Annotated in this window: 141 protein-coding genes and 5 pseudogenes (1 of these 146 cut by a window edge); 66 read left to right on the top strand and 80 right to left on the bottom strand. The window is 71.4% G+C overall.

Annotated features, from left to right (window positions below):
- Window positions 1-243 precede the first annotated feature (243 nt).
- The gene (locus tag PV796_RS09760) at window positions 244-600 is read left to right on the top strand and encodes an ASCH domain-containing protein (protein ID WP_274912552.1); all 357 of its coding nucleotides are present in this window, start codon (window positions 244-246) and stop codon (window positions 598-600) included.
- A gap of 128 nt (window positions 601-728) precedes the next feature.
- Here PV796_RS09760 and PV796_RS09755 read toward each other — a convergent pair whose 3' ends face one another.
- Window positions 729-1,655 (bottom strand): FG-GAP repeat domain-containing protein, encoded by a 927-nt coding sequence (locus tag PV796_RS09755; protein WP_274912551.1) that lies wholly within the window; start codon window positions 1,653-1,655, stop codon window positions 729-731.
- Between the two features lie 448 nt (window positions 1,656-2,103).
- Here PV796_RS09755 and PV796_RS09750 point away from each other — a divergent pair, with 448 nt between their 5' ends.
- The 5 genes from PV796_RS09750 to PV796_RS09730 all read left to right on the top strand — a co-directional run bounded on the left by PV796_RS09750 (window position 2,104) and on the right by PV796_RS09730 (window position 9,339).
- A complete protein-coding gene (locus tag PV796_RS09750) occupies window positions 2,104-6,096 on the top strand; it encodes a virulence factor (RefSeq protein WP_446750582.1) in 3,993 nt (1,330 codons plus the stop codon).
- Window positions 6,093-6,836 carry a hypothetical protein gene (locus PV796_RS09745; protein WP_274912550.1) on the top strand — a complete coding sequence of 248 codons (744 nt, stop codon included), beginning with the start codon at window positions 6,093-6,095 and terminating at the stop codon, window positions 6,834-6,836. The genes PV796_RS09750 and PV796_RS09745 overlap by 4 nt, the downstream gene beginning before the upstream one ends.
- Window positions 6,837-7,064: 228 nt before the next feature.
- The gene (locus PV796_RS09740; RefSeq protein ID WP_274912549.1) at window positions 7,065-7,301 is read left to right on the top strand and encodes a hypothetical protein; all 237 of its coding nucleotides are present in this window, start codon (window positions 7,065-7,067) and stop codon (window positions 7,299-7,301) included.
- A gap of 491 nt (window positions 7,302-7,792) precedes the next feature.
- On the top strand, window positions 7,793-8,554 hold the full coding sequence (locus PV796_RS09735) for a DUF6193 family natural product biosynthesis protein (protein WP_274912548.1): 762 nt from the start codon (window positions 7,793-7,795) through the stop codon (window positions 8,552-8,554).
- A 233-nt stretch (window positions 8,555-8,787) separates the two neighbouring features.
- On the top strand, window positions 8,788-9,339 hold the full coding sequence (locus PV796_RS09730; RefSeq protein ID WP_274912547.1) for a Uma2 family endonuclease: 552 nt from the start codon (window positions 8,788-8,790) through the stop codon (window positions 9,337-9,339).
- Between the two features lie 302 nt (window positions 9,340-9,641).
- Here the strand turns inward: PV796_RS09730 and PV796_RS09725 are convergent, their stop codons facing one another.
- From PV796_RS09725 to PV796_RS09715, 3 genes are all read right to left on the bottom strand, one after another.
- Window positions 9,642-11,204: an FAD-dependent oxidoreductase gene (locus PV796_RS09725; protein WP_274912546.1), complete on the bottom strand. Its 1,563-nt coding sequence runs from the start codon at window positions 11,202-11,204 to the stop codon at window positions 9,642-9,644.
- A 582-nt stretch (window positions 11,205-11,786) separates the two neighbouring features.
- Entirely contained in the window at window positions 11,787-12,062 is a 276-nt protein-coding gene (locus PV796_RS09720) for a helix-turn-helix transcriptional regulator (RefSeq protein WP_274912545.1), read from the bottom strand.
- 681 nt (window positions 12,063-12,743) lie between these two features.
- Window positions 12,744-12,977, bottom strand: a complete 234-nt coding sequence (locus tag PV796_RS09715) for a transposase (protein WP_274912544.1) — start codon at window positions 12,975-12,977, stop codon at window positions 12,744-12,746.
- A 163-nt stretch (window positions 12,978-13,140) separates the two neighbouring features.
- On the opposite strand from PV796_RS09715, the gene PV796_RS09710 reads away from it, so the two are divergent.
- The 9 genes and pseudogenes from PV796_RS09710 (at window position 13,141) to PV796_RS42340 (ending at window position 32,091) form a co-directional block, all read left to right on the top strand.
- Window positions 13,141-15,252: an AIPR family protein gene (locus tag PV796_RS09710; protein WP_274912543.1), complete on the top strand. Its 2,112-nt coding sequence runs from the start codon at window positions 13,141-13,143 to the stop codon at window positions 15,250-15,252.
- A 256-nt stretch (window positions 15,253-15,508) separates the two neighbouring features.
- Window positions 15,509-17,665 (top strand): methylation-associated defense system DNA methyltransferase MAD2, encoded by a 2,157-nt coding sequence (gene mads2, locus PV796_RS09705; protein ID WP_274912542.1) that lies wholly within the window; start codon window positions 15,509-15,511, stop codon window positions 17,663-17,665.
- Entirely contained in the window at window positions 17,662-19,092 is a 1,431-nt protein-coding gene (gene mads5 / locus PV796_RS09700) for a methylation-associated defense system restriction endonuclease subunit S MAD5 (protein WP_274912541.1), read from the top strand. Before mads2 ends, mads5 begins: the two co-directional genes overlap by 4 nt.
- The gene (mads6, locus tag PV796_RS09695) at window positions 19,092-23,486 is read left to right on the top strand and encodes a methylation-associated defense system protein kinase MAD6 (RefSeq protein ID WP_274912540.1); all 4,395 of its coding nucleotides are present in this window, start codon (window positions 19,092-19,094) and stop codon (window positions 23,484-23,486) included. Before mads5 ends, mads6 begins: the two co-directional genes overlap by 1 nt.
- Complete coding sequence (mads7, locus tag PV796_RS09690; RefSeq protein ID WP_274912539.1) at window positions 23,477-25,123, top strand: methylation-associated defense system protein MAD7; 1,647 nt, start codon at window positions 23,477-23,479, stop codon at window positions 25,121-25,123. Before mads6 ends, mads7 begins: the two co-directional genes overlap by 10 nt.
- Entirely contained in the window at window positions 25,123-30,816 is a 5,694-nt protein-coding gene (gene mads8 / locus PV796_RS09685) for a methylation-associated defense system ATP-binding protein MAD8 (RefSeq protein WP_274912538.1), read from the top strand. The genes mads7 and mads8 overlap by 1 nt, the downstream gene beginning before the upstream one ends.
- A 456-nt stretch (window positions 30,817-31,272) precedes the next feature.
- Window positions 31,273-31,632, top strand: a complete 360-nt coding sequence (locus PV796_RS42350; protein WP_446750581.1) for a transposase — start codon at window positions 31,273-31,275, stop codon at window positions 31,630-31,632.
- Window positions 31,518-31,913 (top strand): annotated as a pseudogene (locus PV796_RS42345) (transposase); the annotation flags it as partial. The gene PV796_RS42350 and the pseudogene PV796_RS42345, both read left to right, overlap by 115 nt.
- 34 nt (window positions 31,914-31,947) lie before the next feature.
- Complete coding sequence (locus tag PV796_RS42340; protein WP_446750716.1) at window positions 31,948-32,091, top strand: hypothetical protein; 144 nt, start codon at window positions 31,948-31,950, stop codon at window positions 32,089-32,091.
- On the opposite strand, the gene PV796_RS09670 is transcribed toward PV796_RS42340, so the two are convergent.
- Entirely contained in the window at window positions 32,081-32,437 is a 357-nt protein-coding gene (locus PV796_RS09670) for a hypothetical protein (protein WP_274912518.1), read from the bottom strand. The genes PV796_RS42340 and PV796_RS09670 overlap by 11 nt on opposite strands.
- Before the next feature lie 243 nt (window positions 32,438-32,680).
- Here PV796_RS09670 and PV796_RS09665 point away from each other — a divergent pair, with 243 nt between their 5' ends.
- Together PV796_RS09665 and PV796_RS09660 are read left to right on the top strand one after the other, a co-directional pair.
- A complete protein-coding gene (locus PV796_RS09665) occupies window positions 32,681-33,121 on the top strand; it encodes a hypothetical protein (protein ID WP_274912537.1) in 441 nt (146 codons plus the stop codon).
- 19 nt (window positions 33,122-33,140) lie between these two features.
- On the top strand, window positions 33,141-33,455 hold the full coding sequence (locus PV796_RS09660; protein WP_274912536.1) for a helix-turn-helix domain-containing protein: 315 nt from the start codon (window positions 33,141-33,143) through the stop codon (window positions 33,453-33,455).
- A 638-nt stretch (window positions 33,456-34,093) separates the two neighbouring features.
- Here the strand turns inward: PV796_RS09660 and PV796_RS09655 are convergent.
- The 7 genes from PV796_RS09655 to PV796_RS09625 form a co-directional block, all read right to left on the bottom strand.
- Window positions 34,094-34,705, bottom strand: coding sequence for a hypothetical protein (locus tag PV796_RS09655; RefSeq protein ID WP_274912535.1), 612 nt, complete (start codon window positions 34,703-34,705; stop codon window positions 34,094-34,096).
- A 20-nt stretch (window positions 34,706-34,725) separates the two neighbouring features.
- Window positions 34,726-38,946, bottom strand: a complete 4,221-nt coding sequence (locus PV796_RS09650) for a polymorphic toxin-type HINT domain-containing protein (protein WP_274912534.1) — start codon at window positions 38,944-38,946, stop codon at window positions 34,726-34,728.
- A 200-nt stretch (window positions 38,947-39,146) separates the two neighbouring features.
- Window positions 39,147-40,160, bottom strand: coding sequence for a hypothetical protein (locus tag PV796_RS09645; RefSeq protein ID WP_274912533.1), 1,014 nt, complete (start codon window positions 40,158-40,160; stop codon window positions 39,147-39,149).
- Window positions 40,161-40,463: 303 nt separating this feature from the next.
- Window positions 40,464-40,994 (bottom strand): RICIN domain-containing protein, encoded by a 531-nt coding sequence (locus PV796_RS09640; RefSeq protein WP_274912532.1) that lies wholly within the window; start codon window positions 40,992-40,994, stop codon window positions 40,464-40,466.
- Window positions 40,995-41,220: 226 nt separating this feature from the next.
- Window positions 41,221-41,775: an RICIN domain-containing protein gene (locus PV796_RS09635; RefSeq protein WP_274912531.1), complete on the bottom strand. Its 555-nt coding sequence runs from the start codon at window positions 41,773-41,775 to the stop codon at window positions 41,221-41,223.
- A 45-nt stretch (window positions 41,776-41,820) separates the two neighbouring features.
- On the bottom strand, window positions 41,821-43,410 hold the full coding sequence (locus PV796_RS09630) for an AbfB domain-containing protein (protein ID WP_274912530.1): 1,590 nt from the start codon (window positions 43,408-43,410) through the stop codon (window positions 41,821-41,823).
- Between the two features lie 203 nt (window positions 43,411-43,613).
- Window positions 43,614-44,888 carry a hypothetical protein gene (locus PV796_RS09625; protein WP_274912529.1) on the bottom strand — a complete coding sequence of 425 codons (1,275 nt, stop codon included), beginning with the start codon at window positions 44,886-44,888 and terminating at the stop codon, window positions 43,614-43,616.
- An 892-nt stretch (window positions 44,889-45,780) separates the two neighbouring features.
- Between PV796_RS09625 and PV796_RS09620 the strand changes: the two genes are divergently transcribed.
- Both PV796_RS09620 and PV796_RS09615 read left to right on the top strand, forming a co-directional pair.
- Window positions 45,781-46,146, top strand: coding sequence for a hypothetical protein (locus PV796_RS09620; protein WP_274912528.1), 366 nt, complete (start codon window positions 45,781-45,783; stop codon window positions 46,144-46,146).
- A gap of 176 nt (window positions 46,147-46,322) precedes the next feature.
- Window positions 46,323-46,526 (top strand): helix-turn-helix domain-containing protein, encoded by a 204-nt coding sequence (locus tag PV796_RS09615; RefSeq protein WP_274912527.1) that lies wholly within the window; start codon window positions 46,323-46,325, stop codon window positions 46,524-46,526.
- An 82-nt stretch (window positions 46,527-46,608) separates the two neighbouring features.
- Here PV796_RS09615 and PV796_RS09610 read toward each other — a convergent pair whose 3' ends face one another.
- The gene (locus tag PV796_RS09610) at window positions 46,609-46,836 is read right to left on the bottom strand and encodes a hypothetical protein (RefSeq protein ID WP_274912526.1); all 228 of its coding nucleotides are present in this window, start codon (window positions 46,834-46,836) and stop codon (window positions 46,609-46,611) included.
- A gap of 38 nt (window positions 46,837-46,874) precedes the next feature.
- Between PV796_RS09610 and PV796_RS09605 the strand changes: the two genes are divergently transcribed.
- Complete coding sequence (locus PV796_RS09605) at window positions 46,875-48,236, top strand: FAD-dependent monooxygenase (RefSeq protein WP_274912525.1); 1,362 nt, start codon at window positions 46,875-46,877, stop codon at window positions 48,234-48,236.
- Window positions 48,237-48,319: 83 nt separating this feature from the next.
- On the opposite strand, the pseudogene PV796_RS42335 reads toward PV796_RS09605, so the two are convergent.
- Window positions 48,320-48,520 (bottom strand): annotated as a pseudogene (locus PV796_RS42335) (transposase); the annotation flags it as partial.
- Window positions 48,521-48,634: 114 nt separating this feature from the next.
- Here PV796_RS42335 and PV796_RS09600 point away from each other — a divergent pair.
- Window positions 48,635-49,507 (top strand): SGNH/GDSL hydrolase family protein, encoded by an 873-nt coding sequence (locus PV796_RS09600; protein WP_274912524.1) that lies wholly within the window; start codon window positions 48,635-48,637, stop codon window positions 49,505-49,507.
- A 548-nt stretch (window positions 49,508-50,055) separates the two neighbouring features.
- Here the strand turns inward: PV796_RS09600 and PV796_RS09595 are convergent.
- Complete coding sequence (locus PV796_RS09595) at window positions 50,056-50,595, bottom strand: ATP-binding protein (protein ID WP_274912523.1); 540 nt, start codon at window positions 50,593-50,595, stop codon at window positions 50,056-50,058.
- Between the two features lie 159 nt (window positions 50,596-50,754).
- Between PV796_RS09595 and PV796_RS09590 the strand changes: the two genes are divergently transcribed.
- On the top strand, window positions 50,755-52,194 hold the full coding sequence (locus tag PV796_RS09590; protein WP_274912522.1) for an XRE family transcriptional regulator: 1,440 nt from the start codon (window positions 50,755-50,757) through the stop codon (window positions 52,192-52,194).
- Window positions 52,191-52,811 carry a 2'-5' RNA ligase family protein gene (locus PV796_RS09585; RefSeq protein WP_274912521.1) on the top strand — a complete coding sequence of 207 codons (621 nt, stop codon included), beginning with the start codon at window positions 52,191-52,193 and terminating at the stop codon, window positions 52,809-52,811. The genes PV796_RS09590 and PV796_RS09585 overlap by 4 nt, the downstream gene beginning before the upstream one ends.
- A gap of 73 nt (window positions 52,812-52,884) precedes the next feature.
- Here PV796_RS09585 and PV796_RS09580 read toward each other — a convergent pair whose 3' ends face one another.
- Complete coding sequence (locus PV796_RS09580; RefSeq protein ID WP_274912520.1) at window positions 52,885-53,568, bottom strand: DciA family protein; 684 nt, start codon at window positions 53,566-53,568, stop codon at window positions 52,885-52,887.
- Window positions 53,565-54,032, bottom strand: coding sequence for a hypothetical protein (locus tag PV796_RS09575; RefSeq protein ID WP_274912519.1), 468 nt, complete (start codon window positions 54,030-54,032; stop codon window positions 53,565-53,567). The genes PV796_RS09580 and PV796_RS09575 overlap by 4 nt, the downstream gene beginning before the upstream one ends.
- Window positions 54,033-54,385: 353 nt before the next feature.
- On the opposite strand from PV796_RS09575, the gene PV796_RS09570 reads away from it, so the two are divergent.
- Window positions 54,386-54,742, top strand: a complete 357-nt coding sequence (locus PV796_RS09570; protein ID WP_274912518.1) for a hypothetical protein — start codon at window positions 54,386-54,388, stop codon at window positions 54,740-54,742.
- Here the strand turns inward: PV796_RS09570 and PV796_RS42330 are convergent.
- From PV796_RS42330 to PV796_RS42320, 3 genes and pseudogenes are all read right to left on the bottom strand, one after another.
- The gene (locus PV796_RS42330; RefSeq protein ID WP_446750716.1) at window positions 54,732-54,875 is read right to left on the bottom strand and encodes a hypothetical protein; all 144 of its coding nucleotides are present in this window, start codon (window positions 54,873-54,875) and stop codon (window positions 54,732-54,734) included. The two genes, PV796_RS09570 and PV796_RS42330, sit on opposite strands and share 11 nt — an antisense overlap.
- Before the next feature lie 34 nt (window positions 54,876-54,909).
- Window positions 54,910-55,122: pseudogene (locus PV796_RS42325) on the bottom strand (transposase); the annotation flags it as partial.
- Window positions 55,123-55,190: 68 nt separating this feature from the next.
- Entirely contained in the window at window positions 55,191-55,550 is a 360-nt protein-coding gene (locus tag PV796_RS42320) for a transposase (protein ID WP_446750581.1), read from the bottom strand.
- Between the two features lie 287 nt (window positions 55,551-55,837).
- Between PV796_RS42320 and PV796_RS09560 the strand changes: the two genes are divergently transcribed.
- Window positions 55,838-56,731 carry a DUF5655 domain-containing protein gene (locus PV796_RS09560; RefSeq protein WP_274912517.1) on the top strand — a complete coding sequence of 298 codons (894 nt, stop codon included), beginning with the start codon at window positions 55,838-55,840 and terminating at the stop codon, window positions 56,729-56,731.
- A gap of 222 nt (window positions 56,732-56,953) precedes the next feature.
- Here PV796_RS09560 and PV796_RS09555 read toward each other — a convergent pair whose 3' ends face one another.
- The 5 genes and pseudogenes from PV796_RS09555 to PV796_RS09535 all read right to left on the bottom strand — a co-directional run bounded on the left by PV796_RS09555 (window position 56,954) and on the right by PV796_RS09535 (window position 62,242).
- Window positions 56,954-58,318, bottom strand: a complete 1,365-nt coding sequence (locus tag PV796_RS09555; RefSeq protein WP_274912516.1) for a DUF317 domain-containing protein — start codon at window positions 58,316-58,318, stop codon at window positions 56,954-56,956.
- A gap of 64 nt (window positions 58,319-58,382) precedes the next feature.
- A pseudogene (locus tag PV796_RS09550) lies at window positions 58,383-58,880 on the bottom strand (DnaB-like helicase N-terminal domain-containing protein); the annotation flags it as partial.
- A 103-nt stretch (window positions 58,881-58,983) separates the two neighbouring features.
- Window positions 58,984-60,105, bottom strand: coding sequence for a DnaB-like helicase N-terminal domain-containing protein (locus PV796_RS09545; protein ID WP_274912515.1), 1,122 nt, complete (start codon window positions 60,103-60,105; stop codon window positions 58,984-58,986).
- Complete coding sequence (locus PV796_RS09540) at window positions 60,105-61,376, bottom strand: DNA cytosine methyltransferase (protein WP_274912514.1); 1,272 nt, start codon at window positions 61,374-61,376, stop codon at window positions 60,105-60,107. The genes PV796_RS09545 and PV796_RS09540 overlap by 1 nt, the downstream gene beginning before the upstream one ends.
- On the bottom strand, window positions 61,373-62,242 hold the full coding sequence (locus PV796_RS09535) for a hypothetical protein (RefSeq protein ID WP_274912513.1): 870 nt from the start codon (window positions 62,240-62,242) through the stop codon (window positions 61,373-61,375). The genes PV796_RS09540 and PV796_RS09535 overlap by 4 nt, the downstream gene beginning before the upstream one ends.
- A gap of 142 nt (window positions 62,243-62,384) precedes the next feature.
- Between PV796_RS09535 and PV796_RS09530 the strand changes: the two genes are divergently transcribed.
- The gene (locus PV796_RS09530) at window positions 62,385-62,750 is read left to right on the top strand and encodes a nuclear transport factor 2 family protein (RefSeq protein ID WP_274912512.1); all 366 of its coding nucleotides are present in this window, start codon (window positions 62,385-62,387) and stop codon (window positions 62,748-62,750) included.
- A 75-nt stretch (window positions 62,751-62,825) separates the two neighbouring features.
- On the opposite strand, the gene PV796_RS09525 is transcribed toward PV796_RS09530, so the two are convergent.
- From PV796_RS09525 to PV796_RS09460, 14 genes and pseudogenes are all read right to left on the bottom strand, one after another.
- The gene (locus PV796_RS09525) at window positions 62,826-63,248 is read right to left on the bottom strand and encodes a hypothetical protein (protein ID WP_274912511.1); all 423 of its coding nucleotides are present in this window, start codon (window positions 63,246-63,248) and stop codon (window positions 62,826-62,828) included.
- A complete protein-coding gene (locus PV796_RS09520; protein WP_274912510.1) occupies window positions 63,245-65,392 on the bottom strand; it encodes a hypothetical protein in 2,148 nt (715 codons plus the stop codon). Before PV796_RS09520 ends, PV796_RS09525 begins: the two co-directional genes overlap by 4 nt.
- Window positions 65,389-67,224, bottom strand: coding sequence for a hypothetical protein (locus PV796_RS09515; protein WP_274912509.1), 1,836 nt, complete (start codon window positions 67,222-67,224; stop codon window positions 65,389-65,391). The genes PV796_RS09520 and PV796_RS09515 overlap by 4 nt, the downstream gene beginning before the upstream one ends.
- A gap of 4 nt (window positions 67,225-67,228) precedes the next feature.
- Window positions 67,229-68,284: a hypothetical protein gene (locus tag PV796_RS09510; RefSeq protein ID WP_274912508.1), complete on the bottom strand. Its 1,056-nt coding sequence runs from the start codon at window positions 68,282-68,284 to the stop codon at window positions 67,229-67,231.
- Between the two features lie 456 nt (window positions 68,285-68,740).
- On the bottom strand, window positions 68,741-69,382 hold the full coding sequence (locus PV796_RS09505) for a hypothetical protein (RefSeq protein WP_274912507.1): 642 nt from the start codon (window positions 69,380-69,382) through the stop codon (window positions 68,741-68,743).
- Between the two features lie 202 nt (window positions 69,383-69,584).
- Window positions 69,585-70,298, bottom strand: coding sequence for a DUF317 domain-containing protein (locus PV796_RS09500; protein ID WP_274912506.1), 714 nt, complete (start codon window positions 70,296-70,298; stop codon window positions 69,585-69,587).
- Complete coding sequence (locus tag PV796_RS09495) at window positions 70,295-70,561, bottom strand: hypothetical protein (RefSeq protein WP_274912505.1); 267 nt, start codon at window positions 70,559-70,561, stop codon at window positions 70,295-70,297. The genes PV796_RS09500 and PV796_RS09495 overlap by 4 nt, the downstream gene beginning before the upstream one ends.
- Window positions 70,558-71,049, bottom strand: a complete 492-nt coding sequence (locus PV796_RS09490) for a hypothetical protein (protein ID WP_274912504.1) — start codon at window positions 71,047-71,049, stop codon at window positions 70,558-70,560. Before PV796_RS09490 ends, PV796_RS09495 begins: the two co-directional genes overlap by 4 nt.
- Window positions 71,042-71,803, bottom strand: a complete 762-nt coding sequence (gene trpA, locus PV796_RS09485; RefSeq protein ID WP_274912503.1) for a tryptophan synthase subunit alpha — start codon at window positions 71,801-71,803, stop codon at window positions 71,042-71,044. Before trpA ends, PV796_RS09490 begins: the two co-directional genes overlap by 8 nt.
- A 54-nt stretch (window positions 71,804-71,857) precedes the next feature.
- A complete protein-coding gene (locus PV796_RS09480; protein WP_274912502.1) occupies window positions 71,858-72,586 on the bottom strand; it encodes a hypothetical protein in 729 nt (242 codons plus the stop codon).
- An 87-nt stretch (window positions 72,587-72,673) separates the two neighbouring features.
- Window positions 72,674-73,411, bottom strand: coding sequence for a DUF317 domain-containing protein (locus PV796_RS09475; RefSeq protein ID WP_274912501.1), 738 nt, complete (start codon window positions 73,409-73,411; stop codon window positions 72,674-72,676).
- Window positions 73,412-73,434: 23 nt separating this feature from the next.
- On the bottom strand, window positions 73,435-74,499 hold the full coding sequence (locus PV796_RS09470) for a hypothetical protein (RefSeq protein WP_274912500.1): 1,065 nt from the start codon (window positions 74,497-74,499) through the stop codon (window positions 73,435-73,437).
- Window positions 74,500-74,517: 18 nt separating this feature from the next.
- Complete coding sequence (locus PV796_RS09465) at window positions 74,518-75,003, bottom strand: hypothetical protein (RefSeq protein WP_274912499.1); 486 nt, start codon at window positions 75,001-75,003, stop codon at window positions 74,518-74,520.
- 69 nt (window positions 75,004-75,072) lie between these two features.
- Window positions 75,073-75,504 (bottom strand): annotated as a pseudogene (locus PV796_RS09460) (TraM recognition domain-containing protein); the annotation flags it as partial.
- A 39-nt stretch (window positions 75,505-75,543) separates the two neighbouring features.
- Here PV796_RS09460 and pcaDC point away from each other — a divergent pair.
- The 4 genes from pcaDC to PV796_RS09440 all read left to right on the top strand — a co-directional run bounded on the left by pcaDC (window position 75,544) and on the right by PV796_RS09440 (window position 78,891).
- The gene (gene pcaDC / locus PV796_RS09455; RefSeq protein ID WP_274912498.1) at window positions 75,544-76,815 is read left to right on the top strand and encodes a bifunctional 3-oxoadipate enol-lactonase/4-carboxymuconolactone decarboxylase PcaDC; all 1,272 of its coding nucleotides are present in this window, start codon (window positions 75,544-75,546) and stop codon (window positions 76,813-76,815) included.
- 61 nt (window positions 76,816-76,876) lie between these two features.
- Window positions 76,877-77,518 (top strand): MBL fold metallo-hydrolase, encoded by a 642-nt coding sequence (locus PV796_RS09450; protein ID WP_274912497.1) that lies wholly within the window; start codon window positions 76,877-76,879, stop codon window positions 77,516-77,518.
- Between the two features lie 30 nt (window positions 77,519-77,548).
- Window positions 77,549-78,328, top strand: coding sequence for an exodeoxyribonuclease III (locus PV796_RS09445; RefSeq protein WP_274912496.1), 780 nt, complete (start codon window positions 77,549-77,551; stop codon window positions 78,326-78,328).
- Window positions 78,329-78,450: 122 nt separating this feature from the next.
- A complete protein-coding gene (locus PV796_RS09440; protein WP_274912495.1) occupies window positions 78,451-78,891 on the top strand; it encodes a DUF6278 family protein in 441 nt (146 codons plus the stop codon).
- Between the two features lie 91 nt (window positions 78,892-78,982).
- Here PV796_RS09440 and PV796_RS09435 read toward each other — a convergent pair whose 3' ends face one another.
- The 3 genes from PV796_RS09435 to PV796_RS09425 all read right to left on the bottom strand — a co-directional run bounded on the left by PV796_RS09435 (window position 78,983) and on the right by PV796_RS09425 (window position 81,688).
- On the bottom strand, window positions 78,983-79,465 hold the full coding sequence (locus PV796_RS09435) for a hypothetical protein (RefSeq protein WP_274912494.1): 483 nt from the start codon (window positions 79,463-79,465) through the stop codon (window positions 78,983-78,985).
- 56 nt (window positions 79,466-79,521) lie between these two features.
- Complete coding sequence (locus tag PV796_RS09430) at window positions 79,522-79,980, bottom strand: pyridoxamine 5'-phosphate oxidase family protein (RefSeq protein ID WP_274912493.1); 459 nt, start codon at window positions 79,978-79,980, stop codon at window positions 79,522-79,524.
- A gap of 94 nt (window positions 79,981-80,074) precedes the next feature.
- Window positions 80,075-81,688: an alpha/beta fold hydrolase gene (locus PV796_RS09425; protein WP_274912492.1), complete on the bottom strand. Its 1,614-nt coding sequence runs from the start codon at window positions 81,686-81,688 to the stop codon at window positions 80,075-80,077.
- 226 nt (window positions 81,689-81,914) lie between these two features.
- Here PV796_RS09425 and PV796_RS09420 point away from each other — a divergent pair, with 226 nt between their 5' ends.
- Complete coding sequence (locus PV796_RS09420; protein WP_274912491.1) at window positions 81,915-82,784, top strand: class I SAM-dependent methyltransferase; 870 nt, start codon at window positions 81,915-81,917, stop codon at window positions 82,782-82,784.
- On the opposite strand, the gene PV796_RS09415 is transcribed toward PV796_RS09420, so the two are convergent.
- Complete coding sequence (locus PV796_RS09415) at window positions 82,781-83,614, bottom strand: alpha/beta fold hydrolase (RefSeq protein WP_274912490.1); 834 nt, start codon at window positions 83,612-83,614, stop codon at window positions 82,781-82,783. The genes PV796_RS09420 and PV796_RS09415 overlap by 4 nt on opposite strands.
- 154 nt (window positions 83,615-83,768) lie before the next feature.
- On the opposite strand from PV796_RS09415, the gene PV796_RS09410 reads away from it, so the two are divergent.
- A complete protein-coding gene (locus PV796_RS09410; RefSeq protein ID WP_274912489.1) occupies window positions 83,769-85,109 on the top strand; it encodes an aminotransferase-like domain-containing protein in 1,341 nt (446 codons plus the stop codon).
- A gap of 91 nt (window positions 85,110-85,200) precedes the next feature.
- Here PV796_RS09410 and PV796_RS09405 read toward each other — a convergent pair whose 3' ends face one another.
- Window positions 85,201-86,244, bottom strand: a complete 1,044-nt coding sequence (locus tag PV796_RS09405; protein WP_274912488.1) for a glutathione S-transferase family protein — start codon at window positions 86,242-86,244, stop codon at window positions 85,201-85,203.
- 176 nt (window positions 86,245-86,420) lie between these two features.
- Between PV796_RS09405 and PV796_RS09400 the strand changes: the two genes are divergently transcribed.
- Window positions 86,421-87,350 (top strand): hypothetical protein, encoded by a 930-nt coding sequence (locus tag PV796_RS09400; RefSeq protein ID WP_274912487.1) that lies wholly within the window; start codon window positions 86,421-86,423, stop codon window positions 87,348-87,350.
- 78 nt (window positions 87,351-87,428) lie between these two features.
- Here the strand turns inward: PV796_RS09400 and ligD are convergent, their stop codons facing one another.
- From ligD to PV796_RS09380, 4 genes are all read right to left on the bottom strand, one after another.
- The gene (gene ligD / locus PV796_RS09395; protein ID WP_274912486.1) at window positions 87,429-88,409 is read right to left on the bottom strand and encodes a non-homologous end-joining DNA ligase; all 981 of its coding nucleotides are present in this window, start codon (window positions 88,407-88,409) and stop codon (window positions 87,429-87,431) included.
- A 58-nt stretch (window positions 88,410-88,467) separates the two neighbouring features.
- Window positions 88,468-90,762: an MMPL family transporter gene (locus PV796_RS09390; protein WP_446750580.1), complete on the bottom strand. Its 2,295-nt coding sequence runs from the start codon at window positions 90,760-90,762 to the stop codon at window positions 88,468-88,470.
- 333 nt (window positions 90,763-91,095) lie between these two features.
- Entirely contained in the window at window positions 91,096-92,202 is a 1,107-nt protein-coding gene (locus PV796_RS09385) for a calcium:proton antiporter (RefSeq protein ID WP_274912484.1), read from the bottom strand.
- A gap of 51 nt (window positions 92,203-92,253) precedes the next feature.
- Window positions 92,254-93,000 (bottom strand): hypothetical protein, encoded by a 747-nt coding sequence (locus tag PV796_RS09380; protein WP_274912483.1) that lies wholly within the window; start codon window positions 92,998-93,000, stop codon window positions 92,254-92,256.
- Between the two features lie 228 nt (window positions 93,001-93,228).
- On the opposite strand from PV796_RS09380, the gene ggt reads away from it, so the two are divergent.
- Window positions 93,229-95,040 (top strand): gamma-glutamyltransferase, encoded by a 1,812-nt coding sequence (ggt, locus tag PV796_RS09375; protein ID WP_274912482.1) that lies wholly within the window; start codon window positions 93,229-93,231, stop codon window positions 95,038-95,040.
- 148 nt (window positions 95,041-95,188) lie between these two features.
- Complete coding sequence (locus PV796_RS09370; protein ID WP_274912481.1) at window positions 95,189-96,700, top strand: amidase; 1,512 nt, start codon at window positions 95,189-95,191, stop codon at window positions 96,698-96,700.
- Here the strand turns inward: PV796_RS09370 and PV796_RS09365 are convergent.
- Genes PV796_RS09365 through PV796_RS09355 form a run of 3 tightly spaced genes read right to left on the bottom strand, consistent with a single transcriptional unit; the run spans window position 96,681 to window position 99,163 of the window.
- Entirely contained in the window at window positions 96,681-97,232 is a 552-nt protein-coding gene (locus PV796_RS09365; protein WP_274912480.1) for an isochorismatase family protein, read from the bottom strand. The genes PV796_RS09370 and PV796_RS09365 overlap by 20 nt on opposite strands.
- Window positions 97,233-97,271: 39 nt before the next feature.
- On the bottom strand, window positions 97,272-98,735 hold the full coding sequence (locus PV796_RS09360; protein ID WP_274912479.1) for an MFS transporter: 1,464 nt from the start codon (window positions 98,733-98,735) through the stop codon (window positions 97,272-97,274).
- On the bottom strand, window positions 98,732-99,163 hold the full coding sequence (locus tag PV796_RS09355) for a MarR family winged helix-turn-helix transcriptional regulator (RefSeq protein WP_274912478.1): 432 nt from the start codon (window positions 99,161-99,163) through the stop codon (window positions 98,732-98,734). Before PV796_RS09355 ends, PV796_RS09360 begins: the two co-directional genes overlap by 4 nt.
- Before the next feature lie 214 nt (window positions 99,164-99,377).
- Between PV796_RS09355 and PV796_RS09350 the strand changes: the two genes are divergently transcribed.
- Both PV796_RS09350 and PV796_RS09345 read left to right on the top strand, forming a co-directional pair.
- Window positions 99,378-100,220 (top strand): nitrilase-related carbon-nitrogen hydrolase, encoded by an 843-nt coding sequence (locus PV796_RS09350; RefSeq protein WP_274912477.1) that lies wholly within the window; start codon window positions 99,378-99,380, stop codon window positions 100,218-100,220.
- The gene (locus PV796_RS09345) at window positions 100,217-101,530 is read left to right on the top strand and encodes an aspartate aminotransferase family protein (protein WP_274912476.1); all 1,314 of its coding nucleotides are present in this window, start codon (window positions 100,217-100,219) and stop codon (window positions 101,528-101,530) included. Before PV796_RS09350 ends, PV796_RS09345 begins: the two co-directional genes overlap by 4 nt.
- Before the next feature lie 84 nt (window positions 101,531-101,614).
- Here the strand turns inward: PV796_RS09345 and PV796_RS09340 are convergent, their stop codons facing one another.
- Window positions 101,615-102,451 (bottom strand): heparin lyase I family protein, encoded by an 837-nt coding sequence (locus PV796_RS09340; protein ID WP_274912475.1) that lies wholly within the window; start codon window positions 102,449-102,451, stop codon window positions 101,615-101,617.
- Window positions 102,452-102,566: 115 nt separating this feature from the next.
- Complete coding sequence (locus tag PV796_RS09335; protein ID WP_274912474.1) at window positions 102,567-103,451, bottom strand: ABC transporter substrate-binding protein; 885 nt, start codon at window positions 103,449-103,451, stop codon at window positions 102,567-102,569.
- Between the two features lie 348 nt (window positions 103,452-103,799).
- On the opposite strand from PV796_RS09335, the gene hydA reads away from it, so the two are divergent.
- Window positions 103,800-105,191, top strand: a complete 1,392-nt coding sequence (hydA, locus tag PV796_RS09330; protein WP_274912473.1) for a dihydropyrimidinase — start codon at window positions 103,800-103,802, stop codon at window positions 105,189-105,191.
- A gap of 19 nt (window positions 105,192-105,210) precedes the next feature.
- Window positions 105,211-106,233 (top strand): TIGR03842 family LLM class F420-dependent oxidoreductase, encoded by a 1,023-nt coding sequence (locus tag PV796_RS09325; RefSeq protein ID WP_274912472.1) that lies wholly within the window; start codon window positions 105,211-105,213, stop codon window positions 106,231-106,233.
- Here the strand turns inward: PV796_RS09325 and PV796_RS09320 are convergent.
- Complete coding sequence (locus PV796_RS09320) at window positions 106,197-106,907, bottom strand: 4'-phosphopantetheinyl transferase family protein (protein WP_274912471.1); 711 nt, start codon at window positions 106,905-106,907, stop codon at window positions 106,197-106,199. The genes PV796_RS09325 and PV796_RS09320 overlap by 37 nt on opposite strands.
- 273 nt (window positions 106,908-107,180) lie before the next feature.
- Between PV796_RS09320 and PV796_RS09315 the strand changes: the two genes are divergently transcribed.
- From PV796_RS09315 to PV796_RS09295, 5 genes are all read left to right on the top strand, one after another.
- On the top strand, window positions 107,181-107,945 hold the full coding sequence (locus PV796_RS09315) for a thioesterase II family protein (protein ID WP_274912470.1): 765 nt from the start codon (window positions 107,181-107,183) through the stop codon (window positions 107,943-107,945).
- A 196-nt stretch (window positions 107,946-108,141) separates the two neighbouring features.
- Window positions 108,142-108,513 carry a cold-shock protein gene (locus PV796_RS09310; RefSeq protein WP_376567058.1) on the top strand — a complete coding sequence of 124 codons (372 nt, stop codon included), beginning with the start codon at window positions 108,142-108,144 and terminating at the stop codon, window positions 108,511-108,513.
- Between the two features lie 204 nt (window positions 108,514-108,717).
- A complete protein-coding gene (locus tag PV796_RS09305) occupies window positions 108,718-110,805 on the top strand; it encodes a sensor histidine kinase (RefSeq protein WP_274912468.1) in 2,088 nt (695 codons plus the stop codon).
- Between the two features lie 156 nt (window positions 110,806-110,961).
- Window positions 110,962-111,708: a VC0807 family protein gene (locus PV796_RS09300; RefSeq protein WP_274912467.1), complete on the top strand. Its 747-nt coding sequence runs from the start codon at window positions 110,962-110,964 to the stop codon at window positions 111,706-111,708.
- Between the two features lie 92 nt (window positions 111,709-111,800).
- A complete protein-coding gene (locus PV796_RS09295; protein WP_274912466.1) occupies window positions 111,801-113,051 on the top strand; it encodes a macrolide family glycosyltransferase in 1,251 nt (416 codons plus the stop codon).
- Between the two features lie 181 nt (window positions 113,052-113,232).
- Here PV796_RS09295 and PV796_RS09290 read toward each other — a convergent pair whose 3' ends face one another.
- From PV796_RS09290 to PV796_RS09270, 5 genes are all read right to left on the bottom strand, one after another.
- Window positions 113,233-114,291 (bottom strand): DegT/DnrJ/EryC1/StrS family aminotransferase, encoded by a 1,059-nt coding sequence (locus tag PV796_RS09290; protein WP_274912465.1) that lies wholly within the window; start codon window positions 114,289-114,291, stop codon window positions 113,233-113,235.
- Window positions 114,292-114,337: 46 nt separating this feature from the next.
- Window positions 114,338-115,546, bottom strand: a complete 1,209-nt coding sequence (locus PV796_RS09285; RefSeq protein WP_274912464.1) for a glycosyltransferase — start codon at window positions 115,544-115,546, stop codon at window positions 114,338-114,340.
- A 30-nt stretch (window positions 115,547-115,576) separates the two neighbouring features.
- On the bottom strand, window positions 115,577-116,950 hold the full coding sequence (locus PV796_RS09280; RefSeq protein ID WP_274912463.1) for a glycosyltransferase: 1,374 nt from the start codon (window positions 116,948-116,950) through the stop codon (window positions 115,577-115,579).
- A 254-nt stretch (window positions 116,951-117,204) separates the two neighbouring features.
- Entirely contained in the window at window positions 117,205-120,045 is a 2,841-nt protein-coding gene (locus PV796_RS09275; protein WP_274912462.1) for a LuxR family transcriptional regulator, read from the bottom strand.
- Window positions 120,046-120,383: 338 nt separating this feature from the next.
- Window positions 120,384-121,040 carry a LuxR C-terminal-related transcriptional regulator gene (locus tag PV796_RS09270; protein WP_274912461.1) on the bottom strand — a complete coding sequence of 219 codons (657 nt, stop codon included), beginning with the start codon at window positions 121,038-121,040 and terminating at the stop codon, window positions 120,384-120,386.
- A 466-nt stretch (window positions 121,041-121,506) separates the two neighbouring features.
- Between PV796_RS09270 and PV796_RS09265 the strand changes: the two genes are divergently transcribed.
- The 7 genes from PV796_RS09265 (at window position 121,507) to PV796_RS09235 (ending at window position 185,440) form a co-directional block, all read left to right on the top strand.
- Window positions 121,507-133,863 (top strand): type I polyketide synthase, encoded by a 12,357-nt coding sequence (locus tag PV796_RS09265; RefSeq protein WP_274912460.1) that lies wholly within the window; start codon window positions 121,507-121,509, stop codon window positions 133,861-133,863.
- Window positions 133,864-133,912: 49 nt separating this feature from the next.
- The gene (locus tag PV796_RS09260; RefSeq protein WP_446750680.1) at window positions 133,913-148,708 is read left to right on the top strand and encodes a type I polyketide synthase; all 14,796 of its coding nucleotides are present in this window, start codon (window positions 133,913-133,915) and stop codon (window positions 148,706-148,708) included.
- The gene (locus PV796_RS09255; protein WP_446750579.1) at window positions 148,705-164,391 is read left to right on the top strand and encodes a type I polyketide synthase; all 15,687 of its coding nucleotides are present in this window, start codon (window positions 148,705-148,707) and stop codon (window positions 164,389-164,391) included. The genes PV796_RS09260 and PV796_RS09255 overlap by 4 nt, the downstream gene beginning before the upstream one ends.
- A 46-nt stretch (window positions 164,392-164,437) precedes the next feature.
- The gene (locus PV796_RS09250; RefSeq protein ID WP_274912457.1) at window positions 164,438-178,720 is read left to right on the top strand and encodes a type I polyketide synthase; all 14,283 of its coding nucleotides are present in this window, start codon (window positions 164,438-164,440) and stop codon (window positions 178,718-178,720) included.
- Entirely contained in the window at window positions 178,717-182,700 is a 3,984-nt protein-coding gene (locus PV796_RS09245; protein WP_446750679.1) for a type I polyketide synthase, read from the top strand. The genes PV796_RS09250 and PV796_RS09245 overlap by 4 nt, the downstream gene beginning before the upstream one ends.
- A gap of 40 nt (window positions 182,701-182,740) precedes the next feature.
- On the top strand, window positions 182,741-183,769 hold the full coding sequence (locus PV796_RS09240; RefSeq protein WP_274912455.1) for a GDP-mannose 4,6-dehydratase: 1,029 nt from the start codon (window positions 182,741-182,743) through the stop codon (window positions 183,767-183,769).
- A gap of 162 nt (window positions 183,770-183,931) precedes the next feature.
- Window positions 183,932-185,440, top strand: a complete 1,509-nt coding sequence (locus PV796_RS09235) for a CoA transferase (RefSeq protein WP_274912454.1) — start codon at window positions 183,932-183,934, stop codon at window positions 185,438-185,440.
- Between the two features lie 42 nt (window positions 185,441-185,482).
- On the opposite strand, the gene PV796_RS09230 is transcribed toward PV796_RS09235, so the two are convergent.
- Both PV796_RS09230 and PV796_RS09225 read right to left on the bottom strand, forming a co-directional pair.
- Window positions 185,483-186,601, bottom strand: coding sequence for a lipoate--protein ligase family protein (locus tag PV796_RS09230; RefSeq protein WP_274912453.1), 1,119 nt, complete (start codon window positions 186,599-186,601; stop codon window positions 185,483-185,485).
- A gap of 120 nt (window positions 186,602-186,721) precedes the next feature.
- The gene (locus PV796_RS09225; protein ID WP_274912452.1) at window positions 186,722-187,486 is read right to left on the bottom strand and encodes an SIR2 family NAD-dependent protein deacylase; all 765 of its coding nucleotides are present in this window, start codon (window positions 187,484-187,486) and stop codon (window positions 186,722-186,724) included.
- Between the two features lie 145 nt (window positions 187,487-187,631).
- Between PV796_RS09225 and PV796_RS09220 the strand changes: the two genes are divergently transcribed.
- From PV796_RS09220 to PV796_RS09195, 6 genes are all read left to right on the top strand, one after another.
- Window positions 187,632-189,437, top strand: coding sequence for a gamma-glutamyltransferase family protein (locus PV796_RS09220; RefSeq protein ID WP_274912451.1), 1,806 nt, complete (start codon window positions 187,632-187,634; stop codon window positions 189,435-189,437).
- Window positions 189,438-189,648: 211 nt separating this feature from the next.
- On the top strand, window positions 189,649-190,545 hold the full coding sequence (locus tag PV796_RS09215; RefSeq protein WP_274912450.1) for an inositol monophosphatase family protein: 897 nt from the start codon (window positions 189,649-189,651) through the stop codon (window positions 190,543-190,545).
- Between the two features lie 40 nt (window positions 190,546-190,585).
- A complete protein-coding gene (locus PV796_RS09210) occupies window positions 190,586-192,007 on the top strand; it encodes a phytoene desaturase family protein (protein WP_274912449.1) in 1,422 nt (473 codons plus the stop codon).
- 32 nt (window positions 192,008-192,039) lie between these two features.
- Window positions 192,040-192,570: an O-acetyl-ADP-ribose deacetylase gene (locus PV796_RS09205; protein ID WP_274912448.1), complete on the top strand. Its 531-nt coding sequence runs from the start codon at window positions 192,040-192,042 to the stop codon at window positions 192,568-192,570.
- A gap of 317 nt (window positions 192,571-192,887) precedes the next feature.
- Window positions 192,888-194,360 carry an AlkA N-terminal domain-containing protein gene (locus tag PV796_RS09200; protein WP_274912447.1) on the top strand — a complete coding sequence of 491 codons (1,473 nt, stop codon included), beginning with the start codon at window positions 192,888-192,890 and terminating at the stop codon, window positions 194,358-194,360.
- Window positions 194,361-194,368: 8 nt separating this feature from the next.
- Window positions 194,369-194,959, top strand: coding sequence for a methylated-DNA--[protein]-cysteine S-methyltransferase (locus PV796_RS09195; protein ID WP_274912446.1), 591 nt, complete (start codon window positions 194,369-194,371; stop codon window positions 194,957-194,959).
- Between the two features lie 635 nt (window positions 194,960-195,594).
- Here PV796_RS09195 and PV796_RS09190 read toward each other — a convergent pair.
- Window positions 195,595-196,410 (bottom strand): nucleotidyltransferase domain-containing protein, encoded by an 816-nt coding sequence (locus tag PV796_RS09190; protein ID WP_274912445.1) that lies wholly within the window; start codon window positions 196,408-196,410, stop codon window positions 195,595-195,597.
- A 306-nt stretch (window positions 196,411-196,716) separates the two neighbouring features.
- The gene (locus PV796_RS09185) at window positions 196,717-197,223 is read right to left on the bottom strand and encodes an NUDIX domain-containing protein (RefSeq protein WP_274918950.1); all 507 of its coding nucleotides are present in this window, start codon (window positions 197,221-197,223) and stop codon (window positions 196,717-196,719) included.
- Window positions 197,224-197,478: 255 nt separating this feature from the next.
- Between PV796_RS09185 and PV796_RS09180 the strand changes: the two genes are divergently transcribed.
- A complete protein-coding gene (locus PV796_RS09180; RefSeq protein WP_274918948.1) occupies window positions 197,479-198,603 on the top strand; it encodes a glycerate kinase in 1,125 nt (374 codons plus the stop codon).
- A 104-nt stretch (window positions 198,604-198,707) separates the two neighbouring features.
- Here the strand turns inward: PV796_RS09180 and pssA are convergent, their stop codons facing one another.
- From pssA to PV796_RS09135, 9 genes are all read right to left on the bottom strand, one after another.
- Window positions 198,708-199,568: a CDP-diacylglycerol--serine O-phosphatidyltransferase gene (gene pssA, locus PV796_RS09175; protein ID WP_274912444.1), complete on the bottom strand. Its 861-nt coding sequence runs from the start codon at window positions 199,566-199,568 to the stop codon at window positions 198,708-198,710.
- On the bottom strand, window positions 199,555-200,202 hold the full coding sequence (locus PV796_RS09170) for a phosphatidylserine decarboxylase (RefSeq protein WP_274912443.1): 648 nt from the start codon (window positions 200,200-200,202) through the stop codon (window positions 199,555-199,557). The genes pssA and PV796_RS09170 overlap by 14 nt, the downstream gene beginning before the upstream one ends.
- 170 nt (window positions 200,203-200,372) lie before the next feature.
- Window positions 200,373-201,578: an acyl-CoA dehydrogenase family protein gene (locus tag PV796_RS09165; RefSeq protein WP_274912442.1), complete on the bottom strand. Its 1,206-nt coding sequence runs from the start codon at window positions 201,576-201,578 to the stop codon at window positions 200,373-200,375.
- 3 nt (window positions 201,579-201,581) lie between these two features.
- Window positions 201,582-202,106, bottom strand: a complete 525-nt coding sequence (locus PV796_RS09160; RefSeq protein WP_274918946.1) for a MaoC family dehydratase — start codon at window positions 202,104-202,106, stop codon at window positions 201,582-201,584.
- 5 nt (window positions 202,107-202,111) lie between these two features.
- Window positions 202,112-203,158 (bottom strand): HpcH/HpaI aldolase/citrate lyase family protein, encoded by a 1,047-nt coding sequence (locus PV796_RS09155; RefSeq protein WP_274912441.1) that lies wholly within the window; start codon window positions 203,156-203,158, stop codon window positions 202,112-202,114.
- Window positions 203,155-205,176 (bottom strand): protein meaA, encoded by a 2,022-nt coding sequence (locus PV796_RS09150; protein WP_274912440.1) that lies wholly within the window; start codon window positions 205,174-205,176, stop codon window positions 203,155-203,157. The genes PV796_RS09155 and PV796_RS09150 overlap by 4 nt, the downstream gene beginning before the upstream one ends.
- Before the next feature lie 13 nt (window positions 205,177-205,189).
- Window positions 205,190-206,566, bottom strand: a complete 1,377-nt coding sequence (gene ccrA, locus PV796_RS09145) for a crotonyl-CoA carboxylase/reductase (RefSeq protein ID WP_274912439.1) — start codon at window positions 206,564-206,566, stop codon at window positions 205,190-205,192.
- 480 nt (window positions 206,567-207,046) lie between these two features.
- The gene (locus PV796_RS09140; protein ID WP_274912438.1) at window positions 207,047-207,850 is read right to left on the bottom strand and encodes a TetR family transcriptional regulator; all 804 of its coding nucleotides are present in this window, start codon (window positions 207,848-207,850) and stop codon (window positions 207,047-207,049) included.
- A 136-nt stretch (window positions 207,851-207,986) separates the two neighbouring features.
- A complete protein-coding gene (locus PV796_RS09135) occupies window positions 207,987-209,813 on the bottom strand; it encodes a 3-hydroxyacyl-CoA dehydrogenase family protein (RefSeq protein WP_274912437.1) in 1,827 nt (608 codons plus the stop codon).
- Window positions 209,814-210,260: 447 nt separating this feature from the next.
- On the opposite strand from PV796_RS09135, the gene PV796_RS09130 reads away from it, so the two are divergent.
- Complete coding sequence (locus PV796_RS09130) at window positions 210,261-210,938, top strand: HEAT repeat domain-containing protein (protein WP_274912436.1); 678 nt, start codon at window positions 210,261-210,263, stop codon at window positions 210,936-210,938.
- An 18-nt stretch (window positions 210,939-210,956) separates the two neighbouring features.
- Here the strand turns inward: PV796_RS09130 and PV796_RS09125 are convergent, their stop codons facing one another.
- Together PV796_RS09125 and PV796_RS09120 are read right to left on the bottom strand one after the other, a co-directional pair.
- On the bottom strand, window positions 210,957-211,481 hold the full coding sequence (locus tag PV796_RS09125) for a GNAT family N-acetyltransferase (RefSeq protein ID WP_274918939.1): 525 nt from the start codon (window positions 211,479-211,481) through the stop codon (window positions 210,957-210,959).
- A gap of 379 nt (window positions 211,482-211,860) precedes the next feature.
- A complete protein-coding gene (locus PV796_RS09120) occupies window positions 211,861-212,889 on the bottom strand; it encodes an Rv2578c family radical SAM protein (RefSeq protein WP_274912435.1) in 1,029 nt (342 codons plus the stop codon).
- Between the two features lie 173 nt (window positions 212,890-213,062).
- On the opposite strand from PV796_RS09120, the gene PV796_RS09115 reads away from it, so the two are divergent.
- The 3 genes from PV796_RS09115 (at window position 213,063) to PV796_RS09105 (ending at window position 218,865) form a co-directional block, all read left to right on the top strand.
- Window positions 213,063-213,506, top strand: a complete 444-nt coding sequence (locus tag PV796_RS09115) for an SRPBCC family protein (RefSeq protein ID WP_274912434.1) — start codon at window positions 213,063-213,065, stop codon at window positions 213,504-213,506.
- A 251-nt stretch (window positions 213,507-213,757) separates the two neighbouring features.
- Complete coding sequence (locus tag PV796_RS09110; protein ID WP_274912433.1) at window positions 213,758-216,247, top strand: MFS transporter; 2,490 nt, start codon at window positions 213,758-213,760, stop codon at window positions 216,245-216,247.
- A gap of 128 nt (window positions 216,248-216,375) precedes the next feature.
- On the top strand, window positions 216,376-218,865 hold the full coding sequence (locus tag PV796_RS09105) for a SpoIIE family protein phosphatase (protein WP_274912432.1): 2,490 nt from the start codon (window positions 216,376-216,378) through the stop codon (window positions 218,863-218,865).
- 189 nt (window positions 218,866-219,054) lie between these two features.
- Here the strand turns inward: PV796_RS09105 and PV796_RS09100 are convergent, their stop codons facing one another.
- The 3 genes from PV796_RS09100 to PV796_RS09090 form a co-directional block, all read right to left on the bottom strand.
- The gene (locus PV796_RS09100; RefSeq protein WP_274912431.1) at window positions 219,055-219,789 is read right to left on the bottom strand and encodes a Clp protease N-terminal domain-containing protein; all 735 of its coding nucleotides are present in this window, start codon (window positions 219,787-219,789) and stop codon (window positions 219,055-219,057) included.
- A gap of 21 nt (window positions 219,790-219,810) precedes the next feature.
- Window positions 219,811-220,704, bottom strand: coding sequence for a serine hydrolase (locus PV796_RS09095; RefSeq protein ID WP_274912430.1), 894 nt, complete (start codon window positions 220,702-220,704; stop codon window positions 219,811-219,813).
- Window positions 220,705-221,069: 365 nt separating this feature from the next.
- Window positions 221,070-222,752, bottom strand: coding sequence for a glycoside hydrolase family 13 protein (locus PV796_RS09090; protein ID WP_274912429.1), 1,683 nt, complete (start codon window positions 222,750-222,752; stop codon window positions 221,070-221,072).
- Window positions 222,753-223,511: 759 nt separating this feature from the next.
- On the opposite strand from PV796_RS09090, the gene PV796_RS09085 reads away from it, so the two are divergent.
- The 4 genes from PV796_RS09085 (at window position 223,512) to PV796_RS09070 (ending at window position 228,871) form a co-directional block, all read left to right on the top strand.
- Window positions 223,512-224,018 carry a PadR family transcriptional regulator gene (locus PV796_RS09085; protein WP_274912428.1) on the top strand — a complete coding sequence of 169 codons (507 nt, stop codon included), beginning with the start codon at window positions 223,512-223,514 and terminating at the stop codon, window positions 224,016-224,018.
- A gap of 569 nt (window positions 224,019-224,587) precedes the next feature.
- Window positions 224,588-225,421, top strand: a complete 834-nt coding sequence (locus tag PV796_RS09080) for a M55 family metallopeptidase (RefSeq protein ID WP_274918937.1) — start codon at window positions 224,588-224,590, stop codon at window positions 225,419-225,421.
- Window positions 225,414-226,802 carry a M20/M25/M40 family metallo-hydrolase gene (locus PV796_RS09075; RefSeq protein ID WP_274912427.1) on the top strand — a complete coding sequence of 463 codons (1,389 nt, stop codon included), beginning with the start codon at window positions 225,414-225,416 and terminating at the stop codon, window positions 226,800-226,802. Before PV796_RS09080 ends, PV796_RS09075 begins: the two co-directional genes overlap by 8 nt.
- A gap of 245 nt (window positions 226,803-227,047) precedes the next feature.
- Window positions 227,048-228,871, top strand: coding sequence for an alpha/beta fold hydrolase (locus tag PV796_RS09070; protein WP_274918936.1), 1,824 nt, complete (start codon window positions 227,048-227,050; stop codon window positions 228,869-228,871).
- 131 nt (window positions 228,872-229,002) lie between these two features.
- On the opposite strand, the gene PV796_RS09065 is transcribed toward PV796_RS09070, so the two are convergent.
- The 3 genes from PV796_RS09065 to PV796_RS09055 form a co-directional block, all read right to left on the bottom strand.
- The gene (locus PV796_RS09065; protein ID WP_274912426.1) at window positions 229,003-229,197 is read right to left on the bottom strand and encodes a ferredoxin; all 195 of its coding nucleotides are present in this window, start codon (window positions 229,195-229,197) and stop codon (window positions 229,003-229,005) included.
- A gap of 49 nt (window positions 229,198-229,246) precedes the next feature.
- The gene (locus PV796_RS09060) at window positions 229,247-230,434 is read right to left on the bottom strand and encodes a cytochrome P450 (RefSeq protein WP_274912425.1); all 1,188 of its coding nucleotides are present in this window, start codon (window positions 230,432-230,434) and stop codon (window positions 229,247-229,249) included.
- 193 nt (window positions 230,435-230,627) lie between these two features.
- On the bottom strand, window positions 230,628-230,686 hold the end of the coding sequence (locus PV796_RS09055; RefSeq protein WP_274912424.1) for a TetR/AcrR family transcriptional regulator. The gene runs 625 nt beyond the window's last position; 59 of the gene's 684 nt are visible here — the last part of the coding sequence; its start codon lies off the right edge, out of view; its stop codon occupies window positions 230,628-230,630.

Raw genomic sequence — 230,686 nt, 5'->3', positions numbered from 1 at the left:
CCGACACCGGCGCCAAGCTCAGCAAGTCCCTGATCCGCGACGGCCGCGCCCCCTTGCCGGATGGCGCCGCCCCCCCTGGACGCTCGACACCCGCATGTGGGCAGGCTCATTGCCCGAGTACGCCGGGGCCTGCTGCGCATGGCCGATGTGCTGCTGAGCGACCCGGGGCACTTCTTCCGCTCGTACTCGGCCGGCGGACTCGGCCGCCTCATGACCGCCTGCGACAAGGAGCATCTCCGCACCATGACCGACACCACGACCCGCGTCCACGAGCTGAACCTGTTCCGGCGCTACTTCGATCTCGTCGCAGCTGGCCGGAAGAGCATCGAGGTGCGCGTCCGGTACCCGCACCTCCAAGACCTCGCGGCTGGCCACCTGATCCGCTTCCGAATCAAGGACACCGAGGAGACATGCGAAGTGCGCGTGACGCGAGTCGCCGAGTACCCCGACTTCAAGGCACTGCTCGACGGCGAGGGGCCAGCCAACATCAACCCCACATCCAGCCGTGAACAGCAGCTCACCAACATCCGGAGCATCTACCCCCCGGAGAAGGAAGCGCTCGGCGCGCTCGCCATCGAAATCGAACTCGTCGAGTCGTGAGGCGCCGGCCCCGCCCCGCCCGCCTCACCGAGACCCTCGGCGACGAGCAGGACTGATACCTCTCCGAGCGCCACCCGCTCGAGGCCGTCGTCGGCCGGGTGCAGGTCGAGGGCGGAAGGTTTGGCTGGTCAGGAGAACATCACGCGGTAGGTCTGGTAGCCATAGCCGATGTTGCGCTTCGGCTCGTAGGGGGCTGCCGCGTTTCCGGTGCCCTTGTAGAAGTAGAGGTCGCCGTTGGGTTGGCGGGCGATGAGGTCGGCTTTGCCGTCGAGGTCCATGTCGCCTGTGGCGACCAGAGCGTCGTAGGCGTTCCAGCCGCTCCCGATCTTCGTGCGTGCCGCGAAGGGGGCATCGGGGTTTCCGGTGCCCTGGTAGAGCCATAGGGCTCCGGTGGTGTCGCGGGCGACGATGTCGGGCCAGTTGTCTCCGTTGAGATCGCCTTTGCCGGCGATTTGTGTGTAGGCGTCCCAGCCGGCGCCGATCTTGCGGCGGGCGGTGACGGTGCCGTCGCCGTAGCCCAAGTACAGCCACAGGACGCCGGTTGAGTCCCGGCCGAGCACGTCGTAGCCGGGGGCGCCGCCGAGGTTGCCTGGGGAGAGGATGGTGTCGTAGATGTTCCAGCCGCTTCCAACGTACCCGTAGCTACTGGACATTCCGCCGTCAGTCGTCCAGATCCAGGTGTCGTCGGCGACGCCGTCGCCGTCGTCGTCGGCACTGCTGGCTGTGCGTACGTCCTTGTAGTCGGTGGCGAGGAGTTCGCGGGGGGCGAGGACCTGGGAGTTGTCGGGCGCGTAGGAGTAGAGGTTGCCCTGGGTGTCGATGGCAAACATGCCGAAGACCGCGGCCTGTGAGGTGGATGTCAGGGACGAGTGGGGGCGCACCGGGGCTGCGTCGCGGGCCGCCTTCGTGACCAGGGCGGGGTCGGGTGCCTTGGATGAGGGGGCGGTGTCCGCTGACGCGGAGCTGCCTGTGGTGGCGATCAGGGCTGCGGTTATGAAGGTGACGGCAAGTTGTGAAAGCAGTCTGCTGGGTTGGTAATTGGCGAGGATAGGCATGGGCTCTCCCGTGAACTGGGGATACTCGCAGGTGATGGTCGGCCCTGATGAGCTGCCGAAGATTGCGTGGGGACTGCCCGGATACGCCAGTTCATAGCGAGCGAGCCGCGCAACCAGCTCATGTGACTGGCAGTCACTTGTGGAGCGTCGCGGTGATCACTGTGCGGGTTGGCCGCCTCACAGATCTTGTCATATGTGCATGCTGTGTGCCTAGTGTGTGCATCCTGTGGTGCGCCTGTGAGGTTCAAGTCTGTTGATGTGGCCGGATGCCCGCCTCCCGCCGGCCTCCCTCACCGTCAATTCGCCCTTAACGCACCGAAATGAGGCAATTCATGTCAGGTCCATGCCCACTCGCGTCGCCGCACGGCGGCACACAGAAGGAGTCGATTTGCCTCCCGATGCTTCGTCAAGTAGACGCAGAAAACGAAGACTTAACCGCCTCGCCCCGGTGCTGACCCCCGTCACCGCGCTGGCTCTGATGTCAGGGCTGGCAGTCCAGCCGGGAGCCGTGACGCCGAAGCGGGGCGACCGCATCGGCAACGTCAGTAACTCCTACGACTGGTACGAGGACACTGCGGCCGAGAAGCTGCGGCAAGACCAGTGCCTGATGAACGACGTGCTGCGGCTGGGCGGAACGTCCATGGCCGCGACGGCCCAGGACGGCCTCAACCAGCCGCCGGACAAGCTGCACGTCCTGGCCAACCGCGCGTACTGGCAAGACACCCCACTCAGCCAAGCCTTTAGCAGTGACCGGGACGCCGCCTACACGGCCATACAGGCCCTCACTGCCTTGGCCAAGGGGTGGCAGACGCCCCTGGAGGGTCTGGACACGCCAGGCGGTTTCACGGACTCCGACTTCCACTGGCCACCTGGCTCCCCGGGCGATGGGAAGAAGGATTTCTACGGTCAGACCGGCCTCGGGCAGTGGTACAGCGGGCTCTTCTGGCAGGAAGAGGACCAGTTCTACGAGGACCCCACCCCCTCCGCCGACAAGGAGACGAAGAACGCGGTGGCCGCCCAGGGCGGCCCGCTGTACGGCGAATCACCGAACCCGAACCTGCCGACCGACGAGTGGAACCGTGCCCTCGCCGAGCACGACGCGTACCAACACCTGGTGCACGAGCCGTTGGAGCCGACGGGCACCGACGACGCCCGTATCTTCCTGGAGTCGGGAGGCTTCCCCAAGTCGGCGCCCCAGCCGGACAGTGCCGAGTTCCGCATCGCGGTCGAGAGCCTCAAGAACCGCTTCGCCGCCTGCACGTGGCGCGACCCGATCGATCCCAACAAGGTCCTCGGCAATGAACTGGGCACCGCCGCTGAGGAGTGGCAGCAGGAGATCTCCTCACAGGCCACGCAGCGCAACCAGATCCTGGACGCCAACACCAACGCGACCAAGGAGCTGGCTTCCGGGGCGAAGATCCTCGGCAACATGCTGGGCAACTCCTGGGTGGCCGACCACGTCGCCCGGTGGCAGTCCTACTGGTCCCCTGGCGGGGCCGGCAGCAGTCAGCCCACCAAGCCCGATGCGGCGCAGTTCGACAAGGCCAAGAAGAGCCTGGCGAATGCCCAGTCGGTGACGAAGTCTCAGCTGATCCTGCTCAAGCAGCAGGCAGCCGCGGCCAAGAGGGCCGTCACCACCAGCGACACCGCTGAGCAGGCTGCCTACACCATCGCCGATACCAACGGAGCCCCACGTGGGCGCGGGTTGTTGGTCGCCCAGCAAAAGGCTCAGGTCACCCATGGCACCGCGGCCGCGCTGGACGCGATGGTGATTGCCGCGCAGACGGCTGAAGCGGCCACGCACGCTTCGGCCTCCGACAGCGCGACGATCGCGCAGCGCGCGCTGGCGCAGGCTGCGCAGTCGAAGGCGGAGTTCCGTAAAGAGGCGGCACGGTTCGCCGAGCAGCAGGCCAAAGCCTCCGCCGCTTCCGCGAAGCAGCATCGCGACAACGCGAAGAAGGACAAGGAGACTGCCGAAAGCAAGCTGCAAGTCGCCCTCAAGGCCGAGGCCGATGCGAAGGCCGCGGCGGCCGATGCGCGCGCCAAGCGGCTGACAGCAGAGGCTGAGGAGAAGACGGCCAAGGCGCAGAAGGCAACAGCTGACGCCAAGAAGGCGGAGGCCGCCGAGCACAAGCGCAACGCTCAGAGCTACCAGTCCACGGCGGAAGAAGCCAAGAAGAAGGCCGAGACCGCGGCCACCACGGCCTCCCAAAAGCGTCAAGGTGCGGAGGCGGCCCGCGATAACGCCAAGGCCAAGCGGGACGACGCCTGGGACGCCGAACAGAAGGCAGACACGGCACGCGCAAAGGCAGACGCCAAGGACGCGTACGCCGCTGCGCACGAGGCCGACGACGATGCCACCGACGCCCGCGCGGCAGCCGACGCTGCGGATCACGCGGCCGATACCGCCGAGTCAGCGGCGAAGTCGGCACGCAGTGAAGCCAACGCGGCTACCCAGGCCGCAGCGGACGCGGATGCGGCGGCCACTCGCGCCGAAGCCGCCGCAACCCGGGCCCGAGCCGCGTCCGACGCAGCCCAGGCCGACAAGCTCAAGGCCGACGCCGCGGTAAGGACCGCCACCAGCGCCGCAGCGGAGGCCATCGCCGCATCCCAGCATGCCGCGGCGGAGGCCAACGCTGCCGTCAAGGACGCCGACGAGGCCGAGCAGCACGCCAAGGAAGCTAAGTCCCATGCTGACGAGGCGCAGAAGGAGACCATCAAAGCCCGGGCAGCGGCGGCAAAGGCTGCTGGCTTCGCTTACGCCACCGCCCAGGCTGCCGCCGACGCCCGTCAAGCGGCAGCGCAGGTCGCCAAGCCGGCCAATGACGCCATCCAACTGGGCTCGCCCTACATCACTACCGACTCCGCGGCCCCCCTGGTAGTGCTCTCCGGCCAGGGCTCGAAGACCATCGCCGAGCAACAGGCCGCTGTGGCCCAGGCACACGCCAACAACGCCAAGAAGGAAGCAGCACTCGCCCAGAGCCTCGCCGACAAGGCCGCCGCGGACACGAAGGCCGCCTACCAAAGCGCCGCCAACGCCGCCAACTACGCATCAGAAGCGCGTGGTTACGCCAACGAAGCACTCGGCTACTCTGCCGACGCCGCGGAAGCCGCGTCCAAAGCCGCGCAGTCGCTGACCCGTACGATCGAATACAGCCGGCAGGCCACCGAGGACGCCGCAGCGGCCGACGCGGCGGCCGGCAGAGCCGAAGGCTACGCCCAGGACGCCCGCGACTCCGCCGACGCAGCAGCCCTCGACGCCGAGGCAGCCCGTCAGGCCGCTGACGCAGCGGAGCAGGCCGCCAATGAAGCCCGTGAAGCGGCCAATCGTGCGGACGCGGACGCCACCGCAGCTGAAGAAGTGGCCAAGGAGGCCCAGACGTACGCGGAATCCGCGCAGCAAGCAGCCGATCAGGCCGAGCGCGAGGATGCGAACAAGCAGGTCTCGACGGGCGCCGGAACCGGCGTCGGCCGTGTCTTCTACGTCGTCGACAAGGTCACAGAGGCCGGACCGGCCAAGCAGCTCAACCAGTGCGACTACGTGCCTCAGGGCTGCACAGTGACCTACGAGCTACACCTCGATGTCACGGTCAGCTACTACTACTGCCTCAATCCCGACGTCCCCGCCACTGAGGCAGGCTGCCCGCAACCGGACACGTTGTTCCTCGGCACAGAGACGCTCAAGAACCAGACGAACAACTGGACCCACCACTTCAGCTTCGGTGACATCACCCGGCTCGGCTGGCAAAACCTCTTCGGCGACAAGGTCGGCGCCGTCCTGTACGAGATCGTGCTGGGTGACGCCATCCGGTGCTACCACGGTGACAAGTCCAGCTGCGCCTGGGCCGCCGTGGTGCTCGTACCACCCTCGATGGCCGTGAAACTCGCCGAAGCGGCCAAGCTCGCCGTACGGGCCGAACAGGCCATCAAGACCGGTGAGGATGCCGCACAGGTTCTCGCGGATCTGAAGAAGATCTACGGAGAGAAGGGCGCCGCCCAGATCGGCGACCCCACGAGTGCGGCGGGAATGGGGTTCCGTATCGCGGCCGGTGTGGCGGAGCGAGCAAAGATCGCCCGGGGTCCCCTCGACCCCAAGTTGCTAGAAAGGCTCCAGGCCGCCGGAGTGGGCTTCAGCAGGGCGGACACGCTCTGGATAATCGAGTACGCCAAACCCGGCGTTCCCCTTGCCTGGCTGGAGAAAGGCAACGTCAATTCGGGCCTGATACATACTCTGTTCCGGCACGCAGGGGAGTTCGCACAGGCGGGAGTTCGGGTGGAGGACATCCCTGCCCTCCTGAAGAAGGCCCTGACCGAGGGCACGCGGGTCGGCACCCAAGGACGCACCAGAATAGTCTACGAGGTCGTCTTCAACGGCAAGAGCCAGCGAGTGGCCATTGACGTGAGCAGCAACGGATTCGTGATCGGAGCAAACCCCGCATGACCTTCGAAGAACTGCGCTACGTGCTCGTTCAGGCCCGCGGTGAGCAGTCCGCGCTGTACGAGACGCCGGAGCCCGGACCCCGCGAGGACTTCGGCGTCATCATCCGCAACATTCCGCTGAACGATGACCGGCTGCTCCTTCCCGCGGATCTCGCCGACGCGCTGCGCTCCTGGTCGCTGTCCCGCCCGCCGGAGGGCCGTGCCTCCCGCCCGGACCTGTGCAAGCATGCCGGCCAGGGCCTGGCGCTCACCCAGCGGCTGGCAAAACACCTCGGGCCGTCGTGGGCGGTGCGCTACTGGGACGAGCACCACAGAACGACGAAGTGGACATGCTGGGAATGTGACCGCTTGCACTGGGCTCGCGACAGCCACGACACACCGCCGCCTCCGGTCCACCTCACGGTGGAGGGCGAGTACGGCTACGGTCCGCTGCGCTCGGAGGGATTCGGGGACTTCCTTCCCGACGATCCCTCCGCCGGGCTGACCCTGTCCGACGATCTCGTCGCCGCTCTGTACACGTGGGCGAAGACCATCGACACCACACTGAACCTGGACTTGCGGGACCGGGAGGACGGCAAGTACGACGCCGAGTGGGAGCGGCTGTTCCACGAAGGCGCGGAGCTGGCACGACGCGTCGCCCACGAGGTCGGCCCTGCCCGGACGGTGACCTACAGAGGTCTGGCCAACGGTGGTCTGGCAGCGATCACGCGCATCACCTGGCGAGGGGACCAGCAGTTGTAACACTCGCACCCCATGCACCACTGGGCCCGCACTCACCCGAGTGCGGGCCCAGTGAGCTTGATGGGCGGCCCGAGACGGCGCCGACAAGGATAGGCACGGCCAAGACGCCTGCGGGCTCCGGGCCGCCGTGGCTGGCCGGCGGCCCTGACGGTGCCGACAAGGCATCCGCGACGTGTCCCACTGCGCGGTCCCGAGGACTACCCCCGCACGCGCAGGGACGACTTGCCGGTGCTCTCTACCGTCATGGACCGCAAGCTCAAGCCCCTGCTCTACGCAGAAGCCGCGACCCCGCACTACTGGCGCCTGGAGTTCGACCCGGCCCCGCGTCTGATCACCTGCGAGCTGGACGCCGGCCGGTACGTCGAAACGGCGACCGCTCTGCCGGGCACCGTGACCCGCATCGAGAAGCCGTTGCCCTTCGACATCGCCCCGGCCGGACTGGCCCAGCCGCAGCATAGAAGGTGAGTTCGCACCCTCGGGCACCAGCACCGCGCCGACCGCCAGGAACTGCAGCCGGCACCGTTTCCAGTGGAAACGGTGCCAGACCGACGGCACGGCAGCGATGGACCACCATGGCCGCCGTCGCGGCCGCGCGGGCCGAGGCCCACGTCGACGCCACGGTTGCTGCGTCAGCACCGGTCGTGTTGCCGGGCCGCCATCGCTCCCGAGCCAGAGGCGAAGCTCGAGGACACCGACGAGGACCAGGAGCTGGTCCTTGAGGAGCTGCCCCGCGCGCAGAACCGCCGGCGGTGCGACGCCCCTGCCCTGTACGGATACCTGCCCGCACCGGCCAGCTCGGGACACAGGCCGCGACGACGGACCCGAGAGCGACATCGCACGACGTCGTGGGTCGACCCGACAGCTGCCCTGGCAAGACCATCGACGGCCCGAAGGCACTGGCCCGCCGGACCAGAGGGGCAGGCCTTCGCAGTCCCGACCTCCCGCATAATGCCGCCATGGATGCGCCACGGGGCCAAGACATTGTTGAAGCACGCTGGCATGCCGTTCGTGAAGACGGACGAGTCCACGACGAACTGTTCCACGCTGCCTACCAGGAGCCCCGCTTGCGGCAGTTGTTCCCCTGGACCGGCACGGGCGAACTTCACTTCAGCCGTTGTACCGAGCCCCGCTGGACCTGGGACATCCCCTATGTTCAGCCGGCCAGCGGCGGTGGCTACTGGGTCTCTGGGCCTCTCCGCAACGAGTCGGTCGGTCCAGCAGCGACCGCGAAGGAGGCAGTTGCCATGATCGTCGAACGGCTCCCCCTCAGCTGCGGCCCGGCCTTCATCGGGACACCCGAAGAACTCGAGATCAACCCTCGGAGGGGACCTTCGTCGTTGGCAGTCGCGCCCGGGGCCCTCCAGCTCCACCAGTTCGTGACGGAGGATGAGGGTATGAGCGACGACAGTGACTTCGAGGTCATATCCCGCCTGTGGCAGGAATTCTGGGTGGCGCCTTTCCCTGCCCGGCTTCGTGGTGTGGAACTTGCTGGTCAGGACATGGTCCTGCTGGACGCGGACCTCGCGGGGTGCGTGTCCACCTGGGTGAACAACGGCGGAGAGCTCGACGCCTGGAGGCTCGGGATTCTGGGTGAGTGCCTGACCGCCTTGGAAGAGGCCCTGCCGCAGATCACCGACGCAGAGGGTCTCGACTACTACCGGCGCCTGCACCACATGTCCAGGCTCACCTTGATGGCCACACCCCAGGCCACTGGGTAAGGCTGGCCGTGGGCGACGACTGCGGAATCATGCGTCGGCTCCCCACGGCCCGCAGACGCACTTCGGGCCCAGAGACAGCACTCTCGGGGCCCGACGGGATGGATACCGACCTGCTCAACGACCCGGCCCCGGCCCTGTCACGCACCAACACCAGCAACAGCAGCACGTCGCCCCCGCGGCCAGCCGGGGCGCTACGTTGAGAGCACGCGCCGCCGCAGCTGAAGGACGGCCCAGTGAGTGAAGTCCCCGCCGACTACGCCCAGGGCATCGACCCCGAACGGGCCCTGAAGTACGCCATCCAGCACCTCAAGGACGACCGCGCCGAAATCATCGAAGGGGTCATAGAGACCGTGCCGCCCAGCTGGGATCACGAAGCCGTCGCCGACGCCCTCCGAGAGCAGATCCGCGGCCGCGCCCGCGAACTCGGCTGCGTCATCGGCTCCGGCGACCTCGACCTGCCGGGTTCGGCGAACTGGTATATCCCCGACCTCGCCGTCGTCCCCGCGGCCGCGGCCAAGGGTGCCGGCGCCCTGCTGCCCGCCGACACCCTCCTCGTCGTCGAGGTCACCTCCGAGTCCAACGGCGACACCGACCGCGTCGTCAAACGCAAGCGCTACGCCGAGTACGGGGCTCCGCTGTACCTGCTGGTGGACCGTCAGGAGCGATCGGTCACGCTGTTCGTCGAGCCCGGCCGCCTGGACTACACCCGCGTCGACGGGCCCCACCCCTACGGCACCACGATCCGGCTTCCGGAGCCGTTCGGCCTCGACACTAGCGCCTTCTGACCCGCTGGCGTCAGCCTGGCCCCACCGCGAAGCCGCCGGCGGCCTGCGGACCGACACGCGCCCACCGTTACGCCTCCACGTGAGGGATCTCCGGCGCCGAGCCGGCCCGTGCCCGGGCGTGCCGCAGTGGGCGTTGTCCCGTCGGTCAGAAGGCGAGGCCGTGCGGCTGGTGGGCCCTGACCGGGTGCGTGCGAACCGTCGGTCAACTCGTCGGACTGGGGTGCGGGCGGCCGCCACACCGCCCGGGTGCGGCGGGCCGTGGGTGGAATCAGATCGTTCGAGTCAGTCAGCAGAGCGGCGGATCAGCCCGGCGCCACTGCACCTTCTGGCACTCCGAACCACTCCTCCAGCGCCTCCGCCAGCCCGGCCGCCGGCGTCAGCGCCTGCGGCCCGGCGTCGGCTGCCCAGGCCGTGAAGCCGTCCGGACGGACGAGGACCGCCGCCAGTTCCGGGCGGGACGAGCAGCCGGCCGTCAGGATGTCGACGCGGCCGGCATACCCCGCAGCGAGGGCCCGAAGTTCCGGGTTGTCGGTGAGGTCGAGCAGGAGCGCCCGGCCGCCGTGCAGGTAGTCCGCGAGGCGGCCGCCGTCGGTGAGTTCGAGGTCCGGGGTGCTGCGGCCGGTCAGCGGGTGCTCGCCCGGCAGCTCGTACCGCACCCCGCCACCGTTGCCCCGCGCGGTGAGGTACGTGGTGCCCGCGACCGTCTCCGCCAGGTCGCTGACGATCTCGCGCAGGGCCCGGGACTGGGGGTCCGGGCGCATGGCCGCGACCTGGGACCGAGTCCAGTTTAGGACCCACGCGCCGACCGGGTGCCGCTCGGAGGTGTACGTGTCCAGCAGCCCTTCCGGCGCCCGGCCAGCGACCACCGCGGCGAGCTTCCAGCCGAGGTTCATCGCGTCCCCGATACCCAGGCTCAGCCCCTGGCCGCCGAACGCGGAGTGCACGTGCGCCGCGTCGCCCGCCAGCAGCACCCGGCCCTTGCGGTACTCGGTGACCTGGCGGGCGTGGTCGGTGAAGCGGGTCGCGGTCCGCACCCCGGTGATCGTGACGTCCACGCCGGATACGTGACGCAGCCGCGCCTGGAGGTCCTCGGGGGTGACCGGCGAGTCCCGGTCGGCCGGCGGGCCGTCGAACTCCACGGTGACGATGCGGCCCGGCATCGGCCCGTGGGCGTATACCCCGCTGTCCGTGGCGGTCCAGCCGACCTTCAGGTCCTCGGCGCCGGTCATCTCCACGACCGCCTGGTGACAGGTGATCTCCGGGTCCGTACCGGGAAAATCGAACCCCGCGAGCTTGCGGACCGCGCTGCGGCCGCCGTCACAGCCCACAAGCCAACCGGCGCGTATCGCCCCGTGGCTGGTCCGCACGGTGACGGCACCGTCGTCCACGTCGAAGCCCGTCAGCTCCACTCCCCGACGCACGTCGACGCCGATCTCGTCCGCCCGCCCGCCGAGCAGCCGCTCAATGTCCTGCTGCGCCACGAAAGTGATCTCGCCGGCGGGTCCGGCGTCACCGAGCCCCGGCTCCGTACGGTCGACCAAGTCGGCGCGCAGCATGATGCCGGCGAAGTGCCCGACAACCCCCAACCCTTGGCCCGCGGCCCCGCCTGCGCCCCCGCCGTTCCGTTCGCGTATGAATGCCTGGAAGCGGTCTATTGCCTGCTGGTGCACCTTGGCCAGCGCGGGCAGCATGCCTCGGCGGTAGAGCGCTTCGGCGCTGGGCGTGGTGATCGCCCCGCCCTTGATCGTCGAGTTCACTTCGGTGAGGCGCTCCAGAACGGCCACCCGTGCGCCTCCGAGGCGGAGCTCGCAGGCCAGCATCAGTCCGACCGGGCCACCTCCGGCCACCACTACGTCATAGTCCATGGCGCCGACTATGACCGAGGGCCGAAAAGGCCAAAAAGGCGCCGCGGTGTCAAGGGACCGGCCCTGCGAGGAGAATGGGCCGGCGCCGTTAGCGCTGAGAACCGTCAGACAGCGCTAGCCGGGACCGCTGCCCTGTGCCGAGCCCGCACTGAACGAGCCGGCGAGGTGGCTGCGAAGTCCAAGAGGAGCTCACACCGGTGGTGCGGGCGCGTATCGACTGTGGTCGCCGAACCGGGGGAGAGAAGCCCAAGGTGACGGCACGCCGGCACCGTTTCCAGTGGAAACGGCCCAGATCAACGGCGCGGCAGCGATGGGCCATCGCGGCCGAAGGTTGTAACGGCCGTCTCTGGGCGTCCAGTCATTCCATCGAGGGCATGAAACAGCAGGTCAGAGCCTTCTGCGGTGCGAGGGTCCGCCCAGTTGGTGATAGGCGTGTGATAGCCGGTGACATGACGAAGCCCCGTCGGGGACGATCCCGACGGGGCTTCTGCCCGGAGCGGCCTACGACGGAGCACGGCGTCCCATGGGCGCCGATGAGACGGCGAGGCGCCGGGAGCCTGGCGGGCCTCGCCCGTATCTGGCCTAGGACGTCGGGGCGCGTCTGTCTCCGGCGTCGTTGTACTCCGGGTCTCCGCTTTCGAGCACACGGAGCAGGGAGGCAGTGACGACGCGCGTTTTGCGGCCGATGCGCAGCACCCGGCACGGAAACTGCCCGTTGCGGATCAGGTCATATCCCATTGCTCGTGAGAATCCAAGCGCCTTTGAGGCATCTTCCACGCTCCCTGTTCCGTCCCAGGTCGCGCGGATGTGAGCAGGGCTATACCGAGGACCCAGAGTCTCGTCGATCTCTGTGTGCATACCGGGTTCTTTCGTCTTGGCGGCGGGTATCTTGTGCCGGTCCTACGGGCGCCGTAGGTGGTAGGTGACCGGGGCGATCAATACTCCGCGCTATTGCCGGTTTGGCTAACCGGCGGTGCGGAGCTATGTTGCCCTGCTTTTCGTTGATGGCGCCCTCTCTGACGGTGAGAGGCACGAGGGTGGGTCAGAGGGAAGGCCGCGTCCAGGTCGTGACGCCATTGCCCAGCACACTGCAATGGCAGTTGTCACTCTGGGTGAATTGCGTGCTGCACTTGTTCCCGATGACGCACCATGTGGAGTGCGTGGTGATCCTTAAGCCTGCCGGAAAGGGCCGCTGACCTGCGATTTTGTCGATGCGTATTATGTGCGTTGTGGGCGTTACGGGCGATATCTTGACGCTGAAATGACGCTCGTGACGCTCATTTGACGCCCGTTCTGATGGGGTGTCAGGAGATCTGTCGAGCAGGTCAGGGCTGTCAGGGGTGGCGTATATCGATGAGGCTTGGAGAGAGCGCGACGCTGAGCGTCGACCTGCTGAGTCCTGCTGGTCAGATGTCTCGCGCCACTTGCAGAACCACGACTCGCTCACGCCCAGAGCGCGGCACGAGACGGTGTGCGGGATGCCGTGCTCGGTCCTGTTGTCGCTGAACGCCCCAACCACCGCGGCCGGGCCCGCCGCAGCTACTTCACCCAAGGGACCATGCAGCGTTTGAGGAAATGGCGCTCCATCACCAGTTCCTTGTTCTCCTTCTCCAACGCCGCGTTCTCTGCCGTCAGCCGGGCGATCAGCTCGTCCCTGTCCTCGGACGTGTGCTTCTCGGCCCGCTTCGCCCGCGAGACCCAGCTCGCCAGGGTCGTCTCGTTGATCCCCAGGTCCTTCGCGACCTCGGGGACCGGCTTCCCGGACTCCGTCACGAGCCGTTCCGTCCCTCACGAAACTCCGTCGTGAACTTGCGACGCTTCTCCGCCATGACAACCAACATCCCCTGCTGTCACGGACTCCACGCTACGAGGGAACCTCACAAGGACTGTCTCTCGATAGGGTGTTGACGATCTGAGGCATTGACAGGGGTGGATCGTGAGCAAACTGCACGTAGGGTACGTCCGCAAGGCGATCGAGGACCGTTTCACCGGCCTCATCGACATGTCGGACCAGGCGCGCCTGTCGGAGGCCAATCGCCATCAGGCGTTTCTGAGCCGTGGTCTGGCCGCGCTCGCCGCGCAGATCGAGCACCCGTGCAGTGACCGGGTCGCCGCCACACGAGTCTTCGACGGGCAGGACGACCAGGGCCTCGACTCGATCGCTGTGGACTTCGGAACCACGCGCTCCCGGATCTGTCTGGTGCAGGCGAAGTGGAGCGACCAGAACAAAGGAGGCTTCGGCGAGGCCGAGGTGCATAAGATGTTCCACGGTCTGGAGTTAATGCTCGACCGGAACTTCGGCCGGTTTAACCGCCGCTTCCAGCCGTTCGTCCCCGACATTGAGCGGGCCTACGACTCCGGCACTCCGAAAATCACCCTGGTGCTCGCCCTGATGCGCGAGGCGCCGCTCAGCGACGGCGTGCGCGAGCTGATCAAGATGAAGCAGGATGAGCAGAACCAGGTCGTCCGCGACATGGTTGAAGTCAAGGTCCTCGACCTGCGCGACTTCCACCGCGCGATTCTCGGCGACTCCGCCGCACCGAAGATCGACACCAAGGTGCAGTTGGAGTGCTTCGGCCAGGAGTCGACGCCGTACAAGGCGATGTACGGCACCATGACCGTCCCCGCCCTCGCCGACCTCTACGAGGAGCACCGGCGCGGCCTCTTCGCCCGGAACATCCGCGACTCCCTCGACGAGAGCGACGTCAACTCCAAGATCAGGGAGACCCTGCGGGAGGAGCCTGAGCACTTCTGGTACTTTAGCAACGGCATCACCATGCTGTGCGAGTCGATCCAGCCGATCGGCCGGGCGCTGCCCGGCAAGGTGGGCAACTTCCAGCTGTCCGGCGTCAGCGTGGTCAACGGCGCGCAGACGGTGAGTGCCATCTACCGGGCCTTCACCGAGGACACGGGCGCGGCGCAGGACGGCCGAGTCCTTGTACGCCTGATCTCCCTGGAGGACTGCCCGCCCGGCTTTGGCGACCAGGTGACCACCACCACGAACACGCAGAACCCGATCGAGGAGCGCGACTTCAAGTCCCTGGACCCTGGCCAAGTCAGGCTCCGCGACGACTTCGCCATGCTCCTCAAGCGCAGTTACGTCATCAAGCGCGGTGAGACGCTGCCCGACCCGGCGCACGGCTGCTCCATCACCGAGGCCGCCGAGGCACTCGCGGCCGTCAGCCCGAACGCCCGGCTCGCAGCCGTGGCCAAGCGTGACGAAAACCTCGCCGGGCTGTGGGAGGACCGCAACTACCAGGAGACCTTCGGTCCCGAACCGAACGTCTTCAAGGTTTGGCGCAGTGTCGAGCTTCTCCGTGAGGTCCGGGCGCAGCTGCAGCTCCTGCGCGAGGGGCTGGTCTGGCGCGCCGACGCGGCAGCCTTCTACGGCGACCTCTTGGTCACCCACATCGTTTACCGCCGCCTGGACACCAGGGCCATCGAGGACCCGGAGTGTGACTGGGCGACGGAGCTCGCCAAGGTGCCCGACCTGGTCCGTGACTCCCTGTCCTGGGTGCTCGACGCGATCGACAACGAGTACGGCACGTCCAGCCACATCATCGCCGCCGTCCGGAACACGGAACGGATCGAGCGAGTGGTACGTGCGGCCCTGCGCAAGCTCGACTCCGAGGACAAGGCGCCGGCGCTCAATGAGGACTATCAGGTAGCTACGGCCGAGGCTCGGGGGCGAAAGGTGAACGCAGTGACGACCCTTGTTGCCGCCGGCGAGATCGAGGAGGGCACGGTTCTGGAGTTCCGCCCGTACAGCAAGCCGGAGCGCCGCGAGATGACTGAGTGGCTGGCGGCGGATCCGCGGCGGGCCCAGGCGACGTGGAGCAACGAGGCGGGGCGTAACCCTTTGCAGTGGCACGCCGACGACGAGTGGTACTCGCCTAGTGGCCTCGCGCGGAAGATGCGCTTCGAGGCGTCCGGGGTGGACAGCTCGACGCAGGGCACGATCCGGTGGTTCGTGCCGGGGCAGGGGTCGCTGGACGAGCTGGCGCTGGCGGTACGGCTGCGGGAGGGCAACGAGCCGACAGAGAAGTGAGCGCGGCCAGGGGGATCGAGCTGGGGGCGCCGCTGGCCCAGCCCCGTCGTCCGCTTCCGCCCAGGCGTTGTCAGTGCTCCCGTGTAGGGTCCGGCACCACTGAAGTGCGCACCCTCCGGCCTGGCGGAACGCGCCTTCGGAGGCGCCCCTGTGGCCGTAGGATCACAGGTGGCGGCTGTGACGGCGCACGCACGGACCGCCCCAGGGCGCAGGCCCTTAGCCGCACCACCGAGCACAGGAAAGTAGCAGCACGCCGATGGAGGAACTGACCTTGGACCTGGACATCCCGCAGCGGCCCGAGGAGGACGGGGAGCCTGTCGCGGAGGGCTCCGAGCCCAAGGTCACGGCCCTCAAAGAGGGCCAGGTCGTCGACTACATCTCCGGCGATGCGATTCCGGAGACGGCGAAGGAGAAGGTCCGGCAGCGGATCGCCCGAGCCCTGGTGCACGAGCACGGCATCGACCCCGGCGACATGCAGCGCGACTTCTCCGTCACGGTCAGCGAGGAGGGCGCCAAGCGAAAGCGGAGCAAGAAGGCCGACATCGCGATCTTCGAGTCCGGCGCCCCGCACACCACGGCGAACCTGCGGCGGGTCGTGATCTGCAAGCAGGAGCCCAAGCGCGGGAAGAACGTCGTTAAGCTCCGCGAGCCCGACCAGGCCCGGAAGGACCTGGAGGAGCTCCAGGAGCTGATGGGCAACGAGGACCGCCCGCAGTGCGCGGACGGCATGTGGACCGACGGTGTCGACTTCTTCTTTCTCAAGAAGGTGGTCGGTGACTTCGGCGCCGACTTCGAGGACCGCAGCGACTGGGAGGTCACCGACGGCACCCTCGGTAGCCGCACCGTCGCCTCGCACCAGCGGCTGCGCCAGGCCGACCCTGAGATGCTCAAGATTGCTTTCCGGCGCTGCCACAACTACATCCACGGCAACGAGGGCATGCCGAAGGACGCCGCTTTCTGGCAGTTCCTCTACCTGCTCTTCGCCAAGATGTACGACGAGCGGGTCAGCCACGGCTCCGTGCACGGCCGGTTCCGCACCGGTCTGAAGGAGATGTTCGACGCGAACGGCCGGGCGGCCATCAGCCAGCGCGTCAAGCTACTCTTCGAAGACGTCAAGACCGAGTACAAGGACGTATTCAAACCCACGGACGAGATCACTCTCTCCGACCGGGCGCTCGCCTTCATCGTCAGCGAGCTCGCCCCGTACGACCTGATCGGCACGGACGTCGACGCCAAAGGGCTCGCCTATCAGGAGCTCGTCGGCACCAACCTGCGCGGTGACCGCGGCCAGTACTTCACCCCGCGCGGCGCGGTCAACCTGATGGTCGAGATGCTCGACCCGAAGGAGGACGAGACCGTCCTTGACCCGACCTGTGGCACCGGTGGCTTCCTCCAGGCCACGCTCAAGCACCTGCACCACACCTGGAAGAAGGAGGCCGGCACGCTCGGCTTCCCGGACACGGAGGAGGAGCGGGAGCGGTACGGCGACAAGCTTAAGGAGTTCGCGGACGAGCACCTGTTCGGCTCCGACTTCGACCCGTTCCTGGTGCGTGCGACGACCATGGCGATCATGACGCTCGCGCAGACCACGGGGAACGTCTTCCACATGGACTCGCTCGCCTTCCCGCGGGGACACCTCTCGGGTGTGGAGGCGGCGAAGAAGAAGATCCCGCTCGACAAGCCCACCGTGGACGTACTCTTGACCAACCCGCCCTTCGGCGCGGACATCCCGGTCAGCGATGAGTCGGTGCTCGGCTCGTTCCGTAACGGGATCGCTCGGTCGTGGGGCCGCAACAAGGAGACCGGCGCGGTCGAGGCGAGCACGACCAGCGTGCCGTCGAGCATGGCGCCGGAGCAGCTGTTCATCCAGCGCGCCATCGAGTGGGTCAAGCCGGGCGGGCGGATCGGCATCGTCCTGCCGAACGGCATCCTGTCGAACCCGGGGCCGACGGACGAGGCGATCCGCCGGTACATCCTGCGGAACTGCTGGGTACTCGCGAGCGTCGAGCTGCCGGTGGAGACGTTCGTCGTCGACGCCAACGTCAACATCCTCACCACGCTCCTCTTCCTGAAGCGGAAGACCCGGCAGGAGATTCAGAACCACGACCTCGGGACGGAGAGGGCGTACCCCGTCTTCATGGCCGTCGCGGAGAAGGTCGGCTTCGACCGACGCGGCAACGACCTATACAAGCGTGAGCCCGACGGGGAGATCGTAGTGGAGACGGAGGTCGTCATGGAGCGGCTCCGTATCCGGGGCAAGGAGGTGACCCGGCCGCTGACCCGCAGCAAGAAGGTCATCGACAACGACCTGCCAGTGATCGCGGAGAAGTACCGGGAGTTCCGGGCGAAGTACCCGGTGCCGGGCGTGGATCCGCGTACGGCTGGGTCGGCGGGGACGGGGGCCGGGGCGTGAAGGTCGCTCAGCTGTCCAATCCGGTGAAGTCCGACTGGTTCACGGACCAGGGACTTCGGCTCGATGCCTCGCCGTATGTGGCGGGGTCCATGAAGACGAAGAAGATGCTGGAGCAGTTGCCGAGGACGGAGCCGCTGGCGAGTCTGACGGTGGGGCATAACGGGGGCATCTTCAACGGGCCCATGTTCCGGCGGGTCTATCTCACCGACCCTGAGCACAGCGTGCCGTTTCTCGGGACGAAGGACATGATGGCGGCTGACTTGACCGGGCTGCCCCGGTTGCGTAAGTCGGACGCGGAGTCGTCGGCTTTGTCCTACCTCCAACTCAAGCCCGGGATGACGCTGATTTCGTGCTCGGGATTCAATGCCGGTCGGCGGGCCTACGTCCGGCCCGATATGGGTGACTGCTGGTCATCGCAGGACACCCTCAAGGTCGAACCCAACCCGGAGAAGATCAAGTCCGGGTATCTGTACGCCTTCCTGCTCAGCAAGTTCGGCGAGTCGCTTGTACGGGGATCAGTGTACGGCTCGGCCGTGAAGCACATCGAGCCGCATCACATCGCGGGGCTGCGGGTGCCGCGGTTGGGGGCGGAGACCGAGGGTCAGATCCATGACTTGGTGGAGGAGTGTGCGCGCCTGAGATCCGAATTTCAATCGGGCCTGGTGCGATCGACTCAGGAATTCTTCACAGCCGTCGAACTGCCCGACCTGAATCAATTCCGCTGGCATCAGCAGGTTCGCGACCTCGGCTTCGAAGTGAAAAATCTCGGACCAGATTCACTGAGGGCAATCAATCATGGGCAGCGCGTTCAGCGGATCAGGGAGTCGTTGAAATCTCGGCCTCACATGACGCTTGGTGAAATCTGCAACAACGGTCTGTTGTCAACTGGCCCGATGTTTAAGAGAATCGATGGCAATCTCGATCACAATGGAGTACTCCTGGTCGGACAACGTGAAGGCTGGTGGGGGCGTCCCGATGATGGACGCGTTCTGAGCCGTACATACACCCCACGTCAGTGCTTCGTTCCCGATGAAACGATCATGGTGGGCGCCCAAGGACTCCCCAGTGAAACTGGGCTCTTGGGGCGAGCGATGATGGTTACCGGTCGCTGGCTTCAGCACGCGTACAGTCAGCATTTCCTGCGCATTTCATCGAGTGAAGAAGAGGTACCTGGGGCTTACCTGCTTAGCTTCCTTCGATCCGAAGTTGCGATGCGCATCTTCCGTAGCATGATGGCTGGGTCAGGCCCCCAGAGCTTGAACTCGCGAATGCTGAAAGATTTCCCTATTCCTATGGCATCGCTCTCCGACCGCAAGCGCATCGCCGACACCGTCCGCCACGCCTACAAATGCCGCGACCAAGCCGACGTCCTAGAAGATCGGGCCCTCGCGCTGCTCACCACCGCCATCGAGGAGGCCGCCGGCTGATGAGTGCCAGGATCGTTGCTGTTGGGGAGGCCGTCAACGATGCCGAGCGGAGGGTGATCGCGCACCTGCGTGATCACGCCCCCGACGACTGGACGGTCCTGCACTCCGTCGAGATTCCGTACAACCGGAACGAGCTGTTCGAGGTCGACCTCGTCGTGGTCACCGGGCACGCCGTGTACGTCATCGACGTCAAGGGCACCCGGGGCCGCATCGAGGTCGACGGCGGCCGTTGGCAGCCCTCTCACCGGGCGCCGTTCCGCTCCCCGCTGCCGAAGCTGCGCGGGCACGCCAAGCAGCTGAAGACGCTCCTGGAGACGGCCCACCGTCCGCTGTCCCGGCTCTACACAGACGCCCTCGTCGTCCTGCCCGCACCCGACGCCCTGCTCGTCGACCGGACGCCCCGCCAGCACGACGCCCGTGACACCGTCGCCCTCCCGGATCTGATCGGCCGACTTGCGGACGTGAGCCGCGTACCCACCTCGACCAACCGCTTCGACACGGACGTCTCCGCACACCACGAGCTGATTGTGCGTGCGGTGCAGGGTTCGTCCCGGCCGCCGTCGGGCCCCCTGCGGTTCGGCAGCTGGGAAGCGATCGAGCGACTGAGCGAGACGGGCCCGGAGGAGGGCGACGACGTCCACCGCGAGTACCGGGCGAAGAACGCCCTCGCGGTGCAGGGGTCGGGCACGGTCCGGCTCTCCGTCCGCAGGGCCGATCCGTACGCGCCGGAGGCCGAGCGGCTCCAGCAGCAGAAGCGGATCGGCATCGCGTACGAGGCACTCGGCAAGCTGCCCTCGCACCCGAACATCGTCGGAGTGCGGGACTTCTTCGCCGACGAGGACAAGGACTCCTTCGTCACCGTCTACGACGACGTCCCCGGGCACGCCCTCGCCCTGCACCTGAACGGAGCTGCAGACCCGCTGACCGCCGACGCGAAGCTGCGGACGATCCGTCACATGCTGATGGGCCTGGCCCACGCGCACAGCCGCCTGATCGCGCACCGCGAGCTGAACCCGTCCACCGTGCTGATCGCGCAGGACGGTCGGGCGATGCTGACCGGTTTCGAGTACGCGAAGACCGCGCAGCGCCGCGCGCACACGGTCATGCGGGAGGCGTACCAGATTGCCGATCGCGCGTATTTGGCGCCCGAGTGCCATGCCGACCCGGCGGCGATGGGAATGAAGGCGGACATCTACGCGGTCGGTGTCCTCGGGTTCCATCTCCTCACCGGCGAGCTGCCGTTCACCTCTGCCACCGAGCAAGCCGACGCGGCAGGGCGGCTCCCTGCGCAGGTCCTCGAAGCCGCCGAGGTCCGCGTCGAACTGGTCCACTGGCTGCAGAAGTTGTGCGCGACGGCTCCGGACGACCGGCCGACCGCCGTGGAGGCGCTGCGCCGCCTGGATCTGGTGATGGGAGCGCGGAGGGTTCCGGCCCGGCGTATCGGCTCCTCGGCCGCAGTTCCCCCGGCTCCTCCTGCGCCCTCCGCCGGGCAGCCCGTGCAGGACGGTCCGCGGGGCCCGGAGTTCTACCGTGACCTGCCGACCGACCACCAGCTCGGTACGAAGTACCTGGTACGCCACCGTCTTGGACGTCCCGGCTCGTTCGGTGTGGCCTACCGGGTGTACGACACGATACGGAGTGTCGACCGGGCGGTGAAGCTGGTCCTGCGGGACCGGGACTCCGTCCTGGAGCGGCTGCGCCGCGAGGCGGGCGTCCTGGACCGGCTGCAGAACGCCCCGCACCCCAATGTGGTGTCGATGGTGGACGCGGACCGGCTGATGCCGCCGGACGAGTACCCGTACCTGGTCTTCGAGTTCGTCGAAGGCAAGGACGTCGCCGAGGTGATCCGTGGCGGCCGGATGGGCGCGGCGGACGTGCTGCGGCTCGCGATCGACACCGCGCGCGGGTTGCGCCACATCCACGAGCGCGGGGTGTGGCACTGCGACATCAAGCCGAGCAATCTGCTGTGGACCGACGACGGCGTCAAGCTGATCGACTTCGGGATCTCCAAGACCTCCGACTCCTCCGAGGGACACAGCTACACAAGCCCTCGCTACTCCCCGCCGGACCTGGACCAGGTGCCCGCCGATGCCTCCGGCTACACCGACCGCGACCTGTTCGGCCTCGGGGTCACCCTGTATGAGGCGCTGACCGGCGGACAGTACCCGTGGGAGGGCGTTGGGCGGCCCTCGCCCGGTGTGCTGCCTGTGGACCCGCGCACCGCGTACAGCGGGTTCGGTGACCTGGCGCCCGGCTTCGCCGAGATCATGCTGCGCACGATCTCCCCGTACCGGGCGGAGCGCTTCTCCACGGCTGAGGAACTGCTGCGCGCGCTGGAGGCGCTGGAATCCGCGCGCGTCGCCCCCGCACCGCCACCACCGGCTGTGGCCTCGTCGTCCTCGTCCGAGCGGGCCGAGCAGCCCCCGGCGCCTTCGTCGGAACCCGGCACCGGTCAGGAGCCGCAGGAGCCCGAGCCGAATACCAACCCGTTCGTGGCCTACCTGCAGACGCTGTACAGCCAGAGCCGCCGCAGCAACCGCGGCACCCGCGGCCTCGACCCGCACACGATGTCCGTGTACGTCGAGACGGCCCTGGACCGGGAGCTCGTGCCCGCACTGCGGGAAGGCCGGCATGCGCTGGTCGTGGTGACCGGTAACGCGGGCGACGGCAAGACGGCCTTCCTAGAGCGATTCGAACGCCAGGCGCGCGAGCTCGGCGCCCAGTTCGGGCCGCGCCGGGCCAACGGCAGCGACTTCACCCTAGACGGGCAGCGGTTCCGTACCAACCACGACGGCAGCCAGGACGAGGGTGAGGTGAGCGGCGACGACGTACTGGGGGAGTTCTTCGCACCGTTCGCCGGAGCCGACGCATCGGCGTGGCAGGTCGCGGGGGAGACCCGGTTGATCGCCATCAATGAGGGGCGTCTGGTCGACTTCCTCAGCCATCACCACGACCGCTTCCCGCATCTCGCCAAGGTGGCCAACCTCGGACTGGCGGGCCGGGACACCGGGCAGGCCGTCGCCGTCGTCAACCTCAACGCTCGTGATGTCGCGGCCCGGCCCCTCGGTGCCGACGGCGAACCGCAGGACGGCGAATCGCTCCTGGAGCGCATGCTCGACCGGATGACGCACGATCGGTTTTGGGAGGACTGCGAACGCTGCGATCTTGCCGCCACCTGCTACGCCCGGCACAATTCCCAGACCTTTCAGCACCCCGCCGCGGGCCCCCAGGCCGCGCGGCGGCTGCGCCGCCTCTACGAGATGACCCAGCTGCGCGGCAGGCTCCACATCACCCTGCGCGACCTGCGCTCCGCGCTCGCCTACACTCTTACCTCGGGCCGCGACTGCGCCGAGATCCACCAGTTGTACGCGGCTGGTTCCGGTCAGGAGATCCTGGACAGCTTCTACTTCTCCGCCCACCTCGGCGCCCCGGCCGCCGCCGACGGCAGTTCGCGCGAGCGGGACCGACTGCTGACCCTGCTGCGCGAGGCCGATGTGGCGGCGGTCCCGCAACCGCAGCTCGACCGTCGTCTGGACTACGCCGGGCTCCTGGAGGACCGGGCGCTGGTCGCGGTCGACGGGCGCGGCGACCGCGATCGCGTACTGCTGCGCGGCGCGTTCGAGCAGCTCGGCCGGTCGGTCACCGAACGCGTCTCCCAGGCCGCTGCCCACCGCCACTATGTGGACGCGGCCCGCCGCTTGCTCTACTTCGAACTCCACGACGAGGACCGTGCGGAGCGAATGCTGCCGTACCCATCGGTGCTGCACTTCATGGCGCTGTTGTCCCGCCCAACGCAGACGGGCACCAAGGAGCGGGACCGGATCCTGCGGGCGCTCAACCGTGGTGAGGGACTCGTGGCCCCGGAGCGGATCGGCGACGCTCTCGCGCTGAAGGTGCGCGACGTACCCGGCGGCACCATCCGTACCTTCCGCCGCTTCCCCGCAGAAGGGTTCCGGCTCGAATCAGGTAACGCGGCGGCCTCGCCGTACATCGAGTCGGGGCGCACCTCGCTGCGGCTGAGCTACCGGGATCCGGCTGGCAGCCAGGGCGGCACGGCCGAACTCGACATCCGGCTCGACCTGTTCGAGCTTCTCCAGCGGTTCGAGCGCGGCTACCGGCCGTCCGTGACCGACCTGCAAGGGCAGCAGCTCGCCCTCGCCGTGTTCAAGAACCGGCTGGCGGCCGTGCCGTACCAGGAGATCCTGCTCACCACACACGGGCACGACCTGCGACGGATCCACCGCACCGAGGACTCCGTCCTGCACATGGAAGAACTGACAGCACGGTCCGGCAACGACCACAGCGGTGCGGACGGCGACGGTCCGGCTGTCGCGGGCACCGCGGCCGGCATCGCAGGGGACATCGCGAGGGCGGAGGAGACGACATGGCGCTGAGCGGTTCCCTGGGGACGTTCCACCACCCCGGCATCAGCCGGCTCGACTACAAGACACTGGACATGGACCGTGTCCTGACCGGGCTGCTCGCGCGCCTGTGGCACCAGGGCATGCCCAGCAAGATCAACCGCTCCAACGAGCTCAAGGTCGACGTCTTCGTCAAGCTGTTCCTGGACCATCCGGAGGTCTTCGACGGCTTCCACCGGGAGACCACCACCCGGTGGGCCTCCACCCATCTCCTCGACATGGTCAACCGGGGCAAGGCCACCGAGGCGGTGGCCGGCCCCAGGCCGCTGCACGGTCTCACCCACCGGTTCCGCAACAAGCGCAAGTCCCGCCCGTACGGGGCCGACGAGCAGCTGTACGAGATGCTCGCCACCGACGAGGGGGCCCTGGACCAGCTCCGCGAGTTCTTCTTCTCCGACGTCGACCGCGCCACCGCGGAGATCACCCCGGGGACGGACACCGACGTGGAGACCCAGGCGCTGCTCCACCTGGTGGAACAGGCGGGCGGACAGATGCGGGACCGGCCCGACACTACCCGCCCCCGCACCCCCTACCCCGCCCTGTGCGCCGAACCGGCCCGCCAACTGTGCCGGGACGTCCTGCGGCTGCTTTACCACCAGGACCACATGCCCCGGACCGTCCTCGTGGACTACCTGAAGATCCTCTTCGCCTTTCACCTGGCCCTCTACCACCTGCGGATGATGAAGCTGCTGCCCGCCGTGATCGAGGCCGGATCGGCGCCCGCCACCTGCCGGACCGGGCATCAGGACACGCCGACGGCGGACCGCTGCCCGCACCGCGTTCGGCTCTTCGTCGACGTCGAGGGTGTGCCCGGCACCCCGGCGGCTGCGCTCGCCGAGCGCAGCGCCGGCATTTGGTACGGGCGGATCACGCGGTTCATCCAGGCGACCTATCAGATCAAGAAGCTCGACGAGTTCTCCGAGGACCTCGTCAAGAGCCAGAAGCTGGCCCCGCCCGTCGGCCGGAGCTACTTCACCCCGGTCGAGGTCCTGCGGCGGCTCTCCACCCATCCCAAGGAACGCGAGGCGTTCTTCCTTCAGCGCGCCACCCGCGTACGGGACGAGGAGAAGGATCTTCCCCCGGAGCTGAAGCAGATCACCCAGCTCGGGCTCAACGCCTTCGACGAGTACATCGAGATGCTGATGCACTACAAGGGCAGCTACTACCGCAGCTACTTCATCGACTGCCTCGACTCGATGCTGCTCAAGCACCGGCCCGGTGCCCTGCTCGCCCAGCCGCGCGGCAGACGCGACAGCGCCGTCCGGCGATTCGTCCTGGACGCGCGCCTGCTCGAAGTGCTCCTCCAGGTGTCGCTCCTGAGGGAGGACGACGACGACAGCGGCAATCTGCGGACCGCACCCATGCGCGTGGACGAGTTCCTCACTCTGCTGCGCGAACGGTACGGACTCCACATCGACCAGCTGCCGGACGGCGACGGCTTCTCCGGCGCCCACCTTGACGACCAGGCAGCCCTGCGGGCCAACGCGGCGGCTTTCCTCAATCGGCTGCGCGAGATCGGCTACTACCAGGACATGTCGGATGCCTATCTGACGCAGACCATCACTCCCCGGTACACCATCGGGGCCGCGACGACGGGGGCGACGGCCTGATGAGCAGCGCCAGCACCAGCACCGGCCTTGCGGAGCCCACCGCGAAGGACCTCCGCGAAGCCCTCGAAGGCGTCCTTGTACCGCGCCTCGCCAAGCTGGTCGGCGAGCGGGGCGCCGGACACTGCATGCGGGTTACCGAGGTGGAGTCCGAACTCGCGGCCGCGCTGGTCCGTCGGCTCCGAGGGGCGCTCGGGCCTGCCGCCACCGTCTGCGTCCTGGGCACCGCCGACGACCTCGCTCCCGAACAGCCGCACCATGACACCGTCGTCACCAGCACCAAACTGGTCGAGCTCCGCAACCGCACCGAAGGCGACGACGGGAACGGGAACGGCCTGCCCGGACCACTCCTCGTCTTCGTCCCCCCGGGCACCCGGGTCAGCGCCGAGGACTCCTTCGGTATCGCGACCTTCGAGGAAGTACCCCTCAGCGACGCCTACGCGCAGCTGGCCGACCACCTTCTCGACCAAGTACCGGACCGGCTGCGGCCAGGCGTCGACGAGCTGCTCGCCGTACTTCGTGACCGGCCCGGACACCAGACGGGCGACCGTGCCGTCGCACTGTACCTGCTGACGCTCCGGACCAACGACTACCGCGACCAGGTCGCGGGGGCTGCTGTCTACCACTTCGGCCTGGTACCCGACTTCGAGCTATACGCCGACCCGTCGCTCGTCAGGGATCGGGCCGAGCGGAACCGCAAGCTGGTCGGCAAACTCACCACCTCCAGCCGCTCGGAGCGCCAGCGCGTCCTCGATCTGGGGCTGACCGACGCGGACTTCGCCGGCAGGCTTGCGGGATTCGCCACCCGCTGCGGCCTGGAGGACCCGGTGATATGGACTCGGCGTATCGTCGTCGACCGGGAGAACTGGACGCTCTCCTTCGGGAACTGGCGCGTCGATGAACGGCGCCGCGCCATCGTCTCCATCGAGGTACGCGAACTCGGTCTGCCCGCCGCCGGCGACAACACCGAGGAGCTACAGGCCCACCCGGCCCTCGAAGCCATCGTGGGGCAGCCCTACCTGCTTGCTGGGGACAAGGGCGTCCGCGAACTGACGCCCCGGTTCACCATCGAACCGTCCCCGCTCAAGGTGGAGGGTCTTGACCGCTTCCGTGTGGAGATTGTCTCGGAGGGCGGCGGGCCGATCGGCCGGATCGCCCACGTCGCCAAGGGGACCCGGGCCAAGCCCGATTACAAGGCACCGCTGGGCCGCCTGAACAAGATCGACTGGGAGGAAGGGTGGCACTACCTCAAGATCACCCCGCTCGATGCCTCCGGTGACGCTCTCGACATCGCTCCTGGTGTACATGGCCTGCCCGGCGGCGAGAGTGAACGCTTCTACGTCGTGCCCGAGGGAGAGGCCGAGGAGCCGCCGGAGCGCAGCGCCGGACGCTACGACGGTATTTCTCAAGCGCTGCGCTCGCTTCAGTTCGAGGCGCTGGCCGCCGGGGACGATTCGACCCGTGTCACGCTGACGGACGTCCGTTGGAAGTCCACGTCGGCGCGCAGCCCCTTGCGCGTCCTTAACGCCCGCATCCACACGGCGGGAAGCGCGGAGATCCGGCTCTCCCCGCTGCTCGTGCAACTCCAGCAGGACCTACTCGCCCGTCCCCAGGACACTTCCCTGCGCCGACTCGTACTGCGCCCCGACGGCACCAGCGAGACCCCGGAGGGGAGCGAGGAGGACCTGTCCCTGGCCCTGACCGGGCGGGCCGCCGAGGCGTACGACCGCTATCTCGCGACGCGCCGCGCCTATTTCGTCGCCCTGTGCGGCCAGGCGGGAGACCTGGCCGATACCGATCAGCTCCTGGTCAGCGAGGCTGTCGACTTCGAGGTGGTCCGGGACGAACTGGTCGCCTACACCGAGGCGTACGCGGAACTGGTGGAAGCTCAGTCGCTTCAGGCGGAGCGGGCCGGTGACGGTGCCCGGGGTGCCGCGCTGGTCGGGCTGGCCCGCATCCAGCAGACCGACTGTGCGGCCATCACCCTCACCGACGGTCTCGGCGGGCGTGACACCGTCCTGCTCGTCTCCCCGACGCACCCCCTCCGCGCACTCTGGCTGGCGACCTGGTCGGCCCTGGGCCGGGACTGGGCCGTGCGCCTCGCCGGTGAGGACAAGCGACGGGTCGTCGCCGCGCGAGACTCCTTCCTTCAGGCACTCTCACCCTTGGGTTTCCCGTTCGCCGTCCCGCGCCAGGACGGCCGACTCATGACAGCTGCGGACAACCTCACCCCGTACTGGGCCGCCTACCTGCCCAGCGAGACCGCCGACCCCCGTGGCCTGCTCGGCCGGCTCACCACAGCGCTGCGCCTCCCGGCCGCCGGCCCCCGCGCTGCAGGCGGAGCCGGTGCGTTGTCCGGTACGGCGCTCGCCGACCGGATCGAGCGGTACGTACGCCTCCATCCATACGTCCGCACGCTGGTCGTGAACGTCGTCAATGCAGGCCGCGCGGAGATCGTCGCCGACGCCCTCCTCGAACTGCAGCGCCGCACCCCCACCCGGGACCTCACCTACGACATTCGGCTGTGCGTGTCCGACCCGGAAGCCCCCGAGTCCGGTGCGGCGCTGGGTGAACTCATCAGCGCGCACAGTCAGTTCACCTCCACCGAGGCGGAGGCGTTCCTGCACGCCGCGGAAGGCACCCGGAGCGCGAAACTCGTCTACTCCGTCCGCTCAGTGGAGGAGTTCAGCGAACCCGGAGCCGAGTTCGACGCCCATCTGACCGTACTCATCGACGCCTTCGGCGGGGAACAGCACGGTTCCGTCACACGCCACGACATCGCGCACGCCCCGGTCCACGGCCTGGTACAGCCGACGTCCTCCACGTACGAGGACAACGAGCAGCAGATCGTGTGGCGGACCATGCCACGCCACGGCATCGCCCTGCCCGCCGAGGACGCGGAGGACCTTGCCACTCTCCTGAGCCGGTTGCCCGGACTCCTTGCCGGCGCCGCGGCTAACGTCGCCACCGCGGGACAGGCGCCGCGCCATGTGCCGTGCACCGTCCTTTCCCTCGACAACACCGACCGGGCCCTGCTCTACCAGGCCCACCAGGTCGGCGACTGGGTCGTCACCATCGACAGGACCCTCGGCCTGGAGTACTTCGACCACGCCGGACAACGCGACCGACCCGAATACGTCATCGACTACGCGCCCTCGCTGGACAGCGGTCTCGGCCACCAGATCATGGTCAGCTCGAACTCGGTCGACGAATTGCGCACCCTGCTCGGACCGACCGCCCAGCAGCACGGGCTCGACGTCGAACAGCGCCACCTCAACACCTTCTTCGAGCAACTGCGCCTGCTCTCCGGCAACCTCGCCTTCAAGCTGGCCTCCACCGCTCCCACCCAGCGCACCGAAGTACTCGGTCTCGCCCTGGCCCGCCTCTACCTGGACTATCAGGACGCCCTGCACAACCAGATCGTGGTCCCCCTGGACGCCCACCCTGAGCTGTACGCCGAAGTCCGCCGTCAGGCCCGGGAACTCGGCGACGCCCACTCCTTCCAGCGCAGCGACCTCGCCCTGTTCCACCTCGACGCGCGGACCCGGACCATCACCTGCCGCCTCGTCGAGGTCAAGTGTTACACCGCGCTCGACGACATCGGCGCCTACCAGCGCCTCAAGGCCAAGGTCACCCAGCAGCTCGGACGGAGCCAGACCGTCCTCACCGAGTCCTTCGATCCGGCCCACATCAACCCGGACCGGGTGGACCGGCCGGTCAAGAACCTGGCCCTCGGCTCCCTGCTCCGCTTCTACCTGGAGCGGGCGGCACGCCACAGGACCATGGGGCACGCCCCCAGGACGGCGGCCCACGCGCTGCTCGACAGCCTCGACGACGGCTACGCCCTCCACTTCACTCGCAGCGGCCTGATCTTCGACCTCGCCCGCGAGGGAACTGACCGCGAACTCGACGACGAGGTGGAGTTTCACCGCATCGGCAGCGATCTGATCACCGAGCTGATCAATGCGATTCCCACTGTTCGGCCGGGCGTACCCGCGCCCACGGCCCCAGCCGTTGAGGAGCAGGAGGAGAACGGAGCGGCCACCGCTCCCACCCTGGCACTGTCGCAGTTGGCTGTGCCACGGCTCTCCGACGCCGAGTTCCGGGCACCTGACGTACAGGACGAGCGGGATGCCAAAGATGCCCAGGAGGAAGACCGCGGGCAGGCCGGTGGGGGCAAGGCAGTGACCATCCTCGACACGGACGAGGTCCCGAACGGCAACGAGACCACGCCACTCACCGCATCTGAGCGTGCGGGCCGTGAGACAGGTCCGGCCCAGTCCGTGGCAGCTATGACCGTGCCTGGTGCCGACGCGGCGGGGGCGGTCCCGTTGTCTCTTTCTTCGGAAGGAACCTCATCGGCTGCTCCTCCTCCGGGCGGTACCGGAAATCCGCTGCGGACGGGCACCGTCCCTGAAAGTCAGGGCTTCCACGAGTCGCCGACCAACGATGCCCAGCCCACCTCTGTCACACCGGGACCGGCTTCACCAGGGGGCCTCCCCGAGATCTTCCTCGGCGTCACCCGCCCCTCCCCGCAACACGGTGTACTCGGCGAAGTAGCCGGCCGGAAAGTCGCGGTCGATCTCGACGAAACCCACACCATCAGCCTCTTCGGCGTACAAGGAGGCGGCAAGAGCTACACCTTGGGCAGCATCATCGAGATGGCCTCGCTGCCCGCCCCGCCGGTGAACGAACTTCCCCGCCCTCTCGCGACCGTGGTGTTCCACTACAGCCGCACCATGGACTACGCACCGGAGTTCACTTCCATGGCGCGCCCAAATGATGACCAGGCGCAGCTCCAGGTCCTGAAGGAGCGCTACGGAGCCGAACCCCAAGCGTTGTTGGACGTGCTGCTACTCGCCCCCGCCGACCAGGTCGCCGACCGCCGACGGGAATTCCCCGGTATCGACGTCCAGCCGCTTGCCTTCTCCTCCGCCGAACTCCAGGCATCCCACTGGCGCTTCCTCATGGGAGCGGTCGGCAACCAGTCGACGTACATTCGGCAGCTGACCCGCATCATGAAGTCGAACCGCAACAACCTGAACCTCGGCGTCATCCGGCAGGGCGTGGCCGATTCCGGTATGCCCGACCACGTCAAGCAACTGGCCCAGGAGCGGCTCAACCTCGCCGAGGACTACATCGACGACAATGCCCGGCTCACCAGCCTCATCCGACCCGGCCGACTGATCATCGTTGACCTCCGCGACGAGTACATCGAGAAGGACGAAGCACTCGGTCTCTTCGTCGTCCTGATGCAGCTCTTCGCCGAGGCGCGCAGCGGGGACGCACACTTCAACAAGCTGGTTGTCTTCGACGAAGCGCACAAGTACATCGACAGCCCGGACCTGGTCGCCGGCCTAGTTGAGACCGTCCGCGAGATGCGCCACAAGGGAATGAGCATCCTGGTCGCCAGCCAGGACCCGCCCTCCGTACCGATCTCCCTGATCGAGCTCAGCGACCACGTCATCCTGCACAAGTTCACCTCGCCGGCCTGGTTGAAGCACCTCCAGAAGGCGAACACCGCCTTCGCCAGTCTGCGCTCTGAGCAGATGGCGCAGCTTCAGCCCGGCGAAGCATACGTGTGGGCGAGTAAGGCCACTGACCCGGCGTTCACTCACGGAGCCGTCCGTATGCGATGCCGTCCTCGGGTGACCCGGCATGGCGGAGAGACGAAGACGGCAACAGGCGGACAGTAAGCTGACAACACGTCGCCCAGAGTCGGACTCCGAACGATGCGGTACCGAAGCGCGCCAGGGCCGCCCCGAGCACATGGCAAGTTGTCACACGACTGACGGCGATCATGGAAGCCGGAATTCGCCCCGTACGACCGGCATGTGCGTACGGAGTGTGTCGGACCACCGACATCGATGAGAAGCCGTATCTCAACCGAACGTTATCTTTTGATTCTCCCTGGTCAGGCATGGTTTCGGGCGGCGATACCCCTCAGGCGGCCGCCGAGACGGGAGCTTCCGCCGACCTGGCGAACCGTCAACTGAGCGCTGGCCACAGCACGGCGCCGGTCGAACGTGGCGTCGCACGCCTGAAGGCGTGTCGGATCTTACGCAAGTCCCGGTCCAGCCCGAATTCAAGGTAAGAATCGAGCAGGTGCTTAGACGTCGTTTCTTTTGGGCTTATTGGTCGTTGGTCAGGCCATGACGGATCTGGTTGAGCGGTTGGTGCCGGAGGAGTTATGGGTGCTGTTCCGGCGCGTGGTGCCGCCGACGGAAGTGAAGCGTCCGCAGGGCGGGGGCCGGCGCCGGGCGGGTGACCGCGAGACTCTGGCCGCGATCGTCTTCGTGGCGACCTCGGGCTGCACGTGGCGGCAGTTGCCGCCGGTGTTCGGGCCGTGCTGGCAGACCGTCTATCGGCGCTTCGCCCGGTGGAGCAGGGACCGGGTCTGGGCCCGGCTCCACCGGGTCATCCTCGACGAGCTCGGAGCCCGCGGCGAGGTGGACTGGTCGCGCTGTGCGATCGACTCGGTCAGTGTCCGGGCGGCAAAAGGGGGCCACTGACAGGACCGAATCCGACCGATCGCGGCAAGAGCGGATCGAAAATCCACCTCATCACCGATCGCAACGGGCTGCCACTGTCGCTGGGTATCTCCGGGGCCAACATGCACGACAGCCAAGGGCTGGAGCCACTGGTCCGCGGCATCCCGCCAATCCGTTCCCGCCGCGGACCGCGCAGGCGCCGGCCGGCGAAGCTGCATGCCGACAAGGGCTACGACTACGACCACCTGCGCAGATGGCTCCGCAAGCGTGGCATCCGCCATCGCATCGCCCCGCAGGGGCATAGAGTCCTCCACGCGACTGGGCCTGCATCGCTGGGTGGTCGAGAGGACCGTTTCCTGGCTGGCCGGCTGCCGTCGACTCCACCGCCGATACGAACGCAAGGCCGAACACTTCCTCGCCTTCGTCGGCATAGCCGCAGCCCTCATCGGCTACCGCAGACTGGGGCGGCTCATGACCTGAGCTGCTGCACCTGAGGGTCGTAGCAGACAAGCCCCATCGAGGAGGCGACTTCTGCCGCATAGGCCGATGCCTCGTCGGCCATGCTGTAGCGCATCGGGAAGTAGATCAGCGGCCCCTTGGCCTCCCCGATCAGCGGCCCGGTGGACCAGGGAGAGACGTCGTCCTCGTCCTCTGCGAGGTCAGGCCACCGCTCCAGAAGTGTGGCGACGTACTCGGCTATGCGATCGGTCGGTGGATGCTTCACATCGGTGTGCGTGTAGCGGTTGAACAGGTCATGGAAGATCTTCCCGGCAGTGGCGTCATCCGCGGGGCGGTGCCCCTCCCAGACAGCAAGGTCGTAGCTCATGCACGCGAGGCTGCCACACGTCACTGACACTCATAGATCAGCACTCAACGGAATGCGACCAGAGGGACCCACCACCAAAAGAAACGACGTCTTAGCCGTTGTTCCAGCGCAGCGGCACGCGATCAGGACAGCTGGGGCATTCAGACAGTTTCAATACCCGACGTCACCATTACACCTCACCGCCGAGGACGTCCGCCGGGCCCTGGAGGACGCGGGCTGGTTCGCCGGTCGGGAGGTGAGGCTGTGACACAGCAGATCTCGGAGACCGCCCCGTCCCACAAGACACCGCCGGCTGACTACCCGGCCGGTCTGCGCGAGAAGTTGATGGCTGCCGTCCGCCCTGAATTCCGGTCCGCGGTATTGGTCTTCGAGCCCGACGACCCCGTCTTCGGCAGCGGCTCCTGCCTGGTCGGCTCCTGCCTGCGGGCTGCTCGTCTGCACGGAATGTGCAGCGCACACCATCAGCGGTGGAATGCCGAAGGGCGGCCGGACAAGGAGGAGTTCACCGCGAGGACGGCAACCGAGATCCGCGGAGACGGGACCCTGCCGTCCTGTTCGGTGGCCGGATGCGGCTACGGCAGGAACAGCACCGGGTTGTGCCAAGCGATCGTCGAATCCGGCCCTCCTCGACGTTCATCGAGGACGCCTATCAACGGGCTGTGGCCGGCGCTCTGGCGGAGCTGACCGGGAAGAACACCACGGCATGAAGATCCGATGGCGGCTGCGGATGGCGGCTGCCCAGCGCGAGGTGTGGACCAGGACTGAGCTGCGGCGGCTGCTGGCCGAGAAGGCCGGGTTGGAGTTGTCCTCGGCGTCCGTGTCCGCGCTGTTCACCAAGGAGCCCTCGCAGGTGAAGATGACCACGCTGGCCGCGTTGTGCACCGCGTTGGACTGCACCCCCAACGACCTGATCGAGGTCGATACCACCCCCGACGAGCGGCCGGTCGCACCGCCCCGGCCGGTGCCCGACCTGCCCAAGGACGCCTCGGCCCGGGGCCGGTCGATGCCGCCCCTGTGACGCCCGGCGGCCGCGGTGGGTAAGAAGCAACGCGACTGCGCCACCTGCAGAGCCTCAGTCGGATATCGCGACCGGCAGTACTGCTGCCGGTGTTGGCGCCGGATGAAGGAGGCGGAGGCCAGGGCGACGTGCTCGTCCTGCGGTCGCGACCGGGTGCTGCAGCCGGACATCGGCCGGTGCATCCTGTGCTCACGTGTCTGCGAGCACAGGCTCAGCTTCCTCAGCCCTATCGAATGCGAGGAGAAGCACTACGCCGAGCAGGCGACGGCCGAACCGACGAACCTGAAACCCCGTCAATCCTGACCAGCTGATCGGCGCCTCTCGCGCAACGAGGGAACCTCACAGCAGCACCGGCCGCAATCCCGGATCCAGATTGGCCAGCCATCGATCACCGAGGCGGCCGAATGTGATGACGAACCGCCACCCTGCACCGCCCCGTCCACCGACGTTGCCATCATCTACTACCGTCACCCCACGCTGAAGCCCCGCCAGGGACTACCTGACGGGGCTTCAAACTCGCGCAAGGACACTACTACCCGTTGCCTAGCGCCTGGGCCGGATCGTGGAACTCGACGAGGAGCCTTGGCCCCCACGAGTCGGCGAAGCATTCCGCCGAAACGCCGGGGCTCGCCGTGTCATTACGGCCGTCTACCGCTCGGAGGTCCGTAGTTGGCGGCCAGGGCTGTGGCGTACGCGTCCGGAACGGGCCGCCCGCCGAAAGCCATCGGAAGATACGACTCCAGCGCGCCTGACACGTTCAGGAAGGGCCCAAAGCGAGCGCACCATTCACTGCGCGCGGCCGCGTCGGGGAACCCCTGGAATACCGCCACCTCGGGATCCCTTTCACCCCAGCATCCCCACTTTCCGGATGCTCCGGTCAGCGCGACGACATTCGCCGAGATCGTGATCGATCCCAGAGCGTCGCCGTCCGGCGTGAAGCCGATCGCAGCCCAGTAGTCGTCCTCACCGGCCTCGACGGACAGAGACACCGCCGGGTATCCCAGCCCCTCGGGGACATAGAAATCGTCACAGTCCGGCTCGAGAACTAGCAGCTCGATATGGTCGTCTCCGTGCCACTGGGCCATCATGCAGAGCGCTGGCCAGATTTCTGGAGAGAGAACCACGTCGAACTCACAAAACAACGAGTCTCCCGCGCGCTTCCTGAAAACCTGGCCAGGGAACCTGGAATCAAGGTCAAAGGTCACCTCGCTACGCGAGCGGATGGCAAGGTACCCGTCATTATCCGGCATGAGCGAACCCTCGCTTAGCATTACTGATCCCCCAGCCTGATCTTGATGTCGGCATTCTTCGATCCTGGCCTGTAGTAGTCCGCTGTCCATCCTTCGACAGTCTTGGCTTTGGCTCGCAGGAAGTATCGCGCCCCATCCTTCTGATATTCAACGTTCGGCCCCCTTTCGATGCGGGTCCACCCGTTAGCCTCAAGATTTTCTCCAAATTCCTTGGGGCCGACGTTCGTCCGCACATTCTTCACGCGAGCCTTGGGGTCTGTGATGTCCTCGTATTTCGACCAGCAGTTGCTGTTGTGGACGAGGATCGGCGTGGCCCCCGCCAGCACATAGTACGTGTGGATACCCTCGACGGAGAGGTTGTAGACCGTGCGGCTCTCAGTCGAGGTGCGCGTGCCGATGACCTCTCGCGGCTCTCCGTTGGGGGTGCGGAGGCGGTCTCCTGCCTTGAGGTCCTTGGCGTCCAGCCAGCTGGCCTTGTTGATCTCCCAGAACGGATGATTATCAGTGGCGTTCACCGTGCCGGTGGTATCGCCGTCTTCGCCGTCGGTGTCGATGGCAATCTGGACCAGGTGCTTCTGGCCCTCGCCAACGATCACGTTGGTGATTTCTTTCGCTTCGGTCTTTCCTGTAGCGGGGTCGGTGGCCAAAACCTGCTGGCCGACGCGAGTATCCTTTATTGGTTTGTGCGTACCGTCGGCCATCAGCACCGGCGTCTCCGGCGTGAAGCTGTTCCCCACCGGGCAATCCTTACGGTACTTTTCCAGGACTCCCTCTGCATTGCTGATCTGCTTCTTTGCCGCAGAGGACTCGCGCATGAACTTACCGAAGCCGGTGACGGTGCGGTAGATGGCCTTGGAGACTGCCGGGAATTCCTTGATGGCCTGGAACGCCTTGCCCCACGGGAGGATGCCGACGAGCGTCCAGATGCAGCTTTCGACGTTGCCTTCGGTGAAGCACTTCTCGATGTCGTCGAGCCCGAGGAGACCCTTGAGGATCTCGCCACCGCTTTCCTCCAGAAAGTCACCAATCGACTTTCCGTTGATCTTGTTGGCATTCTCCAACTGCTCAGGCAATATGCCGGAAATCTCAAGTGTGAGCTTTTGCTCTTCCGTCAGCTCTTGACTGCCGCCCTTACCTATTTCCTTAACGGCTTCTGCGCGGCGTTTGCGTTCCTGTTCGCGTTCGTATTCCTCGGCCTTCTCGGCGGTCTCCTTGGCTTCCTGGGCGTACTTGTTGGCGTTCTTGGCGGCTTCTTCCGCGGACTTGGCGTGGTTTTCCGCGGAGCTGGCGAGTTTGTCGGCGGCGGCGGCGTCCTTTTCCGCCTGGGCTGCCGCGCCTTGGGCGACGCTGGCTTCGTGTTCGGCCTGGTTGGCGGCACTGTTGGCCGCGGCGGCGTGTTGGTCTGCCTCGGCGGCTGCCTTGCGGGCCCGTGCGGCTTCGGCTTCGGCCTCGTTGGCTGCTTTGCGTGCGGCTGCCGCGTCCTTGGCGGCCTGGTTGGCGGCTTGGCGAGCGAGGTCGGCGTCGCCCTTGGCCTGGGTGTCGGCCTTGTTGGCGGATGCTGCGGCGGCCCTGGCCTTGGCGCCGTCGGCGGCTGCTTCGGCTGCGGACTTCATGGCCGCGGCCGCGGACCGTGCGGCGTTGGCCGAGGAACGGGCGGCGTCGGCGGCGGCCTTGAAGGCAGGGGCGACCTGGGCGCCTGCCCGCTTGGCGGCAGCCTCGGCGTCCTCGGCGGCCTTGACCGCTTCGGCGGCCTTGGCCTCTGCCGAGGCAACCTGCTCCTCACCCGTCTCGAGGGCGGCCTTGGCGACCTCGGCAGTGAAGTCGGCGTCGAGGTCCTTGCCGGTGAAGGGGGCTGTCAGCTCGATGGCAGTGTTGGCGGGGTCAGCGATGCCGGCGGCGGTGGTGCGTGCGGCGCCAGAGGCCTGGACGGCGACGGTGGCCTGGAGGCGGGCCATAGCGGCTTCGCGGACGGCGCCGTCGGCTTCGTCTCTGGTGCGGTTGGCTGCCTGCAGGGCGTTGTTGGCGTGCTGGGCTGCTAGTCCGGCCAGGCGGGATGCCTCGTGTGCGGCGATGCCGGCGCGGGCTTCCTGGGCGGTGGCTTCGGCTGCCTTGGTGTTGGCTCGTTGGGCTGCGGCGTTGGTGGCCTGGTACTCGGCCTCAGCCTTGTTGGCGGCTTGGTTGGCGCGTGCGGCGGCGGCTTCGGCGTTGTTGGCGGCCGCGTTGGCCTTGGCGGCGTGTGCGGTGGCTTCTGCGGCGGCTGCCCGCGCTCGGGCGGCGTGGCCTGCGGCTTCAGTGGCCGCGGCGCGGGACCTCATGGCCGCACTGCTGGCTCCGTCGGCCGCGCTGCGGGCCGAACTGGCAGCCGCCCCGGCGGTGTTGGCGTCCGCCCGTGCTGCTTGTGCTGCGGTATTGGCCTCACCGGCAGCCGCGGTGCCACGGCCTGAGGCGGCCATCGCCTCGGTCGCCCGCGCGCGTGCTTCCTTGGCCTGGTGGTTCTGCTCGGCTTGGAACGCCTTGTTTCTTGCCTCGCGGGCGTTGTTCTCCTCGCCGCGGGCCTTTTCGTCGGCCTGGGCGGCGATACCTTCCTTCTCTGCTGCGCTGGCCCGGGCGGAAGCCGCCTGTGCTGCGGCGGCCTGGGCCTGCGCCCGGAGCGCCGAGGCGGTACGTGCCTCGGCTTCCGCACGGGCCCGTGCCGCCGCGGCGGCGTTCCGCTCGCGTTCGGCGCGGGCGCGGGCCTGGGCGGCCAGGTTGCGTTCACGTTCGGCGATCTGGCGCTGCTCGGCAGCGATCCGTGCCTGCCGCTCGGCCTCGATGCGTGCCTGTCGGGTCTTCTTGGCGTGCTCCCATGCCTCTTGCTCGGCCGTCTCGGCGTCGATGCGGGCCTGCTTGCTCCGGGCGGCCGCATCGGCGGCGATTTTGGCCTGCTTTTCGGCGGCTGCGGCCATCTGGGCTGCGGCCTTGGCCTGCTCTTCGGCGTTGGCCCGCCACTTCTTGGCTTGTTGCTCGTGTGCCTGGGCTGCGTTCTTGCTGTTCAGCGCGGCTGCGTCGGCTGCGGTGGCGTCCACGGCATGCTGGGCACTCTGGGCGGCCTTGGCCGCCGCATCGGCCGCGGCTTCGATGCCGTAGGCGACTTCGGCCCACTGGGTGCCGTGCGTCAGCCCGGTCTCCACCAGGATGTCGGCCTGCACCTTGGCCTGGGCCGCTGCGACCTTGGCCGCCTGGGCCGCATCGCCCGCGTACTCGACCTGGCGGGCGACCTCGGCTTTGACGCCTGCGTAGTCCGACAGACGCTTGCCGGCCCGGTCCGCCGACAGCATCCGATCGGCCTCACGGGCGGCCGCGGCCGCCTGCGTCATCGCGTTGGAAGCTGTTTTGAGCTCCCTGACGGCATCCCCGTGGACGGCGATCAGCTTGGTACGCGCCTCGGCCGCGCGGGCGGTCCGCTGCGCCAGATCCCGCAGCTTCTCCGCGGCCTCCTGGGCCTCCTTCAGCGCCTTCTCGTGCGCGGCGCGGTCGTCGGCGTCCTTCTGCGCGGCGATCTGGTAGCCCTTTTCCAGGAACTCCTCAATCGCCTTGTCAGTACCGGCGGCCAGTGCGGCCTGGGCGGCTTTCTGCACCTCCGGCCCGCCGACGCCGGCCAGCATCTGAACGCGCTTGCGGAGTTCGGCGGCGCGTTCCTTGGCGGTCTGCTCATCCTTCGCATCCCGCTGCCGGGCGATCTCTGCGCCGAAGGCAAGGAAGTCGGCACGGTCCGTGGCCGTGGCCTTGGGGCCCAGCACGCGTTCGACCTCAGCGTTGAAGTGCGGCCCGCCACTGCCGCGCATCGCCTCGATCTTCTTGCGGTTGCTGGCGTCGACGCCGTCCTTCTTGTCCTTGGCTCGCTGACGGGCCTCGGCCTCACCGTGCTCCAGGAACTCCCGGATCGCGTTCGGATCGCTGCTTTCCAGGGCCTTCTTGGCGGCCTCGCGGACTTCCTCCTCCTCGGCGAACTCCGCGTAGGTCTCCACCAGTTGCCGGTCTCCCTCCGCGCTCATCCGCGCCAGCTTCGACGGCGCAGTGGGAGCCTGCGTGGAGCCTGTCTTGGGCAGCGAAGCGGCCAGACGGTCCAGTGCGGACAGAGCCTGGGTGACCGAGCCCTGCCGATCAGACGGCGAAGGAGCAGGGGTGGCCGACGCGACCTGGGCGGACGCACCGCCCAGCAGGGCCGCTACCACCGCCGCGGACACGGCCTTTCGGGCCACCGGACCCACACGACTGTGTGGCCGACTGGCTCCAGGTCGGAATCTACCTATCAAGGGAAATAACCACCTTTGGTAAGCGAAAATGGTCAGAAAAGTCCCTGCCCGGTATGTGCAACCAGGGCAGGGACGAGGAAAAATGAGCGATCAGCGCAAGGAGGGAAGGGCCAACAACGGGCGGGAGAGCAGCCCTTGAGGCGCGATCAGCTCTTGACGCGGTCTTCGCCGTCCCGGGCCCGGTCGAAGGCACCCTTCCAAAGACCGGCGGCGTCGGCCGCCTCCTGCTGCTCTCTGGCCCAGGCATCCTGGTTCGCCTGGGCCGGTGCGGCGATGTCCTTCCAGATCCCGTCCACCGCGTCCCGGGCGGCCTGGGCGATGTTCTTCCAGTTCTCCGCCTGCGCCTTCGCGGCGGCTTGCTCGGCCAGCCACGCCTGCCACCCGGCGCTGGAGTGCTCGGCCACCGCCTTCCAGGCCCGTTCGGCCTCGGCCCGTGCCTTCGCGGCATCGGCCGAACCCTGCGCCGCCTCCTCCGCCGCCACGGCCTGCTCGATCAGACGGGACAGGAGACGATGGCGAACCACCTCGGCGTCCGCGACCCGCATCCGGTAACTCTCCAGATCCAACGCCGCGCCGCTCACCCAGCCGTAGCCGAAGAACTCCGCGATGTCCTCATCACCGGCGCCGTCCCGCAGCGCCCACTGCGCCGCGGCCCGCACCTGCTCACCCGGGTCGTGCTCCGCGAGGGCACGTACGAAGTCCCGGTCCCGGCCGGCGACTTCCTGCCGACGGGCGGCATCCGCCTCCCGCACCGCGCGGTCACGCCGTTGGGCCTGGGCGTATCCGGACTTCACAAACGCCGCCTGATCGGCGGCCGAGCCCTTGAGCGCACGCTCGGCCGCATCCCGCACCGCGGGGGAGAACTCCCTGGTATGGGTGCGCACCACCCGTTCGCAAAAGGCTTTGTTCCGCGCCCGGGTACTCTGTGCCCGCTGCTTGGCCAGGTCAAAGCCGCCGCCAGGGGCCAGCCACTGTGCGATCGCTTCATCCCCCCGCACATTGCGCAGCGCGTTCCACGCCGATACCCGTATCTCGGCCGGCAGGTACGACTTGGCTATCGCCAGAACACGCTGACGGGCCTCTTCAGTCGCCGCAGCCGTGATGCCCGACAGCGGCTCGGAGGACTGGGAAGAGTGCTGGTCGGACGGCTGGTCGGCCAAGACGGCAGCCTGCGGGGCCTTGGCCCACGCCGGGGCGACTGCCGAGGCAACGCTCCCGCCGGCCAGCACGCCAACCAGCACCCCCTGCGCAACCCGCCACGTGCGACTCACTGAAACCCCCTATAGGAAAAAGGAACTTCCGCTCGGGCCGTGCACGACAAGAAGGCAGACAGGAATGCGCCAGGCACGGCTCGCCGGGAAACGACGGTCACTACTCATGTGAAGGACGGCACCGTTTGCACGGCAGGTCCTTCACAGAATTTGGAAACTCACCGCCGCGCTGTCGCGGCGCGGATCGACAGGTCACTTGACCAGGTGGATCCCCCACAACTCGGGCGTAGTCTGGTTGCAGGACCACTGCAAGGCGTTCGCACCGTCCTCAACGCTGGACTTGGCGATGCCCAGGCAGCGATCCGGGGTGTGCATGGGCTGCAGCTGGTAGAGCTCGCTGACCGCGTCGACAAGAACCATCCGCCAGCGCAACTGGGGGCCTCCGCCACTGCAGTCCCACTGTTGGACACGTGCACCGGCCTGCTTGCCGCTGTTCTCCACCTCAAGGCACTTGCCACTGTTCTCGTTACGCAGCACGTAAGAGGAGTCGACGGTGGGTATGGCGCGCCACTGCTGCGCCTTGCCCTCGTTGCAGGTCCACTGCAGTGCACCCGCGCCATTGGCCATACTGGCGGAGTCGATGCTCAGGCACTTGCCGCTGCGAGCGACCTGAAGCCGGACGATGTCGCCCTTTGTCGAAGCGGCGTCCTTGGCGGTCTGGGTCTTCTTGGCGGCCTCGCGGGCGGCTTCGGCGGCCTTATCCGCGGCCTTGGCCGCGTTCATGGCGGCTTCCCTTGTGGCGTCGTCCCCGCTCGCGTAGGCGGTGGTTGTGCCGGCGGTCAGTGCGGCAACGCTGCAGGCAATGACCAGGGCCGCTCGGATGGACCGAGACATCTTCAAGTCCGTTTCTTCTCGATGGGTTGGGAGCCGGACGGGGTTGGGCGCGGGACATTGCCCGGCAGGGCCGAGCCGGTCACCAGGGGCGACCAGCTCGGCGGGCGCGAGCGAGTCAGGCCTTAGCCGGCTTGAGTCGCCAGCGCTGGTTGGCGTCGCCGTTGCAGTACCACTGCCCGGCGTTCGCACCGTCGTTGAGACTGGAACCTGCGATGTCCAGGCAGCGGTTGTCGGTGTGCGTGGGGCGCAGTTCGTAGAGCTTCTTGGGGGCATCGACCATGACCAGGCGCCAACGTTGCTGAGGGCCGTCGACGCACCACCACTGCTGGACGTTCGCGCCGGCCCCTGTGCCGCTGTTCTCCACTTCGAGGCACTTGCCGCTGTGCATGGCCCGCACCATGAACGTCGCGTTGCCGGCTGGGATCAACTGGAATGACTGGTTGTCTGCCCCGTCGGTGCACGTTGTCTGGACTGCGTTGGCGCCATTGGCGAGGCTGCCGCCCGCAACGGTGAGGCATTTGCCACTGTGCTCCACCTGCAACTTCACAACCGACGGCGTGGGAACGGCGGCGCGGGGCGCGGTGGGGGCGGCGTGGGCAGCACTCACGTTGCCTGCCAGCACGGCGAGGCCAGCGCCGAAGGCCAGCGCGGCCCGGAGGGTCCGAGACATCGAAAATTTCCGTTCTTGTCGAAAGGGAAAGCGGCAGGAGGCGGGTCAGTACGCGAGCGGGGGGTCGATCAGCCAGGTCGCCTCGTTCTTGAAATCGTTGGTCGTGCCGCGTGCCGCCGCGTACAAGTCACCCGACTTCGCCCGCAGCCAGTACCCCGGCTTGCTGGCCCACTCAAACGACGTCCCAATGCCGGCCAAGCCTTCACGGGCACACCAGGTGGCGTTCTTGCGGAACGTTGCACTGCCATCGCCCGGGGTGACCCGCACTCGGAGGTCGTCCTGGGCCGCCAGATAGTGGTGGCGCTTGCGCACCGACTCAAAGGAGTAGCAGCCGCGTTGGCCGTTGAGCGCGGCCACGATGACCCAGGTGGCGTCCTCACGGTCGGACTGCTTGCTTGCGTACCTGTCGATGGGGGCGACAAAGACAGCTCCCCCGTCCGCATTCGACTGGCGGATGTACCAGGTGTACCGGCCCCCGGGGTCGTTGATCAGCTTGGAGTCGAACGACCAGAGGGACTGCCGCGCCGCCTGGAGCAGGTTGTCCGGCTTGAGGAACTCGGCGACGTCCTCGTCGCTGCCGGCCAGTGCCTCCTTCGCCTTCGTGACCAGATTGGGGTACACCCCGGCCTTCTCGGCCGCCGCCTGGATCTGCAGGACCATTTTGCGGTTGGCGTCGGCGGTCTTCTTGCGGCGGTCCTCGGCGTCGCGCTTGTAGGCCTGTTCGGCTCCGGTGTGGAGGAACCGCTTCCAGTCCTCCGGGTCGGAACTGAGCACCGCCCGCTGGGCCGCGGCCAGGAGCTCGGAGCCCTTCAGGCCGGCCGGTGCACTGCGGATCAGTTCGCGGATGAAGTTGTCATCGCCCAGGGCGAGCATGGCCTGGGACGGGGTGATGCCGAACAGTGCCGCCGTGTTCGTGCGGGCGGCCCGCTCCTTGCGGCGCTGGGCCTCCTCGCGGTCCTTCTCCTCCAACTCCTTGAGCTCATTGGCGACATCGCGGTCATGTGCCTCGCGGGCCCCGTTGGTGATGAACTCCCGCCACTGGGCCGGCCCGCCAGCCAGAGCGCTCGCGGCCGCGGCCTTGACCTGCGCACCAGCGTCCGGATGCTTCATGACCTTGCGGATGAAATTGTCGTCGCTGAGCCCCAACAGGTCCGAACTGACCGGGATGCCCACCACGATCAGCACCCGAGCCTTGGCCTCCCGGCCCGCGCGCTCGGCATCGGCCCGGTCCTGTTCCCGCTGCTGGTCGGCTTCATGCGCCGTGTGGATGCCGGTGATGATGAACCGGGCGTAGTCCTGAGCCACAGTGCTGTGCATGGCCTCCTCGGCGGCCAGACGCACCGCCGTCTTGCTCTCTCCAGCGTCCTTGGCCTTCTCCCACAGCGCGAAGATGAAGTCCCGGTCGCTGAGCAGCATCACGTCCGGGGTCGGGTCAAGGCCAACCACGGCCGCTGCCTTGACCCGCTCTATCTCACCGGTCCCGATATCAGCACCCTGGCTCGCCGCCGACGACGGTGCAGCGGCAGCAGTGGCCGGCGCGAGCACACCGGTGACGGCGGCCAGCGCACTCGCGGCAACGACCCCATGCGTGAAGGCTCTCCGCACACGGGCGGACGTGGTGTGTGTCTTGTGCATACTGATGTCAATTACCTCTCTGGGGCCGCACATGGACGACCCAACCTGTGTGCAACGACGGAACCGGCACAAACCGTGGAGAGTCCAGCGGAGCAGCGCCCCGGCGCTGAACCCTTCGAGCGCATCTGGCGGTCACGACGCGTGATGTGGTGCACGAGCCCGCACACGGGGCCTGGATACGGGCCCTTGTCGGTGCGTCGGTTCTAGCGGGTGCCCTTGGTCCCACGGTGGCGGCGTGCGACAAAGACCGCCCCGGCGCCGAGCAGCACTGCACCACCACCCGCGAGAGCGAGCTGCGGCACGGCGGACGACGAACCGGTCCTAGCAAGGCTCCCGGCGCCGTTGGCCGACGCCGGCCTGACGGAGACTTCCCCTTGCGCCGACGGGCGTGCAAAGCGCTCGCCTTGAGCCTCCGGACGCGGTTTCAGCACCGGACGGTCCTTGTCCTCGACCGTGCCGGGCTTGGCCTCCTTGACCGTGCCGGGCTTGCCGCCGGCCGGCAGCACACGGAAGTCGTAGCGCTTCATCGGGCCGTCGACGCACGGGTTGTACTGGTCGGAAGCATCGCCCGCGAAGAGGGCGAAGGCATCGGTGGCCGGGGCTCCCGCTTCGATCGCCATGCGCATCTTCACATCCGCACGGGCGCCGGGCTTCATGGCCTTGACGGGCTCAATGTGGATGTGCCTTTGATCCAGCTCCTGCCAGCCAGAGCCGCCCGACCACTGCACCTTCATGAAGTGCTGATCCTCGTTCTTGGCCTGCAGACGGAAGAAGACCAGCGGGTCCACGTCCAGTGTGCGGTCAGTTGCGTTGGCCACCGTGAACGAGAATTCGACCGTGGTCCCGGCGACGACCTTCGAGGGCAGGCCATTGGCCAGGACGGTCAGGCCCGACACACGCACGCACTTCGTGGCATCGCCGAGCGCCCTGTCGGCCGCCTCTTTGGCCTGAAGAGCCTCGGCCGCAGCACGCTCGTCCTTGCTGTACTCCTCATCCGCCGCGTTGCGGGCCTGGCCCCATGCCTTCCGGGCCGCCTTACTCTTGGCTTCTGCATCCGCCTTGACCTCGGCGGCCTTCCCGGCTTCGGTTTCGGCCAGACTGAGCGCCTCCCGCGCCTTGGCCTTCCCGGCCTCGTCCTGAGCCGCATCCAGCTTGGCCTTGGCGTCCGTGACCGCCTTGTCAGCAACAGCCTTGGCGGCGACGGCGCCCTTGACTGCCTCGTCTGCTTCGAGAACGGCTGCCTTGAGCGGGCTGGAGTCCAAGTCCAGGGCAGCCCAAGCCGCGTCCCGCTTCTCACGCCCAGCCTTCTCGGCGGCGCCCGCGTCCTTGTACGCCTTCTCCGCGTCGTCGACAGCCTTCTGCAACTGCGCGTACGTCGGCTTCTGCCGCACCTGCGCAGAGGGTTCGGCATCAACGAAGGCAGAGGCAGAGCCCGCGGAAAGCAGGACGACCGGCGCGGTCACGGCGGTGGCGACCACGGTCGCGAGGGTACGGCGAAGGTTCACTAGTCCTTTTCCTGATCATTGGTCAGACATTGCGGGCATGGGGTGCGGAACGCCCATGATCGTATGACCGACATAAGGAGCAAGGGCAACGAAAAATCCCCTCGCTGAAGCCGATGCCGCCATCCATCGCGACGGGCAAAGCGGGGCAATAGTGCACAGTTGCCCGCGCTCCCTCAGATTCTTTGTGATCTAACCAACCGAAACTCTGGCCGAATACATGCCAGTCGGGCCGATCCTGACACTGCGTCGCATTGACCTTCATGGAATCCGTTTCGTCCACCCCGCCCCGCATGAAGAGTTGTGTCGGATCTTGGGGCCGAACCGGCAGATGCCAGACCTCGGACCGCGACGCGATGAGGCACGCACAGGAGACGGAAGCTCAAGGGTGTTGTGCACATCTTGGGCGGCTCCGCCATGTCCACTCCATCCACTCGGACGGGCAACTCACCTTCAACGCGATGACGGAGCACAACTCAGCCGCCGGCTCCCGGCGCATGGGAGTACCTAACCGCCGATGACTTCTCGGTCACCCTCGGCGAGGAAGGGACCGCAAAGACCGGGTACTGGCTCGCGCTCGGCATTCCCAGCGAGGTCGTCGACTGGAACCACCAGGTCGGGGACGGATCGGTTGATATCTGCCTGGACCAGGTCCATCGAGTAGGAGGTCTGTGCGTGGCCACACACCCTCATGCGCCCTACCCATCGGGCGACTTCGTGTTCCCCTACCAGGGATTCGACATGGTGCAGGTGTGGAACGGGCTGTGGACCTCGGACCGGCCCCGGAACGCTGACAACGAGGCGGCCCTGGCGGAGTGGGGGGCGAAGCCCTGCGGCGGACATCCGCACGGGCCCGTGGCGGCCGGCGATGGGCAACAGCGACACCCACTTGGAAGGGCAGATCGGCATCCCTCACACCGTGGTCTTCACCGAGGAGCTGAGCACCGAGGCAGTCCTGGCCAGAATCCGTGCCGGCCGCAGTTGGATCGCCGAGTCGGCTGACGTGGAAGCGTCGTTCACCGCCAATGCCGACGATCGCATTGTCGGAGTGGGACAACGGCTCCCAACTCATGGGGAGCAGGTGAAAGTGCGGGCAGCACTACGAGGTGTGCCGGAGGGGACCGTCAGCTTCCACACCGATCGAAGGAACGCTCACCACCTGTCTCTCTGCTCGCGGAGCAGACGTGGCGCCGAGGGACACGACGGCGGAGCACACGGCGTTCGTTCGCATTGAGGTCCGCCATTCCAACGGGCACGTCGCCGCACTCACCAATCCGATCATGTTCACCTGACCGCTCGCTTCACTCCGAGTTCTCTGAGCTCGTTGCCGCGCACCCCAAAACTCAACGGCATGCACCAATCCCCTGCAATGATCACCTTCTGCATATCGAAACTGAAGGGGACGAACTCATGGATAAGGGAAAGCGGATCACCGGCACAGCGCGCGACAGGCTTGCCGCCGACGTTGAGAAGGCATACGAGGGCGGCGCCTCCATCCGGGCCATCGCCGCATCCCTGGGGCGTTCCTACGGCTTCGTCCACCGCATACTCGCCGAAGGCGGTGTCACCCTGCGCGGCCGAGGAGGCAACTCCCGCCGCCAAGCCGGAGTATGAAGCCGCGCGAGGTACCCGGACCCGAGCCTCCTGAGCAGACCGCCCCCTTCAGTTGTCCTGCACGTGTGGAGGCGGCGGTGCGTCACAGCAGCGCGCTCAGCGGCAAGACCCGCTCGGCGAGCCGTCCGCGCAACTGTCCGTCAGCGGTGTCGGCTTCGGCGAGCCATTCCGCGTGGAGCAACAGCTCAGCGTGCTCAGCGACTTCCTCGCCGGGCAGGGCGCAGAACGTGGCGACCTGACCCAGGTCGACTCCGCCATCCTCGGGATGCCCGAGGCGGCCGTCAGGCCGGGCGTGGGCGGCGGTGTACAAGGCCAGAAGTCGGCTTGCGGCGCCTTGAGGTGCTCACCATGCTGGACCTGGGAGACGGGCGGCGGGTCAGCGACGTCCTCGTGGACCAGGGCACGAAGGTCCAACACGCGCACTTCGCGGCGCTGCCGAGCAAGCTGGACTACAGCGGCCTGGACACACCGTTCCCGTTCGTCCTGATGATCCCCCAGTGGCAGACCGAGCAAGCGCTCGCCGACTACCTGCGGGCCCGCGCGGTGCCCGTGCACTACGGCGCCGAGGTGACCTCCATCGTCCAGTCCTTGGACGCGGTACGGATCACGGTCGGCGGCAGGACGAGGCAGGCGGCATACGTCGTCGGGGCCGACGGCGCGCACAGCACGGTCCGGCACGCCGCGGGTATCGACTTTCCCGGCAGCCTGCCCACGATCGTCAACTTCGTCGCCGACGTGATGGTGACCGAACCAGCGGCGCAGGCCCGGTACTTCTGGCACCGGGAGGCCGGTCTGGCTGCCGTCGTGCCGCTGCCCGGCGGCGTGTACCGCGTCTTCGGCGCCGAGGCGGGCGACACCGGGCTGACCAGCGACCAGGTGCGGCGCCAGCAGGCCGAACCGCTCACACTCAAGGAACTCCGGGCCGCGCTGGACCGCATCTGCGGCACGGACTTCGGCGTCCACGACCCCGTGTGGCTCTCCAGGGCGAGCAACAGCAGCAGGTACGCGCAGCGCTACCGCGACGGCCGGATACTGCTGGTGGGCGACGCCGCCCACGTCCACCTGCCCGCTGGCGGACAGGGCCTGAACGTCGGCCTGCAGGACGCCGGAAACCTGGCTTGGAAACTCGCCGCCGAGACACACCGCTGGGCCCCGGACCGGCTGATCAACGGGCCGGAGGCTTACGAAACCGAACGACGTGGCGTCGCTCAGCGCCTGGTGGCCGACACCCTGGCCCAGGACGCGCTGATGCACACCTTCAGCCCCTCGGGACAGGCACTGCGCGAGATGTTCAGCGGATTCATCGAGCAGGGCGGCGAGGTCGCCGAGGAACTGTCCGGCTGGCTCTCCGGCCTCGGAGTCAACTACCCGCAGCCCGACGGGACCCACGCCCTGGCCGGCGTGAAGGCGCCGGACGCCGTCCTCGCCGGAGACGGACTGCTGCGCTCCCTGCGCCCCGACCGGTTCCTGCTGCTGGACTTCAGCCCGGAGGGCGCACACGCGGATCTGGGCTCCGCGCGGGTCGAGGTGCGCACGGCACAGCGGCACACCGGCCCGTGGGCAACGGTCCGCGCGGCGCTGATCCGCCCGGACGGGCACGTCGCACACGCCGTCGACTCGGCCGACCCCGCCGCCACCGCCGAACTCACCGACGCGATCACCGCATGGACGCTGCCGACGGTCAACTCCCCCGAACCCGACAGGACATGATGCCGCGCCATCTGCCCACACTGGCGGTCGGCGCATTCGGGATCGAGGCGACCGAGTTGTCCGTCATGGGCGTGCTGCCGAAGTGGTCTCGTGGATTCCTTGAGGCGGAGGGTGAGCATGCGGGAGCCACGGGCCGCCCTGGTGCACCGTTTCCGTGAGGGGCAGGCCCGGCAGTCCCGTCGGTCGAACTCGACGACGAGGGCGTGCCATCCAGCCGACTGGCGGCCATGAGCGTGAACACCCTGGAATCGCCTCAGGTCTCCAATACAACTTCCGTTAAACAACGGCGCCTTGCTCCTCCTGCCATCATCCTTGGGCAGGTCGTATCTCAGAAGACTGTCCAATTCCGGTGACGGGCAAGTCTGTTCCCGTCACCAGCACAGCACAAGGAGCCTCGTGTGACAGTACAGGCAGCACAGGGACGCTGGCGGGAAAATGCCCTGCGGGCGGTGGCCCTGATCGGTGTCGCCTCGGCCCTGACCACAGGTACCGCCGCCATCCCGGCGCAGGCGGCCACCGCGGGAGTGCCACGGGGTGTCAAGTACGTGGCCATGGGCAGCTCGTTCGCCGCGGGCCCCGGCATCACTCCCACCAAGCCCGGTAGCCCGGCAGGGTGCGAGCGCTCCGCGGACAACTACGCCAGCAAGGTCGCGGCCCGCCTCGGCCTCGCGTTGACCGACGTCACCTGTAGCGGCGCCACCACCGCGGACATCCTCACCACCGGCCAGGACGGCCAGCCGCCGCAGATCTCGGCGGTCGCCGCCGACACCCGGCTGGTCACCGTCACCATCGGCGGCAACGACGTGGACTACTTGGGCAGTTTGATCGACTACTCCTGCCAGGACACCCAGCGCTCTCCCTGCGGTGCCGTCGATCAGGACGCCATCGGCACGGCACTCAAGACCGTGCACACCAAGATCGGTGACGTGGTCGCCGCCGTACACCGACGCGCGCCGAAAGCACAGGTGCTCCTGGTCAACTACCTCACGGTCCTGCCGACCAGTGGTGTCTGCTCCGGGGTGCCGCTGACCGCGGCGCAGGCCGGATTCGAGCGGAACGTGGCAGCCCGTCTGCGGTCAGCCACTCAGCAGGCGGCCGCCGCTCAGCGGGCCACCGTGATCGACGCGGCCAGTGCCAGCATCGGCCACGACGCCTGCTCGGCCACCCCGTGGGTGGAGAAGTACGACGTCCCATCCGGCCACACGCCATACCACCCCAAGCCGAATGGCATGGCAGCCGTGGCTGACATGATCACGGCCAGCCTGGGCTGAGCCGCCCCGCACCGAACCAGGCAAGCCCGTGCCGCGGTGGAGACCACGCTACCCAGGGACAGGCGGCCTCGGCCCTGCGGGCGGCCTCGGCGGTCGTTCCTTCTAGCAGAGCTCGGGGGACGCCCGTGTCCCGCGGATTTCGCGGGGAGGTCGTTGTCGGAAGGGGCGGGCATGACCGGACACTCCTGGATCAGGTCGTAGCTGGTCGGACACTGAATGCGGCGCTTGTAACTGATGAACTGCCGCATACGCTGCGGGAATGCGTATTTCGCAGCAGTCAGGATCTGGTGGTGCACTACCGGGCCCCGGCCGAGGTGAGATGCGACGAAGCGTCCGGCCGAGGTTTGTGGGCCGCCCGCCCCGGGTGGAGAGAGCGGGCGGCCATGGTCGGGCGGCACCTCTCGGGGGTAAGGCGCCGCCCAGCCCGTGCGACCGGCGTTGGCCGCACGCGATTCGGTTGTCCCGGCCAGGCGATGAGGCGGCCACGGTCGGGACGAGTGGTGACCGGCGGGGCACCGGGGCCCGTGCCACCCGAGCCCCGCCGGGATCTACACCGGCGACCGGGCATTGTCCGGCCCGCCGGCTATGCGGAGTTCGGCCCAGGATCGCTTGCCCCAGGGACGCACCGCCGAGCCGAGGACATCGCACCCCCAGCGCTCCGAGAGACGGTCGACCAGCAACAGGCCACGCCCCCGTTCGTCCTCGTCCCCCGGGAACCGCAGCACTGGCAGCGCGTACGGGTCCTTGTCGACGACGGCCAGGCGTAGTTGGGTTGCTGCGGGGCGGTCCACGATCACGCGGATGCTGTGACTGGTGGTGTGACGCACGGCGTTGGCGACGAGTTCGGAGATGATCAACGCGCCGATCTCGGCATGCCCTTCCAGCCCCCAGGTCGCACACGCGGTGCGCACCAGGCGCCGCGCGGCCGCGGCAGCTTCCCCCACGCAGGGGTGCGTGGTGTTGTAGCCGGGGTACCCGGTGGCTCGGGGCCTTGCCGCGGTCATGGTGATCGTCATCGGTTCCCGCCGCCGGTCGTAGTCGAAGTCGCACCTGCGGCAGCCGCGGGGGAGGGTACCCCGCTCTCCCACTGTGCCGTCCCCGTCCTGGTGCTGGTGTTGCGGCCAGCGTTCCGCGCCGGCAGGCCGCGGTCACGAGCTCGCGTGCCCTACTTTTTGGGGCACGACCGCCCATGCCGCCAGCTTCCTGAGTGCCTACTGTGAGGTGGAGGACCAGAACGGGAGGCACGAGTGGCCCCATATCCGTCGAAGAACCGCCGCGACGCACTGCGACGCGAGCTCTGCGCGCTGGGCGCCGCTCCGCGGGACATCGCCGGGGAGATGCGCAGCCAGTTCGGCTTCCGGCCCCGGGAGGCATGGCGCCACGCGCTCGGGTTGACGCTTCAACAGGCCGCGGACGCCGTCAACGCCTTGGGAGCACAGCGTCCGGGCGAGGCGGTGGCCGCGGACGCGTCACTGATGGGCAAGTGGGAACGCTGGCCGGCCAGTTCCTCACGCCGACCGACGCCGCCGACGCTGCTGCTCATCTCGGCCGTGTACTGCTGCGAGGTCGACGAGCTCCTCGACCTGCAAGACCGCACCGCGATGCCCCCGCACGAACTGCGTCTGCTTCAACGCCCGCCCAGTAGCGCGCCGCCGGTCGCAGCCCCGGTCGAAGACCTGGTGCACCAGGTCGCCGAGGAGTCCGCCGACTGGGCCCTGCAGCTGGAGGCATCCAACGTCGGCGACCTCACCGTGGAACAGCTCCAGGCCAGCACCCGCGCTCTGGCCAGGGACTACCTCAGCCCCTCCGCGCCCGTGGCAACGCTCAACCGGGCCCGCCGACTTCGCGACCGCGCCTTCCATCTGCTGGAAGGACACCAGCCGCCACGCCAGGCCATCCAGCTGTACGCCGTCGCCGGATACGTGTGCACCCTGCTCGCGTGGATAAGCTCCGACCTCGGTCAACTCCAGGGTGCTGACACCCACGCCCGGACCGCCTGGATGTGCGCGACGATGGCCGGCGACGACGAACTTCGTGCCTGGGTCCTGTCCACCCGCTCGAAAATCGCCTACTGGAGCGGTCACCCCCACACCGCCATCCAGCACGCACAACACGGGCTGTCCTACGCACCACACGGCACCGCGGCCACCCTCCTGTCGTGCCAGGAAGCTGACGCGTGGGCCGAACTGGGCGCCGCCAGCGAGGCCCAGGCCGCCATGGCACGCGCCACCGCCGCCCGCGATCGCCCTACGCCCGGCCACGACGAGGTCGGCGGGCTGCTGTCCTGCCCAGACGTCCGCCGCGCCAACTACGCCGCCGGCGTCCACCTCCGCACCGGGCACGCCCGCACCGCATTGCACGAGGCGCAGGCCGCACTCGCACAACCACCCCACGCCTACGGCACCACCGCGCAGCTACACGTCAGCACCGCCTCCGCCCGACTGGCCCTGGGCGAGCCCGACGCCGCCCTCGAAGCCCTGCACCCCGTACTGGACCTGTCACCGGAACACCGGATGGCCCCCGTCACCAACCGCCTCCGCGAACTCGCCGAGACGACCTCCCGAACCCCCTGGCGGACAGCCAACCCGGCCGTGAACTGCTTGGCCAGATCCGTACCTTCTGCACCTCCACGCCCCGGCACGCCCTCTCGCCAGCCGAGCCCCGCCGCTGATTGGGTACCCCCATGACGACGACAGACTTCCGCATGGCCAATCACTGGTGGTGGCGCCCCGGTTGGAACGTCGGCCGCCGCTTCTACACCTGGCACCTCACCTTCGCCGACCAACCGGACGTCCACCGCTACGTCGGCGCCCACCGCGACGCCCTGGCGCACCTGCCCGGCCTGGACCCGATCCCCAACCGGTGGCTCCACCTGACCATGCAAGGACTCGGCTTCACCGACGACGTCGACGAACGCGACGTCCAGGCCGTCGTCGACGCCGCCCGCCCCCGGCTCGCCGCCCTTCCCCCGCTGCACCTCACCCTCTCCCAGGTCCTCGTCTCCCCCGAGGCGGTGGTGATCCCCGCCCACCCCGCACACGACGTGGCCGCGGTCCGCCGCGCCCTGCGCGCGGCCATCGCCGAGGTATGGCCTACCGTCCCGGAAGCCGAAGACGACTTCCGCCCGCACGTCTCCGTCGCCTACAGCAACACCGACGCCCCAGCCCAACCGGTCAGCCAGGCCATGAGCTCGGTCACCGCACCACCGGCCACGGCCCCGATCGCCACCGCCGACCTGATCGTCCTTCACCGTGACCGGCAGATGTACGAATGGGAGACCTACGCACAGGTCCCCGTCGGATGACCACGTCTCCACCAATTCCGCGCCTAGCTGTGCTGTCGCATGAGGTTGGTGCCGCCTCAGAGGCGGGTGACAGTCAGCCGCTGATGTCGAAGACGATGCCCTTCTCGTCGATGGTCAGCACGCCGCCGCAGGTAGTGCAGCGGTAGTCAGTGAAGCCTTCATCGAGCGGTTCGACGGTCATCTCGTCGTGGCAGCAGTCTGGAACCTGGTCATGTCCCAGAGCGTCTCCTTCGCTCAGTTCGTGCCCGTTGATCGTCGGGGCAGTCATGTCCACTCCTTTGGGTGCGGCGGCGGGCACCGCGATGGTGGTCGGCTCGGGGGCGGGCACGGAGCCGGGTGTGAGGATCCGTAAGGCGCGGATGACCGTGCGGCCGGCCGAGGCGTTGGCGGCCGCGATGACGCGGGCCTGCTCCAGGCGCGTCTTCGTGGCCCAGGCCGGTGATTCCGGGCACACGGTGAGCCGGCCCGCTTCAGCGTCGTAGCTCACGACTGCGACGTGCCCGGCCAACTCGGGGGCGATGGCCGCCCACCGCTCCCGCAGGGAGGCGCCGGCGGCCGGGAGTTCCCAGGCCCGCTCGGCAACCAGCGCACTCAGCACGTCGCTCAGCCCCATCGGATCGCGCCCATCACGCCGCACCGGTGCACCAGCGCGGGGCTTTGGCTTCGCCGCGCGGCCGCCACTCTTACGCGCCGCCTCCATCGCGGCTCGCAGTGCGACCCGGGCCAGATCGACGCCGGAGATCTCGTCACCGCTCATGCCTGCCCCCACGGGGTGTAGCCGAGGTGCAGGTGCCCGAGGCCGGACAGGCGCTGCACGGTCGCGACGAACGACCGGGTGAACAGGTGCTGCGCTGAGTGCTCGCCGTACCGGGCGATGTGGTCGTGGACGATCTGGTGGTCGGCGGCGGCGCGGTTGCGCCAGTCCAGCACCTGTTCGCGGGTCAGGTCTTCAAGGACCAACTCCTCATCGAGGCCAGGGGACTTCGGGCCCGGCACCGAGGCCACGGCCGCGGGGCGGGGCGCGGGCAGCACGACCGGAACCACCGGCTCGGCCGAGACGGCGTCCTCACACCGCGCGGCCGCCGCCGGGCCCATGGCGGCGGCCTGCCGGGCGCGGATCTGCTCCCATTCCCGCTCCCGGGCCCACGCCTTGGCCGTGACGTCCTGGTGCAGCTGCCGCTCGAACGCCGCTCGCCGCTCCACCTCGGAAGCCGCCGGCATCGCGGCCTCGACGGCCGCCGCGACTGCGCGGCGCTGCGCACGGCGGTCGAGTTGCCGGTCCTCGCACCGCGGGCAGTCCCGGCCCGAGTCCAGCAGCGCGCCGCGGCGACGGGACGACGTGACGCCTTGCCCGGCCCGCCGGCGGTTGGCAGGCTGGGGCGTTGTTCAGTTGGAGGAGCGGTTGAGCCAGGCCATGAGCTCGCGGTGGTAGCCCGAGCGGCCCGGAGGACTGGACGTCACCGCCCGGCGAGCAGGCCCATAAGACGTCGTTTCTTTTGGTGGTGGGTCCCTCTGGTCGCATTCCGTTGAGTGCTGATCTATGAGTGTCAGTGACGTGTGGCAGCCTCGCGTGCATGAGCTACGACCTTGCTGTCTGGGAGGGGCACCGCCCCGCGGATGACGCCACTGCCGGGAAGATCTTCCATGACCTGTTCAACCGCTACACGCACACCGATGTGAAGCATCCACCGACCGATCGCATAGCCGAGTACGTCGCCACACTTCTGGAGCGGTGGCCTGACCTCGCAGAGGACGAGGACGACGTCTCTCCCTGGTCCACCGGGCCGCTGATCGGGGAGGCCAAGGGGCCGCTGATCTACTTCCCGATGCGCTACAGCATGGCCGACGAGGCATCGGCCTATGCGGCAGAAGTCGCCTCCTCGATGGGGCTTGTCTGCTACGACCCTCAGGTGCAGCAGCTCAGGTCATGAGCCGCCCCAGTCTGCGGTAGCCGATGAGGGCTGCGGCTATGCCGACGAAGGCGAGGAAGTGTTCGGCCTTGCGTTCGTATCGGCGGTGGAGTCGACGGCAGCCGGCCAGCCAGGAAACGGTCCTCTCGACCACCCAGCGATGCAGGCCCAGTCGCGTGGAGGACTCTATGCCCCTGCGGGGCGATGCGATGGCGGATGCCACGCTTGCGGAGCCATCTGCGCAGGTGGTCGTAGTCGTAGCCCTTGTCGGCATGCAGCTTCGCCGGCCGGCGCCTGCGCGGTCCGCGGCGGGAACGGATTGGCGGGATGCCGCGGACCAGTGGCTCCAGCCCTTGGCTGTCGTGCATGTTGGCCCCGGAGATACCCAGCGACAGTGGCAGCCCGTTGCGATCGGTGATGAGGTGGATTTTCGATCCGCTCTTGCCGCGATCGGTCGGATTCGGTCCTGTCAGTGGCCCCCTTTTGCCGCCCGGACACTGACCGAGTCGATCGCACAGCGCGACCAGTCCACCTCGCCGCGGGCTCCGAGCTCGTCGAGGATGACCCGGTGGAGCCGGGCCCAGACCCGGTCCCTGCTCCACCGGGCGAAGCGCCGATAGACGGTCTGCCAGCACGGCCCGAACACCGGCGGCAACTGCCGCCACGTGCAGCCCGAGGTCGCCACGAAGACGATCGCGGCCAGAGTCTCGCGGTCACCCGCCCGGCGCCGGCCCCCGCCCTGCGGACGCTTCACTTCCGTCGGCGGCACCACGCGCCGGAACAGCACCCATAACTCCTCCGGCACCAACCGCTCAACCAGATCCGTCATGGCCTGACCAACGACCAATAAGCCCAAAAGAAACGACGTCTTAGAAGGCACTGGATCCATTGACGTCGAATACCCCTTGACCTGCGCACCTTTGAGAATATGACGGCACGTCAAGCGATTCGTGGGACGTATGTGGGACGGGCCGTCTTCTCGAACTCGTGGGATGCAGGAGACTCTTGTGGTTCGTGCCAGCAGCGCCTCACGAGATTTTCGCGGTCAGGAAGCCCGTGAGGAAATAGATGTGGCCCCCCTCGGTGTTGTCGCCGGTCCGAGTCGAGGAAGGGGAGGTGTCGAGCCTGAAGTTGTTCCACGCAACGGAGGTCGGTGTGAACGAGGTTACGCCGCGACTGGCTGAGGCCGAGGTGGTTGTGCAGGGCCTCATCGAGGCGCACATGGACACGATGCTGGGCGTGATGTTCCTGTCGAGTGAGTACGTCATCGACTGTGATGGCGACGGTGGGCGGATCGATTCGCTGGGCATCGACGAGAACGGATCGCCGGTCGTCGTCGAGTACAAGCGTGGCACCGACGCCGGCGTGATCAACCAGGGTCTGTACTACCTGTCCTGGCTCGTGGCGCACAAGGACGCCTTCCGCGCCTTGGTCCGCGACCGACTCGGGGCGACGGCCGCGTCCCAGATCCTGTGGAGCGCGCCGCGGTTGATCTGCGTGGCCGGCGACTTCACCCGCTACGACGCCCACGCGGTGCGCGAGCACCGGCGCAGCATCGACCTGGTCCGCTACCGGTACTTCGGCAAGGACCACATCGGCCTGGAGACCGTCGCCTCCGTCACGGGGCACTCCGCCCCGAGCAAGCGGACTCGTCGTTGCACGGGCGGACAGCCGCCTACCCGCCGGCAGGATGGAGCGCTGGCGGACTTGGCGGGGGCGGTCGACGAGGCGCTGCTCGGTGTCGGGGACGGTGTCACGCGGGTCCAGCGCAAGCAGTACGCCGCCTACCAGCGGCTGCGGAACTTCGCCTGCCTCATCCCGCCGCAGCAGACCAAACTCCTCATCTACCTCAAGGCCGACCCCAAGACGGTCGACCTCATCCCCGGCTTCACCCGGGACGTGACGGGACTGGGCCACCACGGCACTGGCGACTTGGAGGTCCAACTGCGCACCGAGCGGGACCTGGAGCGCGCCCAGGATCTGCTCCGCCTCAGCTACGCCGCGGCTTGAGGGCAGCGGTAGCACCGGTCGGGAGCGTTCTTCGGACGAGTGATGTTGCGTTGCCGGGGGCCTTTCGATGCTGGGGCAGTTGGTGGCGGTGGACTACCAATGATGCGTGGGTTCGCCGGTTTGGCTAACCGGCGAACCCACGCTATGTTGCGCCCTCGTACGTCGGCCGTGGGTGCCGGGCTGCCGGCGAACTCTTGGCTTCCCACGTTCCCTTGCTGGAGGTCACAGGGGCCGGCCACTGGCGCGTCTGGCTGCGGGGGTGGGGAGCGCGGGTGGAGGCGACGCGTGTCGGCGGGCGGTGTGTTGGCTGAGGGAAGTCGTCTGTCGGGTGCCGGTTCCGCGGGTGAGGGTTTCGGCGAGGTTGGCCAGCAGGGTGGTCGGGGTGTGTGTCGAGGCTGCGATCTCCCAGGTGGGGTGGTCGATGGCGGGGCCTGCCCACAGGAGCCAGGTGGGCAGGATGCCACCAGGGCGTTGGGCGGCGAAGGTGTCGAATTGGACGCCGGCCTCGCCGTTGGGGGCGGTCCAGTGCATCCAACGCCCTTCGACGGTGTGCTTCCAACCGGCGTCGGTGGCGGGCTGGGTGGCCGCGACGACGGATGCCTCGTCGAGGGACTGGCCGACCGCGGTGTCCCACCCGTGGCCGTCGGCGAGGTCGTGCAGCAGGTCCTGCAGCATGAGGGTGGGCGTGGCGGCGGTCGCGGTCAGGTGCCACATCCGGTCGGAAACGGGCGTCTCGTATGCGGCGATGGTCCAGGCGGTCTCGGTGGCGGGGGCCGAGTCGTCGTGCTCGATGCGCAGGGTCTGGGATTCGTGGGTGGCGTAGGTGAGTTCGCCGGACCAGGTGCGCCACCGGTCCCAGTCCTCGTGCGTGTCGAGGAAGTGGTCGAGGAGGGCGTCGTGGTCGCCGGAATCGGCCAGGTAGACGGGGATGGTCTCCGGCTCCGGGCGAGGTTCGGGCTTCGCTGTGGTGAGGTCCAAGGTGGTGCGGGCTTCGGCGGCTGCGCGTTCGGTGGCGGTCAGGGGGGCCGGACCGCGGCGCATGTCGGCTCCGTGGGCCTTCTCGAAGGCGCGCAGAGCCTGGCCGGGGGAGTCGAAGGTGTCGGCGACCTGGCGCAGGTGGTCCTCACCACGGAGGTAGACGCTCTTGCCGGTGTGGAGGTAGGTGCCGACCGCGAAAGTGGTCTCGCCGTCGTCGGCGTGGGCGTGGATGAGGAGCTGGCCGCGTCGGATGTCGTCGTGGATCTTCTGCGCCTGATTGGAGATCTCACGGATTTCGCTACGGGTGCACCACGGCATCGGATATTCCACCCAGGTCCAGTCCTCGTCCATGGCCTGCTGGAGTCGCGGGGTGATCTCGACGGTGATGCCGTCGGCGGACAGATGTGTGGCTGCGTCCTTGGCCCAGTAGGGCTCCTCGTGGTCGATGCGGACCAGGACCAGGGTGTTGTCGGCGACGACGGTCCAGCCGGCGGCCTCCAGAGCCAGATGGGCAATGTGGGCCTGGGAGCCGGTCAGGGCGGCGGTCACGGCGCTGAAATGCGTGGGGTGGGTGTCGAGGCGGACGTGGGCGTCAATGCGGGACGTCATGTTGGGGGTTGTCTCTTCTGTCGGTGGCCGGACCTTCGGGCCTGGCCGCCGGTGTTTGCAGGGGCTATCGGGTTGCTCTCGCAACACGAACGGTGGGTGCGCTAGTCGTGGTGGGCGGGCCGGCACGGGTGGTGGGGGCCGGTCGCGGTCGTGGCGTCGGGTTCGTTTTGGTGGCGTGCTGCCAGCGGGTGCGTATGCCGCTGATGTCGGCGAGGGAGCGGCGGGCGCCGACGACGAGTTGGAAGGGGGTGTTCGCCGGGTCGCCGGCGTACGCCGTAATGCGCCGGCCGGTGTGGTCGGCGGTGGCGAGGAGGGAGCGCTGCAGGGTCCTCTCGCCGCAGTGCTCCACGGAGCCAGCCGGTTCGGCCAGCACGCGGAGCACGTAGCCGGGTTCAGTTCCGTCGTCGAGCAGGGCGCGCTGTTGGGCTTCCCACAGGATGGTGACGGGGTCGACGGGCTCGCTGCGGTGGACGAGGGTGGTCAGGCGCTGCCACAGGCCGGCGTGCAGAGCGAGGGTGAGGTCCTCGGGGAGCAGCCACCGGGCGGAGCCGATGTCGGCGGGTTGGCGGTGGTGGTGGAGGTCTGGTGAGGGCGACGACACGACGGCGTATTTGCCTTTGCTGGCAACTTGGTCTTCGGGCCCTGGGGGGCGTGCGAGTTGGCGGTCAGCGTGAGACGCGAAAGGAGCCAGGGGCGGTGGTCCGAGGCGGGCCGGCTCGGGGGCGGGCCGGGGCCTTGGGGGCGCGGGGAGTGGGTGTTGGTGTGGGGGAGGTGGCCTGGTGCCAGCGGGCGCGCACAGCGTTGAGGCCGGCCAGGGCGCGGCGGCTGCCGAGGAGGAGTTGGTGCGGGGTGGTGGCCGGGTCATCGGTGAGGGTTTCGATGTGGCGGGCGACGTGGTGTGCCGTGGTCAGCAGGGAGCGGTGGAGGATCCGTTCGCCCCAGTAGTGCGGGTCGCCGGCGGCAGGTGCGGCAAGCGCCTGAAGGAGTTCCGCGGGTTCGGCACCGGGCGCGAGGAGACCGCGGTGTTGGGCTTCCCACAGGATGGTGACCGGGTCGACCGCAGCGCGACGTCGGGCCAGAGCGGTGGCGGCCTGCCACAACCCGGCGTTGAGCGGGTGGACGAAGTCGTCAGCGGTCAGCCACCGCATCTGGTCGATGACGGCAGGGTGGGCGGTTGCGGTGGCGAGCAACGCCCGCTCCTCCTCGGCTGCAGCCTCCTCGTCGTGAGCCGAAGCGGGGGCCGGGGCCGGTGTGGGGGTGCGGGGCAGGGAGGCCGGGCCTGACGGGAACGTCGCGGCGAGGTGGTCGACGACTTCGGTGAGGGCGTCGGCGGCGGCGAGGGTTGTGGGGACCGGTTGGGGGTGGGTGCGGTCGCCGGCGGCCTGGGCGAGGCGTTGGGCGCCTGTGCGCAGGGTGCGTCGGGCGTGTTCGGCTTCGATCATCAGGGCGTAGGCGGGCGCGTGCCGGGGCCGCGGGCAGACCTGGACCAGCGTGTGAAGGTAGGAGGCACTCAGCCCGCGGGCCTGCCTGCGGGCTGAGGCGAGCACCTTGTCGAGCCAGGCGGTGCTCTGCGCGTGCTGGGCCGGATCGGGGGCCGGGAGGGAGCGGATCGCGGCGAACACGGCGCTGTGCGCGGCGCTGGAGAACGCCTCGGGTCCGATCCCGGGGACCTCGTCCAGGCGATGGGGTTCCAGGAGGAGGGCACCGAGGAGGGCCTGCTCGGCGAAGAACACCGGCGGGGCGGGGGTGTCGAGGTCGTCCTCGTCGGAGGTTGGGGTGCGGGGCATCAGGCGGCCAGGGTGAAGTCGTCGGGGTCGAGGGGCACGCGAAGGTGTGGTGCCAGCAGGTGGGCGGCGAGCCGAGGCGGCACGGCATTGCCGATCTGGCAGAACCTCTGCCCCTTGTTCCCAGCCCACGGGTAGTCGGCAGGAAACGTCTGCAGCAGGCCGGCCTCCTGGGCGGTGATCCGGACGGCCTGTGGCGCCGCTGGCGTCTCGATGGGGCCGCCTGGAGCGGGTTCAGCAACCCAGACGCATTCGTTGGCACGGTGGCCGAAGAACAACGTGCCGGCCGGCTCGTCCGCCCGGCGGACAGTGGCGTTCGCCTGGTTGTTGCTGCGCAGCGCCCACTTCCACTGACCGGCTTTGCCTGTGAGGGTGGGAGCTGGGGTGAGCGCCGGGGTGGCGGCGCGGGGGCCGTGGCGAGCGGTCCACCCGGCACCACGCTGATGCGGCTCCAACACCCGGCTAGTGACTTCGGGTTGGGGATGCCAGCGTCCGCTGTTGCGGGCATCGACGAGTGCCTTGCGTGAGCCGGAGGGGAAGGGCTCGGGGCCACCGCCCGGCCCGCCGCCGGCACACACGGTGGGTACCGGTCGGTCGGTGGCACCCCAGCCGAGCGCCTGGGCCATGGACACCCACGGTGCCCGACCCGGCCCGAACAGATTCTCCGGCTCGCCATGCTGGGCATGCGTGGGCGGCGGGGGCTCAGCGGTGCGGGTACGCGAGGCGAGCAAAATGGCGCGCCTGCGGGTCTGGGGCACGCCGTAGTCAGCGGCGTTCAGGATCCCGGCCCAGGAGCTGTAGCCCCAGGCGCGCAGAATCGCCGCGTACTGGCGCCACAGCGGAAGTACGTCGGGGACTTCTTCCATGACCACCCATTCCGGCTCGCCGTGCTGGTGGAGAGCATGGAGGTAACGCATGGGCTCGGCGGCCAGGAGCGACCGGGTGTCCCGGCAGGCGGCGAGCAGCTCGGCGCGAGTGTCGCGGCCGGCGGCGAGGTCGGCGACCGACTGGTGGACCAGAGGCTGGTCCACCAGGCCGAGCCGTCGGCCGGCTGCGGACCACGCCTGGCACGGCGGGCTCGCGATCAGACCGGTGACCTTCCCTAGGAAGGGCCAGACCGGGTACCTCGCCACGTCGGTCCGGATCGTCAACTGCCCTGCTGCCGCCCGGGTCTTGCAAGCCCCTTCGTCCCACTCCAACCCGACGTCACGGGCGCCGAGCACGGCCAGTGCGTGGCTCCATCCGCCGGGGCCGGCGAACAGATCAAGGATCAACTGGCCAGCCCGAAGTCGTCCTGATGGGGCCGAACCTCACCGCGGCAGGTCCAGGGCGAGCATCCGTCAGGGACGCCCTCTTCCCATTGCTCTGCGTCTTCTTCGGCGCCGAGTTCCTGGTGTAGCGCGGCCCATTCGGCGGCGGTGACGTGATCGATCGGTGCCTGATCCAGAGGCACGCGAGAACGGTGCAGATATGCCTCGCCCAGGAGCCTGTTGCCGTCGGCGTTCGCGCGGGCGTTGCCCTTGCGGATGGCGGCGTCGAATTCGACGACGTCGCGCCATTCTTCGGGGCTGGTGTCGCGAATGTGGCGCCATTGCGCATTGCCATGGAAAGGGCAGCCAAGGCATGAGGACTTCGGTGTATCGGCGAGCCCGAGCGATGTCAGGTAGCGGATACAGTCGGCGCGTGACCAGCCCAGATCGATCAAGGGGTGGCGGTTATGCATGTACTTGACGTCGGCGTCCTTCGCTCGGTGGAATTCGTCCGTGGAGATGCCCACCCACTGTTCGACGAAGACGTCCTTGGGTATGCGCTGCGGATACGGGTAGCCGAGAAGCTCTCGCACCTTCTTCTTTATTGGCTTGATTTTGTATTCGCCTGTGCATTGCCGTCGAGTCATCCCCTCCTTTCCGTCTGGATTGCGAATGTAGAGGGGCATGGAGGCGAATCTTCGGGTAGGGTCGAGCGCGTCGCTGCGAATGTTTCCGGAGGCGACGCGCAGGATAGGGATGCCTGCCGGCTTCGCTATCTCTCGCTCCAGGCGGTCGAGATGCGAATAAACGGCCTTCGGCTCCCACCCTGTGTCGGCAAAAATGGCGTAGTCGACCTTGGGGAGAATGCCTTCGGCTGACAGGGCGAGCATGGTGCTGGATTGAATTCCGGCGCCTCTGTCACCTATTCGGGGCTGTTGCATCCTCGCTCTGGCGCGGAGCATCTCCGTGCCGTGGCCGCGTCGCGTGAAGAATTCGCTGTGCCCTGGGCAGGCATGTCCGTAGGGTTCCTGCATGGCGGATGAGAGTGAGCAGGCCGTGCAAGCAGCCATTGATGGGGAGTTGCGGCTTCTCGACCCTGAGGTGCGTGCTTCTCCGGACCGTGTCCTGGAGCTTCTGGATCCGGAGTTCACCGAGATCGGCGCTTCTGGACGCCGGTGGGATGTGGAGTCGATCCTCACCGTGACGAGTGGCGGCTCGGTGTCCCCGGAGTCTCCGGTCAAGGTCAGCGAAATGTCCGGTGCCGTCCTTGCTCCGGGCATCGTCCATCTGACGTACTTCGCCGACAACCAGGGCCGCCGAGCATGGCGGAGTTCGTTGTGGCGCCTGACGGAGACGGGCTGGCGGGTGTACTTCCACCAGGGAACTTTGACCAGCTGAGCGTGTGTAACCGCTGCCCGTGAGTGCGGAGGTCGCCGAGCCGGCTGTGATGCCAGCCGGGCGGCGGCACAAAGTTCAGGCCCGCGGTGGTGTTGTGGCTTCGCCCGGGAGGCGGCGGACGTTCGCTGGGAGGGGCCTGTCTCGTCGGAGCTCGGCGAGTTCGGTGGTGAGAGCGTGGATGACTTGGGCATAGATCTCGTTTCGTTCGGTCAGTTCGCTGTTGTGCTGGCGTAGCCGTTTGTTGGCGGCTTCGAGGTCGTCGACTTTGGCCTGGAGGGTTTGGAACGCGGCGGGAATTCCGTTCACGGATTCCCGGGCATCTTCAAATTCCTTGCGAAGGTCGGGGTGTTTGTGGGTGAGGACCCATCGCTTTACTCCGGCCTCGGCGGCGAGCTGGATGACGGTGAGGGCTCCGGTGGAGCGGGTCGGTGCGCCGGCCAGGAGGCGTTGCATTGCCGCTTGGATGGCGTCGCGTTCGGCTGCGCGGTTGGTGCTCATGGCCGGGGCTCCTGGTGGTTGGCGATGACCTGCTGGAGTCGGGCGAGTTCGTGTTGTTCGCGTGCGTGGCGGATGGGTGGGGCGAGCGGGTCGTCGACGACGGCCTGGAGGGTGTCGACGCGTGTGCGCAGGAAGTCGATGTCGCGGTCGGTGCGGGCGATGTTCACGCACGAGGGTCTGCAGTCGTCGATGTCGGGGGTGCGGCGACTGCTGCGTTCGTCAGTACTCAGCCGGCAGGCGGCGCGGGCGGGGTCGAGGACGCAGGTCATGCCCTGGCCGGGGAAGATCTGCAGGTCGGGGTTGGTGAGCAGGGTGTGGGCTTCGCGGGTGGTGCGCAGGACGCGGCCGGTGAACTTGGCGGAGGCGGCGACGCGGTGGCGGTAGGTGTCGGCGGCGGGGCCGCTGACGTGCTCGCCGGCCTGGAGCTGGTCGTGGGCTTCAGCGAGGGCCCCGAGGCAGGCGAGCCATTCCTCGAAGGCCAGGTCGTCGGGGAAGCCGGAGGCGTAGTTGCCGGAGTAGCCGAGGGTCATGTTGACGCGGACGTGGCCGTACTGGATCGCGGCGGCTACCAGGCCGCGGGGGCGACGGGCGATGAACCAGGCGAGCGTGCGGCGCAGGCGGCTGAGGGCGATCTTCGGATTGGTGGGGTCGGCGGGAATCGCGTCGTCGCGGTGCCGGGCTGTGCAGTAGTCGTTGATCCAGTCGATCAGTTCGGTGATGTCCTTGTTGCAGCTGGAGTCGTTGCGGGCTCGGCCGACGCGCTCGCGCAGGGGTCCCGCCTCGGATTTCCCATTGACGAGGAGGGTGTTGGGGAACAGCAGCCGCGCGTCGTGGAGACGTTGGAGCACGGTGACGGCGGTGGCGACTGGGGCGGTGACCACCCAGGGGTCGGTTCGCTGTTCCCCTTCGGCGCGAGGGGTGCCGTCGGGGTGGCGGACGCCTTTCCAGTGTTTGCCGCGCAGCAGGATCAGGCCGGTGACCGGGTCGTGTTCGATGCAACCGCGTTCGAGGTTGAGCGTCTCACCGGGCCGCTGACCGGAGAGGTATCCGACGATGACCAGGCAGGCGGTGCTCAGGCGGCGGGCCAGGACGGGGGCCTGGTCGTAGGTGATGCGGGTGGTGAGCCAGGGCTGGTTGTCGAGGAGGCCGTGGACGGGCGTGGTGAGGTAGGTGTCGTCGGCGACGGGCAGTCCCGAGTGCGCGAGAGTCCTGGAGGCTGCGCGGGTGATCTGGACGCCTAGTTGGAGGCTGAGGAAGTGGGTGTTGATGGTGGTGTGTCCGTCGGCGGTCCGGCGTCCGGGCAGGGGTAGGCCGCGGGTCCGGTAGTCGTCAGCGAGCTCGGCCACCAGCCGGGGAACCGTGCCCGGCGGGCGGCGCTGCTTGCCGCGCGGAGCGGGGCTCCGGGTGGATGCGGCCCTGGCACGGCGGGAGAGTGTCTTGTACTCGTCGAAGGCGGCGATGATGTCGTCCGCGAAGTCCTCGGCGAATCGCAGAGCCCACTTCAGCAGCGGCGTCATGGTTGCGGGGTGGATGCGCGGGGTGCGGTTCTCCTCGCTGGTGCGGCGCTGTCCCAGGATGTCCTGGATGCGCTCGCCGTTCCAGGGCGGTGCCTGGGGCAGGCGGTCGTCCTCGTCGGGCAGTAGATCGCGCAATGTCCAGGTGCGTACGACTACGGAGAGGAAGTCCTCGCGTAGTTCGTGGGAGACGGCCGCGTCCTTGACGTCGGCCGCGTAGGCGTCCAGGTCCGCGTCGGTGACCTGGCCGAAACGGGTGATGCCCCGGTTCTCCAGCCAGTGGGCGAAGCTCTTGAGGTATCGGCAGTAGGGAACGACGGTGCGGACTGAGGGCCGTGGGATGCCCGGGAGGAAGCCGCCGTGGTCGGCGTTTTGGTGGTTGAGCATCAGCCAGGCCAGGAGCTTGATCGGGAGCCGGAAGGCGGCCGGGGCATCGTGGAAGTCCACGCAGGTGCGAGAGGTGTGCTCCTGGAAGAAGCCCGGCGTCAGATTCCAGCGGTCCTCACCGAACAGTGAGAGGTCATCGGCCCTCGTGCCGGGACGCAGCGGGCGGGTGGCCAGGACCGCGGTGTCGGGTCCGGGCAGCAGACGCCCGACAGGCGGTGCGGCGACGGGCAGGGCGGGTGTCATGTCAGATCCAGTCCTCGGCTCAGGAAGCGGTCGACAAGCGCCTGGTCGGCGGGGGTGGCAGCGGTGCGGGCGTCCGCGATGGCGGCAGGCGAGTAATGGCTGAGCAGGTCGGTCAGCCGGGCGGTGGGTTCGGCCAGGCGTTCGGCCCAGCGCAGCGGCGTCATCTCCTGCTGACGGGCCTTCAGCGCATCCAGGGTGAGAACCTGAACGGGCAGATGGGCCGGTGTCGCTCTGGCGCAAGGGCAGGAGAGGCAGAGCAGGAAGGAAGCGCCGCAGGGCTTGCCGGCCGGGGTGTAGGGGCTGGCCAGCGGGTTGGTGCAGCCGGCGAGGACCGTGTCCAGACGGCCTGTGATCAGTTGTTGGAGGGTGGCTGTGTCCAGGCCGAGCCGGGCGGCCACCGCCTCCGGATCGGTGCGGGCCTGTTCGATGTCCTGGGCGGACAGCACCGGGATCGGGGGAGCGGTGCGGGCGCGGGCGACCTGCTGGTCCAGGACGTCAGCGACGATCTTCTGGTACTCGGCCAGGTTCCCGCGGTTGCGGGCCAGGTATTCGTTGGCCAGCGTCGTCTCCGTGTGGGCGACCGGCCGCTGGTTGATCTCTAGCCATGTCAGCCGCAGCCGTCGGCTGTCGATGTGCAGGGGCACCGCCCGGCCTTCGCCATCGAGTGCGTCGCAGACCAGGTCGGTGGCCTTGCCCCACAGCTGCAGGATCTGCTTGGGCAGGCCATGGCCGAAGCCACTGGCGTTGCGGGCGTTGTAGAACGCGAACAGCGCGTCGGACTTCAGCCGGTTGCGGGCGGGCGCGGCCAGGTCCAGCAGCAGGGCATGGACCCCGAACGGCGTGTTCAGGTCCTCACGCGCCTCCGCCGGCTCCGCCGGGACATCGCGCAAGGCCACGGTCATCGCGGCCCGGCGGCCCCCGCGACGGGGCTTGACCAGGTCGAGCTGAGCGGTCGGAGTGCCCCCGGCATGCGCGTCGGGCCGGTGGTGAGCGGTGGTTGCCGCAGCCAGGGTCGAGTAGTTCTGTCCGGTCAGGCAGAGCAGCAAGACCGCGGCGGCGCCGATCTCGTGGTGGGTCAGGTGCAGGTGTGCGAACACCGCGCCGATGCCGCCGGCCCGGCGCACGACCTCCAGTGCGCGTGGTGTTCCGCACTCGTAGCGGGGAATGTCGCCGTGCCGTTGGAGATGGTCCAGCAGATCACCGATCTCCCATCGGAGCCGGTCGCTCTCCCGGTCGATGGAGCCCGCCCGCCAGTCGGCCAGGAGCCGGCGGCCGGCGCGGATGCGTGCGGCGGCGGCCCGCAGTTCGGATCGCGCCGTCGTGGTGATGCGCCGGAACTCGGCTGCGGTGTAACTGCAGGTAGGCGTATCGGACTTGGCGACCCGTGCCTGGGCTAGGCGGGCGGCGAACTCCGACGGCGGATCGGGGGCGAACCGCAAGATGGTCCGCAGCGCAGAGATGTCCCGGTGCAGGGTGGTCGCCCCGGTCAGCATGTATCCGTCCAGGTGGACGGCCCGAAGCTGGGCCGGAGCGGTCGGAGGGTTGGAGAGCGCGGTCAGATAACGGGCGAACCGCTTCAGGATGTTCACCGTGTCCAGGGCCGAGGTGGTGGTGCGGCGAGTCCCGGCAGGACCCGTCACCCCCAGCACCCCCAGGGCCATCCAGTCGCGCAGTTCGCGTGCGACCGGCAGGACCGACAGGTCGATGTCCACCGGCTCGCCGCCGCGTTCCGGGAAGAACCTCACACGGCACTGGCGCTCGTCGACGAACAACCGCTGCGGCAGCCGGTAACCGGCCCCGGGCAGCACCGCCCGGCGTCCCGCCCTGCTCATCCCGTCACCGCCGGGGCGGTGATGACCTGCCGGTGGGCGGCGACACCCGCATCAGCGTTCCCGTGCCGTCGACCAGCTGCAGCCGCCGCTGGCCCAGCACCCGGTGCAGGACCAGGACTTCGGCCGGCCGCTCGTAACGCCCGGCCCGCTGGGCGCGGCGTACCGCTGCGGCTCGCTCGCCTTCGCAGTAGCCGAGCGCGTCGGCCAGTACCGTGCGCGGCATCCAATAACGCCGCCCCCGGCCGCCCTTCGCGCAGGCCGACGCCAGCCGGCACGTGGAGTAGTTCCTGCTGACGCTCTCGCCGGGCAGTTCCAGCATCAAGGTGCTGGCCCACTCCGTCAGCCGCAACCCGGTGCCGTAGAGGCCGTCCGTGAACGTGCAGTCCCGCTGGCTGTTACGGCCCCGCCACCCCGACACCTCCCGTCCCTCACGGTCCAGGCCCCGCAGCCCCACATCCCGCCACAAGGCGTAGCCGCCCGGATCGAGCCACTTCACATCCCGGTCGCGCACCACATGCGGTGCGGCCTCGAAACCGGCAGTACCCGTATAGGACGAACTCCGCTGGTGCACCAGCCGGATCACCGGATTGCGTACCCCGAAGCGAGGAGCCGCCCAGTCGTAGAAGGCGTTGACCGCGTCCAGGTTGTCCGACACCGTCCCACCGGCCACTCGCTCCGGGTTCGACTCGTCCGTCATCCGCCAGAACTTGAAGCCCTCGACGTTCTCCGCGCCGGCTGTGTCCCAGCGGCCCCCCACCGCGTCGAGGAAGCCCAGCCACATGCACAGCGCGTACCCGTACTTCTCTCGCGTCCCCGCCGACCGGTTCCGCATCCGCAACGACCCGAAGAACGAATTGACCTCGGAAATGACGCGCCCGTCGGAATTGATCAGGAATTCCTGGCCTGGCCGAGTTCCGTGACTGTCCGCGAATTCCCGCAAGCTCGGCAGACCGGCCAGCACCGGGTCGGAGGCGGACCACGGCACCGCCCGGTCGGGCTCGCAGCGGCGCAGATACCAGACCCCGAAGCGGGACCTGAAGCCCCGCAGTTGATCGCTCATGGCCCGGAACAGAAGCATGCCGTACCGTCGCAGACCACATGCAACACGCGGAACTCGGCACAGACCGGCGCCGAGCGAGATGGATCGGAATACAGGGTTGGCGGAAATGGGGCGTCCTTGCGGTGAGCGGGGTGCTGTCCGTGGGCGGGTCGGCCAGCGGCGGGGAGGGGGCGCGGGGTGATGCGAAGGCGGGCTACCTCGTCGAGGCCGTCGGCGAGTTCGCGGGCGGCGTCCGTGGCCGTTCGCAGCGATTCCCCGGTGGGGCGAGCAGTTGAGGCCGAAGGCGTTGTCGCGCGCCCATTCGAGGATCTCGGTGGCGTCGTGCGACTGCTCGGCGAGCTGGGCGAGCACGGCGTGTTGCTGGTCTCCGTCGCGCTGGGGCGTCGGGGTGGACCTGGGGGCCAGGGCGGGCGCGATGTCGGGGGCGTGAGGTCTGCGGGGAAGTGGGGTGCGGATTCAGCGGGAACGGCTGGCAGCGGCCGTCGGCACTGGTGGTGCTGGGCGTGTGGTCACACCGGTGGGGCGTGGCCGTGCGAACGAGGCGGCGAGGTCGCGGCGCCCCCCTGCGGTGAGATGGAGGCGCTCGTCGCGGAACCAGTCCGGGCAGTCCTCGCGCATCACTAGGCCGCGGCTTTCCAGGGCACGGATGGTGGTGATGCTGACGCGGATGTCCTCGCGGCTCGGGTAGGGCTTGTTGTTGGTGATTGCGACGTCGCCGCGGGCGACCGCGCGCAGCGTGGCGCTCTGAGTGGGGGAGAGGGCGGGTGGCTGGTGCTCGGGTACGAAGCCGCGGTGTCGGCGTTCGGCAACGAAGAGTTCGGCGGTGGCCAGGGCGTCCGAGGAGCCCAGGGCGGTGAGGTTGGCGACGAGGGTGAAGCGTCGGCCGGCTTCTTCTCGGGCCTGCTGCTCGGTCAGGACTGCCAGGAGGTCGTTGCCGAGTTCAACGGGCAGGCCCGCGCGGGTGTGGTCGAGGATGTCGACGGCGTCGATGAGGTGGTCGGCTGCGTCGGTCGCGAGATGGGCGAGTTGGCGTACGCGTGCGTACACCGCGCGGATGTCGGGGCTGTGGTACATCGGCTGGGCATTGAGCGTGTCCACGATGGTCAGCGCGGAACGGGCCAGACCCTGAGCCGAATCGGTCTGGGCGTTCAGCAGAGTGGTGGGCGTTGTGCCGTTGAGCGCGTGCCGAAGGTGGGCGTCGTTGAAGCGGGTGAAGTCGGCTGCCAGCGCGAGGAGTTGTTCGGCGGGTTCAAGGGTGAGGGTCTTCTCGGGCAGGGATGGCTCCGGGGCAGGGGATGCCTCAGCGGCTTCGGCCGGGGCGGTCGAGCTGAGCGAGGGCGTGATCGAAGGGGGGACTGATGACGGCTCCGCGGACCGGGGTGATCAGGTGGCCGTGCTCGTACCGCGTGCTGAAGGGGACGTCGGCGAAGGTCCGTTGCACCGCCGTGGGCGTGGCCAGGTGGGCGAAGAAGTTGCGGACGAGGGCCTCGGGGACGTCGCGGGTGAAGGTGGCCAGCGGCTGCTTCTCGTAGAAGACGTGCTCGGCCCGCCAGGCGACTTCCTCATCGGGCGTGTGGAGTAGTTGGCAGTACCAGTCGGGCGAGGTCAGGGCGCCGTCCTCGACGGTCCAGTTGTTGAGCGCCGCGATCTGGTCCAGGGGCATGTCCGTGATCGGGATGCGCTCGGCGTGTCGGTGGTCGCCGAGCAGTTGCGGCAGAGCCTGGGTGACGGCGGCGACGGCCTCCATGGGCGTCTGCCGGCTGAACTGCACTTCCCAGTACGGTTCGTGGTGAGCGATCGTCCACCATGTGCCGCGAGGGTGGAGGGGGTCGAAGTCGCAGAACACACTGCCGTTGGGGCTGTCGATCTTGACGTGTCCGGTGGCGGCGTCGTGCTGCGTGGTCCAGCTGAAGAGGTGGATCAGTGGGCCGATCGCGTCGGCGAGCCGGTCGCCGGCGCCTGCCATGTACCGCGGGGAGACCATGACCCGGTCGTCGGGCGCGTACGCGGTCACCGGTGGCCTCCCCGTACGGCCGCTGCGTTGGACGGAGCAGCCACGACGGTGGTCTGCTGGGCGGATACCGCCCGGTGGCCGTGCAGGGGTGCCAGGTCGTTGGTGATGCCGGTGGCGGTGTAGTGGCAGATGGTCGAGGCGAGTTCGAGCTGCTCGACGGCATCGGTCAGCGGCTCCGCGATGGTGAGACGGGCCTGTGCGCGCTGATGCTCGGGGAGAGGGAGTTGTTCGGGGATGGGAGCCCTCCTGGGGCGTGAGGTCACCGGCGACGGGCGGTAGAGCTCGTGGTGGTTGCCGGGGCGGCCGTCCGCGCGATCTGCTGTGGTTTCGCGCGCGTTGCCTGTAGCGCGCCCGCTTGGGCGTACTGCTGGGCGACGCGATCGAGCAGGGTGGCGGCTGCTTGCCGGAGCTGGTGCGGGGGCGGACCGACGGTGACGACCGGAGCGCCGCCGGCGTCCTTGCTGCGGCGCAGGTCGTCGAAGGACTGGGTCATGGAGGTGCCCAGGGCGGCAGCGGCTTCCTGGGCGTACTGGGACGCCCGCGCCAGGCACCCGAGAGCTGTGAGCCCGGCTTCGGTCCGGGATGCGCTGGAACGCGCTAGGGAGAGGACATCTGCCAGAGCGGTGTGGGAGAGGTCCTGCGCCCTGGTGATCCGCTGGGCGAGGACGACCATCGGGACTGGTCCGGAGGTGCGCAGTTGGGTGCTGAGCGCGGTGGCGTGGGCCGCGCGCTGACCGTAGTCCTCAGCCATGGTGCACCTGGCGGGCGGCGACGGCAGCGGCGAACTGCGCAACCATTGATGGGGTGTTGTGTGGTGTGGTGGTCAGGGCGCGGACGATGGGGGTGCCGATGATCACGGCGTCCACCAGCGGAGCGACGGCGGCGGCTTTGGCGGGGGTGGACACGCCGATGCCGGAGACGATCGGGAGCGTGCTGGTCGCGCGGAGCCGTTCGACTTCCTGGGCCAGGGCGGGGGTGTCGAGCGGCCCGCGGTAGCCGGTGGGGCCGGTGCTGGCCGGGGCGTAGAGCCAGCCGGACGCCGCGGCGGCCACCGCACCCAGCTTCTCCTTGGGCATCTGGCGGGGGATGAGGGCGGGTGCGAGCAGGCCGACCGAGCCGGTGGCCTGTCGCCATGCGACGGCCTGGTCGGCGGGTAGGTCGGGAACCATTACTGCGCACGCCCCGGCCGCAGCGAGTCGTGCCGCGAACCGGCTGGGGCCGTGCTGCTGGAGCGATGCCCAGTAGGCCACGACCACCGTGGGCGCCAGCGCGGCGGCGCGCTCGATCGTTTGTTGGAGACGGGCCAGGTCGGTGCCGCGGCGCAGGGCCTGGCGGTAGGCGGAGGCGATGACCGGCCCGTCGAGTACCGGATCGGCGGCCGGCGCCCCGATTTCGAACAGGGCAGCACCGCTGCGGGACAGGTCGCCGAGCATGCGGGCTTCGTCGGCGACGTCGGACAGACCGGCGGGGACGAACACCCCCAGAGCGGTACGAGGACGGGACATCAGGTGCGAGAGGGAGGGCGCGGAGGGGAGAGGTAGAGGCATATCTGCGCGAGGTCAACGAGTGTGAGGGGTGGAGGACTTGGGGGGAGCTGGTGCGCGGGAGAGAGCGGGGCGCGGTGTGGAGGGCGGTGGTTGAGCGGAGGTGGCGGCCAGTACCGCGGCGCCCTCCCGCGTCAGCACGACGTCCTCCTCGTCCACCACGGGGTCGCGATGGACCAACTGCCGGCGCTCCAGCGCCCGCAGCGTGGGGTAGCTCACCCGACCTCCGCGGCAACGCACGTGGACGGGCCCGTCGACACGGGTGATGTCCACCCGGCCTTGGGCGACGGCGCGCAGGGCGCTGATCTGCGTCGAGGACAAGGTGACCGGTGGCGTGGGGTTGACGGGAGGGCGACCTTGCCGGTGGTGTTCCCGGGCTAGGCGCTCGGCCGCTTCGACGACCATGTCGGCCAACGGTGCACACTCTTCCCGGGCTGCTCGGATGTGCGCCGCGCCGCCCTGGATCAGTTGCGCTTTGCGGTCTGCGGTCGGGATGTCGAACGGGTGGTGGGCGGCCATCAGCAGTTGCTTGGCCTTGTGCAGGTGGTTGGCGGCAGTGGCGAGGCGGGCCTGGAGCTGATGCAGGCGGGAGGCGACTTCCTTAGCCCCGGGGCTGGGCTGGAGGCCCTGTGCGTTGAGGCGGTCGATCAGGAGAGCGGCGAGGTCCCCGAGGTTCAGGGTTTCGCCCCATGCTGATTTCACCTGCGGGAAGACATCGTTCTCGGTGGGGTCCAGCGTGTTCATGAACCGTTCGTTCCGCGCGAAATGGGCTGCCGCCATCAACAACTGCTCGGCCAGTGTGGCGCGTTGGGGGATGGGGACCTTCTTCGGCTATCGGCTGCGGCCTGGCGGGGGCGTTGGGGCATGCGGAGGAGGTGGCGGCCCGGACAGGTCGGCGATGGGGGCGATGTCGGCGTAGCGGTGCAGGCGGTGGGGGATCTCGCGCGGGTGCCGTATGACGGGCTCGTCTCGCAGGAGTTGATGGATGACGCTGCGAGCGAGTTGCGGCGGAGCGTTGCGGCTCAGGGACAGGTGCCAGCGTTCGGAGTCGTCGCTGTGCGGTGCCTGGGTCTCGATCCGCCAGGCGGTTTCCTCGTGCGGGGTGTGGGACAGGGTGCACAGGCGGTCGGGGGAGAGGAACACGGTCCGTGTGCCGTACGCGGTGCGCCTCCAACGTGCTGCATGGAAATCCTCGCCCATCTCGTCCAACGGTCGTATGCCGTGGTCGAGTTCGCAGGGAAGGCGCGTCAGGGGGTCCAACAGGGCGTGGGCCAACTCGCGCGGCGTGTGGCACGAGAGGGTCGCGGTCCAGGGGCGGGGGCCGGTGTGGGCGGCAGTCCAGCGGGGCTCGGGGGCGGTGGCCAGCGCGTGGTATCTGAACGTGATGGCGCCGTCCGGAGAGGTCAGGCAGATCTCCCCGGTATCGGTGTGTGACTGGAGGCTCCAGCCGGGGGCCCGGTCCTTGAGTGCTTTGAGGGTGGTGAGGCTGTTGCCTTCGCCGGCCACATGCTGCGGGGAAACGAGGATGCGGGAGGGGGAGAGGTAGTGGTCCAAGGGGGGCTGGTCCAAGGGCGGGGTTTGGGGAGTAGGGGTCAGCGGGTCCGGCGGTGGGTTGGGCCGTCGGGCTTCCTCGGCGGGGGCGCAGTCGTCTGGGCCGACGTCGGTGGGGTGAGGGCGTGCAGCGCGCCTTCGAGGTGCCTGTGCGCCTGGCGGAGAGTCCGGTCAAGGTCCTTGTGCAGAGCCGCTGTTGCCGCAGTGGGCTGAGGTTGTGCGGACAGCGCTGCGAGCGCGGGAAGGGCCGAGGCGTAGTCGGACAGGGCGGTGGCGAGGGACCCCGCGGCGATGCTGAGGTCCGTGACGGACTTCTCGGAGGTGAGCGGACTTTGCCCGCTGCCTGGCTGCGCCTGGTGCACGGCGCGGCTGGCGAACCGGTAGACGAGTTGGCTGAGCAGGTCGATGCGTTCTTCTAGACGGCAGAGCCCTTCGGCTCCGGGCTCGATCGCGTGGGTGGTGACGTGGTCGAGGACAGCCCGGAGCGCTTCGGCGGGGCGATCGCCCTCGATATGCGCGGCAGTCCAGGGGTGCGTTCGGGAGACGCCGGAGTAGGGGAGTTGCGGCAGTGAGGCGGGACTGGGAACGCCCAGGCGGGTTTCGGAAGGCAGATCCAGCCCCCACAGGTCCCCGTGAAGTTGCTGGCACGCCTGCGCCTGGTCCTCCTCGTCCATGTCTGCGGGCAGGACGTATCCCCACGGGGTGGGTTGGAACTCCGCGTCGGCCAGGGCGCGGCGGATCGCGGGGGCGCGGTCGTGGACGGTGACGGTGACCGGGAGGTGCTCGGCATACAGGCGCACGGCGGGTTCCAGCACGGAGCCTGGCGCTACGGCGTATGTGGTCCAGCGCAGGTCCGCGATGCTGCTCAGCGGAGTCGACCCGACCAGGCACACCTCCTCGGCGGCTTGTTCGGTGAGGCGGTGGGCTTCGGCGAACGGGACATCGAGGCGGGGGAAGTACAGCGTGCGTCCGCGGTGCGCGTAGGGGGCGAAGCCGCGGTCGATCAGGAGGCGGTGCGCGTGGGGAGTGGCGGTGTTGACGGTGAGGAAGGGGTGTCCGTCGTCGGAGGTGCCAAGGACGATGTCGTGGTGGTCGAAGAGGGCCATGTCGTGGAATTGCGCGGGCTACCGGCCGCGCCCGTGAGGCTTGTTGGGCGGGGTGGGAGGTTGCGCGAGGGGTGACTCCGCGGTGTTCGTGGGGAGTGGCGTGACGCCCGTCTGTATGGCCCGCGCCTCGTCGAGCGTTCGTTGTGCGGCGTCGAGATGGCGCCGCAGAGCGGAGTGGTGGGTGAGCCCCTCCAACTGGCGTTTGAGGCTGGTGTGGTTGGTGCGGTCGCTGGCCTTGGTCAGGGCGGGCAGGGCCTGGGTGTAATGGGCCAGCGAGCGGCCGACCGCGGCCGCCACCTGGCTGGAGACCAGGGCTTCCTCGGTGGGATTGGTGGCCTCGATGTCGCCGGTGAAGATGTGATAGGCGTCGGCGGTGAGCCGCACCGCGAGATGCCCCAGGAGGTCGACTTGGCGCATGGCGGTGAAGTGGCCGGCGGCGCCGGGGTCGACCCGGTAGGTGCGCAGGTCGTCGAGGACGGCGTCGAGGGCTTCGGCGCTGGTCATGTCGTCAAGGTCGTGAGGTTCGTATGCGGGAATAGCTGTCTCCGAGAAAGGGAGCGAGAGGGGGCGGGGTTATGCGGCGGTGCCGTAGTCACCCTGCTGGGGCTCGTGTTTGGCCAGGGCGCGGTCGGTGATTGCCTTCGAGGCGCGGGCGGAGGCGGCGGAGAGTTCGTCGGCGCCCGGGTCGAGGTACCAGGGGCGTAGGTCGAGCATGGCCGCGCGCATGCCGGTGGCGAGGCACAGGGCGGTTCCCTTGGGCAGGGCGCGGATGGCGTCGGCGGGCAGGATCCGCTCCTGCCGCATGCTGATCGAGGTCGACTTGCCCGACTCGGAGTGCGAGGTGGAGGTGGTCTCCACGTCGTGGTCGCCGATCAACCGGGACAGCTTGTCGGCGAAGTCGGGGTCGTCGATGCCGGAGCCGATGACCTTGATGGTGGAGGCGGACCACATCGCGTCCATGCCCGCATCCCCCCAGACTTTCTGGCCCTGGCGGTAGGACTGCAGGTGAGATGTGAGACCGTGCGGGGCGTGAGTGAGATAGCGATGCGCACCCTCCAGTACCGCTCTGACGGGCCAGAAGACGCCCCAGTCCTGGTTCTGGGTGCCGCCCTGGGTACCACATGGCACATGTGGGACCGTCAGATCCCCGAGCTGACCCGCCAATGGCGCGTCATCCGCTTCGACCTGCCCGGCCACGGCGGATCGCCCGCCCACGCGGCCAACTCCGTCGCCGAACTCGCCGACCGGCTGGTCGCGACCCTCGACGGCCTGGGCGTGGAGCGGTTCGGCTACGCCGGCTGCGACCTCGGCGGCGCCATCGGCACGCAACTGGCCCTCACCCGCCCCTACCGCGTCACCTCCCTCGCGCTGGTGTCCACCTCCCCGCGCTACGGCACCGCCGACGCGTGGCGGCAGCGTGGGGTGGTGATCCGCACCAACGGGCTCGACCCGATCGCCCGCACCGCGCCCGAGCACTGGTTCACCGCGGGCTTCGCCGGCGCCCAGGGCGCCATCGTCGAGTGGGCCGTCCAGATGGTGCGGACCACCGACCCCGGTTGCTACATCGCGGCCTGCGAGGCACTGGCCGCTTACGACGTGCGGTCCTCCCTGGGCCGGGTGGGTGTGCCCACCCTTGTCGTCGCCGGTTCCGAGGACACGGTCACGCCCACCACCGACGCCCGCACCCTGGTCGCCGGGATACCGGACGCCAGCCTGGCGATGGTCCCGGGCACCTCGCACCTGGCCCCCGTCGAGCAGCCCGCGGCCGTCAGCGAACTGCTCATCCGGCACTTCAGCACCGCCTGGCACGACAAGCCCGGCCCCGGGACGCCCGCCATCGGCGCGGCCGCCCCCAAGCCGCAGATAGCGCCGCCGATGCCGACCCACGCCCCGGCCGCCATCGAGTCCGGACTGACGCAGCCCGCCCAGGTCCGCGGCGGCACGTACGAGCAGGGCATCAAGGTCCGCCGCGAGGTGCTCGGCGACGCCCACGTGGACCGGGTGGAGGCCGGCACCGACGACTTCAACGCCGACTTCCAGGACTTCATCACCCGCTACGCCTGGGGCGAGATCTGGACCCGGCCCGGCCTGGACCGTCGCACCCGCAGCATCATCACGCTCACCGCGCTGGTCGCCCGCGGCCACAGCGAGGAGCTCGCCCTGCACACCCGCGCCGCGCTGCGCAACGGCCTCACCCCCATGGAGATCAAGGAGATCCTGCTGCAGACCGCGGTCTACTGCGGTGTCCCGGCCGCCAACTCCGCCTTCGCGGTGGCCAAGAAGGTCATCGAGGAGGAGACGACCCCCGAGGGCTGAGCGGACGCGGCCGTTGTCCACAGCCCGCCCGCGCCGCCGCCGCGCGCGGCAAAATGGCCCCATGGAACTCACCAAGAAGACCCACGCCTGCGTTCGGATCGTGAAGGACGGGCAAACGCTGGTCATCGACCCGGGGGTGTTCAGCGAGGAGGACGCGGCCGTCGGCGCGGACGCGATCCTGGTGACGCACGAGCACATGGACCACTTCAACGAGGAGCGGCTGCGCCGGGCCATGGAGGCCAATCCGGCGGCCGAGATCTGGACCCTGGCGAGCGCCGCGGGGCAGATCTCCGCGGCCTTCCCCGGCCGGGTGCACACCGTCGGCGAGGGCGACGCCTTCACCGCCGCCGGCTTCGAGGTCGAGGTGCACGGGCAGATGCACGCGGTGATCCACCCGGACATCCCGCGGATCACCAACGTCGGCTTCCTCCTGGACGGCGGCGCCGTCTTCCACCCCGGCGACGCGCTCACCGTCCCCGAGGGCCGCAGCGTCGACACCCTGCTGCTCCCGGTCCACGCCCCCTGGAACAAGATCGCCGAGGTCATCGACTACGTCCGCGCGGTCGCCCCGCGCCGGTCCGTCGACATCCACGACAGCCTGCTCCAGGACCACGCCCGCCCGGTCTACGACGGCATGATCGAAAAGCTCGGCGGGGCCGGCCACGACCGCCTCGCGCCGGGCGCCCACACCGAGGTGGGCTGACTGTCGGTGCCGGGCGGTAGGTTTACCGATATGCGCATCGCGACCTGGAACGTCAACTCGATCACCGCCCGCCTCCCGAGGCTGCTGGCCTGGCTGGAGCAGTCCGGCACGGACGTGCTGTGCGTCCAGGAGACCAAGTGCTCCGACGCCCAGTTCCCCTACGAACCGCTGCGCGAGCTGGGCTACGAGGCCGCGGTCAACGCCGACGGCCGGTGGAACGGCGTCGCCCTGCTCTCCCGGGTCGGCCTGGCGGACGTGGTCAAGGGACTGCCCGGCGGCCCGGACTACGACGGTGCCCAGGAGCCCCGCGCCGTGTCGGCCACCTGCGGCCCGGCCCGCGTCTGGTCGGTCTACGTCCCCAACGGCCGTGAGGTCGACCACGCGCACTACGCCTACAAGCTGGGCTGGTTCGAGGCCCTGAAGACGGCCGTCGCCGAGGACGCGGCCGGCGGCCGCCCGTTCGCCGTCCTCGGTGACTTCAACGTCGCGCCGACCGACGAGGACGTCTACGACCCCGCGGTCTTCGAGGGCCTGACCCACGTCACGCCGGCCGAGCGCGCCGCCCTGGCCGCCCTGCGCGAGACCGGCCTGTCGGACGTGGTGCCCCGCCCGCTGAAGTACGACCGGCCCTACACCTTCTGGGACTACCGCGCGCTCGCCTTCCCCAAGAACCGCGGTATGCGCATCGACCTCGTCTACGCCAACGCGCCGTTCGCCAAGGCCGTCTCGGACGCCTACGTCGACCGCGAGGAGCGCAAGGGCAAGGGCGCCTCGGACCACGCGCCCGTGGTGGTCGACCTGGACGTGTGAGCCGATCACGCGCCGGCGCGCTCTCCGGCGCGCGGGGGAGGCGCACGGGGGCGCGGGGTGGGCCCCGGCGCCGTGCCGCGCGCCTGTGGCCCTGGCGCGGGGGCGGGTGGGACCCTCGCACCATGAACCTGTCTTTCCTGGACATGTGGCGTAGGCGCACCGCCCCGGGCGGCTCGGTGCCGCTCGCCGAGTCGGTGCGCGCGGATCCCGAGAGCGTCGTCGAGCTGCTCTCCGAGTGCGAGCTGCTGCGCGACCAGGCGGCCACCGCAGGCGTCGAACTCGACGACTCCGTACGGTCGTTGGAGGAGCTCGACCAGCTCCAGCCGGTGTGGCGGGACGATCCCGAGGTGCTGCCCTGGCTCGGCAACGACGCCGGGCTCTACCTCGGCACGGTCCTGGTGCGCACGGTCCCGGGCACGGTCTGGCACGTCCGACCGGACGGGCAGCCGGTGGTGCGGCTGGCGTCCGGGCGGGAGATCGACGTGGTGACAACCGGCCATGAGTGGGCCGACGACGGTGCCCCCGAGCTCTCCCAGGTCTACGCCGAGGTCGCGGAGGGCTGACGCCCCCGGACGCCCTGAACGCCGTGGTCGCTCCGGGCGCCGCGCACCTCCCGGGCGTCCCGGCCCGAACGGGCCCCGCCCGTCCGCCGGTTCAGCGCACCCGGCGCGCCAGCCACGGGGTGAGCGTCATCCGCCCGACCAGCTCCTTGTAGGTCTCGTCGCCGGGCAGCGGCACCACCAGCCATTGCCCCGGCGGGAAGAACCGGCTCTTGACGTAGGCCAGATCGCCGTGCACGGCGCGCAGGAACGCCGGCACGGCGTCGCGCGGGACATCGGCGAACTCCACCGCCTCCACGGTGATCCTGGCGTCGTCCTCGGGGTAGAGCTGGACCGTGACGGCCGGGGTGCCGCCGAGTTCGACGAACGCCTCGTGCGGCAGCGACCCGTCGGGGTCGAGCACGGTGAACGCCCCGGCGGAGGTCCGGCGGGTGGTCTGGTCCGCGCCGATGTCGTCGGTGACCGTCACCTCCAGCCCGTGCTCCTCGGCGATCTCCCGGATCGCGGTGACCGCGGACTCGGTCGTCGGCAGGTGGGGGTGCCGGGGGCCGGGCGGGGGTGCATCGCGGTGTCGCATGACAACGATCATGCCGCAAAGGGGCGTTCCGGGCGTCGACCGGGGTGCGGGCGGCGTCAGACCCGCCAGCCGCCGTCCCGCATCAGCTCCCGCTCCGGCAGCTCGTTCTCCTCCCGCCACACCAGCATCCGTTGCGGGGTGAACCGGAGGAAGACCCACGGAGCGCGACCGTGCGGATTCCAGCCCAGCTTGGTGGCGAGGGCGTCCGCGGCGTCCTGCGGCAGCGCGTCGTTGGCCAGCACCTCGACGGTGCAGTGCAGCAACACCACGTCCCGGGTGTGGCCGATCGCCACCCAACTCTCCCCGCGCGCGGTCAGGTTGCGGGCGGTGGGGTTGCTGCCCTTGGTGGACATCACCAGGCGCTCGCGGTGCCAGACGAACGACAGCGGCACCAGGGTCGGCGCGCCGTCTGCTGCGGTGACGGTCGAGACCCAGGCGTCCTCGTCCGCCTCCAGGCGGTGCAGGGCGTCGCGTTTGCGCTGTGCGGCGTCGCGGGGCGGGGGGAGTGGTCGCATGATCGGGAGCCTAACGACCGTGCCCCGCCGGCCGCTTCGGGCGTTGGCCGTACGGCCACGGACGTAGGACCGGGCCGTGCGGCCGCGGTACCGGTCAGTCGCGCACCGGTACCGACACATACGACGGATCGCCGGCCGGGGAGGAGAAGGTCAGCCGGGCGCCGTCGGGGTTCTGGGCGATGTAGAGCGGGTCGACGGTGTCCACGACCACCGCGAGCCGGTGTCCGGCGGGGACGTCGTAGGCGGTGGCGAAGAGGTCCAGGTCGATGCCGAACGGGCGGCCCGGGGTCCGGTCGTGGAAGGTGACCGGTGCGTGGGTGACCAGTTTGCCCAGGCCCAGCGGGCCGACGTCGTAGAGGTAGGCGATGGCGGTGCCGCTCGGGGCGGTGCTGGTGACCGTGGTGTGCAACCGGGTGGTCCCGCGCACCCGTTGGCCGCTCGGGTACGGCGCGGACTGCCAGACGGCGGCCGCCGAACGGGGCAGCAGCGGGATCGAGGCCATCGGCGGCAGCCGGAGGAACTGGTCCAGCATGCTGGAGAGGAAGATCAGTCCGCCGTCGGCGCCGGAGTCGAGGCCGGTGCGGATGCGGTGGCTGCCGTCGAGGGCGATCCGGCGGTGCGCGGAGGGCACGTCCCGCCAGCTCCTGTAGCCCTCGTAGGCGCCGGTGGAACGGGACTTGAGGAGGACCGGCGGCTCCCGGTCGATGCCGTTGTCGACGCCCTTGAGGTAGTGGTCGAACCACCGCTCGGTGTCGTTCCAGGTGTCGTTGGGCAGGCCGAGCAGTCCCAGCCCCTCGGCGGTGGCGTGGTCGCCGGGGCGGAACTCCAGCCGCTTGGGGCCCTTGAGCTTCTCGAAGAACGCGGCGTACTGATTGGGCGGGAAGAGCGAGTCGCCCCAGGCGTTGCCGAGCAGGATGGCCGCCCCGTTGGCGTTGATCCGGTCCAGGTAGGTGGCGGGGGAGCGCTTGCGGGCCCAGGCGATCAGCTCTTTCTCCTTGGCCATGTTGGCGCTGAGGAAGTCCTTGAGGATCTGCCGGAGTTCGGGGCTGGGGCGTCCGGTCAGCTCGCCCGCGCCGCCGAGCACCGCGGCGGCCTGGAGGTGCGGGGTGTGCCCGCTGTAGATCGAGTCGATCAGGTCGGCCCAGCCGCTGAGCGCCGCGACCGCCTTGATCCGCTTGTCGGACGCGGCGGCCAGCAGGCTGATGCCGGCGCCGTAGGAGACCCCGGCCATGCCCACCTCGTGCGGGTCGGCGGGGGTGTGCGCCAGCGCCCAGTCGATGACCTTGGAGGCGTCGGCGATGTCCTTCGGCCCGGCGGTCTCGATCTGCCCGCCCGACTGCCAGAAGCCGCGCGAGTTGTAGCCGAGCACGACGTAGCCGGTGGCGGCCAACTTCCGGGCCTGCACCAGGTATTCGACCTGCGGCATCGCCCAACTGGTGGGGAGCACGATCAGTGGGTAGCGCCGGGTGGCGTCGGCGCCGGCCGGGGTGAAGACGTTCGCCTTGAGGGGGGTCCCGCCCGCGCCCGCGATGTCGACGAACCGCAGGGTGGGGGAGCCGGTGGCCGTCGGGCGGGCGGCGGTGGCGGCGGTGGTGCGGTCGGGTGCCGGCGCGGCGTGCGCCGGGGCGACGGTCAGGGTGGTGGTGGCGAGCACCGCCGCGGAGAGGGTGCCGATCGCGGCGCGCAGAGTGGTGCGGGAGGGCGTCATCTTCTGCTCCAGGTCTCGACGCGAGCCGCCCGGGCGCTGTCCGGAGACAGGAGGGGGCCCGGCGGCTCGATGTGACTGGAGAGTAAGGTCCGTTGCTTACCCGTGGTAACCCATCGGTAGGTTACGGGTGGGTAACGCCCTTGGTGTGGGGGAGAGTCCGAGGGTGCCGTGGGCGTTGGCGTAACGGAGGCGGTGGAACGGGGCGCGCGGGAGAGGCGGGACGGGCATGACGCACATCGAGGGGGCGCAGGTGGGACCCGCGACACAGACACCCTTCGATGCCAGTGAACGGCGGGCCTGGGCGGGCCGCGCCGCGGCGTACGCGGCGGGGTTCGGCCGGCTCTGCGCGTATACGGTGCCGCGACTGTTGGACGCCGCGGGCGTCACCGCGGGCATCCGGCTGTTGGACGCCGGCACCGGAACGGGCGCCGCCGCGGTGGCCGCCCTCGACCGCGGCGCCGAGGTGGTCGCCGTGGACGCCGAACCGGACATGGTGCGCGCTGCCGCGGCCGCCGCGCCCGAGGCCGCCGTCCGGCTCGCCGCCCTGCCGCAACTCCCCTTCCCCGACGGCGCCTTCGACGCGACCGTCGGCAACTTCGTGCTCAATCACGTCGGGCGCCCCCGCGCCGCGCTGGCCGAACTCCGCCGGGTGACCCGCCCGGGCGGCCGGATCGCGCTGACCATCTGGGCCGCGCCGCCCGCGCCGGGCCAGGCGCTTCTCGGCCGCGCGGTGCGGGCCGCCGGCGTGCCCCGACCGCCGGACGTCCCCGCGCTCGCGCCCGAGGACGACTTCCCGCGCACGGCCGAGGGTTTCGCGGAACTGCTGCGCGCCGCCGGCGGGTTGGGCGGGGTGCGCTGCTCCGCGCTCTCCTGGGGGCACCGCACCACGGTGGAGGAGTGGTGGCGCGGCCCGGCGGCCGGCGTCGCCACCATCGGGCGGGTGGTGACCTCACAGGGGCCGGTCGTTACCGAGCGGATCAGGCGCCATGTCGTCGCGCTCGCCGAGGAGTTCGCCGAGCCGGGCGGTCGGCGGCCCGGTCAACTGGTGCTGCCGCACACGGCGCTGCTGGCGGTGGGGAGGGTGGCGGAGCGCTAGCGGGACGGGCGCCCGTCCCCGTCCCCGGCCTCGGACGGAAGCGTGTCCAGGAACGCCGCCAGCGCCGCGTTGAACTCCTCCGGGCGCTCCAAGTTCGGCATGTGGCCGGCGCCTTGGACGAGCGTCAGGCGCGACCCGGGCACCGCCTCGTGGATCAGCCGGGCGTCGGCCACCGGGGTGAACTCGTCCTCGGTGCCCACGACCACGAGGGTGGGCACGGTGATCCGCGGGAGCAGCCCGGTGTAGTCCGGGCGCTCGGCCCGGCCGCGCAGGGCGGCCGCGGCTCCCTCGGGCGAGGCGTTCTTCATCATCCCCAGGACGTGCGCGGCGACTTCGGGCAGCGCCGTCACATGGGCCGGCGCGATCATCTTGGGCAGCGCCTCGTGCGCGTACCCGGCCATCCCCTCGGTGAGCAGCCGCTCGGCGGTCCGCAGCCGCAGCGCGCGGCCCTCGTCGCTGTCGGTCGCCGCGAAGGTGTCGGCGAGCAGCAACGCCCGGATCCGCTCCGGGAATTGCCGGTAGCACTCCATGACGATCTGCCCGCCCATGGACAGCCCGCCGAGGACGAACCGTTCGATGCCGAGCCGGTCGAGCAGGGCGGCGAGGTCGCGGGCGAAGGTCGCGAGCGGGGTCTTGCCGGGGACGGCCGAACTCCCGCCGTAGCCGCGGAGGTCCGGGGCGATCACCCGCATCCCGGCGGCGCTGAAGTGGGTGGTCTGCGGGCGCCACATCGAGCGGTCGAAGGGGTGGCCGTGGAGGAGGACCAGCGGTGCACCGCTGCCCTCGTCGTCGTACGCGATCGTGATCCCGTTGGATTGCACCGAGGGCATGGCACACCCCTTCTTGCCGCATGACGTGCGGCGTTGCCGTGATGGTGAGTTGGTCGAGTTCGCCCGGGAGCCGATTGCATCGATGCTATGAGGGGCAATTGCTCGGCACAATAGGGATAATGTGCTCGGTGCAATGTTGTGGGAGGGGAGTGCAATGACGGGGGACGACTACCGCGCCATCGCCGACGAACTGGCCGCCGCCATCGCGGCCGGCCGGCTCCGCCCGGGAGACCGGCTGCCGCCGCTGCGCCGGTTCGCCAGGCGCCGGCGGATCGCCGACTCGACCGCGGCCCGGGTCTACCGCGAACTGGGCCGGCGCGGGCTGACGGTGGGCGAGGTCGGCCGCGGCACCTTCGTCCGCACCGCGCCACCGGCGGCCGGGCCCGCGCTCGCCGAGCCCGGCGGCCACCCCATCGATCTGGAGCTCAACTTCCCCGTCCTGCCGGGGCAGTCCGCGCTCCTCGCGCAGAGCCTCGGGCCGCTGCTGCAACAGGACGCGGCGATGTCCGCGGCGCTGCGCCCGGGCACCGCCGCCGGCACCCCCGTCGCCCGGCACACCGCCGCCGCCCACCTCACCCGGGCCGGCTGGACCCCCGACGCCCGGCGGCTGCTCTTCGCCGGCAGCGGCCGCGAGGCCCTCGCCGCCGCCTTCGCCGCCCTCGTCCCGCCCGGCGAACGCCTCGGCGTCGAGGCGTTGACCTTCCCCGTCATCAAGGGCATCGCGGCCCGCCTCGGCATCACCCTCGTGCCGCTGGCGATGGACGAGCACGGCGTCACCCCCGACGCGCTGCGCACCGCCGCCCCACTGCGCGCGGTCTACCTCCAGCCCGCGCTGCACAACCCGCTCGGCACCACCATGCCCGCGGCCCGCCGCGCCGAAGTCGCCGCAACATTGGGGGAGTTGGACCTCTACGCCGTCGAGGACGCCGTCTACGGCTTCCTCCGCCCCGACCTGCCGCCGCTCGCCGCGCTCGCCCCGGAGCGCACGGTGCTCGTCGACAGCCTCTCCAAGCGGCTCGCCCCGGGCCTGACGCTCGGGTTCCTGGTGCCGCCCGACCGCCCCGCCGCCCCCGACTTCGCCGCGGCGCTCCGCTCCGGCGCCTGGACGGCGGCCGGCTTCGCCCTGGAGGCGGCGGTCCGTTGGCTGGGCGACGGCACCGCCACCGCCGTCGAGGCGGACAAGCGGGCCGACGCCGCGGCCCGCCAGCGGATCGCCGCGGACCGCCTCGCCGGTCAACGGCTGCGCACCGACCCGCATTCGTACCACTGCTGGTGGGAACTGCCCGAGCCCTGGCGGGCGGACACCTTCGTGGCCGCCGCGGCCCGCCGCGGCATCGCGGTCACCCCGTCCGGCGCCTTCGCGGTGGGCGCCGGGCACGCCCCCAACGCGGTACGGCTGGCCCTGTCCGCCCCGCCCGTCGACGTCCTGGCGGACGCCCTGGACGTGCTGGTCGGACTGGCCCGCCGGGCCCCGGAGGACGCCGGCGCGGAGTAGGGACCCGTAGGCGTCCGCCCACGGGACTAGGGACCCGTAGGCGTCCGCCCGCAGGGCCTGGAGACCATCGGTGCCCGTCGCGGTCGGGCGGTCAGGGGCGTCCCGAAGCGGGGACCCGCTCGCCCGCCGGGACCGGGCCCGGCGGGGTGCCGTCGCCGAACGGCCGACCGCCCAACTCCTCGCGGTGGTGCGGCGTCAGCCAGCCGGAGAGGTCCGGGCCGAGCGGGACGATGCCGGTGGGATTGATGCCGCTGTGGACCCGGTAGTAGTGCTGCTTGATGTGGTGGAAGTCCACCGTGTCCCCGAACCCGGGCGTCTGGAACAGGTCCTTGGCGTACGCCCACAGCACCGGGTCCTCGGCCAGCTTGAAGCGGTTGCACTTGAAGTGGCCGTGGTAGACGGGGTCGAAGCGGACGAGCGTGGTGAACAGCCGGACATCGGCCTCGGTGAGGGTGTCGCCGACCAGGTACCGCCGGTGCACAAGCCGCTCGGAGAGCTGGTCGAGCCGGCGGAACAGCGCCTCGAAGGCCGCGTCGTAGTCGTCCTGCCCGGTGGCGAAACCGGCCCGGTACACCCCGTTGTTGACGTCCTGGTAGACGCCCGCCATCACCTCGTCGATCTCGTCCCGGTGCGCCCCGGGGTAGAGGTCGGGCGCGCCGGGCCGGTGCAGCGCCGTCCACTCGGTCGCGAAGTCCAGGGTGATCTGCTGGAAGTCGTTGGTGACCAACTGCCCGCTCGGGACGTCCACGATCGCGGGGACGCTGACGCCGCCGGGGTAGCCGCTCTCGCGGGCGTCGTACGCCTCGCTGAGGAAGCGGATGCCCAACACCGGGTCCCGGCCTTCCGGGTCGAGGGTGAAGCGCCAACTGCGGTCGTCCTGAATGGGGTCGGCGATACCCATCGACAGGGCGTCCTCCAGGCCGAGCAGCCGCCTGGAGATCACCGCGCGGCTGGCCCAGGGGCAGGCGCGGCTGACCACCAGCCGGTAGCGGCCGGCCGCCACCGGCCAGCCGTCGCGGCCGTCGGCGGTGATCCGGTCGGCGAAGTGGCTCCGGGAGCGCTTGAAGGGCTTGTGCCCGTAGGCGCGGTTGCCGTCGCTGGCTCCGGTGGTGCCGTCGTTCTCGGGGGCGGGCATCGTCGGTTCCTTTCCGTGGGGGCCGGGCGGATGCCGGGATGGTTTCCCGCGCCGCGGGGGCGCGTCCCGGGGCGTCAGCCACCCGGCGCACGGCGCGTCCCGGGGGACGGCGCGCGGCCACGGGGCGGCGCGCGCCAACTGGCCGGTAGGGAAAGGGAGTCACCTATCATCGCCCGATGATCACGAGAGCGATAGGTGTGGCCGTGCTCGGCGTCGCCCTGCTGGCGCCGACGACGGCCACCGCACAGGAGCACGCCCCGACCGCCGCGTCCCGCCCCGGTACGGGTGGCTGGCAGCGGGTCGGGGACGGGATGACCGCCGGGATCAGCGGCCTCGCCGTCGAGGACCGGCACGGTGCCGCGGTCGACCTCGTCGGCGTCCGCGACAACAAGGAGCCCGGCCAGAACCGGCTGGTGGCGATCGGCCTCCGCCCGGGCGCGGCGCCCCGGGTGCGGCCGCTGGACTGGGTCGGCCCGCTGCCGGTGGACCTGGAGGCGATCGACGCGGTACCCGGCCGGCCGCACGAGTTCCTGGCGTTGGCCAGCGGCGGCACCGCCTACCGCGTCGTCCGGGACGGCGACACCGCCCGAGTGCTCGGCACCTTCCGCCTGCCCGACGTCTCCCCGGACGCCAACTACGAGGGCTTCGCCCTCTCCGTCCTCCGCGGCCGGACCGTCGCCGTCTGGGCCGACCGCGGCCAGGACGACCGCCCGGCCACCCTCTTCGCGGCCGCGTGGAACCCCGCAGACAACTCCCTCGGCGCACCGGTCTCCGCCCGCTTCCGGGTGCCGTACCCGGCGGCGCACGTCCGGCACGCCTCGGACGTGAAGGCGGCTGCCGACGGCCGGTTGACCGTGTCGTCGGCCGCCGACCCGGGCAACGACGGCCCGTTCGCCTCCGCGCTCTACGACGCGGGGCGGGTCACCGTCTCCCGCACCGGCCGCATCGGGCTGACGGTGTCCGACGCGCCGCACCGCCTCGCGACCGTCTCCGGGCACAAGGTCGAGGGACTGGCCTGCCTGCCCGGCTCCCGCGCGGGGATCCTCGGCTCGGACGACGAGAACGACGGTGGATCGGTCGCCGTCGCCCGGTTCTGCCGCCCGTGACCGAACCGGCCCGCGGCGCGCGTTGACCGGCGCCCGGTGGCCACGGCCGTGCCGTCCCACGGCCGTCCCCGCCGCGGCTCAGTCCAGCCGCGTCAGATCGGGGCGCAGCCGGTGCCAGACCGGATGCCGGATCCGCCCCGTCGCCGTCCAGCCGCTGACGGTGATCTCGGCGACCAGCCGGGGCTCGGCCCAGTGCACGCCCGCCAGGTCCACGGGGTTGACGAACGGCGAACGGTCCAGCGGGATCACGCCCAAGTACTGCGCCAGGTCCCGCCGTTCGTGGTCGGAGAGGCCCGAGCCCACCGCGCCCACGAACCGCAGCCCGCTAGGCTCCGCCACGCCCGCCAGCACCGACCCGGGCAGCCCGCCGAGCGCCCCGCGCCCCTCCGTCCAGCCGCCGATGACCACGTCCAGCGTCTCCTGGTACTTGGTCTTCACCCAGTCCGTGGAGCGCACCCCGGGAAGGTACGGGGACGACAGCCGCTTGGCCATCACGCCCTCCAGGCCGCCGTGCAGCGCCGCCTCCCACGCCCGTTGGCCGTGGCCCGCGACATACCCCGGCACCGACCAGTTGGGGCCGGCCAGCGCCAACCCGGCCAGCACCGCCCGCCGCTCCTCGTAGGGCGCGGCCATCAGCGGCCCGTCCAGGTACATCACGTCGAAGAGCACGAGCTGAACGGGGAGCTCCATCGCCAACCGGGCGGTGCGGCGCGGGTTGAGCACCCCCATACGGCGTTGCAGCAGCCCGAAGTCGGGTCGGCCGGTGGGGCCCAGCACCACCACCTCGCCGTCCAGCACCGCCGCCCGGCCGCGCAGTTGCTCGCCGAGCGGGCCGAGCTCGGGGTAGCTGGCGGTGGCGTCGTTGCCGGCCCGGGTGACCAGTTGGAGGGTGCCGTCGCCCGGGGCGTTCACGACGCACCGGGCCCCGTCCCACTTGCCCTCGAACGCCCAGCCGGCCTGCTCGGGCCCGGGCGGCAGCGGCCCGAGCACGGCCAGCATCGGTCGGATCACGGGATACGGGGGCGGGCCCGCGGCGCCGGGCCCGGGGGTCGGAGCCATACTCCGATGATCGGCGGAGCCGCTGGTCCCCGCAGGACGGGCCGGGCCGGCGGGGCGGTCAGCCGGCCGGTGGGCCGCCGTGGCCCAGCGGGTCCACCGGGCGCGGCGGCGCGGGCCGGGGCCGGTGCGCCCCCTCCGGGTCCACCTCCGGCAGCACCTGGTCCAGCCACCACGGCGTCCACCAGGCCCGCGCGCCCAGCAGCGTCAGCGCCGCGGGCACCAGCAGCAGCCGGACCACGGTCGCGTCGATCAGCACGCTCACGGCCAGACCCACCCCGAGCATCTTGACCGCCACGGCCTCGCTGGACAGGAACGCGGCGAAGACGCCCACCATGATCAGCGCGGCGCAGCCGATCACCCGGCCGGTGACCGCCAGGGCGTGCAGCACGCCCGTGGCCGGCTCGGCGTGCCGCGAGCGGCCCTCGTGGACCCGGGAGAGCAGGAAGATCTCGTAGTCCGTGCCCAGCCCGAAGACGATGGCGAACATCATCATCGGCACGTAGCTCTCGATCGGCACGGTGCCGTTGACCCCGAGCGCCGGCCCGCCCCACCCCCACTGGAAGACCGCCACCACCACCCCGTACGACGCCGCGATCGACAGCACGTTGAGCACCGCGGCCTTCGCCGCGACCAGCACGCCCCGGAAGACGATCAGCAGGATCAGGAAGGCCAGGCCCACCACCACGGCGATGATCAGCGGAAGCCGGGCGGCGAGCAGGTCCAGGAAGTCCACCTCGGCAGCGGTGGTGCCGGTGACGTAGCCGTGGGCTTCGTAGCCGCGGACGGCGCGGGGGAGCACGGAGTCGACGAGGCGGTGGGTGAGCGCGGTGGTGCTCGCGTCCTGCGGGGCTCCCGTGGGGTAGGCGGTGGCGGACAGCACCGCGCCGTCCGGGGAGGGCCGCAGCGGGGTGACCGCCGCGGTGCCGGGGAGGTGGCCGAGGGCGTGCCGGGCCTGGGCCGCCAGCGCCGGGCGGTCCGCCGCCGGCACCGCCCGCTGGTCGACGACGAGCGTCAGCGGCCCCGTCGAACCGGGGCCGAACGCCGCCGACATCAGGTCGTAGGCCCGGCGGGAGGTGAACGACGGTGGGTCCGCGCCGTCGCCGATGTGCCCCAGCCGCATCGAGAACGCCGGGACCGTGAGCACCGCCAGGACGAGCACCCCGCACACCAGGTGCGGCCAGGGATGGCGGGTCACTCGCCGGGCATAGCGCAGCCCGCGGCGGCCGGTGTCCGCGTCCGGGGCCGGCTCGGCGACCGGCCGGCGCACCCGCAGCCGGTCGATGTCGCGGCCCAGCAGCCCGAGCAGCGCGGGGACGAGGGTGAGCGCGCCGAGCACCGCGGTGATCACGGTGAGCGCGGCCGCGGTGCCCAGCTTGGCGATGAAGCCGATGCCCGCGACGGAGAGCCCGGTCAGCGCGATGAGCACGGTGACGCCGGAGATCAGGACGGCTCGGCCGCTGGTGGCCACCGCCCGCCCCGCGGCGACGGCCGGCTCCGCGCCGTCCGCCAGGAGTTGCCGATGGCGGGTGATCAGGAACAGCGCGTAGTCGATGCCCACCCCGAGGCCGATCATGGTGGCCAGGGCGGGGGAAACGGTGGCGAAGGTGAACGCGGCGGCCAGCAGCCCCAGGCAGCCCAGCCCGCAGACCACCCCGATCAGCGCGGTCAGCAGCGGCACCGCGGCCGCCAGCACGCTGCCGAACCCGACGAGCAGCACCAGCACCGCCACCGCGAACCCGATCGCCTCGCTGGGCCGGTCGTCGGTGGCCGGCTGCGCCAGCTCGCCCAGCGCGCCGCCGTACTCGACCTGGACGCCGGCCGCGCGCAGCGGCGCCACCGCCCGGTCCACGCCCGGCAGCGCGTCCGGGCCCAGGTGCGCCGGCGGGTCCCGGAAGCGCACCGTGAGGTACCCGGTCCGGCCGTCGGCGGAGAGCGGTCCGGTGTGCGCGGCACCGGGCGACGGTGGTGGAGTCCGGGGCCCGGGCGGGGTCAACGGGCTCTCCGCGGCCCGCACATCGGGGAGCCTCTCCAGGGCGACGGTGGCGTCCGCGAGCTGCCCGGCGAAGGCGGTCAGCGGCCGGTCGGCGTGCAGTACCACCGGGGCGGCGTAGCCGACCGCGGGCTGGTGCGCGGCGAGGATCTCCTGGCCCTGCCGGGACTGCACGTCCGGCAGCGAGAAGTCGTCGGAGTAGGTCCCGCCGAGGGGCCGTTGGAGCACCTGGACCGCGGTCAGTCCGACCAGCCACAGCACCACGACGACCACGGCGTGCCGGGCGCACCATTCGCCGAGGCGTTCCAGCGCGCCGTCCGGCCGCCGGCGGCCCGGCGCATTCGGCAAGGACATGCCTCGCATTCAAGGCGCGTTCCGGGGCGGCGGCATGCGGAGGAAGGAAGACGGGTGGTCCGGCCGCCGGGGGCGCGGGTGCGGCGCGGACGGGCCGGAGAGGGGGAAGCCCCGGCCGGACGGGGGAATCCGGCCGGGGCGGTCCGAGGGGGCGCGGCCCGTTGGGGCCCGCCGTCAATTGAACGATAAACCATCTCGTCGGGTTCCGGTGCACAGGGTGACCGCTCTCACGCTCCGTGGTCGTCGCGATCGGCTCGGCGCGGCACGGGTACCGGCACCCTCCCCTCCCGTCGCCCAACGGGACCGTCGCGCGTCAACACCGCGCCGGGGAGCGGCCGTTCGTCAGGGGCTGACCGCGAGCACGAGGTACGCCGCCAGCAGCGTCAGATGGACACCGCCCTGGAGCAGGGTGGCCCGGCCGGGCACCACCGTCAGCGTGCCGACGACGACGGTGAGCACCAGCAGCACCATGTGGGTGGCGCCCAGGCCCAGGATGAGCGGGCCCTTGAGCCACACCGTGGCCAGCGCGACCGCCGGGATCGTCAGGCCGATGCTGGCCATCGCCGAGCCCAGGCCGAGGTTGAGGCTGGTCTGCACCCGGTCCCGGCGGGCCGCGCGGACCGCCGCGATGGTCTCCGGGAGCAGCACCAGCAGCGCGATCACCACGCCGACCACGGACGACGGCAGGCCGGCGCTGGCCACCCCGGACTCGATGGTGGGGGAGACCGCCTTGGCCAGCCCCACCACCGAGATCAGCGCCAGCGCCAGCAACGCCAGGCTGGCCAGCGCCTCCCTGGCGGACGGCGGATGGGCGTGGTCCTCGGTGTCGATCACCTCGCCGGTGGCGGTGACCGGCAGGAAGTAGTCCCGGTGCCGGAAGGTCTGGGTGGCGACGAACAGGCCGTACAGCGTCAGCGCGGCGATCGCCGCGAAGAGCAACTGCGGACCGGAGAACTGGGGTCCGGACGTGGAGGTGGTGAAGGTCGGCAGCGCCAGGCTGAGGCCGGCCACCGTGGCGACCGAGGCCAGCGCGGCGCCGGTGCCCTCGGCGTTGAAGACCGCCACCTTCCGCTTGAGCGCGGCGACCAGGAGGCTGAGCCCGACGATGCCGTTGCAGGTGATCATCACCGCCGCGAAGACGGTGTCCCGGGCCAGCGGTGCGCTCTTCTCCCCGCCGTCGACCATCAACGTGACGATCAGCGCCACCTCGATGATGGTCACCGCGACCGCCAGCACCAGCGACCCGAACGGCTCGCCCACCCGGTGCGCGATCACCTCCGCGTGGTGCACCGCCGCCAGCACCGCCCCGGCCAGGAACAGCGACACCACCCCCACCAGCGGCGCGGGCAACGACCGGCCCCAGACCAGGATCAGCAGCACCATCGCCACGACCGGCAGCGCACCGGTCCAGCGCAGGAAGGGAGTACGCCTACGAGTACGGGGACTCATGCCCCTGAGCTTGGCAGAGAAGGCGGGCCCCCGCCCGTTGGTGAGGCCGCCTCAGGTCGTCGCCCGATGCTGCCCCTTGGCCTCCGCCGGATCCAACGCCGCCTTGCTGACGTCGGCCACCAACTCCACCACATCGGGGCCGTACGCCTGCGAGTTGACCACCTTCAGCAGTAGCGCGAACTGCCCGTCCGGGCCGTAGCGGCGGGCCAGTTTGGCCCGGTTGCGGACCAGGTGGCGGACCGCCGCCCGGTGGGTGACCGGCCGTTGACCGGCCGCCAGGAACACTGGCCGGCCGATCTCCCCGGCCGTCAGCCGGGCCAGCAGCACGTACTCCACCGCCCCCGGCTCCATGCGGTACGTGGTCCCACCCACGGTGAGGGTGCCCCGGCCGGCGCCGGTCGCGTCACCCGGGTGCACCGCGACGCCCGGCAGCAGGTTCGCCAGGTGGGCGGCGAGCCGGCGGTGCGCGGTGGGGTCGCCCACGCAGAACTCGGTGCGCGCGCCGAATCCCTGGAGCCCGGTGTCGTGCGGGGCGACTTCGGGGTGCGCACCGCAGTTCTCGATCACCGCGGCCAGCCCGAGCAGGGCGAGCGCGTCGTGTCGGGGGATGCTCCATTGGGCCGCGGCGCTGTCCCGGTGGGTGACCACGACGCATTCGGAACCGGCGGGCAGTCCGAAGAAGCGCTGTTCCCGGGTCAGCTTGCGGCGGGCCGCCGCCGATTGCCCGGCCCAGCCGGCGGCCAGCCCCACGACGAGGGCGGCCACCGCGATCAGAAGGAGCAGCAGGGTGTCGTCCATGGCGGGGGAGCGTAGCGAACCGTCGGGCGGGTGTTCGAGGGCGGGCCGCCGACCCGTACTGCTTGCCCGGATCCGTGCGGATACGGCGGGACCGTACGCCCGGGTCCGAAACCGCCCGGCCCGCGAACCGCCCGCAATAACCCAATCATCCCCTGTCGGTGGGCAGTTGGCCCCGGTAGGCTCCGGCCCCTGCCGCCCCCTCGCACCGCACTTGGAGGAAGTCCAGGTATGTCGAACGCCCGACGTCTCACCGTTCTGGGAGTCACGGCCGCGCTGGCCGGCTCCCTGATGGCGGTCCCCGCCGCGGCCCGGACCGCGGCACCCCGCTCCGGTCCCGCCACCCCCGCCAAGACCCCGGTCGCCGTCGGCTACGGCGGCGTGGTCTCCAGCGTCGACGCGGACGCCTCGGCCGCCGGCATCGAGGTGCTCCGCAAGGGCGGCAACGCGGTCGACGCGGCAGTCGCCACCGCCGCCGCCCTCGGCGTCACCGAGCCGTACTCGGCCGGCGTCGGAGGCGGCGGCTACTTCGTCTACTACGACGCCAAGACCAAGACCGTGCGCACCCTCGACGGCCGGGAGACCGCGCCCCGCACCGCCACCAAGAACCTCTTCGTGGAGAACGGCAAGCCGATACCGTTCGCCGACGCGGTCACCAGCGGGCTCAGCATCGGCACCCCCGGCACCCCCGCCACCTGGGACAGCGCCCTGAAGAAGTGGGGCAGCCGTTCCCTGGGGCAGGTCCTCAGGCCCGCCGAGCGGATCGCCAAGAACGGCTTCACCGTCGATGCGACCTTCCGTCAGCAGACCGCGGACAACGAGGCGCGGTTCCGCGACTTCCCGGCCACCGCCGCCCTGTTCCTGCCCGGCGGCAAGCTGCCGGTGGTCGGCTCCACCCTGAAGAACCCCGATCTGGCCCGCACCTACCGGGAGTTGGGGAGCAAGGGCATCGGCGCCCTCTACCACGGGTCCATCGGGCGGGACATCGTCCGCACCGTGCAGCGGCCGCCGGTCCGCGCCGGCGCCGACCGCAAGGTCCGCCCCGGCCACCTGACCACCGCCGACCTCCGCGCCTACCACACGCTGCTCCACCCGCCGACCCACACCACCTACCGCGGCCTGGACGTCTACGGCATGGCGCCGTCCTCCTCCGGCGGCACCAGCATGGCCGAGGCGCTCAACATCCTGGGGAAGAGCGACCTCTCGCACCTGTCCGAGACGCAGTTCCTGCACCGCTACATCGAGGCCAGCCGGATCGCCTTCGCCGACCGCGGCCGCTGGGTCGGCGACCCCGCCTTCGAGGACGTCCCCGTCAAGGGCCTGACCTCCAAGCGCTTCGCCGACTCCCGCGCGTGCCTGATCAACGACCACAAGGCGCTCACCAGCCCGCTCGCGCCCGGCGACCCGCGCCACCCGAAGCCCTGCGGCAGCACCGGCAAGGCCGTCCCGACGACGTACGAGGGGGAGAACACCACCCACCTCACCGTCGCCGACAAGTGGGGCAACATCGTCGCCTACACCCTCACCATCGAGCAGACCGGCGGCAGCGGCATCGCCGTCCCCGGCCGCGGCTTCCTGCTCAACAACGAGCTGACCGACTTCTCCTTCACGCCCATCGACCCGGCCGTGCACGACCCCAACCTGCCGGGCCCCGGCAAGCGGCCGCGCTCGTCCATCTCCCCGACCATCGTGCTGCGCCACGGCGCGCCCGTGCTGGCCGTGGGCTCGCCCGGCGGCGCCACCATCATCACCACCGTCCTGCAGACCCTGATCAACCACCTCGACCGCGGGATGTCGTTGGTGGACGCGATCGCCGCACCGCGCGCCAGCCAGCGCAACGCCGCCGCCACCGAGCTCGAACCGGCCCTCTACAACAGCCCGCTGCGCAAGCAACTGGAGGCGCTCGGCCACTCCTTCAAGCTGAACCCGGAGATCGGCGCGGCCACCGGCGTGCAGCGGCTGCCGGACGGCCGCTGGCTCGCCGCGGCCGAGAAGGTCCGCCGCGGCGGCGGCTCCGCACAGGTCGTTCACCCGGCGCCGTAGGCCGGAACCAGCCCCCGCGGGGCCGGTGTGTGCCGTCCGTGTGTCGTCGATGTGTCGCGCCGCGCGGCGTCGTTGCCGGCCCCTGCGGGGCCGATTAGCCTCCTGGGACCGTTCGTTCGAGTGAGCGGTCCCAGGGAGGGCACGCAGCGTGAGCGTCGACGAGAGCCAGGAACGCCGGACCGGAGGGTCCCCGGACCACCCCCGCCGCCCCGCCCCCGCCGGGCAACTCGACGGTCAGTGGGAGGGGCTCGCCGAACAGGCCCGGGCCCTGGCCGACGGCGCGGTCACCGCCACCGCCCTGGTCCGCCGCTCCCTGGAGCGGATCGCGGCCACCCAGGACACCGTCAACGCCTTCCGCCGGGTCCGCGCCGAGGCGGCGCTGGCCGAGGCAGCGGAGGCGGACCGCCGGCTCGCGGCCGGGGAGCGGACGCCGCTGCTCGGCGTGCCGGTCGCGGTCAAGGACGACACCGATGTGGCCGGCGAGCCCACCGCGTTCGGCTGCGCCGGGGAGTTCCCGGTCAAGCAGCACGACGCCGAGGTGGTGCGGCGGCTGCGCGCCGCCGGCGCGGTCATCGTCGGCAAGACCAACGCCTGCGAGCTGGGCCAGTGGCCGTTCACCGAGGGCCCGGCCTTCGGCGACACCCGCAACCCCTGGAACCTCGCGCACACCCCCGGCGGTTCGTCCGGCGGTTCGGCCGCCGCGGTCGCCGCCGGGCTGGTGCCGGCCGCGCTGGGCACCGACGGCGCCGGCTCGGTCCGGATCCCCGCCGCCTGGTCCCACCTCGTCGGCATCAAACCGCAGCGCGGCCGGATCTCGACCTGGCCGGACGCCGAGGCGTTCCAGGGCATCACCGGCATCGGCCCGTTGGCCCGCACCGTCGAGGACGCCGCGCTGCTGCTCGACGTCGCCAGCGGCAACCACGCCGGGGACCTGCACCGGCCACCGGTCATCGCGGCCCGCGAGGCCGCCCGCCGGGACCCAGGCCGGCTGCGGATCGCGCTGTCCTGGAAGGCCGCCACCACCTTCACCCGCAAGCCGCTCCACCCCGATGTGCGGGCCGCGGTGATCGCCCTCGCCCGCACCCTGGCCGGCCTCGGCCACCTCGTCGAGGAGGCCGAACCGGACTACGGGCTGGTGGGGTTGGCCTTCGTCCCGCGCGCCACCGCCGGGGTCGGCGAGTGGGCCGCCCGGGTCCCCGACCCCCGGCTGCTGGACCGCCGCACCCAGGGGGCGGCGCGCATGGGCCGGCTGCTCGGCGGGCCGCCGCTGCGCCGCGCCCGGGCCGCCGAGCAGCGCCAACGCCGCCGGATCGGGGCGCTGTTCGGCCGCTACGACGTGCTGCTGACGCCGACCACCGCGACCCCGCCGCCGCGCATCGGCGCCCTCGCCGGGCTCAGCGGCTGGGGGACCGACAGGGCCATGATCGCGGCCTGCCCGTACGCCTGGCCGTGGAACGTGCTCGGCTGGCCCGGCATCAGCGTCCCGGCCGGCTTCAGCGCGGACGGGCTGCCGCTGGGCGCCCAACTCCTGGGCCCGGCCCACGGCGAGCCGCGGCTGATCTCGTTGGCCGCCCAACTCCAGGACGCGTTGCAGTGGCACCGGCGGCGCCCCGACGGGCACCCCGCCCCGGTCGAGGGCGTCAGCCCAGAAGGCCGATGATCGCCTCCGTGGTGTCGGTCTCGCCGAGCCGCGGGAAGATCCGCCGCACGCTGTGGTGGTGCGCGTCCGCGTCCAGGTCGGTCACCGCGTCCACGGCGACGGTGACGTGGTAGCCGTGCTCGTGCGCGGCGCGGGCGCTGGACTCCACGCCGATGCTGGTGGCGATCCCGGCGAAGACGACCTGAGTGACCCCGCGGCGCCGCAACTCGGCGTCCAGGTCGGTGTCGTGGAAGGCCCCCCACCGCTGCTTGGTGACGCGGAGGTCGCCAGGTTGCGCGTCCAGTTCGGGCACCAGCTCGGCCCAGTCGGCGGGCGGGGTGCCGCCGTGGCCGCCGGCCTCGGTGCGGCCCGGGGCGCCGCCGGTGACGTTCACCAGGACGACCGGTAGCCCGTGGGCCCGGAACGCTGTGGCGAGTTGGGCGCCGCGGGCCACGACCTCGGCGGCCGGGTGGACGGTGGGCAGCGCGGTGATGCCCTTCTGGAGGTCGATCAGGACCAGTGCGGTGGTGGCGTCCAAGGTGGTCGCGGGCACGGTAACTCCTGGGTGGGGTAGGGAGGTTGGGGGAACGGGTCAGTCGAGGGTGCGGGCGCCCGTGGTGCGGAGCGTCCGGTCGGCGAGGGTGAGGACCAGGAGCAGCACGCCGAGCACCGCGCCGGTCAGCGCGATGGCGTGCAGGCCCGGGTCCGTGGCGCGCTGGCCGTAGAGCAGCCCGATGAGGCTGGAGGCGGTGATCGCGCCGAGGTACTGGGCGGTGCGCTGGAGGCCGGCGGCCGCGCCCACGCCGTCGGCCGGCGCCTGGGCGTAGACCGCGGCCTGGTTGCCGGTGGCGGCCAGGCCCTGCGGGATGCCGAAGAGCGCGCCGGCGACCAGCAGCAGCGGCAGTGGGCTGGTGTCGCGCAGCAGCAGGAAGACCGCGCTGCCGGCCGTCAGGCAGACCGCCGCGACGGTCAGCGGGGCCCGGATGCCCCGGGTCCGGGCGCCGGCGAGCGAACAGAGCGCGGCCGCACCGGACATCGGCAGCATCACCAGCCCGGCGTGGAAGGACGAGTAGCCGTGCGCCTGCTCCAGCCACTGGCTGAAGCCGTACAGCACGCAGTAGATCACCAGGTAGGCCAGCCCGTGCCGGAGGTAGGTCAGTACCAGTGCGCGGTTGCGGGCCAACATCCGTAGGTCGATGAAGGGTTGGGGGTGGCGCAGTTGCCACCACACCAGGACGGCGGTGAGCGCGGCGGCCGGCGCGAGCAGCGGCCACTGCGGGGCGTCGAGCCGGAGCAGGAAGAACATCGCGCAGGTCAGTGCGGAGGCGAAGAGCGCGATGCCGAACGGGTCGAGGGAGCCGCGGGCCGCGGCGTCGGGGCCGTCGGCCGCGGTCGCCGCCCGGGTGTCCCGGTCGGCCGGGAGCCAGACCAGCGCGCCGGCCAGGGCCAGCAGCGCCAGTGGGATGTTGACCGCGAAGACCGCCCGCCAGCCGGCGGTCGCGGCGAGCAGCCCGCCGAGGGTGGGGCCGACCGCCGCACTGGCCAGCGCGGCCAGCGAGATCCGCCCGAGCACGGCGCGCGGCGTGGGTCGCCCCACCCGGCGCGACTCGGCGCGCAGCATCGCCATCGCCGCCGGGTACGCGGCCGCGGCGCCGACGCCGAGGACGATCCGGGAGACGATCAGCAGCGCGAACGTCGGGGCCAGCGCCCCGAGAAGGCCCGCCGCGCAGACCGCCACGGTGCCGGCGACGAAGACCCGGCGCGGTCCGAACCGGTCCGCGACCCGGCCCAGCGAGGGCTGCCCCACGGCGCTGGCGAGGTACATCGCCGAGATCAGCCAGGCGGTGTCGGCGGGGCCGACGCGGAAGTCCCGGCCGATGGCCACCAGGGCGGTGGCGATCATCGTGGAGTTGATGGGGTTGAGGAGCGACCCCAGCAGCAGCGGGGTCATCAGACGGGCGCCGAAACCGGCCTCGCCGGCGGGGAGTCGGGCCGGACCGGCGGTCGGGGTGGCGGAGCGGCCCGCGGACCGGTCCGGGGCGTCGGGGGCGCTCATTCCCCGATCAGCCGCCGTATCAGCGCGGTCGCCTCGGCCAGCGTCCGCTGTTCGTCGGCGGTCAGTTGCTCGGCGATGGCCACCGCGAGCCAGTCGTTCTTGGCGGCCCGGACGTCCGCGAGGACCCGGTGGCCCCCCTCGGTGAGCGAGAAGACCACCTGGCGGCCGTCGGTCGGGTGCGGGCTGCGGGCGAGGATGCCGTGCTCCTCCAGCGCGCCGACGGTCACCCGCATCGACTGCGGACGCACCAGTTCGGCGCGGGCCAGCGCCGCGATGGTGGAGGGTCCGTCGGCGTCGATCCGGGCGAGCACCGCGCGCTGGGTCGGGGTCAACTCGCCCTGCGGCGAGGCCGCGCGCAGCCGGCGCATCAGCAGGGACACGGTCGCGCCGAGGTCGGTGGCGATCCGTTTCTGGTCCTTGTCTGGCATGTCGCCAGGCTAGGAGAACGACAGGGAAACTTGCAAGTGAGGCTTGCAAGTTTTTCTGTCGAGGTGGGGGAGGGGAGCGCGGGCCGGGGGGCGGCGCGGTCGCCGCGCCGGGCCGGGAGATGGTCTTGCCAGGGTCACATACGGGGCTTACGGTCGCCTCCACACGCGTAGACCCGCGTGTTCGCAGGTCGACGCACCGACAAAGGAGCAGCCGATGTCCGATGTTGTGCGTGCCGCACTGGTCCAGGCGACCTGGACCGGCGACACCGAATCCATGATCGCGAAACACGAGGAGCACGCCAGGGCGGCGGCCGCGCAGGGTGCGAAGGTGATCGGGTTCCAAGAGGTCTTCAACGCCCCGTACTTCTGCCAGGTCCAGGAGCCCGAGCACTACCGCTGGGCCGAACCGGTGCCGGACGGGCCGACCGTGCGGCGGATGCAGGCGCTCGCCCGGGAGACCGGGATGGTGATCGTGGTCCCCGTCTTCGAGGTCGAGCAGTCCGGCTTCTACTACAACACCGCCGCCGTCATCGACGCCGACGGCACCGTCCTCGGCAAGTACCGCAAGCACCACATCCCGCAGGTCAAGGGCTTCTGGGAGAAGTTCTACTTCCGCCCGGGCAACGTCGGCTGGCCGGTCTTCGACACCGCCGTCGGCCGGGTCGGCGTCTACATCTGCTACGACCGCCACTTCCCGGAGGGCTGGCGGCAGTTGGGCCTCAACGGCGCCCAGCTCGTCTACAACCCGTCGGCCACCTCGCGCGGCCTGTCCGGGTACCTGTGGAAGCTGGAGCAGCCCGCGGCGGCGGTCGCCAACGAGTACTTCGTCGCCGCGATCAACCGCGTCGGCGTGGAGGAGTACGGCGACAACGAGTTCTACGGCTCCAGCTACTTCGTCGACCCGCGCGGCCAGTTCGTCGGCGAGCCGGCGAGCGACAGCAAGGAGGAACTGGTCGTCCGCGACCTGGACTTCGGGCTGATCGACGAGGTCCGCCAGCAGTGGGCGTTCTACCGCGACCGCCGGCCGGACGCCTACGAGGGGCTGATGCGCCCGTGACACAGGACGCCGACGAGCTGCACGCGCGCCACCAGGCGGTGCTGCCGTCCTGGCTGAGCCTCTCCTACGAACACCCGCTGGAGCTCACGCGCGGCGAGGGCCGGTACGTCTGGGACGGCGAGGGCAACCGCTACCTCGACTTCTTCGGCGGCATCCTCACCACCATGACGGCGCACGCGCTGCCCGAGGTGACCTGGGCCGTCGCCGAGCAGGCCGCCCGGATCGTGCACTCCTCCACGCTCTATCTCTCCCGCCCGATGGTCGAGTTGGCGGAGCGGATCGCCGCGCTCTCCGGCATCCCCGACGCCCGGGTCTTCTTCACCACCTCCGGCACCGAGGCCAACGACGCCGCGCTGCTGCTGGCCACCACGTACCGCCGGTCCAACCAGGTCCTGGCGATGCGCAACAGCTACCACGGCCGGTCGTTCTCCACCGTCGGCGTCACCGGCAACCAGAGCTGGTCGCCCACCAGCCTCTCGCCGTTGCAGACCCTCTACGTCCACGGCGGGGTGCGCTCCCGCGGCCCCTACGCCGACCTCGGCGACGCGGAGTACATCGCGGCCTGCGTCGCGGACCTGGAGGACATGCTCCAGCAGACCGCCGGCGGCGTCGCCGCGCTGATCGCCGAACCGGTGCAGGGCGTCGGCGGGTTCACCGCCCCGCCCGACGGGCTGTACGCGGCGTTCCGGGAGGTGCTGGCCCGGGAGGGCATCCTGTGGATCAGCGACGAGGTGCAGACCGGTTGGGGCCGCACCGGTGACCACTTCTGGGGCTGGCAGGCGCACGCCGGCAACGGCCCGCCGGACCTGCTCACCTTCGCCAAGGGCATCGGCAACGGCATGGCCATCGGCGGGGTGGTGGCCCGCGCCGAGGTCATGAACTGCCTGCCGGCCAACTCCATTTCGACCTTCGGCGGCAGCCCGATCACCATGGCCGCGGGCCTGGCCAACCTCAACCACGTCCTGGAGCACGACCTCCAGGGCAACGCCCGACGGGTCGGCGGGCTGCTGATCGAGCGGCTGCGGGCGGTGGCGGCCGGCCTGGACGTGGTGCGGGAGGTGCGGGGGCGGGGCCTGATGATCGGGGTCGAGCTGGTCCGGCCGGGCACCGACGAGCGCTCGCCCGAGGCCGCCTCGCTGGCCCTGGAGGCGGCCCGGGAGCGCGGGTTGCTGGTCGGCAAGGGCGGCCAGGGCGGCAACGCGCTCCGCATCGGCCCGCCGCTCACCCTCACCGTGGCCGAGGCCGAGGAGGGCGCGGAACTCCTCGCGGACGCCCTGCGGTGGGTGCGGGGGCGGCTCGTGGGGCGCTAGGGCGCTTCGCCCGAGCGCGCCACACCCCACGGGGCCGCAGCGGACCGTCGTCCGGTGCGGCCTCCGTCGTGAGCGGCGCGTCCGTCAGCCGGTCGGCGCGACGTCCCCGTAACTGCGGCCCACCGCAGGGCCGTTGAGGTAGGCGGTGGCCTGGCCCTTGACGGTGTCGGAACGGTAGACGCCCCACTTGTCGGTGACCCAGTCGGCGCGCAGCGTCGCCGCGGGGTACTGCTCCACGCCGCCGGGCAGCTTCTGGGCGGCGCCGTCGTGCCACAGCCGCACCCAGCCCTTGGCGGGGTCCTTGGAGACCTTGATGCCGATGACGAAGTCGTGCCAGGTGTTGAGGGCGAGCGGGGTGTGCCAGAGCCGGGTGGTCTTCAACTTCGGGTCGGCGTACTCCAGGTCGACGGAGCCGTCCCCGCGGGCGCGCAGCGACAGCGGCGGGGTGGCGGCACCCGAGCCGTAGTCCTTGAGCTGCCACAGGACCACCCAGCCGCCCTTCCGGGTCGGCAGCGGGCCCCACATCGAGCGCCAGCCGATGTAGTAGACGTCGCCCTCCTTGGAGAAGCGCAGTGGCCCGTTGGCGGTGCGGTGGCCGCGGGTCTCCACCCGTACCCGGGTGGGGCCGTCGATCTTGTCGCCGGAGGTGTGGAGTTCGTAGGACTTCCCGTGCTTCCCGGTCGGGTCGTCGACGACCTTGACCGAGCCCGGCTTGGTCTCCACGCCCTCGAAGGCGGCGGTGCCCTTGGCCGGGTCGGCGCGCCACAGGGGGGCCGCGTGGTGGTCGGCGGCCGGGTGCGCGCCGCCGGGCCGGGCCGCGGACGGGGCCTGTTGGGCGGCCGCGGAACAGGCGCCGGTCAGCGCGATACCGGCGACGAGGGCAACTCCCCACCGGATGCGGTGGGTTAGGGGGCGCTCCATGGACGTACTCCCGACGTGGGGGGATGGGACGGGAGTTGAAAGTTAGGTTTGTTGCCAGTCGGCGTCAAGGGGGGTGAGCGGGCGGCCGGCGCGCGGCGCATCGGGGGTCCCGGCGCTACTTCCGGGCGGCGGCCGCGCGCACCGCGCCGGCGACCTCGGTGAAGAACCGGGTGTGCGCGCGCCGGCTCACCGGGGCCTCCGGGTTCCACGGCAGCAGCCGGGCGCGCGCCTCGATCGCCCGCCAGTTCTCGTCCGTCCGCAGCGCCCCGATGCGGGCGGCGTTGATCCGCGCGTCGATCAGGACGACGTCCGGTGCGAGCGCGGCGGCCTCCGCCCAGCCGACCGTCGACCAGTTCGTCCCCGCGCCGGCCGCCGGCTCCGTCAGCGTCACGCCGTGCTCGGCCAGTGCCCGCAGATCGGGCCAGGTGCCCGGGCAGGCCAGGTGGACCTTGTCCGGCCCCGCCGGGGACAGCGCCACCACCCGGGGTTGCGCCGGGCCGGTGGTGGCCCGCCGCAGCTCGTCCTCCGCGGCGTCCAACTCCCGGGCCAGGGCGAGCGGTTCGCCGTGGCCGAGGGATCCGGCCAGCGCGGCGAAGCGCTCGCGGACCTCGGGCAGGCTGCGCCCCGGACCCACCGCGACGGTGGCCACCGGGACCTGTTCCTCCAGCTCCTGCGCGGTCTTCGCGGCCAGTCCGTACACGCTCTCGCCGTCGTAGGTGACCGCGACCACGAGGTCCGGGCGGTCCTCCAGCAGGGTGTCCGGGTGCAGCGCGGCGCCCGAGCCGAGGTAGCGGACCTCGGCCAGCGGCAGCTCACCGGCCTTGGCCGGGTCGGCCGACGCCCCGTCGTGCATCGACCCGAACAGGCCGATCGGCCGGATGCCGTGATCCCACAGCGTCGCCCCCGCCTGTATGTAGGCCACGATCCGTTCCGGCCGTTCTCCGGCCACCACCAGGCGCCCGCGGTCGTCGGAGAACTCCCACGGTGTGCTCTGCTCCATGACGCATCGCCTTTCTGGCGCCATCCGCGCTCCCTGACGCCCTGGGTGTCAAATGTGAAGGTGCGGTCCTGTGTTGACTTTCGATGTGGTGGGTACCGGGGACTGTTACCTGCCCATCCGGCAGCCCCGGAACCCCTCCCCAGCCTCCACCCGGACCGGCCCCCGGCGCAGCCCGTTCGGCCACCCGGCCGACCGCCGCCGCGACACCGACCCGGAGGCTGATCTTCCATCAAACCCTTGCCGTGACGGGTGACATGCTTCTACGGTGTCTGCTTCCCGTCCGGAATCTACGGGTGTAGACCAGCTTGTGACATGGCGTCAGTCAAGATGGGAAGGGACTGCTCGGGAATGACTCGAACCCTCATCACCGGCGGCCTGGTGATCACCGCAGCCGAGGAACTGCACGCGGACGTGCTGATCGAGGACGGACGGATCGAGGCGGTGGCGACGCCGGGCAGTCAGCGGTGGACCGCCGACCGCGTCCTGGACGCCTCGCGCAAGTACGTCATCCCGGGCGGGATCGACGCCCACACCCATATGGAGCTGCCGTTCGGCGGCACCTTCGCGTCCGACACCTTCGAGTCCGGCACCCGCGCGGCGGCCTGGGGCGGGACGACCACCATCATCGACTTCGCGGTGCAGTCCAAGGGCGCGGCGCTGCGGGCCGGCCTGGACACCTGGCACGCCAAGGCCGACGGCCAGTGCGCCATCGACTACGGCTTCCACATGATCGTCTCCGACGTCAACGCCTCGACGCTGGCGGAGATGGACGGGCTGGTCGGCGAGGGGGTGACCTCGTTCAAGCTGTTCATGGCGTACCCGGGGGTCTTCTACTCCGACGACGGGCAGATCCTGCGGGCCATGCAACGGGCCGCCGGCAACGGCGGGTTGATCATGATGCACGCCGAGAACGGCATCGCCATCGACGTCCTGGTGGAGCAGGCGCTCCAGCGCGGCGAGACCGACCCGCGGTACCACGGCGAGGTCCGCAAGGCGCTGTTGGAGTCCGAGGCCACCCACCGGGCGATCCGGCTGGCCCAGGTGGCCGGCGCGCCGCTGTACGTCGTGCACGTGTCGGCGCAGGAGGCCGTCGCCGAACTGGCCCGGGCCCGCGCCGAGGAACTGCCGGTCTTCGGCGAGACCTGCCCGCAGTACCTCTTCCTGTCGACGGACAACCTCGCGGAGCCCGACTTCGAGGGCGCCAAGTACGTGTGCAGCACGCCGTTGCGCCCCAAGGAGCACCAGGCGGCGCTCTGGCGCGGCCTGCGCACCGACGACCTCCAGGTGGTCTCCACCGACCACTGCCCGTTCTGCTTCGCGGGCCAGAAGGAGCTCGGCCGGGGCGACTTCTCCAAGATCCCCAACGGGATGCCGGGCGTCGAGCACCGGATGGACCTGCTCCACCAGGCCGTCGTCGAGGGGCGCCTCTCGCGCCGCCGCTGGATCGAGATCGCCTGCGCGGCGCCGGCCCGGATGTTCGGCCTCTATCCGCGCAAGGGCACCCTCGCGCCGGGCGCCGACGCCGACGTCGTCATCTACGACCCGCACGCCGAGCACACCCTCTCGGCCGCCACCCACCACATGAACGTCGACTACTCGGCCTACGAGGGCAAGCGCCTGACCGGCGGAGTGGAGACGGTTCTCTCGCGCGGTGAACTAGTCATCGACCGGAGGGAGTTCACGGGCCGTGCCGGGCACGGCGCGTACATCCCGCGCGGCACCTGTCAATACCTGAACTGAGGAACCAAGGGGCATCACCATGGATTTCGGACTCGTCCTCCAGACCGACCCGCCCGCTTCCGAGGTCGTCCGCCTCATGCAGCGCGCGGAGGCGGGGGGCTTCACCTACGGCTGGACGTTCGACTCGTGCGTCCTGTGGCAGGAGCCGTTCGTCATCTACAGCCGCATCCTCGCCGAGACCAGCCACCTCACCGTCGGTCCGATGGTGACGAACCCCAGCACCCGTGCCTGGGAGGTGACCGCCTCCACCTTCGCCACCCTCAACGACATGTACGGCAACCGCACCGTGTGCGGCATCGGCCGGGGCGACTCCGCGATGCGGGTCGCGGGCCGCAAGCCCAACACCCTTGCCCGGATCAGCGCGGCCATGAAGATCATCCGGGCGCTGGGGCGCGGCGACGAGGCGGACATCGGCGGCGACACCGTCGTCCGCTTCCCCTGGGTGCGCGAGGGCGCCCAACTGCCCGTCTGGATGGCCGCGTACGGCCCCAAGGCCCTGAGGATGACCGGTGAGGAGGCCGACGGCTTCATCCTCCAGCTCGCCGACCCGTTCCTCACCGAGTGGATGATCAAGGCGGTCCGGGACGCCGCCGCGGCGGCCGGCCGCGATCCGTCCGACGTCAAGATCTGCGTCTCCGCCCCCGCCTACGTCACCGCCGACGACTCGCCCGAGGCGCTCGACCACGCCCGCCAGCAGTGCCGCTGGTTCGGCGGCATGGTCGGCAACCACGTCGCCGACCTGGTCTCCACCTACGGCGCCGACTCGGGCCTGGTCCCGCACGAGCTGACGGACTACATCAAGGCCCGCGACGGCTACGACTACGCGCACCACGGCCGCACCGACAACCCCGACACCGCCTTCGTCCCCGACGGGATCGTCGACCGTTTCTGCCTCATCGGCCCGCCCGCCGCGCAGGTCGAAAAGCTGAACCGGCTGCGGGAGTTGGGCGTCGACCAGTTCGCGCTCTACGCGATGCACGACGCGAAGGAGGCGGTGATCGACGCCTATGCGCGGGAGGTCATCCCGGCCGTGAACGGCTGAGCTCCGGACCGCGGCGCCGGGACGGCGATGGCCGTCACCAGGAGCCCGGCCCGCGCCAGCCACCGCCCGTCGAACCCCGGCAGCCGGGCGCCGGCCACCTCGGGCCCGGGCACCAGCAGCCGGGCCCGGAAGGTGCCGGCCGCCGGATCGACGGTGACCTCGGCCTCCTCGAAGTCCAACCACCGGCGGGTCAGCGGGAACCACGCCTTGTAGACGCTCTCCTTGGCGCTGAAGACCAGCCGGTCCCAGTGGATCTCCGGGCGGTCCGCGGCGAGTTGGGCGACATGGGTCCGCTCGGCGGGGCGGAGCACGGTCTCCGCGACGCCGTTGCCGGGCAGCGGGCCGTTCGGCTCCGCGTCCAGGCCGACGGTGGCCAGCTCGGTGGCGCGGGCCAGCGCGGCCGCCCGGTAGCCCCGGCAGTGCGTCATGCTGCCGACCAACCCGTCCGGCCAGCGCGGGGCGCCGCGCTCCCCGGGCAGGATCGGCACCGGGTCGTGGCCGAGCCGGGCCAACGCCTCGCGGGCGCAGGCCCGCACGGTGGCGAACTCCCCGCGGCGCCCGGCGACCGCCCGCTCCACCAGGGCGGCCTCCTGCGGGAACAGTCGGGGCAACGGATCGGCGTCGCCGAACGCCTCGGCGGTCTCGATCGGCTGGGGCAGCAACTCGGATATCACGGCGTCCTCTCGGGGCGTCCGGGCGTCGACTTTCGGGAGCGGGCCGGTCAGCACGCGGTGCGGGCGACCGGGCGACCGGCCGCGGTCAGCCTAGCGCCGCACCCGGCAACCCCGCCCGGATCCACGGGCGTTGACCGGCCCCTGACTCCGGCCCCCCGATGCCCGGAAAAGTTAGGGGTTGTGCGCGCCCGCCCGGTACCGGCAGGCTCCTGGGGGACCGCTCGCTCCCAGGGGGAGCCGCCCCACGCGAGCAGCACGAAAGGACGACGCCAGGTGAGCGCGAACCCCACCGACACCAGCCCGTGGATCCGCCGGTTCCACCCTGCTGACGGCGCGCGGGCCAGGCTGTTGTGCCTGCCGCACGCCGGCGGCTCCGCGCCGTTCTACTTCCCCGTCTCCAGGACGCTTTCGCCCGACGTCGAGGTGCTCGCCGTGCAGTACCCGGGACGGCAGGACCGTCGCCACGAGCCGTGCATCGACTCGCTGCCCGCGCTCGCCGATGCGCTGGTGGAGGAGGTGTTGCCGTGGACCGACCGGCCGTTGGCGCTGTTCGGGCACAGCATGGGCGCCACCCTCGGCTTCGAGCTGGCGCGCCGCCTGGAGAGCCGGGGCACGGTGCCGCTGGTGCTGTTCGCCTCCGGCCGGCGCGCGCCGTCCCGGATCCGTGACGAGAGCGTCCACCTGCGGGACGACGACGGCGTCATCGCCGAACTGCGGGCGCTGAACGGCACGGACGCGGAGGTGTTCGGCGACGAGGAGCTGCTGCGCCTCGTCCTGCCCGCCATCCGCGGCGACTACCGGGCCGCCGAGACCTACCGCTACACCCCCGGCCCGAAGCTCGCCGCCCCCATCCAGGCGCACACCGGCGTCGACGACCCCAAGGCGACCCTGGACGAGGTGCGGGACTGGGCGCAGCACACCGAGGGCTCCTTCGACCTGCACACCTACCCGGGCGGCCATTTCTACCTCAACGCGCAGGCGCCGACGGTCATTTCGACGGTGGCCAAGACGATTTCCGGGTTGCTCGACGCCCGGTAGCCCGGCGCGGGCGCCGCGTTCGGCGCGGTTGATGCCCGTGTTATTCGCCCGGACTGGAAATTCGTGCGGTGTACCGAATACCATCCAGGCTGGCGTGAGTGTTTTCCGCGCCCTGGGTATTTTCGTGTGAGCGGTGGGGTTTATTGTGGCTACTGGACAAGTAATTCGTTTCGACGCAGTTCGCGGCTATGGGTTCGTGTCTCCCGAAAATGGTGGGGGAGACGTCTTTCTGCACGTCAACGACCTCCTGGTGGACAAGTCCCTGATCGCCCCCGGCGTCACGGTCGAGTTCGACATCGAGGAGGGCGACCGGGGCCTCAAGGCGGCCGACGTGCGGGTCATTTCGGGCGCCCCGGCCGTGCCCGCCGCCTCGTTCTCGGTGGGCCACCCGGTGTCGCGGGACGGCATCGAGGACGGCCTGTGCGACGTGCTGACCGTTAAGGAATTCACTCGGGAAATCACCGAGACGCTGCTGCTCGCGGCGCCCGGCGCGACCGGGGAGCAGATCCTCCAGATCCGCCGCCGGCTGACCGAGGTCGCCACCCGGCACGGCTGGGTCGAGGCGTAACCGCCGGCACACCACACCCGGGGCGGGCCGGCGGCGGAGAGCGCTGCCGGTCCGCCCCGCGGTCGTCCCGGGCACTCCGGACCGGGCAACGGACGGCGGCGGACGGCTCTGCGAGACTGTTCGCCCTGGAGCCGGTCCGACCCTGATCCACCGGACGGGCGCCAGCCCTCAACACGTCGTTGCGGAAGGCGGGGTGGAGCCAGCGTGCGGACGGAAGGCAGCCGGGCGGCCGCGGGGCGGCACGCCTCCGGACGGCCCCCGGGCACCCGACCGCGGATGGTGGCGCTGGCGCCGGTACGTGGGTTGGCGCTCTGGGCGCTCGACGCCGCCGGCTTGGTGCTGCTGGCCGCGACCCTGATCACCGCGCAGGCCACCTACCTCCTCGGCATCCCCTACGTACACGTCACCGTGGTGGAACGCGGCCGCGCGCTCACCGACCTGACCCGGCGGCTGGCCGGCATCTGGTCGGCGGTGCCCGTCCCGATCCCGTACCACCCGCGCCCCGCCCCGCCACGGGCGGACGCCGACGGGCTGCACCGATATCAGAACAAGCTCTACCGCTCGGCCTGGATGCCCCACCACAAGCTGCTGGTGCGCTGGATCGTCAACGACGACGCGTCCTGGCGGGACCTGGCGTGGCTGCTGCTGGCGCCGTTGAGCTGCGGGCCGTTGGCGGCGCTGCCGGCCGCGCTGATCGGGGCGGGCGCGGTGGTCGCCGCGGCGGGCGCGGGCGCGCTGCACCTCGGTGACCTCGTCGCGCCGCTGCGGGCCGTCGACGCGGCCGGGGCGTGGCTGGTGCCGGCCGGGGTGCTGCTGGCCGTGGTCGGGTGCGCCGCCGGCCCGGCGCTGTTGCGCTGCCACGCCGCGGCCGCGCGGCTGTTGCTCGCCCCGTGCCGGCGCTCCCGCTACGGGGCGGCGGTGCGCGCGGTGATGCGCTCCGGGGTGGCGCTGCACCGACTGACGGTGCTGATCGGCGTCGCGGTCGCGGAGTGGGCGATGTTCGCGTTCCTGACCGTGGCGTTCGTCGTGCTGCACGTGCTGGGCCTGGCCGTGCTCTGGTGGGAGTTGGTCGCCGCACCGGCCCGCCGGCTGGTCGAGTTCGGCCGCCGACTGGTCCGCGACCGCACCGGCCTCACCCTTCCCGCGCCGTACCTCCCCGAGCCGCCGCCCCCGCGCCAGCGTGCCGACGGCCTCTACCGCTCCGGCAAGCGCCTCTACACCAGCCAGCGGCAGTCCGCCCAGCGCGAGCGCGTGCGGTGGATCAGGAGCGACGTGGCGACCTGGCGCGACCTGGTGTGGCTGGCCACCGACCCGCTGCTGGTGGCCCTGGTGGTGCTGCCGCTGACGCTGCCCGCGCTGATCGGCGTCTTCGCCCTGCTGTGGCCCTGGCTGTGGTGGCCGTTGGCGGGGCCGTTCCTCCCCTACGACCCCGCGGCGCCCTGGCACGCGCTGCTCGGGCTGCTGCCCGGCGACTGGTCGGCGCTGTCCCACCCGGTCTTCGGCGTGCTGCTCGCGCTGCCGCTGATCGCCCTCAGCGGCGTCCTCGCCGAACCGCTGCTGCGGCTGCACACCCGCTGGGCGCACCTGCTGCTCGCCCCGACCGGCGGTCGGCTGCTGGCCCAACGGGTCGAGGAGCTCACCGAGACCCGGACCATCGCCACCCACGCCCAGGCGGCCGAACTCCGCCGCATCGAACGGGACCTGCACGACGGGTCGCAGGCCCGGCTGTTGGCCATCGGCCTGAAGCTGAACACCGTCAAGAACCTCGTCGACTCCGACCCCGCCGCGGCCAAGCAGGTCGTCGGGGAGATCCAGGAGGCGGCCGCCCAGGCCCTGGCGGAGCTGCGCGACCTGGTGCGCGGCATCCACCCGCCGGTGCTGGCCGAGCGGGGACTCGGCGACGCGGTCCGCGCCCTGGCCATGGACAGCCCGCTGGACGTCGCCGTGCACCTGGAGCTGACCGAGTCGATCCAGCAGCCGTTGGAGACCGCCGTCTACCTGGCGGTGTCGGAGCTGCTCAGCAACGTCACCAAGCACGCCAGCGCCACCCGGGTGGCGATCGACCTGGTCACCAAGGACGGGGCGCTGGCCGTGACGGTCACCGACGACGGGCGGGGCGGCGCGGCCCCCGGCCCGGGCAGTGGGCTCAGCGGCATCGCCCGCCGCCTCACCCCGTTCGACGGGACGCTCTCCATCGTCAGCCCGCTCGGCGGGCCGACCACCATCACCCTCAACCTCCCGCTGGTAGGGGCCCGTTCGGACGCCTATAGGGGTGCCGTCCACTCCTCATAGGGGTAGAGCTGAGTCCGGGCAAGGGGTGGGTCTATCTAGACCCCACTTCGGGGCCTATACGGATTCCTCGCGTCCGGCCCCGGCCCTATCGTCGAAACGACCGTCAGGACCCGCGTCCGGGCGCCGTTCGGGAAGCGAACACGGGAGAGCATTGAGATGAGCCAGGGCCAGCAGCCGCACTACGGTGCCGCGCCGTATCAGGAGCCGTACGGTTCCGCGCCCCAGGGGAACGCGCGGTTCACCGAGGAGGAGAAGAAGCAGATCGCCGCCGCCCGCCGCGGCCTGCTCAAGTCCCTGTTCATCAGCCTGATCCTGCCGCTCGGGCTGTACTACGGGCTGCGCGAGTACGGCGTCTCCCCGCTGAACGCCCTGCTCATCGGCTGTGTCCCGCCCTTCCTGAAGGCGCTCTACACGATCATCAAGGAACGCAAGGCGGACCCGGTCTCCCTGTTCACCCTGAGCCTGCTGATCATCGGCGGCCTCACCTCCCTGATCACCGGCAGCCCCCGCTGGATCCTCGCCAAGAGCGGTGTGCTCACCGTCGTGCTCGGCATCGCGCTGCTGCTCACCACCCACAAGCGCCCGGCGATCTTCCAGGGCCTGATCAGCCTCCAGACGTCGGCCGAGTCGACCGCGAAGTGGGAGGCGCTCTGGCAGGACTACGCGGAGATCCGCCACATCATGCGGGTCACCAACGTCATCTGGGGCGTCGGCTTCTTCCTCGACGGCGTCATCCGGATGTTCCTCGCCTACCGGCTCGACATCGACGCGGTGCCCACCGTCACCACCGTCATGTTCGTGGTGAGCATCGTGCTGTTCCAACTCGTCAGCAAGCGCTACGGCCGGCTCTACATGCGCCGCCGCGGGCTGCGGCTCAACGGCACCACGGTGGAACGCCTCTAGGGCCTTGCCCCTGGGGCGACCCCGCCCGTTCCCCGCACACCGACGCGCGCCCGGCCGACACCCCGGGCGCGCCCCGCCCCACAGGAGCCCCCATGCCGCGCGCCCACATCGCCGTCTTCAGCTACGCCGCAGGCGGCCACGTCACCCCGCTCCTCGGGATCGTCGAGGAACTGGTGGGCCGGGGGCACCGGGTGACCTGGCCGACGACCGAGGAATTCGCCGAGCGGGTCGAGGCCACCGGCGCCACCGCGCTGATCCACCCCGCGTCGGAGCCGGTCTTCGCCGGCAGGGCCGCCACCGTCACCGCCGAGAACGCGGCGGAGCTCTCGGCGGCACAGTTCCGGCAGACCGTCGACGCCGCCGACGTCGCGGTGGCCCGCTTCGCCGCGGACGCCCCCGACCTGGTGCTCTACGACACCACCGTGCTCGCCGTCGGCCGGCTGATCGCCCTCAAGGCGGGCTGCCCCGCGGTCCAGGTGTTCCCCACCTTCGCGGCCAACGCCAAGTTCAACCTCTACGAGCGGCTCCCCGAGACCAGCACGATGCTGGCCGAGACGGGCGTCTCCCAGATGATCGTCGACATGCTGGCCGAGTTCCTCGCCGTCCACGGGCTCGACATGACGGTGGACCGCTTCCACGCGAAGTCCCAGGCGCTCTCCCTGGCCGTGCTCCCCAAGCCCTTCCAGTACGCCGCCGAGCGGTTCGAGGACGGTGACCCGGTGTTCGTGGGTCCCTGCCTCGGCTCCCGCGCCGACGACCGGAGTTGGACCCCGCCCACCACCGACCGCCCGGTCGTCGTGCTCTCCCTGGGGTCCCACCGCTACGACGCCGGTGAGCAGTTCCTGCGGGACTGCGTCACCGCGTTCGCCGACGCGCCTTGGCACGTCGTGCTCTCCACCGGCCGCCACCTGCCGCCCGAGGACCTCGGCCCGCTGCCGCCGCACATCGAGGCGCACGCCTGGCTGCCGCAGACCGCCGTGCTGCGGCACGCCGCCGCCTTCGTCAGCCACGGCGGCATGGGCGGCACCACGGAGGCCATGTACTTCGGCGCGGCGCAGGTCGCGGTGCCGATGCTGCCCGAACAGACCGCGGTCGCCGACCGGTTGGTCGAGACCGGCCTCGGCGTGAAGGTGCCGCACGAGGAGCTGTCGGGGGAGCGGATCCGGGACGCGGTGGCGCAGGTCCTCGGCGACCCCGACATCGCCCGGCGGGTGCGGGAGTTCGCCGGCCACGCGCGGGACGCCGGCGGTGCCCCGCGGGCCGCCGACGCGATCGAGGGCGTCCTCGGCGGGGCCGCCGACCCCCAACAGACCACCACCCCGAGGGCCGACGCCGCCGGCTGACCCCCGCGGCCCGGCGTTGCCCACCGGCGTGCGTGCGGAGACAAGTTCTCCGCACGCACGCCGGATCCTTGCGTTGCCGGTGGTGTGGTGCGTCGGATCGCGCGTCGTGGGCGTCAAAAAGCGGACGGGCCACGGGAGTTGTCCCCCGCGGCCCGCCCGCCGCATCGGCGTCCGTCCGCGCTCAGCCGGCGCCGTAGAACTCGCGGATCGCGCCCACGATGCGCTCCTGGTCGGCCGCCGTGAGCTGGGTGTAGGTCGGCAGGTACAGCCCGTCCTCCGCGAAGCGGTGGGCGTTGAGGGTCGGCCAGATCGGGTCGAGGTAGCCGGGCTGCCGGCTCATCGGCTTGAAGAACAGCCGGGTCTCGATGCCCGCCTCGGCGAGGAAGCGGCGCAGCTCCTCCCGGCGTTCGGCGCGCAGGTCGTACATCCACAGCACCTCGCGCGGCGGCATCAGCGTGACCCCCGGGATGTCCCGCAGGCCCTCGTCGTACCGCTTCTCGATGTCGCGGCGCCGGGCGAGGATCTCGTCGAGCCGCTCCACCTGCGCCAGTGCGACCGCGGCCTGCATGTTGGTCATGCGGAAGTTGTAGGCCAGCTTCTTGTGCAGGAAGTTGTGCTCCGAGGAGAAGGCCATCCCGCGCAGATGGGCCATCTGGCCCGCCAGCCAAGGGTCGTTGGTGAGGCAGATGCCGCCCTCACCGGACGTGATGATCTTGTTGGCGAAGAGCGAGAAGCACGCGATGTCGGCGACCGGCCGCACCCCGTGCGCCTCGGCGGAGTCCTCCACCACCCGCAGGCCGTACTGGAACGCGATGTCCATGATCGCGTCCATGTCGCAGCGGCGCCCGTAGACGTGCACCGGCATGATGACCTTGGTGCGCGGCGTGATCTTCTCCTCGATGCGCGCGGCATCGATGGTGAGGTCGTCGCCGCAGTCGACGAACACCGGCGTGCCGCCGACGTATTCGACCGCCCAGGCCGAAGCGATCATCGTGAACTCCGGCACGATGACCTCGTCGCCGGGGCCCACGCCCAGCGCCCGCAGCGCCAGCGTCAGCGCCGTCGTCCCCGAGGAACACGCGACGCCGTGCGCCACGTCGTTGTAGCCCGCGAACGCCTCCTCGAACCGCTTGACCGCCGGCCCCTGGGAGGAGATCCAGCCGCTGCCGACCGCCTCCGTCACATACTCCAGCTCACGCCCTTCGAGCCATGGCTGGGACACCGGGTACTCGTAACCCATGAACTCCTCGCTCCTCCACGTCGACCTTGCCTGATTCGGTTGCCGGTCACGCGTGGTCGGACGCGATCCGCTCCAGCAGCGCGGGGGCGGTCTCCACGCCCGGCATGGCCAGCACCTTCCGCTTCGCCTCCGCGGCCCGGTGGTGGAACGCACCGTCGCCGAGGACCGTCCCGCACGCCCGGGCCACCGCCTCCGCCGTCGCGTCGGCCGCCTGCAGTCCCAGTCCCAGTGCGGTGATCCGCCGCGCGTTGTGCGGCTGGTCCGCGCCCTGTGGGCACACCACCATCGGTACCCCGGACCGCAGCGCCTCCCGGATGCCGTTGTAGCCGCCGTGGTTGAGGAACAGGTCGGCGACCTCCAGCACCAGCGGCTGCGGCACCGAGTCCACGAGGTGCACATGCGGGGCCCGCGGCAGGTCCGCGCCGATCCCCCCGCTGGCCACCAGCGCCACGCAGTCCACCTCGGACAGCGCCTCCACGATGAGCCGCGCCTCGTGCTCCGGGCGGATCGACGACGGCAGGGTCACCCCTTGCTGCTGGAGCTCGGCCTGCATCGGCAGGGAGGTGCCCAGCGCGGCGTACACCAGCGGCTTGTCCGCGGGCAGTTCGGTGATCCAGGGCGGCAGCGACTCGCCGTGCCGGGCCAACACCGGCTGCCGGAAGCGCAGTTCGACCGGCCACGGGTGGGCGGTGAAGGACAGCTCGGCCGGGACGTAGTCCACCCGCCCGAAGCCGTACAGGCCCCGGCCGGAGCCGGTCACGCCCAGCGCGGCGCCGTGCGCGTCCAGCGGGTCGGCCAGCCGCGCCGGGTCCAGCAGGATCGTGGAGCCGCCCGACATCGTGACGTGCGGGACGCCCAACTGCTCGGCCGCCAGGTACCCCAGCAGGTCGAAGTCGTCGCGCAGCAGCAGGTCCGGCTTGAACTCCCGGGCCGCCTCGGTCACCGGCGGCAGCAGCTCCCGCCAGAAGTCGAAGGCGAACAGCGCGTTGAAGCCCTCGGTGTGGTCGGTGGCGTCGGTACGGGTCTCCACCCCGGCGGCCTCCGCCGCGGCCATGCCCTGGAGCATCGCCTTCAGCCCGTCGTAGGCGTTGGGCATCAGGGTGGAGATCCCGACCTTCTCCCGGGCCAGCTCCTTCACGACGGGCGCGGAGGTGATGAAGTGCACCTCGTGCCCGGCGTCGGTCAGGGCCCGGACCAACGGGACGAACTTGCGGGCGTGCGAGGGCGAGGCGTTGACGGTGGCGAGGACGCGCAACTGATCAGGCTCCTGTTCCAGCGGTACGGGTCAGGCCCGGGGCGACGGCCCGGCGGCGGCGTGCGCGAGGACGAGGTCCGCGGCCCGGGCGAGGCCACCCGCCTCCCGCTGGCGCGCGCTCCAGAACCGCGCGCGCTCGGTGAAGCCCTCCTGGTCCAGCAGCGCGGTCAACTGCCGGGCGATCCACGCCGCGTCGGGCTCGGCCGCGTAGCTGACGGTCAGGCCGAAGCCGGCGTCCACGACGCGCGCCGCCCAGTCGTAGCAGTCCATCCAGAACGGCATCACCAGCAGCGGCTTGCCGAAGTAGCAGCCCTCGCTGACCGCGTTGCCGCCGCCGTGGTTGAAGAACACCCGCACGTGCGGGTGGGCCAGCACCTCGGTCTGGGACGGCAGCCACGACTCGATGCGGAGGTTGGCCGGCAGCTCCGCGCGCGGCGGCAGCAGGTGCTGCTGGGACTCCGGCAGTCGCCACAACACGTGGTGCTGTGAGGGGAGTTGCCGGACCGCCTCGACCAGCGCGCCGATCTGTCCGGCGGAGGGGCGCATGATGGTGCCGAAGCCGATGTAGACGATCGACTCGTGCGCGTCGAGCCAGTCGCTCAGCGCGGTCCGCTCGGCCCCGGCCGGCTCCGGCGGGACCAGCGCGCCGACCATGGTGAGGTTCTCCGGCAGGTCGGGGAACTCGTAGTCGACGCCGAAGACCGTGAGCCCCAGCACCGCCCGGGCGCCGTCCGCGTACTGGGACGAGACGCAGGCCGGGTTGGCGAAGCCGGCGGCCACCCGCTGCTCCACGAACTTCCTGATGCCGGCCGAGTTCGCGGCCCACTCGCCGACCTCCCGGGTGAACTCCTCGTTGGCCGCGCGCTGTTCGGGCGTCATGTCCAGGGGCAGGCCGGTGAAGGTCTTCGGGTACTCCTCGGGCACCCGGTGGCCGTAGACCGCGCCCATCGGGATCGGCACGGTCATCACGTACGGGATGTCCCGGGCCAGCGCCGCGTCGAAGGCGTAGGGCACGTCCTGGTCGGCGATGATCAGCGCGGGCTTCACCTCGTCCACGACCGTCAGCAGCCGGTCGTAGACGGTCTGCAGGAAGTCGGCGTCGGTGACCCGCTCCAGATACGCGGAGACCGCCTGGGCGCGGGAGGCGACGGTGAACGCCGCGAACGTCTCGTTGTCCCAAGTCTTCGGCAGGTGCGCCGGGTTGGGCTCGCCCAGGGACGCGAACCGCACGGGGGGCGTGCCGGGCAGCGCCTCGATGTCGCCGCGGCAGTCCTCGGTCGTGGCGAAGACCGACTCGACGCCGCCGCGCCGGCCGAGCTCGGCGGCGATGGCCAGCAGCGGGTTGATCCGGCCGGACTCCGAGCTGCTGACGAACAGCAGCGGCCCACCGTGCAGATCTGACATCGAGGGTTCCCCCAGTCGTTCCTCTTGAGTACCGGTACCGGCCGGTGGAGCTTCGCCCCTGTCGCCCGCCGCCGGTGCCTTGCGGCGGCGGAGTGCGGCGGCCGCACGAGAGAACGGGGGAGCGGGCCGAGCCGGCCCCATACAAGACGTGCCGGACCACCGGGAGCAACCCCTATCGCACCCCAGTCATCGCCGGAAACGGGCGGGAGCCGCCACCTCCCGCGGCAGCGGCTCCCCCTCGCGCAACGCCCCCCTTACGAGGCGACCGACTCGGGCGGCAGCGCGCCCTTGCTGCGCCCGACAGCGTTGTCGGCCACTAACGGTTCACGGTCCCTGAGGCGCAGCGGGAGGTCCGACCGGCGCTTCACGTTGAGCTTGCGGTACACCCGCGTCAGATGCTGCTCGACGGTGCTCGTCGTGATGTAGAGCTTGCGCGCGATCTCCCGGTTGGTGTGCTCGGTCGCGGCGAGCGCGGCGACCCGCCGCTCCGCGTCGCTGAGGGTGTCCACGGCGTCGGTGGGCGCCCCGTCCGGGCGAGGGGCACCGTCGGACGGGTAGAGCACCTGCCGGCACAGCGTCTCCATGCCGCAGTCCTCGGCGACCTGCATCGCCAACTGCCCCATCATCCGGGCCCGGTTGAACTCCCCGAGCTCGTGGTGGGCGCGGCTGAGCTGCGCCCGGGTCAGCGCCAGCTCGCAGCGGTCGCCGGACTCCTGGAGCAGCCCGATGGCCTCGCGCAGCAGCCCCGGGCGCTGCTTGAGGCACTCCGTCGCCGCCAGCACGCGCAGCGAAATGCCGCGTGTGCGGGGCGAGTCGGCGCCCGGCAGCGACAGTTGCTCGACGACCATCCCGTGGGCGGCCTCGGGCCGGTCCATGCCGAGCTGCACCTGCGCCAGATCGCTGCGCCACGGTACGAGCGCGGGCAGGTCCAGCGTCCAGTCCCGGGCCAGGTCGCCGCACCGCCGGAAGTCGGACAGGGCGGCCTGGAGCCGGTTGGTGGCCAGATAGTGATGACCCCGGGCGTGCAGGTACTTCAGCCCGTACAGCCCCTGGAACATGGCCTTCGGCACGGCCCGGCGGACCACCCGGGAGGCGTCCTCGTGCTTGCTCATGGCGGTCTGCGCCAGCAACTGCACCGCCAGCGGATAGCCGATGGCCACCCCCCAGCCGTGCGCGGAGATCAGCCCGAGCGCCTGGACCGCCCGCTCCTCCGCGGCGGGCAGATCCCCTTGGCGCAGGGCGATTTCGGCGTGGATGGCGGTGAGCAGCGCCTGCCAGGTGTTGGCTCCGCTCGCCCGGGCCTCCGCCAGGAAGCCCAGGCAGGCCGCGGTGGCCCGGTCCAGCCGGCCGGCGTGGAGCAGCAGCGACAGCCCGAACTGCACCGTGCCGATGGTGGTGTCGCCCAGCGAGATGCTGCTCAGCACGGACTCGGCCCAGTGCACCGCCGCGCCGTCCGGGCCGTCGCGGAGCGCGGACGCCAGCACCGACGACGTCGTCAACTCCGCCGGCTGCGCGACGAAGAGGCTGATGGCGGCCGGCGTCCCGGCCCCGTCCCGGCCGGCCGGGACGGGGTCCAGGCGGAGCCAGTGCTGGAGGTCCTCCAGGCTGCCCAGGTCCGCCGCGGTCGAGGGGTCGGAGGTGTCGACCACCGACTCCAGCCGCGCCAACAGCTCTTGGGCGTTCTCCACCCGGCTGTGCCAGAGCAGGTACCGGGCCACGGTGATCGCGTCCCGGTCCTGGAGGAGCCCCGCCACCAGGGCCTCCTTGAGCGGGGTGAGGTGGCAGGCGGCGGCGGACGGATCGCGGCGCCACTTCAGCCGGGCCAGCGACAGGGTGACCAGCGCCGCCCGTTGCGGATCGTCGTCGCAACTGCACCGGGCCAACTCCAGGCATTCCACGGCGAGGTCCACCCGCTCCTCGGAGAGGGCCTGCGCACAGGCGTCCTGGAGGACCGGAACGGCCCAGGTGTCCGGGGCGTTGCCCGCGGCGATCAGGTGTTCGGCGACGCTGAGCGGATCGGCGCCGCAGTCGTGCAGCAGCCGCGCGGCGTGCAGATGCATCCGGCCGCTGTCGTCGAGCGGGAGGGTGTTGAGCACGGCGGCGTTGACGGCGGGGTGGCGCAGTCGACCGCCCCGTTGGAAGCGGGAGTGGGTCAGCACGCCCATGATCTGTTCGACCTGCGCGCTCTTCATGCCGGTCACCTGCCCGATGAGGGACGGGCTGGCGTGGCCGCCGAGCAGGGCCAGGCCGCGGGCGACCTCGATGGTGCTCTCGTCCCAGCGGTACAGGCAGGCGAACACGGCCTGTTGGAAGGACTCCTTGGCGACCGGCCGGGCCGCCAACGTCCGGCCGCCGCCCGGCTGTTGGACCATCGCGTCCTCGATCAGTCCGCTCAGCAGCAGCGGGTTCCCGCCGCTCACCTCGCTGTAGGCGGGGGCCAGGCGGGCCGCGGTGAGCTCGTCGACGTACTCGGCGAGCACCTCGGTGATCCCCGCGACGGTGAGCGGAAGCAGTTGGATGCGGTGGGAGTTGGGCTGGCGGAGCAGCTCGGCACGGAAGGTGGGGTGGGCCGGGGGCGAGACCTGGCACTCGCTGAGGAGCACCAGCAGCCGTTCGCTCCGCAGGCGGCGCAGCAGGAACAGCAGGATCTGTAACGTCGACTCGTCGGCATGCTGGATGTCATCGATGGAGAGCACCACGTGCCGCTGGGCGGTGAGCTCCAACAGGGCGCCGCACAGGGCCCGGGCGAGCTGCGCGGTGGTCTGCTGCATGGTGACCGGATCCGGCCCCTCGGCGGGGGCCGGTGCCTGGGCGAGCAGCGCGTAGGCGTCCCCGCCGAGCGCTGGCTGGAGTTCCTGGTGGTGGAGCACTTGGCTGATGAGGCCGAACGGATGGGTCTGTTCGGCGCGGGAACCGGTCGCGGTGAGAACGACGGCGCCGGTTTCCTCGGCCTGCTCTGCGAACCTGTGGAGCAATGCGGTCTTGCCGCAGGCGACGGGCGCTTCGACCAGGACCGTCTGAGCTTTGCCCTGTTCCGACTTGGAGTACAGGTTTCTCAGTAGAGCCATCTCGAAGTCGCGTTCGGCGAATAGCATGCACTGTCCCCCTTCCAAACTCCCATCCGTCGCCGCAAAGCTTCAGTCAATACTTGTTAACGAGGGGTTTTCTGAGGCGACGTCAAGGAGCTGGCCAATTCCGTGAGTGGTAAATCTATCGCATATGGCCGGCGGTTGGGTTCGGCAATTAGGCGACCGATCTGGTATCGGGGCGCCGGCATCCGTTCCCGGGTCCGCCGCGCTGCGCTGCGCGCGATTCCCGTCGAAATCTTGCCACCGGAGCTCGGGGTTCGCGACCGGGTCTTGGTCAAGAGTCGGTGCATCGCGGGCAATTGAGACACGCGTCACACGTGGCGGATGCGCAGGGGATCGCGCGGTCACGTCCCGGGGGTGCGATTGAGGTACGCCAGCACCGCCAGCACCCGGCGGTTGTCGTCGTCGGAGGCGGCCAGGCCCAGCTTGTTGAAGACCCTCGTGGTGTGCTTGCTGACCGCGCCCTCGCTGACGTGAAGCCGGGCCGCGATGGCCGTGTTGGAGCGCCCCTCGGCCATGAGCTGGAGGACCTCGATCTCCCGGGCGGTCAGCGTCGCGAGCGACGTGGTGCCGGCGTTGCTGGTCAGCAACTTGCCGATGACTTCCGGGTCCAGGGCGGTGCCGCCCGCGGCGACCCGGTGCACCGCCTCGATGAACTGGGACTCGTTCAGCACCCGGTCCTTGAGCAGGTAGCCGACCCCGCCGGCCGAGTCCGACAGCAACTCCCGGGCGTACAACTGCTCCACGTGCTGGGAGAGCACCAGTACCGGCAGGCCGCGGTTCTCGCGCCGGGCGGACAGCGCGATGCGCAACCCCTCGTCGGTGTGGGACGGCGGCAGCCGCACATCGACCACGACGATGTCGGGGACGTGCCGCCGCAGTGCCTCCTCCAACTCCGGGCCGCTGCCGACCGAGGCGATGATCTCGAACCCGTGGGAACTGAGGAGGTTGCTGATCCCGTCTCTCAGTAGGAAGAGGTCCTCCGCGAGGACGACTCGCATTGCGGCTCCAAGGGCAGAACTCACTAGACGGGCGCGTCGGCGACTCGCAGTCTACCCACTGGCCCGCGGCCGTCCGGGCATGTGAAGGGCTGTTCACAACCGGGAGCGGCGCGCGCCTTTCCGCGCGCGCCGTTCGGAGGTGGGAGGTCTGAACCTACTTCCCCGTGGACCCGGTAGCGGCCCTTAGGGGGCGCCTCGAAGACGCCTGTTAGGGGTTGCTAGGGGTGGTAGCCCGACGCGGCCGCAGCGTAGCCTCCGAACGAAGATATGAATCGGCCGGATTCCGTTCGTCGCCGATTCAAGATGTCGGAATTTCCGCGTCACATTGCGAGGAAAAGGCGCGGTGTAGGCGTCCGGTCGCCCGGCGAGCAAGTCGCCGGAGCCGGCCACGGGCGATTCGTGCGCACGCCGGCATTCGTTGCCGTTCGGTGAGTGCGTGAACACACGGGGGTAACGGGGGCTTTGGATGTCTGACAGGCATGACGTGCCGGGCAACGGTGTGGCCGTCGTCGGGTTGGCGCATCGACTCCCACCGGGAGAAGGACCGGACGCCCTCCCCGGCGAGGAGGCCGGCGAACCGTGCGAACCCGCCCTGGTCGCGCTGACCAGAGAGGAGCTCGCCCCCCTCGCGCACCAGGTCACCGACGACACCGCGGTGTTCCTCTGCGGTGACGCCCGCGCTCAGGCCCACCTCCTGCCGTCGCTCCTCGGGGACCTCGCGCACCACCCGGCCGAACAGGACGAGGCTCCCTCCCTCGACCGCGCCGTACGCCACGCCTGCACCACGCTCCTCACCGGTACCGCAACGCGCGCCGTCATCGTCGGAATCTGGCCACCCCAACACCCGCAAGAATCGGGCGAATTCGGCACCCGCAACCACCCCGAGGCGGACACCGGCGCCGTCCTCGTCCTCAAGACCGAGGCCCGCGCTCGCGCCGACGGTGACCCCGTCCTGTGCCTCCTCCACGACGGCGCGCTCCCCGAGCCCACGGACCCCCACCACACCGAGGCGCCCCCGACGGACGGCACGCCGCCGCCCGAGGCCCGGGCGGCGGCGCTCGCCGAGACCGTCCGACGGCTGGACCGCGGCGCGCACGACAGGCCCCGCGCGGCCCGAGACGGCGGCCGCGGCACCCAGGACGGCGAGAACGGCGAGAGCGAGGTCACGGTCGCAGTGCAGCCCCACCGGTCCCACCAACCCGACGCCCCCCGCCCGCGCCCCGGCGCGGCCCGGCCCGCCGCCCCCCACGGCACCGCGTTCCTCTTCTCCGGCCAGGGCAGCCAACGCCACGCCATGGGACGCCAACTCCACCGCACCCAGCCGGCGTTCCGGCAGGCGTTCGACGAGGCGTGCAGCCACCTCGACCCCGGCCTCGAAACCCCGCTCGCCACCCTGCTCTTCGCCGACGCCGGTCACCCGCTCCTGCACCGCACCGACCACACCCAGGCCGCCCTCTTCGCCCTCGAAGTCGCCCTCTACCGGCTCGTCGAGGGCCGCGGACTGCGCCCCGACCACCTGATCGGCCACTCCATCGGCGAGTTGGCCGCCGCGCACGTGGCCGGCGTGCTCTCGCTCCAGGACGCCTGCGCCCTGGTGTCGGCCCGCGGCAGGCTCATGCAGGCCCTGCCCGAGGGCGGCGCGATGGTCGCCGTCCAGGCCACCGAGGACGAGGTCCGCGCCCAACTCGCCGACGCCGACGGCGCGCACCGCACCGTCGGCATCGCCGCCGTCAACGGCCCCTCCTCCGTGGTCCTCTCCGGCGCTGCGCAACCCGTCCGGGACCTCGCCGCACACTGGTCCCGGGCCGGCCGCAAGACCAGCCGACTGCGGGTCAGCCACGCCTTCCACTCACCGCACATGGACCCGATGCTGGCGGACTTCCGCCGCGTCGCCGAGGCCCTCACCTTCCACCCGCCGGGCATTCCCGTCGTCTCCAACGTCACCGGCGACCTCGCCCGCCCCGAGGACCTCATCACCCCCGACTACTGGGTCCAACACGTCCGCCGCCCCGTCCGCTTCCTCGACGGCATCCGCACCCTGCACGCCGCCGGCGTGCGCACCTTCCTCGAACTCGGCCCGGACGCCACCCTCACCCCCCTCGTCCGCGACTGCCTCCCCGACGACGCCCAGGCCACCGTCGTCCCCGCCCTGCGCCGCGACCGCGACGAACCGACCACCTTCGACGCCGCCCTGGCCCGCTGCCGCCGGCCGCACGACGACGCCGCGCCCCCCACGGACCCGCCGCGCACCGACGCCCGGCACCTGGCCGCCCTCACCACGCCCGAACAACACCGGACGCTCCTCGACCTCGTCCGCACCGAAGTGGCCCGCGCCCTCCAAACCGTGCCGGCCCAACAGATCGCCGACGACGGCCCGTTCACCGACCTCGGCGTCGGCTCGCTGACCGCCGTGGAGATCCGCGACGCGCTCACCGCCGCCACCGGCACCCGCCTGCCCAGCACCCTGCTCTTCGACCACCCCACCCCGCGCGCCCTCGCCCACCACCTCCACCGCGAACTCCTCGGCGCCACCGACCCGCACGCCGACCACGACCCGACCGGCGACCCCGCCGGCGACCCCGACGAACCCCTCGCCATCGTCGCGATGAGCTGCCGGCTGCCCGGCGGCGTCCACACCCCCGAAGACCTCTGGGAACTGGTCCGCACCGGCGGCGACGCCATCACCGGCTTCCCCGAGGACCGCGGCTGGGACACCACCCGGCTGTTCCACCCCGACCCCGAGCGCCCCGGCACCTCCCACACCCGGCACGGCGGATTCCTGCACGACGCCGCCGAGTTCGACCCCGGCCTCTTCGGCATCTCCCCCCGCGAGGCCCTCGCCATGGACCCCCAGCAGCGCCTGCTGCTGGAACTGAGCTGGGAGGCCCTGGAGCGCGCCGGCATCGACCCGACCTCCCTGCGCGGCAGCCGCACCGGCGTCTTCGCCGGCACCAACGGCCAGGACTACGGCACCCTGCTGCTCGGCGCCCCCGACGACCTGGAGGGCTACCGCGGCACCGGCAGCGCCGCGAGCGTGGTCTCCGGCCGCATCGCCTACACCTTCGGCCTCGAAGGCCCCGCGGTGACCGTGGACACCGCGTGCTCCTCCTCCCTGGTCGCGCTCCACCTGGCCGCCCAGTCGCTGCGCGCCGGCGACTGCGCGCTGGCACTGGTCGGCGGCGTCACGGTGATGGCCACCCCCGCGAAGTTCGTCGTCTTCTCCCGCCAGCGCGGGCTGGCCGCCGACGGCCGCTGCAAGTCGTTCGCCGAGGCCGCCGACGGCACCGGCTGGAGCGAGGGCGCCGGCGTCCTGCTGGTGGAGCGACTGGCCGACGCGCGCCGCCGCGGACACCCGGTCCTGGCCGTCGTCCGCGGCTCGGCGGTCAACCAGGACGGCGCCTCCAACGGCCTCACCGCCCCCAACGGGCCCGCCCAACAGCGCGTTATCCGGGCCGCGTTGGCCAATGCCCGGCTGACCGCCGCCGACGTCGACACCGTCGAGGCGCACGGCACCGGCACCCGCCTCGGCGACCCGATCGAGGCCCAGGCGCTGCTGGCCACCTACGGCCGGGACCGGCCGGCAGAACGGCCGCTCTGGCTGGGCTCGTTGAAGTCCAACCTCGGCCACACCCAGGCCGCCGCCGGCGTCGCCGGCGTGATCAAAATGGTGCTGGCCATGCACCACGGCCTGCTGCCGGGGACCCTGCACCTGGACCGGCCGACCCCGCACGTCGACTGGGAGACCGGCGCCGTCGAGCTGCTGACCGAGGCCCGGCCCTGGCCCGAGACCGGACGCAGCCGGCGCGCCGCGATCTCCTCGTTCGGGGTGAGCGGCACCAATGCGCACGTCGTGGTGGAACAGGCACCGCAGGAGGGCCGGTCTGCCGCGGACGGCGCCACGTCTCCCGCAGAACCCGTGACCGCTCCCGCCGCCCTGCCCTGGCTGGTGTCCGCCGCCACCCCGGCGGGGCTGCGGGACCAGGCCCGACGGCTACACGAACACCTCACCGCACACCCCCAACTCACCCCCGCCGACGTCGGGTTGTCGCTGGCCACCACCCGCGCCCAACTCGACCAGCGGGCGGCCGTCGTCGGCGCCGACCGGGACGCCCTCCTGGCCGGCCTGGCCGCGCTCGCCCGGGACGAACCCGCGGCGGGCGTGGTGCGCGCACCCTCGGCCCCCGCCGGCCGCGGCCGACTCGGCGTGCTCTTCACCGGCCAGGGCGCCCAACGCCTGGACATGGGGCGCGCCCTGCACGCCCGCTTCCCGGCCTTCGCCGACGCCTTCGACCGGGCCTGCGACCTCCTCGAACGGGCCCTGGGCGCACCGTTGCGCCCCGTGTTGTGGGGCACCGACCAGGACCTGCTGAACCAGACCGTGCACGCCCAGGCCGGCCTCTTCGCGGTCGAGGTCGCCCTGTTCCGCCTGCTGGAGTCGTTCAAGATCGCCCCGGACGCACTGATCGGCCATTCGATCGGCGAGTTGGCGGCGGCGCACGCGGCCGGGGTGCTGTCACTGGAGGACGCCTGCACGTTGGTCGCCGCCCGCGGCCGGCTGATGCAGGCCCTGCCCCAGGGCGGCGCGATGCTCGCCGTCCAGGCACGCGAGGAGGAGATCGCCGAACTGCTGGGCGGACCGGTGTCGTTGGCCGCGGTCAACGGCCCGGAGTCGGTGGTGGTCTCCGGCGACGCCGACGCCGTCGAGGTGGTACGGGAGTGGGCCCGGGCGCACGGCCGCAAGTCCAACCGGCTGCGCGTCTCGCACGCCTTCCACTCCCGCCACATGGACGGCATGCTCGACCAATTCGCCGCCGTGGCCGCACAGTTGACGTACCACGCCCCGCGGATTCCGGTGATCTCGACGCTGACCGGCGAGCTGGCCGGTGAGCGGGAGCTGTGCTCGCCCGCGTACTGGGTGCGCCAGGTCCGCGAGGCCGTACGGTTCGCCGACGCGGTCCGCACCGCCGCCGCACAGGGCGTCACCCGCTTCGTCGAGGTCGGCCCGGACAGCGTGCTCGCCGCCCTGGCCGACACCACCCTCGCCGGCAGCGAGCCGGCCGCCCTGTGTGCCGCCGCCCAACGCGCCGACCGCGACCCCGAACTCGCCCTGATCACCGCCCTGGCCCGGCTCCACACCCACGGCGCGGACGTGACCTGGGCCCCGCTGTTCCCCGGCGCCCGCCCGGTGGCACTGCCCACCTACGCCTTCCAACGCCAGCGCTACTGGCTCGACGCCCCGCCACCATCGCCCACGACGGCCCCCGCCGACACCGCCGACCACCACTTCTGGGACGCAGTGACCGGCGAGGACTGGGACACCCTCCGCACCGCCCTCGGCCTGGACGACGCCGCCTCGCTGTCGGCCGCCCACACCGCGCTCACCACCTGGCGCCGGGCCCAGGACACCCGGGCCACCCTCGACCGGTGGCGCTACCGCATCCGTTGGACACCCATCGCCGGACCCAACGACACCCAACTGAACGGGACTTGGCTGCTGGTCCAGCCGTCCACCGACGCGGTCGCCGACGCCGTCGCCGCCGCCCTCACCACCGCCGGCGCCCACGTCGTCCGAGTGCCCGTCGACGGCGTCCACGACCGCGCCGAACTCGGCTGCCTGCTCACCGCCGCCCTCGCCGCCGCCCACGAGCCGACCGCGGTGGTGACCACCCTCGCCACCGACCCCCGGCCGCACCCCCACCACCCGTCCCTGCCCCTGGGCACCGCCGGCCTCACCGCACTGCTCCAGGCCCTCACCGACCTGGACATCGACGCGCCCCTGTGGTCCCTCACCCAAGGCGCCGTGCACGCCACCTCCACCGACCGTCTCGACGCCCCCGTCCAGGCACTGGCCTGGGGACTGGGCACCGTGGCGGCGCTGGAACACCCACGGCAATGGGGCGGCACCATCGACCTCCCACCCGTACTGGACGAGCGCGCGGCGGAGCGACTGTGCGCCGTCCTCTCCGGACACACCGGCGAAGACCAAGTAGCCATCCGGGACATGGGCCTGCTCGCCCGCCGCCTGGTACGCACCCCCCGGGACGCCGCAACCCAGCCGCACCCCACCCGCCGAGACCTGTCCGGCACCACCCTCATCACCGGCGGCACCGGAGCACTGGGCGCCGACGTCGCCCGCCGACTGGCCCACGAGGGCGCCGCCCACCTCCTGCTCACCAGCCGGCGCGGCCCGGACGCCCCCGGCGCCCGCGAACTCCGGGCCGAACTGACCGCGCTCGGCGCGGACGTCACCCTCGTCGCCTGCGACGCCGCGGACCGCGCCGCCCTGGCCGCCCTGCTCGACACCGTGCCCGCGGACCGCCCGCTGCGCACCGTCGTCCACGCCGCCGGCACGCTCGCCGACGGCACCCTCCAGACCCTGACCCCCGAGCGGTTCGCGACGGTCCTCGACGCGAAGACCGCCGCCGCCCACCACCTCCACGAGCTCACCCGCCACCTCGACCTGGACGCCTTCGTCCTCTTCTCCTCCGACACCGGCACCCTCGGCAGCGCCGGCCAGGCCAACTACGCCGCCGCCAACGCCGGCCTCGACGCACTCGCCCAACACCGCCGCGCCCACGGACTCCCGGCCACCTCCCTCGCCTGGGGCCCCTGGGGCGCCCACGGCATGGCCGCCCGCGGCGCCGCCCACGACCGGCTGCGGCTGCGCGGACTGGGCGCCATGCCGCCCCCACTCGCCCTCGACGCCCTGTTCCAGGCACTGGACGACGACGAGACCCTGCTGACCATCGCCGACATCCAATGGGAGCGCTTCGCCGCCGCGTTCACCGCCGCCCGCCCCAGCCCCCTGCTGAGCGCCCTGCCCGAGGCGGCCCGGAACACCGCGGACACCACCCGGACCACCCCGGACGCCGACTCCCCGGCCAGCCGCCTCGCCGGCCTGCCCGCCGCGGAACGCCGACACGCCCTCACCGAGACGGTCCGCACCCACGCCGCCTCGGTCCTCGGCCACGCCGACCGCGACGCGGTATCGGCCAACCGCCCCTTCAAGGAGCTCGGTTGTGACTCCCTGACCGCCGTCGAGTTGGCCAACGCCCTCGGCGCGGCCACCGGCGTCCGCCTACCGGCCACCGCGGTCTTCGACTACCCCACCCCGCGCGCCCTCGCCGAACACCTCGCCACCACACTCTTCCCGGACACCCAGGCACCGGACGCCACCGCCCCCGCCACCGATGGCAGCCCCGCCGCCGACGAACCCGTGGCCATCATCGGCATGGCCTGCCGATTCCCCGGCGGCATCCGGACCACCGAAGAGTTCTGGACGTTCCTCACCGAGGGCCGGGACGCCATCGACGACTTCCCCGCCGACCGCGGCTGGGACGTCGACGCCCTCTACGACCCAGATCCCCACGCCCCCGGCAAGTCCTCCGTCCGCACCGGCGGATTCCTGCACGACGCCGCCGAGTTCGACCCCGCGTTCTTCGGCATCTCCCCCCGCGAGGCCACCGCGATGGACCCCCAACAGCGCCTCCTGCTGGAGACCTCCTGGGAGGCCATCGAACGCGCCGGCATCGACCCCACGTCCCTGCGCGGCAGCCGCACCGGCGTGTACGTGGGCATCAACACCCACGACTACGCCGAACTGCTCCTCGACGCCGGGGACGACCTGGAGAGCTTCCGCGGCACCGGCACCGCCTTCAGCGTGATGTCCGGCCGCGTCGCCTACACCCTCGGGCTGGAGGGCGCCGCGGTCTCGGTCGACACGGCCTGCTCGGCGTCGCTGGTCGCCCTGCATTCGGCGGCCCAGGCACTCCGCGCCGGCGAGTGCACGCTGGCCCTCACCGGTGGCGCGACCATCATGGCGACCCCGCGCCGCTTCGTGGAACTGTCCCGCCAGGGCGCCCTCTCCGGCGACGGCCGCTGCCGCGCCTTCGCCGACGGCGCCGACGGCACCGGCTTCGCCGAGGGCATCGGCATGCTCCTGGTGGAACGACTGTCGGACGCGCGCCGCAACGGTCACCGGGTGCTGGCGGTCATGCGTGGTTCGGCCGTCAACCAGGACGGCGCGTCGAACGGGCTGACCGCGCCGAACGGTCCGTCCCAACAGCGGGTGATCCGGCAGGCGTTGGCGAACGCCCGGCTGTCGCCGGGTGACGTGGATGTGGTCGAGGCGCATGGCACGGGTACCAAGTTGGGTGACCCCATCGAGGCGCAGGCGCTGCTGGCGACCTATGGTCAGGACCGGGACGCGGACCGTCCGTTGCTGCTGGGTTCGGTGAAGTCCAACATCGGTCACACGCAGGCGGCCGCGGGCGTGGCCGGCGTGATCAAGATGGTCGAGGCCATGCGCCACGGCGTCCTGCCGAAGACCCTGCACGTCGGCGCGCCCTCACCGCACGTGGACTGGTCAACGGGCGCGGTCGAGTTGGCCACGGAGAACCAGCCCTGGCCGGAGTCCGGCCGGGTGCGCCGCGCGGGCGTGTCGTCGTTCGGCATCAGCGGGACCAACGCCCATGTGATTCTGGAGCAGGCGCCGGCGCCGGTGGTGGAGTCTGTGGAGGTCGAGCCCGGTCGGTCGGGTGTGGGTGTGGGTCCGGTGGCGTGGGTGGTGTCGGGGAAGTCCGAGGCGGGGTTGCGGGCGCAGGCGTTGCGGTTGCGTGACTTCGTTGCGGAGCGCCCGGAGTTGGAGCCCGTGGATGTTGCCTTCTCGTTGGCGTCGTCGCGTGCGGTGTTGGAGCACCGGGCGGTGGTGGTGGGCGCGGATCGGGAGGCGTTGCTGGCGGGTGTGGGGTCGGTGGCGACTGGTGATCCTGCTGGGGGTGTGGTGACGGGGTCGGGCTTGGATGCTGGTTCGGGTGCGGTGTTGGTGTTCCCGGGTCAGGGTTCGCAGTGGGTGGGTATGGCGGCGGAGTTGTTGGATTCGTCGGAGGCGTTTGCGTCTCGTTGGGCGGAGTGTGAGCGGGCGTTGGCGTCGTTTGTGGAGTGGTCGTTGACGGAGGTGGCGCGGTCTGCCGATCCGGCGGTGTTGGAACGGGTCGATGTCGTCCAGCCGTTGTTGTGGGCGGTGATGGTGTGTCTGGCCGAGGTGTGGCGGGCCGCTGGTGTCGAACCCGCTGCGGTGATCGGTCACAGTCAGGGTGAGATCGCGGCCGCGGTTGTTGCCGGTGCGTTGTCGGTGGAAGACGGCGCCCGCGTCGTTGCCCTCCGTTCGCAGGCGATCACCGCTCTGTCGGGTGCTGGTGGCATGTTGTCCGTCCCTCTCCCCGCTGCCGAGGTGGAAGCGGTCCTGACCGGCTATGAGGGGTTGGGTGTTGCGGCGGTCAACGGGCCGTCGGTGACGGTGGTTTCGGGTGATGCGGCTGCCTTGGATGCGGTGCAGGCTGCCTGGGAGGCGGAGGGCGTCCGCGTGCGTCGCGTCCCGGTGGATTACGCCTCGCACTCACCGCACGTCGAGGCGCTCCGGGACCGCATCCTGGCGGACCTCACGCCCCTCACCCCTGCGGCATCGACGATCGGCTTCTTCTCGACACTGACCGGTGAACTGACCGACACTGCCGGCCTTGACGCCGGTTACTGGTACCGCAACCTCCGTCAGACCGTTCGTTTCGAGGACGCGGTCCGGGCCGCGGTCGCTGCCGGTCACACGGTGTTCATCGAGGCGTCTGCTCATCCCGTGCTGACTGTTGGTGTGGAGCAGACCCTCGATGCGGTCGATGCCACTGGAGCCGCCTTCGGTACGCTGCGCCGTGACCACGGTGACATGGCCCAACTCCTCACCGCCCTGGGCCAGGCACACCTCCATGGCTTGTCCGTTGCCTGGGATGAGGTCCTTGCTTCGTATCGCCCTCGGCGGGTTGAGCTTCCCACTTACGCCTTTCAGCGTCAGCGCTACTGGCCGAAGGCCGTGGTTCGGGTGTCTGGTGATGTGCAGGGGTTGGGTTTGGGTTCGGCCGGGCATCCGTTGTTGGGTGCGGCGGTGACGTTGGCGGATTCCGAACAGGTGGTGTTGACAGGCCGGTTGGCGCTCTCGACGCACCCGTGGCTCGCCGACCACGCCGTCATGGGGACCGTCGTACTGCCTGGGGCGGCCTTCTTGGAGTTGGCGGTCAGCGCCGGTGAGCAGGTCGGCCGTGGTGCGGTGGAGGAGCTGATCCTGGAGAAGCCGCTGCGGCTCGCCGCGTCCGGTGGGGTGCAGGTGCAGGTCAGCGTGCAGGCGCCGGATGAGGGCGGTAGGCGGTCGTTGGCGATCCATTCGCGGCGCGAGGCGGAGGCCGACGGTGTCTGGACCCGGCATGCGACGGGTGTCCTCGCGGAGGCGTCCGTCGCTCCGTCGCCGACCGGCCTGGACATCTGGCCGCCGTCGGGCGCGCGGCCCGTCGAGACCGACGGGTTCTACGAGCGTCTGCTCGGTATGGGGTACGAGTACGGGCCGGCCTTCCGCGGGGTCCGGGCCGCCTGGGAGCGCGACGAGGAGTTGTTCGTCGAGGTCCAACTGCCGGAGGAAATGCGTCCGTTGGCCGGGGAGTTCGGACTGCATCCGGCGCTGCTCGACTCGGCGTTGCAGAGCCTGCGCCTGGCGTCCTTCGCGGAGCAGCCCGCTCCCGGACACGTGCGGATGCCGTTCTCGTGGAGCGGCGTCAGTCTCCATGCCGCGGGTGCCGCGACGATGCGGGTGCGCATCGCGCCCGCCGAGTCCCCCGAGGCCGTGACGCTCACGCTGGCCGATGCCACGGGCGCGCCGCTGGCCACCGTCGATGCGCTGGTGTCCAAGTCGGTGTCCGCCGGCCAGATAGGGGAGGCGGGCGCGGGGGACGACCTGCTGTCGGTCGAGTGGGTGCCCGTGGCGGCGCAGCGCGGGTCCGGCGCCTTCGGCGGAGTCGGCGCGCCCGACGGGCCCGGGGCACCCGACTGGGCAGGACTGGGCAAGCTCCAGGGCCCCGGTGGTTGCCACGCGGGCCTGGCGGCGCTCGGTGCCGCCCTGGATGCGGAGGCCCCGGTCCCGGACGCCGTGGTCGTCGAACTGGCGGATGTCTGTGCCGCCGACGCGACCCCGCGAGCCCATGTGCGCGCGGTGTGGGAACTGGTCCGGGCCTGGCTCGCCGACGAACGGTTCGCCGCGTCCCGGCTGGTCGTGGTGACGCGGGGCGCCGTGGGCGCCACCGCGGCGGACCGGGTCGACGGACTGGCCCAGGCCGGTGCCTGGGGCCTGTTGCGGTCCGCCCGTTCGGAACACCCCGGGCGATTCGCGCTCGTGGACCTGGACGAGCCTGACGAGTTGGACGTCCCGGCGGCCTTCAGCGAGTCGCTGCCCGCGGCCCTGGCGGTCGTGGCGTCGGGCGAGCCGCAGGTCGCGGTGCGCGACGGGGTACCGCTCGTACCGCGGTTGGCGCGGGACGCGACACCGGCGCAGGCCAAGGCCGTACCGGCGCAGGCCAAGGCCGTCGCCGCCGGCGAGGGGCTCCTCAGCCCGTTCCCCTCGGGCGGCACGGTCCTCATCACCGGCGGCACGGGCACCCTCGGTCGGCTGGTCGCCAGGCATCTGGTGCTGCAGTACGGCGTGCGGGAGCTGCTGCTGACCAGCCGTCGTGGCCCGGAGGCCCCGGACGCCCAGGAACTGGCCGCGGAACTGGGTGAGTTGGGTGCACGCGCCGAGATACGCGCCTGCGATGCCGCGGACCGGGACGCCCTGGCGGAGGTGTTGGCCGGGATTCCCGAGGGCCGGCCGCTGCGGGCCGTCCTGCACGCCGCGGGCGTACTGGACGACGGCGTCATCGAGGCGCTCACCCCTGAGCGACTGGAGACGGTCCTCAGCCCCAAGGCCGATGCGGCGCTCAACCTGCACGAGCTGACCCAACACCACGACCTGACGGCGTTCGTGCTGTTCTCGTCCGCGGCCGGGGTGTTCGGCAATGCGGGGCAGGCAAGTTACGCGGCCGGCAACGCCTTCCTGGACGCGCTGGCCCAACACCGCCGGTCCCGGGGCCTGCCCGGCACCTCGCTCGCCTGGGGACTGTGGGCCGAGGCCAGCGGGATGACCGGCCACCTCGCCGCCGCCGACGACCAGCGGATGGCGCGCCGCGGTGCCCTGCCGATCAGCACCGAAGGCGCCCTCGCCTTCCTCGACGCCGCCCTGACCCGGACCACCACCGGAGCGCTCGCCCTACCGGTCCGCCTGGACCTCAACGCGCTGCGCGCCCACGCCACCGACGGCTCCGTGCCGGAGGTGCTCGGCGCCCTCGCCCGCGGCCTGGTCCGCCCCGCGGTCTCACGCGGCCGCGGCGCCCCAGGCACCGGCGACCCGGCCGGCACCCCGGGCGCCGCCGGCACCTCGTTGGCCGAGCGCCTGGCCGGACTGCCGGCCGAGGAAATCGACCGGCTGCTGCTGGACGTGGTCTGCGGACACGTCGCCACCGTCGTCGGCTACGCCACGCCGGACGCCGTGCAGCCCAACCGCCCCCTGAAGGACCTGGGCTTCGACTCCCTGATGGCCGTGGAACTGCGGAACCGGCTCAACGCCGCGACCGCCCTGCGCCTCCCCTCCACCCTGGTCTTCGACTACCCGACCCCCACCGCGATCGCCAAGCTGCTCCAATGCGAGCTGGTCACCGATCCGGCCGCCGCACCGGGCGCCGCCGCGACCCCGCTCGACGGTGAACTCGACCGCCTGGAAGCCGTGTTGGCCGCCAAGGGCGACGCCGACGACGGACGCCAGCGGATCGTCGCCAGGCTGGAAGCGATGCTGGCCAAGTGGCAGGACGTCGCCGACGCGGGCCTGGACGAGGACCCGGACGACGTCACCGACCGGCTCGACGCCGCCACCGACGAAGAGATCTTTGCGTTCATTGACACCGAGCTCGGGTCCTGACCCCGATCCAGACCCGGCGCGCGCCTGCGCGAGAAAGTGGCACTAGATGGTGAACCAGGACAAGCTGCGGGACTACCTCAAGCGCGTCACGGCGGACCTGCACCAGGCCCGCCAACGCATCCGCAGCCTGGAAGCATCCGAACGCGAGCCGATCGCCATCATCGGCATGGCCTGCCGCTACCCCGGCGGCGTGACCTCGCCCGACGGCCTGTGGCAACTGGTCAGCAACGGCGAGGACGCCATCGGTGACTTCCCCGCCGACCGCGGCTGGGACCTCGACCGGCTGTACTCCCCGGACCCCGACCAGCCAGGCACCACCTACACCCGGCAGGGCGGATTCCTCTACCAGGCAGCCGACTTCGACCCCGAGTTCTTCGACATCTCACCGCGCGAGGCACTCGCCGTCGACCCACAGCAACGCCTGCTGCTGGAGACCGCCTGGGAAGCCATCGAACGCGCCGGCATCGACCCCACCACACTGCACGGCAGCCGCACCGGCGTCTTCGCCGGCACCATGTACCAGGACTACGCGTCCCGCCTGAGCGCAGTGCCCGAGGGTCTGGAGGGCTACGTCGGCAACGGCAGCGCCGCGAGCGTCGCCTCCGGCCGGGTCGCCTACACCCTCGGCTTCGAGGGCCCGGCGGTGACCGTCGACACGGCGTGCTCCGCTTCCCTGGTGGGCCTGCACCTGGCCGCCCAGGCACTGCGGAACGAGGAGTGCTCGCTCGCCCTCGCCGGCGGCGTCACCCTCATGGCCAGCCCCCGCGCCCTGCTCAGCTTCAGCCGGCAGCGCGGCCTCGCGCCCGACGGCCGGGCCAAGTCCTTCGCGGCCGACGCCGACGGCACCGCCTTCGCCGAAGGCGTCGGCATGCTCCTCCTGGAACGCCTCTCGGACGCCCGACGCAACGGCCACCGTGTCCTGGCGGTGATCCGTGGCTCCGCGGTGAACCAGGACGGCGCCTCCAACGGCCTGACCGCCCCCAACGGCCCCTCCCAACAACGCGTCATCGAGCAGGCCCTCCGCAGCGCGGGCCTGACCACCGCCGACGTGGACGCCGTCGAGGCCCACGGCACCGGCACCCCGCTCGGCGATCTCATCGAGGCCCAGGCCCTGTTGGCCACCTACGGCCAGGACCGCCCGGACGGCCGCCCGCTGCTGCTCGGCGCGCTCAAGTCCAACATCGGCCACACCCAGGCGGCCGCGGGCGTGGCCGGCGTGATCAAGATGGTCGAGGCCATCCGGCACGGCGTACTGCCGCCCACCCTGCACGCCGCCCACCCGACCCCGGAAATCGACTGGAACGCCGGCCAACTGCGCCTCCTCACTGAGGCGACCCCCTGGCCCGAAACGGACCGGGCCCGCCGCGCGGCCGTCTCCTCCTTCGGCATCAGCGGTACCAACGCCCACGTCATCCTGGAACAGGCCCCGAACGACGAGGAGTTGGCCGCCGGGCCGTCGGAGTACGGCGCCCCGGCGGGCGCGGTGGTCCCGTGGACGCTGTCCGCCAGGTCCGAGCCCGCCCTGCGCGCCCAGGCCCGCCGACTGGGCGCCCACCTGCTGGACCGTCCCGAACTGTCCCCGCTCGACGTGGGCTTCTCCCTGGCGGTGACCCGCTCCGCGTTCACCCACCGCGCGGCGGTCGTGGCCGCCGACCGCGACGCACTGCTGACCGGCCTGGCGGCACTGGCCGAGGACCAGCCGGACCCCGGCATCCTCCGCGGCCAGCCCCGCCCCGCCGCCGGCCGAGTGGCCTTCCTCTTCTCGGGTCAGGGCGCACAACGACTCGGTATGGGCCGGGAGTTGTATGCCCGTTTCCCGGTGTTTGCTGAGGCTTTTGATGCGGTGGTGGGTGAGCTTGAGCGTGCGTTGGGTTCGTCGGTGCGTGGGGTGGTGTGGGGTGAGGACGAGGCTGAGCTGAACCGGACTGTTCACGCCCAGGCGGGGTTGTTTGCGGTTGAGGTGGCGCTGTTCCGTTTGCTGGGGTCGTTCGGTGTCGTCCCGGATGTGTTGATCGGCCATTCGATTGGTGAGTTGGCGGCGGCGCATGTGGCGGGGGTGCTGTCGCTGGCGGATGCGTGTGTGTTGGTGGCGGCGCGGGGCCGGTTGATGCAGGCGTTGCCGGAGGGTGGCGCCATGCTCGCCGTCCAGGCCCGCGAGGACGAGATCGCTGACCTGCTGAGCGAGTCGGTGTCGTTGGCCGCGGTCAATGGGCCGGATTCCGTGGTGGTCTCTGGTGATGAGGATGCCGTCGAGGCCGTGCGGGGATGGGCGGAGGCGAACGGTCGGAAGTCGAGTCGGCTGCGGGTGTCGCATGCGTTCCACTCCCACCGCATGGACGGCATGCTGGCTGAATTCGCGGCAGTGGCAGAACAGTTGACGTACGCGGCGCCGCAGATCCCGGTGATTTCGACGCTCACTGGGGAGGTCGCTTCCGCCGCCGACCCGTGTTCGGCGGCGTACTGGGTGCGGCAGGTGCGGGAAGCGGTGCGGTTCGCCGACGCGGTGCGCAGCGCGGTCGGTGCCGGCGTGACCCGGTTCGTTGAGGTCGGCCCGGACGGCGTCCTCACCGCCCTGGCGGGAGCCGTCCTCGCCGAGCGCGCGGCCGACGCCCTCTGCGTGCCGACGCAGCGCGCGGACCGCTCCGCCGAACACGCACTGGTCTCCGCGCTGACCCAACTCCACATGCACGGCAAGCAGTTCGAGGTGACGCGCCTGCTCGCCGGCGGTCGGACGGTGGAGCTGCCGACGTATGCCTTCCAGCGGCAGCGGTACTGGATGGAGGCCGGTCCGGCCGATGTGCTCGGCCTGTCCGCCGCGGCCGTGGGGATGCCGGAAGGTGGCGGGCGGTCGGTGGTGGATGACTGGCACTACCGGATCTCGTGGGCGGCCCTGAGCGAGTCGGAGGAGAGCCGGCCCTCGGGCCGGTGGCTGCTGCTGACCGGTCAGGGTGAGGACGAATGTGCCGATGTCGTCCGGCAGTTGGAGGCGCGCGGGGCGGAGGTCAGCCGTCTGAGTGTGCCGTCCGCGGTGGATCGTGCCGGACTCGCTGAGCTCGTCCGTTCCAGCGCGGGAGCGGCTGCGGTGTCTGGTGTGCTGGTGGCGCTGGATGCGGTGCGGATGGCGACCGCGGTGCAGGCGCTGTCCGACGTCGAGGTCTCCGCGACTGTCTGGGGACTGACGCGGGGCGCGGTTTCCGCCGGCCCTTCCGACGAGGTCATCGATCCGGATGCCGCGATGGTGTGGGGCCTGGGCCGGTCCGTGGCGTTGGAGTTGCCGGATCGGTGGGGTGGGTTGGTTGATGTGCCGGCTGTGGTGGATGAGCGGGCGGGGCGTCGGCTGGCTGCGGTTTTGTCGCAGGGTGTTGAGGATCAGGTGGCGGTGCGGTCCTCGGGCGTTTTTGGTCGGCGGTTGGTGCGTTCGGGGCGGGTTGCGGATGTGGGGGAGTGGTCGGTTGCTGGTGGCACGGTGTTGGTCACGGGGGGTACGGGCGCGTTGGGCGCGCAGGTGGCTCGTTGGGTCGTCGAGCGGGGCGCGCGCCGCGTCGTTCTGCTGAGTAGGCGGGGCGAGGAAGCGCCTGGCGCGCCTGAGTTGCGGGAGGAGCTGACGGCATCCGGTGCGGAGGTTCGTATCGTTGCCTGTGACGTGGCTGACCGTGTGGCGTTGGCTGGGGTGTTGGCCGATGAGGAGGTCGCCGCGGTCTTCCACACCGCTGGTGTGTTGGACGACGGTGTGGTGGACGGGCTGACGCCCGACCGCTTCGCGAAGGTGTTGGCGCCCAAGGCGGATGCGGCTCGCCATCTGGACGAGCTCACCCGGGATCACCCCGTCACCGCCTTCGTCCTCTTCTCCTCCATGGCTGGGGCCATCGGCGGTGCGGGACAAGGGAATTACGCGGCGGCGAATGCGTCTCTCGATGCGTTGGCGCAGTTGCGTGTGAGTGAGGGGCTGCCGGGCACGTCCGTGGCGTGGGGTGCCTGGGACCAGGCGGGCATGGCCACCGGCGATGTCGTGGCCGACCGGCTGGCGCGCGGCGGTGTCGGCACGATGGCGCCGGAGCTGGCGTTGCGCGCGTTGGAACGGGTGTTGGGGGCCGAGGTCTGCCCGCTGATCGCCGACATCGACTGGGAGCGCTACGCCCCCGCGTTCACCGCGGCCCGGCCCAGTCCGCTGCTCGGCGGAGTGCCCGAGGCCCGGCACGCGCTGGAGGGCGCGGACCCGGCCGGTGCGGCGGTCGAGGAGGGCGCGCTGGCGGCCCGACTGACGGGGCTGCCGCCCGCGGAGCGCGAACGGACCGTGCTGGACCTGGTACGTGCTCAGGCGGCCGCCGTACTCGGCCACCGGACGCGGGACGCCGTCGCCCCGGACCGAGCCTTCCGGGAGCTCGGCTTCGACTCCCTCACTGCCGTCGAGTTCCGCAACCGCCTCACGGCGGCGACTGAACTCCCGCTCCCCGCCACCCTGATCTTCGACTACCCCACCCCGGACGCGCTCGCCCGCCACATCACGGCCCGGGCGCTCGGCGACGAGGCCCGCGCCGACGACGAGACGCGGACGACCGCCGCGGCACTGCCAGGCACCGACGACCCGATCACCATCGTGGGCATGGCCTGCCGCTTCCCGGGCGGGGCCAGCACCCCCGAGGACCTGTGGCGGCTGCTGGTCACGGGCGTCGACACCATGGGGCCGTTCCCCGAGGACCGCGGCTGGCAGCTCGACTCGCTGATCGATCCGGACCGCAGCCGGCCGGGCACCAGCTACGTCGGCGAAGGCGGATTCGTGCGCGACGCGGCCGACTTCGACGCCGAGTTGTTCGGAATCTCGCCGCGCGAGGCGCTGGCCATGGACCCCCAACAGCGACTGCTCCTGGAAGCCTCCTGGGAGGCGATCGAGCGGGCCGGCATCGACCCGGTCTCGCTCCGGGGCGACCGGGTCGGCGTCTTCGCCGGTACCAACGGCCAGGACTACAGCACGCTGCTGCTGCACGCGACCGAGGACGTCGAGAGCCAGCGCGGCACCGGCGGGGCGGCCAGCGTGCTGTCGGGCCGGGTGTCCTACGCCCTCGGTCTGGAGGGCCCGGCCGTCTCCGTCGATACGGCGTGTTCGTCGTCGTTGGTGGCGTTGCATTGGGCTGCGCAGGCGTTGCGTGGTGGTGAGTGTTCGTTGGTGTTGGCCGGTGGTGTGACGGTGATGTCGACGCCGGGTGCGTTTGTGGGGTTCTCGCGGCAGAGTGGGTTGGCTGCTGATGGTCGGGTGAAGGCGTTTGCGGATGCGGCGGATGGTACGGGTTGGGGTGAGGGGGTCGGCGTTCTCGTTCTGGAGCGGTTGTCGGATGCTCGTCGTCATGGGCATCAGGTGTTGGCTGTGCTGTGTGGTTCGGCGGTGAATCAGGATGGTGCGTCGAACGGTCTGACGGCGCCGAATGGGCCGTCTCAACAGCGGGTGATTCGGCAGGCGTTGGCCAGTGCGGGGTTGTCGGCCGCTGAGGTGGACGCGGTGGAGGCGCACGGTACGGGTACGCGGTTGGGTGACCCGATCGAGGCCCAGGCACTGTTGGCAACGTACGGGCAGGGTCGGCCGGCGGAGCGTCCGTTGTTCCTTGGCTCGATCAAGTCGAACATTGGTCACACGCAGGCGGCGGCGGGTGTGGCCGGTGTGATCAAGATGGTGTTGGCGATGCGGCACGGGGTGCTGCCGAGGACGTTGCATGTGGATGCGCCGTCGTCGCAGGTGGATTGGTCGGCGGGGGCGGTGGAGCTGCTCACCGAGAACCGGGCCTGGGAGGGTGAGGCTGGCCGGGTGCGGCGTGCGGCCGTCTCGTCGTTCGGTATCAGTGGTACCAACGCGCACGTCATCGTGGAACAGGCGCCGGACGAGCCCACCGACACCGCGGGGGCGGACCCTGTGGTCGGCGGGGTGGTGCCGTGGACGGTGTCGGCGACCTCGGAGGCCGGCATCCGTGCCCAAGCCGCGCGATTGCATGCCTTCCTGGCCGAGTGGCCGGAGCCGTCGCCGGCCGACATCGGGCACTCCCTGGCCACCACCCGGGCTGACTTGGAACACCGCGCGGCCGTCGTGGCCGCCGACCGCGAACAGCTCCTGCACGGCCTCGAAGCGCTGGCGGAGGGAGCCCCCTCGGCCGATGTGGTGCGGGGCACCGCCGCGTCCGTCGCCGGACGGATCGGCTTCCTCTTCTCCGGCCAGGGCGCTCAACGGCTGGGCATGGGCCGCGAGTTGCATGCCCGCTTCCCGGTGTTCGCCGAGGCTTTCGACGCCTGTGTCGAGGGGCTGGAGCGGGCGTTGGGTGGGTCCCTGCGTGAGGTGGTGTGGGGCGCTGACGAGGCCGAGCTGAATCAGACCGTGCATGCCCAGACCGGGCTGTTCGCGTTCGAGGTGGCGTTGTTCCGGCTGCTGGAGTCCTTCGGGGTCGTTCCGGACGTGTTGATCGGGCATTCGGTTGGTGAGGTGGCGGCGGCGCAGGTGGCTGGGGTGCTGTCGCTGGAGGATGCCTGTGCTCTGGTTGCCGCCCGTGGTCGGTTGATGCAGGCGTTGCCGGAGGGTGGGGCGATGCTCGCCGTCCAGGCCCGCGAGGACGAAATCGCCGCGCATTTGGGTGAGTTGGTGTCGCTTGCGGCGGTCAACGGCCCGGGTGCGGTGGTGGTGTCCGGTGATGCTGAGGCCGTCGAGGCCGTGCGTGAGTGGGCTCGGGCGAACGGTCGGAAGGTCAACCGTCTGCGGGTGTCGCATGCCTTCCACTCCCACCGCATGGACGGCATGCTGGACGAGTTCGCTGCCGTCGCGGGCGAGTTGACGTACCGGGCGCCGCGCATTCCGGTGGTTTCGACGCTCACCGGACAGGCAGCCTCCGCCGACGACCTCTGCTCGTCCGCGTACTGGGTGCGGCAGGTGCGCGAGGCGGTGCGGTTCGCCGATGCGGTGCGGAGCGCGTCCGGCGCCGGTGTGACCCGGTTCGTGGAGGTCGGCCCGGACAGCGTGCTCACCGCCCTGGCCGCCGGCACGCTCGCCGATGCGGAGGCGGAGGCCGGGAGCGCCACCTGCGTGGCGACGCAGCGCGCCGACCGCGACCCCGAGCACACTCTCGTCACCGCCCTCGCCCAACTCCACACCGTCGGCGTGGCCGTCGACTTCGGCCCCGCGTGGGTGGGCGGACGCACGGTGGAGCTGCCGACGTACGCGTTCCAGCGGCGGCGGTACTGGGTGCAGACATCGCCGCTGCGCGCCGGGGACCTGCCGTCGGTGGGGCTCGGCGCGGTCGGGCACCCGCTCCTGGGGGCGGCCGTGACGCTGGCGGACTCCGGGCAGGTCGTGCTCACCGGCCGGCTGTCGCTGTCGTCGCATCCCTGGTTGGCGGATCACGCGGTGCTCGGGTCCGTGGTGCTGCCGGGCACGGCGTTTGTTGAGTTGGCGGTGCGCGCGGGGGACCAGGTCGGTTGCGATCTGGTGGAGGAACTGGCCCTGGAGGCGCCGCTGGTGCTCCCGGAGTCGGGCGGCGTGGCGTTGCAGGTCGTGATGGAGGCCGAGGACGCGGCCGGCCGCCGGTCGGTGAGCGTGTACTCGCGGCCGGACGAGGACCCCGAGGCGCCGTGGACCCGGCACGCCACGGGCGTGCTGTCCAGCGCGTCCCGGAAGGGCGCCGCCGCGGAGGTCGAACCGTCCGTGAGCTTCGAGGTCTGGCCGCCGGCGGCCGGGGAGGCCGTGGAGACGTCGGATGCGTATGAGGCGCTGGCGAGCGCGGGATACGGGTACGGGCCGGTGTTCCGCGGGCTGCGTGCGGTGTGGCGGGACGGCGGCGCGCTGTGGGCGGAGGTGGCGCTGCCGGAGGGTGTTGACGGGGTGACCGGCTTCGGCGTGCATCCCGCGCTGCTCGATGCCGCCCTGCACGCGGCGCGCGTGGGCGGGTTGTTGGAGCCCGGGCCGGCCGAGGGGCCGCGACTGCCGTTCGCCTGGTCGGGCGTGCGGGTGCATGCGGTGGGTGTGACCCGGGTGCGGGTGCGACTGGCCGCGTTGGGGCGCGACACCATGTCCGTGGAGATCGCCGACGAGACCGGCGCGCTGGTGGCCACCGTCGAGAGCCTCGCGGTGCGCGCGGTCGCCCCGGAGCAGCTCCGCGCGGCCCGGGAGTCCGGTGCGCTGTTCGAAGTGCACTGGGAGACCGTGGAGTTGGCGCGGGCGGCGACTGCCGGGCATTGGGCCGGGGTGGGTGCCGATCGGAGCCGGGACGCGTTGGGGATTGGTGACTGGTACGCGGACGTGACCGCGCTCGGTGCCGCCCTCGCCGCGGGTGCTCCGGCGCCCGAGGCGGTCCTCGTCGACGTGGCGGGCGACGAGACCGAGGAGGTCTTGGTCTCGACGCTCGACACGGTCCAGGCATGGTTGGCCGATGAGCGCCTCGCCGGGTCGCGGCTGGTCCTGCTCACCAGCGGTGCCGTGGCCGTCAAGGCGCCGCGCGACGCGTTGGACGTGCCGGCGCAGGCCGGCGTGTGGGGGCTGCTGCGGTCCGCGCAGGCCGAGCACCCGGGCCGGTTCGTGCTGGTGGACCGGGAACCGGGCGGTACGGCGCCAACTCCCGTGCTTCTAGCGGGCGTTCTTGCCGGTGACGAATCCCAGGCCGCGTTGCGCGGCGACGCCGTCTATGTGCCGCGGCTACGCCGTACCATCACCGCCGGAGCGGACCCCACCACGTCCGTGGCCACCAGCACCACCCCCACCTCCTGGAACCCCGACGGCACCGTGCTGATCACCGGCGGCACCGGATCCCTCGGCGGGCTGCTCGCCAGGCACCTGGCCACCCGGCACGGGATTCGGCACCTGCTGCTGCTCAGCCGCAGCGGGACGCGCGCCCCCGGAACGCACGAACTGGTCGCGGAGTTGGCCGGGCACGGCGCCGAGGCGCGGATCGTCGAGTGCGATGTCGCGGACCGCGCGGCGCTGGGCGAGGTGCTGGCGACGGTACCGGCCGAGCACCCGCTCACCGCCGTGATCCACGCGGCCGGCGTGCTGGACGACGGCATCGTCGAGTCGCTGACCCCGGAACGGATCCGCACCGTGCTGCGCCCGAAGGTCGACGCCGCCTGGCACCTGCACGAGCTGACCCGCGAACTCGGCCTGGAAATCGACGCGTTCGTCCTGTTCTCGTCGGCCGCCGGCGTGCTCGGCGCCTCCGGGCAGGGCAACTACGCGGCGGCCAACGCCAGCCTGGACGCGCTCGCCGCGCACCGGCACGCCCAGGGACTGCCCGCGACCTCCCTCGCCTGGGGACTGTGGGAACAGTCCGACGGCATGACCGCACAACTCGCCCAGGCGGCAACGGCCCGCAAGTCCCGGGCCGCCATCCGCGCCCTGTCCGCACAGGACGGGCTCGACCTGTTCGACGCCGCCCTCACCCGGCCCGCACCGCTCCAGGTGCCCGTCCGGTTCGACTTCGCGGGCCTGCGGCAGCGGGCCGCGGCGCCCGCCGGACTGCCGCCGATGCTGCGCGGGCTGGTCAGCACACCGGTCCGACGCACCGCACGGACCGGCGGGGACCGCACACCGGAGCTGCGGCGCCGCCTGGCCGGCCGCAGCAAGGCCGAGCAGCAGCGCATCGTCCTGGACCTGGTCCGCTCCCATGTGGCCACCCTGCTCGGACACGGCTCGGCGGACGCGGTCAGCTCCGGCCGGCTCTTCAGCGAGCTCGGCTTCGACTCGCTGACCGCCATCGAGCTGCGCAACCAACTCGGCGCGGCCACCGGCGGGTTGCGGCTGCCCGCCACGTTGATCTTCGACTATCCGACGCCGGCCGCGCTCGCCGCGTACCTGCGCGGCGAGATCCTCGGCGACACCGCGGACGACGTCGCCGAGCCGGTGGCGGCGACCGCGAACCGCACGGCGGGCGACGCGCCCGAACCGATCGCGATCGTGGCCATGGCCTGCCGCTACCCCGGCGGTGTCACCAGCCCCGAACAGCTCTGGGACCTGGTCGCCAGCGACGGCGACGCCATCTCCACCTTCCCCACCGACCGTGACTGGGACCTGGCCAGGCTCTTCGGCACCGGCCCCGACGACCCCGGCCGCAGCAACACCCGTGAGGGCGGGTTCGTCTACGACGCCGCCGAGTTCGACGCCGCGTTCTTCGGTGTCTCGCCGCGCGAGGCCACCGCGATGGACCCGCAGCAGCGCCTGCTGCTCCAGACCTCCTGGGAGGCCCTGGAACGCGCCGGGATCGACCCGGCGTCCCTGCGCGGCAGCCGCACCGGCGTGTTCGCCGGCCTGATGTACCACGACTACGCGTCCCGGCTGAAGGCCGTCCCCGACGACGTCGGCGGCTACGTCGGCACCGGCAACTCCGGCAGCATCGTCTCCGGCCGCATCGCCTACACCTTCGGCTTCGAGGGCCCGGCGGTCACGGTGGACACCGCCTGCTCGTCGTCGCTGGTCGCGCTGCACCTGGCGGCCCAGGCACTGCGCGGCGGCGAGTGCTCGCTGGCCCTGGCCGGCGGCGTCACCGTGCTGGCCAGCCCGGAGGTGTTCGTCGAGTTCTCGCGGCAGAACGGGCTGGCGCCCGACGGCCGGTGCAAGGCGTTCGCCGACACCGCGGACGGCACGGGGTGGGGCGAGGGCGTCGGCGTCCTGCTGCTGGAGCGGCTCTCCGACGCACAGCGCAACGGACACCAGGTGCTCGCCGTGCTACGGGGCTCGGCGGTCAACCAGGACGGTGCCTCGAACGGCCTGACCGCTCCGAACGGCCCGTCCCAACAGCGCGTGATCCGCCAGGCGTTGGCGAACGCCCACCTGTCGACCACCGACGTGGACGCGGTGGAGGCGCACGGCACCGGAACCCGACTGGGCGACCCGATCGAGGCCCAGGCACTGCTCGCAACCTACGGGCAGGAGCGGGACGCCGAACGTCCCCTGCTGCTGGGCTCCATCAAGTCCAACATCGGCCACACCCAGGCCGCCGCCGGCGTCGCCGGAGTGATCAAGATGGTGCAGGCCATGCGGCACGCCACACTGCCGAAGACCCTGCACGTCAACGAGGCGTCCTCGCACGTGGATTGGACGGCCGGAGCGGTCGAACTCCTCACCGAGGCCCGCCCGTGGCCCACGACCGGCCGGCCCCGCCGCGCCGGCGTCTCCTCCTTCGGCATCAGCGGCACCAACGCCCACGTCGTCCTGGAGGAACCGCCGACGGGCGACCGTACCGCCCCGGACGCACCGCCCGCCGACCAACCAGGCGCGAACGCGGCGGACGCCCCCACCCCCCGAACCACTCTGCCCTGGCTGCTGTCCGCCGCCTCCGAGACCGCACTCCGGTCCCAGGCACAACGCCTCCACGACCACCTCACCCACCACCCCGAGTCGTCGCCCGCGGACATCGGCCACTCCCTGGCCACCACCCGCGCCGCACTCGACCACCGGGCCGCGGCGATCGGCGCCGACCGGGACGAGCTCCTGCGCGCCGTCGAGGCGCTCGCCGCCGGTCGGCCCTCGCCCGCTCTCGTGCACGGCACGGCGGTCGGTGATAGGGGCAGGCTAGGGGTGTTGTTCTCCGGCCAGGGCTCGCAGTATTCAGACATGGGCCGCGAACTGTGGGAACACTTCCCGGCGTTCGCGGAGGCGTTCGACGCGGTCTGCGACCGCCTGGACCAGAGCCTGCCGGGCTCGCTGCGCCAGGTGGTGTGGGGCCAGGACGAGGACGAGCTGAACCAGACCGTCCACGCCCAGGCCGGGCTGTTCGCGGTCGAGGTGGCACTGTTCCGCCTGCTGGAGTCGTTCGGGATCGCCCCGGACGTGCTCATCGGCCACTCCGTGGGCGAGCTGGCGGCAGCCCACGTGGCCGGAGTGCTCTCGCTGACGGACGCCTGCGCACTGGTCGCCGCCCGCGGCCGGCTGATGCAGGCCCTGCCCCAGGGCGGCGCGATGCTCGCCGTCCAGGCACGCGAAGAAGAGATCACACCACTGCTGGGAGAGTCGGTGACACTGGCGGCCGTCAACGGACCCGAAGCGGTCGTGGTCTCCGGCGACACCGACGCCGTCGAGACCGTACGGGACTGGGCCCGGGCACACGGCCGGAAGACCAACCGACTGCGCGTCTCGCACGCCTTCCACTCCCCGCACATGGACGGCATGCTGGACGAATTCGCCGCCGTGGCAACGGCGTTGACGTACCGGGAGCCGAGCATCCCGGTCATCTCCACCCGCACCGGCCGGGCCGCCGCCCCCGAGGAACTGTGCTCGCCCACGTACTGGGTGCGCCAGGTCCGCGAGACCGTTCGGTTCGCCGACGCGGTCCGCACCGCCGCCGCACACGGCGTCACCCAGTTCGTCGAGGCCGGCCCCGACGCGGTCCTCGCGGCTCAGGCCGGCACCGCACTGGCCGACCACGCCGCACCGACCACCGTCGTGGCCGCCCAACGCGCCGGACGCCCCGGCGACCGGACCCTCGTCACCGCCCTGGCGTCCCTGCACACCGCCGGCACCCCCATCAACTGGGGCCCCCTGTACGCCCCCTACCGACCCCGCCGGGCGGAACTGCCCACCTACGCCTTCCAACGCCGCCGCTACTGGCTGGAGGCCGCCATCGCACCCCGGCCGGAGAGCACGGCCCTGGCGCCCGACGCGGTCGAGTCCCGCTTCTGGGAAGCCGTCGAGAACGAGAACCTGGAGGACCTCGCCCGCACCCTGCGGGTCGACGACGACCAGGCACTCCGCCCCCTCCTCGACACCCTCGCCCCCTGGCGCCGCACCCAACGCACCCGATCGACCGTCGACCGCTGGCGCTACCGCACCCGCTGGGCACCACTCACCGACACCCCGCAGGACGCCCCCGCACCCGCCCTGGACGGCGGCTGGCTCCTGGTGACCTCGGAGGGTGCCCAACAACGCGCACTGGCCGCGGAGTTGACCGCCGCCCTGACCCGCAACGGCGCCACCGTCACGACCCTCAACCTGGACCGTGCCCTCGACCCGGCAGGCACCGACGTCGCGCTCCTCGCCGACCGACTGCGGGCCGCCACAGTCACCGACGGACCGGCCGGGCGCACAGCGGCACCCCTGCGCGGCGTGCTGTCCCTGCTCGCCCTGGACGACGCACCCCACCCCGCCCACCCCCACCTGCCCAACGGCACCGCACTGACCGCCGCCCTCGTCCGCGCCCTCGACCGGGCCGACAGCACCACACCCCTGTGGTGCCTGACCCGCGGCGCGGTGGCGGTCACCGACGACGGCCAGGCACCCGAGGCGGTCACCCACCCCGAACAGGCCATGATCTGGGGCCTGGGCCGCGTCGTCGCCCTCGAACACCCCGGACTCTGGGGCGGCCTCATCGACCTCCCGCACACCCTCGACGCGCACACCGAAGCGGGCCTGACCCGGCTCCTCACCGGCGACACCGGCGAGGACCAACTCGCCCTGCGCCCACACGGCACCTACGCCCGCCGACTCCACCGCGCGCCCCAGGCACCCGATCCGTCCGTCGAGCCCTGGCGGCCCCACGGCACCGTGCTGATCACCGGCGGGCTCGGCGCACTGGGCGCACACGTCGCCCGCTGGGCAGCCGCCAACGGCGCCGAACACCTGGTGCTCACCAGCCGCCGCGGCGAGGCCAGCCCCGGCGCCGCCGAACTCCGCGCCGAACTGGCCGACTTGGGCGCCAAGGTCACCCTCGCCGCCTGCGACACCGCCGACCGGGAGGCCGTCCGCACCCTGCTCGACGCCCTCCCGACCGAGCACCCGCTCACCGCGGTGGTGCACGCGGCCGGCATCAGCCAGACCACCGCCCTGGCCGCCACCGACCCGGCCGCATTCGCCGACGTCGTCGCGGGCAAGGCGGCCGGCGCCCGCCATCTGCACGAACTGCTCGGTGACCAGCGCTTGGACGCCTTCGTGCTCTTCTCCTCCGTCGCCGGCACCTGGGGCAGCGGCGGCCAGAGCGCCTACGCCGCCGCCAACGCCTACCTCGACGCCCTGGCCGAACAGCGCCGGGCCCGGGGACTGGCCGCCACCGCCGTGGCCTGGGGCCCCTGGGCAGACGGCGGCATGGTCGCCGACCCCGCCGCCGAGGCGTCACTGCGCAAGCGCGGACTGGTCACCCTCGCCTCCGAGCCGGCCGTGCAGGCCCTCGCCCAGGCAGTCGCCGAGGGCGCGGCCGTGACCACCGTCGCCGATGTCGACTGGCAGGTGTTCGCCCCGCTGTTCACCCTGGCCCGCCCCGCTCCGCTCCTCGCCGAGCTGCTCGCCCAGGAAACCAACCCGGACACCACCACGACGTCCACCGGCACACCCGCCACCGGACACCCGGACGGCGCCGACGCCGAACCGTCCCCCGCCGCCGCACTCCGCCAACGCCTCACCGGCGCCCCGGACGGCGAACGGGAACACCTCGTCCTGGACCTCGTCCGCACCGAGACCGCCGCCGTCCTGGGCCACTCCGCCGCCGACGAGATCGACGTCCGACGCGGCTTCCTGGACATGGGCATGGACTCCCTCGGCTCACTCCAACTCCGCAACCGGCTGGGCGAACTCACCGACGTCGCACTGACCGCGACGGTCACCTTCGACCACCCCACGCCGACCAGCCTGGCCCACCACCTGTGCGCCGAACTCACCGACGGCACCGCCGCGGTGGACCAACTCCTCGCCGACCTGGACCGACTGGAGTCCGGCCTGGCCGATCTACCCGACGACGAACTGGCACGGACCCGCATCAACCTGCGGCTCCAGGGCCTGATGGCGAAGTGGAAGCAACCTGAAGCACCCGCGGACGGCGCGGACGCGCACCGCGACTTGGCATCGGCCACCGCCGATGAGCTGTTCGACCTCATCCACGAGGAATTCGGAAAGTCTTGACCAGGCCGGACCCGGGTGGTCGGCAGCTTGAACATGGGGGTATCGCTGTGGCGCGTGAGCAGAAGCTTCTGGACCACCTCAAGTGGGTGACGGCCGAGCTCCGACAGGCAAAGAACCGCCTGGCGGAACTGGAGACCACCGAGGGGGAGACCCGGGAGGACATCGCCATCGTCGCGATGAGCTGCCGGTACCCCGGCGGCGTCAACAACCCCGACGACCTGTGGCGACTGGTACGGGACGGCCGGGACGCGATGTCGGCGTTCCCGGTCGACCGAGGCTGGCAAACCCCGGACGGCGCGGCCGAGGACGGCCCCGCATCCGCCACCGGTTTCGCCACCGACCAGGGCGGATTCCTGCACGACGCCGGCGACTTCGACCCCGCGTTCTTCGGGATCTCCCCCCGCGAGGCGCTGGCCATGGACCCCCAGCAGCGCCTCCTCCTGGAGACCTCCTGGGAGGTCCTGGAGGCCGCCGGCATCGACCCAGGCACCCTCCACGGCAGCCGCACCGGCGTGTTCGTCGGCTCCAACACCCGCGACTACGTCGGCACCCTCAACCGCTCCGACCACGACCTCGGCGGCCTGGTCGCCACCGGCATCTCGGCCAGCGTCTTCTCCGGCCGCATCGCCTACACCCTCGGCTTCGAAGGCCCCGCCCTGACCGTCGACACCGCCTGCTCGTCGTCGCTGGTCTCCCTCCATCTGGCCGCCCAGTCACTCCAGAAGCGCGAGTGCGCCCTTGCCCTCGCCGGCGGTGTGACCGTGATGTCCACCCCCATCGGCTTCGCCGAGTTCACCCGCCAGAACGGCCTGGCCGCGGACGGCCGCGTCAAGGCGTTCGCCGAGGCCGCCGACGGCACCGCCTGGGGCGAGGGCGTCGGCATGCTCCTCCTGGAACGCCTCTCCGACGCCCGCCGCAACGGCCACCAGATCCTGGCCGTCCTCCGCGGCTCCGCCGTCAACCAGGACGGCGCCAGCACCGGCCTCACGGCCCCCAACGGCCTCGCCCAGCAACGCGTCATCCTCCAGGCACTCTCCGACGCCCGCCTGACCGCGGCGGACGTGGACGTGGTGGAGGCCCACGGCACGGGCACGAAACTGGGCGACCCCATCGAGGCCCAGGCGCTGCTTGCGACCTATGGCCAGGACCGGGACGCGGACCGACCGCTGCTGCTCGGCTCCATCAAGTCCAACGTGGGCCACACGCAGGCGGCCGCGGGTGTGGCCGGCGTGATCAAGATGGTGCAGGCGATGCGCCATGGAGTGTTGCCGAAGACCCTGCATGTGGACTCCCCGTCCTCGCACGTGAATTGGTCGGCCGGCGCGGTGGAACTGCTGACGGAGAACCGCCCGTGGCCGGATGCGACAACGGAGTCCGAAGCGGGACGGGTGCGCCGGGCTGGCATCTCCTCCTTCGGCATGAGCGGCACCAACGCCCATGTGATCTTGGAGCAGGCGCCGGCGGTGCCGGTGGAGTCTGTGGAGGTCGATCCTGGCCGGTCGGGTGTGGGTGTGGGTCCGGTGGCGTGGGTGGTGTCGGGGAAGTCCGAGGCGGGGCTTCGGGCGCAGGCGTCGCGGTTGCGCGACTTCGTCGCGGAGCGCCCGGAGTTGGCCCCTGCTGACGTGGCCTTCTCGTTGGCGTCGTCCCGGGCGTTGTTCGACCACCGGGCAGTGGTGGTCGGCGCCGATCGGGATGAGCTGCTGGCGGGTGTGGGGTCGGTGGCGGCCGGCGAGCCCGCCGCGGGCGTGGTGGCGGGGGCCGGTTTGGTTGCTGGTTCGGGTGCGGTGTTGGTGTTCCCGGGTCAGGGTTCGCAGTGGGTTGGTATGGCGGCTGGTCTGTTGGATTCGTCGGAGGTGTTTGCGTCTCGTTGGGCTGAGTGTGAGCGGGCGTTGGTGCCGTTCGTTGACTGGTCGTTGACGGAGGTGGCGCGGTCTGCCGATCCGGCGGTGTTGGAGCGGGTTGATGTGGTTCAGCCGTTGTTGTGGGCGGTGATGGTGTGTTTGGCGGAGGTGTGGCGGGCTGCTGGTGTGGAGCCGGCTGCGGTGGTGGGTCACAGTCAGGGTGAGATTGCGGCTGCAGTCGTTGCCGGTGCGCTCACCGTGGAAGACGGCGCCCGCGTCGTTGCCCTCCGTTCGCAGGCGATCACCGCTCTGTCGGGTGCTGGTGGCATGTTGTCCGTGCCCCTCCCCGCTGCCGAGGTGGAAACGGTCCTGGCTGGCTATGAGGGGTTGGGTGTTGCGGCGGTCAACGGGCCGTCGGTGACGGTGGTTTCGGGTGATGCGGCTGCTTTGGATGCGGTGCAGGTGGCCTGGGAGGCGGAGGGTGTCCGCGTGCGTCGCGTCCCGGTGGATTACGCCTCGCACTCTCCGCATGTGGAGGCGCTCCGGGAGCGCATCCTGGCGGACCTTGCGCCGATCGTTCCGGCTTCGTCGTCCGTCGGCTTCTTTTCGACGTTGACCGGTGAGCTGTTGGATACTGCCGGCCTTGACGCCGGTTACTGGTACCGCAACCTCCGTCAGACCGTTCGTTTCGAGGATGCGGTCCGGGCTGCGGTCGGTGCTGGTCACACGGTTTTCATTGAAGCCTCCGCCCATCCTGTTCTGACCGTTGGTGTTGAGCAGACCCTCGACGCGGTGAACGTGGCTGGTGCGTCGTTTGGCACCCTGCGTCGCGATCACGGTGACGTTGCGCAGCTCCTGTCGGCGTTCGGGCAGGCCCATGTGCACGGGCTGCCCGTTGCTTGGGAGAAGGGTCTTGCCTCGTACAACCCCAGGCGTGTGGATCTGCCGACGTATGCCTTCCAGCGGGAGCGGTATTGGCCGAAGTCGTCGGTGCGGGTGTCTGGTGACGCGCGGGGGTTGGGGTTGGGTGTTGCTGGTCATCCGTTGTTGGGTGCGGCGGTGGCGTTGGCGGATTCGGATCGGGTGGTGTTGACGGGTCGGTTGTCGTTGTCGTCGCATCCGTGGTTGGCGGATCACGTGGTGTTGGGTTCGGTGGTGTTGCCGGGGACGGCGTTTGTTGAGTTGGCGGTGCGTGCTGGTGATCAGGTGGGTTGCGATGTGGTCGAAGAACTCACGCTTGAGGCGCCGTTGGTGCTTCCGGAGACCGGTGGCGTTGCGGTCCAGGTCAGTGTTGAGGGTGAGGATGAGTCCGGTCGTCGTGTGGTGAGTGTGTTTTCGCGGCTGGATGAGGATGTTGAGGGTGTGTGGGTGCGGCATGCGTCGGGTGTGCTGTCGCGGGCTGGTGTTGAGTCGGTGGATGTTGGTGGGTTTGGGGTGTGGCCGCCGGTGGGTGGGGTGTCGGTGGATGTGGTGGGTGCGTATGAGGGTCTTGCGGGTGCGGGGTATGGGTATGGGCCGGTGTTTCGGGGGTTGGGTGGGGTGTGGCGTGAGGGTGATGTGGTGTGGGCTGAGGTGGGGTTGCCTGAGCGTGTAGAGGGTGTTGAGGGGTTTGGGGTGCATCCGGCGTTGTTGGATGCGGCGTTGCATGCGGTGGGTGTGGGTGGGTTGTTGGGGGTTGGGTCTGGTTCTGTTCCGCGGTTGCCGTTTGTGTGGTCGGGTGTGCGGGTGCATGCGGTGGGTGCGGTGCGGGTGCGGGTGCGGTTGGAGCGGTTGAGTGGTGATGCGGTGTCGGTGTGTGTGGTGGATGAGTCGGGTGCGTTGGTGGTGACGGCGGAGTCGTTGGCGTTTCGTGAGGTGGCCGCGGATCGGTTGGCGGTTGGTGGCTCCGGGGCGTTGTTTGAGGTGGAGTGGCAGTCGCAGTCGCGTTCCGGTGCCACTTGTGGGGATTGGGTTGGCCTGGGTGGGCTGGCTGGTCCTGGTGGTGCCTTTGCCGATCTGCCGTCCCTGCTGGGTGGGTTGGATGATGGCGTGGCCGTTCCGCAGGTTGTTGCCGTTGAAAGCCCTGATGTTGTTGGGGTGTTGGGGTTGGTGCAGGGGTGGCTTGCGGAGGAGCGGTTGGCGCAGTCGCGGTTGGTGCTGGTCACGCGCGGTGCTGTTGGGGTTCGTTCGGAGGACACGGTTGAGGGGTTGGCGCAGGCTGGTGTGTGGGGGTTGGTGCGTTCTGCGCAGTCGGAGCACCCGGGCCGGTTCGCGCTCCTGGACGTCGAAGGTGACGAGGAAATCGGCTCTGCTGTCGCGGAGTTGAGCGGCGATGAACCTCAGGTGGCGGTGCGTGGCGGTGAGGTGTTCGTGCCGCGTCTGCGGCGTGTGGCCGGGGCTGAGGGGGAGAGCCAGGCTTGGGGTCCTGAGGGCACGGTGTTGATCACTGGTGGTACGGGGACGTTGGGTGGTTTGGTGGCTCGGCATTTGGTCTCTCGTCGTGGGGTGCGTCATCTGCTGTTGCTCAGCCGGAGCGGTATGGATGCCCCGGGTGCTGGGGAGTTGGTGGCGGAGTTGGAGGGGTTGGGGGCCCGGGTGCGGGTGGTTGCTTGCGATGCTGCCGATCGTGAGGCGTTGGCGGGGGTGTTGGCCGAGGTGCCGGAGGGGCAGCCGCTTCGGGGGGTTGTGCACGCTGCGGGTGTTTTGGATGACGGTGTGGTGGAGTCGTTGACGGCCGAGCGGTTGGAGGCGGTGTGGCGGCCGAAGGTGGTTGCGGCGTGGAATGTGCATGAGTTGACGCGTGGTGCTGGTCTTTCGGCGTTTGTGTTGTTCTCTTCTGCTGCTGGGGTGTTGGGGGCCTCGGGGCAGGGGAATTACGCGGCGGCGAATGCGTTTGTGGATGCGTTGGCGCAGTATCGGCGGGTGCGGGGTCTGCCGGCGGTGTCGATGGCGTGGGGGTTGTGGGAGCAGGCCAGTGGCATGACCGGCCACCTGGATGAGGGAGATCGTTCGCGGGCGGCTCGGTCGGGCATGGAGGTGTTGTCCACCGAGGACGGCTTGGCGTTGTTCGATGCGGCGATGGCGGCCGATTCCGCTGTTGCGGTGCCAATTGCCTTGGATCTGGGGAGGGTTCGGGCTCGTGCGGCGCGCGATGGGGTTCCGGCTCTGTTGCGCGGGCTGGTGCGGGTCACCACTCGGCGTACCGTCCAGTTGGCCCGTGCGCAGGCCGGCGAGCTCGCCGGGCGGCTGGCCGGCCTTGGTGAGCAGGAGCAGCTCCGGCTGGTGATCGGGCTCGTATCCGGACACGTCGCCGACGTGCTGGGGCACGCCTCCGCGGAGGCCATCGATCCCGGACGGGCCTTCACCGATATGGGCTTCGACTCGTTGACGGCCGTGGAACTGCGCAACCGGCTCGGTGCGTCGACCGGGCTACGGCTGCCGGCGACCCTGGTCTTCGACTACCCGAACGCCACCGCGCTGGCGAAGTACGTGGTGAGCGAGGCCACCGGCCGTGATCAGGCGCAGGTCCCAACGGCCGTGCGGGCGGCGACTGTTGATGAGCCGATTGCGATTGTTGGTATGGCGTGTCGGTATCCGGGTGGTGTGGTGGATGTTGAGGGTTTGTGGGGGTTGGTGGTTTCGGGTGGTGATGCGGTGTCGGGGTTGCCGGGGGATCGTGGGTGGGATGTTGAGGGGCTTGCTGCGTTGGCGTCGGTTGCGGGTGGGGGTTTGTGGGAGGGGGGTTTTCTTTATGGTGCGGGTGAGTTTGATGCGGGGTTCTTTGGTATTTCGCCGCGTGAGGCGGTGGCGATGGATCCTCAGCAGCGGTTGTTGTTGGAGGCGTCGTGGGAGGCGATTGAGCATGCGGGTATTGATGTGTCGGTGTTGCGGGGGAGTCGGACGGGTGTTTTTAGTGGGTTGATGTATCACGATTATGCGTCGGGGTTGCGGGTGGTTCCGGAGGGTGCTGAGGGGTATATCGGGACGGGGAATTCGGGGAGTGTGGTGTCGGGGCGGGTGGCGTATGCGTTGGGGTTTGAGGGTCCTGCGGTGACGGTGGATACGGCGTGTTCGTCGTCGTTGGTGGCGATGCATTTGGCTGGGCAGTCGTTGCGTGGTGGTGAGTGTTCGTTGGCGTTGGCTGGTGGGGTGACGGTGATGGCGCGGCCGTCGTTGTTGGTGGAGATGTCGCGGCAGGGTGGTTTGGCGTCGGATGGTCGGTGTAAGGCGTTTGCGGATGCGGCGGATGGTGCGGGGTTTTCTGAGGGTGTGGGTGTGGTGGTGTTGGAGCGGTTGTCGGATGCGCGTCGGAATGGGCATCGGGTGTTGGCGGTGGTGCGTGGTTCGGCGGTGAATCAGGATGGTGCGTCGAATGGTTTGACGGCGCCGAATGGTCCGTCGCAGCAGCGGGTGATTCGGCAGGCGTTGGCGAATGCGCGGTTGTCGTCGGGTGATGTGGATGTGGTGGAGGCGCATGGTACGGGTACGAGGTTGGGTGATCCGATTGAGGCGCAGGCGTTGCTTGCGACGTATGGTCAGGGGCGGGATGTGGGGCGTCCGTTGTTGTTGGGTTCGGTGAAGTCGAATATTGGTCATACGCAGGCGGCTGCGGGTGTGGCTGGTGTGATCAAGATGGTTGAGGCGATGCGGCGTGGGGTGTTGCCGGGGACGTTGCATGTGGATGCTCCGTCTTCGCATGTGGATTGGTCGGTTGGTGCGGTGGAGTTGGTGACGGAGACTCGTGCGTGGCCGGAGTCTGGGCGGGTGCGTCGTGCGGGTGTGTCGTCGTTTGGGATTAGTGGCACGAATGCGCATGTGATTTTGGAGCAGGTGCCGGAGGTTGAGGAGGAGCTGTCTGGGCGGTCGGATGTGGGTCCGGTGGCGTGGGTGTTGTCGGGCAAGTCCGAGGCGGGGTTGCGGGCGCAGGCTGAGCGGTTGGCTGTGTTTCTCCGTGACCGTCCTGAACTGTCGCCGGTGGATGTGGCGTTCTCGTTGGTGTCGTCGCGGATGGTGTTGGAGCACCGGGCGGTGGTGGTCGGCGCCGGCCGGGACGAGCTGCTTGCCGGTGTGGACTCGGTCGCTGCCGGCGTACCAACTGCTCGTGCCGTCACCGGTACCGCGACCACTGCTGGTTCGGGTGCGGTGTTGGTGTTCCCGGGTCAGGGTTCGCAGTGGGTGGGTATGGCTGCTGGACTCCTGGACTCGTCGGAGGCGTTCGCGTCTCGTTGGGCTGAGTGTGAGCGGGCGTTGGCGCCGTTCGTGGACTGGTCGTTGACGGAGGTGGCGCGTTCGACCGATCCGGCTGTGTTGGAGCGGGTCGATGTGGTTCAGCCGTTGTTGTGGGCCGTAATGGTGTGTCTGGCGGCGACGTGGAAGGCGGCTGGTGTCGAACCCGCTGCGGTGATCGGTCACAGTCAGGGTGAGATCGCGGCCGCGGTTGTTGCCGGTGCGTTGTCGGTGGAAGACGGCGCCCGGGTCGTCGCCCTGCGCTCGCAGGCCATCACCACCCTGTCCGTTGCCGGCGGCATGTTGTCCGTCCCCCTTTCCGCCGCCGAGGTGGAAGCGGTCCTGACCGGCTACGAAGGTCTGGGTATCGCGGCGGTCAACGGGCCGTCGGTGACGGTCGTTTCGGGCGACGCCGCTGCCCTGGACGCTATCCAGGCGGCCTGGGAGGCGGAGGGCGTCCGCGTCCGTCGCGTCCCGGTGGACTACGCCTCGCACTCCCCACACGTGGAGGCGCTCCGGGACCGCATCCTGGCCGACCTCGCCCCGATCAGGCCGGAGACGACCTCTGTCGGCTTCTTCTCCACGCTGACCGGCGAGGCGACCGATACCGCACACCTCGATGCCGACTACTGGTACCGCAACCTCCGTCAGACCGTCCGCTTCGAGGACGCCGTCCGGGCCGCGGTCGCCGCCGGTCACACCGTGTTCGTTGAAGCGTCCGCTCATCCCGTGCTGACCGTTGGTGTGGAGCAGACCCTCGATGCGGCCGATGCCACCGGAGCCGCCTTCGGTACGCTCCGCCGTGACCACGGTGACCAGGCCCAACTCCTCACCGCGCTCGGCCAGGCACACCTTCACGGCCTGCCCGTCGCCTGGGAGAAGATCCTCGCCCCGTATCGCCCCCGGCGCGTCGATCTGCCCACCTACGCCTTCCAACGCCAGCGCTACTGGTTGACGGAGCCGGCCGCCGACGCGAGTCGGGTCGTTGATCCCGCGGAAGTTGACTTCTGGCGTGCGGTCGAGAAGGAGGACGTGGGCGCGCTGGCCGACACGCTCATGGTCGAGGGCGATGAGCATGCGGCGCAGTTGTCGGCCGTCGTGCCGGTGTTGTCTTCCTGGTGGCGCGGGCGGCGGGAGCGTTCCGCCGTGGACGGCTGGCGCTACCGGGCGACGTGGCAGCCGGCGTCCACGGCCAACGGTGCGCGGCTCGGCGGCCGTTGGCTCGTGGTGACCGCCGAGGGCGAGGAGGAGGGCGGGCTCGCGGCCGCGTGCCGCCGGGAACTGGCCGAACACGGCGCCGATGTGATCATGATCGACATCGCACCGGACGTCAGCACCCCCGAGCGCGCCAGCCTGGCCGCACGACTGGCGGAGCTCGCCGCGGAGGACGGGTTCAACGGCATCCTCTCGACCCTGGCGTTGGACGAGCCAACCACCCACTCCCACACCGACACTGACCCCTACACCCCCACCACCCCTCACTCCCTCCTCCGCACCACTCTCCTCCTCCAGGCGTTGGGCGATGCGGGCATTGAGGCGCCGTTGTGGGGCGTGACGAGCGGAGCGGTTTCCGTGGGGCGGGCCGATCGGTTGCGGGCGCCGGAGCAGGCCATGGTGTGGGGGCTCGGGCGGGTGGCCGCCCTGGAGCACCCCGACCGTTGGGGCGGACTGATCGATCTGCCTGAGGCGTTGGACGAGCGGGTGGGCGCCCGACTGGTCGCCGTGCTCGCCGGAGCGGACGGGCTGCGCGGTGAGGACCAGGTGGCCGTGCGGTCCTCCGGGGTGTTCCTCCGCCGACTGGTCCGGGCCCCGCGGAACCGGCAGCCCCTTCGGCAGCAGCCGGGCCGGGAGCAGCAGCAACGAGAGCAGGGCGATGGGCTGCAGCCGACGCAGGCCGCGCAGCGCCCATGGCAGCCCTCCGGCACCGTGTTGATCACCGGCGGCACCGGCGCGCTCGGAGCGCACCTGGCGCGTTGGGTGGTGCGGGCCGGTGCCGAGCGGGCGTTGTTGCTCAGCCGGCGGGGCGAGGCCGCACCCGGGGCGGCGGCGCTACGTGAAGAGCTGGGCGAGCGGGTGGAGTTCGCGGCGTGCGACGTGGCGGACCGCGAGGCGTTGGCGGCCGTGTTGGCCGCGGTGCCGGGGAGCCGGCCGCTCAGCGGGGTGCTGCATGCGGCCGCGGTGCTCGACGACCGCGTGGTCGACGGGCTGACCCCGGAGCTGTTCGACGGCGTGTTGGGGCCCAAGGCGACCGCGGCCAGGCATCTGCACGAGCTCACCCGGGACCTCGACCTCTCCGCCTTCGTGCTGTTCTCGTCGCTGAGCGGCACGCTCGGCAACGCGGGCCAGGCCAACTACGCGGCCGGCAACGCCTACTTGGACGCGTTGGCCGAGCAGCGCCGCGCCGACGGGCTGCCGGCCCTGTCGGTGGGCTGGGGTGCCTGGGCCGGGTCGCTGGCCACCGACACCGCCGTGCGCGAAGACCGGATGCGCCGGGCCGGGATGGGTTTCCTCACCCCGGAGGCGGGCATCGCCGCCCTTCAGGACGCGCTCGGGCAGCCGGAGGGCACGGTGGCCGTCGCCGATGTGGCGTGGGAGAAGTTCGCCCCGTCGTTCGCGGCCATGCGGCGCAGTCCGTTGTTGGAGGGGATCGAGGAGGCCCAGCGGGCGATGGCGGCCGCCGCGGCGGAGGCCGGCGGGCCCGAACTGGCGCGCCGGCTGGCCGAGGTGCCGGCCGACGAGCGGCCGCGGGTGGTGCTCGACCTGGTGCGGGCGCACGCCGCCGCCGTGCTCGGGCACGGTTCGGTCGGTGACGTCGAGCCGAACCGGGCCTTTCGCGAGCTCGGTTTCGATTCGCTCACCGCCGTCGAACTGCGCAACCGACTCTCGGCCGCCACCGGGATCGCGCTGCCGGCCACGGTGGTCTTCGACTACCCCAACGCCACCGGCATCGCCGAGCACTTGCTGGCCAGTGTGGCGGGACCGCGGCCAGGCACCGACGGCAGCCCCGTCGACGGCGGCCTCACTCGCGGCAACCTCACTCACGGAAACCCCATCGGCGACGACCCCATCGTGGTGGTCTCGATGGGGTGCCGGTTCCCCGACGGGGTGCGTACGCCGGAGGAGTTGTGGCGGATGCTGGCCGAGGGGCGGGACGGCGTCGGCACGTTCCCCGAGGACCGGGGGTGGCAGCTCGACGCGCTGTTCGACGCCGATCCGGACAGTCACGGGAAGAGCTATGCGCGGCACGGCGCGTTCCTCGACGACCCCGGGGCGTTCGACGCCGCGTTCTTCGGGATCTCGCCGCGGGAGGCGCTGGCGATGGACCCGCAGCAGCGCATCCTGCTGGAGATCTGCTGGGAGGCGATCGAACGCGCGGGCATCGACCCGGGTTCGCTGCGCGGCACCCAGACCGGAGTGTTCGCCGGCACCAACGGACAGGACTACACCGCCCTGTTGGCCCATGCGCCCGCCGAGTTGGAGGGCTACACCCTCACCGGCAACGCGGCCAGCGTCGTCTCCGGGCGGATCGCCTACACCCTGGGGCTGGAGGGCCCCGCGGTCAGCGTCGACACCGCCTGTTCGGCGTCGCTGGCGGCGGTGCACCTCGCCGCCCAGTCGCTGCGCTCCGGTGAGTGCTCGTTGGCCCTGGCCGGAGGGGTGACGGTGATGTCCACCCCGAGCGTCTTCGTGCAGTTCTCCCGGCAGCGGGGGCTGGCCGTCGACGGGCGCTGCAAGTCGTTCGCGGGCGCCGCGGACGGCACCGGTTGGGGCGAGGGCGCCGGCGTGGTGGTGCTGGAACGGCTCTCCGACGCCCGGCGGAACGGGCACCCGGTGCTGGCCGTGCTGCGCGGCTCGGCGATCAACCAGGACGGTGCGTCGAACGGCCTGACCGCGCCGAACGGCCCGGCGCAACAACGGGTGATCCGCCAGGCGTTGGCCAACGCGCACCTGTCCGGCGAGCAGGTCGACGCGGTGGAGGCGCACGGCACCGGCACCAAGTTGGGCGACCCCATCGAGGCCCAGGGCATCATCGCCACGTACGGCCAGGGACGGCCGGCGGACCGGCCGTTGTGGCTGGGGTCGATCAAGTCCAACATCGGGCACACCCAGGCGGCGGCGGGCATCGCCGGGCTGATGAAGATGGTGCTGGCGATGTCCAGCGGGACCCTGCCGGCCACCCTGCACGTCGACCGGCCCACCCCGCACGTGGACTGGGAGGCCGGCGCGGTCCGGCTCCTCACCCAGGCCCGTGCCTGGCCGGAGGTCGACCGGCCGCGCCGCGCCGCGGTGTCCTCCTTCGGGGTCAGCGGCACCAATGTGCACGTCATCCTGGAACAGGCACCGGAGGAGACGTCGCATCAGGCAGCGGCGCCGAAGCGGCCTGTCACAGCCACGGAGGCGACCCCAGGCAGCACCCTCACCCCCACCCTCTTCCCCTGGCCCCTCTCCGCCCGCACCGAGGCGGCGTTGCGCAGCCAGGCCGAACGGCTGCGCGCGCACCTGTTGGAGCGCCCCGAGGTGTCGCCGGCGGCCGTTGGGCATGCGCTGGCCACCACCCGGGGGGTGTTCGAGCACCGCGCCGTCGTCCTCGGCGGGGACCGCGACGAACTGCTCGCGGCGGTGGCTGCGCTGGCCGACGGCCGATCCGACCCCGCAGCCGTGCAAGGGGTCGCCGGTGCCGATAGGGGACGGCTAGGGGTGTTGTTCTCCGGTCAGGGCTCGCAGTATTCAGGCATGGGCCGTGCGCTGTGGGAGCGGTTCCCGGTGTACGCCGAGGCGTTCGACGCGGTGTGTGCCCGGATGGACCGGTTGCTTGACCGGCCTGTGCAGGATGTCCTCTGGGGCGCCGACGACGGTGACCTCAACCAGACGGTCTACGCGCAGGCCGGACTGTTCGCCGTCGAGGTGGCGCTGTACCGACTGATCGAGTCGTTCGGGATCCGTCCCGACGTGCTGATCGGCCACTCGATCGGCGAGATCGCGGCCGCCCACGTCTCCGGAGTGCTGTCCCTCGACGACGCGTGCGTGCTGGTCGCGGCGCGCGGCCGACTGATGCAGGCTTTGCCGGAGGGGGGTGCGATGCTCGCGGTGCAGGTCACCGAGGACGAGATCGCCCCGTTGCTGGACGAGCACGACGGCCGGGTCGCGCTGGCCGCCGTCAACGGCCCCCACGCGGTGGTGGTTTCCGGCGACACCGACGCCGTCGAGGCGGTGCGGGAGTGGGCTCAGGAACAGGGGCACAAGACCAACCGGCTACGGGTGTCGCACGCCTTCCACTCGCACCGGATGGAGCCGATGCTCGACGAGTTCGCGGAGCTCATCGCCGGCCTGGACTACCGGCCGCCGCGCATCCCCGTCGTCTCCACCCTCACCGGCCGGGCCGCCACCGCCGACGAGTTGTGCAGCCCGCGGTACTGGGCGGACCAGGTCCGCGGCACCGTGCGGTTCGCCGACGCGGTGCGGACCGCCGCCACCGACGGCGCCACCACCTTCCTGGAGGTCGGCCCGGACTCCGTGCTGGCGGCGCTCGCCGGCACCGCGTTCCTCGACGACGAGCGCGAGCCGGTCGCCGTGGCCGCCCAGCGCGCCGACCGCGAGCCCGAGCGCACCCTGCTCGGCGCCGTCGGCCGGCTGCACACCATGGGCGTCGCCGTCGACTGGTCACCTGTCTTCGACCACCAACGCCCGGCCGGGACGCTGGAGTTGCCCACCTACGCGTTCCAGCGCGAGCGGTTCTGGGTGAAGCCCGGGCCGTCCCGCACCGGGGACCTCACGGCCGCCGGGCTCGGCGCGGCCGGGCATCCGCTCCTGGGCGCCGCGGTCACCCTCGCCGACTCCGAACAGACCGTGCTGAATGGCCGGCTGTCCGTGCGGACCCACCCCTGGCTCGCCGACCACGCGGTCCAGGACGCGGTGCTGCTGCCGGCGACCGCCTTCCTCGAACTGGCCCTGTACGCGGCCGAACAGGCCGATTGCCGGACCGTCGAGGAACTCAGCCTGGAAGCACCCCTGGTGCTGCCCGCGGACGAGGCGGTGCAGATCCAGGTGACCGTGGGCGCGCCGGACGCGTCCGGGCGCCGCGCGCTGAGCGTGCACTCCCGGCTCGCCGACGACCCGTGGACCCGGCACGCCAGCGGTTCGGTGCTCCCGGAGATCCCGTCGGAGGCAGCCGCCGTGGACGCCGACGCCCTGGCCCAGTGGCCGCCGGCCGGCGCCACCGCGCTCTCCGTCGCCGACTTCCGCGCCGAACTCGCCGGACTGGGCTTCGACTTCGGGCCCGCGTTCCAAGGGCTCCAGGCGGTCTGGCGGCGCGACGGCGAGGTGTTCGCCGAGGTGCGCCTGCCGGACGAGGTGATGGCGGACGCCGGCGCGTACGGACTGCACCCGGCGCTGCTCGACGCCGGACTCCAGACCGCCGGCATGAGCGGCCTGTTCGCCGACGAGGCGGGCGCGCGACTGCCGTTCTCCTGGGCGGGCGTCACCCTGCACGCGGTCGGCGCCGACAGCCTGCGGGTGCGGCTGTCGCCGGTGGGCAACGACACCCTGTCGGTGCTGGCGACGGACGCCACCGGTGCCCCGGTCCTCGCGGCCGGTTCGGTGACCCTGCGGGCGCTCGCCGCGCCGGGGTCCCGGGCCGCCAAGGGCGGTGAGCCGCTCGCCGTCGACTGGATCCGCATCGACGCGGACGCGACCCCGGACGCGGCGCGCTGGGTCACCCTCGGCACGGTCGCCGGGCTGAGCAGCGGCCGGACCGGACACCGTCCGCTCCCGTCGTACCCGGACGCCGCCGCGCTGGCCGAGGCGATCGGCGCCGGCACCCAGGCACCCCGCCTCGCCGTCGCCGAACTCACCGACGACACCGGCCCGGACGCCGACCTGGCCGCCGCCGCACACCGCACCGCGGCCCGGGCGCTCGCCCTGGTCCGGTCCTGGTTGGCCGACGAGCGGCTCGCCGACACCACGCTGGCGCTCGTCACCAGGGGAGCGGTCGGCGTGCTGGCCGATGACGCGGTGCCGGGCATCGCGGCCGCGCCGGTATGGGGCCTGGTGCGCTCGGCCCAGTCCGAGCACCCCGGCCGGTTCCTGCTGATCGACGCCGACGGCACCGAGATCGGCAACGGTGCCCTGCCGCGGGCCCTCGCGGCCGGCGAACCCCAGTCCGCGGTGCGCGGCGGCGACGTCCATGTGCCCCGGCTCGTCCGCGTCCCGGCCGGCCCCGCCGACACCACCCTTCCCGCCGACGACACCGGAGCGGCCGGGCAGGCCGGCACCGACCCGGAACACGGGCCGTGGGACACCGCCGGCACCACCCTGATCACCGGCGCCACCGGCATGCTGGGCGGGCTCCTCGCCCGCCACCTCGTCGCCCAACACGGCGTCCGCCAGTTGCTGTTGCTCAGCCGCGGCGGCCCGGACGCGGAGGGCGCCGACGCCCTCCTCGCCGACCTCCGCGCCCTCGGTGCGCAGCCCACGCTGCTGGCCTGCGACGTGGCCGACCGCGCCGCCCTGGCCCGAGCCCTGGACACCCTCCCGGCCGAGGCGCCGCTCACCGCCGTCGTGCACACCGCCGGCGTGGTCGACGACGGCGTCCTCGACGCGCTGACCGACGAGCAACTGACCGCCGTCCTCCGCCCCAAGGTCGACGCCGTGGTCCACCTGCACGAGCTCACCCAGCACCTGAAGCTGTCGGTGTTCGCCGTCTGCTCCGCGGCCGCCGGTCTGTTCGGCGGGCCGGGGCAGGCCAACTACGCGGCCGCCAACACCTTCCTGGACGCCTTCGCACAGGCCCGCCGGGCCCAGGGCCTCGCCGGCACCTCGCTGGCCTGGGGCATGTGGGCCGCCACCGGCGGCATGACCGGCCGGCTCGGCGAACGCGACCTGTCGCGGGCCGCCCGCTCCGGATTCACCCCGATCACCGCCGAGCACGGCATGGCCCTCTTCGACGCCGCGCTGGGGCAGGACCGCGCGGTCACCGCCCCGCTGCGGCTCGACCTCCCGGCCCTGCGCGCCCGCGCCACCACCGGCGGCGTGCACCCGCTGCTGCGCGGACTCGTCCGCCCGGCGGCCCGGCGGGCGACCCCGTCCACCGCAGCCGCCACCGACCCCGCGGCGCAGCGCGCCGAACTGGCCGCGCTGCCCGACGCCGAACGCGCCCGGACGCTCCGGGAGTTGGTCCGGGCCCGGGTCGCCGAGGTCCTCGGCCACGCGTCCCCGCTCGCGGTGGACCCGGACCGGGGCTTCCTCGACCTCGGATTCGACTCCCTCGCCGCCGTCGAACTACGCAACCGGCTCAACGCGGCGACCGGCGTCCGACTCTCGACCACCGCGGTCTTCGACTACCCGTCGGTCACCGTGCTCTCCCAGCACCTGGGCGAGCTGATCGCACCTGCCGACGGCGGCACCCGCACACCGGTCGGCGAGGAGATCGCCAAGCTGGAAGCGGCCCTGGCCGCAACCGACTTGGCGCGGGTGGAGGCGGCCGACATCACCGGCCGACTGCGCCGACTCCTGACCACATGGCAGGAGCGGGAACGGAGCGCCGCCGGCGACTCCGCGGACCGCGCCGCCACCGATCTCGACGACGCCAGCGCGGAGGAGATCTTCAGCCTTCTCGACGACGAGCTCGGCGCGCCCTGAACCGTCGGTGCCAGCAGTCCACAGCTTCTAGGGGGAGTGAACGTCCGTGACGACTGACGCGAGGTACCTGGACTACCTCAAGCGGGCCACCGCCGATCTGCGCGAGACGCGGCGCCTGTTGCAGGAGGCCGAGTCGAGGAACACCGAACCGGTCGCCATCGTGTCGATGAGCTGCCGCTACCCCGGCGGGGTCGCCTCGCCGGAGGAGCTGTGGACGCTGGTCGCCTCGGAGACGGACGCCATCTCGGCGTTCCCGACCGACCGCGGCTGGAACCTGGAGGCACTGTTCGGTCCCGACGCCGCCGCCTCCTTCGTCAGCGAGGGCGGATTCCTCTACGACGCCGCCGACTTCGACTCGGCCCTCTTCGGCATCTCACCCCGTGAGGCGCTGGCGATGGACCCGCAGCAGCGGTTGATGCTGGAGACCTCCTGGGAGGCCCTGGAACGCGCCGGCCTGGACCCGACCTCGCTGCGCGGCAGCCGCACCGGCGTCTTCACCGGCGTCATGTACCACGACTACACGGCCGGCGTGCGCGCCGTGCCGGAGCAGTCGGCCGGCTTCATGAGCACCGGCAACGCCGGCAGCGTGGTCTCCGGCCGGGTCGCCTACACCTTCGGCCTCGAAGGCCCCGCGGTGACCGTCGACACCGCCTGCTCCTCCTCCCTGGTCGCCCTGCACCTCGCGGTCCAGGCCCTCCGCCAGCGGGAATGCGGACTGGCGCTGGCCGGCGGCGTGGCCGTGATGTCCACCCCCGGCACCTTCGTCGACTTCAGCCGGCAGGGCGGCCTGGCCCCCAGCGGCCGCTCCAAGTCGTTCGCCGCCGCGGCCGATGGCACCGGCTGGAGCGAGGGCGTGGGCGTGCTGCTGCTGGAGCGGCTGTCCGACGCGCAGCGCAACGGGCACCCCGTCCTCGCCGTCATCCGCGGCACCGCAGTCAACCAGGACGGCGCCAGCAGCGGCCTGACCGCCCCCAACGGCCCGTCCCAACAACGCGTGATCCGCCAGGCGTTGGCCAACGCGCACCTGTCCGGCGAGCAGATCGACGCGGTGGAGGCGCACGGCACCGGCACCAAGCTGGGCGACCCGATCGAGGCGCAGGCACTGCTCGCGACCTACGGCCAGGACCGGGACACCGGTCACCCGCTGTGGCTGGGCTCGATCAAGTCCAACCTCGGCCACACCCAGGCCGCCGCCGGTGCCGCGGGCATCATCAAGATGGTCCAGGCCATGCAACACGGCGTGCTGCCGAAGACGTTGCACGTCGACGAGCCCACCCCGCACGTCGACTGGTCCGCGGGCGCCGTGGAACTGCTCACCGAGGCGCGCCCCTGGCCGGAGACCGGCCAGGCACGCCGCGTCGGCATCTCCTCCTTCGGCATCAGCGGCACCAACGCCCATGTGATCCTGGAGCAGGCACCCGAGCCGGAGGCCGCGGGGGACGCGCCCGGACGCGCGGACGCGGGCCCGGTGGCGTGGGTGCTGTCCGGCAAGTCCGAGGCGGGACTGCGGGCCCAGGCCGGGAGACTGGGCGCGTTCCTGGCGGACCGCCCCGAGTTGGCCCCCGCGGACGTCGCGCTCTCGTTGGCGTCGTCGCGGGCGGCGTTGGACTACCGCGCGGTGGTGGTCGGCGCCGACCGGGACGCGCTGCTGGCGGGCGTGGCCGCGGTGGCGTCCGACGAACCTACTCCCTCTGCAATCAAGGGTGTTGGGGTCGGCGCGGGCTCCGGTGCGGTGTTGGTGTTCCCGGGTCAGGGTTCGCAGTGGGTTGGCATGGCGGCTGGTCTGTTGGATTCGGCGGAGGCGTTTGCGTCTCGATGGGCTGAGTGTGAGCGCGCGTTGGCGCCGTTCGTTGACTGGTCGTTGACGGAGGTGGCGCGCTCGACCGATCCGGCTGTGTTGGAGCGGGTCGATGTTGTCCAGCCGTTGTTGTGGGCGGTGATGGTGTGTCTGGCGGCAACGTGGCGGGCGGCTGGTGTCGAACCCGCTGCGGTGATCGGTCACAGTCAGGGTGAGATCGCGGCCGCGGTTGTTGCCGGTGCGTTGTCGGTGGAAGACGGCGCCCGGGTCGTCGCCCTGCGCTCGCAGGCCATCACCACCCTGTCCGTTGCCGGCGGCATGTTGTCCGTCCCCCTTTCCGCCGCCGAGGTGGAAGCGGTCCTGGCTGGCTATGAGGGGTTGGGTGTTGCGGCGGTCAACGGGCCGGCGGTGACGGTCGTTTCGGGTGACGCCGCTGCCCTGGATGCTCTCCAGGCGGCCTGGGAGGCGGAGGGCGTTCGCGTGCGTCGCGTCCCGGTGGACTACGCCTCGCACTCCCCACACGTGGAGGCGCTCCGGGACCGCATCCTGGCCGACCTCGCCCCGATCGCGCCGGAGACGACCTCTGTCGGCTTCTTCTCGACGCTGACCGGCGAGGCGTCCGACACTGCACACCTCGATGCCGACTACTGGTACCGCAACCTCCGTCAGACCGTCCGCTTCGAGGACGCCGTCCGGGCCGCGGTCGCCGCCGGTCACACCGTCTTCATCGAAGCGTCCGCCCACCCCGTGCTGACCGTCGGTGTGGAGCAGACCCTCGATGCCGCCGATGCCACCGGAGCCACCCTCGGTACGCTCCGCCGCGACCACGGTGACCAGGCCCAACTCCTCACCGCGCTCGGCCAGGCACACCTTCACGGTCTGCCCGTCGCCTGGGGGAAGATCCTCGCCCCGTATCGCCCCCGGCGCGTCGATCTGCCCACCTACGCCTTCCAACGGGAGCGCTACTGGCTGCCGACCGCCGTCGAGGCGCCGGCGCCCGGCGGTGACGGTGCGGGGGCGGACCGGGCGGCGGACCCGGTCGAGGGCCGGTTCTGGGAGGCGGTTGAGCAGGAGGACCTGGAGGGGCTGGCGGAGACGCTGGCGCTGGACGGTGGGCGGGAGTTGGGGGCCGTGGTGCCGGCGCTCTCCGCCTGGTACCGGCGGCACCGCGAGGCGTCGTTGGTGGACCGGTGGCGCTATCGGGTCGACTGGAAGCGCGGCCGCACCGGCTCCGGGCGGCTGACCGGCACCTGGCTGCTGATCGACTCCGACGGTATACCGGACGCCGCCGCGGTGGACCAACTGGTCGCGGGCTGGCAGCGGGACGGCGCCGCCGTGGTACGGGTCACTTTGCGGGACGGCGACGGGCGCGGCGAGATCGCGACCGCGGTCACCGGGGCGCTGACGGGCGAGGCGGGGGGCGTCGTCGCGCCCGTGGGCGTGGTGTCGTTGGTGGCGTTCGGCGCGGGTCGCGGGGCGGACTGCACGGTGGCGCCGCGGGCGCTCACCGACACCCTCGCGGTGGTGCAGGGCCTGGGCGACGCGGGGATCGGCGCACCGCTGTGGTGCCTGACGCGGGGTGCGGTGTCCACCGGCCCCGGGGACCGGGTGCGCAGCCCCGAGCAGGCGGCCGTGTGGGGCCTGGGCCGCGTGGCGGGCCTGGAACACCCGGACCGTTGGGGCGGGTTGGTGGACCTCCCGGAGGGCCTGGGGGAGCGGGCGTTCCGGGCGCTGGCCGCCGTGTTGACCGACCCGGACGGGGAGTCGCAGGTCGCGGTGCGGCCGGGCGGAGTGCAGGTGCGCAGGCTGGTGCGGGCCGCCCGCGACCGGCGGCCGGACGCCGCGACCTGGGTCCCGTCGGGGTGCGTGCTGATCAGCGGCGGCACGGGGCCGCTGGGCGCCCATGTCGCGCGCTGGGTTGCCGCCCGCGGCGCCGAGCACGTGGTGCTGCTCAGCCGGCGGGGTGAGGAAGCTCCCGGGGCCGGTGAACTGCGAGCGGAATTGGAGGAGTTGGGCGCGCGGGTGTCGGTGCGGGGCTGTGACGTCGCCGACCGCGAGGCGCTGCGCGCCGTCGTCGATGAGGTCGGCCCGGTCTCGGCGGTCTTCCACACCGCCGCCGCCCTGGAGGACGCCGTCCTGGACCGGCTCACCGCCGGCCAGGTGGACCGGGTGCTGCGGCCGAAGGTCCAGGGCGCGGTCAACCTGTACGAACTGACCGCCGGCGAGCGGCTGTCGGCGTTCGTGTTGTTCTCCTCGATGGCCGGCACCTTCGGCGCGTCCGGGCAGGGCAACTACGCGCCGGGCAACGCCGCGCTGGACGCCTACGCGCAGCAGCTACGGGACGCGGGCGTGCCCGCCACGTCGGTGGCGTGGGGGCCCTGGGCCGGCGACGGCATGGCCGCGTCCGGCATCGGGGAGATCGCCCGCCGGCACGGCATCCCGGAGATGGCGCCGGAGCGCGCGCTGACCGCGCTCCAACAGGCCGTCGACGACGGCGAGTCGGTCCTCGGCGTGCTGGACATCGACTGGGACCGCTACTACGTCGCCTACACCGCCACGTCCCCCACCCGGTTCTTCGACGAGCTGCCGGAGGTGCGACGGGTCGCCGCCGCGCAGGCCGGCAGCCGGCGGGCGGAGCCGGCGGCCCCGGCACTGGCCGGCCGGCTGGCGGGGCAGGACGCCGCGGGCCAGCTCCGGGTGCTGCTGGAGGTGGTGCGCGGGCAGGTCGCGACGGTGTTGGGCTACGCCACGCCGGAGGCGGTGCGGGAGAACCAGGCGTTCACCGACGTGGGCTTCGACTCGGTGACCGCGGTGGAACTGCGCAACCGCATCAAGGAGGCGGTCGGGCTGCCGCTGCCCGCCACCCTCGTCTTCGACTACCCGACCCCCGGCGCGCTCGCCCGCCACCTGCGCGACGAACTCGCCGGCACCGAGGGGGTGTCCGACGCCCGGGCGCTGCCGGCGGCCGCGCTGGCCGCGGCGCCGGGCGCGGGCGCCGACGACCCGATCGCGGTGGTCTCGATGTCCTGCCGCTTCCCGGGCGGGGTCACCTCACCGGAGGACCTCTGGCGGATGCTGGAGTCCGGCGGCGAGGGCATCGGCGCGTTCCCGACCGACCGCGGCTGGGACGTGGCGCGGCTGGAGAGCCTGTCGCCCACCGGCGTCCTGGGCGGATTCCTCTACGACGCGGCCGACTTCGACGCCGGCTTCTTCGGGATCTCGCCGCGCGAGGCGCTGGCGATGGACCCGCAGCAGCGGCTGCTGCTGGAGACCTCCTGGGAGGTCCTGGAGCGGGCCGGCCTCGACCCGGAGACGCTGCGGGGCAGCGCCACCGGCGTGTTCGCGGGCACCAACGGACTGGACTACGGGTCGCTGCTGTCCGCCGCCCCGCCCGAGGTGGCCGGCTACATCGGCACCGGCAACACCGGCAGCGTGGTCTCCGGCCGGATCTCCTACGCCCTCGGGCTGGAGGGCCCGGCGGTGACCATCGACACGGCCTGCTCCTCGTCGCTGGTCGCCGTGCACCTGGCCGCCCAGGCGCTGCGCAACGGCGAGTGCGCGCTGGCGCTGGCCGGCGGCGTCACGGTGATGGCGGCGCCCACCCTCTTCGGCGAGTTCGCCGCGCAGGGCGGCATCGCCTCCGACGGCCGCTGCAAGGCGTTCGGCGACGGCGCGGACGGCGCGGGCTTCTCCGAGGGCGTCGGGATGGTGCTGCTGGAGCGGCTGTCGGACGCGCGGCGCAACGGGCACCAGGTGCTGGCCGTGCTGCGGGGCTCGGCGGTCAACCAGGACGGCGCCTCCAACGGCCTCACCGCGCCGAACGGCCCGTCCCAACAACGGGTGATCCGGCAGGCGTTGGCGAACGCGGGCCTGTCGGCGGCCGAGGTGGACGTGGTCGAGGGGCACGGCACGGGCACGTCGTTGGGCGACCCGATCGAGGCCCAGGCGCTGCTGGCGACGTACGGGAAGGAACGGGACGCGGAGCGGCCGTTGTGGCTGGGGTCGGTGAAGTCCAACCTCGGGCACACCCAGGCCGCCGCCGGCGCCGCCGGCATCATCAAGATGGTGCTGGCCCTGCGGCACGGCGTGCTGCCGAGGACCCTGCACGCCGACCGGCCCTCCGGCCACGTCGACTGGTCGGCGGGCGCCATCCGGCTGTTGACCGAGGCCCGCCCCTGGCCCGAGGACGCCGAGCGGCCCCGCCGCGCCGGGGTGTCGTCCTTCGGCATCAGCGGCACCAACGTCCACCTGATCCTGGAGGCCGCGCCCGCGCCCGACGCGGCCGAACGGCCCGCCGTCGAACCGCCGTTGACCGCCGAGCCCGGCTCCCCGGAGGCCGGCCCCGTGCCCTGGGTGCTCTCCGGCCGGACACCGGCCGCGCTGCGCGCCCAGGCCGACCGGCTCCGCGCCCACCTCGACGCCGACGGCTCGGACGCTGACCCGCACCGCCTCGGCTGGTCGCTGGCCGGCACCCGCACCGCCTTCGAGCACCGGGCCGCCGTGGTGGACCACGACCCCGCGGCGCTGCGGGCCGGACTCGCCGCGCTGGCCGCCGGAACCCCGGCCGCCCATGTGGTGACCGGCACCGCGGCCCCCGGGCTCGCCGGCGGCAAGGTCGTGTTCGTGCTGCCCGGCCAGGGCTCCCAGTGGCCCGGTATGGCCGCCGAACTCCTCGCCGCCTCCGAGCCGTTCCGCACCGCGCTGACCGACTGCGACCGGGAACTGCGCCGCTTCACCGACTGGTCGGTCCTCGACGTGCTGACCGGCGAACCGGACGCGCCAGGGCTCGAACGGGTCGACGTGGTGCAGCCGGTGCTGTTCAGCGTGATGGTGTCGCTGGCGCGGCTGTGGCAGTCCTACGGCGTCGAACCCGACGCCGTCGTCGGCCACAGCCAGGGCGAGGTCGCCGCCGCCCACCTCAGCGGGCACCTGACCCTCGCCGACGCGGCCCGCGTCATCGCGCTCCGCAGCCGCGCCATGACCTCCGTCAACGGGCAGGGCGAGATGGTCTCCCTGGCCCTGCCGCACGACGAGGTCCGCGCGCGGCTGGCGCACTGGGGCGACGCCCTGTCCGTCGCCGTCGTCAACGGCCCGTCCTCCGTGGTGGTCTGCGGCGCGTCCGAGCCCCTGGACGAGCTGATCGCCGCCTGCGAGGCCGACGGCGTCCGCGCCCGCAAGGTCCGCGGGGTCAACCTCGCCGCCCACTCGCCCGCCGTCGAGGGCCTGCGCGACCAACTCCTGCGCGAGCTCGCCCCCCTCACCCCGGGCCCCGGCACGCTGCCGCTCTACTCCACGGTCACCGGCGCCCTCCTCGACGCGCCCGCCGACGCCGCCTACTGGTACCGCAATGTGCGCGAGCCGGTCCTCTTCGAGCCGGCCACCCGCGCGCTGATCGCCGACGGCCACACCACCTTCGTCGAGCTGAGCCCGCACCCGCTGCTGGTCTCCGCCGTCCAGGAAACCGCCCAGACCGCCGGCGCGTCCGTGGTCACCGTCGGCTCGCTGCGCCGCAACGACGGCGGGCCGCGCCGGTTCCTCACCTCGCTCGCCGAGGGCCACACCCAGGGCCTGCCCGTCGACTGGGCCCGCTGGTTCGGGCCCGACACCGGCACCGTGCCGCTGCCGACCTACGCCTTCCAACGGGAGCGCTACTGGCCCGGCGCCCAGGACCGCGGCGCCACCGCCGACGGCCAACGGGACGCCGCCGAGGCCCGGTTCTGGGCGGCCGTCGACGACGCGGACCTGGACGCCCTCACCGGCACCCTCGCCCTCGACGACGCCGAGGCGCTGCGCACCATCGTCCCCGCACTCTCCGCATGGCGGGCCCGGCACCGCGCCGAGTCCACCGTCGACGGCTGGCGCTACCGCACCCGCTGGCAGCCGCTGCGCACCGACGCCCGCCCCGCGCTGCACGGCACCTGGCTGCTGCTCACCCAGGCCGGAGCCGACGGCGACCTCGTCGACGCCTGCGCCCGGGCCCTGGACCGACACGGCGCGCATGCCGTACCGCTGGAGATCGCCGACGACGAGCACGGGCGCGCACCACTGGCCGCCCGGCTCGCCGAGGCCGCCGACGGCCGGGAGTTCGCCGGCGTGCTCTCCCTCCTCGGGCTGGACGAACGCCCGGCGGCCGACGCCCCGTCGGCGACCGCCGGACTGACCACCACCGCCGCCCTCATCCAGGCACTCGCCGACGCCGCCCTCGACGCACCCCTGTGGGTCGCCACCCGGGGCGCCGTCACCACCGGCCGCGCCGACCGCCTCACCCACCCCGACCAGGCACCCCTGTGGGGACTGGGCCGGGTCGCCGCCCGCGAACTCGCCCAGTCCTGGGGCGGGTTGATCGACCTGCCCGAGACGCTGGACGAGCGCGCCGGCGACCGACTGGCGGCCGCGCTCGCCGGCGACGACGACCAGGTGGCGGTGCGCGCCACCGGACTCTTCGGCCACCGGCTGCGCCGCGACCCGCTCGGCGACCGCGCCCCCGCCCGGCAGTGGACCCCCGACGGCACGGTGCTGCTCACCGGTGCCACCGGCGCGGTCGGCGCCCATGTCGCCCGACGGCTGGCCCGGGACGGCGCCGCCCACCTGCTGCTGCTCAGCCGCCGCGGCCCGGACGCCCCCGGCGCCACCGAGCTGGCGGCCGAACTCACCGCGCTCGGCGCCCGCGTCACCCTCGCCGCCTGCGACGCCGCCGACCACGACGCGCTCGCCGCCGTCCTCGCCCAACTGCCCGAGGACCAGCCGCTGACCGCCGTCTTCCACGCCGCCGCCGTACTCGACGACGGCATCATCGACGGCCTGACCCCCGAACGGTTCGAGACCGTGCTCCGCCCCAAGGTCCGGGCCGCCCGCAACCTGCACGAGCTCACCAAGGACCGCGACCTGTCGGCGTTCGTGCTGTTCTCCTCGCTCGCCGACCCGCTCGGCAACGCCGGCCAGGCCAACTACGCCGCCGCCAACGCCTACTTGGACGCGCTGGCCGAGCAGCGCCGCGCCGACGGCCTGACCGCCACCTCCATCGCCTGGGGCGCCTGGGCCGGCAGCCGGGCCACCGAGGGCACCGCCGACCACCACCGGACCCGCCGCGGCATGGCCCGGGCGATGTCCCCCGAACTCGCCGTCACCGCACTGCGGCACGCCCTCGACCACGACGACACCCGCATCGCCCTCGCCGACCTCGACTGGTCCGGCCCGGCCGCCGGAGCGCCTGCGGCGGGCCGCGGGGCGTTCCTCGCCGACCTGCCGGAGAGCCGCCAGGGCCGGCCGACGACCGCCCCCGACCACACGACCGGGCCCGACCTGGCCCGCCGGCTGGCCCAACTGCCCGCCTCCGAACGCGCCCAGACGGTCCTCGACCTGGTCCGGGCGCAGGCCGCCGCCGTCCTCGGGCACGCCTCCGCGGACGCGGTCCCCGCCGACCGCCCGTTCCGCGAGCTCGGCTTCGACTCGCTGACCTCCGTGGAGTTCCGCGGCCTGCTCGGCACCGCCACCGGCCTGCGGCTGCCCGTCACCCTGGTCTTCGACCACCCGACGCCGCAGGCGCTCGCCGCCCACCTGGTGCGCCACGTCGGCGGCGAGGAACCGACACCGGCCGGCCGGGCTCCCGCCGCCACCGGCACCGCGGGCACCGACGAGCCGATCGCCGTCGTCGCCATGGGCTGCCGCTTCCCCGGTGGCGTCCGCACCCCCGAGGACCTGTGGGAGCTGCTGGCCGGCGGCACCGACGCCATCGGCCCGTTCCCCGCCGACCGCGGCTGGGACCTGGAGCGGCTCTACTCCCCGGACGGCAGCCGGCCCGGCACCAGCTACGTCCGCGAGGGCGGATTCCTCGACGACCCCGGCGAGTTCGACCCCGCGCTGTTCCGGATCTCGCCCCGCGAAGCCCTGTCGATGGACCCCCAGCAGCGGCTGCTGCTGGAGACCGCCTGGGAGACCTTCGAACGCGCCGGCATCGACCCGCAGTCCCTGCGCGGAGCCGCCACCGGTGTCTACGTCGGCACCAACTACCAGGACTACCCGGGCCTGTTGCACCGCGCCGGCGGCGCCGACGAGGGCTTCATGGTCACCAGCAGCGCGGCCAGCGTCATCTCGGGCCGGCTGTCCTACACCTTCGGCCTCGAAGGCCCGGCCGTCACCGTCGACACCGCCTGCTCCGCCTCCCTGGTGGCACTGCACCTGGCCTGCCAGGCACTCCGACAGGGCGACTGCACCCTCGCGCTGGCCGGCGGCGCCACCGTGATGTCCACCCCGACGATCTTCGTCGGCTTCAGCCGCCAGGGCGGCCTGGCCCCCAACGGCCGCTGCAAGACCTTCGCCGCGGCCGCCGACGGCACCGGCTGGGGCGAGGGCGCCGGCGTGGTCCTGCTGGAACGCCTCTCCGACGCACAGCGCAACGGCCACCCGATCCTCGCCGTCGTCCGCGGAACCGCCGTCAACCAGGACGGCGCCTCCAACGGCATCAGCGCCCCCAACGGCCCCGCCCAACAGCGCGTCATCCGCCAGGCGTTGGACAACGCCGGACTGTCGGCCGCCGACATCGACGCGGTCGAGGCCCACGGCACCGCCACCACCCTCGGCGACCCCATCGAGGCCCAGGCACTCCTGGCCACCTACGGGCAGGACCGCGCCGACGACCGGCCGCTGTGGCTCGGCTCGATCAAGTCCAACATCGGCCACACCCAGGCCGCCGCCGGCATCGCCGGCGTCCTCAAGATGGTCCTCGCGCTGCGCCATGAGGCCCTGCCCAAGACCCTGCACATCGACGAGCCGACCCCGCACGTCGACTGGACCGACGGCAACGTCCGCCTGCTGACCGAGACCCTCGCCTGGCCCGCGGCCGACCGCCCGCGCCGCGCCGGGGTGTCCGCCTTCGGCATCGGCGGCACCAACGCCCACGCCGTCCTCGAAGAGGCACCCGCTCAACAGTCCGTCACAGAACCGGAGTTGACGGCACCGACGCCCGAACCGGCCCGGAACGTGGACCCGCCGGTGACGCCCTGGGTGCTCTCCGGCGACTCCGCCGCCGCCCTGCGCGACCAGGCCGCCCGACTCCACACCCACCTCACCGACCACGCCGACACCACCCCGTCCGACATCGGCTTCTCCCTGGCCACCACCCGCGCCGCGCTCACCCACCGCGCCGTCGTCACCGGCCCGGACCGCGCCCGACTGCTCGACGGCGTCGCCGCGCTCGCCGCCGGCCGACCCGCCGCCGACGTCGTCACCGGCACCGCCGCCGACCGCGGCCGGCTCGCGGTGCTGTTCTCCGGCCAGGGCGCCCAACGCCCCGGCATGGGCCGCGAACTCGCCGCCGCCCACCCGCTGTTCGCCGACGAGCTCGACGCGGTGTGCGCCCGGCTCGACCAACACCTCGACCGGCCGCTCCGCGACGTGATGTGGACCGGCACCGCCGACGCACTCCACCAGACCGGCTACGCCCAGGCCGCCCTGTTCGCCGTCGAGGTCGCCCAGTACCGGCTGCTGGAGTCCTGGGGCATCACCGCCGACCTGCTGCTCGGCCACTCCATCGGCGAACTCACCGCCGCCCACCTCGCCGACGTGCTGACGCTCGACGACGCCGCCGCCCTCGTCGCCGCCCGCGGCCGACTGATGCAGGCCCTGCCGACCGGCGGCGCCATGCTCGCGGTGCAGGCCACCGCCGACGAGGTGAGCGGCGCGCTCGGACCGGAGTTGGAGATCGCCGCGGTGAACGGCCCCACCTCCGTCGTCGTCTCCGGCGCCGCCCCCGCCGTCGACGCCTGCGAGCGGCTATGGCGCGACCGCGGCCGCAAGACCCGCCGGCTGCGGGTCTCGCACGCCTTCCACTCCGCCCATATGGACGGCATGCTCAGCGAGTTCGCCGCGGCCGCCGCCTCAGTCACCTACCACCCGCCGCGCATCCCGGTCATCTCCAACGTCACCGGCGAACTCGCCGGCCCGGACGAACTGCGCACCCCCGACTACTGGGTGCGGCAGGTCCGCGGCGCCGTACGGTTCGCCGACGGCGTCCGAGCCGCCGCCCGGGCCGGCGCCGCCGCCTTCCTCGAACTCGGCCCCGACGCCGTGCTCACCGTGCCCGCCCGGGAAACCCTCGCGGACACCGCGGACACCGCGAACGGTGCCGAGCGCGACGAGCCGGTCCGCGCCCCGCTGATCGTCGCCGCCCAGCGCGCCGACCGACCGGAGCCCGCCACCCTCCTCCAGGCCGTCGGCCAACTCCACGCCCACGGCCACCCCGTGGACTGGGCCGCCCACTTCGCCCCCACCCACCCGCGCCGCGTCCCGCTGCCCACCTACGCCTTCCAACACCGCACCTTCTGGCCCGAACCCGCCACCACCCCCGCCGTCACACCGGCCCAGGACGCCACGGACGCCGGCTTCTGGACCGCCGTGGAGCAGCAGGACCCGGCCGCCGTCGCCGACCTCCTCGGCCTGGACAGCCCCGAGGCGCTCGAAACGGTCCTCCCCGCGATGGCCGCCCACCACCGCCGGCAACAGCAACACACCACCCTCAACCGGCTGCGCTACCGCATCGTCTGGCACCGCACCACCACACCCGACACCACCGGCCCACTGCCGGTGCCGGGCCGCTGGCTGCTGGTCCTGCCCGCCGACGACCACGGCGCCGCGCTCCGGCACGAGGCGGTGGACGCCGCCCGCCGCACCCTGGGCCCCGACACCACCGAACTCACCGTCACCGCCGCCCCGGACCGCGAGCAGCTCGCCAAGCGCCTCACCGAGGAGACCGCCACCGACCCCGTCCACGGCGTCCTCTCCCTCCTCGCCCTCGACGAACGGCCCGACCCGGTCGTCCCCGCCGGCGTCACCGCCACCCAGACCCTCATCCAGGCCCTCGGCGACGCCGGCGCCCACGCGCCGCTGTGGCTGGCCACCCAGGGCGCGGTGACCACCGGCCCGGACGACCCGGTCACCCACCCCGCCCAGGCCATGGTCTGGGGCCTGGGCCGCGCCCTCGGCCTGGAACACCCGGCCCGCTGGGGCGGATTGGTCGACCTCCCCACGACCGGCACCGACGGCGTCACCGAACGCCTCGCCGCGGCCCTGACCGGCGCCGACGACGAGGACCAACTCGCCGTACGCCCCGGTGGCACCTACGTGCGCCGCCTGCGCCGCGCGCCCCTCGACGCCCAACCGCCCACCGGCGACCAGCCCGACACCGCGCGCACCCGCGGCACCGCCCTGATCACCGGCGGCACCGGCGGCCTGGGCGCCGAGGTCGCCCGCTGGCTCGCCCGCACCGGCACCGCACACCTGGTGCTGACCAGCCGCAGCGGCCCCCAGGCACCCGGCGCCCCCGAACTCGCCGACGAACTCAGGACACTTGGCGCCGCGGTCACCCTCGCCGCCTGCGACGTCGCCGACCGCGACGCCCTCGCCGCGCTGCTCGCCGACCTGGAAACCGACCCCCACCCGCCGCTGCGCACCGTCGTGCACACCGCCGGCATCAGCCTCAACAACACCCTCGCCGCCACCGACCCGGCCGAACTCGCCGCCGTCGCCACCGCGAAGGTCGCCGGCGCCCGCCACCTCGACGCCCTGCTCCGCGACCACGAACTCGACGCCTTCGTCCTGTTCTCCTCCGTCTCCAGCACCTGGGGCAGCGGAGCCCAGGCCGGCTACGGCGCCGCCAACGCCTTCCTCGACGCCTTCGCCGCCTGGCGCCGCGCCCAGGGCCGCACCGCCACCTCGGTGGCCTGGGGTGCCTGGAGCGACATCGGCATGATCAACCTCGCCGGCAACGCGGAGGCGGCCCGCCGCGCCGGACTGCCGCTGATGCCCCCGCCCGTCGCGATCGCCGGACTGGCCCAGGCCCTACGGCACGACGAGACCACCCTCACCCTCGCCGACGTCGACTGGCCGACCTTCGCCCCCAGCTTCACCCTGGCCCGACGCCGCCCCCTGCTCGACGACGTCCCCGAGGTCCGCACCGCCCTGGCGACCACCGACACCCCCGAGGAAGCCGCCGACACCACCGCCCAACTCCGCGCCACACTGGCCGACTTGCCCGCACCGGAACGGCGCCGCACCCTCACCGAACTCACCAACGGCCACCTCGCCGCCGTCCTCGGCTACCCCTCCACCGACGCCCTCGACCCCGACCGCCCCTTCCGCGAACTGGGCATCGACTCCCTCACCGCCGTCGAACTCCACCACCAGATCAGCACCGCCACCGGACTGCGCCTGCCCACCACCCTGGTCTTCGACCACCCCACCCCCGCCGAACTGGCCGACTTCGTCCTCGACGAACTCACCCGCACCACCGACGGCACCACCACCGTGCTCGGCGACCTCGACCGCCTGGAAGCCGCCCTCGCCACCGAGCTCGAAGAGGACACCCGCGACGAACTCGCCCGGCGCCTGACGACGTTGCTGGCCAAACTCACCACCGGCGGCGACGCCGCAGCGACCGGAACCGACAGCCTGGCCGCGGCGACCGACGACGAACTGTTCGCGCTCGTCGACAACGACCTCGGGCTGGCCGACCGGCCCCACGACACCCGGGACTGAGCGGACCGGCGAGGGGACGGAAACCGATGAACAACGAAGACAAGCTGCGCGACTACCTCAAGCGCGTCATCGGGGAGTTGCAACAGGCACGCCAGGAGAACGCCGAACTGCGCGCCCGCCACCAGGAACCGGTGGCCATCGTCGGGATGAGCTGCCGCTACCCCGGCGAGGTCACCGACCCCGACGGCCTGTGGCAACTGGTCGCCTCCGGCCGGGACGGCATCGCCGGCCTCCCCACCGACCGCGGCTGGGACCTGGACGCCCTCTACCACCCGGACCCGGAGAACCCCGGCACCAGCTACGCCCGCGAGGCCGGATTCCTCTACGACGCCGCCGACTTCGACGCCGGCTTCTTCCGGATATCCCCGCGCGAGGCGATGTCCATGGACCCCCAACAACGCCTGCTCCTCGAAGGCGCCTGGACCGCACTGGAACACGCCCGCCTCGACCCCGCCGCCCTCCGCAAGAAGCCGGTCGGCGTCTACATGGGATGCAGCGGCGGCGACTACACCACCATCCTGCTGGGCTCCGACGAACCGACCGCCGGCCACCTCAACACCGGCAACGCCACCAGCCTGGTCTCCGGCCGGATCGCCTACGCCCTCGGCTTCGAGGGCCCCGCGGTCACCGTGGACGCCGCCTGCGCCTCCTCCCTCGTCAGCCTGCACCTCGCCGCCCAGGCACTGCGCGCGGGGGAGTGCGCACTGGCCCTCGCCGGCGGTGTGACGCTGATGTGCACGCCGATGGCGCTGCTGGAGTTCTCCCGCCAACGCGGACTGTCCGCCGGCGGCCGCTGCCGTTCCTTCGCCACCGCCGCCGACGGCACCGCCTTCGCCGAGGGCATGGGCATGCTCGTCCTCGAACGGCTCTCCGACGCCCGCCGCAACGGCCACCGCATCCTGGCCGTGGTCCGCGGCTCGGCCGTCAACCAGGACGGCGCCTCCAACGGACTGACCGCCCCCAACGGTCCGTCCCAACGCCGCGTGATCCGCCAGGCACTGGCCAACGCCGGCCTGTCCGCCGCCGACATCGACGCGGTGGAGGCCCACGGCACCGGCACCACCCTCGGCGACCCGATCGAGGCCCAGGCACTGCTCGCCACCTACGGCCAGGGCCGCCCCGAGGGCCGCCCGCTCTGGCTGGGCTCCATCAAGTCCAACATCGGCCACACCCAGGCCGCCGCCGGCGCCGCCGGCATCATCAAGATGGTCGCCGCCATGCAGCACGGACTGCTGCCGCAGACCCTGCACGTGGACGAACCGACCGTCCACGTCGACTGGTCCGCCGGCGCCGTGGAACTGCTCACCGAGTCCCGCCCCTGGCCGGAGACCGGCCACCCGCGCCGCGCGGCGGTCTCCTCCTTCGGCATCAGCGGCACCAACGCCCACGTCATCCTGGAACAGGCGCCGACCCCGGAACAGGTACCCCCCGAAGAGGCCCCGCCCGCAGGCGAGTTGCCGGCCTCCCGGCCCACCCTGCTGCCCTGGACGCTCGGCGCCCGCTCCGAGGAGGCCCTGCGCGCCCAGGCCGGCCGACTGGCCGCATCGATCCGCCAACGACCGGAACTCACCCCCCTGGACGTGGCCCACTCCCTCGCGACGACCCGCACCGCGTTCCCCCACCGCGCGACCGTCGTGGGCGCCGACCGCGCCCAACTCCTGGCCGCCCTGGCGGCGCTGGCCGACGCCACACCCTCCCCCGACGTGGTGCGGAGCCAGGCAACCGCGACCGGCGGTGGCCGAGTCGGCTTCCTCTTCTCCGGCCAGGGCGCTCAACGGCTGGGCATGGGACGCGAGTTGCATGCCCGCTTCCCGGTGTTCGCCGAGGCTTTCGACGCCTGTGTCGAGGGGCTGGAGCGGGCGTTGGGTGGGTCCCTGCGTGAGGTGGTGTGGGGCGCTGACGAGGCCGAGCTGAATCAGACCGTGCATGCCCAGACCGGGCTGTTCGCGTTCGAGGTGGCGTTGTTCCGGCTGCTGGAGTCCTTCGGGGTCGTTCCGGACGTGTTGATCGGGCATTCGGTTGGTGAGGTGGCGGCGGCGCAGGTGGCTGGGGTGCTGTCGCTGGAGGATGCCTGTGCTCTGGTTGCCGCCCGTGGTCGGTTGATGCAGGCGTTGCCGGAGGGTGGGGCGATGCTCGCCGTCCAGGCCCGCGAGGACGAAATCGCCGCGCATTTGGGTGAGTTGGTGTCGCTTGCGGCGGTCAACGGCCCGGGTGCGGTGGTGGTGTCCGGTGATGCTGAGGCCGTCGAGGCCGTGCGTGAGTGGGCTCGGGCGAACGGTCGGAAGGTCAACCGTCTGCGGGTGTCGCATGCCTTCCACTCCCACCGCATGGACGGCATGCTGGACGAGTTCGCTGCCGTCGCGGGCGAGTTGACGTACCGGGCGCCGAGCATTCCGGTGGTTTCGACGCTCACCGGCCAGGCAGCCTCCGCCGACGACCTCTGCTCGTCCGCGTACTGGGTGCGGCAGGTGCGCGAGGCGGTGCGGTTCGCCGACGCGGTGCGGAGCGCGTCCGACGCCGGTGTGACCCGGTTCGTGGAGGTCGGCCCGGACAGCGTGCTCACCGCCCTGGCCGCCGCCACCCTCGACGGCTCCGACGCCGTCTGCGTCGCCACCCAACGCGCCGACCGCGATCCGCTGCATGCACTGCTCACCGCCGTCGCCCGGCTCAACACCCACGGCATGGAGACCACTTGGGGCCCGCTGCTCGCCGGAGCCCGGACGATCGACCTCCCCACCTACGCCTTCCAGCGCCGGCGCTACTGGCCGCGACCCCGCACCCGAGGCGCGCCGGAGCCCACCGCGGTCGCCCCGGACCCCACCGCACCCGAGCGGCGCCCCGAGCCCGCCCCGCCGCACACCGCCCCGCTGGACAGCGAGGACGCCGTGCTGGACCTGGTGCGCGCGCTCACCGCCGAGGTCCTCGGCTACGACGGTCCCGAACTCATCGACACCGGCGCGCTGTTCACCGAATGCGGCATCGACTCACTCACCGCCACCGAGCTGCGCAACCGCCTCGGTGCCGCCACCGGCCTCCCGCTCCCCGTCGGTGTCGTCTTCGACCACCAGACACCCCGCGAGCTCGCCGCGCACCTCCACGGCGAACTGGGCGGGGCCACCGCGCCCGGTTCCGGCCGGGCCAGCGGCCCCGGAGCGCTGGGGGAGATGTACCGCGAGGCGGTGCACACCGACCGGGTACGGGAGTTCATGCTGGCCATGGCCGGCCTGTCCGCGTACCGCCCGGCCTACCACGGGCCGGACGGGGCAGGCGAGTTGCCGCCCCCCGTCCGCCTGGCCCGGGGCGGGGCGGGGCCGCTGCTGATCGGCTGTTGCGGATTCGTCGCCACGTCCGGCCCGCACGAGTTCGTGCGGTTCGCCGCGCCGCTGCGCGGCCGCCGGGACCTCTGGGCGCTCCCGGTGCCCGGCTACCGTGCCGGCGAACCGGTGGCCGCCGACCTCGACGCACTGCTGGAGGTCCAGGCGGACGCCGTCCAACGACTGGCCGACGGCCGGCCGTTCGTCCTCATGGGCCACTCCGGAGGCGCACTGATCGCCCAGGCGCTGGCCGGCCGCCTGGAGGAGCAGGGGAGCGGCCCGGGCGCCGTCGTGCTCAGCGACATGTACGAGCCACGGATCATGGACCGGCTCCTGACCTGGGAGAAGGAGCTCACCGAGGGGGTGCTCGACCGCGACGGCGCGTTCGTCGCCCTCGACGACACCCGGATCACCGCATCGGCCGCCCACTCGAAACTGTTCGCCGACTGGCGGCCGCAACCGACCGCCGCGCCCACCCTGTTGCTGCGGGCCACCGAACCCTTGGGTGCCTGGTCCGGCGCAGACGACTGGCAGGCCACCCTGGAGTTCCCGCACACCGCGATCGACGTACCGGGCAACCACTTCACGATGATGCGCGACCACGCGGAGGAAGCGGCGCGGGCAGTCGACGACTGGATCGCCTCAGGGCGCATGGCGAGCGCATAACCGTCCACAACACAGTCACCAGGCATCTGGGGGAAAGCACATGGCCAAACACGCACTCATCACCGGAATCACCGGGCAGGACGGCTCCTACCTCTCCGAGCACCTGCTCAACGAGGGCTACCAGGTCTGGGGCCTGATACGCGGTCAGGCGAACCCGCACCGGCCCCGCATCAACCGGCTACTGCCCGACGTGAAGCTCGTCGACGGCGACCTGCTCGACCAGAGCAGCCTGGTCAAGGCCCTCGACTTCGCCCAGCCCGACGAGGTCTACAACCTCGGCGCCATCTCCTACGTCCCGCTGTCCTGGCAGCAGACCGAACTCACCGGCGGCGTCACCGGACTGGGCGTGCTGCGCATGCTGGAGGCGATCCGCATGTTCAGCGGCTTCAACGGCTCCACCTCGGCACCCCGCGGTCAACAGATCCGCTTCTACCAGGCGTCGTCCTCCGAGATGTTCGGCAAGGTCACCGAGACCCCGCAGCACGAGACGACCCACTTCCACCCCCGCAGCCCCTACGGCGTCGCCAAGACCTACGGCCACTTCATCACCAAGAACTACCGCGAGTCGTTCGGCATGTTCGGCGTCTCCGGCATCCTGTTCAACCACGAATCGCCGCGCCGCGGCACCGAGTTCGTCACCCGCAAGATCACCCTCGCGGCGGCCAGGATCAAGCTGGGCCTGCAGTCCAAGCTGCCGCTGGGCAACCTCGACGCCCGACGCGACTGGGGCTATGCCGCGGACTACGTCCAGGCCATGCACCTGATGCTGCAACGCGACGAGCCCCAGGACTACGTCATCGGCACCGGCGTGATGCACTCGGTCCGCGACGTGCTCCAAATCGCCTTCGACGCCGTCGGGTTGGACTGGAACGAGTACGTCTACCTCGACCCGGCGCTGGTCCGCCCGGCCGAGGTCGACACCCTCTGCGCCAACCCCGCCAAGGCCGAGGCGGAGCTCGGCTGGCAGCCCAAGGTCAACTTCCGGGAACTGATCGAGCTGATGGTGGAGGCGGACCTGCGCCGCCAGGCCCAACCCAACCGCGAGGAGTACCTGTTCAGCGAATGGTGAGCCACCACCCCCCGTTACCCGACGGCCCCCGGCACCAGCGGGCGCCCCGCCCGGGACCCGCCCCGGCCCCGCGCCCGGCGACCCCGACCCCGGGCGCGGCCCCGCGCCGCTCCCGCCCACCACCCTGACCGTCACCCCCCTGACGACACCGAGGAGCACTCCGTGCCCGAGCCGTCCGCGCCGCGCCTGACCGAACGCCTCACCGCCGCGCTGGCGGCCCCGGCCACCGACGACGCCTTCGACCCGCACCGCGAACTCGCCGACATCCTCGCCGGAATCGACATGACGCCCGACGAGACCGGCGGCACCCTCACCTTCCGCGGCGCCGACCCGATCGTCCCCAGCCCGCTGCGGCTGGGCGCCGCCTCGGCGCTCGCCCTCGTCACCAAGTCCGCGGTGGCGGCCGCGATCTGGCGCGACCGCGGCGGCGCCGGCCAGGACATCACCATGGACCTGCGCCGCGGCCCCCGCCGCCTCGCCCCCATCTCCGAGCCCGGCCGCTGGGAACGCCTCAACGGCTACCCGCCCGCCACCCCCGCGATCGTCGGCGACGGCGTCACCATCGGCTTCTACCGCACCGCCGACGACCGCTGGATCATGCCGGCCAACTTCTACCCCAAGCTCAGTCTGGCCGCCACGAAACTCCTCGGCATCCCCGACGACGCCTCCGCCGCCGCGGCGGCCATCGCCACCTGGCGCGCCACCGACCTCGAAGCGGCCGCCGAGGAGGCCGGCACCGTCCTGCCCATGGTCCGCACCACCGCGGAACTGATGGCCGAAGCCCAATACCAGGACGTGCTCGCCGAGTTGCCGCTCATCGAGATCGAGAAGATCGGCGACAGCGAGCCCGAACCCTTCCCCGCGGGCGCCGCCCAACCCCTCGACGGCATCCGCGCCCTCGGCATGGCCCACGTCATCGCCGGCGCCGGCGCCGGCCGCGCCCTCGCCCTGCACGGCGCCGACGTCCTCAACCTCTGGCGCCCCTTCGAGCTGGAGCACGACACCCTCTACTGCACCGCCAACGTCGGCATGCGCCAGGCCACCCTCGACCCCTACGGGACCGAAGGCGCCGCCGCCGTCCGGGAGTTGCTGCGCGGCGCCGACGTGTTCTTCGCCAACCGCCGCCCCGGCTACCTGGCCAAGATCGGCCTGACCGCCGAAGAGGCGGCCGCCCTGCGCCCCGGCATCGTCCACGCCACGGTCTCCCTGCACGGCCGCACCGGACCGTGGGCCGGCCGGATCGGCTTCGACCAAGTGGCCGGCGCCGTCTCCGGGATGCTGATGTTGGAGGGCGACGAGGGCCGGCCCGCGCTGCCGCCGATCGGCGTCATCAACGACAACATCTGCGGCTGGCTGCTGGCCGCCGGCATCGGCCGCGCCCTCAGGCGCCGCGCCGTCGAGGGCGGCAGCTACCGCGTCCACATCTCCCTGACCCGCGTCGCCCTCTGGGCGGTGAGCATGGGCGTCTTCGACAAGAACTACGCCCGCGAAAGGGCCGGCACGCCCGGCCCGCACGAGAACCACCCGCTGGAGACCTTCACCGCCGACACCCCCATGGGCCACTACCAGGGCGTCACGGACCAGGTCGTCATGTCCGCCACCCCCGGCCGCTACCGCACCGTCCTCAGCCACCGCGGCGCCGACCGCCCCGCCTGGCTGCCCCGCCCCTGACCGCCCGGCCCGCGGCCGGCCCCCACCGGCCGCGGTGCGCCCCTACGGCACCCGCGTCAGCCACTCCCGAGAACTGAACTTCCCCGCCGCCAACTCCTCGGCCCGCGCCAGCTCCTGCGCCGACACCGACCCCATCGCCCCGCCGTACCGGGCCCGGAACGACGCGATCATCCGCGCGATGACCTCGTCCCGCGGCAGCCCCGTCTGCCGACGCAGCGGATCCACCCGCTTCTTCGCGCTGGTGGTGCCCTTGTCCGACAGCTTCTCCCTGCCGATCCGCAGCACCTGCACCATCTTCTCCGCATCGATGTCGTAGGACATCGTCACGTGGTGCAGCACCGCACCGCCCGCCCGTCGCCCGTCACCGCCCCGAGCCGAAGCGCTGCGCTCTGCCCCTACTGGACTGACCATCCGCTTCTGCGCCGCCCCCGCGATCTTCCCGGCCTCCGTCGCGATGTCGTTCAGCGGCTTGTACCACGCCTTGATGCCCATGTCGCCGAGCGCCCCCAGCACCCAGTCGTCCAGATAGGCATAGCTCTCCGCGAACGTCAGGCCCTGCACCAGGGAGTTGGGCACGCACAGCGAGTAGGTGATGGTGTTGCCCGGCTCCACGAACATCGCCCCGCCGCCGGAGATCCGCCGGACCACCGTGACGCCGTGCCGCTCCGCGCCCTGCGCATCGACCTCGTTGCGCAACGACTGGAAGCTGCCGATGATCACCGCCGGGCGGTCCCACTCCCACACCCGCAGCGTCGGCGGCCGCCGCCCCGCCGCGACCTCGGCCGTCAGCACCTCGTCCAGCGCCATGTGCAACGCCGGCGGCTGCGGCCCCTCGTGGATGATCTGCCAGTCGAAGTCCGTCCACTCCTGGGCGCCCGCGACCGCCCGCCGCACCGTGACGCCCACCGCCTCGCTGCTGAACCCGAACAACACCGCACCCGCCGGCAACGCCGCGTCGATCCGGGCCGCCAACCCCCGCGCATCGGTCTCCGCCGGCGCGCCCTCCAACGCACCGTTGATGGCGTCCAGCGCCTCGTCCGGCTCCAGGAAGAAATCCCCGGCCACCCGCACGTCGCGCAGCGCCCCGTCCACCACATCGAGGTCGACGACCACCAGCTTGCCGCCCGGCACCTTGTACTCACCGTGGTGCTTGCCCTGCACGGCCCTACCGCCCTTCCACAACCGGCTGCCCGTTCCCCCGCACGGCGCGCGGCCGGCAGCGGCGTCAACCGTAACGCGACCACCAGCATTCCCGGCAAAAGGGACCGGACTGCCCCGGCGTCAGCCCAGCGCCCCCAACAGCCGCGGCAGCGCCGTCCCGATCGGCTCCCGCACCACCTCCGCGGCCACGCCGTCGTACGGCGTCGGCTCGGCATTGACGATCACCAGCCGCGCACCGTGCTCCGCCGCCACCCCCACCAGCGACGCCGCCGGCTGCACCTGGAGCGTGGTCCCCACCGCGAAGAACACCTCCGCCGCCTTCGCCACCCCCACCGCCTCGCCCAACACCCGCGGATCCAACCGCTCCCCGAACATCACCGTCGCCGACTTCAAGATCCCCCCGCACACCAGGCACGCCGGATCCACCTCGCCCGCCGCCACCCGCTCCAGCGCCTCCGCCATCGACGACCGGACATGACACCGCGTGCACGCCACCTCCCGCGCCGTGCCGTGCAGTTCCAACACCTTGCGGGCCGGCATCCCGGCGAGCTGATGCAGACCGTCCACGTTCTGCGTGATCACCCGCACCGGCACCCCCGACCGCTCCAAACGGGCCACCGCCTCGTGCGCCGCATTCGGCCGCGCCCGCAACGCCGGACTCTCCCGCCGCATCCGCCACGCCCGCCGCCGGATCTCCGGATCCGCCATGTACGTCTCGTAGGTGACCACCTTCTCGGCCTCCGGATCGCGCCGCCACAACCCCTGCGGACCGCGGTAGTCGGGAATCCCGGAATCGGTGGAGATCCCGGCACCGCTCAGGATCGCCACCAAAGGACGGCGCACGGACCCGCCGTCCACACTGCTCGGGGCGTCGGCACTGGTCATGGAACGAGCCTACGGAACGCGGAAGAACCGGGCGAGCGCGCATCCCGGGTGAGAATCCGGGCCACACGGGGAGGCTACGACTGATCGGAACGCCACCACCGCCCACGCACCCGGTGGAACACCCCACGACCCCGAGGAGCCGCCCGTGTTCACCACCCGCCCCACCCTCCAAGGCACCTTCGGCATGGCCGCCACCACCCACTGGCTGGCCTCCCAATCCGCGATGGCCGTCCTGGAGGACGGCGGCAACGCCTTCGACGCCGCCGTCGCCGCCGGATTCGCCCTGCACGTCGTCGAACCGCACCTCAACGGACCGGCCGGCGAGGTCCCCCTCATCCTGGCCCCCGCCGACGGACCGGTGCAGGTGCTCTGCGGCCAGGGCCCGGCCCCCGCCGGCGCGACCGTCGCCCACTACACCTCCCTCGGCCTCGACCTGGTGCCCGGCACCGGACCGCTCGCCGCCGCCGTCCCCGGCGCCTTCGACGCCTGGATGCTGCTGCTGCGCGACCACGGCACCAAGTCCCTGGCCGACGTGCTCCGTTACGCCATCGGCTACGCCGAACACGGCCACCCCGCCGTCGAAGGCATAGGGCAGACGATCGCCACCGTCCGCGACCTCTTCACCACCGAGTGGACCACCTCCGCCGAGCTCTACCTCCGCGGCGGCCAACCCGTCCGCCCCGGCGAACTCCTCACCAACCGCCCCCTGGCCGCCACTTGGCGCCGCCTCCTCACCGAGGTCGAGGCCGCCGCCACCGACCGCCAAACGCAGATCGAGGCCGCCCGCCGCATCTGGCGCGAGGGCTTCATCGGCGAGGCGCTCGCCGCCTTCGCCGCCCGCCCCGCCATGGACACCTCCGGCGAACGCCACGCCGGCACCCTCACCGGCGACGACCTCACCGCCTACGCCGCCACCTACGAGCAACCAGTAACCCACGACTGGCACGGCTGGACCGTCGCCAAGGCCGCCGCCTGGACCCAGGGCCCCGCCTTCCTCCAACAACTCGCCCTGCTCCCCGAGGAGTTGCCCGCCCACGCCGGCCCCGACTACGTCCACCTGCTCATCGAGGGCTGCAAACTGGCCATGGCCGACCGCGAAGCCTGGTACGGCGACGCCACCGACGACGTCCCGCTCACCACCCTCCTCAGCGCCGACTACAACACCGCCCGCCGCGCCCTCATCGGCCACCGCGCCTCCCCCGCACTACGGCCCGGCAGCCCCGACGGCCGCACCCCGCGCCTGAGCAAACACGCCCTCGCGGTGGCCACCGGCGCCCGCGGCCTCGACCCGTTGGCCACCCCCGCGACCGGCGCCGGCGAACCGACCGTGGCCCGCGACGGCGCCACCCGCGGCGACACCTGCCACATCGACATCGTCGACCGCTGGGGCAACCTCGTCTCCGCCACCCCCTCCGGCGGCTGGCTCCAGTCCAACCCGGTCATCCCCGAACTCGGCTTCCCCCTCGGCACCCGCCTCCAGATGACCTGGCTCGAAACCGGCCTGCCCAACTCCCTCACCCCCGGCCGCCGCCCCCGCACCACCCTCACCCCCTCCCTCGCCCTGCGCGACGGCGTCCCCGTCATGGCGTTCGGCACCCCCGGCGGCGACCAACAGGACCAATGGCAGCTCAACTTCTTCCTGTCCGTGGCGCTGCGCCCACAGGTCCGCGGCGGACTCGACCTCCAAGGCGCCATCGACGCCCCCAACTGGCACACCGACTCCTTCCCCAGCTCCTTCTACCCGCGCGCCATGCGCCCCGGCAGCGTCACCGTCGAATCCCGGATCGGCCAGCCCGTCATCGACGGACTGCGCAGCCGAGGCCATGACGTCACGATCGGCGGCGCCTGGACGGAGGGACGGCTGTGCGCCGTCGCCCGCGACCCCCACACCGGAGTGCTGTCGGCCGCCGCCAACCCCCGCGGCATGCAGGGATACGCGGTCGGCCGCTGACCCACAACGGCCGGGCCCGCTCCGCAGGACGCGGCCGGACCCACGTCGTACCGCTCCGTCATCCGCCCCCCACCCGTGGTGACACCCGCAGGTCGGGGGCGGACGAACGACCCCACTCCGGCCGCCGCCGCACCCTCCGGTAGCCCGCACAGCACCCGGAGTTCACCGGGAGGCCGTCCGGAGTGTCAGTGGAGCGTGGTTCGATGGATGCATGATCGAAGCACTGAAGACCCACACCGCGGGAGACACCACGGAGCTCACCGACGTCGTCACCCTCAGCACCACCCCGGACCTCTCCGGGCTGGACCTCGCCGCCGTCGAGGCCACCATCCGGCAGGCCGCCGCCGACGAGATCATGCCCCGCTTCCGGCAGCTCGCCGCCGAGGACATCGTCGAGAAGAACGGCCCGCACGACCTCGTCACCATCGCCGACCGGCGCGCCGAAGAGCACCTCACCGCCGCCCTCACCGCGCTCCTGCCCGGCTCCCTCGTCGTCGGCGAAGAGGCCGTGCACGCCGACCCCACCGTCCTCGACGCCCTCCACGGCGACGCCCTGGTCTGGATCGTCGACCCGGTCGACGGCACCCGCCAATTCGTCCACGGCGACCCCGGCTTCGCGACCCTCGTCGCCCTCGCCCACCGCGGCGAGGTCCTCGCCTCCTGGACGTACGCGCCCGCCCTCGACCAGATGGCCACCGCCCGCCGCGGCGCCGGCGCCCGCCTCAACGGCACGCCCCTCACCACTGGCCACCCCGCGCCCGACGCCCCCCTCGAAGTCGCCACCTCCCACCCCGACTTCACCAACGACGACCAAAAGCGCGCCCTGGCCACCCTCAACACCCCCGGCGTCGCCCCCCGCCCCTGCGGCTCGGCCGGCCTCGAATACCTCCACATAGCCCAGGGCCGGCTCGACGCCACCGCCTTCAGCTGGGAGAACTCCTGGGACCACGCCGCCGGACTCCTCCTCGTCCACGAAGCCGGCGGCGCCAGCGGCACGGTCGCCGGCGAACCCTTCCGCATCGAGGGCGGCAACGCACTCCCCTTCACCGCGGCACGGGACGCCGCAACGGCGCGGCGTATCCTCGGACTGCTGGCAGCCGCCAACTGACCCTCACCGACGAGGGTCGGACACGAGGGGAGTGGCGCAGGTGCCGACGATGCTCGACGCCGTGGTGATCGGATCGGGACCCAACGGCCTGACAGCGGCGGTCGAACTCGCCCGCCGCGGCATGTCCGTGGAGGTCTTCGAGGCCCGCGACGGAATCGGCGGCGGCGCCCGCACCGAAGAACTCACCCTCCCCGGCTTCCGCCACGACCCCTGCTCCGCGGTCCACCCGCTCGCCGCCGGCTCACCCGCCTTCCGCGCCATGCCCCTGGAACGGCACGGCCTCAAATGGCTCCACCCCGACCTCCCGATGGCGCACCCCTTCCCCGACGGCACCGCCGCCGTCCTCGCGCACTCCGTCGGCGAGACCGCGATGTCCTTCGGGCCGCACGACGCCGGCACCTACCGCCGGCTCATCGCCCCCTTCATCGGCAAGTGGGACGCCATGGCCCACGACTTCCTCCGCACCCAATGGCTCGGCCTGCCCCAAGACCCGGTGACCTACGCCCGCTTCGGCCTGGTCGCCATGCAGCCCGTCACCCTCCTCAACCGCCGCTTCCAGGACGAGAAGGCCCGCGGCCTGCTGGCCGGCCTCGCCGCGCACGCCATCGCCCCGCTCCGCGGCCTCGGCACCAGCGGCCTGGCCCTGATGTTCGCCCTCGCCGCCCACGCCAACGGCTGGCCGGTGCCCCGCGGCGGCTCCCAGGCCATCTCCGACGCCCTGGCCGGCCTGCTCCGCACCCACGGCGGCGCCCTGCACACCGACTTCGAGGTCAAGCGCCTGGACGACCTCCCGCCCGCCCGCGCCTACGTCTTCGACACCTCCCCGACCGCGCTCGCCCGCATCGCCGGCCTGGGCAACGCCTACCGCAACGTCGTCTACGGCCCCAGCGTCTTCAAGATCGACTACGCGCTCTCCGGCCCCGTCCCCTGGACCGCCGCCGACGCCCACCGCGCCGGCACCGTCCACATCGGCCCCACCAGCGGCGAAATCTCCGCCGCCCTGGACGCCGCCGTCCAAGGCCGCGACCCCTCCGTCCCCTTCCTCATCACCGCCCAACCCAGCCTCATCGACCCCACCCGCGCCCCCGAGGGCAAACACACCTTCTGGGCCTACGGCCACGTCCCCAACGGCTGGGAGGGCGACGCCACCGACGCCGTCGAGCGACAGATCGAACGATTCGCCCCCGGCTTCCGCGACCTGATCCTGGCCCGCGCCGTCGCCGGCCCCCCACAACTCGCCGCCCGCAACGCCAACTACGTCGGCGGCGACACCGCCACCGGCTCCGCCGCCGGCCTCCGCCTCCTCATCCGCCCCAAACTCACCCGCGTCCCCTACGAGACCGCCCACCCCGCCGTCTTCCTCTGCTCCCAGGCCACCCCACCCGGCCCCGGCGTCCACGGCATGTCCGGCCACTACGCCGCCAAGGCCGTCTGGCGCCGCCTGTGCACCACCGGCCACTGACCTCCCCACCGGCCAGCCCCTACCCTCACCCCATGAGCACCACCCTCACCCTCATCCAGGGCGACATCACCGAACAGACCGTCGACGCCGTCGTCAACGCCGCCAACTCCTCCCTCCTCGGCGGCGGAGGCGTGGACGGAGCCATCCACCGCCGCGGCGGCCCCGACATCCTCGACGCGTGCCGCGCCCTGCGCGCCGGCCACTACGGCCGCGGCCTGCCCACCGGCCAGGCCGTCGCCACCACCGCCGGCCGACTCCCCGCCCGCTGGGTGATCCACACCGTCGGCCCGGTCCACTCCAGCACCGAGGACCGCAGCGCCCTCCTGGCCTCCTGCTACACCGAGTCGCTGCGCGCCGCCGCCCAACTCGGCGCCCGCACCGTCGCGTTCCCCGCCATCTCCACCGGCGTCTACCGCTGGCCGCTCGCCGACGCCGCCCGCACCGCCGTCGCCACCGTCCGCGCCGCCCTCGCCACCACCCCCGACGCCTTCGACGAGATCCGCTTCGTGGTCTTCGACGACCGCGCCCGCACCGCCTACGAGGCCGCCCTCGCCGAGGACTGAACACCCTGACGCCACCGGCTGACTTCCCGGAAGCACCTCCGCGGCCGCTCAGCCCCGCAGACGGGGGAGTGGGAACGGGAGTCGGGCAACGGGGACGCCGGGTGTTCGGCCCGGACTGACGGCCCACGGGCCGCACAGACAGCGACGCGGCAGGCGACGAACCAGCTCATGGACCAGCTCATGGACCAGACAACAGGGCAGGCAACGGCACAGCCGCCAACCGAGGTGACGAGGGGAACTGGCGTCCGCCCTGATGAGCCAAGGTCGATGTCGGATTTCCGCCAGCGCCGCCCCCGCGACTGAGCAATCCTGAAGACATGCACACCGACACCGAGCGCTGTATCCGCGCCGTGCAGTCCAAGGACGCCCGCTTCGACGGCTGGTTCTACACCGCCGTCCGCACCACCGGCATCTACTGCCGGCCCAGTTGCCCGGTCGTGCCCCCCAAGCCCGAGAACATGACGTTCTACCCCAGCGCGGCGGCCGCCCAGCAAGCCGGCTACCGCGCCTGCAAACGCTGCCGCCCCGACGCCAGCCCCGGCTCCCCGCAATGGGACGAGCGAGCCGACCTCGTCGCCCGCGCCATGCGACTGATCGCCGACGGCGTCGTCGACCGCGCGGGCGTCCCGGGCCTGGCCGCCCAACTCGGCTACAGCCCCCGGCAGATCGAACGCCAACTCCTCGCCGAACTCGGCGCCGGCCCCCTCGCCCTGGCCCGCGCCCAACGCGCCCAAACCGCCCGGCTCCTGATCGAGACCACCGCACTGCCCATGGCCGAGATCACCTTCGCCGCCGGATTCGCCAGCATCCGCACCTTCAACGACACCGTCCGCGAGGTCTTCGGCCTCTCCCCGACCGAACTCCGCACCCGCACCGGCCCCGGGCCCCACACCACCGCCCCCGGCACCCTCGCCCTACGCCTCCCCTTCCGCCAACCCCTCAACCCCGACAACCTCTTCGGACACCTCGCGGCCACCGCCGTCCCCGGCGTCGAGGAATGGCGGAACGGCGCCTACCGCCGCACCCTCGACCTCCCCTACGGCCACGGCATCGTCGCCCTCACCCCCCGCCCCGACCACATCGACTGCCGCCTCTCCCTCACCGACCTCCGCGACCTCGCCGGCGCCATCGCCCGCTGCCGCCGGATGCTCGACCTCGACGCCGACCCCGAGGCCGTCGACGGACTCCTGCGCACCGACCCCCAACTCGCGCCACTGGTCGACAAGGCCCCCGGCCGCCGCGTGCCGCGCACCGCCGACGCCGACGAGTTCGCGGTCCGCGCCGTCCTCGGGCAACAGGTCTCCACCGCCGCCGCCCGCACCCACGCCGGCCGCCTGGTCCTCGCCCACGGCGAACCCATCGACGACCCCGGCGGCGGCCTCACCCACCTCTTCCCCCGCGCCACCGCCCTCGCCCAACTCGACCCCGAGACCCTCGCGATGCCCCGCACCCGGCGCACCACGCTCACCGGCCTCATCGCCGTCCTCGCCGACGGAACCCTCCAACTCGGCGTCGGCAGCGACCGGGACGAGGCCCGCGCCCGACTCGCCGCACTCCCCGGCATCGGTCCCTGGACCGTCGAATCCATCGCCATGCGCGCCCTGGGCGACCCCGATGCCTTCACCCCCACCGACCTCGGCCTCCGCCGCGCCGCCGCCGACCTCGGCATGCCCGCGACGCCCGCCGCCCTGATCCGCCACTCCGCCCGCTGGCGCCCCTGGCGCGCCTACGCCGTCCAGTACCTCTGGGCCACCGGCGACCACCCCATCAACTACCTCCCGACGAATTGAGCCCCACCATGCCCACCCCCACCTCCAACACCACAACACCCACCGGTCCCACATCCCCTACCAGCGCTACGAAACCCACTGGTCCCATCACCCACATCGTCCTCGACGACACCCCCGTCGGCCCGCTCACCCTCGTCGCCGACGGCACCGCCCTCAGCGGCCTCTACATGACCGACCAGCGCCACCGCCCGCCCCAAGAGACCTTCGGCACCCCGGCCGACCCCACCGAACCGCCCTTCGCCGAGACCATTGCCCAACTCCACGCCTACTTCCGGGGCGAGTTGACCACCTTCGACCTGCCGCTCGCCCTGCACGGCACCCCGTTCCAACGCCGCGTCTGGGCCGCCCTGTGCACCATCCCGTACGGCCGGACCGTCTCCTACGGCCAACTCGCCGAACGGCTCGGCAACCCGACCGCGTCCCGCGCCGTCGGCCTCGCCAACGGCCGCAACCCGATCAGCATCGTCGTCCCCTGCCACCGCGTCGTCGGCGCCAACGGCAGCCTCACCGGCTACGGCGGCGGCCTCGACCGCAAGCGCCGCCTCCTCGCCTTCGAAAGCACCACCGACGGCCTTTTCCCCACGGAGGCTTTCGCCTGACCCACCACTGGACCGCCCACATCGACGGACCGGCTCACCAATCCGGACCGGTTCACCAGTCCAGACCGGGCCGCCGGTCTGGACTGGTCTGTCGGTCTGGACTGGTCTGTCGGTCTGGACTGGTCTGTCGGTCTGGACTGGTTTGCCGTGGGCGGGTCTGCCGAGCTGGGCCGGTCCGCCGACCTGGACTGGTCCGCCGATGCGGGCCGGCCTGTTGGTCTGGACCGGTCTGCCGGTCTGGGTTGGTCCGTCGACGTGGGCCGGTCCGCATGTGTGGCACGGACCAGCTGATCTGGGCGGGAGCGCGGCCCGAGACGAGACCCTGGGGCCTCACACCCCCTCGCCCCCGCCCCCCGCCCTCCTCCCACCCCCCTCTCCCGCCCCGCCCCCGCCCCCACCCCCTCCCACCCCACCCCGCGCAGCCGTCCCCCGCATCGGCTCTATCGGGTACGCCGATCGGATCGGCCATGCCCCTGTATCAGCAACGCCGGCCGTGCCGTCACATGCCCGGTCATGCCGTGGCATGCCGGCTGTGTGGCCACGCCCACCGGCTGTGCGGCCACGCGCCCGCAGTGCCGTCACACGCCCCCAGGGCTGCGCCGCACCTGCCGTGCCGTCATGCACCCGCCATCCCGTCATGCCCGCGCTACGACCACCTCCCGCACTTCGGCCACCAGGCGCTCGGCTAGAGCGAGCGAGTGGCGCAACTGGTCGCTGGTGCGGCCGAGTTCGCCGAGGAGCGTGATGGCGTGCGGGGCGAAGTCCGGTGGTGTGTGGGGGAGGGTGGCCACCGTGGACAGCGCGCCCTTCTCGTTGAGGCACCACACGCCGTGGTGGGCGTGTAGGGCCTGGACGAGCGCACCCACCGCACGGGAGAGGCACAGGGAAGTGTGCAGGACGTCCGAGGTCGCGGACGACTTGGCCGCCATCGCGACCGAGAAACCCGCGTCCCAGACGGCGGCGCTCGTCAGCGCCTTGCGCAGCGGCTCCGGGTAGGTCCCGGCCTCCTCCTTGAGGCGGCTCAACTCCCCGGAGTCGTCGGCCAGGACGCGGCCCAGGGCCACTTCGCCGGGATAGGTGGGAGACCAGAAGCCCAGTGGGTGCCCTGCCTGTATGCCGGTCTCGAAGCGGCCGGCGCGGCAGTCTTCCCACACGCGTCGCACCCGGTCGAGGTCCCGGAAGATCCAGTCGACATGGCTGCCGTCGGGCAGGACCAGCCACGCCCCGCCGTTGACCCAGGGCCCCCAGGCGCCCGGCGGATGTATCTCGACGGGGTCGCCGGTCACTTCCGCGGCCAGTGCCGCCAGCGCGGAGAGGTCCAGTGTGCCTCGGTAGTAGATCCCCAAGTCCCAGTCGGAATCGGGGCGGTTGGTTCCTCGTGCGCGGCTGCCCCCGAGCATCACCCCGACGACACCCGGCACCCGCGCGATGCGTGCCGTGATCTCTTTCATGGGAATGAGGCTACGGCGCGGGTGGGGGGAGGGAATCAACCTACGGTTCTCATGCTGGGGTACTACGCGACGGGAGCTGTGCACGGCCGAACCCCAACGGTCGCCCCGATCACCCCAACTGACCAGAACGGTCCGACCACTTCAACAACTCCAACAACCCCCACGACCCCGATCGCCCCGTCAGCCCCAGCCTGGCCTGCCGGCCCGGTCAGCCTCGCCCATCTACCGACTGCCCGAGCCAGCCCGGTCCCGTCGACCCCACCGTCCCCTCAAACCAGCACGCGTGCCCGCCCCAGCCCGCGCGGCTCACTCCCGTCCGTGCCGCCCGTCCGGCGCGAGTCCGTCCTCCAGTTCCGCCGGGCCGCGGCCGTGTTCCAAGGCGTCCAGGGCGGCGCGGATGCGCAGCCGCAGGTCCTTGGCGAGCAGCGGCTCGGCCTCGGTCCAGTGGACCAGGCGCCAGGACAGCAGTTCCTCCTCCTGCACCCGGATCGTCGCGAACTGCTCCGGGGTCAGCACCCCGCCGTCGAAGAGGTACGACACCAGCGGCGGCCGCGCCGCGCTGCGCACCCAGTCGACGGCGAGTAGCGGGCCCAACTCGACGTCCAGGCCGATCTCTTCGACGGTTTCCCGGTGGGCGGCCTCGCGCGGGGTCTCGCCGGTGTCCGACTCGATGGTGCCGCCCGGCAGGACCCAGGTGTCGCGGTAGTTGGGCTCGACCAGCAGGAGGCGTCCTTCCGCGTCACGGAAGATGACCCCCGCGCCCGCGAGGACGCGTGGCAGGCCGGCGAGGTAAGAGGCGTAGTCGTCGTCCATGGTCGTCACGGCGCGAGCCTAGGGGCTGGCCGGAGGGAGGAGAAGCGCGGGCCTGAGATGTGCGGGGAGGCAGGGGCGGTGGATGGAGACGGGGGAGGGGAGGGAAGCAGGTGAGGGCGGGTGGCTGGGGCGCGGTGATCTTCTTCCGGTCTGTTCGTGGGGGCGTCGGGCGGATAGGGTCGCAGCGGCGCGACTGCCAGTTCGAAAGCAAGGGGAAACACGGTGGCGGACGCAGCAAGGACAAACACAGCACAGGTGCTGATCGCCGCGGACAAGTTCAAGGGCTCGCTCACGGCCGTGCAGGTCGCCGAGCACGTCACGGCCGGTCTGCGGCGCGTGCTCCCCGGCCTGGACGTGGCGGCGGTCCCGGTCGCGGACGGCGGCGACGGGACGACCGCGGCGGCGCTGGCGGCCGGTTTCACCCGGCACGAGGCGCGGGTCACCGGCCCGACGGGCGAGCCGGTGACGGCCATCTTCGCGTTGCGCGAGGACGGCACGGCGGTGGTGGAGATGGCCGAGGCGTCCGGCCTCCAGCACCTCCCGCGCGGCGTCTTCGCGCCGCTCACCGCCACCACGTACGGCACCGGCGAGCTGCTGCTGGCGGCGCTGGACGCGGGGGCGACCTCGATCGTGTTCGGCGTCGGGGGCAGCGCCACCACGGACGGCGGCGCGGGCATGTTGGCGGCCCTGGGCGCGCGGTTCCTGGCCGCCGACGGGACGCCGGTCGGTCCGGGCGGCGGGGGCCTGCGGGAGCTGGCCACGGCCGATCTCTCAGGGCTCGACCCGCGGCTGGCGGCCACGGACATCGTGCTCGCCAGCGACGTCGACAATCCGCTGACCGGCCCCAAGGGCGCGCCGGCGGTCTACGGGCCGCAGAAGGGCGCGACCGAGGAGGACGTCGCCATCCTGGACGCGGCCCTGGCGCACTACGCCGAGGTGCTGGAGCGAGCCGTCGGCCCGAAGGCCGCGGAGCACGCGCTGGCACCGGGGGCCGGTGCCGCGGGCGGGATCGGATACGGCGCGCTGGTCGGGCTGGACGCCGTGTTCCGGCCGGGGATCGACGTGATGCTGGAGGTGCTGGGCTTCGCCCCGGCGCTGGCCCGGGCGACGTTCGTGATCACGGGTGAGGGGTCGCTCGACGCGCAGACCCTGCACGGCAAGGCGCCGGCCGGGGTCGCCGCGGCGGCGCGGGCGGCGGGCATCGACGTGGCCGCGGTCTGCGGACGGTTGCAGTTGTCCCAGGAGGCGCTGGCCGCGGCCGGCATCCGGCGGGCGTACGCGCTGACGGACCTGGAGCCCGACCCGGCCCGCTGCATGGCCGAGGCGGGGCCGCTGCTGGAACGCGCGGCCGAGCAGTTGGCGCGGGACTTCCTGGCCTGAGCCGGGGCGGCCCACGGCACCCGCGGCACGAGAAGAGGCCCCGAGCGGATGGTTCCGCTCGGGGCCTCTTCCCGTGCTCGGTGGGGCGCCGCCGCCCCGACCCGTCAGGGCTGGTGCGCGGCGTGCGATTCGGCGCGCGACTCGCGGCGGTTGTCGCGGAAGGTGTTGACCCTCCGGGCCGTCGCGAAGACCGGGATCATCGCGCCCAGGACGATCTGCAGGGCGCAGCCGGTCTGGAGCAGCAGCTGGCCGTTGGGGGCGTCCAGGGCCCAGGCGGCGAGCATGCCCATGCTGAGCACGATCCAGCTCAGCATCGCCACCGCGAGCCGGCCCCGCGGCTTGGGGTACTCGACCCGGCTCACCATCAGCCAGGCCACCCCGATGATCGCCAGCAGCGTCGGCAGGAACGGCAGCTCCAGCAGGACGATGGCGACGACGGTCAGGGCGCCGAACGGGCTCGGCATCCCCTGGAAGATGCCGTCGCGGATCGTGACGCAGGAGAAGCGCGCGAGCCGGAGCACCACCGCCAGGAGGACCACCACCGCCGCGACCACCGACACCTTCTGGTGCGCGTCCTGGGCGACCATGCCCCAGGTCACGACGAAGTACGCGGGTGCCAGCCCGAAGCTGATCAGGTCGGAGAGGTTGTCGAGCTCGGCCCCCATCGCCGAGGCCCGCAGCTTGCGCGCCACCAGCCCGTCGAAGAGGTCGAAGACCGATGCCAGCAGCATCAGGATCACAGCCATCGCCGCGCTGTGCCGCGCCATCCCGCCGTCCTCGGTCCCCGTGAGGTGCGGGATGAGCACGCCGGTGGTGGTGAAGTACACGGCCATGAAGCCGCAGATGGCGTTGCCGAGCGTCAGGGTGTCCGCTATTGACAACCGCGTCGACAACGGCATGTCGTCGACCTCGTCGTCGTTCTCCGGCGCCCAGCTCGCCTGTGTCTCGGGATCAATCACGGTCAAGGCGAGTCACCCCCGCGGTAGTGGCCTGGCCGACCTCGACCGCCGGTTCGACGCCTTCCGGGAGGTAGACGTCCACCCGCGAGCCGAAGCGGATCAGCCCGACGCGCTCGCCCTGCTCGACCTTGGCGCCCTGGGGCACGTACGGCACGATGCGGCGGGCGACCGCGCCGGCGATCTGCACCATCTCGACGTCGCCCAGCTCGGTGTCGAAGTGCCAGACGACCCGCTCGTTGTTCTCGCTCTCCTTGTTGAACGCCGGGACGAAGCCGCCGGGGATGTGCTCCACGGACGTCACCGTGCCGGCCAGCGGCGCGCGGTTGACGTGGACGTTCAACGGGCTCATGAAGATCGCGACGCGGGTGCGCCCGTCCTTCCACGGCATGATGCTCTGCACCACGCCGTCGGCCGGAGAGATGACGCGTCCCGACGCGATCTCTCGCTCGGGGTCGCGGAAGAACCACAGCATGCCCGCCGCGAGTGCGGTGGTGGGCACGGCGACGGCGGCCCAGCGTCCCGACCGGCGGGAGCGGGCCAGGCTGACCGCTGCCGTTGCCACGGTCGGGAGGAGCCACGGCGACGCTCCGCGCGCGAGGCGGACGCGACCGCGAGGTGCAGAGGATTGGCTGTGGGGCATGAATGACCTTCGTAGCGGAGGATGCCGCATATGGATACGGGGGACGGCGGCTTTCCTGGGATGCTATCGGTTGCGAGCGGCAACTGGCCAAGAGCCAGAGCCAATCCATGGCCGAAGAACGATGACACGGTGTGATCTTTATCTACCGGAAAATGACCCAAAGGGGACGTTCACCCCTGGATTCGGTACTCCTCAAGTAGCCGGCGGCCGATGATCATTTTCTGGATCTCGGCCGTGCCCTCGCCGATCAGGAGCATCGGGGCCTCCCGGTAGAGGCGCTCGATCTCGTACTCCTTGGAGAAGCCGTAGCCGCCGTGGATGCGGAAGGCGTCCTCGACCACCTCCTTGCAGTACTCGGAGGCCAGGTACTTCGCCATGCCCGCTTCAAGGTCGTTTCGTTGCCCGGAGTCCTTTTTGCGTGCGGCATTAACCATCATGGCATGGGCGGCCTCTACCTTTGTCGCCATTTCCGCCAGCTTGAACTGAATGGCCTGGTGCTGGGCGATCGGCTTGCCGAACGTCCGTCGCTGCTGGGCGTAGGACACGCCGAGTTCGAAGGCGCGCTGGGCGACGCCGCAGCCGCGCGCGGCCACGTTGACCCGGCCCACCTCGACGCCGTCCATCATGTGATAGAAGCCACGCCCGCTCTCGCCGCCGAGGATCCGGTCCGCCGGAACGCGCAGACCATCCATGATCAACTCGGTGGTGTCGACGCCCTTGTAGCCCATCTTCTCGATCTTGCCGGGGATGGTCAGGCCCGGGCGCACCTCGCCGAAGCCGGCCTCCTTCTCCACCAGGAAGGTCGTCATCGACTTGTGCGGAGCGGTGCCCTCCGGGTGCCCCTCGTCGGTCCGGCACAACACCGCCACCAGCGTCGACGAACCGCCGTTGGTGAGCCACATCTTCTGGCCGTTGAGGACGTAATCGTCGCCGTCCCGTACACCCTTGGAGGAAATGGCCGAGACGTCGGAACCCAGCGCCGGCTCCGACATCGAGAAGGCGCCCCGGATCTCGCCGGCCGCCATCTTCGGCAGGAAATGGTCCTTCTGTTCCTGTGTGCCGTGCTGCTTGAGCATGTACGCCACGATGAAGTGGGTGTTGATGATGCCCGACACGCTCATCCAGCCGCGGGCGATCTCCTCGACCGTCAACGCATAGGTGAGCAACGACTCGCCGAGGCCGCCGTATTCCTCCGGAATCATCAGCCCGAACACGCCGAGTTCCTTCAGGCCCTCGACGATCTGCGTGGGGTATTCGTCGCGGTGCTCCAACTCGGTGGCGACCGGGATGATCTCCTTGTCCACGAAATCCCGGACGGTGGAGAGGATTTCCCGCTGGATGTCGGTCAGGCCCTCGGTCTGTGCGAGACGCGCCATGGGTCACTTCTCCTTACGGGTCGCGGGGGCCTTGAGCTCGGGGCGGCCGGGCTGTTCGCCGCCGCGCTCCTTGATGTAGGTCGCCGTGGGGACCATCACCTTGCGCCGGAAGACGCAGACCAGGGTGCCGTCCTGCTTGTAGCCCTTGGTCTCGACGTGCACGATGCCGCGGTCGGACTTGGACTTCGACGGCGTCTTGTCGAGCACCGTCGTCTCGCCGTAGAGCGTGTCACCGTGGAACGTCGGCGCCACGTGCTTCAGCGACTCGATCTCCAGATTGGCGATCGCCTTTCCGGAGACGTCCGGTACCGACATGCCCAGCAGGAGGGAGTAGATGTAATTGCCGACGACGACGTTCTTTCCGAAGTCGGTGGTCTGTTCGGCGTAGTTGCTGTCCATGTGCAGCGGATGGTGGTTCATGGTCAGCAGGCAGAACAGGTGGTCGTCGTATTCGGTCACCGTCTTGCCCGGCCAGTGCTTGTAGACGTCGCCGATGGTGAACTCTTCGTAAGTGCGGCCGAACTGCATCGCGCTCATGCCTCCGGGGCTTCGAAAGTGCTCTTGCGGGTCATGCCGGCGGCCCGGCCCTTTCCGGCGATCACCAGCGCCATTTTGCGGCTCGCCTCGTCGATCATCTCGTCGCCGAGCATCGCCGAACCCTTCTTCCCGCCCGCCTCGGACGTGCACCACTCGTACGCGTCCAGGATCAACTCGGCGTGGTCGTAGTCCTCCTGGGACGGTGAGAAGACCTCGTTGGCCGCCTCCACCTGGCCCGGGTGCAGCACCCACTTGCCGTCGAAGCCGAGCGCGGCGGCGCGGCCGGCGACCTCGCGGTAGCCGTCGACGTTCTTGATCTGGAGGTAAGGGCCGTCGATGGCCTGGAGGTTGTGGGTGCGGGCCGCCATCAGGATGCGCATCAGGATGTAGTGGTAGGCGTCCGCCGGGTAGCCGGGCGGCTGTTCGCCGACCACCAGGGACTTCATGTTGATGGACGCCATGAAGTCGGCCGGGCCGAAGATGATGGTCTCCAGACGGGGCGAGGCGGCGGCGATCGCGTCGACGTTCACCAGGCCCTTGGCGTTCTCGATCTGCGCCTCGATGCCGATCCGGCCGACCTCCAGGCCCATCGTCTTCTCGATCTGCGTCAACAGCAGGTCCAGGGCCGTCACCTGCGCGGCGTCCTGCACCTTCGGCAGCATGATGCAGTCGAGGTTCGCCCCGGCGCCCTCGACGACCGTGACGACGTCCCGGTAAGTCCACTCGGTGGTCCAGTCGTTGACCCGCACCACCCGCGTCTTGCCCGTCCAGTCGCCCTCGTTGAGGAACGTGACGATGGTGTGCCGGGCCTCCGGCTTGGCCAGCGGCGCGCAGGCGTCCTCCAGGTCCAGGAACACCTGGTCGGCCGGCAGGCCCTGGGCCTTCTCCAGGAAACGGGGGTTGCTGCCGGGCACCGCCAGGCAGGAACGGCGCGGACGCAGGCGCTGCACGGCAGAAGAGGCAGGAGCGAGGGGGGCACCCCCGGACGGGGTCTGGGGGAGGCTTCCCGCCGGGGCGGTGGCGGGCGACGGGCGGGCGGTCATGCGAGGACCTCCATGGGGTCGAGTTTGTTCGCGGTGCGGATCTCGTCGACGATACGGCCGATGATCTCCGTGATCCCGAAGTCCTTCGGGGTGAAGACGGCGGCGACACCCGCCTCGCGCAGCGCGGCCGCGTCCGCGGACGGGATGATGCCGCCCACGATGACCGGCAGTTCGGGCGCTCCGGCCCGGCGCAGCCGCGCCAACACGTCCGGCACCAGCGCGGCGTGCGACCCCGACAGGATCGACAGCCCCACGCAGTGCACGTCCTCGGCGACCGCCGCCGCCACGATCTGCTCCGGGGTGAGCCGGATGCCTTGGTATACCACCTCGAAACCGGCGTCCCTGGCCCGCACGGCGATCTGCTCGGCGCCGTTGCTGTGCCCGTCCAGGCCGGGCTTGCCGACCAGCAGCCGCAGTCGCCCACCGCCGAGTTCGGCCGCGGTCCTCGCGACCTTCTCGCGGACCGCCGCCAGCGGCGTGCCGGCCTCCGCGGTGACCGCCACCGGTGCGCCCGAGACGCCCGTCGGAGCCCGGAACTCGCCGAAGACGTCCCGCAGCGCCCAGGCCCACTCGCCGGTCGTCACGCCGGCCCGTGCGCACTCCAGCGTCGCCGGGAAGAGGTTGGCGGTGCCCGCCGCGGTCTTCTTCAGCGCCGAGAGCGCCTCCTGCGCCCGCAGTTCGTCCCGGTTGTCCCGCCAGTCGTGCAGGGCCCGTACGACGCGCTCCTCGTTGGCCGGGTCCACCGTCAGGATCGCGGATTCGCCGGATTCGCCGCCGGCGGTGAGCGGGTTGGGCTCGGTCGACTCGAAGCAGTTGACGCCGACGATCTTCTCCTCGCCGGACTCGATCCGGGCCCGCCGCTCGGCGTGCGCCGACACCAACTGCGACTTCAGATAGCCGGATTCCACGGCCGCCATCGCGCCGCCCATCTCCTGGATCCGGTCGATCTCGGCCAGGCAGTCGGCCACCAGAGCTTCCACCTTGGCCTCGATGACGTGCGACCCGGCGAAGATGTCCTCGTACTCCAACAGGTCCGACTCGTGCGCCAGCACCTGCTGGATGCGCAGCGACCACTGCTGGTCCCACGGGCGGGGCAGGCCCAACGCCTCGTTCCAGGCCGGCAGTTGGACGGCGCGGGCGCGGGCGTCCTTGGAGAGCGTGACGGCCAGCATCTCCAGGACGATCCGCTGGACGTTGTTCTCCGGCTGCGCCTCGGTCAATCCCAGGGAGTTGACCTGGACGCCGTAACGGAAGCGGCGCTGCTTGGGGTTCTCGATGCCGTAGCGCTCGTGCGTGATCCTGTCCCAGATCTGCGTGAACGCCCGCATCTTGCACATCTCTTCGACGAACCGGACGCCCGCGTTGACGAAGAACGAAATGCGCGCGACCACCTCACCCTTGCGGTCCTCGGGGACCTGGCCGGACGCGAACACCGCGTCCAACACGGCGATCGCGGTGGACATCGCGTAGGAGATCTCCTGGACCGGAGTGGCTCCCGCCTCCTGCAGGTGGTAGCTGCAGATGTTGATCGGGTTCCACTTCGGGATGTTGTTGACCGTGTACGTGATCATGTCGGTGGTCAGCCGCAGCGAGGGACCCGGCGGGAAGACGTGCGTCCCGCGCGAGAGGTACTCCTTGACGATGTCGTTCTGCGTGGTTCCCGCCAACTTGCCGGTGTCGGCGCCCTGTTCCTCGGCGACCACTTCGTAGAGCGCCAGCAGCCACATGGCGGTGGCGTTGATGGTCATCGAGGTGTTCATCTGCTCCAGCGGGATGTCCTGGAACAGCCGCCGCATGTCGCCCAGATGGGACACCGGGACCCCGACCCGACCGACCTCGCCGCGGGCCAGGACGTGGTCGGGGTCGTATCCGGTCTGCGTCGGGAGGTCGAACGCGACCGACAGGCCGGTCTGGCCCTTGGCGAGGTTACGCCGGTACAGCTCGTTGGACGCCTCGGCGGTGGAGTGCCCGGCGTACGTCCGCATCAGCCACGGACGATCCTTCTGACGCTCAGTCATGTGATCCCGATTCTCAGGCGTTCCGCCCGGAGGCGCCGGCGTGCTGCCCCGGCGCGTCGTTGCGGAACAGATTGATCGCGTCGATGTGCTTGGCGCGCTTCTCCTCGTCGCGCACGCCCATGCCCTCCTCGGGGGCCAGGCACAACACGCCGACCTTGCCCTGGTGGATGTTGCGGTGGACGTCGTGCGCTGCCTGGCCGGTCTCGTCCAGGCGGTAGGTCTTGGAGAGCGTGGGGTGGATCTTGCCCTTGGCGATCAGGCGGTTGGCCTCCCATGCCTCCCGGTAGTTGGCGAAGTGCGAGCCGACGATCCGCTTCAGCGACATCCACAGGTAGCGGTTGTCGTACTCGTGCTGGTAACCGGAGGTCGAGGCGCAGGTAACGATGGTGCCGCCCTTGCGGGTGACGTAGACCGAGGCACCGAAGGTCTCCCGGCCCGGGTGCTCGAAGACGATGTCCACGTCCTCGCCGTCGGTCAGTTCGCGGATCCGCTTGCCGAACCGCTTCCACTCCCTGGGGTCCTGGTTGTGCTCGTCCTTCCAGAACTTGTACCCCTCGGCGCTCCGGTCGATGATCGCCTCGGCGCCCATCTTCCGGCAGATCTCCGCCTTTTGGTCGTTGGAGACCACACAGATCGGGTTGGCGCCGCCGGCCAGCGCGAACTGCGTGGCGTACGAGCCGAGGCCGCCGCTGGCGCCCCAGATCAGGACGTTGTCGCCCTGCTTCATCGCCGCGCCGTTCTGCGAGACCAACTGCCGGTAGGCGGTGGAGTTCACCAGCCCCGGGGCCGCCGCCTCCTCCCAGCTCAGGTGCCGCGGCTTGGGCATCAACTGGTTGGACTTGACCAGCGCGATCTCCGCCAGGCCGCCGAAGTTGGTCTCGAAGCCCCAGATCCGCTGCTCGGGGTCGAGCATGGTGTCGTTGTGGCCGTCGGAGGACTCCAACTCCACGGACAGGCAGTGCGCGACCACCTCGTCGCCGGGGTGCCAGGCGTTGACGCCGGGGCCGGTGCGCAGCACCACGCCGGCCAGGTCCGACCCGATGACGTGGTAGGGCAGGTCGTGCCGCTTGGCCAGCGGCGAGAGCCGCCCGTAGCGCTCCAGGAAGCCGAAGGTCGACAGCGGCTCGAAGATCGAGGTCCACACGGAGTTGTAGTTCACCGAGGAGGCCATCACGGCCACCAGGGCCTCGCCGGGGCCGAGTTCGGGCACCGGCACGTCCTCGACGTGCAGGGACTTGCGGGGGTCCTTCTCGCGGGTGGACAGGCCGGCGAACATGTCGGCCTCGTCCTTGTGCACGGTGACCGCGCGGTACGACTCGGGGAGGAGAAGGGCGGCGAAGTCCTCGCGGGTACTGTCGGGCGCGAGGATCGCGTCGAGTATCTGGTTCACGGTATGCCTCCGGCGAAGCACGTATGGAACGGCTTGAGGGAACGTCGGGGGTGGTGCGGGGCGGTGCCGTCGGTTCGGCCGGTGGTGCTCGGCATGGCGCGGGTGAGCGCGGGTCCAGCGGTAGCTGGGAGGTGCCTGTGACGCAGGCGTCCGGGCGCGCGAAGTACTTGCGGGGACAGTCGGCGCACCGGGGTTGATCGGTGTGCCGGCCGCCCGGACACCAACAACGTATGACACCGCGTGCCAGCCCGCAAGACACTGAGTGCCATGAATTTCTCGGTTGAGTAAACCGGGCTTCAGATGAGCGATGATCGCTCAACTGCGCCCGCGTCGGCGCCGATTGGGGCGCCCGCGGCCGGAATGGGGACCGCCCCGCCCGCGTCCGCCATGGGAAGACGGCGGACGCGAACGGGGCGGGTGGTGGGATGCGTTACGGATCTTGCCCGGGCCCGGGCCCGGGCCCGGAGCCGCGGGCTCGGGTCAGTGGTGTTCCTTGAGGGCCTTGCGGATGGTGCGCATGACCTCGTCGAGGGGGGCGTCGGTGCGGGCGACCGCGACCAGTACCTCGCCCTCCCGGGAGACGGCGGCCGGCGGCGCCTCCGCGGAGGTGGCCCGGCCCGCGCCGATGCCCGCGCCGAACGTCTCCCGGACGATCTCGAAGGCGTGGTCCAACTGGGTCTCCACATCGCCCTCCGCGCCGGCCCGCAGCCAGCGGCGCAGCACGTGGTTGTGCGCGGTGACCACGGCGGACGCGGCGACCTCGGCGAGCAACGGGTCGTCGTCGCCCTCGCGGTGCGCGCCCTCGTCGAAGTGGCCCAGCAGATAGCGGGTGAACAGCCGCTCGTAGCGGGCCACCGAGGCGATCTCGGCCTCCCGGAGGGTGGGTACCTCACGGGTGAGGCGGTAACGGGCCACCGACACCGCGGGCGCGGACGCGTACATCCGCATGACTTCCTTGATGCCGCGGCAGACCGTGTCGAGGGGGTTCTCGTGCGGCGGGGCGGCGTCCAGGACGGCCTCGGCGCGCACCAGGGTGTCGTCGTGGTCGGGGAAGATCGCCTCTTCCTTGGAGCGGAAGTGGCGGAAGAAGGTGCGCCGGGCGACGCCCGCGGCGGCCGCGATCTCGTCGACCGTGGTCGCCTCGTATCCCTTCGTCGCGAACAGCTCCATGGCGGCGGCCGAGAGTTCCCGGCGCATCTTGAGGCGTTGGGCGGCCGCCCGGCGGGTGCCGGGAGTGGGGGAGTCGGAGGCGTCGGAGGAGTGCGGGCGAGCGGGCTGGGACATGTGGGGAAGGTACTGCATATTCCTGCGTCCTGCGGCATGAGGTGCCGCTCCGACCCGCGTGACCTGGGGCGGGCCGCCGGCCGAGGGCTCCAGCAGTCCGCCCCACCCGCCCCCGCTCCGGGGGCGCCGCCGCGGGTCAGCGCCGGGCGTACTCACGGAAGCCGCGGCCGGTCTTCCGGCCGAGGCAGCCCGCCGCGACCAGGTGCTCCAGCAGCGGCGCCGGTGCCAGTCCCGGGTCGCGGAACGCGGCGTGCAGCACCTTCTCGATGGCGAGGGAGACATCCAGACCGACCACGTCCAACAGCTCGAACGGGCCCATCGGGTAGCCGCCGCCCAGCTTCATCGCGGCGTCGATGTCGTCCGGCGACGCGTAGTGCTCCTGGACCATCTTGACCGCGTTGTTCAAGTACGGGAACAGCAGCGCGTTGACGATGAACCCGGCCCGGTCGCCGCAGTCCACCGGGTGCTTGCGGACCTTCGCGCAGACCGCGCGCACCGTGGCGTGCACGTCGTCGGCGGTGAGGACGGTGCGGACCACCTCGACCAGCTTCATGGCCGGCGCCGGGTTGAAGAAGTGCATCCCGATGACGTCCTGGGGGCGCGAGGTGGCGCGGGCGCAGGCGACGACCGGCAGCGAGGAGGTGGTGGTGGCCAGCACGGCGCCCGGCTTGCAGACCGTGTCCAGGGTGCGGAACAACTGCTGTTTGACGGCCAGTTCCTCGGCCACCGCCTCCACCGCCAGGTCGACGTCGGCGAACGCGTCCAGCGACCCGGACGGGGTGATCGCCGCCAGCGCCGCGTCGCGCGCCTCGGCGGTCAGCCGGCCCTTGTCCACCGAGCGGCCCAGCGACGCGGCGATCCGGGCCTTGGCCCGCTCCGCCTTCTCCTGGCTGCGGGCGGCCAGCACCACCGCGAAGCCCGCCTTGGCGAAGACCTCGGCGATGCCGCTGGCCATCGTGCCGGAGCCGGCGACGCCGACGCTGCGGACCGGACGGCCGGCCGCCCGGCCGTCGGCGTCGGTGCCGGCCGGCGTGAGGTCGTCCGGCACGACGGTCGCGGAACCGGGCGCCTCATAGGTGTAGAAGCCGCGGCCCGCCTTGCGGCCGGTCAGCCCGGCGTCCGCGAGCTGGCCGAGGATCGGCGCGGGCGCGTGCAGCCGGTCGCGGGACTCGGCGTACATCGCCTCCAGGACCGTACGGGCGGTATCCACGCCGATCAGGTCGAGCAGGGCCAGCGGCCCCATCGGCAGGCCGCAGCCGAGCCGCATCGCGGCGTCGATGTCCTCGCGGGTGGCGTACCGCGACTCGTACATCGCGGCGGCCTGATTGAGATAGCCGAACAGCAGCCCGTCGGCGACGAATCCCGGGCGGTCGCCGACCGCGATCGGGTCCTTGCCCAACTCGCGGGCGAGGTCGGTGACGGCGGCGACCGCGGTCGGCGCGGTCAGCACCGAGGAGACCACCTCGACCAGCTTCATGGCCGGCGCCGGGTTGAAGAAGTGGACGCCGAGCACCCGCTCGGGGCGCTGGGAATCGGCGGCGAGCCGGGTCACCGACAGCGCGTTGGTGCCGGTGGCCAGGATGGTGTCCGGGCGCACGATGCCGTCCAGCGCGGCGAAGATCTCCCGCTTGAGGTCGTAGTCCTCCGGCACCACCTCGATGACGAGATCGGCGTCGGCGGCGGCCCGCAGATCGCCGGCGGTGCGGAAGCGGGACAGCGCGTCCTGCCGCTCCCGTTCGGTGATCCGCTCCCGCTGCACGGCGCGGGCGGTGGCGGTTTCGAGGGCGGCCCGGGCCCGCCGGATCGCGGACTCGTCGGTGTCGATGCCGATGACCGTGCGGCCGGCGCGGGTCAACACCTGGGCGATGCCGGTGCCCATGGTGCCCAGGCCGACGACGGCGACGGTGGACAGGGACAGCGCGGAGCGGACGGTGGAGAGATCAGGGGTGGACTGAGGGCCCATCACGAGACTCCTGAGGGTGTTCCCCTTGTAAGGGCAAGGGGAGAACGTGACGACTGAAGGGGCTGGCGCACGGCGCGGAACACTGCGGCAACGCGCGGTCTACCGGCGGCGGTTGGGCCGCGGGAGCCACGGCACCGCGGGCGGCGCCTACTGTGGAGGAGCGCGGCGGACCCTGTCCCGAGGCCGCGCTGCTTCCCCCCTGAGGGGCGTGCTGTGTGGATGCCGCGCGCGGGGCTGTCGTGCCCGCGCACGCGTGGTGCTGTTGCGGTGTGCCGAACCGACGTCACACTCCGGCGGCTGCGTCACCAGGCCGCCCGAGCAGGGGTGCTGCTCGTTGAAGCAGGTTAACCGGTGGGTAACCGAAGCGCCAGGGGTAATGCGGGGCATGAGGTTGTGGTGCGGGCCACGCCGGGAGAGCCGGCCCGGCCAGCGGGAGGGGAGCGGTAAATGGAAGACGAATTCCATGAGTTGACGGACCGGGTGCGGGCCGAACTCCGCTCCCCGCAGGATCTGGTCGCCTACGAGCGGCTGCTCGGGCTGGCCCGCAAGAACACCCCGGCCGGCCGCGAGGAACTCGCCCGGATACTGACCGCGGTGGAACGCCCCCTGTGGGCACGGGAGATCGCCGCCTTCATCCTGGGCTGCGCCGGCGACAAACGCGCCTTCGAGACCCTGGTCCTGCTGCTCAACTACCGCGAACCGGTCCGCTGCGCCACCGCCGCCCACGCCCTGGGCAAGCTGGGCGACCCGCGCACCGCCCGGGCCGCGGCGGCCCTGGCCACCAACCCGCTGCGCACCGCCTACGCCCTGCACCCCGTCCGCCTGCTCGCCGAACTCCGCGCCCCGCAGTCCGTCCCGGCACTGATCGCCACCCTGGAACGGCTGTTGACCCCGCACAACCCGTACTGGCGGGTCGCGTTGGCCTGCGTGGAGGGGCTGGGCGCGCTCGGCGACAAGCGGGCCGTGCCGGCGCTGCGGGCGGCCGCCGCCCATCCCCGGCTGGCCGCGGCCGCCTCGGCATCCCTGGCCCGCCTCGGCGTCCACGAGGACCCACCGGGGGTGGTCAGCGGCTGGGCCGCCGACAGGGCGCCAGGAGAGGCCGGCCGTGCCGGCCCGGTCGCCTAGGGGCACGGGGCCACCGCCCTACGGGAGCGGGCGCCGGTAGCGCAGCTCCGGAACGCGCCAACCGGCCACGTCGTCGGACCGCTCCGCCCCGTCCGGTGCGAACCCGGCCCGCTCGTAGAAGCGTTGGGCACGGGCGTTGCCGCGCACCACCCACAGGGACAGCGCGCCGAAGCCCCGGGCCCGCGCCCGGGCCGTCCCGGCGGCCAACAGCGCCCGGCCGACGCCCGTCCCGATGAGCGGCGGCGCCACGTAGAGGGCCAGCAGCTCGGCCGCGGGCGAGCGGCCGGACAACTCCCCGCCGCCCGGCGCGAGATCGGGATCCCGGGCCGGTCCGGCGGCCAGCCAACCGACGACCTTGCCGGACCGCTCGGCCACCAGCTCCCACGCCTCGGGCCGGCGGCGCGCGAACCACTCCCGCCGCCGCTCGGCGTCCTCCGCCACGCTCAGCGCCGCCAGGTACGCCGGTGGCATCAGCCCCCGGTACGCCGACCGCCAACCACGGACCCGTACTTCCGCGACCGCGTCGACATCGGCCTCCGCCATCTCGCGTACCCGCAACCCCCGCTCCGGCCGCACCGCCATCCCCTCATCAGCCCCATCCGTCCCCCGCATCGCGGTCTCCACGACATCCGCCTCCCCGTCCGGCACATTCCGTCGAGGGTCCGGTCCGTCGTGGACGCCGGTCAATCCGATTTCGGTCCGCCCGGCCACTCCTGGGGAACGCCTCCTGGACACCGCACGTGACCTTGCCCCTGGGGTCAGGGTCCGAGGCTTCCGGCATGGCACTCACACCTCTGGAGACCGCCGGGGCGCCGCGCACCGGGCACGGCCGCCAGGGACCGCCTGGCGCGCGCCCTGGACGCCGCCGGTCCCTGAAAGTCGCGCCGGGCCCGCCCGGGCGCGCAGGGGCCCGTCCGGCGCCTCACAGCAGCGTCAACTGCGTGGCCTCAGGCGTCGGTTCGTCCGTCTCGGCAGGCGGTGCGGGCTCCGGCCGGATCCGCCGCGCCTGACCCGGCCGGAACGGCCCGAGGCCGTACTCGGCCGCCAACTCGTGCACCTGCCGGGTGATCCGGCGCTGGTACCACCTGGGCGCGTACGCGCCGCCGGCGTAGAGCGCCTCGTAGCGGCGCACCAGGTGCGGATGGTGACGGCCCAACCAGGACAGGAACCACTCGCGGGCGCCCGGCCGCAGATGCAGCACCAGCGGCGTGACCGAGTCGGCGCCCGCCTCGGCGACGGCCCGGACGGTGGCCCGCAGTTGCTCCGGGGTGTCGGACAGGAACGGGATCACCGGGGCCATCAGCACTCCGCAGGGGATGCCGTGGGCGGTGAGGGTGCGCACCACGTCCAGGCGGCGCCCGGGGGCGGGCGTGCCCGGTTCGACGGTGCGCCACAACTCGCCGTCGAGGAAGCCGACGGAGACCGAGATGCCCACGTCGGTGACGCCGGCGGCCTGCCGCAACAGTTCCAGATCGCGCAGGATCAGGGTGCCCTTGGTGAGGATCGAGAACGGGTTGGCGCGGTCCCGCAGCGCCGCGATGATGCCGGGCATCAGGGCGTAGCGGCCCTCCGCCCGTTGGTAGCAGTCGACGTTGGTGCCCATCGCGAGGTGGTCGCCGCGCCAACGGGGTGCGGCCAGCTCCCGGCGCAGCAGTTCGGGGCCGTTGACCTTGACCACGATCTGGGTGTCGAAGCCGAGGCCGGTGTCCAGGTCGAGGTAGCCGTGGGTGCTCCGCGCGAAGCAGTAGACGCAGGCGTGGCTGCACCCGCGGTACGGGTTCACGGTCCATTCGAACGGCATCCGGGAGGCGCCCGGGACGCGGTTCACCAGGGAGCGGGCGCGCACCTCGTGGAAGGTGATGCCGCGGAACTCGGGGGTGTCCACCGTTCGGGTGACGACATCCGTGCCGAACAGCGCGGATGGGCTTTCGCCCAGATTGTCCCAGCGCATCGGGCCTCCTGTTGCGATCCTGCCGAGCCCCCGGGTCGATAATAGAACACACATTCGCTTCCGGGGTGTCAACCCGGATTTGGGCCCGCTGCCCAGTGGTGGTTGGCTTGGCCGCGCACCGCAGGTTGGCGGCGCACGCAGGTCCGGCAGCCGACTACTGGAGGAAGGCACACATGGGGCAGGTAGAGGCCACCACGCAGCGCGAGATCGCGGCGGATCCGGAGGATGTGTTCGACGCGCTCGCCGACTACAGCGGCACGCGCCGGCAACTGCTGCCCGAGCAGTTCAGCGAGTACGAGGTCCGTGAGGGCGGCGACGGCAAGGGCACCCTCGTCCACTGGAAGCTCCAGGCCACCAGCAAGCGGGTGCGCGACTGCCTGCTGGAGGTCGACGAGCCGACCGACGGCCAGTTGGTGGAGAAGGACCGCAACTCCTCGATGGTGACCACCTGGGTCGTCACCCCGGCCGGCGAGAACCGCGCCAAGGTCGTCGTCACCACCACCTGGCAGGGCGCCACCGGCATCGGCGGCTTCTTCGAGCGGACCTTCGCCCCCAAGGGACTTGGCCGGATCTACGACGCGATCCTCGCCAACCTCGCGGCCCACATGGAGAAGTGAGGGCGGCTCCCGCCGTAACCCGTTCGGGGAGCGGTCATGCTCACCGGTTCGGGTGGTTTCCCTCGGGCGGCGTCGTCCGTGCTTTCGGCCGGCCCGTCGGCGGAAACCCCAGATGGGAGCCCAAGAGGCGCCCCAGATGCGGCACTTGACGTCCGTTCCCGCCCCTCCTGTTCCGATTCTCCTCGCTTGATCGTTGTTGTCGCCGGTGCGAGAAATGGGCGCCCGCAGCAGCGTGACGAGGGGAGCAGGACGTGGGCGGGACCACCCTGAGCGAGCGGGACCGGCCGGACGGGCCGACCGCCGCCGAGGCGACCGCGGACCCGGCGCCGCAACCGGCCGAGCCGGCGAACGCCGGGCCACCCAAGGCCCTCTCCGGCCCCCGGCCGCCGAGGGCGCCCCTCCCGGTGCTGCTGGCGCTGGTGCTGCCCGCGGCCCTCGGCCAGACCGCCGTCGTCCCCGCGCTCCCGGCCCTCACCGCCGAACTGCCCGGCCACCCAACGGCGTTCTGGGTGGTGACCACCTGCCTCCTGGCCACGGCCGTCGGCCTGCCCCTGGGAGGCAAGCTGGGCGACCTGCTCGGCAAGAAGGGCGCCCTGCTCCTCGCGCTGCTGGTCTTCACCGTCGGTGCGGGGCTGGCCGGGGCGACGCACGCGCCGCCCCAACTGCTCGCGTTCCGGGCCCTCCAGGGCCTCGGCGCCGGCGGCCTGCTGAGCGGGGTCCACGCGACCCTCGCCGAGACCACGCCGCACCAGGGGCCGGGCCGGGGCCGGAGCACGGCCGTCGCCGTCACCTACGCCGTGGGGCTGCTCGTCGGCCCGTTGGTCGGCGGATACTGCGCCGACCACGGTGCCTGGCGCTGGAGCCTCACTCTCAACGTGCCGCTCGGCCTGCTGCTCCTCCCCGTTGCCGCGGCCGCGCTACGGCTGTCCCGGCCTACCGGCCGCCGCCCCCGCCCCGACCTCGTCGGCGCGCTGCTCCTCGCCGCCCTCGCCATCTGCCTGACCCTGCTGGCCAGTTGGGGCGGCACCCGCTACCCCTGGGACGCGCCGCTGGTCCTCGGCCTGGGAGGCGGCGCACTGGCCGCCGCGGCACTCTTCCCCGTCGTCGAGTGCCTCGTCACCGCGCCGCTGATCCCGCCCCGGCTGCTCCGGGAGGTGCTCTTCGGACGCACCGGCCTGGTTGCCGCGGCCCTCGGCCTCGCCCTCTACGGGGCGCTCCGCCACCTCCCGGCCGCCCTGCCGCCGGCCGGCGGCCCCACCGCCACCGCGTCCGCGCTGTCGATGCTGCCCCTGCCGGGCGCGCTGCTGCTGGCCTGGTTCACCGCCGACCGGATCATCCGCCGCACCAGCCACGTCATGGTCTTCCCGTTCCTGGGCTGCGCGGCGGCAGCGGCGGGCAGTTGGCTCCTGGGCCACCCGCGCCCGGGCGCCTCCCGGATGGCCCTCGGCCTGTGGGCCGGCCTCCTGGGCCTCGGACTCGGGCTGGTGTTGCCGGTGCTGGTGCGCGCCGTCCGCGCCCGCGTGCCCGACCCCGACCCGGCCGGCGCCCTCGTCTGCCTCCGGCGGCTCGGCGGTGGCATCGGCGCGGCCCTCGCCGCCGCGCTGCTCGTCGACCGCCTCGGCGCCCAACTTCCGCTCCCCGGCGGGCTCGTGGGCCCGCACCTGCCACACGCCCTGCCCGCCGCGCTGCGGGACGGCTACGGCGCCCTCGCCGCCTACGCCGAGGCCGTGCCCGGCAGCCTCCTCTTCCTCGCCCCGGCCCTCGTCCTGGGCATCCTGCTCGCCCTCTTCCGGAAAGAGAACACCCTGGTGTCCCACGTCCCACAGACCTCACCGACCACATTCCCGCCGTACGGCGACCCCGCGGACCCCGCCGTCCCACCGGCCCGCTCCGCGGCCGACACCCCGGCCAACCCCGCGGCCAACGGGGACGGTTACCCGACCGGCCGCCCGGCGTACGCCGGGGCGCCCGCGCCCGCGACGGCCGGCGTCCCGATGTGCGGCACCGTCCAGCACCACGACGGCAGCATCGTGCCGCGCGCCGCGCTCACCCTCATCGACGTCGCCGGCCGGCAGATCGGCCGCGGCGCCACCGGGGAGGACGGCCGGTACGCCCTGAGCACCCCGGGGGCCGGCGCCTACGTGCTGATCGCGGCCGCCGGCGGCCACCAGCCGCAGGCCGTCACCGTGACCGTCGGCGAGCGCCCGGTGGAGCTGGACGTGGTGCTCGGCGGCGCCGGACGGCTCGCCGGCACGGTCACCACCGCCGACGGCACCCCCGTCCGCGACGCCATGGTCACCCTCACCGACGTCCGCGGCGAGGTGGTGGCCACCACCCGCAGCGGCCGCGAAGGCGGCTATGTCATCGGGGAGTTGGTGGCCGGGGAGTACACCCTGGCCTCCAGCGCCCCGGCGTTCCGCCCGGCCGCGCTCCCGGTCAGCGTCCAGGCGTCCCGCGAAACCCGCCAGGACATCGAACTGGCCGGCGGCGCCGTGCTGCGCGGCACCGTACGGGCCGGCGACGGGCGCCCGGTGGAGGACGCCCGGGTCACCCTCCTCGATGCCGCCGGCAACGTCGTGGACACCGCGACCACCGGCCCCGACGGGCTGTTCCGCTTCGTCGACCTCTCGGCCGGCGAGTACACCGTGATCGCCGCCGGATACCCGCCGGTCGCCACCGTGCTGCGGGTCGCGGGGGGCGGCCGGACGGAGCGGGACCTCCAACTGGGGCACGAGGACTGACGCGACGTCCTCACTCGCGCATGCGCCCGCGCACGCCCTCTTCGCGGAATGCCACCCGCCGCATCCGCCCGCGGTCGTACCTTGGTGTCGGTGGTGCAAGATCGGTGCATACGAAGGAGCAACCGCCCATGGAGCGTGGCCAGGCGCGAGGCGATGACCACTCCGACCCGGTGCCCGAGGTGCCCGCGCCACGGGCGGCGATCCCGGGCCGGATCCCGCTCGCCGTCGTCGTGGTGGACGCCGACGGGTTGATCTCCCACTGGAGCACCGGCGCACGCCGGCTGTTCGGCGCCGCCAAGGAGGACGCGGTGGGCGCCCCCGCCGTCGACCTGCTACCGGTCAGCGGTGCCCTCGGCACCAAGGAGTGGGACGGCCCCGGGGCCGATCCGGCCGATCTCGGCGACCCGTTGGGGGAGTTGCCGGAGGCACACGGGCTCGCGGCGTACCTCGGGGGCGGCGCCACGTACCCCACGGCGGGCCGGGCCCGGATGGCCGCCGGGGCCGGCCTGGTGGACCTGTTGTGGTGGGCCTACCCCCTGGCCGGCCCCGGGCCCGAGCGGCTGCTCGTCCTCGCCGCGGACGCCGCCCGGCTGCCGGGCGCCGACGATCCCGGCGACCACGGGGCCGACCGGCGCCGCCATGCGCCCGGCTTCGCGCTCCACACCGACTTCCCCGGGGCCGGGGAACTGGCCCGGCGGCTGCCCGACATCCTGCCGAGCATGAACCCCCGAGAGAGCGCCCGGATCGTCGCCCGGGTACTCGAACTCGGCTATCCCGTACTGGAGATCAGCCAGCGGGAGCGGGTCCCGGTGACGCCGGACTGGGGCGTGCCCCGTCGGGTCGAGCGGCGCGCCCGACTCCAACGGGCGGCGGAGACCGAGCGGAAGCCGGCGGGCGCCGCCGAACTGGAGCCGGACCTCGAACACGCGGCGGTCCGCGAACGCCTGGAATTCCTCAACGAGGTCAGCGGCCGGATCGGCTCCTCGCTCGACCTGACCCGCACCATCGAGGAGGTCAGCCAGGCCGTCGTGCCCCGCTTCACCGACGTCGCCGGCACCTACCTGCGCGAACAGGTCGTGGCCGGCGAGGGGTTCCCCGACGGCCCGCCCGATGCCACCACCCTGTGGCACCGCGTCGCCGTCGAGCACAACGACGAGCCGGGCCGCTGGGACGACGTCGTCCCGGTCGGCGAGTCGATGCCGTTCCCCGTCCACACCCCGTTCTTCCAGTGCATGACCACCGGGCAGCCGGTGTTGATCCCGCGGATCACCGAGGAGTTGGCCAACGCCATCGCCGCGCAGTTCGAGAAGCGCGACATCAGCCCGCTGATCAACGGCCGGTCGCTGCTGGTCGTCCCCCTCAAGGCGCGCACCGTGGTGCTCGGCTTCATGATCCTGCTGCGGCACCCGGCGCGCACGGAGTTCAACGACATGGACCGGGTAACGGGAGCCGAACTCGCCGCCCGCGCCGGCCTCGTACTGGACAACGCCCGGATGTACACCCTCCAGGAGAACGTCGCCGAGACGCTCCAGAACAGCATGCTGCCGCAGATCGTGCCCCGTATGCCGGGCTGCGACACCGCCACCCGTTACCTGCCCGGCACCCACCTCGGCCGGGTCGGCGGCGACTGGTTCGACACCATCAAGCTGCCCGGCTCCCGCACCGCGCTGGTGGTCGGCGACGTCATGGGCCACGGCCTGAACTCCGCAGCGATGATGGGCCAGTTGAGGACCGCGGTACAGACCATGGCCGCCATCGACATGCCGCCGGCCCAGCTCCTGCGCGGCCTCGACGACCTCGCCCAGCGGCTCGGCGACACCTACCTGGCCACCTGCCTCTACGCGGTCTACGACCCGATCGGCCAGCGGCTGACCCTCGCCAACGCCGGGCACGTCCCGCCGGTACTGGTCCGCGCCGCGGACGGCCGCAGCGAACTCCTCCGGCTGCCCACCGGCGCGCCCATCGGCGTCGGCGGGGTGCCCTTCGAGGCGATGACGGTCCCGGTGGCGCCCGGCGACCGTCTGGTGCTGTGCACCGACGGGCTGGTGGAGGTGCGCGGCGAGGACATCGGCGTGGGGCTGGCCGCGCTGGCGGAGTCCGCGGCGCACCCCGCCGCCTCGATGGACGACGCGTGCGACGCCATCATCCGGGCGCTGAACGTCACCGACGACCGCAAGGACGACGTGGCGCTGCTGATGGCCCGACTCAACGGCATCCCGCCGGAGTCGGTCGCCGAATGGCGGCTGCGGCTGGACCCGCGGGAGGCCGGCCGGGCCCGTCGGCTGGTCGCCGGGCAACTCACCGCCTGGGGCCTGCCGTCGGCCGTCGAGACCGCCCAACTCCTGGTCAGTGAGGTCGTCACCAACGCCGTCCAACACGCGCACACCGAGCGGTTGGTGCTGCGCCTGGTACACGCCGACGCCCTGCTGTGCGAGGTCTCGGACGACGACCACGCCCTGCCGCAGTTGCTGGACGCGGAGGCCGACGCCGAATTCGGGCGCGGCCTGAGGGTGGTGAGCCGGCTGGCCCGGGAATGGGGGACGAGCCGCACCACGACCGGCAAGACGGTCTGGTTCGAACAGTCGCTCCCCGGGGCGACGCGGCGCGGACGGCACTGAACGGGCGGTCCGGGAGAAGCCCTGGCGAACACGGGGCGGACGGTGCCCTGATCGAACCGCCTTCGCAGGGGGTGGTGGCCGGGTGAGCGAGGCCCCAGGGGGCTAGCGGTCGTCCCCTGGAGCCCACCGGGCGGCCCGTTCCCCTGGGTCGCCCCGCGCCCCTTCTGCGCCTGCCCCGCCCGGCTACTACTACTGCCGGGCGGCGAGGATCGCGGCCAACTCCTTGCCGATGAACGCCTCGGCGGCCGCCTTGTTGACGCCGAGACCGGTGAGCGGACCGGAGCCGTTCTCCAACTCCAGCAGCGCCAGCAGCAGATGCTCGGTGCCGACGTAGTTGTGGCCCAGGAGCAGGGCCTCGCGGAAGGTGAGTTCGAGCGCCTTGCGGGACTGGACGTCGAACGGCGTGAGGGCGGGCAGCGTGTCGACCGCGGGCGGCAGCGTCGCGGTCGCCGCCTCGCGCAGCGCCTCGGCGGTCACGCCCTGCGCGACCAGGGCCCGGAACGCCAGCCCCTCGGGCTCGCGGAGCAGCCCGAGCACCAGGTGCTCGGGGCGGATCTCGGTGTTGCCGGCCTCGTGGGCCTCGTTCTGCGCGGCCACCACCACGTTCCGGGCCCGGTCGGTGTACCGGTTGAAGCCCTGACTGACGTCGAAGTCGGAGCCGCCGGCCGGTCCCTTGGGGACGAAGCGCTTCTGCGCGGCCTGCTTGCTGACGCCCATGCTCTGGCCGATGTCGGTCCAGGACGCGCCCGAGCGGCGGGCCTGGTCCACGAAGTGCCCGATGAGGTGGTCCGCCACCTCGCCGAGGTGATCCGCCGTCAGCACGGCGTCGGAGAGCTGCTCCAGTACGTCCGAGCGGTTCTTCTTGATGGCCTCGATCAGATCGTCGAGGCGAACGGGATGCGTCATGCCTACGGGTTCCGTCATGCGTCAACCATAGGTTGACGATCAGGCACCCGTCAACCGTTGGTTGACGATTTTCGCGTCGTGCCCCGGTGGCCGACCGCCGCCGGCCAGGTCCCGGTGGATGACCTTGGCGGCCGCCTCCACGGTGGCCACCCCGTCACGCATGGTGTCGTTGCCGCTGGAGAGGACGGCCATGGCGTAGTCGTTGCCGTTGCCGTCGAACGAGCCGATGCTGTGCACCCGCCAGCCGTCCTGGGGGCGCGGCAGCCAGCCGTTCTTGAGGTGGGCGGTCGTGGAGGCGGGTGCCCCGGCGGGGACGCCCCAGCGCTGGTCCGGGGCGACCTTCCGCATGAGGTCGAGTGCGTAGCCCCGGGACGCCGGGTCGAGCACCGCGTTGTCCGTCGACAGCAGCCGCATCAGGGTGAGTTGATCGTTGGCGGTGATCTGGGTGAGGCCCCAGGCGCCGTCCGCACCGGGCACGGTGTGACGCATGCCGGCCAGGTCCAGGAAGTGCTGGATGCCGGCCCGGCCGATCCGGTGCCACAGGGCGTTGGTCGAGGCGTTGTCCGACTCGGTGATCATGGCGGTGGTCAACTCGACCTCGTGCGGCGTCAACCCGCGGTGCGCCTCCGCCGCCTGCCGCAGCAGCGCCCCCAGGACCGTGACCTTGATGATGCTCGCGGAGTCGAAGTGGGTGCCGGCCTGGAACTCGCAGTCGGTCCCGGAGGGGCGGTCGTAGAGGGCCAGCGCCGAGGTGCCGCCGCGCCCGTGGAGCGCGCCGGCGATGTCACGGGAGAGGGCGTCGGCCAGGCCCGGCCGGTCGGAGGTGCAGACGACCTTGGCGCCGTCCACGGTGTCGCCGCCGGTGCCCGCCGAAGCGGGCCCCGCCGCGCCCAGCACGGTGAGCGTCGCCGCGGCGGCCACCAGGGCGGCCAATCCGCGACGCGCGCGCCACGTCAAACGCGTCCAGAGCCTTCCGAACACCCAACGTGTCCGACGCGAGCGATGGGTGATGCGTGATCCGTGCATGGGCGTAGGTCCTGTCCCACTGGGTGCGCCGCCCGCCTGGCCTCCCTACGGGAGGCCCGCCCGGTATCCCACCAGCAGTGGCGAGGAAGCGACGCCGGTGCCCTGGAAGCGGGCACTCCGCAAGCGTGCGGGCCGGCGGTCCGCATTGAGAAGGGCGACCGCGTGTGACATTCGCCAAACGGACATGGCGGGCAGGGCGCCGGCAGAGGGGGGCGGGGGCCGGCACCTCACCCCCCGCCCCCGTTCCCGCCCTGCTCCGCCCCGTCGCCCGCCTACGGGAGCAACGGCTGGGCCGGGTCCATCCACCACGCGGCCGTGGCCCCCGGGAGCGTTCCCGCCGGGCAGTCACCACTGGCCAGCAGCGGCGTCCCGGTCACCGGGGCCGGCACCGGCTCCGTCCCGAAGTTGATCGCACAGACCAGCCCCTCGCCCCGGACGAACGTCAACACCTGCGGCTCCGACTCCAACCAGCGCAGCGTGCCGTCGCCGAGCTGCGGCAGGCCCCGGCGCAACTGGAGCGCCTCGCGGTACAGATGCCAGAACGACCCCGTGTCGGCCACCGCCCGGTCCGCGGTGTGCGCCGCGAACGACGCGGGCTGCGGCAGCCAGCTCCGCGCCCCCTCGGCCGGGCTGAAGCCGTACGGGGCCGCCTCTCCCGACCAGGGCAGCGGCACCCGACAGCCGTCCCGGATGTGCTGCCGGCTGCCCGTCCGGTGGAAGATCGGGTCGGTGAGCACCTCGTCCGGCAGGTCGTCGACCTCCGGCAGGCCCAACTCCTCGCCCTGGTAGACGTACGCGGCCCCCGGGAGGGCCAGCATCAGCAGCGCCGCGGCACGGGCCCGGGCCGGGCCCAACGCGGCCTCCGGAGTGCCCGGTTCGCCCGCGTAACGGGTGACGGTCCGCACCTGGTCGTGGTTGTTGAGCACCCAGGTGACGGTCGACCCCGTGTTGGCGATGTCGGTCAACGCCTCGGTGATGACCTTCCGGAAGAGGTCGACGTCCCACCGCGCGGTCAACAGGTGGAAGAAGAACGCCTGGTGCAGCTCATCGGGGCGGACGTACGCGGCCTGCTCCATCGGGGTGCGCACCGAAACCTCGCCCACCAGGAGCCGGTCGTGACCGTCCCGGGCGGTGTACTCCTCGCACAGCGCCCGCCAGTCACGCCATACCTGGTGCACCTCGGGTTGGTTCCAGGCCAGCGGGTTGACCGAGTCGCGGGTGCGTTCGTCGGCCGACGGGTCGGGGGAGTCGGGGAGTTCGGGGTGCTTGAACAGCCCCGCCGCCACGTCGATCCGGAAGCCGTCCACCCCACGGTCCAGCCAGAAGCGCAGCACCTTGTCGAAGTCGGCCGCCACCTCGGGGTTGCGCCAGTTCAGGTCGGGCTGCTCGGGCGTGAACATGTGGAGGTACCACTGCCCGGGGGTGCCGTCCTCCTCGGTGATGCGGGACCAGGCGGGCCCGCCGAACATCGCCCGCCAGTTGTTGGGCGGCAGCTCCCCGGCCTCCCCGCGTCCGTCCGCGAAGTGGAACAGGGAACGCGCCGGTCCGCCCGGCCCCTCCTCCAACGCCTCCCGGAACCACGGGTGTTCACTGGAGCAGTGGTTGGGGACGATGTCCAGCAGCACCTTCAGCCCGAGCCGGTGCGCGTCGGCCACCAGCCGGTCGAACTCGTTGAGGTCGCCGTACGCCGGCTCCACGTCGCGGTAGTCGGCCACGTCGTAACCGTGGTCGTGCTGCGGCGACGGGAAGAACGGGCTGAGCCACACCCCGTCCACGCCCAGCTTCTTGAGGTACGGCAGTCCGCCGCGGACCCCGGCCAGGTCGCCGATGCCGTCTCCCGTGGTGTCGCGGAAGCTGCGTACGTAGACCTGGTAGATGACCGCATCGCGCCACCAGCGCTGGGCCGTGTCCTGGGCGGGGGTCGGGTGGCCGCGATCTGCGGTGGCTGTGAGCATCTGCCGGGATCCACTTCTTACGGTGCAAGTCGGCGCGGCAACTTGCGAGTTGCTGTGATGCATGCATGTTAGGTAGCCGCATCTTTTCGGTGTCAACGGAATGACGGAAGTCGAACGATACGTGCCCGGATTTGTGGCGTATGGCGCCCAACTCCACTGCCAAATCACACCCGATGGGATGTTGGTTTCTTCCGTTCATCCTCAACTCCCGTATACAGCAGGCGAGTAGAGGGTGGCGGTGCGTGATGGGAGGGGTGGGGTGTGGTCAGGGGAGCGGGGTGGGGTGTTGGGTATCGGGCGCTGGGGTGAGGGGGCGAGGTTCGAGGCGGGCGTTCGGGATGTGAGAACCGGGGGCTGGAGGGAGGGAGTTGGGGTGGTGGGGTGGCGCATGTCGGGATGGGTGTGCCGGATGGCGGGAAGCGGTGGGGTGGGCACCGGGGCGGATATGGAGGAGCGACGAGGGGCGGTGCACCGCGCCCGGCGGGAGGAGGGCGCGCCCAGGGGCCGGCGGAGCTCGTCGACAACGCGCGTGTATACCTGTTGCCCACAGGGGACGGACAGTAGGAGCCGAAAAACTTAAAGAAAGACCTCCGGGTCGTGGCCCTCAGGGCAAGTCTTCCTGGGGGAGACCTCCCAAACGGGACGCTGGCCTGCCGGCCCCTCCGGGGCGAACGGCCGCCAGTAGGGCCTCCGCCGGACGGGACCGGGCTACGGTCGGACGATTGACACGGTCAACAAGGGCACAGGGAGAGGGAAAGCGTGCGGCTGCCACTCCTGGCACTGCTGGTCAACGGGCCCGCGCACGGTTACGAACTCAAGCACGCCCTGGAGGCGCTCCTGGGCGCGGGCTATCCCCAGCCGAACGTCGGCCAGATCTACGTCACCTTGGGGCGGTTGGAGAAGGCGGGCCTCATCGTGGGCGAGGAGGTCGAGCAACTGGACCGTCCGAACAAGCGCATCTACCGGATCACCGAGGCCGGTCGGGAGGCGGTGCGCGCGTGGTTTGGCGACGCCACGGTTGCACCACGGGTCCGCGACGAGTTCTTCATCAAGCTCGCGCTCGCCTCCCGCGCCGGGGCCGCCAGCCAGATAGCCCTGATCAACAAGCAGCGCCGGCACTACCTCAAGACCATGCGGGAACTCTCCCGTCTGGCGGCCTCCGAAGACCGGGGTAACCGGGTCGCGCACCTGCTGATAGAGGGCGCGCTCCTGCACCTCCAGGCAGACCTGGAGTGGCTGGACCGCTGCCAGGAGGAACTGGAGTGAACCGCGCCCCCTCCGCGCGTCACGGCAGCCCCTGACGCGGGGTGGTGGGTGCTGAGGCGTTTCCCGCCGGTCGACTTGGTGCGCCTCCTTCCGGGCTTCCTTGCTGCGCTTCTTTCCGGGCCTCCTGCTGCACTGCGTGCCACACATCCTGCTGCGCTCCCGGCCGTGCGTGCTGCTGCGCACTTTGTCGCGCTTCCCGCTGTGCCCCCCTGTGGCGGTTTCCGCTGCGCCCTGTCGCGCTTCCCGCTGTGCCCCCTGTCGCGGTTTCCGCTGCGCTCCCTGCCGTGCGTCCTGCCGCGACCCTGCCGCGACCCTGCCTAAGGTTTGTTTTTTCCCCGCCGCCCACCCCCCTTCGGGGGGTGGGCGGGTCTGGAGGGGCGGGTGGGCGGGCCGGACGCGACACGCGAACGCGCGCCCCGCCGAACACCCCCACCCAGCCCCGCAGTTGGTCTCCAGTGGTGTAGACCTCCGGAGTTATCCACAGCCCTGGCACGGGTGTTCGTGGCCGCGTAACGTGATCGTTCAAGAGCTGAGCGCACGGCCTCTCACCTGCGATGGGACTGATAGACGTGAAGATCCTGATCTCCGCGGACATGGAGGGTGCCACGGGCGTGACGTGGCCCGCCGATGTACTGCCGGGCACGCCGCAGTGGGAGCGCTGCCGTCACATGTTCACTTCGGACGTCAACGCCGCCATCGCGGGGTTCTTCGAGGGCGGGGCCGACGAGGTCCTCGTCAACGAGGCCCACTGGACGATGCGTAATCTCCCGCTGGAGCAGCTCGACGAGCGCGCCGAAATGCTGACGGGACGTCATAAGGCGCTGAGCATGGTCGAGGGCGTCCAGTACGGCGACGTCGACGGCATCGCCTTCGTCGGCTACCACGCCGGCGCCGGGACGGAGGGCGTGCTGGCCCACACCTACCTCGCCAACACGCTCACCGGCGTCTGGGTCAACGGCACGCGGGCCAGCGAGGGTTACCTCAACTCTCTGGTCGTGGCCGAGTACGGCGTGCCCGTGGTGCTGGTGACGGGAGACGACCGGACCTGTGTGGACGCTCAGGGGTACGCCCCAAGGGCACCTGCCGTGGCGGTCAAGGACTACGTGTCGCGTTACGCGGCGGTGTGCCGGCCGCCGGCCCGTACGGCGGCCGAGATACGGGTCGCGGCCCGCGAGGGCGTGGCGCTCGCGGTGCGTCACGAGCCGGTCCACGGCGGCCCGTTCCGTTTCGAGTTGGAGTTCGACGCGGAGCATCTGGTGGGGGCGGCGACATGCGTGCCCGGCGTGGAGCGCAGTGCTGAGCGCCGCGCCGCGTATACCAGTCAGGACATGTACGAAGCCATCCGGTGTTTCAAGGCGGTCACCACCGTCGTCTCGTCCGCCGTGGAGGAACAATATGGCTGAGAAAGAGCTGGCGGAGCACGGGACCGACCCGGATTCCGGGGCGGTCGATCAGCAGGCGCTCGACGAGGTGGTCCGGTTCACCTCGGAGCTGATCCGGATCGACACCAGCAATGCCGGCGACGGCAGTTGCCGGGAGCGTCCGGCCGCCGAGTACGTCGCCGAGCAGTTGACCGACGCGGGCATCGAGCCGGTCCTACTGGAGCGCACCCCGGGGCGCACGAACGTCGTCGCCCGCATCGAGGGCAGCGATCCGTCCGCCGACGCGATGCTGGTGCACGGGCACCTGGACGTGGTCCCGGCCGAGGCCGCCGACTGGCAGGTCCACCCCTTCTCGGGAGAGGTCCGCGACGGCGTGGTCTGGGGCCGCGGCGCCGTCGACATGAAGGACATGGACGCCATGATGCTCGCGGTCGTCCGGCAGTGGGCCCGCAGTGGAGTGCGTCCCCGGCGCGACATCGTGCTGGCGTTCACCGCCGACGAGGAGGCCAGCGCCGAGGACGGCTCGGGGTTCCTGGCCGACCACCACGCGGCCCTCTTCGAAGGCTGCACCGAAGGCATCAGCGAGTCGGGGGCGTTCACCTTCCACGCCGGCGGCGGGATGCGGATCTATCCGATCGCGGCCGGGGAGCGTGGCACCGCCTGGTTGAAGCTGACGGCCCACGGCCGGGCCGGACACGGCTCGAAGGTCAACCGCGACAACGCGGTCAGTCGGCTGGCCGACGCGGTGTCCCGGATCGGCGCGCACGACTGGCCGGTGCGGCTCACCCCCACCGTCCGCGCCGCCCTGCGCGAACTCGCTGCGCTGCACGACCTCGACATCGACCCCGAGCGGGCCGACGTGGACGTCGATGCCCTGCTCGCCAAGCTGGGGCCGTCCGCCAAGCTGGTCGAGCCCACGGTCCGCAACAGCGCCAACCCGACGATGCTGACGGCCGGTTACAAGGTCAATGTGATCCCGGGGTCCGCCGTCGCCTACGTGGACGGCAGGGTCGTCCCTGGGGGCGAGGCCGAGTTCCGCACCACCATGGACGAACTCACCGGCCCCGACGTCACCTGGGACTACCACCACGGCGAGGTCGCGCTCCAGGCCCCGGTGGACTCCCCGACGTTCGCCGCGATGCGGGCCGGCATCGAGCGGTTCGATCCGCATGGCCACACCGTGCCGTTCTGCATGTCGGGGGGTACGGACGCCAAGCAGTTCTCCCGCCTGGGCATCGTCGGCTATGGCTTCTCACCGCTGAAGCTGCCCGAGGGTTTCGACTATCAGGAGATGTTCCACGGCGTGGACGAACGGGTTCCCGTGGAGGGCCTGCACTTCGGTGTCCGCGTGCTGGATCACTTCCTACGCGGAGTGCCGGGAAGCGGAGGTGCGACCGTCTGACGACGGGGCCGGCCGGCCCGCCCAACGGCCCGGCCGGCCCACGATCGGCCGCTCCACCCGCGGCCTTTCCAACACCCTCCCCGCCCGGAGTTTCACCCCATCTCCGCACCCAGGGAGCTGAACTGACGTCCTATCACCGACGCATGCCGTGAGCGTTGACTTGCCCGTTGCTTGTGTCACACCATGAGCCCGCCGTTACCGACTGGTTGGTACGACGTGCCCATTTGGAGGTCTGCGTGCCCAACGTGTCCCGAGTCGCGTTCCGCCCCGTGGTCCGCACCTCCCTCGCCCTGTTGGCCGGTACGGCCCTCACCGCGCCCCTCGCCCTGAGCGCCCCCGCCGCCGTGGCGGGTGGCGCCGCCGCGCCGTATGACGTCACCGCGCTGAAGGTGTCGGTGCGGGCCGGTGACCGCACCTGTGAGGTGGACGCGGACCTCTACCGCCCGCTGGGTGTCGACGCCGCGCACCCGGCTCCGGCCGTGATGACCACCAACGGCTTCGGCGGCAGCAAGGCCGACGGTTCGACCGACGCCATCGCGCGGGCGTTCGCCGCCCGCGGCTATGTCGTGCTCGCCTACTCCGGCCTGGGCTTCGGCAAGACGGGCTGCCCGATCTCCCTCGACGACCCGGAGATCGACGGCAAGGCGGCCAGTCAACTCGTCGACCTGCTCGCCGGCACCCGCGCCGCCAACGACGGCACCCGCGTCGACTTCGTCACCAAGGACAAGCCCGGCGACCCCCGGGTCGGTATGATCGGCGGGTCGTACGGTGGGGCGATCCAGATGGCCACCGCCGCGGTCGACCACCGCATCGACGCACTGGTCCCGCTGGTCACCTGGAACGACCTGTCCTACTCCCTCGACCCGAACAACGCCGACCGCACGCAAGGCGTCAGCGACCCCCTGCCCGGTGCGTACAAGTACCAATGGACGAACGCGTTCTTCCTCCTCGGGGAGGCGCAGGGGCTGCTCCACCCGGGACTGAGCCTGTCGCGCGCCGGCAGCGCCGGCTGTCTGCACTTCGTCGCGTCGGCCTGCCGCACCAAGCGCCTGCTGGATTCCCACCAGTACCCGGCCGACAGGACCCGGGCAGTGCTCCAGTACGCGCGCAGCGTCTCCCCGGTCGCCTATCTGAAGTCCGTGCAGGCGCCCACGCTGCTCGTCCAGGGCCAGGCCGACACCCTCTTCAACCTCAACGAGGCCGCGGCCACCTACCGCACCCTCGCCGACCAGGGCACTCCGGTCAAGATGATCTGGCAGTCCTGGGGCCACAGCGGCGGGATGAAGGACCCGGCCGGGGGCGAACTCGACCTGGCCAAGGGCAATTTGGAGACCAGCTACGTCGGCCAGCGGATCCTCTCCTGGTTCGACCGCTATCTCCGCCACCAGGCGGCCGCCGCCACCGGGCCGGCCTTCGCGTACTACCGGGACTGGATGACCAACGGCCCCGCCTACGCCACCTCGTCCGCCTTCCCCGCGGGCGGCAGCCGCCGGCTCTACCTGTCCGGGGACGGCAAGCTGGTCGACGACCGCGGCGAGGTGGTCCGCGACAGCGGTGAGTACCGCAACCTGCGGGTGCCCACCAGTCATTCGGAAAACTCGCTCGCCGGCATGGTCGGCTTCCCTGACCCGGAGCCGTACGACATCGAGGGCACCTACCTGGCCTGGACCTCGGCGCCGGTTCAGGGACGACCGCTGGAAGTGGTGGGCGCACCGAAGCTGACGCTGCGGGTGGTCTCGCCGCAGGCCGAGCGGGTGCAGAACTCCTCGGACGCGGCCAATAAGTTGGTGCTCTTCGCCAAGCTCTATGACATCGCGCCGGACGGGGAGAAGACGCTGGTGCACCGGCTGGTGGCCCCGGCCCGGGTGCCCGATGTGACCCGGCGGTTCACCGTGGAACTCCCGGGCATCGTGCACCGTTACCAACCGGGGCACCGGCTGCGGCTGGTGATCGCCGCGAGCGACTCCGCCTACGTGGGCAACCGCGGGGCGAAGCGGGTGACGGTCACCAGTGCGCCGGGGGACACCGGGATGCTCGAACTCCCCGTCACCCAGGGGGCCGTGCCGTAGCGGAAGGGATGGCTGGCGTACGTGGCGGAGTCAGCGGCGGTACGCGTCCGGCGGGCCGCGGTCGCCCGGCACCGCGGGGCGATTGGGGGCGCGGCCGTTCGTCGACGCGGTTCGCGGACGGTCGTGCGGCGTCAGTCCTCCGTGACCTCGATGGCCTGCACGGGGCAGGCGCGGGCGGCCTCCCGAACGAGCGGGTCGCCCCCGCCGTCCTCGCGGCCCGGCAGCAGCGCGCTGAATCCGTCGTCGTCCTGGGTGAACACCGACGGCGCGGTGAGGGCGCACTGGCCGGAGCCGATACAGACGTCCTTGTCGATGGTGATCCGCATGACCGGACCCCTTTCGTTGACGAGCCACCCCCGGTGGTGCCGATCGGCGCTACCAGGCGAGCGGCAGTTCGACCATTCCTTGGAGAGTGTCTCCCGGCTTGAAGGGAATCTCGGCAGCCGGCACGGCGAGTCGCAGATCGGGGATTCGCCTGAAGAGGGAGGGTAGCGCGATCTCCATCTCGGCGCGGGCCAGATTCTGGCCGAGGCACTGGTGGATGCCGAAGCCGAACGCGAGATGGTGGCGCGCCGAGCGCCCCAGATCCAGTTCGTCCGGCGACGGATAGGCCGTCTCGTCGCGGTTGATCAGCGACGTCGGGAACAGCACGCCGTCGCCGGCGCGGATGGTCTGGCCGGCCATCTCGATGTCGGAGGTCGCCACCCGCACCATGCCGTCGGCTATGGACAAGAAACGCAGCAACTCCTCGACGGTGCCCGGGATCAGGCTGTCGTCGGCCCGCAACTGGGCCAGCGCGTCGGGGTGTTCGAGCAGGGTGAAGGTGCCGAGGGAGATCATGTTGGCGGTGGTCTCGTGGCCGGCGATCAGCAACACCATGGCCAGGCGGACCAGTTCCTGGTGTTCCAGCGCTCCGGCCCGGAGCTGGTTGTCGATCAGCTCGTCCAGGAGTCCGTCGCCCGGTTCCGCCTCCTTACGGGCGATCAAGTCGGCCAAGTACCCTTCCAGTTCGCATCGGGCCTGCTCGCCCTCCTCGGCCGTACGCCCGCGCAGAAGGCGGTGGGACCGCTCCTCGAAGAACTCGTGGTCCGCGTACGGGACGCCGAGCAGCGCGCAGATCACCATCGACGGGACGGGCAGCGCGAACGCGGAGACCAACTCGGCGGGCGGGCCCTGCGCCAGCATCCGATCCAGCAGGTCGTCCACGATGCGTTGGATCTCCGGCCGGAGCGCGGCGGTCCGCTTGAGACTGAAGGTGGGGATCAGCATCCGCCGCTGGGTGTTGTGCTCCGGGTCGTCCACGCCGATCAGCGGGGTCCGCACCCGCCGGATGTTCGCGAAGCGCTCGATCAGGACGGGGAACGCCGGGTTCTGCCGGTCGGCCGACAGTCGTTGATCGCTCAGCAGGACCCGCGCCTGCGTGTGACCCGTCACCGCCCAGACGGTGCGGCCGTCGAAGAGGGAAACGTGGGAGAGCGGGCCGTCTTCGCTCAACGGTCGGTAGGCGGCCGGCGGGTGGTAGGGACAGGTGCGGTCCTGGGGGAAGGGGATGGTTTCGCTCACGGTTTCTCCCGTGCGGGTGAGGTGATGCGCTCACCAGGGGGACGTCACCGACGGACGTCGCGTGACGTGCCGTCCCCCGTGCGAGTGTGAGGGGCCGCGCTGATCTCCAGGGTGTGCGGTGGACGGGGGGCGGCTCCGCGCCGGTCGATCAACGCGGCGCGCATGTGGTCCCGTTGGGTGCTCGAATGCGCTCTCATCCCCTCTCGGCGGTGGTCTCCGTCGCTCGGTGCTGAGGCTTCGATGGTTGAACGT

The organism is Streptomyces sp. WZ-12 (assembly GCF_028898845.1).
GTDB lineage: Bacteria > Actinomycetota > Actinomycetes > Streptomycetales > Streptomycetaceae > Streptomyces.
The sequence above is the reverse complement of the archived record's forward strand: the minus strand, read 5'-3'. Positions and strand labels throughout refer to the sequence as shown.

Excerpts from the sequence above, each read along its gene's own strand:
- PV796_RS09215 (WP_274912450.1), top strand. The coding sequence starts at position 189,649 with ATGATCGAAGCACTGAAGACCCACACCGCGGGAGACACCACGGAGCTC.
- PV796_RS09660 (WP_274912536.1), top strand. The coding sequence starts at position 33,141 with ATGAAGATCCGATGGCGGCTGCGGATGGCGGCTGCCCAGCGCGAGGTG.
- PV796_RS09480 (WP_274912502.1), bottom strand. The coding sequence starts at position 72,586 with ATGAACACGCTGGACCCCACCGAGAACGATGTCTTCCCGCAGGTGAAA.
- PV796_RS09515 (WP_274912509.1), bottom strand. The coding sequence starts at position 67,224 with ATGAGCAGGGCGGGACGCCGGGCGGTGCTGCCCGGGGCCGGTTACCGG.
- mads8 (WP_274912538.1), top strand. The coding sequence starts at position 25,123 with ATGAGCAGCGCCAGCACCAGCACCGGCCTTGCGGAGCCCACCGCGAAG.
- PV796_RS09415 (WP_274912490.1), bottom strand. The coding sequence starts at position 83,614 with ATGCCCTCGGTGCAATCCAACGGGATCACGATCGCGTACGACGACGAG.
- PV796_RS09630 (WP_274912530.1), bottom strand. The coding sequence starts at position 43,410 with ATGCACAAGACACACACCACGTCCGCCCGTGTGCGGAGAGCCTTCACG.
- PV796_RS09755 (WP_274912551.1), bottom strand. The coding sequence starts at position 1,655 with ATGCCTATCCTCGCCAATTACCAACCCAGCAGACTGCTTTCACAACTT.
- PV796_RS09385 (WP_274912484.1), bottom strand. The coding sequence starts at position 92,202 with ATGAGTCCCCGTACTCGTAGGCGTACTCCCTTCCTGCGCTGGACCGGT.
- PV796_RS09195 (WP_274912446.1), top strand. The coding sequence starts at position 194,369 with ATGCCCACCCCCACCTCCAACACCACAACACCCACCGGTCCCACATCC.
- PV796_RS09105 (WP_274912432.1), top strand. The coding sequence starts at position 216,376 with ATGGAGCGTGGCCAGGCGCGAGGCGATGACCACTCCGACCCGGTGCCC.
- PV796_RS09445 (WP_274912496.1), top strand. The coding sequence starts at position 77,549 with ATGCGCATCGCGACCTGGAACGTCAACTCGATCACCGCCCGCCTCCCG.
- PV796_RS09575 (WP_274912519.1), bottom strand. The coding sequence starts at position 54,032 with ATGCCGGCGGCTTCCGAGGTGGAGCGGCGAGCGGCGTTCGAGCGGCAG.
- PV796_RS09350 (WP_274912477.1), top strand. The coding sequence starts at position 99,378 with ATGTCCGATGTTGTGCGTGCCGCACTGGTCCAGGCGACCTGGACCGGC.
- PV796_RS09520 (WP_274912510.1), bottom strand. The coding sequence starts at position 65,392 with ATGACACCCGCCCTGCCCGTCGCCGCACCGCCTGTCGGGCGTCTGCTG.
- PV796_RS09585 (WP_274912521.1), top strand. The coding sequence starts at position 52,191 with ATGACGACGACAGACTTCCGCATGGCCAATCACTGGTGGTGGCGCCCC.
- PV796_RS09615 (WP_274912527.1), top strand. The coding sequence starts at position 46,323 with ATGGATAAGGGAAAGCGGATCACCGGCACAGCGCGCGACAGGCTTGCC.
- PV796_RS09380 (WP_274912483.1), bottom strand. The coding sequence starts at position 93,000 with ATGGACGACACCCTGCTGCTCCTTCTGATCGCGGTGGCCGCCCTCGTC.
- PV796_RS09580 (WP_274912520.1), bottom strand. The coding sequence starts at position 53,568 with ATGAGCGGTGACGAGATCTCCGGCGTCGATCTGGCCCGGGTCGCACTG.
- PV796_RS09130 (WP_274912436.1), top strand. The coding sequence starts at position 210,261 with ATGGAAGACGAATTCCATGAGTTGACGGACCGGGTGCGGGCCGAACTC.
- PV796_RS09745 (WP_274912550.1), top strand. The coding sequence starts at position 6,093 with ATGACCTTCGAAGAACTGCGCTACGTGCTCGTTCAGGCCCGCGGTGAG.
- PV796_RS09635 (WP_274912531.1), bottom strand. The coding sequence starts at position 41,775 with ATGTCTCGGACCCTCCGGGCCGCGCTGGCCTTCGGCGCTGGCCTCGCC.
- PV796_RS09150 (WP_274912440.1), bottom strand. The coding sequence starts at position 205,176 with ATGACTGAGCGTCAGAAGGATCGTCCGTGGCTGATGCGGACGTACGCC.
- PV796_RS09290 (WP_274912465.1), bottom strand. The coding sequence starts at position 114,291 with ATGGGTTACGAGTACCCGGTGTCCCAGCCATGGCTCGAAGGGCGTGAG.
- hydA (WP_274912473.1), top strand. The coding sequence starts at position 103,800 with ATGACTCGAACCCTCATCACCGGCGGCCTGGTGATCACCGCAGCCGAG.
- ligD (WP_274912486.1), bottom strand. The coding sequence starts at position 88,409 with ATGGCTCCGACCCCCGGGCCCGGCGCCGCGGGCCCGCCCCCGTATCCC.
- PV796_RS09205 (WP_274912448.1), top strand. The coding sequence starts at position 192,040 with ATGAGCACCACCCTCACCCTCATCCAGGGCGACATCACCGAACAGACC.
- PV796_RS09335 (WP_274912474.1), bottom strand. The coding sequence starts at position 103,451 with ATGGAGCAGAGCACACCGTGGGAGTTCTCCGACGACCGCGGGCGCCTG.
- PV796_RS09420 (WP_274912491.1), top strand. The coding sequence starts at position 81,915 with ATGACGCACATCGAGGGGGCGCAGGTGGGACCCGCGACACAGACACCC.
- PV796_RS09090 (WP_274912429.1), bottom strand. The coding sequence starts at position 222,752 with ATGCTCACAGCCACCGCAGATCGCGGCCACCCGACCCCCGCCCAGGAC.
- PV796_RS09735 (WP_274912548.1), top strand. The coding sequence starts at position 7,793 with ATGGATGCGCCACGGGGCCAAGACATTGTTGAAGCACGCTGGCATGCC.
- PV796_RS09425 (WP_274912492.1), bottom strand. The coding sequence starts at position 81,688 with ATGACGCCCTCCCGCACCACTCTGCGCGCCGCGATCGGCACCCTCTCC.
- PV796_RS09280 (WP_274912463.1), bottom strand. The coding sequence starts at position 116,950 with ATGTCAGATCTGCACGGTGGGCCGCTGCTGTTCGTCAGCAGCTCGGAG.
- PV796_RS09165 (WP_274912442.1), bottom strand. The coding sequence starts at position 201,578 with ATGGCGCGTCTCGCACAGACCGAGGGCCTGACCGACATCCAGCGGGAA.
- PV796_RS09115 (WP_274912434.1), top strand. The coding sequence starts at position 213,063 with ATGGGGCAGGTAGAGGCCACCACGCAGCGCGAGATCGCGGCGGATCCG.
- PV796_RS09355 (WP_274912478.1), bottom strand. The coding sequence starts at position 99,163 with ATGCCAGACAAGGACCAGAAACGGATCGCCACCGACCTCGGCGCGACC.
- PV796_RS09075 (WP_274912427.1), top strand. The coding sequence starts at position 225,414 with ATGGCTGAGAAAGAGCTGGCGGAGCACGGGACCGACCCGGATTCCGGG.
- PV796_RS09430 (WP_274912493.1), bottom strand. The coding sequence starts at position 79,980 with ATGCGACCACTCCCCCCGCCCCGCGACGCCGCACAGCGCAAACGCGAC.
- PV796_RS09760 (WP_274912552.1), top strand. The coding sequence starts at position 244 with ATGACCGACACCACGACCCGCGTCCACGAGCTGAACCTGTTCCGGCGC.
- PV796_RS09570 (WP_274912518.1), top strand. The coding sequence starts at position 54,386 with ATGAGCTACGACCTTGCTGTCTGGGAGGGGCACCGCCCCGCGGATGAC.
- PV796_RS09135 (WP_274912437.1), bottom strand. The coding sequence starts at position 209,813 with ATGGGCCCTCAGTCCACCCCTGATCTCTCCACCGTCCGCTCCGCGCTG.
- PV796_RS09340 (WP_274912475.1), bottom strand. The coding sequence starts at position 102,451 with ATGGAGCGCCCCCTAACCCACCGCATCCGGTGGGGAGTTGCCCTCGTC.
- mads7 (WP_274912539.1), top strand. The coding sequence starts at position 23,477 with ATGGCGCTGAGCGGTTCCCTGGGGACGTTCCACCACCCCGGCATCAGC.
- PV796_RS09140 (WP_274912438.1), bottom strand. The coding sequence starts at position 207,850 with ATGTCCCAGCCCGCTCGCCCGCACTCCTCCGACGCCTCCGACTCCCCC.
- PV796_RS09640 (WP_274912532.1), bottom strand. The coding sequence starts at position 40,994 with ATGAACGCGGCCAAGGCCGCGGATAAGGCCGCCGAAGCCGCCCGCGAG.
- PV796_RS09065 (WP_274912426.1), bottom strand. The coding sequence starts at position 229,197 with ATGCGGATCACCATCGACAAGGACGTCTGTATCGGCTCCGGCCAGTGC.
- PV796_RS09190 (WP_274912445.1), bottom strand. The coding sequence starts at position 196,410 with ATGAAAGAGATCACGGCACGCATCGCGCGGGTGCCGGGTGTCGTCGGG.
- PV796_RS09525 (WP_274912511.1), bottom strand. The coding sequence starts at position 63,248 with ATGAGCACCAACCGCGCAGCCGAACGCGACGCCATCCAAGCGGCAATG.
- mads6 (WP_274912540.1), top strand. The coding sequence starts at position 19,092 with ATGAGTGCCAGGATCGTTGCTGTTGGGGAGGCCGTCAACGATGCCGAG.
- PV796_RS09400 (WP_274912487.1), top strand. The coding sequence starts at position 86,421 with ATGATCACGAGAGCGATAGGTGTGGCCGTGCTCGGCGTCGCCCTGCTG.
- PV796_RS09170 (WP_274912443.1), bottom strand. The coding sequence starts at position 200,202 with ATGCCCCACAGCCAATCCTCTGCACCTCGCGGTCGCGTCCGCCTCGCG.
- PV796_RS09240 (WP_274912455.1), top strand. The coding sequence starts at position 182,741 with ATGGCCAAACACGCACTCATCACCGGAATCACCGGGCAGGACGGCTCC.
- PV796_RS09530 (WP_274912512.1), top strand. The coding sequence starts at position 62,385 with ATGGCGGATGAGAGTGAGCAGGCCGTGCAAGCAGCCATTGATGGGGAG.
- PV796_RS09545 (WP_274912515.1), bottom strand. The coding sequence starts at position 60,105 with ATGCCCCGCACCCCAACCTCCGACGAGGACGACCTCGACACCCCCGCC.
- PV796_RS09490 (WP_274912504.1), bottom strand. The coding sequence starts at position 71,049 with ATGGCTGAGGACTACGGTCAGCGCGCGGCCCACGCCACCGCGCTCAGC.
- PV796_RS09405 (WP_274912488.1), bottom strand. The coding sequence starts at position 86,244 with ATGCCCGCCCCCGAGAACGACGGCACCACCGGAGCCAGCGACGGCAAC.
- PV796_RS09295 (WP_274912466.1), top strand. The coding sequence starts at position 111,801 with ATGCCGCGCGCCCACATCGCCGTCTTCAGCTACGCCGCAGGCGGCCAC.
- PV796_RS09270 (WP_274912461.1), bottom strand. The coding sequence starts at position 121,040 with ATGCGAGTCGTCCTCGCGGAGGACCTCTTCCTACTGAGAGACGGGATC.
- PV796_RS09100 (WP_274912431.1), bottom strand. The coding sequence starts at position 219,789 with ATGACGGAACCCGTAGGCATGACGCATCCCGTTCGCCTCGACGATCTG.
- ggt (WP_274912482.1), top strand. The coding sequence starts at position 93,229 with ATGTCGAACGCCCGACGTCTCACCGTTCTGGGAGTCACGGCCGCGCTG.
- PV796_RS09605 (WP_274912525.1), top strand. The coding sequence starts at position 46,875 with ATGCTGGACCTGGGAGACGGGCGGCGGGTCAGCGACGTCCTCGTGGAC.
- PV796_RS09225 (WP_274912452.1), bottom strand. The coding sequence starts at position 187,486 with ATGACCAGTGCCGACGCCCCGAGCAGTGTGGACGGCGGGTCCGTGCGC.
- PV796_RS09265 (WP_274912460.1), top strand. The coding sequence starts at position 121,507 with ATGTCTGACAGGCATGACGTGCCGGGCAACGGTGTGGCCGTCGTCGGG.
- PV796_RS09535 (WP_274912513.1), bottom strand. The coding sequence starts at position 62,242 with ATGCTCGCCCTGTCAGCCGAAGGCATTCTCCCCAAGGTCGACTACGCC.
- PV796_RS09670 (WP_274912518.1), bottom strand. The coding sequence starts at position 32,437 with ATGAGCTACGACCTTGCTGTCTGGGAGGGGCACCGCCCCGCGGATGAC.
- PV796_RS09655 (WP_274912535.1), bottom strand. The coding sequence starts at position 34,705 with ATGCCGGATAATGACGGGTACCTTGCCATCCGCTCGCGTAGCGAGGTG.
- PV796_RS09555 (WP_274912516.1), bottom strand. The coding sequence starts at position 58,318 with ATGACGTCCCGCATTGACGCCCACGTCCGCCTCGACACCCACCCCACG.
- PV796_RS09125 (WP_274918939.1), bottom strand. The coding sequence starts at position 211,481 with ATGGCGGAGGCCGATGTCGACGCGGTCGCGGAAGTACGGGTCCGTGGT.
- PV796_RS09510 (WP_274912508.1), bottom strand. The coding sequence starts at position 68,284 with ATGAGCGATCAACTGCGGGGCTTCAGGTCCCGCTTCGGGGTCTGGTAT.
- mads2 (WP_274912542.1), top strand. The coding sequence starts at position 15,509 with ATGGAGGAACTGACCTTGGACCTGGACATCCCGCAGCGGCCCGAGGAG.
- PV796_RS09470 (WP_274912500.1), bottom strand. The coding sequence starts at position 74,499 with ATGGCCCTCTTCGACCACCACGACATCGTCCTTGGCACCTCCGACGAC.
- PV796_RS09185 (WP_274918950.1), bottom strand. The coding sequence starts at position 197,223 with ATGGACGACGACTACGCCTCTTACCTCGCCGGCCTGCCACGCGTCCTC.
- PV796_RS09440 (WP_274912495.1), top strand. The coding sequence starts at position 78,451 with ATGAACCTGTCTTTCCTGGACATGTGGCGTAGGCGCACCGCCCCGGGC.
- trpA (WP_274912503.1), bottom strand. The coding sequence starts at position 71,803 with ATGTCCCGTCCTCGTACCGCTCTGGGGGTGTTCGTCCCCGCCGGTCTG.
- PV796_RS09720 (WP_274912545.1), bottom strand. The coding sequence starts at position 12,062 with ATGCACACAGAGATCGACGAGACTCTGGGTCCTCGGTATAGCCCTGCT.
- PV796_RS09155 (WP_274912441.1), bottom strand. The coding sequence starts at position 203,158 with ATGACCGCCCGCCCGTCGCCCGCCACCGCCCCGGCGGGAAGCCTCCCC.
- PV796_RS09450 (WP_274912497.1), top strand. The coding sequence starts at position 76,877 with ATGGAACTCACCAAGAAGACCCACGCCTGCGTTCGGATCGTGAAGGAC.
- PV796_RS09275 (WP_274912462.1), bottom strand. The coding sequence starts at position 120,045 with ATGCTATTCGCCGAACGCGACTTCGAGATGGCTCTACTGAGAAACCTG.
- PV796_RS42350 (WP_446750581.1), top strand. The coding sequence starts at position 31,273 with ATGACGGATCTGGTTGAGCGGTTGGTGCCGGAGGAGTTATGGGTGCTG.
- PV796_RS09390 (WP_446750580.1), bottom strand. The coding sequence starts at position 90,762 with ATGCGAGGCATGTCCTTGCCGAATGCGCCGGGCCGCCGGCGGCCGGAC.
- PV796_RS09300 (WP_274912467.1), top strand. The coding sequence starts at position 110,962 with ATGAGCCAGGGCCAGCAGCCGCACTACGGTGCCGCGCCGTATCAGGAG.
- PV796_RS09725 (WP_274912546.1), bottom strand. The coding sequence starts at position 11,204 with ATGGACTATGACGTAGTGGTGGCCGGAGGTGGCCCGGTCGGACTGATG.
- PV796_RS09435 (WP_274912494.1), bottom strand. The coding sequence starts at position 79,465 with ATGCGACACCGCGATGCACCCCCGCCCGGCCCCCGGCACCCCCACCTG.
- PV796_RS09465 (WP_274912499.1), bottom strand. The coding sequence starts at position 75,003 with ATGACCAGCGCCGAAGCCCTCGACGCCGTCCTCGACGACCTGCGCACC.
- PV796_RS09410 (WP_274912489.1), top strand. The coding sequence starts at position 83,769 with ATGACGGGGGACGACTACCGCGCCATCGCCGACGAACTGGCCGCCGCC.
- PV796_RS09360 (WP_274912479.1), bottom strand. The coding sequence starts at position 98,735 with ATGAGCGCCCCCGACGCCCCGGACCGGTCCGCGGGCCGCTCCGCCACC.
- PV796_RS09620 (WP_274912528.1), top strand. The coding sequence starts at position 45,781 with ATGGGCAACAGCGACACCCACTTGGAAGGGCAGATCGGCATCCCTCAC.
- pcaDC (WP_274912498.1), top strand. The coding sequence starts at position 75,544 with ATGCGCACCCTCCAGTACCGCTCTGACGGGCCAGAAGACGCCCCAGTC.
- PV796_RS09325 (WP_274912472.1), top strand. The coding sequence starts at position 105,211 with ATGGATTTCGGACTCGTCCTCCAGACCGACCCGCCCGCTTCCGAGGTC.
- PV796_RS09160 (WP_274918946.1), bottom strand. The coding sequence starts at position 202,106 with ATGCAGTTCGGCCGCACTTACGAAGAGTTCACCATCGGCGACGTCTAC.
- PV796_RS42320 (WP_446750581.1), bottom strand. The coding sequence starts at position 55,550 with ATGACGGATCTGGTTGAGCGGTTGGTGCCGGAGGAGTTATGGGTGCTG.
- PV796_RS09200 (WP_274912447.1), top strand. The coding sequence starts at position 192,888 with ATGCACACCGACACCGAGCGCTGTATCCGCGCCGTGCAGTCCAAGGAC.
- PV796_RS09120 (WP_274912435.1), bottom strand. The coding sequence starts at position 212,889 with ATGCGCTGGGACAATCTGGGCGAAAGCCCATCCGCGCTGTTCGGCACG.